This is a genomic window from Mycolicibacterium arenosum, from assembly GCF_024320865.1.
Taxonomy (GTDB): domain Bacteria; phylum Actinomycetota; class Actinomycetes; order Mycobacteriales; family Mycobacteriaceae; genus Mycobacterium; species Mycobacterium arenosum.
In genome coordinates, this window is record NZ_JANDBD010000001.1 from 56,930 (window position 1) to 280,666 (window position 223,737).

Here is a 223,737-nt window from a genome sequence, read left to right on the forward strand (position 1 = left end):
GTCCGCCGCGAAGGTCACGTCGAGCGAGCGTCGCGGTAGCACGACCACGGTGTCCTTCCGAGCGCCGGGGCCACCGTCGCGATTCACCACCTGGAACGTGTGGCCGTGCAAGTGCATCGGATGCCACATCATCGACGAGTTGGCGAACCGCAATCTTGACGTCTGCCCCTCGTGAACGACGACCAGAGCCGACTGGCGCGCTCCGACGTTCATCCCTTCGGCATACGCGACCGCCCGACCGGTGGCTAGGGTCGAACGGCCCGCGCGGGCACGCCGGGACCTTGGACCCCAGCCGAAGGGGCAGCATGGCTCTCCCGCGCGGCATCGCCACCGGGTGAGTCTGAAACGTGTTCGGCGTTGCGCCGGTCGTACATCGACGATGGCTGAGGAGATCGCGTTGCGATGACTCCACTCGAACCCCTCCCAGTCCGTGGCTGGGGCCGGTTGCGCCCCTTCGCCGAACCCGCCCTTCTCGCCGTCACAGCCACGTGTCTAGCTGCCGGTGGACTGGCGTGGCTCGCGGGAGTTGTTCGCCTGGCGAACGGATGCTGGATCGCGGGAACCCTCGCCGCCGTCGTGCCCGCGGTGGCGTGGGTGGTGGCCGGTCTGCGGCGTAAACGCCTCGGAGTGGACCTCATCGCCGTGCTGTCGCTGGTTGGCACCCTGAGCGTCGGCGAGTACCTCGCCGGTGCCCTGATCGCGGTGATGCTGGCTGGCGGGCGAACGCTGGAGGCGAGGGCCACGCGCCGGGCGTCGCGCGATCTGCGGCGCTTGATGGAGCGGGCCCCGCGGCATGCGTCCCGCCGTGTCGGTGCGCGCGTGGAGACGATCCCGCTGACGGATGTGAAGGTCGGAGATGTGCTCGTCGTACGGCGCGGTGACGTCGTGCCGGTTGACGGTCGGGTCGTGGACGGGACGGCGGTGCTCGACGAGTCGGCGCTCACCGGTGAGTCGCGGCTGGTGGAGCGATCGGGAGGAGAGGCGGTCCGCAGCGGTGTCGTCAACGCCGGCAACGTATTCGAGATCGCTTCCTCGGCGACCGCGGCGGACAGCACCTACGCGGGCATCGTGCGACTTGCGCGCGAGGCGGCGGCGGACAACGCACCGGTGGTTCGATTGGCCGATCGGTGGGCAGCCTATTTCCTTCCCGTCGCGTTGCTGCTCGCAGCCGCCGCGTGGATCGCCAGTGGCTCGGCGGTACGGGCCGTCGCAGTACTCGTGGTCGCCACGCCGTGTCCACTGCTGCTTGCCGCCCCGGTCGCCATCGTGTCGGGGCTGTCGCGGGCTTCGCGTGCGGGGGTGATCATCCGCGGCGGCGGGGCGATGGAGAGCCTCGGCCGTGCGAGAACTCTGGTGATGGACAAGACCGGAACGCTGACAGCGGGTCGTCCGATCGTGGTCGACGTCCTCGCTGCACCCGGCGCGACACCGACCGACGTGCTGCGCATCGCCGCGTCGGTGGATCAGCTGTCACCGCACGTGCTCGCAGAAGCGATCGTCAGCGCAGCGCTCGCTCGCGGGCTGCAGTTGTCCACACCTACCGATGCCGTCGAAACACCGGGCAACGGCATTGCGGGAAAGCTGAATTCGCACACGGTGGCAGTGGGGAAGCTGCCCGACGAGGCCGTCCTCGAACCGTGGGCTCGGGGCGCCGTGAGTCGTGCTCGACTCGACAACGCCGCGCTCGCGTGGGTGTGCGTCGACGGAGAGCCGACAGGCGCAGTTCTCCTGCGGGATCCACTGCGCCGCCAGGCCTCGCGCACGATGCGACGGCTCCGCCGGGCGGGAATCGATCGGCTGGTCATGCTCACGGGTGATCGCGTCGAGCCGGCGAGCGAAGTCGGCACCGTGCTCGGCCTCGACGAGGTGCACGCTCAGCTGAGCCCGGAGGACAAGGTGAACGCCGTCCTCGCTGAACGGGATCGCGCGGTGACGGTGATGGTCGGTGACGGTATCAACGACGCACCAGCGCTTGCGGCGGCGACCATCGGCGTCGCGATGGGGGCACGGGGTGCGACCGCCTCGTCGGAGGCGGCCGACATCGTGCTCACCGCCGATCGCCTGGACCGGCTCGCGGACGCGATCGACATCGCGCACCGATCACGCCGGATCGCGGTGCAGAGTGCTGCCGTTGGAATGAGCATGTCGCTGCTGGCGATGGTCGTCGCCGCCTTCGGCTGGTTACCCCCGGCGCTGGGAGCGGTTCTGCAGGAGGGTATCGACGTCGCGGTCATCCTCAACGCGCTGCGGGCGCTTCGCGGCGACCCGGCCCTCGACACCACGATGCGCGCCGATACCAGGAACCTGCTGCGCCGATTCGCGGGCGAGCACGACGAGTTGCGCGACGCTCTCGAGTCGATCCGTGCCAGCGCGGACCTGTTGGTGGAGGCCCCTGACGACGAAGCGCTACACGCTGTGGTCTCGGCCCACGCGATGCTGACCGACCGCGTGCTGCCGCACGAGCGCGCGGAGGAGACCGAGTTGTACCCGGCGCTCGCAGCCCCGTTGCGAAGCGGCGAAGCCACCGCGACCATGAGTCGGATGCACGCCGAGATTCAGCGCCTGGCCGACCGTATCGGGGTGCACGTGCACCTGGCTCAGGAGGCCGGACGGATCGAGGACGGACAGGTCGACGACCTACTGGCATGTCTGTACGGCCTGTACGCGCTGCTCCGTCTGCACTTCGTGCAGGAGGAGGAGAACTACTTCACGCTGACACAGGACGACGACGTCGTGGTCAGCGCAGATGCGCTTCGGTGACGAGTCGTGGTGTCCTCGCGGATGTCAGCACCTTCTCGCTGCGCAGCTTCTCGGCCCGCTCGCGGATGCCGCGCATCATCTTCTGCTCCATGACGAAGTGCGGAATGTCGAACCAGGGCTTCCCGACTGCGCCCCCGCTGCCGCGGACCAGGAGTCGGGACCATCCACCCTCGATACCGCGAACGACGAAAACCCAGGCACCGGACGCCTTCTCGCCCCGTCCAAGGCGATCGAAATCGGGTGGGGACACCAGGACCAGATGCGAATTCTCCGCGACGGCCGCGACGACCTGCCGAGCTCGCGGCCCGAATCGCCGCGCCAGCCAGACCGTGTCGCCGACATGCAGCTCCTGCCAGTCGGGATGGACGCGGTCGGCGTTGTGGATGTCCGCCCCGACGAGGCGTTCGAGCCACGCGTAACTGTAGAAGCCGCCGCGCCCCTCACCGATCTGGGCGAGCCACGGCCACACCTCGTCGGGCGCGGCGTCGATGGTCACCGCACGGGTGGTGCGCGGCAGGTGAGCCCCGACCAGGTCGTCGCCCGGCAGCTCCGCGTCCACTTCGGTGGGATCCGCACCCCAGGTGTACATCCACGGGCGCACGTGTCTGTGGTAGCCCGCGCCGAACCCCGCTGCGGCCATCACACTCGAGACGATCCTGTGTTGGGTTCCCATGTCCACCCCGTCGTCAACTTTCCTCGCTGGAGTCGGATGGATCCCGTTGATCAGCGGATGCGACGTTCAGGTGCACGAAGGACTTGATGCCGAAGCGCTTGAAGACGCGGCGACGGTTCGGTGGGAGTTCCGCCTCGGCCGTCGCGGCGACCACGACCGTCGGCATCTGCACGGTGTAGGTCCGTCCGGCGTAGCGCATGGTTCCCGAACCCTGTGCCTGCAGGTTCTGCAACCAATCGACGTGTTCGCCGTACGGCAGCGGAACGACGAAGCCGTCGACCACCCGGTCGGCGACTACGGGTGTGCGGTAGTGCTTTCCGGTCCGCCTGCCGGTGTGGTTGATGACCGAGGCGTAGAAGCCGCCACGCCCCGCCGCCATCAACATCACGGGGTTGAGTACGTGCTTGTTGAACACGCGAACCAGGTCGCGCGGCGCCGTCTTCTCGGTTGACATGCCGCCATTTTCGAGAGTCTCGACGGCGAGGAGTAGGGCCTGTCGACCTCTGAAATGGGCCCTTGGACCCTTCGGCAGCCGGCGCGGACGAACGTAGCGTGGGCGCGAGAATGTGAATCTTCCAACAGGAGGTCGGAAATGACCACAGCGCGGGACATCATGAACCCGGACGTGACATGCGTGACCGCACAGGCGTCGCTCGTCGAGGCGGCCGCGAAGATGCGTGAACTGGGTGTCGGCGCTCTTCCGATCTGCGGCGACGACGACAACCTACAGGGCATGCTCACCGACCGGGATATCGTCGTGAAAGCCGTTGCCGCCGAGCTTGATCTGGCCGCCACCGCGGTCGGAACGCTCGCCCAGCACACGGTGTACTGGGTGGATGCGGCCGCCACCATCGAGCAGATGCTGCTGGTCATGGAGGAGCATCAGGTGCGTCGGGTTCCGGTGATCGAGGAGCACCGACTGGTCGGCATCGTGACCGAGGCCGACATCGCTCGGCACCTGCCCGAGCACGCCGTCGTCGATTTCGTCAGGGCCATCTGCGCGCAGAAGGCCATCAGCGGACACGGTGAGAGGTGACGACCACGCCGGTGATGCCTTCGAAGAACGTCACACGGTGGAAGCCGGTTGCCGCCGCGATCGGCGTCATCGCCGTCGGCGCCGCCGCGGCCGTCGGTGGTTTCGCCGTGGGACGGGAATCGTCGATCGGCCCCATGTCGTCGCGACCGAACGAGAAGAGCGTGGAGCAGTGGTGGACGGATCACCGCACGGACGTCGCCGCGCTGCGCTCGTCCATCCACAAGTCGCAGGTCGCGTTGGAGCGAGAGGACCTGTCGGCGTTATCGGCAGCCTGCCTGACGATGCACGACGACGCGGTCATCACGCTGAAGTCGGATCTTCCTGCGCCCGAACGTGAGTTGGACTCGAAACTCCGTGGTGCCATCGAGGACGCACACGCCGCGTCGCACATGTGCCTTGCCGCCGAAGCGGGATCCATCAACAACTACGCCGGCGAGTTCCGCTCCCAGATGGCGGCGTCCGATCGGCAGCTGAAGGCCGCTGAAGACTCCTTGGGCGGCCATCCCGCCACGGCGTGAGAGGGCGGCCAAGACCTCGCCTCACGCGCATTCGGTGGTCTCGGTGGGATCTCCGCTGCTGTCGAGCAGGCCGGACTGCTCGAGGGCTGCGTCCACGAAGTGCTGCACCGGCCGGGATTCGACGAATCCGGTGTGACCTCCCTGATACCAGGTGATCTCGGGTCGCCCCCAGTGTTCCCAGAGGCGGTGCACCTGGTCGCGTGGATGGACTAGTTGGTCGGCGACACCGGCGTAGATGAAGCGCCCGCGCAGCGGCACTCGCGGCCTCAGCGACAGCGGCGAGATCATCCGACCCAGCGGCTCGGCCGCTGCGACCGTTCGTCCCCGTGGATCGTCGTCGTGGAAGCCGGCATGGTGGCCGAGGACCGCGACGATATCCGCCACGGGCACGCCGAGCACAGCGCACCGGAGGTCGTCCTCCACGCTCGCAACGATCGCGGCGACGAAACCTCCCAGCGACAGGCCGTACACGCCGACCGGTGCTCCCGGCTGTTCCGCGCGAATCCACGCGATCAGCCGCCTGATGTCCCACACGGCCTGTGCGGTCGCGTGCACGTTCGTCATCACGTCTTCACTCGGGAAGACGACCCCCTTCGGCAGTTGCCGGCTACGCGGGCCGTGCAGCGGAAGCACCGGCAGGATCACGTTGAGGCCGAGGTCGTGATGCAGATGCCAGGCGCGGAACACGGCGAGATCGAGGCGAGCGCGCCCCATTTCGGTGCCGTGCACGCAGACGAGCCAGGGCCGAGGACGCCGATGCCGCAGCACGATTGCGTACTCGCGGGTGTTCGCGGCGTACGTCAGCCAGCGCGCGCCGCCGGGCTCACCTCGGCGAGGGGTGTATCCGCTCGTGAACGACAGCCGTTGCAGTGGCCGTCCGGCGGAGTACGCGGTGCGGACGCTGACGTCCGCGGGAGGCGACGGTGCGGTGAAGAACCTTTCGGAATGTTCCAGCCAGCCACCGTCGCCGTAGAACCGGAGAGCGTCGTGGACCTCCGCGTCGATGCGTGCGTAGGTGTGTGCGTCGCCGATCGGTCGTCGCGCTCGCAATCCCAGCAGCGCGATCTCGTCGCGGAACGCGTGTGCGGCGATCGCCAGCGTGGGGCGGGCCAGCGGCACGTCGCCGGATTCCTGCGCGAGGTAGTGGCGCCAGGTGTCGGCGTAGTAGCGTCCCGTGCGCGCGAACGGGCCGACCACGGCGTTCAGCGCTCCGGACGGGTTAACCGAAGGAACAGTTCGCGGGTGGTCGGTCGCGTCGTTGCGTGCCATGCCGGTGACGGTACGAGTCGACGAGTAGCGGCTGACAGGGTCGTAGCTCGGTCTTTTCGACGACGTTGGACCATCGGGCTGAGGACCAACGCCCTCGGGAACGATGCGCTCAGCGGTCCTGCGCCATCTCAACCCTCCGGGCCGGACGTCCGGTCAGGACTTCCAGCCGAAGCCTCGCCATCTGCTTGGAGCGCTCGATGTCCGATTCGGCCTGCGCATCGATGACGACCGAGTGCGAGTGCGCGAGCACGCCGAGCACCTCCTTGGCCGGCAGCAGTGGGAACTCGCGACCGAGTTCGTCTGCGACACGGCTGATCTCGTTCAGCGTGACCGCGGTGGCCCAAGCGTCTCCGGGGGGTAGTGCGGAGGTCACGTTGCGGGCGTGGTGAAGTACGGCGATCGTTCGCCCTCCGTCGATGAGCGGCTCGTTCTGCGGTGACCATATTCGGTAGGCGAACCCGCCGGGGTGGTGGCGATCCGGCACGTCGTGACGAAGGACGCCGGGGCAGTGCGGGGCGGTGCCGCGCAGCACCGACTCAACCGACGCGATCGCGTTCGCGAGGTCGCCGGCGGTCGGGTCGGCCGGGTTGTCGGGGAACGCGTCGTAGACGTACTCGCCGAGTAGCCGCTCCCGAGGCATGTCGACGGCCCTTTCGTAGGCGGTGTTGACCCCGCGAATGCGCAGATCGGAATCGATCAACGCCAAGGGCTTCGGCGACACTCTGAACCAAGCCGCCTGCTCGATGCCTGCTGCCGTTGCGCGGTTCAGCATTCTTCCTCCGTCGGAGACCGTCGGTGCGGCGAGCCTCGATCAGTCACCGGCGGTTCGGCGTTCGTCGCCGTCGTCCGGTATCTCTCGACGCTGTTCGAGAACGTCCGCCTCGTCTGCCTCCAGGACGGCATCCCGTTGCGCTTCGTCGCTGCGGACGTCGGCGGTGTCCCGATCGTCGAATTCGTTGTCGCGTTCGGCATAGCAATCGACCAGTTCGAAGCGGTCGGGTGGGGGGAAGGTCCGGGGCATCGCTTCTCCTGGGTCGATAGGGCGGTCGCCGTTTCGAGTGTGCGGGTGCACTGCGTGAAAGCGATATGGACTTAGGTCCCGTTTCGGACCGACCAGGGTCCCGTTTGTCGGGCCCGGTGAACGACGGTTACCAGGTGCGACTCGCCCGCCACTGCTCGAGCTGGCGGCGATCCTTCTTCGTCGGCCGGCCGGCCCCGCGATCGCGCAGCGCGACGGGGATCGCCACGATCTTCGGCTCGGGCGGGGTGCGATCCAGATAGCAGGTCACCGCGTCCGCAGCGCCGACGCGTTTCTGGATGACGCGGACCACTTCGACGATGCGGGTCCGCTCGCCGATTCGGGCGCGGATCTCGTCACCGGGAACCACCGAGGTGGCGGGTTTGGCCGGCCGGTCGTTGACCTTCACGTGCCCGCCGCGGCACGCCGCTGCGGCGTCGGGGCGCGTCTTGCTGATCCGGACCGCCCACAGCCACCGGTCCAACCGCGTCGACTCCATCCGTCCATGATGGCGCAGTCAGCGGGTGGCTACGCCAGTCCTGCTCGATCGGGCAACGGGTGGGCGCGCGGGCGCGGGCGGTAGCGCTTCGTCAGGTTGAGTGCGGGCTTCTCGACGGCGTAGTAGGTGACGATCGACAGAGCGAAGGTGACGACCATCCCGATCGCGACGTTGGACAGCATCGCCGACATGGTGTCCTCGGTGGCCAGAAACCGGGAGCGCCCCAACAGGATCAGCACCGGGTAGTGCCACAGGTAGACCGACAGCGAGATCTTGCCGAGGAAGCGGAGTGGTGCGAGATCCAGCCACCTCGCCAGCGATGAGGACTGGCCGCGTGCGAGCGGTGCGATGACGATGACGACGAAGATCGCGCACGTGAACGCGATGGCGCTCAGAGCGTAGGAGTTGCGGGTGGCCAGCAGGACCAGGGCCAGTAACCCGGAGGGGAGGAACGCCACGGTGGCGAGCAAGCGCACGCGGCGACTGAGCCGCTCGGGAATCATCCGGCGCTCCATCGCGACGAACAGAATCACGACGAACATTCCGTACGCGAACGTGTCGGACATGGCGAGGAAGCTGCGCAGGAAGACCGCGAGCCAGTTGTCGCCCCATTCCTGGAGCAGCGGATCGGTGACACCGGTCGCACGGGAGATGGCCGGCACGAACAGCTTCGCGACGAGACCGAGCACCAGGAGCGAGATCGGGGCGATGAGTGCGATGCGCAGAGGTGCGCCCCCGAGGCGTCGGCGCAACCGGAACATGATCACGCCGAAGATCGGGAGCGTCGAATAGAACGCGATCTCCAACGTGAGAGACCACGCCGGATTGATTCCGGTTTGGAAGTACTGGGGGATGTAGGTCTGCAGCAGCGTCAGGTTGGCGATGAGCTGTCCGGGATCGGTGATCATGCCGGTGCCCTCGGTGGTCCCCACCGGCTGCAACGACTGGTTCACCACGTACACCGCGTGGAACGCGTAGTTGGCGATGAGGAAGATGACGAGGTAGGCGGGGAACACCCGCAGCACGCGGTGGAGGGTGTACTCCCTGGTGTCGGGCATGGTGGCGCCCCCGGCCCCCTGGTCGCGCATCAGCGCCTTCACATAGGGCAGGAACAGCAGGAAGCCGCTCAAGACGAAGAACATCAGCAACACCACGCCGATGAGATTGAGCTTCGCCGCACCCGACGTCATCGGTGAGTACCAGTGCGCGATGTGCGCGACGGCGACACCGAGGCATCCGAGGCCGCGAATGCCGTCGAGGCCGGTGATGCGAACGCTCTTCTTCGCGGGAGGAGGCGGGACTAACGACTCACTGGAATTGTCCTCGAGTTCCGACGTCGTCAACCTTCACCCACCGAGTAATCGTCCCGACAAGTGGGCCGTGGTGACGGCGAATTCGCGTTCACGTAACCCTCTGATCGGCTGTCTGCGAGCATCGGAGCCGGTTCAATGCTCGTCACAAATTTGATCCGGTACCGGCGCGTCAAATGCTATCGCAAACATGCTGATCAAGCTGCACAAGTCGGGCGCATAGGTGTACTTAATAATCAAAGGAATTTGATCTGCAAACTCCGAATTCGGAGGTGCGTTGCCACCATGTACGAAGCTTGCTGGAATAACGCTCTCAACATGTGCTGAGGACGTCAATCCTGGCAAATTCATACTATTCGGCGGATTCGGCCCGTGGGCGTGTTCGCACTGCGCGCCGACGATGTCATGTGCAATCTCGGGGACGTGGCGCACCCGCCGGTATTCGTTCGCTGTGGGTGCCACGGAGGTGAGTCGTCGACACTCGGGTCCGTCCGGCGGCCCGGCGGTCCGAACGCGGTTCCCGCCGCCCCGGACGGCTGGCCACGACGGGCAGGGTCGCCCATCACGGCTCGGGTCGCGGGCGCCCGGCACGTCCTCGGATTCGCCACCCGCCGTTCACAGCGAATTCCACGATTCCACGCTGACGGCCTGCTCCGCAGGCGTAATTTTCGCCGAGCGGGTGGTCTGTCGAAAGGAATCGTCATGGGCTACGCCAGGAACGTCGGTCGCGTTGGGGCTTTGGCCGTGGCACTCGGAGTCGGGATGGCGGTGGCCACCAACGGGGGAGTCGCGGTCGCCGACCCGACTAGCGACTCGTCCACCTCGTCGGCCGGTGACGCGTCGGGTTCGCAATCGGGTTCGCAGTCGGAGGCCACGACGAGTTCGCCGACCGGCCCGACGTCGAGCTCGAACGACGGTGACAACGACGACCAAGACGACCAGGACGGGCAAACGACGGGCACGGTGACGAGTTCGCCCACGGTCACGGGCAGCATCGGCTCGACGGAGCCCGATGACACCGAGGTCGAAGCGCCCGTCGTCGAAGCACCCGTTGAAGCGCCCGTCGTCGAAGCGCCCGTCGTCGAAGCGCCCGAGGAGGCCGAGGAGGGCACCACACCCGCCGACGCGCCGACGGAAACCAACAACGATTCACCGGCGAGCGACGCTGCGGCGGGGGTGCAGCGAGTGGCGAATCGGTCGGCGAGCGTTCCAGACGCCGACTCCGACGGCACCGAAGCGGGCGACGAGGCCGATGCCCAGCCGATAGCGCTTAGCATCGCCGCGGACACCTCCTCCACGCCGTCGTCCGGCGACGTGTTCACCACTGTCGCGACCGCTCTCACGTCGGTCGCGCCGTCCCCGGCGAAGGCCCAGCAGGCGCCGCCGACGCTCATCGGGATCGTCACGCAGTTCGTCTCCGCCGTCTTGAGCCCACTGCTGAGCCCATTGCAGGACGGACCGATCCAGATTCCGTTCCTGACGGCCGCACTGTCGTTGCTGCGCAACGAGTTCGAGAAGTTCCTCAACCCGAACCGGAACGTCGCGCCGCAGCAGAGCACGAGCCTGGTCAACTCGCTGCAGGCGCTGCCTCTGGAAGATCAGCACGTGTTGGTGATCGGCATCGACGGCACCAACCTGAGCCGCGTGCTCGCACTGCCGACCGGGCAGAACGCGAACTTCCTCGAACTGCTGGGCACCAGCACCTCCGCGGCCCCGAGCATCGTCGGGCACACCACGATCTCCAACCCGTCGTGGTCCTCGATCCTCACCGGGGCGTGGGGTGAGCGCACCGGTGTCATCAACAACGTGTTCACGCCGTGGACGTACAACCGGTTCCCGACGATGTTCGACCAGATCGAGGCGCTCAACGAGGACATCGACACCACGGTCGTCGCCAACTGGAACGTGATCAACGCGATCTCCGCGGCGGGGGCCGGCGGCGCCGACAACAACCTCTACGTCACGCAGATCGCGGGTGACACGAACTGGCTCGCGACCGACGACCTGGTCGCCGAACTGACCGTCGACGCCATCGAAGACCAGAGCACGGATCCGAGTGTGCTGTTCTCGTACTTCGTCGGTGTGGACGAGAACGGTCACCTGTACGGCGGCGCCTCGCCCGAATACCAAGCGGCGCTGGTGAACATGGATGAGAACCTCGGACTGATGATGGATGCCGTGGCGGCCCGTGAAGCGCTGACCGGTGAGGACTGGACCATCATCGTCGTCACCGACCACGGCCATCAGCCGCAGAAGGGCTTCGGGCACGGTTTCAACTCGCCCGACGAGACGGCGACGTTCGTCATCGTCGACGGCCCCGGTTTCGCGGACAACAACATCAACACCGCCTACCAGATCGTCGACACCACGCCGACGGTGCTGCAGATCTTCGGCGGCGGCGTGCAGCCTCGCACCGACGGTGTCCCGCTGCAATCCCTCGGCGCAGGTGACCATTACGCGAACATCGACGATCTGGTGGCGGCCCTCAACGCCGAGATCGCCCAGATCGAATCGCCGAACTTCATCACCGACAGCCTGCTGACGGTGCGGACGATCTTCTCGAGCATCCCGTACTTCATCTACGACTTCGGCCTGACGGGCGACTCCGGGTTGCCGAGCTTCCTGGCGCTTCCCGCGCAGCTGTTGTTCAGCGGCCTGTACGTCGCCACGAACATCCCGGCCCAGATCATCGCGTTCGGGACCGGGGTCTACGGCGCGAGGTTGTTCCCGATCCTGCCGCCGCCCGCGCCCGATTTCACGCCGGTGAACCCGCAGCCGACCCCGCTCGCACCCGTCCTGATCGCGGTGTAGTCAGAGGTCGATCGGGTCCACAGGGTCCGGGTTCGCGCCGGGGCCGTGCATCGTCGACCGGAACTGCATGGCGCGATAGGGCCAGCCGGTCTCGGTGTTCCACTGGGACACGATGAGGCCGACGCCGCCCGCGACGTCGAGTCGCGAGCCCGGCATCACGTACCCGCCGTACAGTTGCGCGACCCGACAGGACGTGTGATCCTCGTCGTCCCAGCCACATCCGGAGACGGGCAACTGAATCGGCGCCCGGTGGATGTTCGCGGTCGGCCCCGTGATGGTGCGATAGCCGAGGGCGTACTTCGACGCGAGAAAACCGCCGAGGATCCAGCTGCCGCGATCGAGGCGGCGAAAACTCAACTCGCCCCATCGCTCACCCCGCGGCGTGATCGGAGTGGGTTCGTTGCCCCATCCCCATCGTCCGTGGGCCCAACCCCAGCCGGAGTACATCGGTGGGTTGGCGATATCGACGGGCCGCACGCGCCGCAGGATGACGCCCTTGTCGCGCGTGAACCCCGTCGACACCACGTACACCCAGCCGTCGTCGGGGTCGTAGTCCCACGACCAGCACTGCGCGAGGCCCCCGTGCAGCGTCGCCGGGAACTTCGCGCCCAGGTGTCGCCAGGACTCACCGCAGTCGTCGGAGCGCCAGATCTCGGTCCAAATCACCTCGGGGAAGCCCTTATTCACCATCACGTGCAGGTACAGGGCGTCGTCGACACGCAGCAGATCCGACGGCAGCACGGTGCTGAATCCGCCCCGGTTCCACCGCGGTCCGCTGTCGTGGTGGTAATACCAGAGTTGCTCCGCGAAGTCGGGGTTGGGGCCACCGGCCCGCTCCCACCGGACGGCGGCCCGCGCGTCGCCGGTGCCGATCAGGATCACGGGGGAGCGCCAGCTGCCCTCGCCAACGCGGTTGCCGGAGAACGTGTCTCCGAAGACGGCGACCAGCTTGCCGTTGGGGGCGGTGACCGCGGCCCCGAGGTCGGTTGAGGTGACGCCCCAGCGGTCGGTGATACCGGGACCGGTGAGGTCCACCCACTTCCCGTCGGGCCGTGGCGGTCGACGCTGCAACCGCCACGATGCGCCCTGGCCGATTCCGGGTTCCACCGCGCCGTCCTATGCGGGGATGGGCAGTGGGGCCGTCAGCATGGCGGCCAGCATCGAGACGATCTCGTCCGGGTCGCCCACCCCGGTTCCCGAGTCGTGCGACGCGCGCTCTCGTTCGGCGAGGAGGGCGAACATCGTGGTGCCGATCGCGGCGATCCGGCGGCGGCGGGTCTGCCGGTCGGTGGTCGGGATGGCGTGCGCGAGCCTGTCGAGCACGTCGCGCCAGGCGGACCCGCTGGCGCTGTCGGTGGGCAGCTGCAGCAGTGCGGCCTGGAGGAAGCGCGCGTAGTAGTCGCTCTCGACGGTCGTGAAGGGGAACACCAGGACCCGGAGCAGGGCGTGCACGTCGGCGTCCGGATCGACAGCGGTGAGCATCTCCACGCGCTCCCGCTCCATCGGTTCGAGGCGGCGTCGCACGATGGCGTCGATCAGATCCTGGCGGTTGCGGAAGTAGTAGTTCACCGCCGAGTTGTTGCGCTGGCCCGCGGCCAGCGCGATGTCGCGCAGCGGCACCTGCGGCCCGCGCTGCGCGATGAGCTGCTCGGCCGCGTCGAGGATCGCGATCCGGGCTTGCTCTCCGCGGCGCATGAGGAGGATCATAGGTTCGGCCGCCGGAATAAGCGAATGTGCTTAAATCGGTGCCGAGCCGTCGAGGAGGACATGACATGGTGACGCTGAACGACGACGCCGTCAGGGACATCGACACCGGGGTTCCCATGAACCGGTACGCGCGCGGGTGGCACTGCATAGGCCTGGCCGAGGACTTCCGCGACGGCAAGCCGCACGGCATCAACGCGTTCGGCACCCGGTTGGTGGTATTCGAGGATTCGCAGGGTGATCTGCAGGTCCTCGACGCCTACTGCAGGCACATGGGTGGAGATCTGTCGCAGGGCAGCATCAAGGGTGACTCGGTGGCGTGTCCGTTCCACGACTGGCGCTGGCAGGGGTCCACGGGCAAGTGCTCGCTGGTGCCCTACGCCAAGCGCACTCCGCGGCTGGCGCGGACGAGGCGCTGGCAGACCGGTGAGGTCAACGGGCAGCTGCTGGTGTGGCACGACCCCGAGGGCTCGGTGCCCGCACAGGAACTGTTCCCGCCCACCATCGACGGCTACGACGACGGCCGGTGGTCGCCCTGGTCGTGGCACTCGATTCTCATCGAGGGGTCGCACTGCCGCGAGATCGTCGACAACAACGTCGACATGGCGCACTTCTTCTACATCCACCGCGCGTATCCGACGTACTTCAAGAACATCATCGAAGGCCACACCGCCACCCAGCTGATGGAGTCCAAGCCGCGTCCCGACACCACGAAGAACTACGAGAACATGTGGGAGGGAACGAAGTTGCGCTCGGAGGCCACCTACTTCGGACCCGCCTACATGATCAACTGGCTGCACAACGACGTCGCGCCCGACTTCACGATCGAGGTGGCGCTGATCAACTGCCACTACCCCGTCAGCCACAACTCCTTCGTGCTGCAGTACGGCGTCGCCGTCCAGGAACTACCGGGCATGCCAGCCGAGAACGCCGCCAAGCTCGCCAGGGCGATGAGCACGTCCTTCGGCGGCGGTTTCCTCGACGACGTCGAGATCTGGAAGCACAAGACGCGCATCGAGAACCCGCTCCTCACCGAGGAGGACGGCGCCGTCTACCAGCACCGACGGTGGTATGAGCAGTTCTATGTCGACGCGGCGGACGTCACCTCCGAGATGACCGATCGGTTCGAGGTCGAGGTCGACACCAGCCACGCCAACGAGTTCTGGCGCCAGGAGGTCGCCGAGAACCTGGAGCGCGCTCGCGGGTGAGCGCTGGAGAAGCCGTAACCGAGCTCCACCCGATCGACCCGAAGGTGTCGTTCGAGCCGCTCGGCCACGTCAACCTGGGGCCAGTGCTCGTCGACTCGGACTATGACGACGTTGTCGCGCTTCATACGTCGTCACATTCCATCTCGCGGTTGCCTCACCCGCCCTGAAAGAGAGTGCCAGCGATTTCGCGCGCTGACGACCGCGTCAGTTGTATAACTGCGGCATGACGACGCAAAGCCCGGCTTTCGTTGTGCGGGACGCGGGGGCGAAGTTCCACTTCCTGAACACGCTCTACACGGCGAAGGTCAACAGCGAACAGACCAACGGACAGTTCACCGCGATGGAGTTCCTCGCGCCGAGGAACTTCGGGCCGCCGCTGCACCGCCACGATGCCGAAGACGAACTGTTCTACATCGTCGACGGGGAACTGTGGCTCTGCTGCGGCGACGTCGAAGCCATCCACGGCGCGGGAGCCGTGGTCTGGCTGCCCCGTGGGCTACCGCATACGTTTCAGGTGCGGTCCGAGACGGCCAAGGTGTTCCAACTGTCCACCCCCGGCGGCTTCGAGCACTTCGTGACCGCGTTGGGGGAGCCGACTGACAAGCCGGGTCTGCCGGCGCCCGGGCCGATCGATCCGGGGCACGTCGCCGAAGTATGCGGGCAGTTTGACATCCAGGTGCTCGGCCCGCCGCCAGCACCCCGCTAGCCGTTTCAAAGGATTCTCTCAACGAACGCTTCATGCTCGCTCAGACCGCGAGCGCACAGTGGTCTGATGACCACCGCGATCCGACTCACCCTGGCCGGGATCTTCACGGCTCTGCTGCTGGGCGTCGTCTACGCCAGCGGCGAGTGGGGGCACGTGATCGCGACGACTGCCGGCTTCGCGACCGCGATCGCATTGCTCGGTGCCGCCGTGCTGGGGTGGGAGCGCGTGGTGACATCGGCGGAGTCGGCCGGACTGGTCGACCTCGAGCACTAGCTAGCGATACTCCAGCGTCGCGTCGAGCAGCCATTCGGCCAGATAGCTCGCGAACGAGGCCCGCACCAGGATGCGGAAGTCCGTGCCGTCGTCGGCGAGCGGTACCAACACCACCGCGGCGTGTCCGAGCATCGTCTGCGCCGACGAGCCGGGGCCGAACGCGACCGGATGCAGATCCAGTGAGCAGCCTTTCGCCAGCACATCCCGCGCGCGTGCTCCCGTGAGTCGCAGCGTCGTGCGCTGTGCGGACACGTCCACCGCCGCGCCCCCGTGCTCGGCGACCGCCTCGCGCAGTGCGGCCTCCAACTCCTCGCCCGCACGCACCGTCGAGGTGACGAGCGACTCCTGCGGTCCGAACCAGATGACGGAGCAGTCGGCACCGAGCACCCCGGCGACCGCCGCCTGACCCGCCCCCGCGGGTTCCATCCACAGGTCGACCATCGTGACGAACGGCTCCTCCGCGATGCGCGCCGCCGCGGGGGTCGCTACGAATCGGGACGCGAAGTCCTGCAACGGACTTCGCCGTGTGAGTGTCTCAGCCATCGCGGCGTGCCCCCTCCGGGTCGACGAGAACGGAACCGGTGACCTCCACGGGAATCAGCCCACCGTTCACCGGGACGTGCACGGTGTCACCGATCCGCGCGCGGCCGCCCTTGACGAGCGCGAGCGCGAACGGCCTGCCGAGTTCGGCGCTGCGGTAGCTCGAGGTGACGTGACCGAGCATCGGCACCGGGGGCGGCGGAAGCTCACCCGCGGAGACGAATTCGATGATCTGCGCGCCTTCCGGCAGCACGGTGGCGCCGTCGGTGGGAAGCAGGCCGACGAACTGCTTGCGCAGCGGGTTGAGGTTCTCGCTGCGGGTGAACGAACGCTTGCCGATGAAGTCCGGCTTCTTCTTCGACACCACCCAGTTCATCCCGAGGTCCTGCGGCGTCACCGTGCCGTCGGTGTCCTGCCCGATGATGGGGTAACCCTTCTCGGCGCGCAGCACGTGCATGGTCTCGGTGCCGTACGGGGTGATCCCGAACGGTTCGCCCGCCGCGATCAGGCGCTCCCACACCGCGGTGGCGTGCCAGCCGTCGACGTTGACCTCGTAGGCGAGTTCGCCGGAGAAGCTGACCCGGCCGATGCGCACGTGCACGCCGTCCAGGGTCGTGTCGCGCCAGGCCATGAACGGAAACGCCTCGTTACTCACGTCGACATCGCCGAACACCGCGCCGATCACGTTGCGGGACTTCGGTCCTGCCACCGGAAACGTGTGCCACTGCTCGGTGACCGACGTGAGCCGCACCCGTAGATGCGGCCACTCGGTCTGCAGCCACTCCTCCATCCAGTCGAGGATCTTGGCGGCGCCGCCGGTGGTCGTGAACACCTGAAAGCGATCGTCGGCAAGCCGCATGACGGTGCCGTCGTCGATCACCATGCCGTCGACGCCGCACATCACGCCGTAGCGGATCATGCCGACTTTGAGCGAACTCATCAGGTTGGTGTAGAGCAGGTCCAGGAACGCCCCCGCATCGGCCCCCTGCACGTCGATCTTGCCGAGCGTCGACCCGTCGAGGATGCCGACTCCGCTTCGCACCGCGGCGCATTCGCGCAGGACCGCGGCCTCCATATCCTCCCCCGCCACGGGGTAGTAGCGCGGCCGCTTCCACTGCCCGACGTCCTCGAAGACCGCGCCGCGGGCGACATGCCAATCATGCACGGCCGTCACGCGTTCCGGCTCGAACAGCCTGCCGCGGTCCCGGCCCGCAAGCGCGGCGAACGCGACCGGCGTGTACGGCGGCCGGAACGTCGTCACACCCAGTTCCTCCATCGGCGTGCCGAGCAGATCGGACGTGACTCCCGACGCGACCACCCCGGACGTCTTGCCCTGATCGTGGGCGGTGCCGATCGTGGTGTAGCGCTTGATGTGCTCCATCGATCGCATTCCGGCGCCGACCGCGCGCACCAGGTCGGCGACGGTGGCGTCGCGCTGCACGTCGACGAACTGTCGATCGGCGCGATCCGGGTCGGGGACGTACCAGAGCACCAGGCCGGGCGCGGCGGTTCGAACCGGGTCATCCTCTCCCGCAAGGGGTTCGGACGTCCCGTCGACGCCCTCCCGCCCGGTGCGCAGGCACGAGGGCAGGTCGAACACGCCCGCTACGGAACCGACGACGCTGACGCGCTCGAGCGGATCGGCGGGCAGGAACGCACCGAGGACCTCGTCGTACCGCAGCTGTCCGCGCACCTGGCTGAACAGGTGAACGGCCGGATTCCAGCCGCCGCTGACGAGGAGGGCGTCACACGGGAGTTCAGCGTCGTCGACCAGCGCGTGTGTCACCCGAGCGTCACCACGGGTGCCGCTGACGACCGCGCCTGCGCGCACGGTCAGTTCGCGGGCGGCGCACTGGTCGAGCAGGTCCGCGGGGACGTCGGCGCGGGCGTCGACGATCGCGTGCACGCGAGCGCCCGCGTCGTGCAGGTCGAACGCCGCCTGATAGGCGCTGTCGTTGGTGGTGAACACGACGATCCGTTCCCCGACCACGACGCCGTAGCGGTGCAGGAAGGTTCTGGCGGCGGTGGCGAGCATGACGCCGGGGCGGTCGTTGTCCGTGAACACGACGGGGCGTTCGTGTGCCCCGGTCGCGATGACGATGTGCCCGGCGCGGATTCGCCACACTCGCTGCCTGCTCACGGTGGCCGGGGCGGCGGCTCCGAGGTGATCGGTGCGGCGCTCGAGGGCGAGCACGAAGCCGTCGTCGTAGTGGCCGAACGCGGTCGTGCGCTGCAGGTGCAGCACGTCGGGGTGGGAGGCGAGCTCGGCGACGGTGTCGGCGATCCAATCGGCTGCGGGCCTGATCCCGATCACGTCGGTGGTGCCGAGCAGAGCGCCGCCGGCCTCACTCTGTTCGTCGACCAGGACGACGCGTGCGCCCGAGCGCGCCGCGGTGAGCGCCGCGGCCAACCCGGCGGGACCGGCGCCCACGATGAGCACGTCGGTATGCACGTGGGTGCTGTCGTACCGGGCGGGGTCGGCGGTATCGGCTAGCCGGCCCTGGCCGGGGATGCCATGGGCGACAAGGCCGTCGAACAGCTCGACGGTCGTCGCCAGCAGCATCGGCTCCGGGAACGGGTGGTCGATCTGCACCAGGCCGCCGGTGTCCTCGGCCCAGGCGGCGGTGATCCCGCGCGGGCGGCCCAGCTTGATGCTGGTCGCGATCCGGTGAACGCCGTTGGCCAGCAGGGCCGAGGCGAGGGTGTCGCCGTGGTGGCCGGTCATCTTCCTGCCGTCGAACGTGAACGTGATGGTGGTGTCGCGATCGATGCGGCCACCGCGTTCGGTGCGCGCGGTCACGGGGTCGGCCTCTGCTCGCCGGGGCGGTACACGCTTTGGAAGCGGTAGCTGGCGGTGTCGCGAATCGCGTTGAACCAGCGGCGGCATCCCGCGCTGTGGCTCCACCGCTCGGCGAACAGCCCCTTGGGGTTCGCGCGGAAGAACACGTAGTGGGCCCACTGCTCGTCGGTCAGCGCCTGCGGGTCGTCGGGATACGGTACGTGCGCCTCCCCGCCGTAATGGAACTCGGTCTCCTCGCGCAGCCCGCACCACGGGCATTCGATGAGTTGCATTGCGTAAGCTCCTGTCTCAGTGTGCGACGGCAGCGGCGCCGTGTTCGTCGACGAGGGCCCCGGTGACGAACCGGTCGAGGCTGAACGGTGCGATGTACTCGTGTGGCTCGTCGTTGGCGATGGTGTCCGCCATGCACCAGCCGATGCCCGGCGTGGCCTTGAAGCCGCCGGTGCCCCAGCCGGCGTTGAGGTACAGGTTCTCGTAGGGCGTGCGGCCCGCGATCGGGGATGCGTCGGGGCAGACGTCGACGATGCCCGCCCACGTGCGAAGCAGATGGGCGCGTGCGAAAACCGGGAACAGTTCGACCGCTGCGGCCATCTGGCGCTCGATGATGTGGAACGCGCCGCGCTGGCCGTACCCGTTGTACGAGTCGACGCCGGCCCCCATGACCAGTTCGCCCTTGTGCGCCTGCGACACGTAGACGTGCACGGCGTTCGACATCACGATGGTCGGGTGCACGGGTTCGAGCAGTTCGGACACCAACGCCTGCAGCGGGTGGCTCTGCAGGGGCGTGCGGATGCCGAGCATGTCCGTCAACGTCGACGTGTGCCCCGCGGCGCACAGCGCGACCTGTCCGGCGCCGATGTCGCCCCGCGTCGTGCGCACCGCGGTGACGCGGTCACCGTCGGTGACGAAGCCCGTCACCTCGCAGTTCTGGATGATGTCGATCCCGGCTTCGTCGGCCCGGCGCGCGAAACCCCATGCCACGTAGTCGTGCTTCGCGATGCCAGCGCGGGGCTGGTACGTCGCTCCGAGCACGGGATAGCGAATGTCGTTGGAGACGTTGACGATCGGGCACAGCTTCTTGACCTCGTCGGGACCGATCCACTCGGCGTCGACCCCGTTGAGCCGGTTGGCCTCGACGCGGCGAACACTGTCGCGGACGTCCTGCAGGCTGTGCGCGAGGTTGAGCACACCGCGCTGGCTGAACAGGATCGGGTAGTCGAGATCCTCTTCGAGACCCTCCCAGAGCTTGAGTGCGTGCTCGTAGATGCGGGCGCTCTCGTCCCACAGGTAGTTGGACCGGATCAGCGTCGTGTTGCGTGCCATGTTCCCGCCGGCCAGCCAACCGCGTTCGAGCACCGCGACGTTGGTGATGCCGTGGTTCTTGGCCAGGTAGTGCGCGGTGGCGAGGCCGTGGCCGCCGCCGCCGACGATGACGACGTCGTAGTTCTTCTTCGGCTCCGGAGTGCGCCAGAGGAAGTCGGGGTGATCGGGCAGGTGCGCGCCGGGTGGGGCGGGGGACGGGTTCATCGCCGGACCATCGAGCCTTCCTGCAGGACGACTGAAATCGTATTGATATATCAGTCGTGGGATAGCGTAGGATCACGACGCGACGGCGTCAATCGGACGGAGGGGATCGGCGATGAGCCTGGCGGAGGCGTCCCCGCGCGGATCCGGCGGTGGCATCGAGACCAGCGCGGATCGGGCTTACGACGTGATCCGGGAGCGGCTGGTCATGCTCGACATCCGGCCGGGGGAGCCCATCAACGACGAGGCGCTCGGCGCTGAACTCGGAGTCGGCCGCACGCCCGTCCGCGAGGCGCTCAAGCGGCTGGAGCAGGACCGGTTGGTGGTGGCCTTTCCGCGTCGCGGGACGTTCGCGACCGCGGTCGACATGACCGATCTCGCCGACATCTCCGAGATCCGCAAGCAGCTGGAACCGACCGCGGCGGCCCGTGCGGCGCGCACCGCGTCACCCGATGCACGCGCCCGCCTCACCGCGCTGATCGGGGAGATCGTGGAACTCGACGACGCCGACGACCCGCGCGAGGTCCTGCGCCGCGACGTCCACGTCCACCGGGAGATCTACCGCGCCTCGGGTAACCCGCACCTCGAGCAGATCCTGGTCAGCCTGGACGCGCACGCCACGCGAATCTGGTGCCTGTTCCTTGACCGGCTCCCCGACGTCGCCAGCCACGTCCGCGAGCACGTCGGCCTCATCGAGGCGATCGTCTCCGGTGACGACACCGCCGCAGCGGAACTGACTCTCGCGCACGTAACGGGCTTCGAGCGGGCGATCCGCGCACTGCTCTAGGAGCGCAACCGCGCCAGCAGCGACTCCAGCCCGTACTCGAACACCGCGTCGTAGTCGGTGGGGGACTGCAGTGCGGCGACCAGATCCTGATCCGGCCAGTCGTCGGTCCACAGCGTCGGGTCCTCCTCGTCGTGCTTCTCACCGCGAACCGCGGTGAACTGCATGACCGCCGACGACACCACGTGCACCTCGACCGCGCGCAGGATGAGCGCGGCCTCGGCGCCCGTAACCCCGAGTTGGGCTAGTTCGATCGCGAGCTTCTGCTGAATCGGCAAGAACAGCAACGGCGTTCGGTCCCTCTCATGTGCGATCGCGAGGAGGTGCTGCCGCTCGATGAGTGCGCGCCGCTGCGCCCGCGCGAGCGCGGCGATGCGATCGGCGGCGCTGTCGCCCTCCAGGGGGAGGTTGGCCATCTCGGCGAGCAGACGGTCCACCAGGTCGTCGAACAGCTTGTCGCGTCCGCCGACGTGCCAGTAGATCGACGTCACGGCGACACCGAGTTGGTCGGCGAGTTTGCGCATGGTGAACGCGTCGACCCCGGTCGCCTCGATCAGCCGGGCCGCGGCGTCCAGGATGGTGTCCGCCGTGATCGGCTCAGGGCGCGTCACCCGGCTCGCCTCCCGTCATGCGATCGGACTCGGGCAGATCGAGGTAGCGCTCGAGGTTGCGGTGCAGGTTGATCACTCGGCGCTCCTCGTTCGACAGCGTGAGATGCGTGAAGCCGGGCTGACTAAGGCCGCGCTGTAGCCCCGCGAGCACCGAGATGTCCTGCGTCAGAACCAGACCCGGATGCGCCTCGGCCGCCGTCATCCGCACGTCCATCGGGGTCGTGCGGGGGGATCCGGGCGCCATCCGCGTCCACAGGTACATCACCAGCTCGCCGCGCTCGGGGTCGGCGCCGGGGTGCGACGTCATGACCGTCAGGTGGTCGGCGTTGGTCAGCAGCGTCATGTTGGGGAACACGTTGTACTGGTGCAGCGTCATCAGCTGCTCGGTATCGGCCCAGCCCAGATCCACGCCGCGGGATTCGGCGAACTCCCTTGTCCGCGCGGCGATCACGTCCGGCACCGTCATGTCGTCGGCGCAGCCGGGGAACGGCGTGCCCTCCTCGACGCCCATGAGCGCGCCCTGCGTGGTGACGTACGCGTCCCACACGTCCTCGTCGGACAGCGGCTCTCGCAGGTGCGGGCTGGGCACGCCGTAGAACTGCTCCGACTTGCCGGCATGTCCCCAGATCCGTTGCGGTGCGAAGACATCGTCCATGCATCGGTGCAACTCCGGATGCAGCGTCTGGATGTGGTAGGTCTCGCTGTAGCCGTCGGCGATGGTCTTCCAGTTGGCGTCGACCTCGACGGTCATGGTGGCGTAGCACCGGAAGTCGCTCAGCCGGCACCAGGCGATGTCCGACGGTACGGCCTCGAGGTACTCGGCGAGCGGCATGGCGTCCCGATCGAGGTTGACGAAGACCAGCCGTTCCCAGACGTCGACGCGAACCGGGAGCAGCGGGAAGTCGCTCATATGCAGCTCGCCGAAACCCTTGCGGTTCGGCACCCGCTTCAGCGCGCCGGCCAGATCCCACGTCCAGCCGTGGTAGCCGCAGCGCAGTTCCTGCAGATCCGAACCGGCGCCCTGGCACAGCGAGTTGCCGCGGTGCCTGCACACGTTCTGGAACGCGCGCAGCTCGCCGCCACCGTCGCGCACGACCAGCACCGAGATCGGCCCGCAGCGGTACTCGAAGTAGTCGCCCGGCTCGGCGACGTGATCGACGGTGCACGCGACCTGCCACACTCGCGGCCACATGCGCTTCTCCTCGAGCCGCGCGAACTCGGTCGAGTAGTAGCGTGCGGCGGGCACCCGCGTGGGTCGCGTCGGTGGTGCCCCGATCGCGTCCTCGCGTCGAACGTCGTGCGCGGCATGCGTGACCATCCGGCCCCTCCTCACGATTCTCTGTAACGGTATTACAGGGAGGGCTGTAACGGTGTTACATTGGGCCGATGTTCGATCTGAAGATCACCGGTGGGACTGTTGTCGACGGCACGGGTGCCGATCGCTTCGTGGCGGACGTGGCCGTTAAGGACGGCAGGATCGTCGAGGTGCACCGCCGCGGGTCGGGCGACGCACCGCTCGCCGGCGAGGCGGCCGAAACCATCGACGCGACAGGCAAAGTCGTCGCGCCGGGCTTCGTCGACATCCACACGCACTACGACGGTCAGGTCAGCTGGGACAGCCTGCTGGAACCGTCGAGCAATCACGGCGTCACCACCGTCGTGACCGGCAACTGCGGCGTCGGCTTCGCCCCGGTACGGCCCGGCTCCGAGCAGTGGCTCATCCAGATGATGGAGGGCGTGGAGGACATCCCCGGCAGCGCCCTCACCGAGGGCATGACCTGGGGCTGGGAGAGCTATCCCGAGTACCTCGACGTGATCGGCAAGGGGCAGTACGCCGTCGACGTCGGCAGCCAGGTGGCACACGGTTCGGTGCGCGCGTACGCGATGGGGGAGCGCGGCGCGCGTAACGAGCCCGCGACGCCCGACGACATCGCCGCGATGGCGCGGCTGGTACAGGAGGCCGTCGAAGCGGGTGCCCTCGGCTTCTCGACGTCGCGGACCCTCGGCCACCGCGCCATGGACGGCGAGCCCGTTCCCGGAACGTTCGCCGCCGAGGACGAGCTGTTCGGCCTCGGCCGGGCGATGGCCGCGGGCGGTCAGGCCGTCTTCGAGCTGGCGCCGCAGGGTGTCGCCGGTGAGGACATCATCGCGCCGAAGAAGGAACTCGAGTGGATGCAGCGGCTAGGCGCCGAGATCGACCGGCCGATCTCCTTCGGGCTGATTCAGGTCGACGCCGCGCCCGACCTCTGGCGTGAGCAGATGGACATCTCGGCTGCCGCGCACACCGCGGGCAGTCGGCTGTACCCGCAGGTGGCGGCCCGCCCGTTCGGCATGCTGTTCGGATTCCCCGGACACCACGCGTTCACGCACCGCCCGACGTTCCGAAAGCTGAAGGCGGAGTTGGGCCGTGAGGAACTCGCGGATCGGCTCGCCGACCCGGCCGTCAAGGCGGCGATCCTCGGTGAGGACGACATCGCTCCGGATCCGAGCCTGCTGTTCGACGCCATGTACCTCCTCGTCCAGTACTCGCTGGGCCGGATCTACCATCTGGGCGACCCGCCGGACTACGAGCCCACCGACGACCGCACCGTGGAGAAGATCGCCGCCAACCGTGGCGAGGATCCGCTGGCGACGCTGTACGACCTGATGCTCGAAGCCGACGCCACCAATATGTTGATGCTTCCGTTCTTCAACTACTCGTACGGCAACTGCGACGCCATCGCGGAGATGCTCACTCACCCCGCCGGTGTGCTCGGGCTGTCCGATGGCGGCGCGCACTGCGGAATGATCTGCGACGCCTCGTATCCCACGTTCCTGCTGACGCACTGGGCGCGTGATCGCCACCGCGGCCCGAAGCTGCCGCTCGAGCATCTGATCCGCAAGCAGACGCACGACACCGCCCAACTGTTCGGTCTCGGCGACCGCGGCGTCATCCAGGTCGGTAAGAAGGCCGACGTCAACGTCATCGACATGGAGGCCCTGCGGCTGCACACCCCCAAGATGGCCTACGACCTGCCCGCAGGAGGAAATCGACTGGTGCAGGGCGCTTCCGGTTACGTCGCCACCGTCGTCAGCGGAGCCGTCACCCGCCGTGACGGCGTCGACACGGGGGCGCGTCCGGGTCGGTTGGTGCGCGGGGCCCGCTAGGTGGCCTTCCGCTACGACCCGCGGCACCGCCCACCACAGCCGTCCTGTCCCGCTGCCGATGCGTTCGGCGTTCAGTACGCCCCTGTGGCGGAGCGGGTTTCGCTGGCCTTCGTCCGCGAGGGCGTCGGCGGCGCACCGCTACTTCTGATACACGGCTACCCCGAGACCAAGCGGATCTGGTGGCGCAACATCGGGCCGCTGGCTGAAGCGGGTTTCGAGGTGATCGTCCCCGACCTGCGCGGCATGGGGGACAGTGACATCCCGGCCGACGATCAACTCGACCTGGTCACCTATTCGCGCGATCTATACGCGCTCGTCCACGACCAGCTCGGGCACTCGTCGTGTGTCATCGCCGCGAGCGATGTCGGAGGCGTCGTCGCTGTCGACATGATCCACCGGTACCCCGGTTTCGTCGACGCGTTCTGCGTGTTCAACACCGTCGCACCGCTCGGCGTCGACTACACGGGGATCGAATCGCTAAGCGGCCCAATCGAGTCTGAGACACTGGACCCGACCGGTGACTACCGGTGGATGCAGGGCGCGTTCCCGGACCAGCTCGCCGCGATGCTGACCACACCTCAGGCGCGCAGGCAGTGGGTGGCGAACATGTACACCAACCGACTGTGGTCGTCGCGCTACGCGTTCGACCAGGCGGCCGTGGACTTCATGACCGAGCCGTTCGCCGACGAGGCCCGGTTGCGTGCGGGATGGGCGACGTACCAACTGGCCTACGGGCGTGAGATGGCCGAGTTCCCGCTGATGGACGCCGTCGACGTGCCCACGCTGGTGTTGTACGGGCCCGACGATCACGTCCTCGGCGAGGATTTCGTGCCGCGCTGCGAGCGGGCGTTCCGTAACCGGATCGGACCGCTGGTGGTTCCCGGCGCAGGCCATTTCCTGCAGTGGGAGCGCGCCGACATCTTCAATCGACTACTTCCCGCGGTGTTCGGCGGCTAGATCCGCTTGGTCACCTCGCCGTGCAGATCGGGCCAGGGTGGCCTGCGGATCAGTGCGACGCAACTCAGGGTCGTGGCGACCAGTCCGACGAGGATGCCGAAGAGCGCGATCCGGGTGTCGTCTGTCGCCGGTTGCCACGCGCCCTTGCCGTCCTTGACGACGAACACGCCCACCGGCTTGGCGACGGGGATGATGGTTGTGCCGTCGTCGGTGTCGTACTTCGCACCGAAGACCGACAGCGCGTCGGGGTTCGTCTCGAGGGAATCGATGACCTGGCGAGCCTCACGAAGGTTCATGCGTTCTGCTTACTCCCGTCGCGCGGGTTTCGCTGCCCGGTTGGGATCGGCGACGGGAATCTGTCGGTGGTCGAATGTATGTTCGAGTCGTGTCGGGTACGGGGGTTGCGGAAGCGGTGGAGGCGGTGTTGGCGTTGAGCGCTGCCTACGACCGTTTCGCCGCTGCGGACCTGAGCTGTCTGTCGCGGGCGGAGCTGCTGCAGGTGTCCGATGAGTACGAGTCGCTGATGTGTCGGATGCCGTCGCAGTTGCATCGGATCCTGGCCGCGCTGCAGAGTGTCACCACCGCGGTCGCGATGGGGGCGAAGAACTGGAAGCAGGTGCTGGCGACGCGGTGGCGGATCAGCACCGCCGAGGCGCATCGCCGGTTGACCGCGGCCAGGGAACTGGGGCCGCGGACCGCGACGACCGGGGAACCGCTGGAGCCGGAGTTTCCGGCGGTGGCGGCTGCGCAGTCGCACGGGGCGATCGGCGCCGAGCACATCGCGATCATCCGCGACGTCGTGCGCAAGGTGAAGGCCCGCTTCGATGCGGTGACCGCCGCGCAGATGGAGGTGAGCCTGGTCCGGCTCGCGATCAAAGTGGGTCCCGCGGAATTGTCGGCCGAAGCGGCGCGGCGGTTGACGTTGCTGGATCAGGACGGTCCCGAACCCGACGACCGGGAACGCGACAGATCCCGCGGAGTCAGGATCGGCGCACAGCGCCGCAACGGCAACACCCCCATCGAGATCGAGGCCACCCCGGCGGTGGCCGCGGGGCTGGCGGCCTTCTACGCGAAATTCGCCGCCCCCGGCATGTGCAACCCCGACGACCCGCAGCCCTGCGTCTCGGGGACCCCGACTCAGGCCCAGATCGACAACGACCACCGCACGTTGGCGCAGCGGCGGCACGACGCGCTGGAGGTGATGACGCGCATCGCGCTGTCGAGCGATCTGGGCACCCTCAACGGGTTGCCGGTGTCGATCATCGTCAAGACCACCGTGGCGGACCTGCAGGCGATGGCCGGGGTCGCCGTCGCCGGGGACGGCACCACGATGTCGATCAAGGACCTGATCCGCCTCGGCGCGCACGCGCACTGGTCGCTGGCGGTCTTCGACGGCGCGACCGGGTCGGCGTTGGATCTGTTCCGCACCAAACGGGTCGCCACCGCCGCGCAGCGGTTGATGCTGATCGCCCGCGACTGGGGGTGCACCAAACCGGGTTGCCCGGTCGGCCCCTACGGCTGCCAGGTCCATCACGCTGCCCGCGACTGGGGCGCCGGCGGCAACACCAACGTCGACGAGAACGCGTTGGCCTGCCCGGCGGACAACCGACTCGTCGGCCCCCAACCGCATCAGTGGTCCACCGACGTCGTCGAGGGAGTGGTGCACTGGCATCCCCCCGACCACCTCGACACCGGTCAGGCCACCGTCAACTACCGCAACCGCCCCGACCAGATCCCCCTACCCGACGAGACGGCACCCCTGCCCTGGGACACGCCACCGCCGCCGGGTGGGGCGCGGGAGCCGTTGCCAGACAACGCTACTCCCGCCGACCCGGTGCCCGACCTCGACGACCCCGATGCCCTCGACGCGTTCGCCGTCTGGGCCTTCGGCGACGACACCACCCCCGCGCCCTTCATCCGATTCCACGCCGGCACACTGCAGTCCTTCACCGCCACCACCCGCACCCGCACCGAACTCAGCCGACTCATCCACCGCTGCCGCACCCGTGACCCACAGGGCGCACGGGGCCCCGCACCACCGCGCTAGACGCGGGCCGCCACTGTCACGTTCACCGCGCGCCGAACGATGAACGGATATGACCATGACCCGTTGTCCTGCCGCGCGCCTGCTCGGCTCCGTCGCCGCGGTGGCCGGGGCACTGCCGATCGTCCTGCTCACCAGCCCCATCGCGGATGCGGCCCCGTGCCCGGACGTCGAAGTCGTCTTCGCCCGCGGCACCACGGAACCGCCTGGGGTCGGTGGTATCGGCCAGGCGTTCGTGGACTCGGTGCGCGCGCAAGCCGGCGGTCGCTCGGTGGGCGTGTACGCCGTCAACTACCCGGCGAGCAGGGACTTCGGTACCAGCACGCCCGCTGGCGCAGACGACGCGGCCGCCCATATTCGGTCGATGGCCGCCTCCTGCCCCGGCACCAGAATGGTGCTCGGCGGCTACTCGCAGGGTGCCGCGGTCATCGACCTGGCGACTAACGCCGCACCCCCGGAGGCAGCTGACCACGTCGCCGCGGCTGCGCTTTTCGGCGGTCCCAGAAGCGCTTTCGCCGACTCCCTGTCGGCGGGACCGCTGCCGGCCACCGCTCCGGGGTACGTCGGGAAGACCATTGAGCTGTGCGCGCCCAACGATCCGATCTGCGCCGACGGCGGATGGGACATGAGGGCCCACGGTGCGTACGTCCAGAACGGCATGGTGCAGCAGGCGGCCTCGTTCGCCGCCGAACGGCTGTAGCGCACCCAGCGGACACGTCCTCGGGGAGCCGTAGGATCTGCGCGGTGCCACGTACCAGCAGATGGACCGGCGACCCGGTCTGGATCGCCGACGTCCTGCGCGCCGAAGGGGTGGACCTCGTCGAGTATCCCGGCTGGCGAGGTCGCGGCCACGGCGACTTCGAGGACATCCGCGGCGTCATGGTCCACCACACCGGTTCGGACTACGCCACCGCCGCCTCGATCGCCAACGGCCGCCCCGACTTGGACGGCCCGCTTTCCCAACTGCACATCGCGCGTGACGGCACGGTGACCGTCGTCGCGGCGGGGGTGGCGTGGCATGCGGGCGTCGGCATGTACCCGTGGTTACCGACGAACATGGGCAACTGGCATCTGATCGGCATCGAATGCGCCAACAGCGGCACCTCGATCTCCGCTCCACACCGCAGAAGCTGGCCCGACGCACAGTATCTCGCCCTCGTCCGGTGCTGCGCTGCGCTCAACCGCCGTCTCGGCCAGACCTCCAGCCGAACCATCGGACACAAGGAGTACGCGGGTCGCGCACAGGGCAAATGGGATCCGGGCGCCATCGACATGGACACGCTGCGCGCCGACATCGAGGCCAGGATCGGCACCATCACCGACACGGCGCCGACGCCACGGCCGCCCGTCCCCGTGGGCGGATATGCGGACGTGTTGATGTTCCGCGGAGTCGAGGGGCCACAGGTCGCCGAACTTCAGCGGCGTCTCAAATACGCTTACGCGTCCTACGCGGGCGACCTGGTCGTCGACGGTGTCTACGGTCCTCAGACGGAGGCGGCCGTGCGTGAGTTCCAGCGTCGCACAGCGGGTCTGAAGGTCGACGGGATCGTCGGGCCGGCGACGGCGGCGGCGCTGCGGCTCACGATCGTCACTCCGGCGGCGCTACCGGACAGCCGGGCGGTGTGACTGGTCAGCCGAAGTGGGTGCTGGGACGGACCAGGCGCTGCCCGTCGACGCTGATGTCGACCTTCTCGTTGTAGAACGCCACGGTTCCCGCGATGCTCGCGACCGCGGGCAGTGGGTAGTCGTACGACCACGCCAGATCCGCGAGGAGCGACTCTCCTGAGCGCACCGACCAGTACGCGGAGGTGACGCCCTTGTACGGGCACTGCGAGACCGTGTCCGAGGGCTCGAGGTGCTCGAAACGGACATCCGTGCGATCGATGTAATACCTTGTGGGCAAACCCGTCTCGAAGAGCAGCACCGGGCTGCGGGTATCGGCCAGCACCACCCCGTCCAACTCGACGACGACGTGGCGATGCGATCGCAGCGCGTCGACCCGTGCATACGGATTGCGCGGGTGCACATGGATCCGTTCGTCCTCCTCGAACCAGGTGAGCGCGTCGAACTCGAACCGCACCAGCCCCGCGAGGTCGCCGTCGTCGAACACCCGCGCGGCTACGTCGACGAGGTCGTCGGTGCGGACGTCGGCGAGTGGGATGTAGTACTGCGGGTAGTACGGCACCTCCCAGACGTAGCGGGCGGTCGTGGTGTCGAAGACCAGGCGATCGCCGAGGTAGCCGCGCACGCGTCGCGGTGCGGGTTCCACCCTGCCGCGCGCGGCGGCCATCTGCGGGTAGTCGGGTGCGGGAGACGTGTCGGTCACGTCCTCGATGATGGCCAACGGCGCGCCGCACCGCCTCGGCACCCTAAGAATCGTTCACCGACGGTGGCAGAGGAGTCCCTGTAGTGCATGGAAGCCGATCTCCCGAAGAGTGAAAAACCAAAGTTTTGTCCCGAAAGCCTTGATACCCGCAGCGCGGATGTCATAGGTTCAAGCATCGTTCGAGCGCGGGGTTTCGACCCGCGCCCATAGTGCGTCGGAGGACTCGTGGCCGGAAAACTCGAAGGCAAGGTCGCGTTCATCACCGGCGCCGCGCGGGGGCAGGGGCGCGCCCACGCCGTCGCGATGGCCCGAGAAGGCGCCGACATCATCGCCGTCGACATCTGTCGCGACATCCCGTCGAACCCGTACCCGCTGGCGACTCCCGACGATCTCTCCGAAACCGAACGCGCCGTCAAGGAACTCGGTCGTCAGGTGATCGCACGCATCGCCGACGTCCGCGAGCGCCACGAACTCCGCGAGGCCGCCGAAGCGGGCGTCGCCGCCCTCGGGAAGATCGACATCGTGGTGGCCAATGCCGGCATCCTGCCGATGGCGATGGGCAGGCAGCACGACGCCATGTCGTTCGTCGACGCCAGTGACGTCGACCTCCTGGGCGTGATGAACACCGTGGCCGTGACGATGCCGCACCTGCCCGACGGGTCGTCGATCATCGTGACGGGTTCAACGGCGGGCATGATCCGCGGCACCACCGACAACCCGAACATGGGACCGGGGGGAGCGGGCTACGGCTGGAGCAAGCGCGTCGTCATGGAGTACGTCGAGGAGATGTGCATGCATCTGGCGCCGCGGATGATCCGCGTCAACGCCATCCACCCGACCAACTGCAACACCCACCTGCTGCAGAACGACGGGATGTACAGCATGTTCCGGCCCGACCTGACGCAGCAGGGCGTGCAGGCGACCCGCGAGGATGCCGAACCCCTGTTCACCATCTTCCAGGCGATGCCGATTCCGTACATCGAGCCCGAGGACAGCGCCAATCTCGGTGTCTTCCTGGCGAGCGACGACAGCCGGTACATCACCGGACAGCAGATCCGCGTCGACGCCGGGTCGCTGCTCAAGTGGCCCAACGGCCCCGGCGGCTAAGCACTCTCGGCGCTCAGCGACGCGAGCAGTCCAGGGAGACCGTGATGGTGCGGTCGACAACGACCTCGATCACGCGGTCGCGATTGCCCGGCCCGTTGACCCGCACGAACTCGGTGCGGTTCTGCGGGTTGCGCACGTTGGTGACCTCGCACTGGTCGAGCGGCGCGCTGCCGACCCGGTCGAGCTTGACGTTGAAGCCCTGGGCTTCCAGCTGGCCGATCGTGACGATGGCCGACTGGCCCGCGGCGTAGGCGGGTGCGGGTGAGCCGAGAACGCCGATCGCCGCGACGGCGATGGCGGCGGGCAGGAGAAGTGCGCTGCGCATGATGTGTCCTTGTCGTGGTGGGGAAACCGATGACTCGATCGTGGCGGTCGGCACCCCCCTCGCACTTGGAGGAAGTGTGGAGATTGTCTGGAGATTGCAGGTAGCCGCGGTGAGCAGATGATCGTGGCGGTGATTCGGCCACGCGGCGGACCATCGCCCCGCTAGCGTGTGACTTCCCGCATTCGGCCACGATGGGAGAAACACACCATGCGAACACCTCGGCTGCGCTGGCTCGCAGTGACCGCCGTGGCGGTGCTCGCCGGTCTCGGCGTCGTCGCGACTGTCGGTTCACCCGAGGCGAGAGCCGAGGGCGAGACGTACACCATCGCCACCGATACGACGTTCGCGCCGTTCGAGTTCCAGGACGCCCAGGGCAACTTCGTCGGCATCGACATGGACCTCATCCGGGCCATCGGTGAGGACCAGGGCTTCACCGTCGACATCAAGCCACTCGGTTTCGACGCCGCTCTGCAGGCGGTGCAGGCCAATCAGGTCGACGGTGTCATCGCCGGCATGTCGATCACCGACGAGCGCAAGAACGTCTTCGACTTCTCCGAACCGTACTTCGAGTCCGGCATCCAGATGGCGGTGCTCGAGGACAACACGGACATCAAGTCCTACGAGGACCTCAGGGGCAAGCGGGTATCCGTCAAGAACGGCACGCAGGGTTCGGATTTCGCGAACTCGATCAAGGACAAGTACGGCTTCGAGGTCGTCTCGTTCGCCGACTCGTCCACGATGTTCGACGAGGTGAAGACCGGCAACTCGGTGGCGGTCTTCGAGGACTACCCCGTGCTGCTGTACAACATCACCAAGGGCAGCGGCTTCAAAACCGTTACACCGAAAGAGGATCCGACCGGTTACGGGTTCGCCGTCAACAAGGGTCAGAACGCCGAACTCCTCCAGAAGTTCAACGACGGCCTGAACAACCTCAAGGAGTCGGGCGAGTACGACAAGATCGTCAGCACCTACCTCGGCGAGGCCGCGACCACCGCTGACACCACGTATACGGGGCTGATCAAGAGCACGTACCCCCTGCTGCTCGCGGGTCTGAAGATGACGATCATCCTGACCGTCGTCTCGATCTTCTTCGCACTGATCCTCGGGATCATCTTCGGTCTGCTACGGGTCTCCCGGTCGATCTGGCTGCGTGCCATCGGCACCACCTTCGTGGACATCTTCCGCGGCACACCGCTTCTGGTGCAGGCGTTCTTCATCTACTTCGGCATCCCGGCGGCCCTCGGGTTTCAGATGTCGGCTGTGACGGCGGGCATCATCACGCTGTCGCTGAACGCCGGCGCGTACATGACCGAGATCGTCCGCGGCGGAATCCAATCCGTCGACAAGGGGCAGATGGAGGCGTCCCGGAGCCTGGGCATCGGCTACCTGCCGACGATGCGCAAGGTGATCCTGCCGCAGGCGATCAGGACGATGATCCCGTCGTACATCAACCAGTTCGTCATCACGCTGAAGGACACGTCGATCCTGTCGGTCATCGGCATCGCCGAACTGACGCAGACGGGGCGAATCATCATCGCCGGAAACTACAAGTCGTTCGAGATGTGGCTCATCATCGGCATCATCTACTTCATCGTCATCATGGCGCTGACCAAACTGTCCGATCGGCTCGAGAAGAGGTTGGTGAAATGAGCCAGCTGGTCCCTGAGGCCGCGGCGACGGAACCCGCGGGCACCGTCAAGATCCGCATCGAGGGTCTTAAGAAGTCGTTCGGTGACCTGGAGGTGCTCAACGGCATCGACACCACCATCAGCCACGGTGAAGTGGTCTGCGTCATCGGCCCGTCGGGCTCGGGCAAGTCGACGTTCCTGCGCTGCCTGAACAAGCTCGAGGACATCACCGGCGGCAAGGTGGTCGTCGACGAGTTCGATCTCACGGACAAGAAGGTCGACCTCGACAAGGTGCGCCAGCACATCGGCATGGTGTTCCAGCACTTCAACCTGTTCCCGCACATGACCGTCATCGACAACGTGACGCTGGCGCCGCTGCTCACGAAGAAGATGGACAAGGCCGCCGCGGAGAAGAAGGCCCTGGAACTGCTCGGTCAGGTGGGGCTCGCGGAGAAGGCGAACGTCAAACCCGCCACGCTCTCAGGCGGCCAGAAGCAGCGCGTGGCGATCGCCCGTGCGCTGGCGATGAACCCCTCGATCATGCTGTTCGACGAGGCCACCAGCGCGTTGGACCCGGAGATGGTGGGCGATGTGCTGCAGGTGCTGCGCGACCTCGCCGAGGGTGGCATGACGATGGTGGTGGTCACTCACGAGATGGGCTTCGCCAGGGAGGTCGCGTCCAGGGTGCTGTTCATGGACGGCGGGAAGATCGTTGAGGACGCGCCGCCCGCCGACCTGTTCGACAACCCCAAACATCCACGCCTGCAAGAGTTCCTGTCCAAGGTGCTGTAGCCGGGGCAGACGCGCCGCCTGCGATCTGCGCGACACGGGGTGGAGAGGGGTAGCCCCATCGCGCATCGATTGGCAAGATGGACCCATCCCCGTGGTTCCCTGCTGGAGGCATCCCTTGGCCGGCTCCGTTCGAGCGCGCGCGTCGTGAAGCACCGCCCTGAGTACTTCATCGACCGCGGCATGGTTGTCGAGTGTGAGGACAACGGTGCCTGTGAGATCGCGCGCAGGGACGGCCTGCACCTGGCGGAGTGGCTGGTCACGCTGTCGTGCGAGTGCATCCTGGCGTTCTGCGAGAAGGCCACCGATCAGGTCAAGGAGCTGACCGACATCCACAAGTGCCCGCGCTGCATGGCGCGGGACGTCTCGGTCGCCACGGTGAACCCACTGCCCATGCTGTAGGCGATGTGGCAGCATCGGCGCATGGCTGCCGACGACGACCCTGAGCAGCGCATCCGGGAACTCGAGCGATCGCTGTCCGACAGGGCTTCCGAGCTCGGTGTCGGCCGCGGCGACGCGCCTGTGCCGACCTACATCCCGGCGCAGGACGCGTATCCGCCCCCGCCGCCGGGGGCCGCCGGCTATCCGAGCTATCCGCCGCCGGGCGCGTACTCGCATTCCCCGGTGATGTTCGGTACGCCCTTCCAGCGGGCCTCGCCCGGCGCGCTCCGGTTCGGCTGGTTGCTGGTCGCGATCCCGGTCATCGGCCTCGTCATCGCCGGCATCTCGTTCGCCGTCTTCTTTCAGGCGGCTGACGACGTCACGAGCCAGTTCAGCTCGATTCACTCGGCGAACCCCTCGATCGGCTTCCCCGCGCCGTCGCGCGGCGGCACCGCGCCGACCGTGGCCGAGGGCGGGACGGTCAGCGTGTCGGGGGTGTCGAAGCGCGAGAGCGTGGCGTGCGACGGCGGTTCGGTGAACGTCAGCGGTGTGTCCAACACCGTCGAGATCACGGGACACTGCGCGACCGTGATCGTGTCCGGAGTGGAGAACACGGTGGAGGTCGAGTCGGCCGACTCCATCACCGCATCGGGCTTCACCAACCGGGTGACCTACACGTCCGGAACACCGGAGACGTCGGCGACGGGCGACAACGTCATCGCGAGGGGCTGACGTCGCCACCGGTGAACGCCGGGTGAACAGCGAACGCGAGCGGGGGCCGATGATCTTGATCACACCCGCCCCGGCCGTCGCAATCGTCACTCTCGTCAGTTAGGCCGCAGGCGGACCGGAGTTTGCTGTCGTGTCGCCGTGTGATTTAGCGAACACTTTCAGATTGAAAACTAAGAATCCTCTGCCGGGCGGTGATGAATGTCGCACCGGCAGCTAGTCGGAGACTCGACGAAACACCAGGCAATGAGTACGAAACACTCGGCGAGCAAAAGATAACGACGGGGTAACGAAGAGATTCTTAAGCGTGGGCTGAGAGGTGGCGCCGTCTCCGGCGGGAACGGCTGTCGACGACCTTCAGAACGTCGGAATCCGTCGCTACACTCGATTCAGACCACGTCCAAGGGGGGCGCTGGACTGTATTTGATCTATGTCGGCGCATGTCATGCCGACGGAGGTGCCGAATAAAATGGCTAACACTTTTGCGCGCGCTCAGAGCGTGACGGTCGACAGTGCCGACGTGTCCCTGCTCGCTGAGGGGTACGTCGGTCGCGGACCGATCTCCGACCTGGCTGCCGATTCCGGCGCGCTGGTCGTGACCAACTTCGGCGACAACACCGTCGCCGTGGTCGACGTCGACACCCTCGCCGTACGCGGTGGGGTGAAGACCGGTCGGCCCTTCGCCGCCGGTGCCGCACACGGCCGGGCCTTCGTCGCCGTCTCTTCGGCGAGCGAAGACGCCATCGCCGTCATCGACACCGCCAACGGCGCCGTGGTGGCCGCCTACCCGATGGACGGCGCCGTCGCCGCGATGACCGTGAGTCCCGACGGCAAGCGCGTGTACGTGGCGCGCGACGGCCGCGACGGGGTGGACGTCGCCGTCATCGACGTCGTCGCCGAGCGCCTCGCGACCATCAACATCATCGCGACGCCCGACACCACCATCGACGCACTGCGCGTCGACGAGGCGGATCGACGGCTGTTCGTCGCGGTGACGGACTCCGTGACCAGCCGCATCATCGTCGTCGACATCGCCACGGGCCGCGTGCGCCGCACCCTCGACATCGGCGCGCCGATCCGCGGCCTGGAACTCGGCCTCGACAGCACCGCGTACGTCCTGACCTCCGACATCACCTCACGCGGCGTGCTGCACATCGTCGACCTGGTGGCCAACCGGGTGACTGGCACCGTGGCCGTCGGCGCGGCCCCGATGCAGCTCGCGCTCAGCGCGGACGGCTCGCGCGCCTTCGTCGTCGACTACGACAGGGTGCACGTCGTCTCCACCGAGGCCTACGCCGTCGTCGGTGCCGTCACGGTCGGTGCCCGCCCGGCCTGCGTCGCCGTGGCCGACGAGCGGCTGTTCATCGCCGACTACAACGGTGGTCTCACCTCGTACGCCATCACCGCGCGGGTGATGATCGCCCCGCCGTTCGTCGCCGCTCAGCACGTTGTCGCCGAGCGGGTGCGCGAGCTTCAGGTCGCCGGCGTCTGATCGCTACCGCCACTGATAGCGCGTCTTGGGGCGACCCTTGCCGTAATCGGTGTGACGGAGGACGACGCCCTCGTCGGCGAGCCGTTCCAGGTAGCGCCAAGCGGTAACACGCGATACCCCAACCTCTTTCGCGACCTCGTCGGCGGTGGCGCCGTCGGCGCGGTCGCGCACCACGCGGGCGATGTCGTCGTTGGTCTGCGGGGCGGCGCCCTTGGGGTTCACCGACCGGTCAGTGGCCACCCGTAGTTCGGCCAGTGCACGATCGACCTCCTCCTGGCTGGCCGCGTCGACACCCGCCGGCAGTGCGCTGCGGTAGCGCCGGTACCGCTCCAGCCGATCGCGGAAGGCCGCGAACGTGAACGGCTTCAACAGGTAGGCCAGAGCGCCGTGCGCGACGGCGGCGCGCACCATCTCGAGATCGCGCTCGGAGGTGATCGCGATGACATCGGGCGCCGGGCGCAGTCCCGCCAGGGCCGACGCCAGCTGGATACCGCTCGCATCGGGCAGACCGAGGTCGAGGAGCACCAGGTCGATGGGTGTGTCGGTCGCGGACGCCTCGGACGCCACCTTCATCGCGTCGCGAGCGGTGTTGGCGACCGCGACGCAGGCGAACCCGTCGAGCCGGCCCAGATACGTCTCGTGGGCCTGTGCTATCAGCTGATCGTCCTCGACGACAAGCACCGTGATCATGCGGCCCTCGGCACTGTCACCGTCACGACGGAACCGTACGTCACATCGGCGGTCAACTTCCCCCCGTGTCGCGCCACCACCTGTGCCACCAGCGCGAGGCCCAGCCCGTGATGCTCGGTGCCACCGTCCGACTTCGTCGAGTAGCCGCGTTGCATGGCGCGCGCGAACGTGTCGGCATCCATGCCCGCGCCACTGTCCGCGACCCGCATCAGCAGTTCGTCGTCGTCCAGGCTCACCGTCACCTCGACCCAGGGGTCGTCACGGTCGCACGCGTCCATCGCGTTGTCGACGAGATTGCCGAGCACCGTGACGATCTCCTGCGGCGTCAGCGGCAGACCCTCGCTGGCGCCCGGCAGGTGGGTGTCCTCGGTGATCGTCAATGCGATACCGCGCTCGTCAGCCTGGGCGGTCTTGCCGAGCAGCAGCGCCACCAGTGCGGGTTCGCCGACGTCGTCGGAGAGCCGGTCGACGAGCCGCTGCGACAGCGCCAACTCCGCGGTGGCGAACGTGACGGCGTCCTCCGGCCGGCCCATCTCCACCATCGTGATGACCGTGTGCAGCTTGTTCGCGGCTTCGTGCGCCTGCGCGCGCAGCGAGTCGGTGAGCACCTGCAGCGAACTCAATTCGCCCAGCGCGCCCTGCAATTCGGTGCGATCGCGGATCGTCACGACCTCGGACTCGGACATCCCCCGGTCGCTTCGCTCCTGCCCGCCGGATGCTGACCCCGCGACCTTCGAGCGGTTGACCACCAGCACCCGGTCCTCGGTGACGTGCAGCTCATCGCGCACCCCCGGTTCGTAGCTGCGCAGAAAGTCGGGAAGGTCTTCCGGCTTCACCTCGCCCGGCGGCAGACCGAGCAGCCGACGCGCCTCGTCGTTGGCGAGCACCACCCGATTGCGGTCGAGCACGATCAGCCCCTCGGACACCGAGTGCAGGATCGCGTCGTGGTGCTCGTACATCACGCGCAACTCGTCGGGCCGCAGACCGTGGGTCTGGCGCAGCAGCCTGCGCCGGATCGCCCAAACGCCGACGAGCGAAAGGGCAAGGGCGCCAAGGCCGACCACGGCGATGGCGGGCACCTGGTCGCGCCAGCGCTGGGCCAGCGTCTGCTGGGTGATGCCCGCGGCCACCATGCCGACCACCTGACCCCGCGTGTTGCGGACCGGTACGATCGCGCGCACCGACGGCCCGAGGGTGCCGGTGTAGACCTCGGTGTAGGTCTCACCGCGCAGCGCGGGTTCCCTGGTGCCGATGTACGGTCCGCCGATCTGGCGCGGATCGGTGTGCGTGAACCGGATTCCGTCGGGCGCCATGATCGTGATGAACGCGATGTCGGTATCGGTGCGGACGGCCTCGGTGACCGGCTGAAGAATCTCGGTGGCCCTGTGTGATTCGATCGCCGCGGCCGTCGACGGGGCGTCGGCCAGGGCCGTGGCGATCGACACCACCTGCTGGCGCGCCGCCGCGTCTCCGTCCTGCCGCGCGTCGATGAGCGCCAGAATGCTGCCCGTCGCCACCACGATCGTGATCACCAGTACCTGCAGCGCGATGGCCTGCCCGGCCAGCGAGCGCGGCCACCACGCTCTACGCACCGAGGTCTCCCGCGGCGACGGCCAGTATCTCGTCGGCCGCTCCGACCGCGATGAAGTGGCCACCGCCGTCGACCTCGTGCCACACGGCACCCGGCATGCGGTCGGCGACGGTCCGGTTGACGTAGGCGGCGACGAGGCGGTCGTCGGTGCCCTGCCAGACGTGCACCGGACGGTCGATGGCCGTGACGTCGAAAGCCCACTGGCGGTAGAGCAGTTCGGCGTCAGCGACCAGGCCGCCGGACCCCTGCGCGAAGCAGTCGGCGAACGCGTCGAGCATCAGGTCCTCGACGCCCGGCCGGGCGAGCACACGTTGGTCGTAGTCGTTGACCGAGTCGCGCAGCTGCTTGCCGAACGAGCGTCGGAAGTGCTTGGCGCCGAAGCCGATCGACGCGTACATCAGGTGGAAGCCGGGCCTGAACCGCAGCGCGAGGGTGCCGCCCATCGCATCGGCCTTCGACAGATGATCGGCTGCCCAGTTGTCGCCGAAGGCGCCGTAGCAGCCGCCCGCGATGTTCGTGACGTGCCGCAGTCGGCTCGCGTCGATACACGCCGCCGCGGCGAGTGCCCACGGGCCGCCCTCCGACCACCCCGTCACCCCGAACTCCCGGTGGCCGAGCGCGTCCGCGAGCGCGATGGTGTCCGTCGCGCCGTCGGCGAACGTGCGGCCGGGCTGCGGGCTCGACCCGCCCATTCCCGGCCGGTCGAGACACACGAACCGCAATCGGTGCCGGGCAGCGGCATCGGCGAACAGCTTCGCCTCCAGCCTGCTGCTCGGGCCGCCGTGGTGGTGGATGACGAGCGCGCCGTCGGGGTCACCCACCTCGAGGTAGGCGAGCGTGCGGCCATCCGAGGTGACCAGGTCTCCGGCCGCCTCGTACCCGCTGTCCGCCACGCCGCCGAACGTACCGCGCAGGGCCACGCCGCCTCACGGGAAACCGCCAAGACGACCGCTGCGGCTTCTCCTGACAGCGCGGGCATCTATCGCTACATTCGGCGTGTGTTCGGCATCATTCGGCCCTGTCGTCATCGCCTCGGTGGCGAACTCAGCGCGGTCTGGACCGCACAGCTCTGCGGGCTGTGTCTGGCCCTGCGCGACGACCACGGGCAGGCGGCCCGAGTCGCCACGAACTACGACGGGCTCCTCGTCTCGTTGTTGGTGGAAGCGCAGTCGCCCGAGTCGCCGGAGCGCCGTCCGAGCGGACGTTGTCCACTGCGCCGGATGCGGACCGTCGATGTCGCGGCGGGGGATTCGGTGCGGTTGGCGTCCTCGGTGTCGCTGGTGCTCGCCGCCGCCAAGGTCCGCGACCACGTCGAGGATCGCGACGGCATCCTCGGTGCGGGCGCCGTGCGGCCGGCGTCCCGCCGAGTGGCCGAACGCTGGGCGCGTCAGGGCGCCGACGCCGGTTCGGCGCTGGGCTTCGACACGGACGTACTGACCCGCGCGGTGCTGCGGCAGGCGGAACTCGAGGCCGCTGCGGCGCCCGGCAGTTCACTGCTGTCGATCACCGAACCCAGCGAGACGGCGGTCGCGGCGGCGTTCGGCCACACCGCGGTGCTCACCGGGAATCCGGGGAACCACGCACCGCTGCGCGAGATCGGCCGGTTGTTCGGACGGTTGGCCCACGTGCTCGACGCCGTCGAGGACTACGACGACGATCTGCAGCGGGGCAAGTGGAATCCGTTGGCCGCCACCAACACCTCGGCCGGTGCCGCGCGCGAACTGTGTGCCGACGCGGCGGTGGGGATCGAACTCGCCCTTGCCGACGTGCATTTCGTCGACGGCCGGCTCGTCGAGCGCCTGTTGGTCGGCGAAGTGCGCCATGCGATCGAGCGGGCGTTCGCATCCAACGACTACGGCTATGGGCCAGGGGGCGACCCCTACGGACCGGGCTCGAACCGCCGTCCGGACAACCGGCGACGGGGGTGGTGGCGGCGTCGCGCCTCCAATTGCGGCGACTGCTGCGATTGTTGCGACTGCTGCGATTGCAACTAGCCGGGGCCGGGGCACCGAACTAAATGAACTAAAGCGTGACCTGGGTCACTTGTGGGAACACGATGCTTGGCAGACCACATCGCGCGACCCGAAGGAGCACCCCATGGCCAACCAGGTAGATACGTCGGCACCGCCCGACAAGCCGGCGAAGAAGGATCGCACGCACTGGCTCTACATCGCCGTGATCGTCGCGGTCGTCGCGGGCGTCATCGTCGGGATGCTCTCCCCGGACGTCGGCAAGAGCGTCGGCGTCCTCGGCACGATGTTCGTCGCGCTCATCAAGATGATGATCGCGCCGGTCATCTTCTGCACGATCGTGCTGGGCATCGGGTCGGTCCGGAAGGCCGCTACGGTCGGCAAGGTCGGCGGCCTCGCGTTCCTGTACTTCCTCGTCATGTCGACGTTCGCGTTGGCGATCGGCCTGGTGGTGGGAAACCTCATCCACCCCGGCGCCGGGCTGAACCTCAGCGAGAGCACGGCGGGTAAGGGTGCCGAACTCGCTGAAACCGCCCACGAGGCAGGCGGTCTGCTGGACTTCGTACAGGGCATCATTCCCGAGACGCTGTTCTCGGCGTTGACCGCCGGCAGCGTGCTGCAGGCGCTGTTCGTCGCGCTGCTCGTCGGGTTCGCGCTGCAGGGCATGGGCTCGGCCGGTGAGCCGGCGCTGCGGGCCATCGCGTCGCTGCAGAAGCTGGTGTTCAAGGTGCTCGTCATGATCCTGTGGCTCGCCCCCATCGGTGCGTTCGGTGCGATCGCCAACGTCGTCGGCCAGACCGGTTGGTCCGCGGTGACGCAACTCCTCGGCCTGATGCTGGCCTTCTACATCACCTGCACGATCTTCGTGTTCGGCGTGCTCGGCGTCATCCTGCGGGTGGTGTCCGGGGTGTCGATCTTCAAGCTGGTGCGCTACCTGGCACGCGAGTACCTGCTGATCGTGTCCACGTCCTCGTCGGAGTCCGCGCTACCGCGTCTCATCGCCAAGATGGAACACCTCGGCGTCGAGCGCACGACGGTTGGCGTGGTGGTGCCCACGGGCTACTCGTTCAACCTCGACGGCACCGCGATCTATCTGACCATGGCTTCGCTGTTCATTGCAGGCGCGCTGGGCGACCCGCTGTCGGTCGGTGAGCAGATCGGTCTGCTGGTGTTCATGATCGTCGCCTCGAAGGGCGCGGCGGGCGTGACGGGCGCCGGGCTGGCCACGTTGGCGGGCGGCCTGCAGGCCCACCGTCCGGACCTACTCGACGGCGTCGGCCTGATCGTGGGCATCGACCGGTTCATGTCGGAAGCCCGTGCGCTGACCAACTTCTCGGGCAACGCCGTCGCCACCATCCTGGTCGGGTCGTGGACCTACACCGTCGACAAGGAGCGTGTCGACCTGGTGCTCAGCGGTGGCGATCCGTTCAACGAGTTGACGATGGTCGACGACGATCACGGCGTCGGAGAGCCTGCGCAGGACAAGAAGGTTCCCGCGCCGGCCTGAGTGTGACCCACGAGACTGCGGTTGTTGACGGAACTCGCGAGAGATCCGTCAACAACCGCAGTTTCGGCGTTGTGGGGTCAGGAGCAGTTGAGCGACACCGACACCGTCTGGCTGGTGACCTGCGGGACGAGAATGCGGTCACCGCCCAGGCCCGGTCCGACGTAGGGCACCAACTGCGACGTCGTCTGCGGGTTGCGCACGCTCGTCACGGTGCAGTCGCTGATCGGGGCGGTGCCGATCTTGTCGATGGTGACCGTGTAGCCCTGCTGCTGTAGGCGCGCGATGGTCTCGGTGGCCGACTCCTCGTCGGCTCCGGCGAAGGCGGCGGGTGCCAGCGCGGCACCGCAGATGCCGACGGCCGCAGCGGCCATCGCGAACGTCGTACGCATCACGTGCGCCTCTCTGTCGTGTCGGGGAACATCATCCCCCAAGTACATCGCGCGTGGGAACCGCAAACTTCCCGCGAGTGTCACGTGCAGTCGAGGGACACCGAGATGGACTGAGACGTGACGACCTCGATGATGCGGTACTTGCGGTTGCCGTTCTCGTCCTTCTTGCCGTAGTAGTCGCGGATGAGGTCGGTCTGGGTCTGCGGATTGCGGACGCTCGTGACGACGCAGTCCTGAATGCTCTTGCTGCCGACCCGGTCGACGTTGACCGTGTACCCCTCCTGCTGCAACCGCGAAATGGTCGCCTGGGCATCCTCGTCGGCGGACGCAACGCCCGCGGGCGACGCGATGACACCGAACCCGACTGCGACGGATGCGGCGAGAGTGGCGAGTGTTAACGATGGACGCATGAGCGCGCCCCCTTATCTGATAATCGGGTGTATCTCGCCTGGTACATCGCTCCAGACGGGGATTTCGTTGCACCGTTGCCGTTTCGCCCTGGGCGAATCGCGCACAGGCGTCGCCGGCGCCGCTAGCATCGCGGCCAACCGAAGGGGAGCAGCAGATGCGCAGCACCATGCAGGACGTCCCGTTGACCGTCACCTCGATCCTGCGGCACGCCGTGACCGTGAACGGCGACCGCACGGTGACCACCGCTCTGGGTGACGGGCGGTACCGCAGCACCAGCTACCGCGAACTCGGTGAGCAGGTCGCCCGTCTCGCGCACGCGCTGCGCGGCGTCGGGATCACCGGCGACCAGCGAGTCGGCACCTTCATGTGGAACAACGTGGAGCACCTGGCGGTGTACCTCGCCGCGCCCGCCATGGGGGCGGTGCTGCACACCCTCAACATCAGGCTGTCGCCCGAACAGATCGCCTACATCGCCAACGAGGCGGAGGACCAGGTGATCGTCGCGGACCTGTCGCTGGCCGCCCAGCTCGCGCCCGTTCTCCCCATGCTTACGACGGTGCACACCATCCTCGCCGTCGGTGACGGCGACCTCACCCCGCTGCAGAACGCGGGCATGATGGTGATCCGCTACGACGACGCCCTCGGCGGACGCCCGCCCGAGTACGACTGGCCCGTGCTCGACGAGAACACCGCTGCCGCAATGTGTTACACCAGCGGCACTACCGGCAACCCGAAGGGCGTGGTGTACAGCCACCGATCGACGTATCTGCACTCGATGAGCACGTGCACCACCAACGTGCTCGGCATCGGGGTGGAGGATTCGGTGCTGCCGATCGTGCCGATGTTCCACGCCAACGCGTGGGGATTGCCTTATGCGGCGCTCATGGCGGGTGCCGATCTGGTGCTGCCCGATCGCTTCATGGACGCCCCGTCGCTGCTGAACCTCATCGGCACCCATCGGCCGACCGTGGCGGGCGCCGTTCCGACGATCTGGAACGACGTCCTCAATCACCTGGAACGCCATCCGGGACACGACATTTCGTCGCTTCGTCTGGTCGCGTGCGGCGGCTCGGCCGTACCGCGCTCGATGATGGAGGTGTTCCAGAACCGCTACGGCGTGCGCATTCAGCAGGCGTGGGGCATGACCGAGACGTCACCGGTGGCGACCGTCGCCGCGCCGGTGCCGGGAGTCAGCGACGAGACCGCGTGGACGCTGCGGGCGTCCCAGGGCCGCGCGGCCTGCGGCGTCGAGGTGCGCATCGTCGACGACGAGGGCCTGCCGCTGCCGCACGACGGCAAGGCCGTCGGCGAGGTCGAGGTGCGAGGGCCCTGGGTCACCGGGTCGTACTACCTGGGTCGAGACGAGGCCAAGTTCGCCAGCGGCTGGCTGCGCACGGGGGACGTCGGGCGGATCGACCCCCTGGGTTACGTCACCCTGACCGACCGCGCCAAGGACGTCATCAAATCGGGCGGGGAGTGGATCTCGTCGGTCGAGCTCGAGAACCACCTCATCGCGCATCCCGCCGTGCTCGAAGCCTCGGTCGTCGGGGTGCCGGACGACCGATGGCAGGAACGCCCGCTGGCGGTCGTCGTCCTGCACGACGGTCACCAGGTCTCCCCGCAGCAGCTTCGGGAGTTCTTGACCGACAAGGTGGTTCGGTGGTGGCTACCGGAGCGCTGGACGTTCGTCGACCAGGTTCCGCGCACCAGTGTCGGCAAGTACGACAAGAAGACGATCCGGGCCAGGCACGCCGACGGCGAGTACGACGTGGTGGAGTACCGCGACTAGGCCGTCACCCGTCGTCGGACTGTTGATCCTCAGCCGAGCCCTTTTCGGTGGGCTGCTCGGACTCGTCCTTCACCATGTCGGGGTCGGCGTCGAAGTCGCCGTCTGCCCCACCTATCGAATCGGGTCTGGTCATGGTCGGGGCATACCCGCATCCCGCGAACAGACGCAGGGCTAGCGCTCGGCGCGTTGGTAGGCGGTGACGACGGCGGCGCCGCCGAGGCCGATGTTGTGCTGCAGGGCCGCGGTGACGTTGTCGACCTGACGCTTGTCGGCGGCACCGCGCAGCTGCCAGGTGAGCTCGGCGCACTGCGCGAGCCCGGTGGCGCCGAGGGGGTGGCCCTTGGAGATCAATCCGCCCGACGGGTTGACCACCCAGCGGCCGCCGTAGGTCGTCTGGTTGTCGTCGATCAGCTTGGGCGCCTCACCCTCGCCGCACAGGCCGAGCGCCTCGTACAGCAGCAGCTCGTTGGCGGAGAAGCAGTCGTGCAGCTCGATGACCTGGAAGTCCTCGGGGCCGAGCCCCGACTGCGTGTAAACCTGTTGTGCGGCTTGCACGTTCATGTCGTAGCCGATGACGTTGCGGGCACTGCCGTCGAACGTGCTCGCGAAATCGGTGGTCATCGCCTGGCCGACGATCTCCACGGCGCGGTCGGCCAGCCCGTGCTTGGCCACGTAGTCCTCACTGACCACGATCGCCGCGCCCGAGCCGTCCGAGGTCGGCGAGCACTGCAGCTTGGTGACCGGATCCGAGATCATCTTCGCGGCCAGGATGTCGTCGAGCGTGTACTCCTCCTGGAACTGCGCGTACGGGTTGTTCACCGAGTGCTTGTGGTTCTTGTAGCCGATCTTCGCGAAGTGCTCGGCGGTCGTGCCGTACTTCTTCATGTGCTCGCGTCCCGCGGCGGCGAACATCCACGGCGCCACCGGGAAGGCGAACTCCTCCAGTTCGGCCAGCGCCTTGATGTGCCTGGCCAGTGGGGATTCGCGGTCCTCGGCGCCACCGCCGAGCGCGCCCGGCTGCATCTTCTCGAAACCGAGGGCGAGCACGCAGTCGGCCAAGCCGCCGCGAATCGCCTGTGCGGCCAAGTAGAGCGCGGTCGACCCGGTTGAACAGTTGTTGTTCACGTTGACGATCGGGATGCCCGTCATGCCGAGTTCGTAGAGCGCGCGGTTGCCCGATGTCGAATCCCCCGAGCAGTACCCGACGAAGCCCTGCTCCACCTCGGTGTAGTCGATGCCGGCGTCCTCGAGCGCCTTGGTGCCCGATTCGCGAGCCATATCGGGGTAGTCCCAGCCCTCCCGGCGGCCCGGCTTCTCGAACTTCGTCATGCCGACTCCGGCGACGAACACGCGATTCCTGCTTCTGGCCATGACCGATCCCTTCGCGACGCTGCGGTTACCAGCAACATACAACGCGGGGTCAGCTGTAGTTCAGCCACCAGTTGCGCAGGGAGTCCAGGTTCGTGCTCTGCACGTCGGCGATCACCAGCCGGTCGTACTCGGACCACTGGATGTCGGCACGGCCCTCGTAGAAGCCGCACGCCACTTGGCCCGCAGGCACGTCCGGAGCGCTCTTGTAGAACCAGTCGCCCGGCGAGTCCACGTCGGTGCCCGGGCAGCGCACGACCTCGTCGTAGGCCCGCAACAGGTCGTCGAAGGCCGCCTGCATCTGGTCGCGCGTGGCGTACAGCGAGTACCGCGCGTTGTCCGGTCCGTCCGGTTGCACCGACTTCTTGCAGTCGATCGTGATGATGGCGCTCGGCGCCGTCTCGGCGACTGCGCAGACACTGGTCGGGTAGCCGGCCGGGATGTAGGACATCAGCTTGTCCTCGAACGACAGCGGGGCGTCGGTCGGCGCGCTCTCGGAGGTGATCGGCGTCCGTTCCCGCGACGTCGTCGTCTTCGTGGCGGAACTGGTGGTGGGGCCGTCGGCTTGCTCGTCGCCGCCGCTCATGCCGAGCACGATGCCGATCGCGATCGCGACCACGACCACGACGCCGAGCACCGCCGCGATGGGGATCCACGGCACCTTCTTGTCCTTGCCGCCAGGAGGATTCGGCGGGCTGCCGGGTGGCGTCCACCCCGTACCGCCGGTGCCCGGCGGCGGTGGCGGCGCCGACGTGAACCCGTACTGGCCGGACGCCGCGGGGTACGACCCCGGGGTCTGCCCGGCGGCCGGGAACGATCCGGGCGTCGAACCGTACGGCGTCGGCGGGGGCGTGACGGACGCGCCGGGCGGCGGATAGCTCGGCGGCGGTGGCGGATACGAGCCGGACGGCGGCGGCGTCACCAGCGGTGCCATCATCGTGGCGTCCTGAGGCGGTGCCGACGGCGGGGCGGCGCTGCGCTGCACGATGGTCTCGGCCGCGTCCTTCTCGTTCTCGGTGAGCGCCTGCTGGGCGGCCATCGCGAGCTCGCCCGCCGTGGTGAACCTGTCCGCCGGATTCTTGGCCATGCCGCGCGCGATCACCTGATCGAACGCGCTGGGTACGACCCCGGGCCGGAAGGTGCTGGGGCGCGGCGCCGGCTGCATGAGGTGCGCCGTGATGACGACGCTGACACTGTCGCCGCTGAACGGCTTCGAGCCCGTCAGGCACTCGTGCAGGACGCAGGCCAACGCGTACACGTCGGCGCGGTAGGTCACCTCGCCACTGGAGAACCGCTCGGGCGCCATGTAGTCGTAGGTGCCGACCGCGCTACCCATCTCGGTGAGCTTCTCGTCGGTCTTGGCGTTCGCGATGCCGAAGTCGACCAGGTAGGCGAAGTCCTGCGGGGTGACGAGGATGTTCTCGGGCTTCACGTCGCGGTGGCTGATGCCGCTCTCGTGGGCGGCGTCGAGGGCCGACGCGATCTGTCGGACGATGGCCACCGCGCGCACCGGCGTCATCGGCCCGCCCTCGCGCAACAGCTTCCGCAGATCGGCACCGTTGATCATCCGCATGTCGACGAAGAGCACGCCGTCGATCTCGCCGTAGTCGTGGATGGGGACGACGTGCGGCTCCTGCAACCGGCCGGCGTTGTGGGCCTCGCGCTGGAGCCGCTTGCGGAACGTCTCGTCGTGCGACACGCCCTCGGGCAGCAGCTTCAGCGCGACGATGCGGTCCTTCTTGGTGTCCTGCGCCTCGTAGACCTCACCCATGCCGCCCTTACCGAGCAGCCGTATGAGGCGGTACGGCCCGAACTGCGTACCCTCCCGCGCTTTCGGCGGCTGACTCATGTGATGTCTCCTCGACCCACCCCGAAGTACGGCATCACCAGCGGCATGCCCCTGCGGTCACCCTAATGCGTCCGTGACAGTGCGACAGCGGAACCCGCGCCGTCACGGCTGCGGTGGCTGGCCGAGCTCGAAGGTGAACTCGTAGGCGCAGATGCGGATGACGTCTCCGTCGGTGAGCGTGAACGTTCCGCGGATGCGCTGGCCGTTGACCTCGATGCCGTTGGCCGACCGCATGTCGGTGATGACGAAGCTGGTTCCGGTGTCGATGAGCACCGCGTGGTGCCTGCTGACGTTGGCGTCGTCGAGCACCAGGTCGTTGTCGGGCAACCGACCGATCCGGGTGGCCACGGACACCAGCGGATACTTCCGGCCCGACCCGGTGCGCAACGCCGCCACCGCGGTCTGGGTGCCGACGGCCGTGCGCAGGTCGATGCTGCTGCTCTTGTGGACCGCGGTCGTCTGAGCGGCCTTCCTGGCGTTCAGCGGTTCCTGCCGAAGGATCTTCTCGTGCAGCGTGCGCAGGTTGGGGCCGGGATCGATGCCGAGGTCGTCGGCGAGCGTGTTCTTCAGCCGCTGGAAGGCGTCGAGTGCGTCGGACTGCCGATCCGACAGGTAGTACGCGGTGATGAGCTGCGCCCAGAGCGGTTCGCGATAGGGGTAGTCGACGATCAGCGACTCCAACTCGCCGATCACGCCGTGCCCACGGTTGCAGGCGATTTCGGCTTCGGCGCGGGCGGTGTGCGCGACGACCTTGTCCTCGACGAGGGCGGTCGACAGTGAGTCGACGAACTCGAAGTCGCGGAGATCCTCCAGGACGGGACCGCGCCACTCCGCGAGCGCCTTGTCCAGATGCCTGCTGGCCTGTTCGAACTGGCCGGCGGCGGCGGCTTGCACCCCGGCGGTCTTGCGGGCGATGAACCGACCGATGTCGCAGTCCGCGTCGGTGATCGACAACCGATAGCCCGGCGGTGCGCTGGCCAGTACGACCTTGGGGTCCAGCCCGGCACCGGCGACCAGTTTGCGCAGGTTCGAGATGTACGAGTGCAGGCTCGCCTTCGGCTCGGGAGGCGGGAACTGCTCCCAGGCCGCGGTGACGAGCGAATCGCTGCTCACCGGACGGTTGCGTCCCATCACGAGCATGGCGAGAACCGCCCGCTGCTTGGGCGTGCCCAGTGGCAGCGGGGCACCGTCGGCGCTCATCTGGAGCGGTCCGAGAACCCCGAACTCAAGTCGTTTCGACACCATCACCGGCAATTGTGCAGTCCCGAGGGCCGGGGTGGTGTAGATCTGGAGTAGAACACGTTCTAGTTTTGCGCGTTTCAGTGTGACGAGAGGACGGGATCGATGGCATATCGCGTGGTGCAGTGGGCGACCGGAGGGGTCGGCATCGCGGCCATCAAGGGGGTGCTCGAGCACCCTGACCTGGAACTCGTCGGTTGCTGGGTGCATTCCGAGGCCAAGAACGGCAAGGACGTGGGGGAGTTGATCGGCGGCGAACCGCTCGGGGTGTTCGCGACGAACAGCGTCGAGGAAATTCTCGCCCTCGAGGCCGATGCGGTCGTCTACTCACCGCTCATGCCCAACGCGGAAGAGGTCACCGCGCTGCTGCGGTCGGGAAAGAACGTCGTCACCCCCGTCGGCTGGTTCTATCCGGGCGAGAAGGAGAGCGGTCCGCTGCGCGAGGCCGCGGCGGCGGGCAACGCCACGTTGCACGGCACCGGCATCGCGCCGGGCGGCATCAGCGACAAGTTCCCGTTGATGATGTCGATCATGTCGACGGGTGTGACTTTCGTTCGCGCCGAGGAGTTCTCCGACCTGCGCACCTACGACGCACCCGACGTCGTGCGCTACGTGATGGGTTTCGGGGACACGCCGGAGAAGGCGCTCTCCGGCCCCATGCAGAAGCTGCTCGACGGCGGCTTCATCCAGTCGGTCAAGATGATCGTCGACAAGATGGGTTTCAACGCCGATCCCAGGATCCGTGCCACACAGGAGATCTCGGTGGCCACGGCGCCCATCGACTCGCCCATCGGCGCCATCCAGCCGGGCCAGGTGGCGGGCCGGAAGTTCCACTGGGAGGCGCTCGTCGGCGACGAGGTCGTCGTCCGGGTCACCGTGAACTGGTTCATGGGTCAGGAGAACCTCGACCCGCCGTGGTCGTTCGGCCCCGCGGGCGAGCGCTACGAGATGGAGGCCAGGGGCAATCCGGACTTCTCTGTCGTCATCAAGGGCTTCCAGCCGGAGACCGTGGAGGAGGGGCTCGAGCTCAACAACGGCATCGTCGCGACCGCTGCGCACTGCGTGAACTCGGTACCCGCGGTGTGCGAGGCGCCGCCGGGCATCGCCACCTACCTGGATCTACCGCTGATCAGCGGTAAGGCGGCACCGCACCTGCGCTAGCGGGGGAGCAGTCCTCCGTCGACGGTGATGACCTTGTCCGTCAGGTAGCCGGTGCGCAGCATCGTGATCGCCATGTCGGCCATCTCGTCGGGCCTGCCGATCCGGCCGACGGGGATGGGCACCGGCGGCGTACCGGTGTCCAGGTCGGCGGGGAACATCTTCGTCTCGCCCACCAGCGCCGGTGCCAGGCAGTTGACGGTCACGCCGTCGGCGGCCACGCGCGGCGCCAGGTGGTGCATGAGCCCGTGCAACCCCGCCTTGCTCGCCGCGTAGTGCGCCCCGACGACACCGCCGGTGAACGCCGCGACCGACGATACGAACAGAATGCGGCCCCACTTGCGGTCCACCATGCCGGGCAGCACCTGCTGGCTGAGCAGGAACGGGGCGGTCAGATTCACGGCGAGCGTCGCGTTCCACGACTCGAGATCGATTTTCCGCCACCCCTTTACGTCGGCGGTGCCGGCGTTGGCCACCAGGACGTCGACCGGTCCGAGTTCGGCTTCGGCCGCGGCGACCAGCGCCGCGGGTGCGGACGCGTCGGACAGGTCGGCGGCGACCGCGATCCCGCGCCCGCCCTGCGCACGCGCGTAGCTCGCGACGGCCTCGGCGTCGTGCCTGCTGTAGGACGCGCAGACGTCGTAGCCCTCGTCGGCGAGCCTGCGGCCCAGCGCCTGGCCGATGCCGCCCGACGCTCCGGTCAAGAGGGCAACGCGCCTCACGGCTGCACCAGGATCCGGATGGGATCGCCATCGGCCTTATCGAGCTTCTCGATACCCGCCGCGACGTCCTCGAGCGGGACGATGTCGCTGATCGATCGCGACAGGTCGAGCCTGCCCAGCGACACCAGCTGCGCCAGCGTGCCGATGTCCGCGTTCTGATACCCGAGGTGCCCCAGCACCTTTCGCTGGAACAGGTTGAAGATCGAGGTCGGTCCGATCGACGGGGCGTCGGCGCTCATGCCGACGCCGACGAGCCTGCCACCGACGGTCAGGCTGTTGAGCGCCTGCTCGAACGTCGAGGAGAGCCCGACCGCATCGAACGCCACGTCCAGATTGCGGCCTCCGGTCGCGTCGGCGATCTTGGCGGCCAGCTGCGGGTCGCGCGCATCGAGGGCGTAATCGGCGCCGACGGCGAGCGCGCGGTCGAGGATGGCGGGCTTGATGTCGACGGCGATGATCGGTGCCGCCCCGACGAGACGGGCGAGCTGCACCATGTGGGTGCCGAGACCGCCGACGCCCCACACTCCGACCGACTCGCCGATGCCGACGTCGGCGGTGTGCACGATGGCGCCGTACGGCGTTGAGACGGCGTCGGCGAGGATCGCGGCCTGCTCCATCGGCACGTTGTCGGGAATCCTGGTGAGCCCGAACGGCTGCGCCACGGTGTACTCCGCCCAGCCGCCGTCGTAGGCGAAGGCCATCAACCGGATGCGTAGACAGTTCGACATGTCCCCGCGCAGACAGTTGACGCACGCCAGGCACGGCTTGCCCGCTGCGAGCACGACGCGGTCGCCCTCGGCCCAGCCCGTCACGCCGGGGCCCAGCTTCGCGATGGTGCCCGACGCCTCGTGGCCCTGGGTGACGACGGGCAGCTGCGCGGGGAAGGTGCCGTTGATGAGGCTCAGGTCCGAGTGGCAGATCCCGCAGAACGCCACCTTGACGAGGACTTCGCCAGGACCCGGCTCCGGAATCAGAACATCCTCCACCGCAATGGTTTTGGTGTCGGCGTAGAAGCGCTGCGCGCGCATGGTGTCGGCCATGGTCACTCCGTTGCTCAGGGGATCCGGTAGAAGGGGTTGGGCAGCAGGAACGTCCGCTCGGCGAAGCCGCCCGCCAGATCGGACGGTTGATCGCCGATGTTGGCGATGATGTCGTGCCCGGACGCGGCGATGCTCGCCCGCTGTGGAGCCTTGAAGTCGGCGGCCGAAGGATAATGAACGTCAACGGGTTCCATGATGAGCGCCGTGTAACCCGTGTAGCCGACCGCCGCCAGGTTGCGCTCGGTGGCCGCCCGCTGCGATTCGTCGCGACCGGTGATGAAGAAGATCGCGACGCCGCGGTCGCGCGCTGTGGTGAAGACGTCGAACGTCGGTGCGATCACCGTCGAGGTCGCCCGCAGATCCCACTCCCGCCACCCGCACGGACCCTGTGGAAGCGTGCTGCACGAGCCGTCGATGATCCGCCCGAAGTCGTTGGCCTGGATCGTTTCCCAGTTCGACAGCGCCGTCTCGTCGATATCGAATACGACGGCGGGGCGATCGACGGCGGGGGCCCGCTCGCCGATCCACGCGACCGCGGGCGCGGTCGCGAGCTGAAGATCGGTGAGGTACGCCCCGCTGTCGTGGTACTCCGTCGCCGTGGTCTTCGCGTCCCCGACGTTGGGCGGCTGCGAGTGGGCCACGGCGCCGCCCTGGAGCAGTGCGATCACCGTCAACGCCGACGCGATCGTGATCCGTCCGACCATGGCCTCACCCTAGCCGCCGGCCCGTTTGGCACACTCGGATTCCGTGACGAGTGGACTGGTACTGGCGGGCGGCGGCCTAGCGGGGATCGCCTGGGAGACGGGCATCGTGTGCGGCATCGCCGACGAGCTGCCGGAAGCCGCGGCCGCACTGCTGGCGTCGGACGTGCTGCTCGGAACGTCGGCGGGATCGACGGTGGCCGCACAACTCGGCAGCGGCACGGGGCTCGACGAGTTGTTCGCCCGCCAGACCGCCGAGACGTCGGCCGAAATCGATTCCGGCGTCGACGTCGACGACATCGCCGAACTGTTCATCGCGGCGATGGGGACACCCGACACGTCGACGCAGGAGAAGCTGCGACGCATCGGCGCCGTGGCGCTGTCCACTTCCACGGTCGACGAGCCCGTTCGGCGCGCCGTCATCGAGGCCCGGCTGCCGAGCCACACCTGGCCCGACCGCGTTCTGCGGGTGACGGCGATCGACATCGCGAGCGGTGAGCTGGTGGTGTTCGACCGCGAGTCGGATGTGGCGCTCGTCGACGCCGTCGCCGCGAGCTGCGCGGTACCGGGGGCGTGGCCGCCCGTCACGATCGGCGGGCGGCGGTACATGGACGGCGGCGTCGGCAGCACGGTCAACACGGTCGCCGCCGCCGACTGCGCCTCGATCGTCGCGCTGGTGCCGCAGGGCGAGTTCTCCCCGTCGCCGTTCGGTGGCGGCGTCGCCGCCGAGCTCGCGTCGTTCTCCGGTGCCGTCCTGGCCCTCTACGCCGACGACGCCGCGTTGGCCGCGTTCGGCCGCAACCCGCTGGATCCGGCGTGTCGTGTTCCGTCGGCCCACGCCGGCCGCGCGCAGGGCAGGCGGGAGGCGCAGCGCGTCGCCCGGTTCTTCGGGATCTGACTGCGTCAGGGGTCTGAGACGAAGGTGTCGAGCGCGATCGCTGCGAGCTCCTGACCGATCTCGATGACCTCGGCGGCGCGGTAAAACTCGAGGCTGCGGCACGCCGTGCGGGGCACCTCGATCAGCAGGTCCGGCGGGTACGCCGCCAGCGTGTGACGCATGAGCGCCGACTGCGCGATGTCGATGGTGCGGTTGAGCACCTCGAAACCGCCGAGCTTCGGAATCGGGATCGGACCGGCGGATTCGATCTCCTCGTCGGCCTGGCTGCTGAACCGGCTCAGCATCGACCGCGCGGTGGGGCTGTCGAGCAGTGACCGGGCCGCCGCGGTGTCGAGCAGAGCGGTCGTGTTGCGCCACATCCGGCCCCACAGCTCACCGGTGGTCCGAGCCTCCTGCTCGGCGGACCGCGGGTCGTCGCCGTTGAGGCTGACCGCGATCGTCATGTCGGCGTTGACCGCTGCGATCGGCGCCATCGGGAGGGGGTCGAGGATGCCGCCGTCGGCGAGCAGCCTGCCGTCGAGCTCGTGCGGACTGATCACACCGGGGATCGCGATGGATGCGCGGATGGCCTCGTCAACCGGTCCGCGCTGCAGCCAGACCGACTTTCCCGAGACGAGATCGGTGCTCACCGAGGTGTAGGGAATCGGCAGTTCCTCGATCGTGACGTCGCCGAGGATCTCGCGCACGGCGTCGAGGATCTTCTCGGCCCGGAGCACACCTGCGGCGGTCAACGACGGATCCAGCAGTCGCAGCACGGCCCGCTGGGTCAGGGAACTGGCCCAGTCGCTGTACTGGTCGAGCTTGCCCGCCGCTTCCAGGCCACCGACCAACGAGCCCATGGACGACCCCGCGATGCCGACGATCTGGTGGCCGCGGTCGCGGAGTTCGTTGATGACCCCGATGTGGGCGTATCCCCTGGCGCCGCCGCTACCGAGCGCCAATGCCACACGCATGGCGACATTGTGCCGCGTGGACGGCGGCGGGCGAGCCTCGGCGGTGGCTTAGCAGCCCACCCGGCTGAAGAACGCGACCGCGACGAGGCCGATCACGAACGCGACGGTGGGCTGTCCGGTGGACAGGGCGAAGACGACTCCGCTGATCGCGGCGACCGCGATGAGGAGGAGAAGCACGCCCATCAGGACCTTGTGTCCGCTGATGGATCCGTGCGCGGCCGACGGGAGATCGGTGCGAACCTGCTCCACGCGACCGTCCTGAGATCCGAGCATGTGCCGTCCTTCTCGCAAAGTGATGAGGGACACAGTGTAACCACGTTTGTGATCCACACCACTACACGTAGATGGTCTAAATGTTATCCGGCCTAGTTGATTTCGCGGCTCGTGCCCGTTGATCTGGGACGACGCGGCCCGCGGGGCGCCGGAATAAAGGTGACATGTCACGCAGTTATGCCTCCTGAACGACCACGAGACGGGAGACGGACATGACACAGCTCGCAGGCAAGACGGCATTGGTGACGGGTGGCACGTCGGGGATCGGACTGGCGACCGCGCGACGGCTGGCAGAGGAGGGCGCACAGGTCTTCCTGACCGGACGCAGCCAGCCCCGCGTCGACGAGGCGGTGGCGACGATCGGCGGGTCGGTGCGCGGCGTGGCCAGCGACATCACGCGCATCAAGGATCTCGAGCACCTCGCCGACGTGATCCGCGACCACGGCTCCGGCCTCGACGTCGTCTTCGCGAACGCGGGAGGCGGCGAGTTCGCGACGCTCGAGGAGGAGACGCCCGAGCACCTCGCGGACACGTTGAACCGCAACGTCGGTGGGACCACCTTCACCGTGCAGAAGATGCTGCCGCTGCTGAATCCCGGCGCGTCCGTCGTGCTGGCCGGATCGACGGCCGCCTCGGTCGGGACACCCGCGTTCGGCGCCTACGCCGCGTCCAAGGCGGCCATCCGGTCGCTCGGCCGCACGTGGGCGGCGGAACTCGCGGACCGCGGTATCCGGGTCAACACCGTCGTGCCGGGTCCGGTCGAGACACCGGGGCTGACGGAACTGGCGCCCTCGGGCCAGGAGCAGGCGCTGCTCGACGAGATGGCCGGCTCGACGGCGATGGGCCGGGTCGGCAGGCCGGAGGAGATCGCGAACGCCGTGCTGTTCCTCGCCTCCGATGCGAGCAGCTTCATGACGGGCTCGGAGCTGTTCGTGGACGGTGGTGCCAACCAGGTCTAACCGGAGTGCCAACCAGGTCTAGTCGGGTGGCGGCAGGCTGCCCTGGCCGAGGAGCGTCTGATAGGCGGCGCCCAGCACGTCGGCGAGGGCGGTCACCTGCCGGGCCTCAAGATCGGCGAAGAAGGCTCGCCGCACCCAGGCGGCGTGCTTGGGCGCGGCGACCTTCAGCGCCGTCCAGCCGGTTGCGGTCAGGACGGCATCGGTGCCGCGCCCGTCGGACGCGGATGCGGCCCGCTCCACCAGGTCGCGCTGAGCCATCCGCATCAGGTGGTGTGACAGCCGGCTGCGTTCCCAGCCGATGGTGCTGGCGAGTGCCGACAGCTGCAGGCGGCGACCCGGTGCCTGCGAGAGCGCGTTCATGACGGTGTAGTCGCCCAGCGACAGCCCGGAGTCTGCCTGCAGCTGGCGGTTCATCTCGTACTCGAGGCGGTGGTACACCCGCATGTAGTTCAACCAGGCCCGCTGTTGCGGCTCGGTCAGCGGATAGTCGGCGGCGTCAGCCACGTTTCGCTACCTCTGATTTAAACGCTCGGGGGTCAGCCGCAGAGTTCGTTGGCGGCGGCCTCGGCGGCGACGATCACCGCAGCCTGGCGGGCGGGGGCCAGCTGCGACCACGGGGTGCCGAACGTGCCGGGACCCGCTGCGTCCGACGACTGGATGCTCTCGAGGTAGGGCTCGAACTGGCTCTTCAGATCGCCGCCCTTCTCGACCATCCAGGCCTTCGCCGCCTGGCATGCCTGGGAGTACTCCTCCTCGGTCGACTCGGCGGGGGCGCCGACCGCGGTCGTCACGCCGCCCGGTGCCCGCTCGACGGCGCCGGGCGCCGCGGTGTGCGCCTCGAGAGACGAGGTGGCCGTCGTGGAGGTCGCGCTGGCGCCGCTCGATTCGGCGGGCGTGCCGGATTCCGACGAGCAGCCCGCGAGGGCGGCCGCGCCCGTCACGGCCGCGGCGAGCACGACGACGAAGGGGTAGCTGCGCATGCCGCCAATCTATGCAACACTCGGCCACGTGATCGAGCGGACCTTTTGTCGGGAGTGTTGTAGGGCCTGACGCCCTTCCTCCGACCGTCCGTCTCACCTGGAGTTTCACCACCTCATGGCCATGCCGCTTGCTGTTGCCGCCCCTTCCCTCGTCGCACCCACCCGGTTGCGGCTACCCGACCTGCTGCACGCCACCGATCGCGCCGCGGACGACGTTCTCTCGGGACGTTACGACCACCTGGTGCCCGCGGGCGGTCCGCCGACCGAGGACCGCTGGTTCGTCCGCCTGCACGGCGACGACGAACTCGACGTCTGGCTCATCAGCTGGGTGCCCGACAAGTCGACCGAACTGCACGATCACGCCGGCTCGCTGGGCGCCCTGACGGTGGTGTCCGGTGCGCTCGCCGAGACCCGCTGGGATGGCGACGCGCTGCGGCACCGCAGGCTGGTGGCCGGCGATCAGGCCGCGTTCCCGCTCGGCTGGGTGCACGATGTGACGTGGGCGCGCGAGAAGATCGTCACCGTCGCGGGCCGGGAGCCGGTGGGTGTGGTCCCGACTCTGTCGGTGCACGCGTACTCGCCGCCGCTCACCGCGATGTCGTACTACGAGGTCACCGAACGGAACACGCTGCGCCGCAGCCGTACCGAGCTGACCGACAAGCCGGAGGGGGACTGATATGAGCCGCGTCGACGAACTGCTCGCCGCGGCCCGCGGCCGCTTCGAACGGATGCAGGCGGCCGAGGTGCCCGCAGCGCTGGATCGCGGCGCCGTGCTCGTCGACATCCGGCCCGCCGGTCTGCGTGCCGCCGAGGGCGACGTCGCGCGCGCTCTCGTCATCGAGCGCAACTACCTCGAGTGGCGCTGCGACCCGACCAGCGACGCCCGCATTCCGGAGGCGACCGGCGACGACGTCCAATGGATCATTCTGTGCTCGGAGGGCTACACGTCCAGCCTGGCCGCCGCCGCGCTGGTCGACCTCGGACTGCACCGCGCCACCGACGTGGCGGGCGGATACCAGGCGCTCAAGTCGGCGGGCGTGCTCGCTGCGCTGAACTAGCTGGAGTAGCCCCGCAGCATCAGCGGGCGCAGCGCTTCAGTCTTCTCCGGCGTCCATCCCGGTGGTTGGAGGATCGCCGCCCACGCGTTGGCGACGTCGCGGATGTAGACGTGGCCGTGCCCGTCCGGCACGTCGACGGCGACGGCCATGTCGGCCGACACCTGGAGGAACGTGACGATGGGAATCCACTCCATGGTCGGCGACACGTCGTAGCCGCGCGGCTCCTTCAGCCAATCCGGTTCGGAGAACAGCAGATCCGGGTTCCACCATGCGATCGGGTCCGATGCGTGCTGCAGGTACACCACACGCGGTTGGCCCCACGGATCGTCAGGTCGGCCCAGGTTCTGCGGTTCGGCGGCGAACCGGACGTTCTCGCCCTCGTCGTAGATCGGCAGCCACATCGGCGAGCCGGGGTCGCGGTTCTCGGTCAGATGGGTCCAGATGGTGTTCTGGAACGTCGGGCCCGAGAACAGGGCGCCGTCGGTGCGGGCGATCAGGTTGTTGAGCGACAGGAACGGCGTCTCTCCGCCGAACGAGCCGAGGCTCTCCCCGAACACCACCAGCTTGGGCCGCTCGTTCTCCGGCATCGCCCGGATCAGCGCGTCGACCGCCTCGAACAGGGCCTGCCCGGCCTGCCGCGCGTTCTCCTTGTCGACGAGGAACGACAGCCAACTCGGCAGATACGAGTACTGCATCGAGACGATCGCGGTGTCGCCGTTGTACATGTACTCGATCGCCGCGGCCTCGGCGGCGTTGATCCAGCCGGTGCCGGTCGTGGTCGCGACGGCGACCACCTCGCGGTCGAGGCCGCCGGTGCGGACGAGTTCGGCGGCGGCGAGCGCGGCGGTGGCCTTGATGTCGTCGCCCGAGTTCAGGCCGGCGTAGGCGCGGATGGGCTCAACTGGATTGCCGCCGTTGAAGTCTCGGAGTTCGTCGATCGTCGGGCCCTCCGCGACGAACGTGCGGCCCTGGTGGCCGATGGACTCCCAGCTGACCAGCGACTCGGGGCCGCCGGAGCGCAAGGTGCTGGTGGGAGCGGGATTGTCGGGATCGAGTTCGTCGTTCACCGAGGCGAAGGACTTGTTCATCACGTCCATCGCGACGCGCACCACGACACCGTTGAGCAGGGCGATCGACAGCGCCAGCAGCAGCGCGACGACGACCACCCCCGACACCCTGCGCGGCGCGACGCGGTTGAGCTGACCGGTCAGGAATCGCACCAGTTTGCCTACCAGCTGGCCGATTTCGACGAACACGAAGAGGAAGAGCAGAGCCAGCAGCGCGGTCTGGGGATGCTCCCAGAACGTCAGCCGCGGCACGCCCATGAAGTCGCGGACGTCGTCCTGCCAGTGGTGGAAGTACACGATGGCCAGGATCTGGCCGATGATGCCGACCACGACGAGGGCGATCCACGCCCAGCGGGGCGCGCTCGGACTGGTCTCCTTCGACCGCAGGTAGCGCACCAACCACACGCCGAACACGCCGATGGCGTACCCGATACCACCCGCCGACCCGCTGACGATGCCCTGGAACAGCGGGCCGCGGGGGAGCAGCGACGGCGTCAGCGACAGCCAGATGAAGACCAGACCGACCGCGGTGCCGAAGAAGGTGTAATGGCGTAACCACCAGGCCGGCTTGGCAGGCGCCTCGGGCTCCGATTCCACAGGAGGCACAGGGTCTTCGGACTCTTCTGGCGCCTTGATGTCGGTGTCGGTCACCGACAGATATTAACGGTGGCTGAAGTTCGGTGTGCGCTTCTCGACGAAGGCGGCCATGCCCTCGGTCTGGTCGTCGGTCGCGAACGCCGAGTGGAACAGCCTGCGCTCGTAGAGCAGCCCCTCGGCGAGAGTCGACTCGTACGCCCGGTTGACGGCCTCCTTGGCCATCCGCGCCGCCGACAGCGACATGCCCGCGATGGTGGCGGCCACCGCCATCGCCTCGTCGAGCAGGGTGTCGGCGGGCACGACGCGCGACACCAGGCCCGCGCGCTCCGCCTCCTCGGCGTCCATGTTGCGGCCGGTGAGGATGAGGTCCATCGCCTTGGCCTTGCCGACGGCGCGGGTGAGCCGCTGCGAGCCACCCATGCCGGGCAGGACGCCCAGCTTGATCTCCGGCTGGCCGAACTTCGCGGTGTCGGCGGCGATCAGCACGTCGCACATCATCGCGAGCTCGCAGCCGCCGCCCAGCGCGTATCCCGCGACGGCGGCGATGGTGGGGGTGCGGGTCGCCGCGAACTTCCCCCACTGCGCGAAGAAGTCGGCGGCGAAGACGTCGCCGAACGACAGGTCCGCCATCTCCTTGATGTCGGCACCGGCGGCGAAGGCCTTGGCGCTGCCGGTGAGAACGATCGCGCCGATACCCGGATCGGCGTCGAAGTCCGCTGCGGCAGTGGTGACTTCGGCCATCACCTGACTGTTCAGGGCGTTGAGGGCCTTCGGTCGGTTCAGCGTGATGACGCCGACGCGGCCCTCGGTGGTCACCAGGATGGTCTCGTAGCTCATGTCTTCTCCTCAGTCGGGTAGGACGAGATCGGGATCGGCGGGCGCGAAGTAGGCGTCCACCGCGGCGGCGTCGACCGACTCCAACGAGGCCGGCTGCCACTGCGGGTTCTTGTCCTTGTCGACGAGCAGCGCCCGGATGCCCTCGACCAGATCGTGGGAGCGCAGCGCCGCGATCGACGTCCGAAACTCCTCGCGCAGCACGTCTTCCAACGTATCGAGTTCGGCGGCGCGGCGGACCGCTTGGAGCGTGACGGACAGGGCGATCGGCGAGCGGGTCGCGATCAGGTCGGCGGCGTCGACGGGCGGGCCGGCGTCGTGCGTGCGCAGCGCCGCGACGATGTCCGCGACGGTGTCGCCCGAGTAGCACTCGTCGATCCAGTCGCGCTGTGCCAGCAGGGAACTCGGCGGCGGCTCGACGGCGTGCGCGGCCAGTGCCGACTCGGCGCCGTCGGCGAGCACCCCGGCGGTGAACGCGGCGACCGCGTCGTGCGGGACGAAGTGGTCGGCGAAACCCATCGCGATGGCGTCGGCGCCGCTGAACGGGGCGCCCGTTAGCGCGGCGTGGACACCGAGCAGGCCGGGGGTGCGGGCCAGCAGGTAGGTGCCGCCGACGTCGGGGATGAAGCCGATGCCGACCTCGGGCATCCCCAACCTCGTGGTGTCGGTGACGACGCGGACGCTGCCGTGCGCGCTGACGCCGACGCCGCCCCCCATGACGATGCCGTCCATCACGGCGACGTAGGGCTTCGGATAGTTGGCGATGTGGGCGTTCAGCACGTACTCGTCGTGCCAGAAGGCGCGGGTCTTGGCGCCGCCGACCTTCGCGTCGTGGTAGATCGCGACGACATCGCCACCCGCGCACAGGCCGCGCTCGCCTGCGCCGGTGAGCAGCACGGTGTGCACCGAGTCGTCGTGCTCCCACTCGTCGAGGGCGTTCGCGAGGCGCGCCACCATCGCGTCGGTGAGGGAGTTGATGGCCTTCGGCCGGTTGAGCACGACGTGTCCGACGCCGTTCTCGACATTTACTAGGATGTCCTCGTTTTCCGACGCCATGGTTAAGCAATGTAGATCGTCGCCCTGCGGCCGCGCGTGCCGGGTAACCTTTCCCAAGAAACTCACAGTTTCAGGCGAGGGCGCGGGAACCAAGCCCCGTCACCGCACGTTGACAGTGCGTCCGCAATCAGCGGGCCACATGCATTAGGAGAGGATCCGACGGTGCGCGAGAGCAGCAACCCGGTATTCCGGTCCCTGCCCAGAGGGCAGCAGGGCGGATACGCGCAGTTCGGTACCGGAGCCGCCGGCTACGGTACCCAGGCGGTACACGCAGACCCGTACGCGGCGCAGCAGTACCCCGATCAGCAGGCGGGCGTCAGCCGACCGCTGACCATCGACGACGTGGTGATGAAGACCGGCATCACGCTCGCCGTGGTGACCCTGGTCGGCATCGTCTCGTACTTCCTGGTGTCGTCCAACTACGGCCTGATGATGCCGTTCGTGCTCGTGGGCGGACTCGGCGGCCTCGCGCTCGTGCTGGTCGCGACGTTCGGTCGCAAGCAGGACAATCCGGCCATCGTGCTGAGCTACGCCGCGTTTGAAGGCCTCTTCGTCGGTGCGGCCTCGTTCCTGTTCGCCAACCTGGTGTCCACCGGTGGGCCGGGCATGATCGCGCAGGCGCTCTTCGGGACCATCGGCGTCTTCTTCGGCATGCTCGTCGTCTACAAGACCGGCGCCATCCGCGTCACGCCGAAGTTCACCCGCATGCTCGTCGCGGCGATGTTCGGCGTCCTGGCCATCGCACTGCTGAACTTCGTGCTCGCGATCTTCGGCGTCGGTGGCGGCGAAGGCTTCGGACTGCGCAGCGGTGGACCGCTGGCGATCATCTTCTCGCTCGTCTGCATCGCCTTGGCGGCCTTCATGTTCCTGATCGACTTCGACTCGGCCGACCAGTTGATCCGCGCTGGCGCCCCGGCGAAGGCGGCGTGGGGCATCGCCCTCGGCCTGACGGTCACGCTCGTGTGGCTGTACGTCGAGATCCTGCGACTGCTCAGCTACTTCAACAGCGACTAGTTCGACAACGACGAGGGCGCCCACCGGTGGTGGGCGCCCTTGTCGTTTCTCGGGTCAGACCGCGCGCGGCGTCACTCTGCTCGCCGCCTCGGTGGCGTTGCGGCGCGCTGTGTCGACATCGTCGGCGTGGGCGAGGGCCACCCCCATCCGGCGGCTGACGAAGCTCTCCGGCTTGCCGAACAACCGAATGTCGCTGTGCGGCACCCGCAGTGCCGCGTCCACCCCGTCGAAGACGACGCCCTCGGCGTCGACCCCGCCGTAGATCACCGCACTCGCCCCCGGCGACTTCAGCGTCGTGTCGACGGGGAGGCCGAGGATGGCCCGCGCGTGCAGTTCGAACTCGTTCTGCCACTGCGTCGCCATCGTGACCATGCCGGTGTCGTGCGGGCGCGGACTGACCTCGCTGAACCACACCTGGTCGCCCTTGACGAACAGTTCGACACCGAAGATGCCCTGCCCACCGAGGTCCCCGGTCACGGCACGCGCGATCTGCTGTGCGCGGTCCAGGGCGACGGCGGGCATCGGATGGGGTTGCCAGCTCTCGACGTAGTCCCCGCTGACCTGCCTGTGTCCGATCGGTTCGCAGAAGTGGGTGGCGATCTCATCGCCGGCGCCGCGGGCCCGGACCGTCAGAAGCGTGATCTCGTAGTCGAAATCGACGAATCCCTCGACGATGATGCGGGCACCTGCGACCCGGCTGCCGGACATCGCGTAGTCCCAGGCGGCGACGACGCCGTCGGGACCGTCGATCTTGCTCTGGCCCTTGCCCGAACTGCTCATCACCGGCTTGACGACACACGGGTAGCCGACCTCGCCCGCGGCGGTCCGTAACTCGTCGAGCGAATCGCAGAACCGATACGGACTGGTGGGCAGTCCCAGGGTTTCGGCGGCGAGCCGGCGGATGCCCTCGCGATCCATGGTCAGGCGCGCCGCCCGCGCGGTCGGGATGACTCGGACCACGCCCTCGCTCTCCAGTGCCTCGAGGACCGGTGTGGCGATCGCCTCGATCTCGGGCACGACGAGATCGGGCTTCTCGGCCTCGACGAGCGCCCGGAGCTGTTCGGGGTCCGTCATCGAGACGGTGTGTGCGCGATGGGCGACCTGATGGCCCGGCGCGTTGTCGTAACGGTCGACGGCGATCGTCTCGACGCCGAGGCGCTGCAGGGCGATCAGTACCTCGCGGCCCAGCTCACCCGAGCCCAGCAGCATCACCCTGGTGGCATGCGGTGACAGCGGTGTGCCGAGCGTGGTCACCGGGGCCTCAGGAGAGACGCTCCACGACCATCGCCATGCCCTGGCCGCCGCCGACGCACATCGACTCGATGCCGAACGTCTTGTCGTGCGTCGCAAGGTTGTTCAGCAGCGTCGCGGTGATGCGGGCGCCGGTCATGCCGAAGGGGTGTCCGAGGGCGATCGCGCCGCCGGAGACGTTCAGCCTGTCCTCGTCGATGCCGAGCTCGCGCGCAGAGCCGAGCACCTGGACGGCGAACGCCTCGTTGATCTCGACCAGGTCGATGTCACCGATCTGCTTGCCCGCCTTGGCAAGTGCCTTCTTGATGGCCTCGATCGGGCCGAGGCCCATGATCTCCGGCGACAGGCCGGACACGCCCGTGGACACGATGCGGGCCAGGGGTGTGAGACCGAGTTCCTTCGCCTTGGTGTCGCTCATGATGACGACGGCAGCGGCACCGTCGTTCAGCGGACACGCGTTGCCCGCCGTGATCGTGCCGTTCGGCCGGAACACCGGGTTCAGCTGGCTGATCTTCTCGTAGGTGGTGCCGGCACGCGGGCCGTCGTCAGTGGTGACGGTGGTGCCGTCGGGCAGCGTCACCGGCGAGATCTCACGCTCGAAGAAGCCGCTCTTGATGGCGTCCTCGGCGCGGTTCTGCGAGCGCACACCCCAGTGGTCCTGATCCTCGCGGCTGATGCCGGTGAACTGGGCGACGTTCTCCGCGGTCTGACCCATCGCGATGTAGACGTCCGGGATGTTGCCGTCCTCGCGCGGGTCGTGCCACTGTTCGCCACCCTCGGCCTGCTTGGCGGTGCGCGCCTGCGCCTCGTCGAACACCGAGTTCTTCGAGTTGGGCGCACCGTCGGCCGCACCGACGCCGAAGCGGGACACCGTCTCCACGCCCGCCGAGATGAACACGTCACCCTCGCCGGCCTTGATCGCGTGGAACGCCATCCGGGTGGTCTGCAGCGACGACGAGCAGTAGCGGTTGACCGTCGTGCCCGGCAGGAAGTCGTAGCCGAGTTCGACGGCCACGGCGCGGGCGATGTTGTACCCCGCCTCGCCTGCGGGCTGAGCGCAGCCCATCATCAGGTCGTCGATGTCCTTCGGGTCCAGCGACGGCACCTTGTCGAGCGCGGCGCGCACCATCTGGGCGGCCAGGTCGTCGGGACGCATGGTGGCCAGCGATCCCTTGACGGCGCGGCCGATCGGGGAGCGGGCGGTGGCGACGATGACGGCTTCGGGCATGGCGGTCTCCTGGCTGTCGACTGATATCAAAACGCTGAAGAGAAGCTAGCTGGCGGTCACGACGATGGGTGCGGGCACCCCGGTGGAGCGCTTCCACAGCCGGCTGATGTTCCCGACGCGGCCGAGCAGCGCGCCCGCGTCGAGTGTGCGGGACGGCATCGACTGAGGTGCGACCGCGTCGGTGGGCACACCCAGCTGTCGGCACAGCGCGGGCAGCAGCTGGTTGGCCGCCAACGCGTATCCGGCCGCCGACGGGTGGAACATGTCCGGGGAGAACAACAGCTCCGGAGCCCGGTAGAACTCCGGCGCCAGCAGGTCGGAGAACGGCACCGGCACGCCCCCCGCCGCCCGGATCGCCGCGGCCTGGGCGCGCGCCAGCCGCAGGCCCTGACTGCGGGCCACCCAGCGCAGGGGCTGCGGAATCGCGGTGATGACACCGAAATCGGGGCACGTGCCGACCACCACCTCGGCGCCCGCCCTCTTCAGACGCTCGACCGCGGCACCGACGCGACGGGCCGACGGGCCGATGCCGTTGGGCTTGGTGATGTCGTTGGCGCCGATCATGATCACCGCGGCGTGCGGAGGTGTGCCCGCCACGAACATGGCGTCGATCTGGCCGGATAGACCCTTCGACGTGGCCCCGACGATGGCCTTGGTGCTCAGCCGAACGCGCTGGCCCGACATCCTGGCCAGGCCGCGGGCCAGCAGCACACCGGGCACCTCGTCGGCGACGACGCAGCCGTACCCGGTGGCCGTCGAATCTCCGAAGATCATCAGGTGCAGGTCGAACGGGACCCCGCGATGCCACTTCTCGAACTCACCGCCCGCGGGGGAGTAGACGCCGTCGGCGCGGGGCGGAACGTCCCAGGACTTGGGGATGATCTGGCGGGCCTGGTCGGCCTGGCCGTTCAGCAGATTCCGGGCCCCGAGTGCTGCGGAGCCCGTCAACGAGACAGTGGCCGCGGCGGCGGCCACGGCGATGGCGGTCCGGTGCGGTGCACGATTGCCCACGGCGACCAGTTTAGGGAAAGTTCCGCGACTGTCCGCGTGGCGACCGGCCCGTGGCGGTCACAGTGCGGTATCAAGTTCGGTACGAAATCGGGTTCCTTGATTGTTGGACATTTCGTAGCGTGTCAAGCTAAGTTACCCAGGTTGGCTGAGTGACCGGCTGACAGGGCACTACAGAGCTTTCCAGCGGCGTAGGAAGTGGTGGCGATGACGGCACCCAGCAAGGTATCCAGGCCCCCGGCCATCGGTATCGGCCGAGGTAGGACGCATAAGTCGCGTCGATTCCCGGTCAGCGACGGGGCACCGGTCGAGGTCGTTGAGGACGGCGCGAGCATCGCAGGCCGAGTGTTTGCCCTGGCGGCCGCGCTTACCATAAAGCCGACTCTTAACATCGGTAGTCGTGCCCCCAAGCTGCCGTGGCCGTGGGGCGTCGTCGACCTCGCGTGCCGGGTTCTGCGGCCGGCGCCGGGCACCGTCCGAGCCACGATCTCGCTGCCCAACTGCACGGCGCAACTGGTGCGCGCCGCCGGCGTACTGCCCGCGGACGGCAAGCGCAGCGTCATCCTCTATCTGCACGGCGGGGCGTTCCTGACGTGCGGAGTCAATTCACACGGCAGGCTCGTCACCGCGCTCTCGAAGTTCGCGGACAGCCCCGCCCTGGTGGTCAACTACCGGATGATCCCCAAGCACTCGATCGGCCAGGCGATCGACGACTGCTACGACGCCTACCAGTGGCTGCGCCTGACCGGTTACGAGCCCGAGCAGATCGTGCTCGCGGGCGATTCCGCGGGCGGTTATCTGTCGCTCGCGCTGGCTGAGCGCATCCACGCCGACGGCGAACTGCCCGCCGCAGTGGTCACCATGTCGCCGCTCTTCGAGATCGACAACGACGGCCGCGCCCAGCACCCGAACATGCGCTCGGATGCGATGTTCCCGCCCAAGGCGTTCGACGCGCTGGTGGAACTGGTCGAGCACGCCGCCGCACGGCGCGGCGAAGAGGTCTACGAACCGCTCGACCACATCGAACCCGGCCTTCCGCGAACGTTGATCCACGTCTCCGGCTCGGAGGTTCTGCTCAACGATGCGCGAAAGGCCTCGCACATGCTGGCCGCGGCGGGCATCCCCGTCGAGATCCGCATCTGGCCCGGCCAGATGCACGTGTTCCAGCTGGCCTCCCCGGCGGTCAAGGAGGCGGAGCGGTCGCTGCGCCAGATCGGCGAGTACATCCGCGAAGCCACCTGGTAGCGATGCCCTGGATGGATCGGATTCTCGTCGCCTGACACGATGTGACCATGCGCATCGCAGGGCACGTCAGTGAGCTCATCGGCAACACACCTCTGGTACGGCTCAACTCCGTTGTGCCCGAGGGTTCGGGCGTCGTCGCCGCCAAGATCGAGTACCTCAATCCGGGCGGCAGCAGCAAGGACCGCATCGCCATCAAGATGATCGACGCCGCGGAGGCCAGCGGCGAACTGAAGCCGGGCGGCACGATCATCGAACCGACGTCGGGCAACACCGGCGTGGGCCTCGCGCTGGTCGCGCAGCAGCGCGGATACAAGTGCATCTTCGTCTGCCCCGACAAGGTCAGCGAGGACAAGCGGAACGTGTTGCGGGCCTACGGCGCTGAGGTCGTCGTGTGCCCGACGGCGGTAGCGCCCGACGATCCGGACAGCTACTACAGCGTGTCCAACCGGCTCGTCGAGGAGATCGACGGGGGGTGGAAGCCCGACCAGTACTCGAACCCGATGGGACCCGAGTCGCACTACGAAACCACCGGCCCGGAGATCTGGGCCGACACCGACGGCAGGGTCACGCATTTCGTGGCGGGCGTCGGCACGGGCGGAACCATCACCGGCACCGGCCGCTACCTCAAGGAGGTGTCGGACGGACGGGTTCAGGTCATCGGCGTCGACCCCGAAGGGTCGGTGTACTCGGGTGGGACCGGACGGCCCTACCTCGTCGAGGGTGTCGGGGAGGACTTCTGGCCGTCGGCGTACGACCCCGAGATCGCCGACGAGATCATCGCCGTGTCCGACGCCGACTCGTTCGAGATGACGCGCAGGCTGGCACGCGAGGAGGCGCTGCTGGTCGGCGGTTCCTGCGGGATGGCGGCCGTCGGCGCGATCAAGGTCGCCGAGCGCGCCGGCCCCGACGCGGTCGTCGTCGTGCTGCTGCCCGACGGTGGACGGGGTTACCTCTCAAAGGTTTTCAACGACGCGTGGATGTCCTCCTACGGCTTCCTGCGCACCAGGCTCGACGGCTCGGCCGTCGAGGCGACGGTCGGCCACGTGCTGCGCGGTAAGTCCGGGGCCCTGCCCGACCTCGTCCACACCCACCCGTCGGAGACGGTGCGCGATGCGGTGGGCATCCTTCGCGAGTACGGCGTATCGCAGATGCCGGTGGTGGGTGCCGAGCCGCCCGTGATGGCGGGCGAGGTCGCGGGAAGCGTGTCCGAACGCGAGTTGCTGTCAGCCGTTTTCGAGGGCAGAGCAAAGCTCGCTGACGCGGTCTCGCAGCATATGAGCCCGCCGCTGCCGCTCATCGGAGCGGGCGAACTCGTCAGCACCGCGGCCAAGGCGCTGCGCGAAAGCGACGCCGTCATGGTCGTCGAGGAAGGCAAACCCGTCGGCGTTCTCACCCGCCACGATCTACTGGGCTTCCTCTCGGACGGGAATTCACGCCGGTAGCGCCGGTGTAAGTCGACTTACGCAACGGGTACGTTCGTCCCGAAAGTCGTTAGCATGGGCAAGAATTGCCCGCGGACCGGCGGTGTCCGTGGTAGATGAAGTTCGGGTTATGGACGTCAGATGCTGCCAGTTCTGAGATAGGGTTACACCGCTTGATTCCAGCTAATGTGATCTTGGAAGGCGTCCATGACCGACATGCCACCTCCCCCGCCGGGGAACTACCCCCCGCCGCCGCCTCCCGGTGCCTTCCCGCCCCCCGGTGGACCCTTCCCCGGTGGCGCGCAGCCCGACAACAATCTGGTGTGGGCCATTCTCTGTACCTTGTTGTGCTGCCTTCCGCTCGGCATCGTGTCGATCATCAAATCGACCCAGGTGAGCGGATTGTGGGGATCGGGTCGCTACGCCGAGGCGCAGAAGGCGGCGGATGACGCGAAGAAGTTCGCGCTCTGGGGTGCGATCGCGGGCGCGGTGGTGATCGTGCTGTACGTCATCTTCGTGTTCATCCTCGGCGTCGGTTCGATGTCGTCGTACTGACGCGACCCAGTGCAGGACACGCGACAGCCATGGGTGCTCACTCAACTAGGTCCTCCACTCGGCGTGGCCCTCGCGGCCGGGCTGGTGTGCGGGGCCGTGTGGATGGGGGATCCGACCACGCCCGGTGGCCCACTTCCGGTGTGCCCCACCAAAGTTCTGCTCGGCATCGACTGCCCCGGCTGTGGCAGCCTGCGCATGCTGTACTCGCTGCTCCACGGTGATATCGGTGACGCGGCGAGGTACAACGCGCTCGGCATGGTCGCCGTCGCGCTTCTGGTGTGGGCCTTCGCAGCGTGGACCTACGGGCGAATCGTGGGCCGCAGGATCACCAGCTGGCAGCATTACCGATGGTCCGCCGCCATCGCCCTCGCTCTGGTGGGGACGTGGTTCGTCATCCGGAACATCCCGCTGCCGCCATTCACCGCGCTCTACGTCTAGCCAGGGCCCACGCATCATGGAAGACGTTGTGAGGCAAGAGATGTCAACCCAGCCGACCGACCCAAGGAAATCGCCGTGACCTATCCGCCACCCTACGGCTGGAACCCCGATGATCAGCCGCTCGGCTACCCGCCGGCTGGCGGCTATCCGCCGCCTGCCCCCTACCCGACGCCGGGTATGTACCCGCCGCCGCAGAACCGGACGAACGGAATGGCGCTCGCGTCGCTGATCTGCTCGGTCGCGGGTCTGGTGACGTGCGCTTTGAGTTCGGTTGTCGGTGTCATTCTCGGCGTCATCGCGCTCGGGCAGATCAAGAAGACCGGTGAGGAGGGACGCGGGATGGCCCTGGCGGGCGTCATAGTCGGCGGCGTTGTGACGGCGTTGATGATCGTCGGCGTGATCCTCTACTTCGTGTTCATCGTCTGGGCCATCAACGAAACCTCCTACGACTACTCAAACTACTGAACCATCGAGACCCACCGCGCCGACCACCGAACGGGAGTTCGTCATGACCTATCCACCTCCGCCGCCCGGCGGCTACCCGCCCCCGCCCCCGCCCCCCGGCGGTTATCCGCCGCCACAGCAGCCCGGGGGATACGGGCCTCCGCAACAGCCGCCCGGCTACGGACCGCCGCCGCAGCAGCCGGGTGGCTACCCGCCACCGCCACCGGCCGGTTATCCGCCACCGCAGCAGCAGGGCGGTTACCCCGGTGCACCGCAGCCGCCGGGCTACCCGACCAAGGCCGAGGTGAACATCGGCGAGGCGTTCGGCTGGTCGTGGAACAAGTTCAGCAAGAACGCCGTCGTGCTCATCGTCCCCACCCTGGCGTACGGCGTGATCATCGGCATCGTCTTCGCGCTGGTCTTCGGCCTCGCCGTGTTGGTGGCGCCGGACTACTACTCGGACGCCGGCTACTTCGCTGCGAGCTTCGGCTTTCTCAGCATGGTGGTGTTCTTCCTCGGCCTCATCGTGATCGCGGTGCTGGCCGGGGCGTTCCAATCCGCTTATCTGGGCGGTCTTCTGGACATCGCAGACGGAAAGCCGGTGGCGATCGGCACGTTCTTCGCGCCGCGCAACCTCGTCAACGTCATCATCGCGAGCCTGATCATCGGCGTCGCGTCCGCGGTCGGCAGCCTGGTGATCGTCGGATCGTATGTTGTCGCGTTCTTCACCATCTTCGCCGTGGTCATCCTCGTTGAGCGCAACGTCGCCGCGATCGACGGGATCAAGTCGAGTTTCGAGATCGTCAAGAACAACGTCGTACAGGTGCTGCTTACATACCTGATCGTCGCGGTGATCACGACCGTCGGGGCGTTCCTGTGCCTGATCGGACTGCTCGTCGCGGGCCCCGTCGCGGGGCTGTACCTCATCTACTCGTACCGCACCCTGACCGGCGGACAAATCGCGCCGCTTACGCCATAAATCACCCGAACGTTGATCTTGTAGGCAAAGATCTACCCGTCCAACCACGAAAAGGGGAGTTTCCGTGACCACACCTCCGCCACCGCCCCCGCCGGGCGGCCCGCCGCCACCACCGCCCCCACCAGGTGGGTACGGCCCCCCTCCCGGCGGTGGCTACAACCAACCTCCGCCGCCCCCGCCGGGTGGCGCGTACCCGCCTCCGCCGCCTCCGCAGGGCGGCTACGCACCGCCTCCTCCCGGAGGGTCCGTCGGTGCCCTTCCGACGGACGCGTACACCCCGTGGCTGACCCGCGTGCTCGCCTGGCTCATCGACTACGTGCCGGTGTTGATCCTCACCGGTATCGGCTACGGGCTGTTCTTCGCGTTCACCGATTGCAGTTCCTACGACGAGACTTTCGGCACCTCCGGACTCGACGAGTACTACAGCGCTGAGGTCTGTACTCCCGGCGGGCTCAGTTACGTGTCGCTGCTCGGGCTTTCGGCTCTGTCGTTTGCGTACGTCATCTGGAATTACGGCTACAAGCAGGGTACGACCGGCCAGAGCATCGGCAAGGGCATCATGAAGTTCAAGGTGGTCGGCGAGGCATCCGGCCAGCCGATCGGTTTCGGAATGTCAGTCGTGCGTCAGTTCGCCCACGTGATCGACGCGGCGATCTGCTACATCGGGTACCTGTTCCCGCTGTGGGATGCCAAGCGACAGACCATCGCCGACAAGCTGATGAAGACGGTCTGCCTGCCAGCCTGATGGGTAGCTCGCATCTCGGCCCGCCAACGGTGATTGGCGGGCCGAGTCGCGACTGGCTCTCATGTGACTATTGTTCTCAACGATGACGCAGTCACCCCCGCCTGTCGGAGACCAGCTCAATGCGGGTGCAGCGCGGCCCCTGATCGATCTGCCCCGGCACGCCTACACGTCCTGGCTGAAACGAGTGGGCGCCGTGTTGATCGATTTCGCCCCGGTCTGCGTCCTCCTCGCCGTCGGCATCATCGTGTTCATCTCAACACGGGTGTGCGTCGATTACCCGATAGCGGGCCTGGGCACCGACGAGAAGCCTTTCCTGCAGCAGTCTTGCGGCGCAACCGCCGTCGGGCAGTGGGCCCTTGCGTTGTTCCCCTTCGCGGCGATCGCCTTCCAGGTGTGGAATTACGGCTACAAGCAGGGCGTCACTGGCTCGAGCCTCGGCAAGGGCATCATGAAGTTCAAGGTGGTCAGCGAGGTGACCGGCCAGCCGATCGGGTTCGGCAGGTCGATAGTCCGTCAGATCCTGCACGTTCTCATCGACGGTCTGCTCCTCAACGTCGGCTACCTGTTCCCACTGGTCGACGACAAGCGCCAGACGTTCGCCGACAAGATCGTCAAGACGGTGTGCGTGCCCGTCTAGTCGCGTTCAGCGGAAAGCGCTCACCCCGGTGAGCGCTTCGGCGATCACCAGCTGGTGGACCTCCGAGGTGCCCTCATAGGTCAGCACCGACTCGAGGTTGTTCGCGTGCCGGATCACGGGGTACTCCAACGTGATTCCGTTGGCGCCCAACAGCGTTCGGCACTGCCTGGCGATCTTGATGGCTTCGCGAACGTTGTTGAGCTTGCCGACGCTGACCTGCTCCGGCTTGATCCGGTCGGTGTCCTTGAGCCGGCCCAGATGCAGGGCGAGCAGCTGCGCCTTACCCAATTCCACTGCCATGTCGGCGATCTTGGCCTGCGTCAGCTGATACGCGCTCAGCGGCTTGTCGAACACCTCGCGCGTGCCGACGTAGGCGAGCGTCGTCTCAAGGCAGTCCCGTGCGGCGCCGACGGCACCGAAGACGATGCCGAACCGAGCCTCCGACAGGCACGCCAGTGGACCCTTCAAGCCCTGCGCGCCCGGCAGCCTCGCGTCCTCGGGCAGCCGCACGTCGTCGAGGGTGAACTCCGAGGTGACCGACGCCCGCAGCGACATCTTGTGCGTCATCTCGCGCGCGGTGAAGCCGGGTGTCGACGTCGGGACGGCGAAGCCGATGACGCCCTCCTTGGACCGCGCCCACACGATGGCGACGTCGGCGATCGAGGCGTTGGTGATCCACATCTTGGAGCCGTTGAGCACCCAGTCGGACCCGTCGCGGCGGGCGGTCGTGCGCATCCCGCCGGGGTTCGATCCGTAGTCCGGCTCGGTGAGGCCGAAGCAGCCGATCAGGTCGCCTGCCGCCATTCCCGGCAGCCACTGCTCGCGCTGCTCCTCGCTGCCCCAGTGGTGGATCGCGAACATGGCGAGCGACCCCTGAACGGAGACGAGGCTGCGCAGTCCGCTGTCCACGGCCTCCAGCTCCTGGCACACCAGCCCGTAGGCGGTGGCCGTCGACCCGCTGCAGCCGTAGCCCTTCAGGTGCATGCCCAGCAGGCCGAGCTTGCCGATCTCCTGCGCGAGGTCCCGGACCGGCACCTCGCCCTTCTCGAACCACTCCGCGATGTGCGGACGCAGCCGCTGCTCGCCGAACTGGCGGACCATCGTCCGTAGCTCCAGGTCTTCGGCGGTCAGCAGCGAGTCGAGGTCCAGAAGTGCTTCAAGGGGAGTAGCGGCCATGCGGCCATCCTCTCACCGCGGCTACGCTAAGCGCGATGAGTGAGCAGCGTTCCACAGCCGACGCGTACCGCGCGTACGGCCCGTCGACCAAGGCGATCCACGCCGGCTACCGGCCCGATCCGGCCACCGGTGCGGTCAACGCGCCGATCTACGCCAGTTCGACGTTCGCCCAGGACGGCGTCGGCGGACTGCGCGGCGGGTTCGAGTACGCCAGAACCGGCAACCCCACCCGCGCCGCGCTCGAGGCCAGCCTCGCAGCCGTCGAGCACGCGTCCTACGGCCGGGCCTTCGCCTCGGGCATGTCCGCCACCGACTGTGCGCTGCGCGCGGTCCTGCGGCCGGGCGATCACGTCGTCATCCCCGACGACGCCTACGGTGGCACGTTCCGGCTCATCGACAAGGTTTTCACGCAGTGGGGGATCGAGCACACCCCGGCGGCGTTGACAGACCTCGACGCGGTGCGCGCCGCCGTCACGCCGACCACGAAGCTGATCTGGGTCGAGACGCCCACCAACCCGCTGCTGTCGATCGCCGACATCGCGGGCATCGTCGCGCTGGCGTCCGAGTCGGGCGTCAAGGTTCTGGTGGACAACACGTTCGCCTCGCCTGCGCTGCAGCAGCCGCTGCGGCTCGGCGCCGACGTGGTGCTGCACTCGACGACGAAGTACATCGGCGGCCACTCCGACGTGGTGGGCGGGGCGCTGCTGACGAACAACGAGGAACTCGACGACGCGTTCGCGTTCCTGCAGAACGGCGCCGGTGCGGTACCGGGGCCGTTCGACGCCTACCTGACGATGCGGGGGTTGAAGACGCTGCCGCTGCGGATGCAGCGGCACAGCGAGAACGCCGCACTGATCGCCGAGTTCCTCGTCGAGCATCCCGCCGTCGACACCGTGCTCTATCCGGGGCTGCCGCAGCACCGCAATCACGCGGTGGCCGCGCAGCAGATGAGCGGGTTCGGCGGCATGGTCTCGGTGCGACTGCGAGGCGGAGCCGACGCCGCGCGAAACCTGTGCTCGCGCACCGAGATATTCATCCTCGCCGAGTCGCTCGGCGGCGTCGAGTCGCTGATCGAGCACCCCGGCGCCATGACCCACGCGTCCACGGCGGGCTCGCAACTGGAAGTGCCGGACGATCTGGTGCGGCTGTCGGTCGGCATCGAGGACGCCGCCGATCTGCTCGGGGACCTGGAACAGGCGCTACGTTAGCGCGGACTTGACCGCGGACGCCGTCACCGCGAGGTTCATCTCGGCTAGCGACGGCTGGGTCGCGGGCGCGCGCAGCTGCGACGGCGCCGGATGACGCTCGGCAACCCAACTGCCGCTTGATATCTCGGTCGCCCTGGCGTGTACCCAGCGCCACCCGCGGTCGTTCAGGCTCAACAGCGCGCCCAGGCCGTCGACCGCGTGCAGCAGTGTCACGACGCCCGCCGTCTGAGGGGTGGGCGTCGTCCCGTCGAACAGCGCCGCCAGCAGATCCGCGCGGGCCGTCCCGACGCGCTCGCGGGACGTGAACGGAAACGCGTAGGTCTGGCTGAACCGCTTCGTGGACAACGGAATCCGGTGGATCTGCCCCACCAGTTCGAGGTGCCGGGTCACTCGGCCGGTCGTATCCCTGCGCAGCTTCGACACCGCTGCCGCCGGAGTCAGCGGCCGTTGCCGCAGCAGGTCGAACGCCGGCTCGAGAAGCGGATTCAGCGGCTCGGCGCCCGCAAGGGCCACCAACCGGCCCGCCTCGATCGGCTCGCCGGGCACCGAAGGCCGGATCCGGCACGCATACGCGAGGTCGAGCAGCACCGCTCCGGCCAGCACCCGCTCACACCGGTCGCGCTCCAGGGACGGTTGCGCCGAGGCGTTGTCCAGCAGGAGCAGCAGCACGTCCTCGGCGATCATCGCCATGAGCGGACCGTAACCGCCGTTCGCCGGGTCAGGAGTGGTACGGCTCCGCGCTGACGAGGGTCACCTTCATGGTGTTGCCGCTCGGCACGGTGTACTCCCGCGTCTCGCCGACCTTCGCGTCCAGCAGGGCGCTGCCCAGCGGGGAGTTGGGCGAGTAGACCTCGAGCTTGCCGTCGCTGACGCCCTCCTGACGGGTGGCGATCAGGAACGTCTCGGCGTCCTTCTCGTCGCCGTTGAAGTACACCTTCACGACGGAACCGGGAAGTGCGACGCCGGACTGCTTGGGGGCCTCACCCACCTGGGCGTTGTTCAGCAGCTCCTGCAGCTGGCGGATGCGCGCCTCCTGCTGGCCCTGATCCTCGCGCGCCTGGTGGTAGCCGCCGTTCTCGCGGAGGTCACCCTCCTCGCGGCGGTCGTTGATCTCGGCGGCGATCACCGGGCGGTTGGCGATCAACCCGTCCAGTTCGGTCTGCAGCTTGTCGAAAGCGTCCTGGGTCAGCCAGGTCACCTGGGTGTCCGTCATCTCGTCGCGCTCCTGTCGTCGTCGTCGGCGCTTCTCGCGTGGGAAGAGTCCTGTTCATTGCCGCGATCGCCAGCGCTCACAGGCGCGCAAAAGCAGCAATACACGGCTCCCCTGGGAACCGTGTACTCGGCGATACTACCACCGCGGCGTCGACGGGTTTTCACGTATTCGCAGCTCGGCGTTCGTCCAACGGTGTCCGAGGGTCGCGTGTTCAGCCCGCCCGCAGGTAGCCGGGGACGTCGGTTCCGCAACCGTAGACGTCGCCGACCACGGGGGGCCGACTGGTTCTCACCACCGTCGTGACCTGCACGGTCGACTGATCGGACGGCGGCACCAGGAACTCCCGGCGGCCGGCCTCGCTACCGTCCAGCGACCGGGCGCGGACGATGCACACGACGGGCCGGGTCGGGTCGTCGCGGGTGACGGCGATGGTGACCTCGACGGTGCTGGCGTCGATCAGCCGGTAGCCGCTCAGCTCGCCCTTGACGTCGGCGGTTCCGAGGCGCTGGAACCCGACGAGCGCGACGCCCACCCCGGCCGCGACAATCAACACGGTCAGCCCCGCGGCGATGCGGCGGCGGGTGCGGCGTGACAGCGGCTGCCGTCCGTAGCGGGCGGCGGGACGCTCGATCATCGGTCCCCTCGGGTAGGTCGATCCACTGAGACTGGAACTATAGGACTACCCGAGACTGTTGTAACCGACCGACGAGTCCCGACGAGTGAAGCGAAGGCACCAGTGAGCGAACTGCGGTTGATGGCGGTACACGCCCACCCCGACGATGAGTCGAGCAAGGGCGCGGCGACCATGGCCCGCTACGCCGACGAGGGCGTCGAGGTGCTCGTCGTGACGCTGACCGGCGGCGAGCGCGGCGACATCCTCAACCCCGCCATGGACCTGCCCGAGGTGCACGGACGGATCCACGAGATTCGCATCGACGAGATGGCGAGGGCCGCGGAGATCCTCGGCGTCCGGCAGCACTGGCTCGGCTTCGTGGACTCCGGTCTGCCCGAAGGCGATCCGCCGCCACCGCTGCCCGAGGGGTGCTTCGCGCTCGTCCCGCTCGAGGAGTCCACCGAGGCCCTGGTGCGGGTCGTGCGTGACTTCAAGCCGCACGTCATGACCACGTACGACGAGAACGGCGGCTATCCGCACCCCGACCACATCCGGTGCCACCAGGTGTCGATGGCGGCGTACGAGGCCGCGGGGGACTATCGCCTCTTCCCGGACGCGGGCGAGCCGTGGAACGTCTCGAAGGTGTACTACAACCACGGATTCCTGCGGCAGCGCATGCAGATCCTGCAGGACGAGTTCGCCAAGAACGGCCAGGAGGGCCCGTTCGCGAAGTGGTTGGAGAACTGGGCCGCCGACGACGACGTCCTCCTCAAGCGCGTCACCACCAAGATCGAGTGCGCGAAGTACTTCCAGCAACGCGACGACGCCCTGCTCGCGCACGCCACGCAGATCGACCCCAAGAGCTTCTTCTTCACCACGCCGATGGAGTGGCAGCAGCGCCTCTGGCCGACTGAGGAGTTCGAGCTGGCGCGCTCGCGGGTGCCCGTGACCCTGCCCGAGGACGACCTGTTCGCCGGAGTGCAGCCGTGACCGACACTCTGCTCGCCGTCGTGCAGCTGCTCGCCGAGGACCCGCCGAAGAACACCGGTCCCGAGTTCGGCAAGGCGAGCCCGCTGGGGCTGCTCGTCGTCGTACTGCTGATGATCGGCACGTTCCTGCTGGTGTGGTCGATGAACCGGCAGCTCAAGAAGCTGCCCGAATCCTTCGACGAAACCCACCCCGAGCCGGATCAGGCCGCCGACGACGGCACGGTCGGCGACGATGAGCGCGACGGGTAACGCCCTCGGGGGAGCGACCAGCCCCTACCTGCGCCAGCACGCCGACAATCCGGTGCACTGGCTCCAGTGGTCGGCCGATGCGCTCGGCGAGGCCGAGGCGCGCGACGTCCCGATCCTGCTGTCGGTGGGGTACGCCGCGTGCCACTGGTGTCACGTGATGGCGCACGAGTCGTTCGCCGACGACGAGGTGGCCGCGGTGATGAACGCCGACTTCGTCTGCATCAAGGTCGACCGCGAGGAACGACCCGACATCGACGCGGTGTACATGAACGCCACCGTCGCGCTCACCGGTCAGGGCGGCTGGCCCATGACGTGCTTCCTGACGCCCGACGGGCGGCCCTTCTTCTGCGGCACCTACTACCCCAAGGCCGCCTTCCTGGAACTGCTCGCCGCGGTCGCCGACGCCTGGCGCACCCGCCGCGCGGAGGTCGAGGAGGCGTCGACCTCCATCGCGGGGGAGCTGCAGTCGATGGCCGCGGGCCTGCCCGGCGGCGGGCCCGCGCTCGAACCGGGACTGTGCGACCACGCCGTCGCCGCGGTGCTGCGCGACGAGGACGTCGAGCGGGGCGGGTTCGGCCGCGCGCCGAAGTTCCCGCCGTCGGCACTGCTCGAAGCGCTGCTTCGCGACTACGAGCGCACGGAGTCGGCCGCCGTGCTCGACACAGTGCTGCGCACCTGTACCGCGATGGCGAGGGGTGGCGTCTACGACCAGCTCGCGGGCGGCTTCGCCCGCTACAGCACCGACGAGTCGTGGGTGGTGCCGCACTTCGAGAAGATGCTCTACGACAACGCGCTGCTGCTGCGGGTGTACGCGCACGTCTGGCGCGCCACCCGAAACCGGTTGGCGGGCAGAGTCGCCCGTGAGACGGCGCGGTTCCTGGTCGACGGGCTCGGCGTCGGTGGCATGTTCGCGTCGTCGCTGGACGCCGACACCGACGGCGTCGAGGGTCTGACGTACGTGTGGACGCCTGCGCAGTTGCGCGAGGCGCTCGGCGACGCCGACGGGCAGTGGGCCGCCGAGCTGTTCGGGGTCTCCGACGCAGGCACCTTCGAGCACGGCAGCTCGGTGCTGCAGCTGCGCGCCGACGCCGACGACCCGGAGCGCTTCGAACGGGTTCGGGCGGCGATGCGCGATGCGCGGCGGGCCAGGCCGCAACCCGCCCGCGACGACAAGGTGATCGCGGCGTGGAACGGCTTCGCGATCACCGCGCTGGCCGAAGCGTCGGTGGCGTTGGATTCACCCGAATGGCTCACGGCGGCAACGGATTGCGCGCGAGCGATCGTCGACCTGCACGTCGTCGACGGACGGCTGCGGCGCGCCAGCCTGGGCGGCCGGGTGGGCGACGGCGCCGCCGTTCTGGAGGACCACGCGGCGCTGGCGACCGGACTGCTGACGCTGCATCAGGTCACCGGGGACGCGGAGTGGCTGACCTCGGCGACGGCACTGCTCGACGATGCGATGGCGCACTTCGCCGATCCCGACCGGCCCGGTCACTGGTTCGACACCGCCGACGACGCCGCCGCCCTGGTGGTGCGGCCCGCCGACCCGGTCGACGGCGCCACCCCCGCGGGAGCGTCGCTGATGGCCGAGGCGCTTCAGGCGGCAGCGCACCTCGCGCCGGACCCCGAGCGGTACGCGCGCCTCGCCGACGCGACACTGCACGCCGGCACGCCGATCCTGGAGAAGGCGCCGCGCTCGGGCGGGCACTGGCTGGCGGTCGCCGAAGCGGCCGTCCGCGGGCCGCTGCAGTTGGCGGTGGCCTGCGAATCGGCGACGTCCGACCTGCTCTCTGCGGCAAGGTTTCTGGCACCCGGCGGAGCGATCGTCGTCTGGGGTGCGAAGGACTCCTCGGAGCTGCTGCGCGGGCGCGACCGGATCGGTGGGCGCGACGCGGTGTACGTGTGCCGGGGCAGGACGTGCGACCTTCCGGTGACCACCGGCGACCAACTGCTCGTCGCGTTGCGGCGCGCCGTGTAGCGTGCGGCTCATGTCGACGCCGGAAGACAATGCCAACACCGTCAAGCGGTACCTCGAGCTGGCCGCGCAGGGCCGGGCCGACGACGTCGCCGCGCTCTACGCGGACGACGCCACCGTGGAGGATCCCGTCGGCGGCGAGATCCACATCGGCCGGGAGGCCATCCGCGGGTTCTACGGCGCGCTGCCGACCACGGGTGCCGAGGCCGAGATCTTCACGCTGCGCACCCTCGGCCACGAGGCCGCGTTCTTCTGGGCGCTCACCATCGATCTCGGCGAGAACAAGATGCGCATCGAGATCATCAGCGTGATGACGTTCACCGGCGACGGGCAGATCGCGACGATGAAGGCCTACTGGACCCCCGAGAACGTCACGCAGCTGTAGCGAAATCCCTAGTAGAAGACCGCGAACCACATCGCGATGTAGTGGCAGATCGCGGCGACCGCGGTGCATGCGTGGAAGAACTCGTGGTGGCCGAAGGTCGTGGGCCACGGGTTGGGCCACTTGAGCGCGTAGAGCACACCGCCGATGCTGTACAGCGCGCCGCCGACGATCAGCAGCACCAGGGCCGCCACGCCCGCGCCGTCCATGATCGGCACCAGGAACCACGCTGCAACCCAGCCGAGCGCGATGTACAGCGGGACGCCGATCCAGCTGGGTGAGGACGGCCAGAACATCTTGAGCAGCACGCCCGCGAAGGCAGCGCTCCAGACGATGGCCAGCAGCAGCACGCCCTGATCGGACGGCAGGGCGAGGACTGCGAACGGCGTGTAACTGCCCGCGATGAACAGGAAGATCATCGAGTGGTCCGCGCGCTTCATCCACTTGCGCGCGTTGGGGTTCGTCCACTGCACGCGGTGATACGTGCCGCTGACGGCGAACATCGCGACGATCGTGAACGTGTACAGCAGTGTCGCCAGCCCGGCGCGGGTTCCCGCCAGCGACCACGACACCGACACCAGCGCGGCGCCCGCGATGAACGCCACGACGGCGGAGTACACGTGAATCCAGCCGCGCGCCCGCGGCTTTCCGAGGAACTGCGCGACGCCGTCGACGACGGCCTCGGGGAAGTCCTCTGCGCCGTAGGCTCGGGGCGGCGGCTGCTGAGCTTCGTCGGCCGCTTCCACCTCGGTGTCGAACTTGGGCACCGTCACCTCCACTAACCGGCATGGGGACATGCCCTCACAACAGTAGTCTGGATTTTTGTGGAACTCATTCCCCCGCGGCTCAAGGAACCGGCCTACCGGCTCTACGAGATGCGACTGCGGCAGGAGCTCGCGCAGGCCAAGGACGAGCTACCTCGTCATATCGCCGTGCTGTGCGACGGCAACCGGCGCTGGGCGCGTGACGAGGGACACGACGACGTCAGTTACGGCTACCTCATGGGCGCGGCGAAAATCGCCGAGATGCTGCGCTGGTGCCAGGAGACCGGCGTGCAGATGGCGACGGTCTACCTGCTGTCCACCGAGAACCTGCAGCGCGACCCCGCCGAACTCGAACCGCTCATCCAGATCATCACCGACGTCGTCGAGGAGATCTGCGCGCCCGTCAACCGCTGGAGTGTGCGCACCGTCGGCGATCTCGGGCTGCTCGGCGACGAGACCGCGCAACGGCTTCGGGACGCCGTCGACGGCACCGTGAACACGGCCTCGGGCTCCTTCCACGTCAACGTGGCCGTGGGCTACGGCGGACGCCAGGAGATCGTCGACGCGGTCCGCGCCCTGCTGAGCAAGGAGCTCGCCAACGGCGCGACGGCGGAGCAGCTCGTCGAGGCCGTCACCGTGGAGGGCATCTCCGAGAACCTGTACACGTCGGGCCAGCCGGATCCGGATCTCGTCATCAGGACGTCGGGGGAGCAGCGGCTGTCGGGCTTCCTGCTGTGGCAGAGCGCGTATTCGGAGATGTGGTTCACCGAGGCGCACTGGCCGGCGTTCCGGCGCGTCGACTTCCTGCGTGCGCTGCGCGACTACACGCTGCGGCATCGCCGCTACGGCCTGTAGCTCCGGCGGGCGGGAGCGAAGCGACCGGGGGACCAATCTCCGTGCGACACTGATCCCATGGCTGCGATGTCCGCAGTGGTGTTCGGTCTGAGCTGGTGGCTCGGGCTGTACCTGCTGGCGCGCGACCCCCGTAAACCGGTCCTCGTCCTCGCCGCCCTCGGACTGACCGGCTTCGCCGTCGTCGTCGCCCTCGACGCGCTTCGCACCACCGGCGGCGTGTACACCGAGCTGCTGAGTCGGCTCGAGGTCTATCTGGTGATCGTGCCGGGCGTCGCGTGGTTCGCCGTGCTGCTGGAGATGTCGCGGCCCAGCGACACGTGGCGCAGTCGCCTCGGTGAGATCGTGGCGATCGGCGCGGTGGCGGGCGGCGCCTTCGTCGGTGCGACGCTGGCGGGCACGGTGAGCGGCCCGCTGCGGCTGGGGCACTGGGTGATGTTCTGCGTCATTTCGGTTGCAACGCTGGCCGCGATGGTCGTCGCAGCGCGGCGACAACGCAGGCCGCGGCGGGTGCTCCGGGTCGCCGTCGTCGCGACGCTGTTCTTCGCGCTCGGCAACGCGATCCTGGTGATCCCGCTCGGGCTTGTGCCCAGTTGGCTGGCCCTCGCCTCGACCGGTATCGACGTGCTGCTGCTGGGCGTCGCCGTGGCGCTGTGGGATGCGTTCGACGAGGGGCAGGCATTGCGGGCGGACATGCTGCGGTCGTTCATCGGCACCGTCGTGGTCGCCACGCTGTTCGGTGGGCAGGCACTGATCGGGTTGGCGGTCACCGACGCGCACACCGCCCTGTCCGTGCTGCTGTTCACCAGCCTGGCCATCGCGATCTCGATCAACGTGCTCGCCGACCCGCTGGCGGGGGTGCTCGACCGGCTGGCGTTCTCTCAGTCACCGGACCTGCGCGCCGACCGCGCGGCGCTGCGCGACGCCGAGGCCGCGCTGCCGCTGCGGTCGGCGGGCCCGCTCGACGACGTCAGCGACGAGACCTTCGTCCGGCTGACGCGCCGCGCGCTCGGGCACTACGGCGATCTGTCGAAGCTCGTCGCGAGTCCGTTGACCGCGCTCCCCGCCGTCGACGAGCGACTCGCCGCGCGGGGCGCGCCGGACCAGCCGCTGGAACGCGCGAACGAACTGAAGGCGCTGCTCGCCGATCGGATCGCCGCGTTGAAGCCGCGCGACGGCGGCGACTTCGGCACCACCGAGCAGTGGCGCCACTACAACTCGCTGTACTTCCCGTACGTCGTCGGCGTCCGCGCGTACGCGCAGAACGCGACCGCCGCCGGCCTCGACCCGGTGGCCCGGCAGGCGTGGCAGTGGTTCGTCACCGAGGTGCCGCAGCGGTCGCTGCACAACTGGCAGAACGCCGCGGCGCGGGTCATCGCAGCGGACCTGCGTGGCGGGCTGGTCACCGTCTGACCTGCGACTGGCAGTGTTTGGCAGCGTTCTGCGTTCATCTGGCAGTGGATTCCGAGCAGTGTCGGAGGTGTTCGAAGACCGCTCACAGTCCTCAACGACGAGGAGTCCCCGATGACCGCCATCGCCACCCCACCACTGCGCAGGAGTTCCGACTCGCTGCTGCGATTCGCGATGCGCGCCGACGCCACCCTGTGCGCGGGCGTCGGTCTACTGATCGCCTTCACGGCCGACCCGCTGTCGCGGCTGTCCGGGCTGTCGCCGACGTCCGAGTGGATCGCGGGGGCCGCGCTGGTGGCGTACGGCGCCGCCCTGTACGCGCTCGCCGGAGCGCCGGGGGTGCGCCGGGTCGGCATCGTCGTCGTCCTCGTGAACGTGGTGTTCGCCGCTGCCGTGGTGGTTGCGGTCGTCGCGGCGGTGCTGCCGCTGACCGGGGCGGGCGTCGCGATGATGCTCGCGACCGCGGCCGCCACGCTCGGCTTCGCCCACCTTCAGTACCTCGGAGTGCGCCGTCTGGCGTGACTCCCTCCGCCCGGTGCGGTGGGCGCGTCGACCCGAGAGGTTAGGTCCTCACGCCCCCGCACCGGTTCTCCTCACCCACGATGAAAGGAACACCGATGACCGCCACCACCGCCAACGTCGTCACCGCGAGGGACTCGTTGCTACGCAACGCCATCCGCGCCGACGCCGTCATCAGCGGATTGACTGGGCTCGCTGGACTCGCCTTTGCGCGAAACATAGCCGAGATCTCCGGTACCACAGCAGCATTCGAGTTCATCGTGTCCGCATCCTTCGTCGTGATCGGCGCGGTGTTCCTCGGACTTTCGATGCGGGCCTCGGTGCGCTCAGCCGGCAGGGTCCTCGCGATCGGCAACCTGATATTCGCCGTCGTTGCGATCGTTTTCGTGCTCATCAAGGTGTTTCCCCTCACCACGACGGGTGTCGTGCTGACGATCGGCACCGCGGCCTACACAGCGGTGATCGGCGTCGTGCAGTACATCGGCTTGCGCCGTATCGGATGAGCTCCGTGACCGCCACTCTCACCCGCACGCCCTCTCGCCTGCTGCGCTTCGCGATGCGACTCGACGCCGGCCTGGTCGGCCTGGTGGGCATCCCGTTCGTCGCCTTGGCCGGGCAGCTCGAAGCGCTGACGGGGGTGCCACGGGCCTGGGATCTGGGCTTCGGAATCGTCTTCCTCGTCTACTGCGCGGTGTTCTATCCGCTCGCCGGTCGCGCGAACGTCCGTCCCGGCGGCGTCGCCATCGTCGTGGCCAACGCGCTCTTCACCGTGCTCTTCCTCGGGTTGGCCGCCGCGAGCGGATGGCCGCTGACGAGTTGGGGTTACGCGCTGCTGATCGCCGGGGCCGGCTACACCGCCGTGATCGGCGCCGTTCAGTACGCGGGACTGCGACGCATAACGGTCTGACGTCCGATCGGCGCCGCCTGGTTCGGCGGGTCGCTCAGCGGGAATCCCGCCCGCCGTGACCAACCCGCTGCGTACCCCGTTCTCGACCACCGCGCGGCGTCCGCCGAATAACATGGCGGCGACGGCGACGCGCCGCAGGCGGAGAGGTTACCGGGTGCCGGTGCAGGTGATGGGCGGGATCCGTTGAGCGACGGCGTGCCTGCGGTGTTCGCCGCGGATGCCGAGGTCGGCCGGGCCCTCGCGGCCGTCGACTGGGCGGCGACTCCGCTGGGACCACCATCGGAGTGGCCGCAGAGCCTGCAGACGGCGGTCGGCATTCTGCTGTCGTCGCGCTTCTCGATGTGGATGGCGTGGGGCCCGGAGCTGACGTTCTTCTGCAACGACGCGTACCGGCGCGACACGTTGGGGGACAAGTACCCGTGGGCGCTGGGGCGGCCCGCGCCCGAGGTGTGGGCGGAGATCTGGACGGACGTCGCGTCGCGCGTGGAGCGGGTGCTGTCCGCAGGCGAGGCGACGTGGGATGAGGCGCTGCTGCTGTTCCCGGAGCGCACGGGGTACCCGGAGGAGACCTACCACACGTTCTCCTACAGCCCGCTGCGCGACGAGTCGAACGACGTGGTCGGTTTGCTCTGCGTCGTCAGCGAGGACACCGACCGGGTGATCGGCGAGCGGCGGATGGCCACGCTGCGCGACCTCGGGTCGGACCTGAGCGTCGTTCGCACCGAACGGCAGATCCTCGATTTCGCCGCGGAGCAGCTGAGCCGCAATCTGCGCGACCTGCCCTTCACGTTGACCTACCTCCGTGCCGACGACGGGCACCTGCACCTCGCCGGTGTCAGCGGCATGCCGGCGGGAGCTCCCGCGCATCCCGCGGCGCCGCCGGTGCTGGCGATCGACGACGACACGATCTGGCCGGTGTCGTCGGCGATGCGGGGCGATTCGGTGCTGGTCGATCTCGCCGGCGCCGGGTACGACGGGCTGCCGACGGGCGCCTGGCAGCACCGGCCGACGCAGGCCCTGGTCGCCCCGCTCCTTCAGCAGGGCGGTGCCCCGACCGGATTCCTGGTCGCCGGGCTGAATCAGCACCGCCCCGTCGACGAGGCCTACCGAGGCTTCGTCGACCTGGTGGCCGGGCACATCGCAGCCGGGGTCGGCAGTGCCAGGAGCTTCCGCGCCCAGGAACAGCGAGCCGAGGAACTCGCGGAACTCGACAGTGCGAAGACCACCTTCTTCTCCAACGTCAGCCACGAGTTCCGCACCCCGCTGACGCTGATCCTGGGCCCGGTCGACGAACTGCGCCGGCGGCCGGGACTCGACGAGGAGGCCCGACACGAGCTGGAGCTCGTCTATCGCAACGGAGCACGCCTGTCGAAGCTGGTGAACACGCTTCTCGACTTCTCCCGTATCCAGGCGGGGCGCATGCACGCGCGGTTCGAACCCGTCGACCTCTCCGAGGTGACCGCCGAACTGGCGAGCGTGTTCCGATCGGCGGTCGACCGGGCCGGGCTGGCGTTCACCGTCGACTGCCGCCCGCTGGGCGAACCGGTCCTCGTCGACCGCGACATGTGGGAGAAGGTGGTGCTGAACCTGCTGTCGAACGCCCTGAAGTTCACGCTCGAGGGGTCGATCGCGATCCGTGTCGAGCGCGACGGGGCGGACGCCGTGGTGATCGTGTCCGACACCGGTGTGGGGATCGCCGCGTCGGACATGTCGCAGCTGTTCGAGCGCTTCCACCGCATCGAGACCGCCCGTGCGAGGTCCACCGAGGGCAGCGGTATCGGGCTGGCCCTGGTGAGGGAACTGGTCAACCTGCACGGCGGATCGATCGTCGCGCGCAGCGGTCAGGGGGAGGGGACAACGTTCACCGTCCGGCTGCCGTTCGGCACGGCGCACCTGCCCTCCGACGAGATCGTTCCGGCGGACAGCGTGCGTTCGGTGGCGGGCAGCGTCGACCCCTACCTGCAGGAGGCGCTGCGGTGGCTGCCCTCTGACGGTGACACCCCCGGCGAGGCCGGGACGGTCGCCGCAGTCACCGGGATCGCCGGAACCGACTCGCCCACCACGGTTCTCGTCGCCGACGACAACGCGGACATGCGCGACTACCTGACTCACCTGCTCCGCGGCGCCGGGTACCGCGTGTCGTCGGTGAACGACGGGGCCGAGGCGCTCGACGCCGTCCGGAGACATCCGCCGGACCTCGTCATCAGCGATGTGATGATGCCCCGCCTCGACGGTCTGCAGCTGCTGGCGGCGTTGCGCGCGGAATCCCGCACCGCCGCGCTACCCGTCCTGCTGCTCTCGGCCCGAGCCGGTCAGGAGGCGTCGATCGAGGGCCTTCAGGCGGGTGCCGACGACTACCTGGTCAAGCCGTTCGCGGCGGCGGAACTGCTCGCCAGAGTGCGCGCCAACGTCGAGATGGCGCGTTTGCGCACCAGGCACGCCCGCTGGCGCAGTGCCCTGGTGGACTCGCTGCAGGAGGCCTTCTTCGTGTGCGACGCTACGGGTGCCGTCGTCGAGATCAACACCGCCTTCACCGACATCCTCGGATTCGACCAGAGCGGTATGCCCTACGCGTCGCCGCAGCCGTGGTGGCCGAGGGAGGAGACCGACCCCGAGGCGTTCCGGCAGTGCGTGGAGGCGTTCAGCGGCCTGGTGAACCAGGGGCAGGGGACGTACACGGTGCCGGTCGATCACCGCGACGGGCACCGGCTGTGGATCAGCGTCAGCTTCAATCACGCCGAGGACGGCGAGACCGGCAGGCGCGTCATGGTGGGGACGTTCCGCGACGTCACCGCCGAGCACTTCGCGGTTCAACGAACGGCAGCCCTCGCCGAGCTGAATCAGCAACTGGCGCAATCGGATACGCTCGATGCCGCGATTTCAGGCGCTGCCGAGGTGATTCGGGCGGTGTGGCATGCGCGCAGCGTGCTGGCGATCACGTTCTCGAAGGACTCCGGAACCGGTACCGAACGTCCCGAATCCGTCTGCGCCGGTGAGCCGTTCGGTTGGGACGACCTCGACGACGCGGCGCGGCAACGGGTCCTGGCCCTGCGCGACGGCGCCCTGCTCACCCCGGACATGGAACAGCCGGGCAGTGCGGGCGTCGCGCTTCAGCAGCCGCTGGGCGTGCTGGTCCTCTGGGTCGAGCTGGGCGAGAACCGGCCCTTCTCCGCAGCGGACCAGACGCTGCTGACGGTGCTGGCGGGCCGGCTGGCTCAGGGGCTGCATCGGGTGCACCAGCTCGATCAGCAGCGCGAGACGGCGCTGGCACTACAGCACGCCATCCTCGGCCCGGAACTGCTGCCCGGTGGGTTCGCCGTCCGCTATCTCCCCGCGAGCAGCCCACTGCAGGTCGGCGGCGACTGGTACGACGTGGTGGATCTCGACGACGGGCGCATCGCGCTCATCGTCGGCGACTGCGTCGGTCACGGGCTGGCGGCGGCGACGGTGATGGGGCAGCTGCGGAGTGCGTGCCGGGCCCTGCTGCTCGAGCAGAGGAGCCCCGCGGCAGCGCTGACGGCACTGGATCGTTTCGCGGCGCGGCTTCCCGGCGCCGAGTGCACCACCGCCTTCTGCGCGGTGCTGTCACCCGACACCGGCGAGTTGGTGTACTCCAGTGCGGGCCACCCGCCCGCGGTCCTGGTCCGCTCCGACAGGTCCACCCAGCTACTCGACGGCGGGCGTGGCCTGCCGCTGGCCCTGCGGCCCAAAAGGACTCGCCCCGAGGCGCGTATCACGCTGCCGCCACGCGCCACCGTACTGCTCTACACCGACGGTCTGGTCGAGCGCCGGGACGCCCCGATCGACGTGGGCATCGAGCGCGTCGCGCAACTCCTGGGGGAGGGCAGTGCGGACGGGCTGAACGACATCGCGGATCGCATCGTCGGAGCGTTGACGCCCGACGACGGCTACCAGGACGACGTGGCCCTGCTCGCCTACCGGCAGCCCGCTCCGCTCGCCCTCGAGTTCCCGGCGAGCCAGGACGCCGTGGCCAGCACGCGCGGCGAACTGCGCGCGTGGCTCACCCGGTCCGGGGTGGAACCCGAACTGCTGACCGACGTGCTGATCGCGGCGGGCGAGGCGGTCGCCAACTCGATCGAACACGGCCACCGAGACAGTCCGCAGGGGTTGATCACCCTGCACGCGGACACGTTCGGCGACGTCCTTCGGGTCACCGTCGCGGACACCGGATCATGGAAGCCCCAGCAGGCTCCCCCGAACCTCGCCAGAGGAAGGGGACTGCACCTGATGCGCGGCCTCATGCACGACGTCGAGATCCAATCCGGTGCATCCGGTACCACGGTCCACCTGAACGCGAGGATCGCCTGATGGCCACGCCGCTGACGCTCAACACCGACCGCACCTCGGACGGCGTGCCGAGGGTGGTTGTCGCCGGTGAGATCGACATGACGAACGTCGCGGTGTTCGCCGACGCGCTGACCGAGGCCGCCGAGTCGGCCGACCGCGGCGGCGCCGTCGCGGTCGACCTGGCCGCGGTGAAGTATCTCGACAGCGCGGCCATCAACGCGTTGTTCGCGCAGACGGACCGCGTCGCCCGGATGCATCTCGTCGTCCACCCGTTCCTGATGCCGGTGCTGCGCATCAGTGGTCTCGGCGAGCTCGCCACCATCGAACCCGCGTCCTGACCGAAATCACAGCTTGCGCAGGCGCAACCGATTGATCGAGTGGTCGGAGTCCTTGCGCAGAACCAGCGTGGCCCGCGGGCGCGTCGGCAGGATGTTGTCGATGAGATTCGGCCGGTTGATCGAATGCCAGATGTCGCGCGCGGCGAAGATCGCCTGATCGTCGGTCAGCGTCGAGTAGTGGTGGAAGTGCGACTGCGGGTCGGCGAACGCGCCGGCGCGCATCGCCAGGAACCGCGACACGTACCAGCCCTCGATGTCCTCGATGCGCGCGTCGACGTACACCGAGAAGTCGAACAGGTCCGACACCATCAGCGCGGGTCCGGTCTGCAGCACGTTGAGGCCCTCGAGGATCAGGATGTCCGGGTGCCGGGTGACCAGCTTCTCGCCCTTGACGATGTCGTACAGCAGATGCGAGTAGACGGGTGCGCACACCTGATCGGCGCCCGACTTCACCGCGGTGACGAACCGCATCAGGGCGCGGCGGTCGTAGCTCTCCGGGAAACCCTTCCGGTGCATGATGTTCCGTCGGGCCAGCTCGGCGTTCGGGTAGAGGAAGCCGTCGGTGGTCACCAGGTCGACGCGGGGGTGGTGCTCCCAGCGGGCCAGCAGCGCCTGCAGCACGCGGGCCGTCGTCGACTTGCCGACGGCGACGCTGCCCGCGACGCCGATGATGAACGGCACCGGCCGGTCGGGGTTCTGCTCCGCCTCGCCGAGGAACTCCGCCGTCGACGCGTACAGCCGTTGCCGCGCGGCCACCTGCAGGTGAATCAACCGCGCCAACGGCAGGTACACCTCTTCAACCTCGAGCAGGTCGACCTGCTCTCCGAGGCCTCGCAGTCCCCTGAGCTCGCTCTCCGTCAACTTCAACGGAGTGGACATGCGCAGTGAGCGCCATTGACTCCGGTCGAACTCGACGTACGGGCTCGGCTCGCTCGTCCGCGCCATGCGCCCAGTCTTGCACTTACGCTCGGGGGCATGGACGCCACCACCGTGATCGGCGAGTACCTGAAGCTCGGGCTGAGGTTCGACCGAATCGAAGAGGGCTACGTCGACTCGTTCACCGGGGACCCCGCGTTGCGTGCCGCCGTGGCCGACGAACCCGCGCCCGACCCCGCCGAGCTGGCCAGGCAGGCCGACCGATTGATCGGCGAGGTGGCCGCGGTGGACAGCTCGGGGGGCCTCGAGGCGCAGCGCGCCGACTACCTGACGGCGCACCTGCGGGCGCTGGCGTGCGCGGGGCGGAAGTTCGCGGGCGAGGACGTCGGCTTCGTCGACGAGGTGCGCGAGTACTTCGACGTCGAGATCCGCAAGGGTGACCCCGACACGTACCGCGAGGCGCACCGGAAGCTAGACGAGGCGATCGGCGGCAGCGGTCCGCTCGCCGAGCGCATGCAGGCCCACCGGACATCGGAGGAGATCCCGCCCGAGCGCCTCGAGGAGTGCATCCACGCCTTCTCCAGCGCGCTGCGCGACCGGGTGCGCGCCGAGTATCCGCTGCCCGACTCCGAGACCATCACCTACGAGATCGTCACCGACAAGCCGTGGTCGGGGTTCAACTACTACGAGGGCGACTACCGCTCCACGGTCGCGGTCAACGCCGACCTCAAGCAGCAGATGTCGAACCTGCCGCGGCTCGTCGCACACGAGTCCTATCCCGGCCACCACACCGAGCACTGCCGCAAGGAGTTAGGGCTGGTCGCCGGACGGAATCAGACCGAGCAGACGATCTTCCTGGTCAACACCCCGCAGTGCCTGATGGCGGAGGGCCTGGCCGACCTGGCGCTGTACGCGGCGATCGGCGACGGGGCGAGCGAAGCGACGGGGGGTCACGCAGGGTGGGGGCCGTGGGCCGCCGAGATCTACGCCGACCTGGGCCTGCGCTTCGACGGCGAGCGCGCCGCGGCCGTCTCCGAGGCGGCCGCCGCGCTGGCCGACGTGCGCCAGGACGCCGCGCTGATGCTGCACGACGAGCACCGCGACGTCGACGACGTCGTCGCGTTCCTGCAGCGCTGGCAGCTGACGAGCGAGGCGCGCGCCCGGCAGTCGATGAAGTTCCTGAGTTCGCCGCTGTGGCGGGCGTACACGTCGACCTACGTCGAGGGGTACCGGCTGTTGCGGGGCTGGCTGGACGCCCGGCCGGCCGACGTGTCGCTGACCGACCGCTTCGGCCGGCTGCTCGACGAGCCGCTGGTGCCGTCGGCGTTGCGGGCCGCCTGAGGGCCGGGGGATAGGCTGGGCGCCATGACTGCACAGGTTTCGACAGGCCTCGGCGCCGAGTACGCCGACACCGCCAGCGCCGCCTACCGTTCCGCGCTCGAGGTCATCGAGCAGGTCGAGCCCCGCATCGCCGCCGCGACGCGCAAAGAGCTTGCCGACCAACGGGATTCGCTCAAGCTGATCGCCAGCGAGAACTACGCCTCGCCCGCCGTCCTGCTGACCATGGGCACCTGGTTCTCCGACAAGTACGCCGAGGGCACCATCGGGCACCGCTTCTATGCCGCCTGCCAGAACGTCGACACCGTCGAGGCGCTGGCCGCCGAACACGCGCGCGAGCTGTTCGGGGCGCCGTACGCCTACGCGCAGCCGCACTCCGGTATCGACGCGAACCTCGTCGCTTTCTGGGCCATCCTCGCCACCCGCATCGAGGCGCCGGAACTCGCGACGCTGGGCGCCAAGAACGTCAACGACCTGTCGGAGGCGGACTGGGAGAAGCTGCGCGCCAAGCTCGGCAATCAGCGCCTGCTCGGCATGTCGCTGGACACCGGCGGTCACCTCACGCACGGCTTCCGGCCCAACATCTCCGGCAAGATGTTCTACCAGCGCAGCTACGGCACCGACCCGACGACCGGGATCATCGACTACGACGCGGTCGCCGCTGCGGCCCGCGAGTTCAAGCCGCTGATCCTCGTCGCCGGCTACTCCGCGTATCCGCGCCGGGTGAACTTCGCCAAGATGCGTGAGATCGCCGACGAGGTGGGCGCCACCCTGATGGTCGACATGGCGCACTTCGCCGGCTTGGTCGCGGGCAAGGTGTTCACCGGCGACGAGGATCCGGTGCCGCACGCGCACGTCACCACGACGACGACGCACAAGTCGCTGCGCGGCCCGCGCGGCGGCCTGGTGCTGGCCACCGAGGAGTACTCCGCCGCCGTGGACAAGGGGTGCCCGATGGTGCTCGGCGGCCCGCTGTCCCACGTCATGGCCGCCAAGGCCGTCGCACTCGCCGAGGCGCGCCAGCCCGCGTTCCGCGACTACGCCCAGAACATCGCCGACAACGCCAAGGCGCTCGCCGAGGGCTTCCTCAAGCGCGGCGCCACGCTGGTCACCGGCGGCACCGACAACCACATCGTGCTGCTCGACGTGCAGTCGTTCGGAGTCACCGGCCGCCAGGCCGAATCGGCGCTGCTCGACGCGGGCGTCGTCACCAACCGCAACTCGATCCCGAACGACCCGAACGGCGCCTGGTACTCCAGCGGCATCCGCTTCGGCACCCCGGCGCTGACCACGCGCGGTTTCACCGCCGCGGACTTCGACAAGGTCGCCGAACTGGTCGTCGAGGTGCTGAAGAACACAAGCGCAGCGGCGGGCACCGCTGGACCCTCCAAGGCGAAGTACACGATCGCCGACGGGGTCGCCGACCGCGTGAAGGCCGCGTCCGCCGAACTGCTCGCCGCCAACCCGCTGTACCCCGGTTTGACACTCTGACCGCGCGTCCGATTTCTAGAAACGTGTGTCCATTGGTTACAGTTACCTCATGGCACAGAAACCGGTTGCTAACGCGCTGATCCTCGAGCTCGAGCCGGTCGTCGAGCGGGAGCTCAACCGACATCTCGATACGCAGGAAGCGTGGTACGCCCACGACTACGTCCCGTTCGACCAGGGCGAGAACTTCGCGTTCCTCGGCGGAAAGGACTGGGACGAGTCCCAGACGTCGCTGCCCCGGCACATCACCGACGCGATCGAGATCCTGCTGATCATCAAGGACAACGTCGCCGGCTATCACCGCGAGTTCGTCGAGCACTTCCTGCTCGAGAAGAAGTGGGGCCGCTGGATGGGCCGCTGGACCGCCGAGGAGCATCTGCACGCCATCGCGCTGCGCAACTACCTCGTCGTGACCCGTGAGGTCGATCCCACCGCCAACGAGGACGTCCGCGTCGAGCACGTGATGAAGGGCTACCGGGCCGACACCCTCAGCCAGATCGAGACGCTGGTGTTCATGGCGTTCTTCGAGCGCTCGCACGCCGTTTACACCCGCAACCTGCAGGCGCAGATCGAGGAGCCGCTGCTCAACGCGCTCGTCGGCAGGATCGCGCGCGACGAGGAGCGCCACGAGGAGTTCTTCTCGAACCTGGTGGCGCACTGCCTCACCTACGAGCGCGACGAGACCATCGCGGCCATCGCGAGCCGGGCCGCCGAACTCGCCGTCGTCGGTGCCGACATCGACGCCTACGCCGACAAGCGCAAGGCCGTCGCCGACGCCGGGATCTTCGACGAGGCCAAGCTGCGCACGGTGATCTCCGACCGCATCAGGGCCTGGGGCGTGGCCGACGAGCCCGCTCTCGTTCAGTTCACCCAGTAGTCACATTCCGATCACGGCGCGCCGGAAGGCGGGCACGCGGATGCCGGAGTAGCGTCGTTTTCGATGGCTAGCGAATTGCTCTGCTGTCCGGGCGGTACCCGTCGATTCGTCGAGAACGGGACCGGCCCCGGTCCTGGTACCGCTTGCGTCCGCCTAGGGAATCCCGCGGGGGCCGCGGGACCGAGGAGCGCCACGTGACTGATACGTCCATCCGGACTTATGTGCTCGACACCTCCGTCCTGCTGTCCGACCCCTGGGCCTGCACCCGGTTCGCGGAACACGAGGTCGTCGTCCCACTGGTCGTCATCAGTGAACTCGAGGCGAAACGCCACCATCACGAACTCGGCTGGTTCGCCCGGCAGGCGCTGCGCATGTTCGACGATCTCCGTCTCGAGCACGGACGCCTGGATCAGCCCATTCCCGTTGGAACCCAGGGCGGTACGTTGCAGGTCGAGCTCAACCACAGCGACCCCACCGTGTTGCCCGCGGGCTTCCGCACCGACAGCAACGACGCACGCATCCTCACCGTCGCGGCCAACCTCGCGGCCGAGGGCAAGCACGTGACATTGATCAGCAAGGACATTCCGCTGCGCGTGAAGGCGGGCGCGGTCGGCCTCTCCGCCGACGAGTACCACGCCCAGGACGTGGTGACGTCCGGCTGGACGGGGATGGCCGAGCTCGAGGTCTCCAGCGAGGAGATCGACACGCTGTTCGACGCGGGTGAGATGGATCTGGTCGAGGCCCGAGACCTGCCGTGCCACACCGGTGTTCGGCTGCTCGGCGGCACGTCGTCGGCACTGGGCCGGGTCAACGCCGAGAAGCGGGTCCAGCTGGTACGCGGTGATCGCGAGGTGTTCGGCCTCCGGGGAAGGTCAGCCGAACAGCGCGTCGCCCTCGACCTGCTGCTCGACGAGTCGGTGGGCATCGTGTCCCTCGGCGGTAAGGCGGGCACCGGTAAGTCCGCGCTCGCGCTGTGCGCTGGACTGGAGGCGGTGCTCGAACGCCGCACCCAGCGCAAGGTCGTCGTCTTCCGCCCGCTGTACGCCGTCGGCGGCCAGGATCTCGGATACCTGCCCGGCAGCGAGAGCGAGAAGATGGGGCCGTGGGCGCAGGCCGTCTTCGACACCCTCGAGGGACTGGCCAGCCCGGCGGTGCTGGAGGAGGTGCTGTCGCGCGGCATGCTCGAAGTGCTTCCGCTCACCCACATCCGCGGGCGGTCGCTGCACGACTCGTTCGTGATCGTCGACGAGGCGCAGTCGCTGGAGCGCAACGTGCTGCTGACCGTGCTGTCGCGGCTCGGTGCGGGATCGCGGGTGGTGCTCACCCACGACGTGGCCCAGCGCGACAACCTGCGCGTCGGCAGGCACGACGGTGTCGCCGCCGTGATCGAGAAGCTCAAGGGGCACCCGCTGTTCGCCCACATCACGCTGCTGCGCAGTGAGCGGTCCCCGATCGCGGCGCTGGTCACCGAGATGCTGGAGGAGTTCAGCCCCGGCGCCCTGCCGTAGGATCTCCGGGTGCGCAAGCGGACCGACTCGTCGACGTGGACGTACTGGCGGATGGTCGTCGGCGTCTGCGCCGGCGTCGCGATCGTGGTCATCGGCAGCCTGACCGGGCACGTCCGGGTCACCTCGACCGCGGAGGCCGCCGAAGACGTCGACTGCGCGGTGGTCAAGTGCGTGGCGCTGACATTCGACGACGGGCCGTCGCCCTACACCGACCGGCTGCTGCAGATCCTGAAGGACAACGACGCCGCGGCGACGTTCTTCCTGATCGGCAACAAAGTCGCGGCCAACCCGGCGGGGGCCAAGCGCATCGCCGACGCGGGCATGGAGGTGGGCAGTCACACCTGGGAGCACCCCAACATGACGACGATCCCGCCCGAGGACATCCCCGCTCAGTTCAGTAGAGCCAACGACGCGATCGAGGCGGCCATCGGCCAGCGGCCCACGCTGGTCCGCACGGCGGGCGGGCTCATCAACGATCAGGTGCTCGCGGAGGCGGGTAGGCAGGGGCTCGCCGACATCAACTGGGACGTCATCCCGTTCGACTGGGCCAACGACGCCAACACCGGTGCGACGCGCACGTTGCTGATGAGTCAGATCAAACCCGGTGCTGTCGTCCTCTTTCACGACACCTACTCGTCGACGGTCGACCTGGTGTACCAGTTCATCCCCGTGCTGAAGGCCAACGGCTACCACCTCGTCACGGTCAGCCACATGCTCGGCCCGCGCGCCCCCGGAACGGTGTACGGCAGCCGGGAGAACGGCCCACCCGTCAACGAACTCGTCGACATCCCCGCCGCGAACCTCCCGGCGCTGCCGAACACACCGTCGCCGGCGCCGATGCCGAACCTCCCGATCACCGACATCCCGAACCAGAACTCGGGTGGCCCGAACAACGGGAGCTGACCGCCCATGACGGGTGAGACCGCGTTCTTCCTGACGCTGTTGGTGCTCTGCTACGCGGGGGTGTCCGGGGTCGTCGCGCGCTGGTACTTCGCGCCCGCGCTGGTGTTCGTGCTCGTCGGAATGGCGTTGGGTCCCTTCGGTGTCGGGGTGCTCGACGTCGGTGACGATGCGCAGTCGTTCGCGGTGGCCGCCCAGTTGGCGCTGACCGTGATCCTGTTCAACCAGGCCGCCGAACTCGACCTGTCGGCCGTCGTGCGCAGGCGGTCGGTGACGTTCCGGCTGCTGGTCGTCGGAATCCCGTTGGCGCTCACCCTCGGTACCGTGACGGCGCTGCTGGTGCTGCCGGTGATGCCGCTGTGGGAGGCCGTGTGCCTGGCGGCCATCGTCGCACCGACCGAGGTGGCGCTGCTCCACTCGCTGCTGGAGAACGAGCGAGTGCCCGAACGGATTCGGCACGCCCTGTCCACGGAGAGCGGCTTCTACGACGGGTTCGCGCTCGCCGCGGTGTTCGCGGCGCTGGCGCTGGCGTCCGACCACACCGAGCCCGATCCGTCGCGGTGGGGCTACTTCCTGCTGCGGACCGAACTGTTGTCGGTCGTGATCGGCGTCGCGGTCGGGGCGCTCGGTGGCTGGGCGATCGCCCGGTCCCGACGGCACGGCTGGATGAACGACACGTGGGCCCAGTTGTCCACCATCGCACTGGCATTGCTGTGCTTCCAGCTCGGTGAGCACGTGCACGCCAGCGGCTTCGTCACCGCATTCGCCGGCGGTCTGATGTTCGCCTACATCGGCAGGCGCATGGAGGTGGCGCCGCAGATGCAGGTCTCCGACGCCGCGGGTCAGCTGATGGAATTGGTGGTGTTCGCGATGTTCGGCGCCTACGCGGTGATCGTCGGCTGGCGCGACGCCACCTGGCGCGTTGTGCTCTTCGCGGTGCTCGCGCTGGTGGTGGTGCGGCTGGTGACGGTGTCCGTCGCGTTGCTCGGCACGGATCTCGTTGTCCGACAGCGCCTTTTCATCGCGTGGTTCGGCCCGCGCGGCATCGGCACGCTGGTGCTGGGCCTGATCGTGGTGGACCGCGGCGAGATCGAGCAAGCCGGGCTCATCACCCAGGTCGTCGTCGTCACCGTGACGCTGAGCCTGGTGCTGCACAGCGCCACGGCGTGGCCGGGGATCAGGTTCCTGACGGGGGAGGGGCCTCCGGCGCCAGCCGAGATCCCGGCGCGAACCCCTCGGTGATCACCCGGCGGCGCTGAAACCGCCAACCGTCGCCGTTCTCCGTGGGTACGACGACGTCGCGGTACGTCCCCCAGTGGTCGAGGCCGCGGGTGCCGATGAACTGGAAGCACGCGTACGTCTTCGCGGTGCCGTCCGCCTGCGGTTCGACGTGGATCGAACTCAGGTGGTGTCGGGCGGGCAGGAAGTCGGCCTCGACGAACTGCCCGCTGGCGCGCGTGAAGAGCCCGAGTACTTCGGTTGGGCCGGTGAAGGTTTCGGCCCCGATCTCCAACACGCCGTCGGGCGCGAACAGCTGGGCCAGACGGTCCACCCTGCCGGTGTCGGCGAGGTACTGGTACGCGTTCAGCAGCGCGGTGACGCCGACCCTCAGGTCAGAAGGACTGCCCGCCTGGCTCAATGCTCTTCGCGCAAGCGCTCATCGACGACCTTGGCCATCGCCAACACGTCGAGCCGCCTGTCCAGCTCGGCCTCGGAGAGCTTGTCGCCGATCAGCCCGCGGTCGATCACCGTCTGGCGGATCGTCTTCTTCTCCTTCAGCGCCTCCTTGGCGACCTTGGCGGCCTCCTCGTAGCCGATCGCGGAGTTCAGTGGCGTCACGATCGAGGGCGACGACTCGGCCAGTTCGCGCAGGTGCGCCTCGTGGGCGATGAGGCCGTCGATGCACTTCTCCGCGAACAGCTTCGACACGTTCGCTAGCAGAGTGAACGACTCGAGGATGTTGCGCGCCATCATCGGGATGTAGACGTTCAGTTCGAAGGCCCCCGACAGGCCGCCGACGGTGACCGCCGCGTCGTTGCCGATGACCTGAGCGGCGACCTGCGTGACCGCTTCGGGGAGAACGGGATTGACCTTACCGGGCATGATCGAGCTACCGGGCTGAAGGTCGGGCAGCTGAATCTCGCCGAGGCCGGTCAGCGGGCCCGACCCCATCCAGCGGATGTCGTTGGCGATCTTCGTCAGTGACACGGCGATGGTCTTGAGCGCACCCGACGCCTCGACCAGTCCGTCACGGGCCGCCTGCGCCTCGAAATGGTCTTCGGCCGGACGCAGTTCGGCGAGGCCGGTGTCGTTCACCAAAACCTCGACCACCTTGTCGCCGAAGCCGTCCGGCGCGTTGAGGCCGGTGCCGACCGCGGTGCCGCCGATGGCGAGCTCACCGAGGCGCGGGAGCGTCGCCTTGACCCGTTCGATACCCGCCTCGACCTGGCGGGCGTACCCGCCGAACTCCTGGCCCAGCGTCACGGGAACCGCGTCCATCAGGTGCGTGCGACCGGACTTGACGACCACCCGCCACTGCCTGGCCTTGGCCGCCAGCGACTCGTGCAGCACCTCGAGCGCCGGAATCAGATGGCGCACAGCGGCTTCCGTGGCCGCGATGTGGGTTGCGGTGGGGAAGGTGTCGTTCGAGCTCTGCGACATGTTGACGTGGTCGTTCGGATGCACCGTCACGCCGTTGGACTCGGCGATGGACGCGATGACCTCGTTCGCGTTCATGTTGGAGCTGGTACCCGAGCCGGTCTGGAACACGTCGATCGGGAACTGGTCGTCGTGCTTGCCGTCGGCGATCTCGGCCGCAGCGGCGATGATGGCGTCGGCCTTCTCCGCGTCGAGCAGGCCGAGGTCCTTGTTCACCTGCGCGCAGGCGCCCTTGAGCAGCCCGAGGGCGCGGATCTGCGTGCGCTCCAGCGGCCGGAACGAGATCGGGAAGTTCTCCACCGCGCGCTGCGTCTGGGCCCGCCAGAGCGCGCTCTTGGGCACCCGGACCTCGCCCATGGTGTCGTGCTCGATGCGGTATTCGACTTGGCCCTCGACAGCGGTGTCGGTCATTGCGCTCCCTGTTCGTCTCTCTGTTGATGCGGGGTTGGGGGTTACGGCAGTGGATAGGCGGCGGTCTTGTCACCGGTGAAGTCGACCGCGGAGTACTCGTTGAGCTTGGAGAGGCGATGGTAGGCGTCGATCATCCGGACGGTGCCGGACTTGCTGCGCATGACGATCGACTGTGTCGTACAACCACCGCCGAAGTACCGAACGCCCTTGAGGAGGTCGCCGTCGGTGACGCCGGTGGCGGAGAAGAAGACGTTCTCGCCGGATACCAGGTCCTCGGTGTGCAGCACGCGGTCCAGATCGTGGCCGGCGTCGATGGCCTTCTGACGCTCGGCGTCGTCGGTGGGCGCCAGTACGGCCTGGATGGCGCCGCCCATGCAGCGGATGGCCGCGGCGGTGATGATGCCCTCGGGGGTGCCGCCGATGCCCGCCAGCATGTCGGTGCCGGAGTCTGGCCGGCACGCCGAGATGGCGCCCGCGACGTCGCCGTCGGAGATCAGCCGGATGCGGGCGCCCGCCTTGCGGACGTCCTCGATCAACTGGGCGTGCCGCGGCCGGTCGAGGACGACCACGGTGATGTCGGCGACCGTGGAATTGCGCACTTTGGCCACCCGGCGGATGTTCTCGCCGATGGGTGCGGTGATGTCGATGACGTCCACGGCGTCCGGACCGACGGCGATCTTGTTCATGTAGAACACGGCGGACGGATCGAACATCGCGCCGCGCTCGGCGACCGCGAGCACCGAGATGGCGTTCGGCATGCCCTTGCTCATCAGCGTGGTGCCGTCGACCGGGTCGACGGCGAAGTCGCAGTCCGGGCCGTCGCCGTTGCCGACCTCCTCGCCGTTGTAGAGCATGGGGGCGTTGTCCTTCTCGCCCTCGCCGATTACCACGACGCCGCGCATCGACACGGAGTTGACCAGCTCGCGCATGGCGTCGACGGCGGCTCCGTCGCCGCCCTCCTTGTCGCCGCGGCCGACCCAGCGGCCCGCCGCCATTGCGCCCGCCTCGGTGACCCGCACCAGTTCGAGTGCCAGGTTGCGGTCCGGGGCTTCACGTCGAGGCGTCATGCGCTGGATTCTCCCATTAGTCGATCCGAGATCGGGACCTGGGATACTGGGACTCGTGACCGCACCTCCGCAACCGCCGCCCGACCCTGGCGTGGCCCAGCAGGCGGTCCCCGTCAAGGCCCCCGATAAGTCCCGGCTTCTGCAGGACGGCCGCGACATGTTCTGGTCGATCGGCCCGCTCGTGCTGGCCTGCGTGGTGCTCGCAGGCGTGCTCGGCATGTGCTCGTTCGCGCCGAGCGGGCCCGGTCCCGGCCCCGCGCCGGTGTACGACGCGCCCGCCGCGCTGCAGGCCGACGCCGACGCGCTGAAGTTCCCGATCCGGGTGCCCGCGCTGCCCGAGGGCTGGCAGGCCAACTCCGGGTCCCGCGGCGGTATCGACGCGGGGCGCACCGACGCCTCGGGTCAGCCGGCGCGCGCGACGATGTCCCGCGTCGGGTATCTGACGCCGACCGGTAGGTACGTGAGCCTGTCGCAGAGCAACGCCGACGAGGCCAGGCTCATGCAGTACTTCGACGGTGGCCTGGTGCCGACGGGCGCGCAGGACGTCGACGGCGTGAACTGGGTCGTCTACGAGGGCGGCAACGCCGAGAGCGAGTACCGCTACCCGGTGTGGACGACGCGGCTGCCCTCGCGTGCGGGTCCGACCCAGATCGCGATTACCGGCGCCGCGGGTACCGACGAGTACCGTACGCTGGCCGCGGCGGTGCAGAAGCAGTCGCCGTTGCCCGTCGGCTAGGAGCCCACGATGCCAGGACCAGAGGCGGATCTGACCGGATGGTCGGTTGAGCCCTTCACCGCAGCCGGCTTCACACACGACGTCTACCGCAAGGGTGAGGGCCCCGGCGTCGTGCTCATCCCGGAGATGCCCGGTATTCATCCCGGCGTGCTCGCGCTGGGAAATCACCTGGTGGACAACGGGTTCACCGTGGCCTGTCCGTCGCTGTTCGGCACCCCCGGCGCTCCCGGCGTGAGGCCCGGCGCGGTGCCGGTCATGGTGCGCGGCTGCGTGGCGAAGGAGTTCGCGGGTTTCGCGACGAACGCCGATCGCCCCGTCGCCCACTATCTGCGGGCGTTGGCGCGCGACCTGAACGAGAGGACGCCGGGCAAGGGCGTCGGAGTGATCGGGCAGTGCTTCACCGGCGGGTTCGCGCTGGCGGCGGCGGTGGACGACAGCGTGCTGGCACCTGTGCTCAGCCAGCCGTCCGTACCGATCGCGCTGACGGCGAAGATGAAGCGTGATCCGGGGCTGTCCGAGGGCGAGTTGCAGGTCATCGAACGGCGAGCGGCCGACGAGGGCCTGTGCGCGCTGGGTCTGCGATTCAGCGGCGACCCGCTCTCGCCGGCGGAGCGTTTCACGACACTCAAGGCGCGGCTCGGCGACGCCTTCGAGGTGATCGAGATCGATTCGGCGAAGGGCAACGAGCACGGTTTCGGCCGGATGGCGCATTCGGTGCTCACGCTCGAGGTCAAGGAGGTCGACGGCCACCCCGCCTACGAGGCCCGCAAACGGGTGGTCGCATTCCTCAGGGAACGCCTGACCGCCTAGTTGGGCACCAGCGTGTAGGTCACGTCGTACTCGCGCGTCCCGCTGCAGTCGCCCGTCGAGCGCTGCGTGAACGCCCCCGCCAGCGCCTCGATCGGGTCAGCCGGCAGCGCGGGCAGCGGCAGCACGGCGCTGTTCAGTGCGGTGTAGCGACCGCCGCCGGGGCAGTCGCCTGCGATCGGGGCGCTGCTCTCGGTCCAGTGGCCGTCGGCGAACACCAGCTTGCGGGCACTGCCCGCGCCGGCGCCGTCGTCGCGGATGAGATACGACAGGCAGCGATCGCCCGTCCGCAGGCACGTCGTCTCCGCGGTGTACACGCCGGTGTCGTCGGTCTGCCGGGTGGCCCTCGCGGTCAGCGTCGAGGTGTACTGGCCGCGCAGGCCAGCCGCGGGCGTCGTGATTCGCGGCGGCTGAGATGCCGGTTCCGGCAACGTGATTCCCGGATCGGCGATGCCGGTGCGGGTGACGGTCGCGGTCTGCCCGGTGCTGCCGCCGCACGATTCCAGCGCGTTGCGCTCGACGTAGGAGCCGGTCCACCCGCCGTCGCCGGTCGGTTCGAGCACGTAGGTGCGCCACGTGTAGGTGTCGTGCACGCCATCGCCGGTGTCGTCGCGGCAGGTCGACGGTTGCGCGCGCACCGCGACCCAGCGCCCGTCGACGAAGTCGAATACCAACTCGCCAGCGGCGGCCGCGGCGGGTGGTGCGGCCGGGGCGTCGTAGTCGGGCGCTGTCGCGGTGGCGACGCAGCCGCTCTCGGTGCACGCGGACCGTGCGATGAGGTCGAAAGTTGCTGCGGTGCCGGGCTGTTCGGCGCCGGTGTCGCCTTCGCCCGTGGCCAGCTGCCACCGGAAGGTGCCGTCGAGGCTCGGCTGCGGCGGCGCGGGCGGCGCAGGGGGAGGAGTCGGCGGTGTGCATCCTGCGACCGCGAGCACCACCCACGCGGCGAGAACGCCGCCCCGGCTCGCTCGTCGTGCCATCGCGCGACCCCTACTCGGCGGCGGCCGATGCCGCCTTCTCCACGGGCTGCACGGCGCGCCGCCGCTCGAGGGCCCTGGTGAGTGCGGTCCGGAGGCGGCCGGGTTTCTTCGGCTCGTCGCCGCCCGGCTCCACGGCGTCGAGCGGAACGCCTTGGTAGACATTGAGATACACGCTGATGGTCGTGACGATGACGATCATGATCACGGGTCCGATGATCAGACCCCAGAAGCCGAACATCGTGATCCCGGCGAACACCGCCAGCAGCATCAGCGCCGAGTCCATGCGCGCCTCCTTAGGCACCAGGATCGGCCGCAGCACGTTGTCGATGTTCGTGACCACGAGGAGGTGGAACGCGATGACGAACGCGCCGCCCCACACGTTGCCGAAGAAGATCATGCCGATGCCGAGCGGGATGCTGATGATGCCGCCGCCCAGCGGGATCATCGACAGTGCGACGAGGAGGATCGCGAAGATGAAGAACCCTTCGTGTAAGCCGGCGATGTAGATCGACAGCGCACCCGAAAGGCCCTGCGCGAGTGCGATGACGAACTGGCCACGCACGGTGCCGCGCACCATCGCGCCCATTTTCCCCAGGTAGAGGTCGGTGACCTCCTCACCGAGCGGATTGAGCCTGCGCACCAGCAGCTGCACGCCCTCGCTGTTCGACAGCAGTGAGATGAACACGTACAGGAAGAGCACCGCCGCGGTGACTGCGCCGAGCAGCCCGCCCGCTGGCCCCTGAAGAACGCCGAGCAGGTACTCGCCGACGTGCTGGGCGAGCGTCGCCAGGCGTTCCTGCAACAGCTCCGGGGTCAGGTCGACGCCGTTCAGCAGCGGGATGCGGTCGATCAGGTCGTTGGCGTACGTCAACGTCCGGTCCCCGAGTGTGCTGAGGTCGGTCCCCGCGAGCCAACCCTGCACTCTGCGTACCATCGCACTGATCTGCACGACCGCGAGGGTGACCAGCAGCGTGATCGGGATGACGAGCATCAGCAGCGCGGCCAGCACCGTGAGCGTCACCGACAGGCCGGTCCCGTAGCGCCTCAGGAACCACTGGTACATCGGTTCGAACAGGTACGCCGCGACCGCGGCCACGACGATGAGGATGAAGTAGCCGCTGAGGAAGTACGCGCCGAAGATCAGCGCGACGCCGGTGGCGATCGCCAAGGCACGCTTCTGCGGCCCGGTGAGGCTCTTCTCCACACCGGTGATCTTGTCAGGTACCGCCCAGTTTCATCAGGTGACCGATGATGTCGGGGTAGCGCTTCATGTGTGCGCCGCCGTTGATGTCGAGCACCTCGCCCGTCAGCCACGGTGCCTTGAGCAGGAACAGCACGGCCTCGGCGATGTCCTCGGGCACGCCGGCCCGGCCGATCGCGGTGTTCTCGATGTACTCCTCGACAACGCCTGGCACCAGAGCGGCGCCCTCGGTGAGCGGAGTGTGTACGAAACCCGGTGCGACGGCGTTCACGCGGATGCCGCGCGAGGCGAACTCGAGCGCGGCCACCTGGGTCAGCATCGACAGCCCGGCCTTGGCCGAGCAGTAGGCGGCCATCCCCAGTGCGGGCTGGCGGGCGTTGAGCGACGAGATCGACACCAGCGCACCGTTGTCGCTCAGATGCCTGCCCGCGTACTTGGCGACGATGAACGCCCCGTTGAGGCACACGTCGATGACCGAGCGGAACTGGTCGACCGGCGTGTCGACGATGAGCCCGATGGTGGAGAAGCCCGCGCAGCTGACCACCGCGTCGACGGTGCCCGCTCCCTCGAAAAGCGTTGCGACGGAGGCTTCGTCGGTGACATCAACCTGAGCGGCGGAGTGCCCGTCGCCGAGTTCGGCGGCACGCGCGGCGGCGCCGTCGCCGTTGAGATCCGCGACGACCACGGTGTAGCCGTCGGCGGCCAGCGCCTGTGCCGATGCCCAGCCGATTCCGGATGCGCCGCCGACGACGATCGCGTGGGATTGGCTCACGACTCACTCCGATCGGGGCCGGGGTCGCCCCATTTGCCGCGGATGGCGCCCCACGGGTCGGCGTACTGGCCGGGGGTGTTGCGATATGCCGATTGCCTGCGCAGGAACACGCCGATCAGCGGCGCGATCGCCCGGAACGGGTAGCGCTTCCAGCCGGCCAGTTCGGCTGTCTCGGCGAGCATGTCGGGGAAGGTGTGGTGCTGGAACTTCAGCACCTCCTGCGCCCTGGTGGTGTCCATCCAGTCGGTCGCGAACCAGTCGGCGTCGCTGTCGGGGTTGCCCTTTCGTCCGATCGGGATGGCGCCGACGAGGCCCATCGCTCCCGCGACGGCGGAACCGATGTCGCCCTGGGTCATTCGGTGCGTGGCGTCGTCGCCGCCGATGAGCAGTGTCTCGCCGACGCAGTCGGCGGTGGTGGCTGCTGCACACGCGCGGGCCACGTCGCGCACGTCGACCGTCTGGATGCGGCCGTCGGTGGGCAGCGCGCTCTCGAAGAACAGGAACTCGGGCTTGATGTCGAAGCTCAGCTCGACGGTCAGTACGCCGCCCAGGCGCAGCACCACCCAGTCGAGGTTGGAGGCCCGAACGAGTTTCTCGGCGTCGGCCTTGTGCGTGCCGTACAGATCAGTCGGGTGCATCGGCAGGTCGGCCGACAGGAGGCCCTTGGCGGTGTGCGGGTTGCGGGCGCCGTAGACCGCCACGCTGGAGATCTGCACGAAGCGCGGCGGCTGCTCCTGCGCGGTCGCCGCGGCGACCAGGTTTCCGGTGGCGTCGACGCTGACCTTGCGGGCCAGCTTGGCGCGGGCGTAGCAGAACGGTGCGATGATCGCGGCGAGGTGGATGATCGCCGCGGGTGTGACCGCCGCGAGCAGCGCGTCGACCTCCAGCGGATCGGTCAAGTCGGCCCACCGGACCTCGACGCCCGCGGGCAGATCGGCGGCGGCCTTGCGGTTCTCCGGAACGTCGAGGTCGGTGGCCACCACGCGCCGGCCGTCGGCGGCCAACCGCTTGACGGTCGCCGAGCCGACCAATCCGAATGCACCGGTCACCAGTACGGCGTCTGCCATGGGCCTCCCTCAGTGAGAACGCGTTACAACTTGGCACTCTATTGGCAGGAGCGCAATGGCTCAGCAGAGGTGTCGACTCAGCGCGCGACGCAGCGGAACCCGATGTGGCTCATCCCGGTGTCCACGGCCTGCGGTCGGCGTGCGGCGGGGCGGTAGCGCATGCAGTAGCTGTCGGCGCACAGGAACGACCCGCCCTTGACGACCCTGCGGGGTACCTGGAACTGCGGCTGCTCCGGATCGTAACTGTCGGTGGCGCAGCATGATTCGATGGCACGGGTGTCGGCCCACCAGTCGGTGGTCCACTCCCACACGTTGCCCGCCGTGTCGTACAGGCCGTACCCGTTGGGTGGGAACGAGCCGACGGGGCGGGTCTGGCCGTAGCCCGTATCAGGCAGGTAGGGGAATTCGCCGTGCCAGTAGTTGGCGAGGGCCTGGCCGCGGTGCTCGGGCTCGTCGCCCCAGGTGTACGTCGCCCCGGCGAGTCCACCGCGGGCGGCCACCTCCCACTGCGCCTCGGTCGGCAGCGCGAGGCCCGCCCATGTGGCATAGGCCTCGGCGTCCTCGTAGGCGATGTGCACGACGGGGTGGTCGGCGCGATTGGTCAGCGACGACTTCGGCCCCCTCGGATGGTTCCAGCTCGCGCCGGGGGTCCACGTCCACCACTGGCTGAGGTGGCGCAGGTCGACGGGGCCCGGCGTGCGGCGGAACACCATCGAGCCCGGCTGTAGGTTCTCCGGGGGTGCGTTCGGGTAGTCCGCGGGATCCAGCGGCCGTTCGGCGACGGTGAGGTAGCCGGTCGCGGCGACGAATTCGCCGAACTGGGCGTTGGTCACCTGGTGGGCCTGGATCGCGAACGCGTCGACCGTCACCTCGTGTGCCGGGGCCTCCTCGGGGTAGTGGGCGTCGGAACCCAGCACGGCGGTCTGCGCGGGTATCGAGACGAGGCCGGCGTCAGGCAAAGACCGTCTTCCAATCGGTCCTGATGCTCGGAACCACCCAGCCGTGGGCGGCGGCGAGGTCGAGCGCCCTCTCCGCCCCTGCGACGTAGTCGAATTCGCGCTCGGCGTCGTCGTGCAGCAGCATCAACTGCAGCGACGGGCGGGTGCCCGCCTGGGCGAACTGCAGCATCTCGATGTCGCCGTTGGAGTTGCCCGCCGCGAAGATGGGGCGCCGTCCGATGCGGCTCCACAATCGCACCGGTTTCATCGGCCCGTCGTCGAGGAACTCCGGTTCGGCCGTGGTGAACACGTCGCCGTCCCGATAGATCAGTCCCACCGAACTGCCGACCACCCGCTCCGGCGGAATGCCGTACATGGGTCCGGTGATGGGGCGCATGAAGTCGCGCCCGCCACCGGACACGATGTAGTTGGTGAATCCGTTGGCCTCCAGATAGCGAAGCAACTCCACCATCGGCGCATAGCCGCACGCCGTGTACGGTCGGCCCAGCGTCGGGTGCCGGGCGTCGGCGTAGAACGCGGCGACCCGCTCCGCGTGCTCGTCGACGCTGATGGCGTGATGCGCCGAGAGTATCGCGGCGAGAAGGACTGTGAAGTCACCGTCGTCACCCTGATAGTGCTTGGTGACGGCATCGCCGAGCCAGGTCAGGTCGCCCGAGTACGCCGCTCGATACGGCTGCTTCTCGCGCAGCGCCGGGTCCGCCTCGGCCTGCTCCTTGAACCGGCGCAGCAGGAAGTCGAGCTGGATGTACATCGGCTTCTCGCACCACAGCGTGCCGTCGTTGTCGAAGACGGCGACGCGGTCCTCGGCGGGCACCTCCGCGACGGCCCGCGCCACGAAGTCGGTGATCGCCGACTTCGCGGGCCCGTCGTTCCAGGACTCCAGCATCAGTCGGGCGCCAGGAACTCTTCGAGCTTCTTCACCATCTGGTCGATGCTGAACGTGGCGGGTGGGTGCCGCGGCGGGAAGTCCTTGAACGTGTCGAGGAACGCCGAGCACATCGCCGTCGCGTAGAAGTTGAAGTAGTCCCGATGCATGAACCAGTCGTAGTACGTGTTCGAGGTGATGTCGGCGTACTCGAACGGGTCGGTGCGAAGGTTGAACAGTTTCGGTATGCGCAACTCGGTGAACGGCTCCGCCCATATCCGCAGCGTGCCCTGGCAGCGCTGCTCGGCGAAGACGATCTTCCAGTTCTCGAACCGCACGGCGACCAGTTGCGCGTCGTCGTTGAAGTAGAAGAAGCCGCGTCGCGGACTGTGCTCGACCTCGCCGGTCAGGTAGGGCAGCAGGTTGAAGCCGTCGATGTGCACCCTGTACTCGGTGTCGCCGTCGGCTCCCGCCCTGTGGCCCTTCTTCAGCTTCTCGCTGACGTCGGGATCGCCCGCGGCGGCGAGCAACGTGGGCAACCAGTCGTGGTGCTGGATGATGTCGTTGGACACGCTGCCCGCCTCGATGCGTCCCGGCCATCGGATCAGCTCCGGCACCCGGTAGGCGCCCTCCCAGTTGGTGTTCTTCTCGCTGCGGAACGGCGTCGTTCCGCCGTCGGGCCAGGAGTTGCGATGCGGTCCGTTGTCGGTGGAGTAGATCACGATCGTGTCGTCGGCGATGCCCAGCTCGTCGAGTGCGTCGAGTACGGTGCCGACGTTCTTGTCGTGATCGATCATCGTGTCGTGATACTCGGACTGCCAGAGGCCGGCCTGGCCTCGGCTCTCGGGCTTGGTGTGGGTGAACAGGTGCATGTGCGTGAAGTTGCACCACACGAAGAACGGATTGCCTTCGGCGTGCTGGCGTTTGATGTAGTCGACGGTGCGGTCGGCGATGTCGTCGTCGATCGTCTCCATCCGCTTGGCGGTCAGTGGGCCGGTATCGGTGATGCTCTGCTTGCCGACGGGGCCGAACTTGGGATCGTCGGGCTCGGTCGAGTCCTCGGGGAGCGCTTTGCAGTCGAGTACGCCCCGCGGCAGAGCGAACTCGCGGAGCCGCGGGAACTGATCCTTGTGCGGGTAGTCGAACTGCTCCGGCTCCTCCTCTGCGTTCAGGTGGTACAGGTTGCCGTAGAACTCGTCGAAACCGTGCACGGTCGGTAGGTACTTGTTCTGGTCGCCGAAGTGATTCTTTCCGAACTGGCCGGTCGCGTAGCCGAGCGGCTTCAGCAACTCGGCGATGGTGGGATCCTCAGCGGCCCAACCGATATCGGCGCCCGGTATGCCGACCTTGCTCATTCCGGTGCGGTAGACGCTTTGTCCACTGATGAACGCGGCGCGGCCCGCGGTGCAGCTTTGCTCGCCGTACGAGTCGGTGAACCGCATTCCCTCGTTCGCAATGCGGTCGATGTTCGGGGTCCGATAGCCCATGATCCCGTCGCTGTAACAGCTGAGGTTCGAGATTCCGATGTCATCGCCCCAGATGACCAGAATGTTCGGCCTTCCGTCCGGCATGTCGCCCCCTTCGTCTTGGTTCACACGTCGATCAACGCTTGGCGCAACGCTATTCGGCCGATCAGTGGTTTGTCAGAGCTTGACCGAAATGCGCTACGGCCGTGGTGCGTTAGGCTCGGGTTGTCGTAGGTTCTTCGTGTGCCACAGAAACGGTCCCGTCTGCGATTTTTCACTAGCGGACGGAGCGCCGCGTGGTGCCGACCCCTCCATCTCGTGTCGCCGACCATCGGTTGGCGTTCTGCTCGCGGTCGGCGCAGCGCGGTGGCGTCGACGGGGCGTGGTGGCCCGCGACGACGGATCTGACCGGGGTTCTGCCCGATCTGCTGTCGGTGGTGGGCTCGATGATCGGTGAGGTGCGTCGGGTGGTCTACGACCCGAGGGTGTGGCTGCCCGCACCGTCGCGGATGATCCGTCGCGGGGTCTCGGTGGCGCTGGATCCGTACGCGATGGTGATCAGGGAGTCGATCTACCTGGTGGGCACCCACACCCGCGATGCGGTGCTCTACGTCATCCCGGCGACCTGTGATCAGCGGTTGGCCATGAGCGTGCTGACGGCGGTGTCCGCCCCGGAGGCCGACATGAACGCCCACCTGATTCGGGACCTGGTCGGTCAGCAGGCGCCCTGAGCGTCCGCGGCGTCGACGTGCTCGCGGACCAGCGTCGGATAGCGCCCGCGGTCGGGCCGGAAGACGTCGTGCGGGGAGTCGTCGAACACGTGCAGACGGGCCGCGGGGAACAGGTCGCGGTAGCGCGCCCACGCGGCGTCGTCGATCAGCGTGCTGCGCGGACTGCGGACGACGAGCAGCGGGGGCTGCCATTCCGCTAGCGGCTCCCAGAACGACCGGGCGCGCGCCGCCTCGAACGTCGCCATCCCTGCATCGCGGTCAACCCGGTCGCGCACCGGCGTGCCGCGCCACCGCCCGTCGAGCAGGCTGCGCCGGACCTGATCGGGCAGCGGGATCTCCTGAGGGATGTAGTCGCCGATCGAGATCGAGCGGACGCGCCTCCGGTGCTGCAGTGCCCACGTGAGTGCGTAGGCGGTGCCGCGGGAGAAGGTGACGAGGTGGACCGGGCCGTCGGTGATCGCGTCGACGACGGTGCCGACGTCGGAGGCCAGGGTGCCGGAGTCGTAGCCGCTCGCCGGGGTGTCGCTGCGGCCGTGCCCGCGGAGTTCCACCACGACGGTTCGACGTCCGAAGACCGGGAGCACCTCGGTGTAGTCGTCGGCGAGGTCGGTCATCCCCGGCACGAACACGATCGGGGCCCCGCGATCGTCACCCCCGGAATCCAGGTAGTGCAGGCGGACGCCGTCGTTGTCTGTGTAGCGGGACTCGGCCACGGGCCAACCGTAGCGGTCAGGCCGGAACGGTCTGCCCGGCCGCCTTCATCTCCGCGTAGAGATCGGTGTAGTACGGCAGGCAGTCGGCCATCGCCTGCTCGGTCGTGAACAGCGGCTCGTAGCCGAGGTCGCGCCTGGCCTTGGCGATCGAGAAGTAGTTGTCGATCGAGATGCGTTCGATGGCAAGGGGTTCCAGCAGCGGCTTGGGTGCACCGAGCTTGAAGTGCAGGAACTGCCACACCGTCATCGCCAACCGGACCAGCTTGCCCGGCACGCGGAACGTCGGGAACGGCTCGCCACAGGCCTGCACGACGGGCCGGGAGAACTCGAACATGTTGATCGGCTCGCCGTCGTTGATGAAGTACGCCTGGCCCGGCGCGGTGCCGCCGGGGACGAGGTGTTCGGCAGCCAGGATGAAGCCGTGAATCAGGTTGTGCACGTAGGAGTTGTCGAGCTTGACGTGCTTGCTGCCGACGAGCACCTTCACGTGCCCGGCCAGCACGCTCTCGAACACCTTGCGGAACATCGTCTGATCGCCGCGACCCCAGATGCCGCTGGGCCGGATGGAGCAGGTCAGCATGCCGTGCACACCGTTCTCGCCGAGGACGAACTTCTCGGCGATGACCTTGGTCTCGGTGTACAGGTCGTTGAAACGCTCTGTGTAGGGCAGGGTTTCGTCACCATCGGCGATGACCTGGCCGCCCATCACCACGCTGTTCGACGCGGTGTACACGAACCGGCTGACTCCGGCGGCCTGCGCGGCGCGCACCAGATTCTGCGTGCCGCCGACGTTGACGGCGAAGCTGCGCCGCCGGTACTCCTCGGTGACCGACGCACCGCCCATCAGGTCGATGATCGCGGCGGTGTGAATGACCGTGTCGACTGTGTCGTCGCCCTCGCCGATAGCCCGAGTGACGTCGTCGGCGTTCGTGATGTCACCCACCACGGCGTCCAACCCCGCGTGGTCCGGCAGAGGTGACGGCACCCGGTCGAACGAGCGGACCTCGAGCCCGCGGGACAGCAGTTCGGTCACCAGGTTGGCGCCGACGAAGCCGGAACCCCCGGTGACGAGGACGCGGCCGAGCGAAGACGTGGTCAGCGTGGAGTCACCCATGGCGGGCGAGCATACCAAAGAAAGTGGAACGTGTTCCAGTTCTGCTGATTCACCCACGGTCGTCCGCGCCCGTCACTCCTCCTGCTCGGCCTTGGCGGCCAGCGTCTGCTCGACCCGCTCGCGCGCTCCAGCTAAATGCTCCTCACACCGTTTAGCCAGTTCTTCGCCGCGCTCCCAAAGCTTCAGCGACGTATCGAGATCAAGTCCGCCCTGTTCGAGTTGGCGCACCACGTCGACCAGTTCGTCACGTGCTTCCTCATAGCCGAGCTGACTAATGGGCTTCATCGGATCCCTCACTTCGAGCGATGACGGCGCCGTCGGCGACCCGGACGCGCAGTCGGGTGCCCGCGGGGGCGTCGTGGACGGATCGCAGGACGGTCCCCCCGCTTCCCGAGACCGCCTGCACCACGGCGTAGCCGCGGGCCAGCGTCGCCGCCGGCCCCAGTGTGGTCAGTCGGGCGGTGAGGTGGCCGATGTGATCGGACTCGGCGGCGACGTGCCGGGTGACGTCTCGGCGGGCGGCCGCGATCGCCCGGTGTACCTCGTCGGCGCGGGCGGTCAGCGCCGCCAGCGGTTCGGCGAGCACCGGCCTGCTGCGCCAGTGGGCGATGGTCTCCTGCTCACGGCGCACCCAGTTGCGCAGCGCGCGGGCGCTGCGACGGCGCTGGTCGGTCACGAAGGCCTGCTCGGCCGCGGCGTCGGGCACGATGCGCTTGGCGGCGTCGGTCGGCGTCGCGGCGCGCAGGTCGGCGACGAGGTCGCACAGCGGATTGTCGGGTTCGTGGCCGATCGCGGTGACCACGGGCGTGGTGCAGGCGGCGATCTCGCGGCACAGCGTCTCGTCGGAGAACGGCAGCAGGTCCTCGGCGCTACCACCGCCGCGGGCGATGACGATGACGTCGACCTCCGGATCGGCGTCGAGCGACTGCAGCGACGCGACGACCTGGGGAACGGTGCTCGGCCCTTGGACCGCGGTGTGGCGGATCGCGAAACGCACTGCCGGCCAACGGTTCTTGGCGACCGACAGCACGTCACGCTCGGCGGCCGATGCGCGTCCGGTGATCAGTCCGACGGTGGTGGGTAGGAACGGGATGGGCCGCTTGAGGCGCTGGTCGAACAGGCCTTCAGCGGCGAGCAGTCTGCGCAACCGCTCGATGCGGGCGAGCAGTTCACCGATGCCGACGGTGCGGATCTCGGTGACGCGCAGCGAGAAGCTGCCGCGGCCGGTGTGGAAGTTGGGTTTGCCGAACATCACCACCCTGGTGCCCTCGGCGAGGGGGACCTCCACGTTCAGCACGACGTCCCGCGGGCAGACCACCGACAGCGACATGTCCGCAGCGGGATCGCGCAGCGTGATGAACGCCACCGTCGGCCGCATGGTCAGCTGCGCGAGTTCACCCTCGACCCACACCCGGCCGAGCTTGTCGATGTACTCGGCCACTCTGGTGGAGACGGCGCGAACCGGCCAGGGGTGCTCGGCCGAGTTCGGCGGGGCGGGTTGGCTCACTTCGCGGTCGCGCGGGTGATCCTGTTGGCCAGCAGAGTCTGGAACGGCGCACGCGCCTTGGTCTGGCCCTCGTAGGCCAGCAGCGCCTCGAGGTCGGCCACCTTCAACGACGTCAGCCGCTGGCGCACCTGAGCGAGCGTCAGCGCCGGGTAGTCCAGTTCGGCCACGATCTCGGGGACCGCGACGGACGCCGGATCGGCGGGCGCGGATTCGGTCACCGTTTCCGGCTCGCCCGTGCTGAACAGCGCGAACCTGCCCTCGGTCAGCCGCTCGCCGTTCGACGCGCCGACGGCCTCGTCGTCGTCGTCCTCGTCGCCGAGGTTGTCGTAGAGGTCCTCGTCGAACGTCGCCCACTCCGGCTGCTCGTCCTTCGGCGGAAACAGGTGCTCGAGCGTCTCGTCGCCGCGATTCACCAGGTCGGCGACGTCCTGCTGCATCTTCATGACCAGCTGGGCGACCTGGCTGGCCACCGTCATCGGGTACGCGATGATCGTCGACGGCAGCCTGCGGGTCTCCTCGAGTGCGGTCACAGCCGCTCCCACCAGCAGACGAACCCCGTACGGTGCAGTAGCCATGGGTGCCAGACTACGGCGATCCGATGACTGCTCGTTCGATTGGTCGGCGAAGGTGACGGGTCAGTACCCTGGAGCCCATGACGTCGACGATCAACCTGGGTCTTCCGGGCGCAGTCCCCGCGGTCGTCGGGCCCGCCACCGGCAAACGCGTTCTCCTCGCGGAGCCGCGCGGCTACTGCGCCGGTGTCGACCGCGCGGTGGAGACCGTGGAGCGCGCCCTCGAGAAGCACGGCGCGCCCGTCTATGTGCGGCACGAGATCGTGCACAACGTGCACGTCGTCGAGACGCTCGCGAAGGCGGGCGCGATCTTCGTCGACGAGACCGACGAGGTGCCCGAGGGTTCGATCGTCGTGTACTCGGCGCACGGCGTCGCCCCGACGGTGCGCGAGTCCTCGGCGGCGCGCAACCTGCAGGTCCTCGACGCGACGTGCCCGCTGGTGACCAAGGTGCACAACGAGGCGAAGCGGTTCGCGCGCGATGACTACGACATCCTGCTCATCGGTCACGAAGGTCACGAGGAGGTCGTCGGCACCGCGGGTGAGGCGCCCGATCACGTTCAGCTGGTCGACGGCCCCGAATCGGTCGACGCGGTCACCGTCCGCGATCCGAGCAAGGTCATCTGGCTGTCGCAGACCACGCTGAGCGTCGACGAGACCATGGAGACCGTGCGCCTGCTGCGCGAGCGCTTCCCGACGCTGCAGGACCCGCCGAGCGACGACATCTGCTACGCCACGCAGAACCGCCAGGTGGCGGTCAAGGCGATGGCGCCCGCGTGTGAGCTTGTCATCGTGGTCGGGTCGCGCAACTCGTCCAACTCCGTGCGGCTCGTCGAGGTCGCGCTCGGCGCCGGGTCCGACGCCTCGTATCTGGTGGACTACGCCGAGGACATCGACCCCGCCTGGTTCGAGGGTGTGACGACCGTCGGGGTGACCTCCGGTGCGTCGGTGCCCGAGATCCTGGTGCAGGGCGTCCTCGAACGACTGGCCGAGTACGGCTACTCGACGGTGCAGCCCGTCACCACCGCGAACGAAACCCTGGTGTTCTCACTGCCGCGCGAGATCAGGTCGCCCCGCTCCGGCGACTAGACGTCGTACTCCCACGAGTCTGCGTCCGCCGAGTACGGCCGCCGCGGCGCCTGCCGGGACTCCGGCTCCCTGTCGTCGTCACCGCGATAGCGCACCCGCGACACCGGATGGTGCGAGCCGTTTGCGCCGCTGGAGGGCCGCGGCTCACGGTTGTCGTACGGGTCGTACTCCGCCGCCCTGCGCCTGCGCGGCTCCGGGCGGTCGCCGCGAGCGGCTCTCTCTGAACGCTCCGAGCGCTCCGGGCGGTCGTATTCGGATCGGCGGGACCGCTCTCGGCGCTCCGGGGGGCCGTAGGGGAACGGCTCGGCCGGGCCGTCGACGGGTGGCAGGTTGCGGCGCGGCTCGCGGCTCGACGGCGCACGGGTGCGCCTGCGCGGTTCGGGGTCGACGGGAGGTCCCTCCGCTGCCGATGCGGGGCGCCGCCGCGGCCGCGGCGCGGGTTCTCCGACTTCGGTCTCCGGCGGCCGCGCGTGCCGCGACCGCGACGTGCCGGCGGCGGCAGCGGGGCGAGCGGGTTTCCTCGGCCTGCGCGGCGGTGCCTCGTCGTCATCCGCAGCCAGCGATGCGGCGCGGCTGGGCCGTTCCGTCGGGCGCTCACGTTCGCGCTCCCGCGTGCGCCGACGCGGGGTCTCGTCGACGGCGTCCAGCACGGTCGTCTCGTCGGAGTTTGCCCGTGTGCGGGTGCGGGTGCGTTCGCGCTTCGGCTTCTCGGGCGGGTCGGCCTCGTCGTCGTCGGCGGCGATGCCGCGCCGGGCCGACAGCGACAGGTACCACCGGGCGAGGCCCACGACCAGTACCACCGCCGAGGTGAAGAACATCAGTGGAAAGCGTTCGATCAGGGGATAGCCGCAGTTGATCAGCAGGTCCTTGATGCCCGCGATCTCGCTGCCGTGAAACAGGTAGTAGGCCGTGGGCACTGCGATGAACAGCAGCAGCGGCGGCTGGATCACCGCGGTGAACACGCCGGACTGGCGGACCGCGAGGACCGCGAGGAGGCAGCCCGCGATGTAGCAGACCGCGAAGACCGAGGAGAGCTCCCGAGCGCCGGAACCGGCGTCGTAGGCGAAGCCGATCGCCGTGCCGGTGGCGCCGACGACGATGGCACCCCACCACGGAATTCCGGGGACACGCGGCAGCGCGGACCGTTGCTCGGCTGCGACCGCCGATCGCCCACGTACCGCTGACACGCTTAGACCGTACCGGCTATCCCGCGTAGCGTGCTGCCAGCGCGCTCCGGCGTGGTTGGGATGTCTGGCAGACTCAACTACCCGTGGGCCTCAACCTGGGAATCGTCGGACTGCCGAACGTGGGCAAGTCAACATTGTTCAACGCACTGACGCGCAACGACGTGCTGGCGGCGAACTATCCGTTCGCGACGATCGAGCCGAACGAAGGTGTCGTTCCGCTGCCCGACCCGCGGCTCGACACGCTGGCCGAGATGTTCTCGTCGGCCAAGGTGGTGCATGCGCCGGTGACGTTCGTCGACATCGCGGGCATCGTGAAGGGCGCATCGGAGGGCGCGGGGCTCGGCAACAAGTTCCTGGCCAACATCCGCGAGTGCGACGCCATCTGTCAGGTGGTGCGAGTGTTCGCCGACGACGACGTGGTGCACGTCGACGGCAAGGTGGACCCGGCCTCTGATATCGAGGTCATCGAGACGGAGTTGATCCTGGCGGATCTGCAGACGCTGGAGAAGGCGGTGCCGCGCCTCGAGAAGGAGGCCCGCAACGCGAAGGATCGCAAGCCGGTGCACGAGGCGGCGGTCGCGGCGCAGGCGGTGCTGGACGGCGGCAAGACGCTGTTCGCCTCCGCGTCGGAGGGCAATGACTACTCGCTGCTGCGCGAGCTGAACCTGATGACCACCAAGCCGTTCCTCTACGTCTTCAACGCCGACGAGTCGGTGCTGACCGACGACGCGCGCAAGGCCGAGCTCGCAGCGATGGTGGCGCCCGCCGACGCGGTGTTCCTCGACGCGAAGATCGAAGCCGAACTGGCCGAGCTGGACGACGAGTCGGCCATGGAGCTGCTCGAGTCGATCGGTCAGACCGAGAAGGGTCTGGATGCGTTGGCGCGCGCGGGTTTTCACACCCTGAAGCTGCAGACCTACCTCACCGCGGGGCCGAAGGAGTCGCGCGCGTGGACCATCGACCAGGGTGACACCGCGCCGAAGGCGGCGGGCGTCATCCACACCGACTTCGAGAAGGGCTTCATCAAGGCCGAGATCGTCTCATTCAACGACCTGGTCGAGGCCGGCTCGATGGCTGCGGCCAAGGCCGCGGGCAAGGTCCGCATGGAGGGCAAGGAGTACGTCATGGCCGACGGCGACGTGGTGGAGTTCCGCTTCAACGTGTGAGCGAGCGGGAACGGTCGGCCCACATTCACGCTAGAATTCTGTACATGACGACGCTTCCCTTGGCCGAGGTACGCGCGAACCTATCCAAACTCGTGGACGAAGCGGTGCGCACCCACCAGCGGATCGAGGTCACCCGGCAGGGTCGCAGGGCGGCGGTGATTCTCAGCGCCGACGACTACGACGCGATCATGGAGACGTTGGCAATCCTGAGCGACCACGAGCTGGTTCAGGAGATCCGCGAGGCCGAGGTCGAGGCTGACGCTGGTCAGGTCTACTCACTCGACGACGTGACCGAGGAGATGCGCGCCGCCGGGCGGCTGCCGCGGTGACCTACCGCATCGAGCTGACTGGAGCGGCCAAGAAGGCACTCACGAACGAACTTCCCGAGGCCGTCGCCGTCGCCTGTTGGGAGTTCATCCGCGGCCCGCTAGCGGAGAATCCGCACCGCGTCGGCAAGCCGCTCCGCGATCAACTGGCCGGACGCTACTCGGCACGGCGCGGTGAGTTTCGGGTGATCTACTCGATCTTCGAGGATCGAATCGTCGTGCGAGTCATTCACATCGCCCATCGCCGTGATGTCTATCGGTGACGTGGTGGAGTAAGACCAACGAGGAGGAGGTGGCGATGGGGGCAGTGCTCATCACCGGTGGCGGTTCTGGCATCGGCGCTGGTCTCGCGGCCGCCTTCCACGCGCGGGGAAGCCAGGTGATCGTCGCGGGGCACGGGCGTGAGCGCGTCGAGGGGGTCGCGGCGCGCCACCCCGGAATGGAGGCCGACGTAGTCGATGTGGCCGATCCCGAGCAGGTGACGGCACTCGCCGATCGGGTTGGTCAGCGCTGGCCCGACCTGACCACCGTCATCAGCAACGCAGGCATTCAACATCTGTTCGATTTCGCCGGGCCGGGCCCGCTCGACGCCGCCGAGCTGGGACGTGAGGTCGACGTCAACCTCAAGGGCGTGATCCACGTCGCCAACGCCTTCTTGCCGCTCCTCAAAGCGCAGCCGCGTTCGCGGCTGGTCAACGTCGGCTCGGGGCTGGGCTACGTGCCGCTCGCGGCCGCGCCGATCTACTCCTCGACGAAGGCCGCAGTGCACAGCTTCACCATCGCCCTACGGCGGCAACTCAGGAGTTCGACTGTTCAGATCGTCGAGTTGATCCCGCCCGTCGTCGTGACCGATCTGCATCGGAACCTCGACCAGATCCCGCCGCGCGCGATGGAACTCGACGCCTTCGTCGCCGCCGCGATGGCCGGCTTGGACGCGGGCCGTGACGAGATCGTCGTGGGTCTGGCGAAAGCACTGCGGATCTTCAGCCGGGCCTCGCCGGCACTTGGATTGAAAGTGGTCAATCAGGAGGCGGAGTGATGTCTATCGGCGACGGCGGCGTGGTGGAGTTCGGCTTCAACGTGTGAGCACCGTCAGATCCACGCTTGCCTCTGTGCCTCTCGAATGGCTTCGTCGACGGGGACCTGCCGGATCTCGCCGATCCATCCGGGTGCGAGCACCTCGACGTTGACGAAACGATTGGCCGGTCCCTTGATCATTCGCACGAACCGTCGCTCGTTTTCGGTGAACTACGCGATCGTCCCGAACGACGCGGAGGGTCCCTCGCGCAGCCCCGACAGGTTGTCGAACGTGTCCAATCCCGCCATGACGCGATGTCCTCGACCATTACTGCGTGAAGATGAACTCGCGCTTGTCCGCCGCTTCGCTATCGACCACGGGCAAGCCTCCGGTACTGCTCACAGTTCAATGGGATTTCGCTGGTAGCCTAATCCCATGGAGGCTACGATCGATGCAGGGGGGCGCGTCGTCCTACCGAAACACTTACGTGACGCTTTGGGACTGGCGCCGGGGTCGACCGTCGACATTTCGGCGTACGGCGGCGGTTTGCAGATCACGCCCGGCGGTAGGACCGCTCGCGTCGAGCGGGATGCCCACGGGCGCCTAGTAGCGCATGCGGATACCGAGGTCACCGACGAGATGACCTTCGCGTTGATCGATTCGGGGCGACGCTGACGAAATCCGGCGTCATAGCCGTGGATACGAGCGTCGCGATACCGCTGCTGCTGACGTCGCATCGACAACACCCGGTGGTCACGGAATGGGCGGCCGGTCGAACGCTGGGACTCTGCGGGCACGCGCTCGCGGAGACGTATTCGGTCCTCACACGGTTGCCCGGCGACGCACGCGTCGATGCAACCGATGCGGTGGCATTGATCGATGAGAATTTTCCGGCGTCGGTACAACTCGGCGCGCGTGCTTCGAAATCGGCCCCGCGCGAGTTCGCGCGACGAGGCATCGCCGGCGGTGCGACCTACGACGGCTTGATCGCGTTGGCGGCGCGTGAGCACGGAGTCGTCTTGGCGACTCGAGACGCGCGGGCGCGGTCGACCTATGAGGCGTTTGGCGTTGAAACAGAGGTGCTCGCCGACCGAGGCTGACGTTGCTCGGCATGGTGACCCGTCAGGCCGGGACCCGGCAGTGGACCCGAGGCCGGGTACAGGCCCTCAGGGACGGAGTCAGGCTCAGGTGCTGATGGCCATTCCCACGCTGAAAGCCACCGCGCACGCGGTGGCGACCACCACCGCCGCAACGGTAAAGGTCAAGTCGCGCGGTTTCCGCTCAATCTGCATGGCGATCAACGGTGCTCGCGGAGCAGTGCCACACGCTGCCGGAACTCGTCGCCGTCGATCTCCCCTCGCGCAAAACGATCGGCCAGTCGGTCTTCGGCTCGCATCCCCTCGGGGCCAGGGCCGCCTCGATGGTGAAGGCTCGCACTGCCCGACAAGTAACGGACGGCGAAGATAATCGCCACCACCACCGCGATTACCAGAAGCACCATCAGCACGCTCATCACAACGCCGCCCCAGTCCCAGCCGCCATTCCAGCCATGCCCCCACCCGTATTCGCACTCGCTGCCTCCATGCACATACGCCTGTAGTTCCAAGGCGTCTGCGGTGAGCATGCGCGGCTACTGCGATGGCGTGTAGGGCCGATAGTCCTTTCCGCCGCGGCCCCGAACTGCCGACAGCATCGGCCCGCCACTGCGTGAGCTGGCGGGCCGAGCCGTGCCCCGCGGCTAGTCCATGAAGCCGCCGGCCAACTCGAGCACCTCCGGTGGCACCGAGGAGATGACCTCGGGTGGCATTTCGGAGATGACGACCGGCAGCAGGCTCTGACACACGCTGCACGAGTCGAGGAAGCCGCCCGCGTCCGACATGCCGCCGGGTGCGAAGGGGATGTCCGGATCGGCTTGTGCCGTGCCGGATGCAAGGGCCACGCCGGCGAGGGCGAAACCGCCCGCCAGCAGTGTTCGGCCGACCGCCCGTTTCAGCGGTTGATTAACTTTCATCGACTACCTCCCGTTCATCGGTGGTCTGGGCGACCACACATGGATGACCGCGTGAATGTATGGAGGAGCGCTTGGAGGATTCTCAACGTCGGCTGTAACACCGACGATGCGAATCCGACAGTCTGATCGTGAAGCGCCGCTTCACCGCGCGGCCGGTATCGTGGCCGCAGTAGCTTGACGGTCAGACCACAGGAGTCATCGTGTTCGCTCGGCGCTTCGTCGCAGTCGTCCTCTTCGCGGCGTCCGTGGCTGCCGCGCTACTGACCTCCGCCCCGGCGTCGGCTGACATCAGCGCCCAGGATCAGCAGTTCCTCGACGTCGTCAAGCAACTCAACGTCCCGGTGAACTCCGACGCGGACGCGATCACCATCGGTCGCGACATCTGCACCGCCGTCGACGCCGGCAAGATCCAGCCCGCCAGCACCGTCCGCGGAGTGATGAGCCGGTTGCAGGCGCAGGGCCTCGACAAGGGGCAGGCCGCGAACCTGGTCTGGGGCGCGGTCGCCGCCTACTGTCCGCAGTACCGCGCCATCGTCGGCCGCTGACCGGGCCTCAAGCCGAGGCCAGCTTGCCGAGCAGCGACGCCGCGAACTGCTCGAGCAGGTCGGCGGGATCGTCGTAGACCGCTGCGGCACCCTCTGATTCGAGCTCGGCGCGGCCGTATCCACCGCTTCGTAGCGCGATGGTGGCAACGCCGGCGCGGGTGGCTGCGCGCACGTCCCACACGGCGTCGCCGACGAAGACGGCACGGTCGGCCGGCACGTCCGCTCGTTGCAGGGCGACCGCGACGATATCCGGTTGCGGCTTGGCGGTGTCCACGTCCTCGGACGACGTGATCGCCGAGACGATGTCGTCGCGGCCGAGAACCTCGCGCAGTGTGGCGAGCTCGTCCTCGGGCGCCGACGTCGCCAGCACGACCTGCAGGCCCGCAGCCGCCACGGCGTCGAGCAACTCCAGGGCGCCGGGCAGCGGGTGCAGGAGCGGTGCCAGCGCCTCATACCGCCGCGAGTGCGCGTCCTTCGCGGCGTCGACGTCCTCGAGGTCGGGGCAGAGTTCGGTGACGAGTCGGGTGCCGTCCATCCCGATGCCGCGATGGATTCGCCACGCGTCGACGGTGACTCCGATGTCGTCGAACGCCTGCTGCCACGCGAACACGTGCAGATAGTTCGAGTCGACCAGGGTGCCGTCGATGTCGAACAACACGGCGGGTGCGGCTGTCATCGCTGCGTGATAGCCGGGGAGGGGTCCGCCGAAACCAGATCAGGCGTAGCCCACCCAGCCGCGAATCGTGAACGCCGAGAAGAACTCGGTGACGTCGTGGAAGCCGGCCTCCTCGAGCAGCCCGCGGTCCTGCTCGGGCGTCAGGGCGGGTACCTGCGCGGCGATCGCCGTGCGTGCCTGCTCCGCGTCGGCCGGATCGACGCCCGACGACACCAGATTCGCCACGTGGCGCCGGATCCACGTCTCTCGCTCGTCGTCGGTGCGCTGGGGAAAGCTCAGGTGCGCCGCCACGAACGGTGCGCCGGGCGCCAATCGTCGCCGCACCTCGGCCACGGTGCGACGGCGCCGGCCCTAGCGTGCGCGTGTCTCCAAGCCGCCGCCGGCTCCGAGCACCAGGATGTTCGCGTCCACCGGTGCGTGTTCGTCGATCAGTACGGCGGTCAACTGGTGGATGACGCGGTACGCGGGCACCATCTGCACGACGCGATCGGCGTACTTCTCAACGTGTCGGGGGTTGTCGAAAGGGGAGTCGGCCATGACACCGATGGTCCGAGGTCCGCGAGAACCCGGCAAGTCATGTTGCCGATCCGGCAAGCGCTAATCGCTGAACGCGGGAGCGACGAAGCGGCGCAACAATTCCTGCTCGACTCGCGGATCGGCGATCGGCCAGTACGCCAACGACATCACCACCCGCACGATCCACTGCGCGGCGTGTGGGTCGTCGTCGGTGAGCCCGGTGAGTTCGGCGGCCAGATGCCCCAGGACGGGCGAGGAGTGCAGGTCCCCGATGTTCGGGACGTTGCCCCCGGTGAACATCAATCGGCGAATCGGGTCCGCGCGGATCTGCTCGAGGGCGACCGCGATCGCGCGAATCACACGCTCGCGACCGCTCAGTCCGTCGACGGCCTGCCGAACGGTGTCCACCACGCCGGACGCCAATCGCATCAGGACCGCGTCGCGAATCTGGGACTTGCCACCCGCGTAGCGGTAGACGGTGGCTCTCGAGCAGTGCAGCCGGGCCGCCAGCCTGTCGATGTCGAACGCGTCCAGGCCCTCGGCGATGACGAGGTCGGTTGCGGCGCGGTGGATCCGGTCAGCGGCCGCGTTGCGGCGATCGCCGCCGACCACCCAGTCATCGCGAGGCACAAGCGAGATCTTCTCAACACTGAGACGAGACGGTCAACACATCTCACGATCCCGCAGGTCGGACCGTCGTCGTGAGACGACTACTGTCCGCCGTCGCGCTGCGTCGTTTCGACTTCGCCGCGGGCTATTGACGCCTCTCGGCCCGGCCGTTCAGCGTGGAGTGATGACCTCATTGGATTCCGGACTCGGCCTCGCGCTGTTCGACGACCGGTACATCCAGGACCCGTACCCGCTCTACGCGCGAATGCACGCATCGGGGCCGGTGCACCGCATCGGTGCGTCCGGCTTTCACGCGGTGAGCGCCTGGGACGTCGTCGAGGAGGTGGTCGACCGCTGCGACGACTTCTCGTCCAACCTGACCGCCACGATGATCTACCAGCCGGGGGGTGTGGTCGGCGAGTTCCCGATCGGCGAGGTGGGCGGGCCGACGCAGGCGTTGGCCACCGCCGACGATCCCGCGCACGCCGTCCATCGCAAGGCGCTGCTGCCCCAGCTCGCCGCCAAGCGCATCCGCGCGTTCGAGCCGTTCATCGCCGACACCGCCGCCGACATCTGGAACGAGCATGCGCGGGGTGGCCGCATCGAGTGGATGAGCGCCATGGCCAACCGGCTGCCGATGGCAATCGTCGGTCGGATCATCGGCGTGCCCGACGCGGACATCGGCAGGCTCGCCGAATGGGGTTACTCCGCAACGCAAGTCGTCGAGGGGCTCGCCAGTCCGGAGAAACTGCACGCAGCGACGGTCGCCGTGCTGGAGCTCAGCGCGTACATCACCGAGCAGTTCCGGTGCGCGGTCGACGACCCGCGCGACAACCTGCTGGGCGATCTCGCGACGGCGTGTGCCAGCGGGGTCATCGACGATCTCGCGGCCATGACCATGATGATCACGTTGTTCAGTGCCGGAGGCGAGTCCACGGCGTCGCTCATCGGTTCGGCGGCCTGGATCCTCGCTACGCAACCGGAGATTCAGCAACAGGTCCGTGACGACCCGACGCTGCTGGGCGCGTTCCTTGAGGAGGTGCTGCGCTACGAGCCGCCCTTCCGCGGGCACTACCGGCACGTGCTGGCGGACACCGACCTGCGCGGCGTCGAGCTAGCTGCGGGTTCGCGCCTGCTGCTGCTGTGGGGCGCCGCGAATCGCGACCCCGCACACTTCGACGAGCCCGATCGCTTCCGCCTCGACAGGGCGTCCGGACGACGTCACATCGCGTTCGGCAAGGGCGTGCACTTCTGCGTGGGAGCGGCGCTGGCGCGCTTGGAGGCCGGCATCGTGATCGGCCGACTGCTCGAACGCACCACCTGGGTGCGGGCCGACGACGTGGGTCGCTGGCTGCCGAGTCTGCTGGTCCGGCGGTTGGACCGATTGGTGCTGGCGCTGGATTGAGGCAGTGGCCCCGACGTCCGTGGGCCTATGCGCTCGCGGCGATCTGGGCGCAGGCGACCTGGAAATCGGCGCAGGTACAGCGCTGGTAGGCGTGATCGTGCTCGCGGTCGAGGTCGTCGTCGGCGTCGCAGCCGGCACATCCATGGCACGCGCCGAACGCGGAGTGCTCCGCGTGCCGGTGCCCACACGCACACGGAGTGTCGTAGTGGTGATTGGGAATCACCTTCTCTTCGAGCTGCCCGTCCGCAGTGAGTCGCGCCATGAGCAATCACGGTACAGACCCTCGGTCCGGGAAAGAAGCCCAAAACAGACTTTTCGTCGGTTTTCTCGAGTGACCTGACTCACGGATGTTCCCGCACGTCTGAGGCTTAAATGGGTTAACACGAACACCCAAAAAGATCTTGCTTCTGCAATCGAAGCGATGGCTGTGCGGTGCAGCGGACCGCCCCGAGCAACCACTGGAAGCGAGTCGGCGGCGGCGATAGGGCAGAATCGCGCAGGTGACGAATCCCCCCGAGCGGCCCGGCCAGTCCGGCTGGAGGGGAAGGGGCACATCGTCGCCCGATCCCGCGACCCATCGGATACCGCGCCAGGACGACGCCGAACCGCCGACTGAGCAGCTACGGGCCAGGCGGAGCCCGCAAACGGGCGTTGGGCGCGCGTTCCCGAAGCCGCAATCACCTGCCGATCATTCGCCGACCCAGCAGCTCCGCCGCGCGGACGAGCCGCTGCCGCCGCAGCGCCGCACGGCGGCGCCGGATTCCGAATCGACACCGAAACGGCCGCGAAGCAAGCAGACGGTCGTACTCATCGCGGTCATCGTCGTCGCGTTGCTCGCCGGAGGGCTGGCCGGTGGCGAACTGTATGCACGACACCGTGCCGAGAGCATCCTGGTCGGCGTCGCGGAATGCGTGGTCGAGGACGGCGCGTCGGTGTCCTTCGGGGTAAATCCGCCGTTCCTCTGGCAGTACGCGGTGGGTGACTACACCGACATCACGGTGCGCACCGAGGGCGACAGGGTGCAGAGCGCCAACGGCATGACGGCGGAGGTCACCCTCGAAGACGTGCGTCTGACCGACACCGCCGATTCCAAGGGCACCATCGGGTCACTGCAGGCGACCCTCGACTGGACGTCCGCGGGCATCAAGGACACCGTGGTCGCCGAGCTGCCACAGGTGGGATCGTTCGTCACGGATGTGACGACCAGCTCCGCTGACGGCACAATCGTGCTGCAGGCCGGCGAGAACAGCGTCACCGCCAAGCCGATCGTGACCGACGGCGACCTCAACCTCGAGGTGCTGGACGTCGTCGGCCCGCTCCCGAGGGACTTCGTGCAATCCTCGCTCAACGACCTCACCAGGAAGCTCAACGACAACTACCCGCTCGGTATCCACGCGGACAGCGTTCAGGTGACCGAATCGGGTGTCGTCGGCACGTTCTCCAGCCAGGACGCGTCGATCCCCAAAGAAGACGCCAACCCCTGCTTCGCGGCGCTCTAACTCGTCGTTCAAACGTCGTTCACACGTCGTTCAGCGTGGTGGCGGTGTGAGGGCTTTCTCGTGCTCGTCGACAAGCCACCGCGCGACGTCGACCAGCCGGACGTTGGTCTCCTGTGACGCCTTCGTGAGGGTGGCGAACGCCTGCAGCCCGGAGAGTCGATCCCGATGCATGAGAATTCCCTTCGCCTGGCCGATGATGTCGCGGCTCGCGACCGCTAGGTGAAGCTGCTCCGTTGCCGTCGACCCGGCGACCGCGACGGCGGCGTGCTGGGCCAGGATCTCGCCGATCGCCACCGAATCGTCGGTGAAGACGTGCGGCGTCGCACCGTACAGCGTCAGCACACCGAGGGTCTCGCTCTGCACCAGCAGCGGGAACACCAGCATGGAGTGCACACCGAGATCCGTCGCGATGGGGATGAACTGGGGCCATTTCTCGGCGACGGCGAGGTTGTTGACCACGATCGGCCTGCGTTCGTCGAGCACGCTCAGCGCGGGGCCCTCGCGTATGGAGGTCTGCAGCGCGTCGAGGCGCGCGACGATGTCGTCGGTGGCCGCCGCCGGTTCGACGCGGCGCTTGGTGACCAGTGATACTCCGGCCCAGCTCGCGCCGGGAACGATGGGGACTGCCGCGTCGACGATGGCGTGGAGCACTGCCTCGGAGCTCTTGAGCGATTGCATGCCAATCGCGAAATCGCCGAGCTTCTGCGCGAGCTGTCTACTGGTGTGAGGTCGAATGGGGTCGTTCATCGCGGTCTCCTTCAGGCGCGAAGCACGAAGGTTTCATGGAGGTGGTCGGGGATGGAACCGACCCGTCACCTCGCGGGTGACGGGTCGGCGGTGGAGCGCGTGAGGTTTAGCTCAGGGCGTCCTTGACCTTCTTGCCGGCGTCCTTGATCTTCTCGCCCGCGTCCTTGAGCCCGGCCTTCGCCTGGTCCGACTTGCCCTCGGCTTCGGTCTCGCGGTCACCGGTCACCCGGCCCGCCGTCTCCTTGGCCTGGCCGCCGAGGTCCTCGGCCTTGTTGCTGATCTTGTCGCCAATGCCCATGTCCGTTGCTCCTTGCTCATATCCGGGCCATCGTTGCCCGAACTTGGGGTGGGGGTACCTCAGCGGGCAAAGCTTGAAACACCGGTGTGGAGCGGGCCACAACCCGGCTACCACACGACCCATCGGGCGGCGAAGCCGGAACCGAGGACCGCGCTGCGCCGCTATACGCGGCGAAAAGCCTGGTGGAACAGGTCGCTCAGAGAGCGCAAGTCGTGGTTCGGCCCGCCGACCCCTGCGATGAACGTCGAGGGGCCAAACTGCCTGTAGCAACGCCTGACGGGCGGGAAATGTTCACCTTGCCGACAGCTGGTTCACAGGACCACCGAGATCTCGTCGCTCAACCGGTAGCCGTCGGTCAACGGCAGCGTGTCACCGCTCCAGAACTTGCCGGGGTCGAACCAGTTGTAGTGCTTCTCGGAGGTCAGCAGGCCCATCTCCTCGAACGTGATGGCTACGGTCTCGGCGCAGTACGCGGTCTCCAGCCCGACCTTGAGCTTCTCGTCCTTCTTGCGCTCGGCGGACTCGCGCACCTTGCGATGCACGAACGGCAGCCCGCGGGTGAAGTCGCTGACGGTCGGTGCGCGGCCGCGGATCCATCGGCCGGTCAACTTCGCGGTGGTCGGGAACGCGGTGCCGTCCATCCGCGCGATCACCTTGAGCAGTTCGTCCTCCTGCGCACGATTGGCGTACGGGGTGAGCTGACGCAGCCAGCAGCGCTGCCCGTAGGTCAGCATCCACCGTTCGACCGCCACCCGGAGGTCGTTGAGCTGTACGCCGCGGTGGTTCGTGCCGCTCCACAGACACGGCATCTTGTCGCCGAGTTCGGCGTGCCAGATCAGCGGCGGCAGATCGTCGATGGCGACGGTCATCCCGACGTGGTTGACCGGGGCGTTCGTCAGCGTCTGGATCGCACGGTCGGGACCCGAATCGCCGCGAAACAGCCAGATGTCGCCCGTACGCGTTTCGGCCAGGGCGCGGTCCAGAGTCACCGTGTTGGCGTCCATCAGCGAAGCTTAGGCAGAATTCGGTCATGCGAGGCATCTGGAAGTGGGTCGGGCTGGCGGGTGTCGCCGGCGTCGTCGCGGGCGGAGTCCTGGTTGCCCGTGATCAACGCAAACGCAACGCCTACACCCCGGATGACATCAGGGCGCGGCTGCATCAGCGGTTCGCCGAAGCGAACAAGGACGCCTAGGTGAGCACGGCGTAGAGCCGGTGCGTCCCGCTGAACCCCTTCAGCGCGACGTCGCGGCCCTCGTCGAACGCGACGTCGTCACCGGCCTGCTCGACGGCGTCGCGCACCGACTCGCTGACGAGCACCTCGCCGCCCTCGGCCTCCCCGGCCACCCGTGCGGCCATGGCGACGTTGCGGCCGAACAGGTCGTCGCCGCGCCGCACCGACTTACCGGCGTGGATCCCGATGCGAACGCGAATGTCGTTGTGTCGCTTGTTCAACTCCGCCTGGATGTCGATGCTGCAGCGGACGGCCTCGGTCGGCTGCGCGAAGGCGATCATGAACCCGTCGCCCTGACTCTTGACGATGTAGCCGCTGTGCCGCTTCACGTGCCTGCCGACCAGCTTGTCGTGCCGGTCGATGAGCCGAACCCACGCGCGGTCGCCGATCCGTTCGTTGAGCGCGGTGGACTCCTCGATGTCGGAGAACAGGATCGCGACGCGACCGCTCGGGGCGAGCCGAGCCAGGTCGGGTCGCTCGACCTCGGCCCAGTCCGCCAGGTCCTCGATCGACGACCGCACCGCGGCGCCGAAGCCCTCCTTGCGCAGGATGTTCGCCGTCTGCCAGACCTGTTTGACCGCCTCGCGACCCCCGGCCATGAGGTTGGCTCGGGTGTCGACCCTGCGCTGCGCGGCGGCGAGTTCCTCGGTGCGGCGAGCGAGGCGCCGGGACTGTACGACGATCACGACGGCCTCGGCGACGATGATGATGCCCAGTACGCAGAGCGCGGTCGTTGTTCCCGACACGGTACGAGTATTGGATGCTGAAGCGGTGATGCCCGTCAAGGTGCCCTATTACGAGAGCCGTTTCGTCCGTGCCAACCACCCGACCGAAAACCGAGCGCTGTGGCTGCGTGAGACCCTGCTGCTGCCGAGCGCCGGGGAGTCAGTCGCCGACGTGTGGCTGATGGTGTTCGACCCCGACGGCGCGGGGAACCGGGCGCTAAAAGCGGGCTACCCGCTGAGCCACTCGGACTACCGCTACGACGACTGGACGGCCCGCATCGGCGAGGCGACCATCGACGACTCGGCGGTGCGGGGTGCGATCGCCGCGGACGGCCGAGCGGCGACATGGGATCTGCGCATCGGATCCAGCGGGGCACCGGAGGTCAAACTGCTGACCGACCGCGGCTATCGGGCGAAGTTCCCCACGGCCAAGACGATGGTGCGAGACCCGCTGGCGACCTTCGACGGCTCGGTGGACTTCGGGGGCCGGTTCGACGTCCACGGGTGGCGGGGGAGCGTCAACCACAACTGGGGCAGGCGGCACACTCCGGCGTACGCGTTCGGGCAGGTGTGCGGTTTCGATGATGCCGCCGATGCGAGCCTCGAGATCGTCACCGCGCACGCGGCGATCGGACCGATCCGCCTGCCCGCCGCCACGCTGCTGGTGTTGCGTTGCGGCGGAGAGGAGTTCGCGGTGCGATCGGCGCTCGGGACACATCGCACCCGAGGGGACTACCGGCCGTTCGAGTGGTCGTTCGGAGCGCGCGTCGGGGGAGCGGTGATCGAGGGCGAGATGGCCGCCGACGCGGCGGACGTGATCGGGCTGACCTACTCCGACACGACCGGGCACACCAAGTTCTGCTACAACTCGGCGCTGGCGACGTGCCGCATCGAGCTGACCTCGGACGGTCGGCGCACCGAACTCATCGCGACCCGGCGGGCGATGCTGGAGATCCTGCTGCCCGAGCCGCACGAGGGCGTCCCGCTGCTGGCGTGACGGATCGTCCCGGTCGCTCAGCTGAACGCGGCGGTGACGGTCGCCATGTCGAAGTAGTCGCGCCAGACCGCGATCTTCCCGTCGCGCACCTCGAAGACGCCCATCACGGGCAGCGCCAGCTCGCGGCCGTCCTTGAAGCGCATCACGTCGGTGCGCTCGTTCATCACGACGTTCCCGTCGGCGACCTGCCGGTGCACCTGGAAGTCGATGCCGTCGACGGCCGCAAAGAAGCCCGCGATGAACTCCGTGATCGCCTCGCGCCCCTCGGCGGGCGGCATCGGAATGTTGTGATACACCGCGTCTTCGGTGAACCAGCCGGCCAGCTGGTCGGGGTCCGGTCGGACCCACAGTGCGCAGAACTCGGTCACGACGGTGTCGGCGCTGACTTCGGTCATGCCCTATTGAGCCGCATCGGCGCAAGGTAAATCAACCCCGCCGGCGCGGCGGACGTCGGCTAGCGCTCGCGACGCAGCAGCCAGATCTCCTCGGCCGGCCACCGTCGGGCCCACGACAGCGCTGACGCCGACCGATACGAGCTGGCGGCGTTCGGTCCCGGCTGCAGCTCGATCAAATCCTCGACCACGAACCGGTTCGCCCGAAACAATCGGATCCAGTCGCCGTAGGGCAGCTGAAAGCACACCTCGTCGTCGACGTCGATGCGGTGCATCCCGAAGTAGTCCAGCGCCAGCTGCTCGCCAACCTCGTCGGCGTCGAGCGGCCAGCAGATCGTCTCGATCGGCGAGTGGTGGCTGAACGCGAACAGCCCTCCGGGGCGGAGCAGCCGCGCCGCCTCGGGCACGGTTCGATACGGGTCGGCGAACGTCATCGCCCCGTGGTCGCAGAACACCACGTCGAAGCTGGCATCCGCCAGCGGTACGGCCTCGGCGCTGGCGTGGACGAGCGGGAAATCGACGCCGGCCGCGGTCATCAGCCTGCGGGCGTGCTGAAGCTGGCGCCCAGACAGATCCAGACCCACCGGCAAGGCGCCGAGCCCGGCCAGCGCGATCGACCACTGCGCAGCGCCGCAACCGAATTCGAGGATCGTGCGACCCGCCACGTCGCCGAGTACGCGCAGCTCGGATTCGGGTATCTGCGTCGTGCCCCAGGCGTATCCGCCGCTGGCTGCCAGGGTGTCACCGTGCTTGGCTTGATACTCGTCGCTGTAGCCGTCCCACATCGCCCGGTTGCGGGCCTCGTGCTCGCTGAGACCGGGGCCGGTGTCGCGAGCCATTCCGTCACCCTAACGGGATCCGGTCGGCTACCAGCCTTCGGTGAGGACGCGGTCGAGTGCGTCGACGTAGAAGTCGGCGCCGGTGCGATCGATGCACAGCGGCGGCTTGGTCTTGAGGATGTTCTGATGGTCGCCGGTGGGCTGGATGACGACGCCGAGGTCCAGCATGCGGTTGCAGATCGCCGCCGTCTCCACGGTCGCCGGGGTCAGCGTGTCGCGGTCGCGCACCATCTCGACGCCGAGATACAGGCCCATCCCGTGCACCGTGCCGATGATCGGATGACGTTCGCCCAACTCCTCGAGCCGCGCCTTCAGATGGCCGCCGACGCGTAAGGCGTTGCCCTGCAGGTCTTCCTCGGCCAGCACGTCGAGTACGGTCAGGCCGATCGCACACGACAGCGGGCTGCCGCCGGTGGACGAGAAGAAGTAGCCCTGCGAACTGAACGCGTCGGCGACGGCACGGCTGGTGATGACCGCGCCGAGCGGATAGCCGTTGCCCGTCGACTTGGCGACCGACACGATGTCGGGGATCACGCCCTGCTGATGGAATCCCCAGAACCAGTGCCCCAGACGGCCGAACCCGACCTGCACCTCGTCGGCGATCGCCAACCCGCCGCTCGCGCGCAGCGCGCCGTACACCTCGGCGAGGTACCCGTCCGGCAGCGCCATGCCACCCGCGTTGCCGTAGACGGTCTCGCAGATGAACCCGGCCGGTGGCCGACCCTGTGCCACCAGTTCCCGGATGCTCGCGACGGCGTCCGCCGCGTATTCGCCGACGTCGTCGCCGCGGTACTTGCCCCGAAAGCTGTTGGGCGACTCCACGGTGTGTACCCAGTCCGGCCGCGTCGTGAGCGCGTTCGGATTGTCGGCCGTCGACGTCGACACCGCGTCGGTGCCGTAGGTCCACCCGTGATACGCCTCCCGCATGGCGACGACGTCGCGGCGCCCGGTCGCCGCCAGCGCGAGCCGGATCGCGAGATCGCTCGCCTCGGAACCGGAGTTGACGAGGAACACCGTGTCGAGCGCGTCGGGCAGGGTGGCTGTGAGCCGCTCGCTGTACTCGACGACGGCCTCGTAGTTGAAGCGGGAGTTGGTGTTGAGCCTGCGGAGTTGACGGTTGGCGGCGTCGGCGACTCGCGGGTGCGCGTGCCCGAGCACGGCCACGTTGTTGACCATGTCCAGGTACACCCTGCCGCGCGTGGACATCAGGTGGTGTCGCCACCCGCGTTCGATCTGCGGCGGCGCGTCGTAGTAGTGCTCCTGCACGCGCGCGAAGCTGCTGTCACGGCGGGCGAGGAGATCCCGCTCCGCATCGGCTGACAGCGCGTCGAGGCCGAGAAGCGGTCGCGGATCCCGGGTTAGCGCCAGCCAGCCGTTCGCGACGTCGGCGGGCACGTACGGCGGGGCGACAGGTGCGGACGCCGGCCGGATCGTGACCGAGGACCACCTGTCCTCGTCGATGGTGGCGAACGGCGCACCGGCTTCGACACGGCCGCCCGCCACGGCGACGGCGTCGGTCACGGTCACCACGTAGTCGCCGCCGTGCAGGACGACCGCGCCGTCCTCGGTGTCGACGCGGCCCGACCACGGCGCCGCCAGCGTCGTGGTGTGTGCGGGCCACAGCGTCACGCCGGTGGACACCACGTCGGGCGTGTCCTGGGCGAGGAACGGTGCCCGCGTCAGCCGGGGTTCGCCGAAGCGGGTGACCACCAGCGACGCACCGCCGTCGACCGCCGTGCGCGCGGCCGCATCCTCCACCGCGGTGCCGAACGCACCGGCGTCGAACACCTCCGAGGTGGAGGAGAGGTCGAGCGTGGTGACGGTCGCGGGATCGAGTCCGACGATGAGCGGCTCAGCGATGAGTGGCGAATGCTGTTGGGGGAAGCCGAGTTCAGCGATGATCACGCCGGTCATCACGTCGATGGGCACCGATGTCGCGATGGTGAACATCCGCGCCTGACCGTCCGTCTGACCCGTCACGTACTCGTTGTCGGGATCCACGGCGGCCTGTTGCGCATCGCTGACGAGCAGCACCGCCGTCCGCAGCACCAGGAGCGGCCAGAGCGCGTTCGCCTCCGTCCGGCTCAGTGGCCGGATCGCGTGAAAAGCCTTGACAGCGGGCAGAATCGAGGTGGGACCGCATCCCGGATGCCCCAGTACCGACGACGCGGTGACGGCGAGCTCGCTGACCGCCCAGCTGTCCGACAGGTCGCCGAAGTCGATGAGGCCGTCCGGAACCGGCGCGCCCACAACGCGAGTCGCGACGACGTTGGCGTCGGTGAGGTCGAGGTGCACGGCCTGCCGCGGCAGCGCGTCGGCGACTGCGTCGATCCGATGGGTCGCGTCGGCGGCGGCCTGTTCGATGCGGGCCCGCAGCGCCGGATCGCCGACGTGCTCGGCCAGTGTGTCGACAACGGCCTTGCCGTAGCGCAGATCCCACTGCAGCGCGCGATCCAGGCCGGGATGCTCGAACGTCGCCAGCGCACGGCTGACGCGGCCGGACAGCTCGCCGAGTCCGGCGATCACCTCGGGTGCCAGGAAACCGTCGTCGACCAGCGCGCCGCCGGGCAGGTAGCGCAGGTACCGAACGTAGGCGGTGCCCTCGAGCAGGCCGGTCACCTCGGTGAGGACCTGTCCCGCGCGGTTGGGCAGCGGCACCGCGACCCGGACGTCGGGTTCGGCGTCCGCGATCAGCGCGGCGGCGGCGTCCTGCGCGTGCAGTTCGTCGGCGGTGAACGCCGGGTTGGCGACCTTGAGCACGCCGAGCACGTCGCCGTCGTCGGCTGATACGAGGAAGTTCTGATCCTGTTGACTACCGAGCGATGTCACTCGCGCCGCGACGCCGTAGTGGTCCGCGAGCAGCTGCTGGGCCGCGGCGTCGGAGACCTGCGGCGCGGGTAGCTCGGGTTGTTCGAAGAAGTTGAAGCCGTTCACTGCCGTCAGCTCTTCGCGCGGGAACTCATCGCTGCTGGGACACGAAGCGGACCACGACGTCGGTGAACGCGTCGTTGTCGTCACCCGCCGCGGTGTGCCCGGCGTCGGCCAACTCGACGAACTCCGCGTGCGGCACCTTGGCGAGGAAGTCCTGCACGCCCTCCTCGCTGACGACGTCGGAGAGCTTGCCGCGGATCAGCAGGATGGGCACCTCCAGGTTGACGGCCGCCTGCTCCAGCTTGTGGAAGCGGGTGTACGGATCGTCCTGCGGCTTGGTGAGGAACGCCGGATCCCAGTGCCAGTACCAGCGGCCGTCCTCGCGCAGCCGCAGGTTCTTCTTCAGGCCTTCGACGCTCCGGGGCTTGGGACGATGCGGCAGATACGCGGCGACGGCTTCGGCGGCCTCCTCGAGCGAGGTGAAGCCCTCCAGCCCGCTGGCCATGAAATCGCGGATCTTGGCACTGCCGTTCTTCTCGAACTTCGGCACGACGTCGACGAGCACCAGCCGCGTGACCAGCTCCGGGCCCGCCTCGTGCGCCGCCTGGATACCGGTCAGCCCGCCCATGCTCGCGCCGATGAGGACCACGGGCCTGCCGATCTGATAGAGCACCTGCAGGGTGTCCTCGCACAGCGCCTCGACCGAGTAGTTCGCGTTCGGGGCGCGGTCGCTGTCGCCGTGGCCTCGGCTGTCCTTGGCGACGACGTGGTAACCGGCGTCGGCGAGGGTCTGGCCGGTGCTCTTCCAGGAGAACCGGTTCTGACCGCCGCCGTGCAGCATCAGGATCGTCGGCTTGTCGGCCGCCACCTCGGCGTCACGGTTCCACTCGTCGGCCACCAGTGCCAGGTCGTCCACGCCTCGGAACGTCACGGTCTGGGGTGCACTAGTCACAGACATAGCTGCACGTTATACGGGGCGTGCCCCCGTTCGTCACCGGCCCGCGGCGATGAGTTTCCGCGGGTGTGGAGGTCGACATCGCATGCCCGCGATCACGCCGTGCCTCTGGTTCGAGAACAACACCCTGGAAGGAGCAGCCGAGTTCTACGTCTCGGTCTTCCCGAATTCGTCGGTCGGGGAGCTGCACCGCTACACCGAGGCCGGTCCGGGCACGCCAGGGGACGTCGTCTACGGCACGTTCGTGCTCGACGGGCAGCGGTTCCTCGCCATCAACGGCAGCCCGCAGCCGTTCAGCGAGGCCGTCTCCTTCGAGGTGCTGTGCGCCGACCAGGACGAGGTCGACCACTACTGGGACACGCTGACCGACGGCGGCGAGGAATCGCAGTGCGGATGGCTCAAGGACCGCTTCGGCGTCTCCTGGCAGATCGTGCCGAAGCGGCTGTACGAGCTCGTCGAGCACGCCGATCCCGCGGTCGCCGCGGCGGCGACCGCCGCGATGCTGACGATGCGCAAGATCGTCGTCGCCGAATTGGAGGCCGCGGCTCGCACCGCGTGACGTAGGCACCCACACCGGCTTCGCGAGCGGTCACCGCATACGATCCGTCGACGGGCACGTACGTTGGTCCGGACGGATGCGTCTACGCGCGGGCAGACCTGGCCCGTGACGACGATCAGGAGCGAACATGGGTGACGGTGCTGCTGCCCCCGAGGGGCCGCTGAGCGAGGCTGCGGAAGCACCCCCGGCTCCTGATCCAGCCGAGCTCGAGCAGCCGGCCGACGACGCCGACGAGTCGACCACCGAGGAAGCGGAAGCGGCCCAGAAGCACGGACGACACTCCATGCCGGCCGAGCCGAAGGCACCGAGGAAACCGCTGTCAGTCGTCGCGTGGGCCCTCATCGCGGGTCTGATCGTCCTCCTGGGGCTATCGGCGGCGGTCGGCTGGCTGGGGTGGACCGCCTACCAGGACCGCCAGGCGCAGGAGAAGCGCAACCTGTTCCTGCAGGTCGGCAGGCAGGGCGCGGTGAACCTCACCACCATCGACTTCGCGCACGTCGACGACGACGTGAAGCGCATCCTCGACTCGGCGACCGGGTCCTTCTACGACGAGTTCCAAGGCCGCTCGCAGCCGTTCACCCAAGTGGTCAAGCAGGTGAAGTCGCGGTCGGTCGGCAACGTCACCGAGGCGGGTGTCGAGTCGCAAACGGACACCGAGGCGCAGGTTCTGGTGGCGGTCACGGTCAACACGACGGTCGAGGGCCAGCCCGACCAGGCGCCGCGTGCGTGGCGGATGCGAATCCTGGTGCAGGAGACGGGCGAAGACGAAGCCAAGGTGGCCAACGTGGAGTTCGTTCCGTGACAGAACCAGGTGAGCAGAAGCGCCGGACGCGACACATCCTGAAGCGGTCCAGCCTCGGAGAGTCCAAGGTCGCCGCGGAGAGTGCGTCCGATGAGACCGCCGAGACGCCGGTCAGTCTGGCCAAGGAGCCGGAGTCGGCCGCGATCGAGGAGACCTCCGAGCCGATTGCCGAGGAGCCGGCCGACCAGGAGCCGGTTGCCGAGGAGCCGGTTGCCGAGGAGCCGGTTGCCGAGGAGCCGGGCGACGAGAAGCCGGGCGACGGCGCAGTCGACACCGCCGACGAGTCAGTCGGCGATCCCGCTCCGGAGCAGCGTGGCGGCAGGGTCGCCAAGGTGTTCGCGTTCGGCGTGGTGCCCTTCCTCGCAGTGGTGGTCGCCGTCGCGGTGGGGTGGCTGGCGTTCGTCGACATCAGGTCGGATCAGGTTGCCGCTGCCCGTGATCAGGCCGTGCAGGCCGCCAAGGACAGCACGATCACGCTGCTCTCGTACAACCCGGACAGTGTCGAACAGCAGCTGACCGATGCCCGCGGACTGCTCACCGGCGAATTCAAGGACTCCTACACCCAGCTGACGACGGACGTCGTGATCCCCGGCGCGAAGCAGCAGCGGATCTCCGCCGTCGCGACCACGCCGCGCGCCGCGTCGGTGTCCACCGAGACCGATCACGCGGTGGTGCTGGTGTTCGTCAACCAAACCGTGGTGGTCGGCGACAGTCAGCCGAGCGCGACCATCTCCAGCGTCCGAGTCACGTTGGAGAAGGTCGACGGAAAGTGGCTCATCTCCAAATTCGAGCCGGTCTGATGACAGCGCCGCGCGAGATCGACGTCACCACGCCGGACGTCACGCTGCGAGTGCTGGTGTGGGGTAGCGACGACGCTCCGATAGCTCTGTGCCTGCACGGCTTTCCCGACACCGCACACGGCTGGCGCAAGGTCGCGCCGCTTCTGGTGGACGCGGGCTGGCGAGTCGTCGCTCCGTTCATGCGGGGCTACGCGCCGTCCACCGTGTCGTCGGACGGCAGCTATCACGTCGGGGCTCTCATGGACGACGCGCTGCGGGTGCTCGACGCCGTCGGCCCGACCGGACGCGATGTGCTGATCGGGCACGACTGGGGTGCCATCGCGGGAGCCGGCCTGGCCGCGATGCCGGAGAGCCCGTTCGGTAGGGCCGTCATCATGTCGGTGCCGCCGTCGGCGTCGTTCCGGGGCAGGGTTCCCCACCTGGGCAGGCTGGTCGCGGGACTGCCGAGGCAGATGGCCCGCAGCTGGTACATCGCCTACCACCAGTTGCCTTGGCTGCCAGACCATTCCGCATCGTGGGAGATCCCGAGGCTGTGGCGGCAGTGGTCACCCGGCTACGCCTCGCATGAGGACGTCGCGCTGGTGCGCACCGCGATCGGCGCCCCCGAGAACTGGCGGGCCGCGCTCGGCTACTACCGCCAGACGATGCGCGGCAGCAAGCCGCCCCCGCGTTACGCCGAACTTCACGACTACTGGCTGGCCAAGCCGGTCATGCCGGTGCTCTATCTGCACGGCACCGAGGATGGCTGTGCCTCAAGCGATTACAGCCGCTGGGTGGAGCGCATCCTGCCCGAGGGCAGTCGCACGGAACTCGTGGCAGACGCAGGGCACTTCCTGCAGCTCGAGCAGCCCGACGTGGTGGCACGGCACATCGTCGGGTTCATCGGGCCGCACTAGCCGGTCGGCGTGTACGGGTCGTACCACCACCAGTGGGCGCGTTCGCCGGTCGGCCCTTTGTAGGGGGCGACCGCGGGTGGGGGTGTCGTGGGTGGTCGGGCGAGGGAGGCGTTGGTCAGTGTTCGGCCGCGGCGGTCGGTGACGGTGAGGTGGTGGGCGTCGCCGCCGATGGTGATGACACCGCGGTGATGCAGGCGGTGGTGGTACGGGCAGACCAGGACGAGGTTGTCCAGTTCGGTGGGGCCGCCGTCCTCCCAGTGCACGATGTGATGGGCGTGCAGTCCGCGGGTGGCTCCGCAGCCGGGGACCACGCAGGTGCCGCGGTCGCGGTGCTCCAGCGCGCGGCGCAGCCGCCGGTTCACGGTGCGGGTGGCCCGCCCGGTGCCGATCACCCGGCCCTGGCGTTCGAACCAGACTTCGCAGGTCGCGTCGCACAGTAGGTAGCGGCGCTCCTCGTCGGACAGCAGCGGCCCCAGATGCAACGATGCGAGACGCTGGTCGACGTCGAGGTGCGCGACCACGGTGGTGCGCTGTGCGTGTGGGCGGGCCGCGGCGTCGGTGTCCCAGCCGGCGTCGACCAGGCTCATGAACGCGTCCACGGTGGTGGGCATGGGTGGGGTCTGCCCGGTGACCGCCTCGGCGTGGTCGCGTTTCCAGTCGGCGATGAGCGCGTCGCGGTGCGAGCCCAGGGCGGCGTCGAAGCGGGCGGCGTCCAGCTTGGGCAGGGTGATCTTCCACGTGGTGTGCTCCCCGTGCTCGGACCTGGTGACCGACCGTGTCGGTTCCGGCTTGGGCGTCGGCTCGGGTTTGGGTTCGAGGCTGATGGCCGTGCGCAGTTGGGTGACGGTCGCACTCCGGGCGAGGTGGGCGTAGTGGGCGTCGGATCCGTCGCCGGCCTTCTCGGCGATCGCCCCGACCTGATCCAGCGACAACCGGCCCTCGCGTAGGGCGTCGGTGCACTGCGGGAACTCGGAGGCCCGCTTCGCCACCGCGACGACGGTTTCGGCGTTGCGCGGCGAGCAGCCGGTCTTCCAGGCCACCAGTGCGGCGATCGAGCGGCAGCCGGTGTTTCCCCAGAGGCCGTAGACGCCGTCGCCGTCGATCTCGGCGACGATGTCGACGATGCGGCCGTCGAGGGCGTTGCGCTGTCCGGTGATCTCGGCGAGTTCGGCGAACAACGCGTCGAGGCGCTCGCCCCGACTGAGGTCGGGCCCGTAAGACGCTGCCGCCGTGGACATGACCCCATACTGGCACGGCAGTACGACAATTTTTCCGGCGGTGCTGACCCCTACCGGTTCTTAAGTGCCGGATGGCTTTTCGCGAGGATCGGCAGCAGCAGCTTGCGCGGCAGCACCTGATACGCCGCGGCGCCGACCCGATTGAACACGCCCGGCACGATGACGGTCTTGCCCGCGGCGAGCCCGTCGACGGCGATCCTGGCGACCTCGTCCGCCTCGACCCACATGACCTTGGGTAGCGAGGCTTCGGCGTCGGCGTCGGAAATGCCCGCTGCCGCACCGAAACCGGTCTTCACGGGGCCGGGGCACAGTGTGGCGGCGACGACGCCGGTCCCGCTCAGCTCCTGACCGAGCGCCTGCGTGTAGGACAGTACGAACGCCTTCGCGGCTCCGTAGGCCGCCTGGCCGGGCAGCGGACCGAACGCACCGACGGACCCGACGTTGAGCACCGCACCCCGGCCGCGCTCGACCATGCCGGGCACGAAGCGGCTGCACAGGTCGACGACGGCGTTGACGTCCACCTCGACGAGGTTGAGTTCGGCGTCGGGATCGGATTCCGCCACCGGGCCGGACGTGCTCAGCCCGGCGTTGTTCACCAGGATGTCCACGACGAGGCCGAGCTCGGCGACGCGCCCCGGCAGCGCGGCCCGGTCGGCGCGATCGGAGAGATCGGCGGCCAGCACGTGTGCGTCGGCGCCCAATGCCGCGGCGAGATCGGCGAGTTTATCGGCACTGCGGGCGACGAGCACCACGCTGCGGCCGCGCGCGATGAACTCCCTCGCGAGCTCGGCTCCGATGCCCGACGACGCGCCGGTGACGAGGACGGTTCCGTTGTTACTCGCTGCGGGAAGCATGACCGGAGCCTAGCCGCGGCGAGTCGACCGACTGATGTAATGGGCGGGTGAGCGCGGATCGTTTGACAGCCGTCGACGCGCAGTCGTTCTGGCTGTCGACCAAGATCCCCAACGACACCTTCCTGCTGTTCGGCTTCGCAGGCGCTCCCGCCGATCTCGATCGAGCGATCGCCGACGTCAGGGCCCGCGCGGCGGGCATCCGCGAACTGGCGGTGCGGATCGATGACAGCTCGCGTCTGCACTATCCGCAGTGGGTGCACGCCGACGCCGCCGACGTGGTCGTGCACGCCGGCGGCGCGTGGGCGGAGTGTCTGGACGCGACGGTCGCGCTGATCGACGACCAACTGGACCTATCGGTGCGGGCGTGGCGGCTGCACGTCTTCCCTTCCGTCGACGGGATCCCCGCGGTGGAGGGTCCCGGAACCGTTGCGGTGCTGCAGATCTCCCACGCCCTCGGCGGCGGCGGTCGTACGGCGCTGACAGCGGCGCTGATGTTCGGCCGCGACGGCGCGCTGCCCGACGTCGACCCGCTGCACGTGAACCCGGCCCTGCTTCCGGTGCTCGGATTCCGTGCCGCCCGCGCGCAACGGCAACTGATGGCCGACACCGAGGCGGGCCTGGTGCCGCCGCCCACCGAGCCGTTCCCGGTGCTGCGCACCAACAACCGGCCCGAAGGATCTCGCGGCCTGCGGACGGTCGTGCGTGCCAAGGAGCACCTGCGCGGCGGCACCGTCACGGTCGCGGCGCTCACTGCGATATCCGAGGCGCTGGCAGGCCATCTCGACGACCGACCGCAACGGCTGGGCGCGGAGCTGATGATCGCGAAGTCGGGCCCGCGCCGGGCGTTCAACCACTTCGGCGCTGCGGGCGTCGGCCTGTACCCGGAGCTGCCGTCGGCCGACCGGGCCGCCCGCATCACGGCGGACATCGCGGAGCGCAGGCAGCGCGCCGCGCATCCCGCGATATGGGCGCAGACGCTCGCCAGCGCCGCAACGCCGGCGCCGCTGTCACGTTGGGGGATAAGCCAATTCGACGCTGAGGTGCGGGCGGCCGCGGTGAACGGCAACACGGTGGTCTCCAGCGTCAACGGGGGCGCCTGCGACTACGCGTTCGGTGGTGCTCCCGTCGCGCTGCTGGCGGCGTTTCCGGGGCTGTCGCCCATGATGGGGCTGACGCACTGCGTGTGCGGGGTCGGCGACACGATCTCGGTCAGCGTGCACGCGGCGGAATCGGCGATCGGTGAGATCGACGCGTACGTGGCACGGCTGGAAGCGGCACTCTAGACGTCAGCGGCGCAGGCCTTCGATGCCGACGTCCAGTGCGGCCTCGAGGTAGCCGATGTCGCCGGTGCTCAGCAGCACCGACACCCCGCCCTGGATCCCGGCGAGCAGAGCGCTGGCGGCCCTGGTCGCGTTCACGTCGGCGGCGACCTCGCCCTGCTGCTGCATGGCGCGCACCCCGGCTTCGATCTCGTTGCGCCAGTCGGTGATCAGCGTCGAGGTGACCGCGTGCGCCCCAGGGGTGCGACCGATCTCCGACATCACCGTCGACAGCGGGCACAGCCGACCCTGCGTGCGATAGCGATCGACGACGGCGTCGCGCCAGCGCTGCCACGCCGCCCACGACGTCAGCCGGCTCAGGTGCGGCTGTTGGTCGGCGAGCACCCGGTCGGCCTCCTGTTGCGCCACCGCGAGCAGCAGTTGGTCCTTGCCGAGCGGGAAGTAGTGGAACAGCTGGCTCTTGGAGGTCCCGGTGCGCTCCATGACGTCCTCGAGTCGCGTTCCCACGGCGCCGTTGGCCCGGATCTCGGCGGCGGCACCGTCGATGATGCGCTGCCGGGTGGCTCGTCCCTTTGCCGTGAGTTTCTGGACTTGCAGGTCCATTTTCAGCTCGCCATCCTTGGACTCATGAGTCCAAACGATACGCGGCTGCACGGCCGCACAGCACTGGTTACAGGGTCCACCGGCGGCCTCGGCGTCACCATCGCGCACACGCTCGCGAGGGCCGGCGCGCGCGTCGTCGTGTCGGGTCGCAGGAGGGACCGCGGCGACGAGGTGGTCACGGGAATCCGCGCGGCCGGCGGCGACGCGACGTTCGTGGTCGCCGACCTCGGTGCCGGGGGAGACGCCGTGCGAAGGCTGGCCGACCAGGCCACGGCGGCCGCGGGCGGGCACCTCGACGTGCTGGTCAACAACGCCGCCACTCTGCTCATGCCGAAGCCCACCGCCGACGTCACCGACCGTGAGCTGCAGGACGTGTTCGGCGTCAACGTCTTCGCGCCCTTCCTGGTCACCGGGGCCATCGCGCCGGCCATGGCGGCACGGGGCGGCGGGGCGATCGTCAACGTCGGCTCGAACACCGGACTGCGTGGCAGCGCCGGTTCCGCGGTGTACTCGGGGACCAAGGCCGTCCTCCACTCCTTCACGCAGTCGTGGGCCGACGAGTACGGACCGGCGGGAGTGCGGGTCAACGCCGTCGCGCCGGGCCCCATCGCCACCGAACGTGCGGTGGAGTTCGCCGACCACGTGGCGCCGATGCTGGCGCGGGTCCCCTCGCGGCGCATGAGCACGCCCGACGAGGTCGCCGCCAGCGTGCTGTTCCTCGCGTCCGACGACGCCGCGAACGTGCACGGCGTGGTGCTCAGCGTCGACGGGGGCTGGGCGGCCGTTTAACAGAGTCGTCTACCCGGGTCGCTGTCGCTCCTGCCCACCGGAAGCAATACATTCTGTTGCGTGACTGAGACTGCCTTCGACTTCACGATGCTCGTCCTGCGCGTGGTGCTCGGCCTGACGATGGCCGCCCACGGCTACAACAAGTTCTTCGGCAAGGGCGGCCTGTCCGGAACCGCGGGCTGGTTCGACAGCATCGGGATGAAGCCCGGCATGTTCCACGCCCGCGTCGCGGCCAGCACCGAGATGGCTGCGGGCCTGGGTCTCGCCGTCGGCCTGCTGACGCCGATTCCCGCCGCGGGTTTCGTGGCGCTGATGTTCACCGCCTACTGGACGGTGCACCGCAAGAACGGCTTCTTCATCGTCAAGGACGGCTACGAGTACAACCTCGTGCTCGCCGTGGTGGCCGTCGCGATCGCGGGCTTCGGGGCGGGCAAGTACAGCCTCGACTACCTGCTGTTCGGGTGGGACGGCATCGGCGCCTACCTCTGGGGCTGGTGGGGACTGGCCATCGCGGCGGTGCTCGGCCTGGCGGGCGGCATCGGTCAGGTGCTGATCTTCTTCCGGCCGCCGGCGCCCGCAGACGCGGCTTAGCGCAGCAGGCGCAGCGTCCGTTCCGCCAGCCGCACCGCCACCCGCTGGCCCCACGACAGCTGCAGCGCGTCCGCCTCGACACCGTCTCCGAACGCGACGAGTCGGTCGGACTCCACGGCGACCGTGAGTTCCGCGCCGGTCAGCTCGCCGTCCACCAGCGTCGTGCCGGTGGCGGGGGACGGCCACGCCTCCCGGACGAACCAGGCCAGGCGGGCTTCCGTCGGCGCCGGTAAGCGGACGCGGTCACCGCGCTCTCTCGATACCGACCGGCACCAGCCCGTGGCGCCCGTACCGGTGGACACGATCAGCCCCGAGGACGCCTGCCGCTCCGACCGGCCGTCGGGCAGCGCCAGCGTGTACCGCGCGGTCTGGTGGCTGGCGTGGCCGACGAAGATCTCGTTGACGGCCAGCAGTCGCTGGCCGTCGTCCGTCGCGACCTCCACCATCGCGCGCAGTTCGACGTCGGCGCGCGGGTTCACGGCGCCGGGCAGCAGTTTGCACGCCGATGCCGGTGGATGCGGCACCAGCACACCGGGATTGCGGTCGGGATCGGGATTGACGCCGAGCACCGGCTGGCCGTCGAGGTACTTGGCCACGTTGGCCACCAGCCCGTCCTGCCCGACGACCACCACCACGTCGTCGGGCTCGAACAGGAACCGCGACAGGTCCGTCCGCTCGACCCGGCCCCGCCGCCAGTCGACGGGTATCGCCGCCGCGACGGTTGTCAGCGCGGAACGGGCCAGCGCGTGGCGGTTCTCGAGTTCCGCGATGTCGCGGCCGCGGCTGGTCAGGAAGAACGCAGCCTGACCGTGCGTGCCGTGCCGGGCGAGCGCGTCGTCCAGTTCGGTGCGCCGGTGCACCAGGACGACGCGCGGTGCGAGGGTGCTCACCGGCCGGCTCCCAGACGACGCAGCACCGGCGCCAGCAGGTCCGGTGTCAGCACCAGGTTCTCGATGTTGGGAAGGTTCGCGGCCAGTTCCTTCACCGCCAGGCCCAGCATGGTCGCCTCGCTGAGGTCGCGGTAGGCGGCCAGCCGGGCGGCGTCGGCGTCGCCCTCTGCGGTGCCGATCAACCGGGTGGCCTCCGCCTTGGCCTCGGCCAGCTGTACCTCGCGACGCGCCTTCGCCTCGGTGGCGATCGCGTCGGCGGCCCAGGACTCCTGCGTCCGCAACCGCTCGTTGGCGCCGTTGCGGGCGACGAGTTCCTCTTCGCGGCGGGCGAGTTCGATCTTCGTCTGCAGTTCGTTCTCGCCGATGGCGCGTTCGCGTTCGACCGCCAGTGCGCGCCGCTCGAAGGTCGCCTTGTCGGCGTCCTGCTGGACCTGTTCGCGGGTGGGCGTCTGCAGGGCCCGCTCGACGTCGGGCTCGGGCCGGATGGCCACCACGCGCACCCCGATGACCGCGATGCCCGTGTCGGCGAGCCGGTCGTCTGAGATGAGGCCGGCTGTCATCCGGTCGCGAACCGCGCTGATGTCGTCGACCAGCGCGGCGGTGAGCGCGGTGCGGGCCAGCAGGTCGAGTCCGTGTTGCTGGGCGGTCTCGGTGAGCAGCCCCGCGACCTGCTCGAGCGGGCTCGCGCGCCACCGGCCGGTTTCGGTGTCGATGGCGAAGTCGATGCGCTGGGCCGCCAGCGTCGGGTCCACGATCCGATAGGTGACCGACGCCTGCACGGTGACGTCCTGGAAGTCGGCGGTCCTGGCGTGGAACAGCAGAGGCAGTTCCCGGTCGTCGAGCGGAATCTCGGACATGGAGGCGGTCAGCGGCCGGAACCAGAACGCCAGGCCGGCGCCGTCCTGGACGACTCTGCCGCGGCGCAGCGCCCGGATGTGAGCGGTCGGCGCGGCTCGCAGGTGACGCAGCAGTGGATATCGCGTGATGACGGCCATGGGTGGCCTCCTCCTCTAGTAATTGTCAAACTGACGATAATCGTGCCTGTCGCTTTTCGTCAAGTTGACGATTACTGTGCTGGGCATGCCCTACGACCCGATCGCGTTCCCGGCCGTCGCCGTCACGGTCGACCTGGTCGCGCTGACGATTCGAGACGGCGTACTCGCCGCTGTGGCGATCCGGCGCGGTGAGGAACCCTTCCTCGGCGAGTGGGCGCTGCCCGGCGGCTTCGTCAGGGCCGGGGAGGACCTCGACGCCGCGGCCGGCCGCGAACTGACGGAGGAGACCGGGCTGACGGCCGATCGGCTGCACCTCGAGCAGCTGGCCAGTTACGGTGCGCCACGTCGCGACCCGCGGATGCGCGTCATCTCCGTCGCCTACCTGGGGCTGGGTCCCGACCTGCCGCTGCCCGTCGCGGGCGGTGACGCGTCGGGTGCCCGGTGGGCGCCGGTCGACGAACTCCTGGCCGCCGACCTGGCCTTCGACCACCACCGGATTCTCGCCGACGGCGTCGAACGGGCGCGTGCGAAGCTCGAGTACACCCCGCTGGCCACCGTGTTCTGCGAGCCGGAGTTCACCGTCGCGGAACTGCGCCGCGTGTACGAGATCGTCTGGGGTGCAACGCTGGACGGCCGCAACTTCCACCGGAAGGTGACGACGGCCGCTGGATTTCTCCGGCCGACGGGGACTACCACCACGCGCGACGGCGGCCGGCCCGCGCAGCTGTACCGCCGCGGCGACCTGCAGGTGCTGTACCCGCCGATGCTGCGCGGCTGAAATCACCCTACAAAACAGGAACACGTTCTAGTCTGTGGCGCATGGGTTTCCTGAAGCAGGACGCACCCGTCGTCGACTTCCCCGAGTGGATCAAGGGCACCCGCGCCGAGCGGATCCGTCCGCTCACGCTGCACTGGGGCGAAGTGGGCTTCGGGACGCCGGTGGTGCTGCACCTGTTCTACGTCGTGAAGATCCTGCTCTACGTGCTGGGCGCCTGGTTGATCGCAGTGAGCACCTCCGGGCTGGGAGGGTTGGCCGGCTTCACCGATGTCACTTCCTGGTACGACGAGCCGATCGTGTTCCAGAAGGTCGTGCTGTACACGATGTTGTTCGAGGTGGTCGGCCTCGGATGCGGCTTCGGCCCGCTCAACAACAGGTTCTTCCCGCCGCTCGGGTCGATCCTCTACTGGCTGCGGCCGGGCACCATCCGGCTGCCACCGTGGCCCGATCGGATTCCGCTGACGAAGGGCACGATCCGCAAACCGTTCGACGCGGCGCTCTACGGCGCGCTGCTGGTGGTGCTCGTCGTGGCGCTGGCCTCCGACGGCACGGGGCCGATCCCGTCGCTCGGCACCACGGTCGGAGTGCTGCCCGCCTGGCAGATCTGGACGATCCTCGGGATCCTGGCCGTCGCGGGCCTGCGCGACAAGGTCATCTTCCTGGCGGCCCGCGGCGAGGTGTACGCGTCGTTCACGGTGGCGTTCCTGTTCGCCGGTCCCGACATGATCATCGCCGCGAAACTGGTGTGCCTGGTGATCTGGATGGGCGCTGCCACCTCGAAGCTCAACAAGCACTTCCCGTTCGTCATCTCGACGATGATGTCCAACAGTCCGATGGTGCGGACGAAGAAGCTCAAGCGGATGTTCTTCGAGAAGTTCCCCGACGACATGCGGCCCGGCCGGTTGTCCCGGATCGTCGCGCACTTCTCCACCGCGGTGGAGATGCTGGTGCCGCTGGTCCTGTTCTTCTCCCACGGGGGCTGGGCGACGGTCATCGCCGCGGCCGTCATGCTGATCTTCCACTTCGGCATTCTCAGCGCGATCCCCATGGGCGTGCCGCTGGAGTGGAACGTCTTCATGATGTTCAGCGTGCTGGCGTTGTTCGTCGGGCACGCGGGGATCGGCCTCGGCGACATGACGACGCCGCTGCCGATCGTGCTTTCCGTCGTCGTCGCGGGGACCGTGGTGTTGGGAAACCTGTTCCCGCGCAAGATCTCCTTCCTGCCGGGCATGCGCTACTACGCGGGCAACTGGGACACGACGCAGTGGTGCATGAAGCCGTCCGCCGACGCGAAGATCGCCGCGGGCCTGGTGGCCATCGCGAGCATGCCCGCATCTCAGACCGAGAAGTTCTACGGCAGCGCCGAGCAGGCCCTGGTGATGATGCACTCCGGATACGCGTTCCGCGCGATGAACACCCACGGCCGCGCGCTGTTCACCCTCGTCCACCGGGCGATGGCCGACGGCAACGAGGACGACTACGTCATCACCGAGGGAGAGCGGTTGTGCAGCACCGCCATCGGCTGGAATTTCGGTGACGGCCACATGCACAACGAGCAGCTGATCAACGCCATGCAGGAGTTGTGCCACTTCGAACCCGGCGAGGTCCGCGTCGTGCTGCTGGACGCGCAGCCCATCCACAAGCAGCGTCAGGAGTACCGGCTCGTCGACGCCGCCACCGGAGAGTTCGAACGCGGCTACGTGGAGGTGGCCGACATGGTGACCCGCCAGCCGTGGGCCGACGACGTACCGGTCCACGTCACGTGGACGAAGGACGGGGCCGACGCCACGTAGCTCGTCAGCCCATCACGTCGCGGATCTCGACGCTCTCCAGACCGGTGAGGAGGAGCTCCCGAGTGGCGTCGAGGTGCCTGCGCCAGTGCGCTTCCGCCCCCGCGGCGTCGCCGGCGCGCAGGAACTGCAGCAGCTTGCGGTAGGACCGGATCAGCTTGTCGAAGTCGGCCTTCGAGACGGACTTGTGCTCCTTGAAGACGAAGGCCGTGTGCCTGACCGTGATCTCGTGCAGCATGCCCGCCACGACGCTCAACGTCGCATTGCCCGACAACTGCACCACGCGCAGGTGGAACAGCCCGGTGCTCTCGGCGAGGCTGCCCGACTCGTGTCCGTCGGCGACGAGTTGCTCGAGGAGGACGTCGAGTTCGTCGAAGGCGTCCGCCGACCCCGACTCGGCGAGCAGTCGCGCCGCCATCGGCTCGATGCCCGCCTTCGCAGTGAGCAGGTCGGCGATCGTCGCGCCGGAGAGTTCGAGCAGCAACCCCGCCGGGCGGGCGACGATCTCCGGGCCGGGGACGCGCACACGCGCACCGGTACGGGAACCGCGGCGCACTTCGACGAGCCGCTCCGACTCGAGCACGCGCACCGCTTCGCGCAGCGTCGGCCTGCTGACGCCGAAGTGCGTCATCAGCTCGGCCTCGTTGGGCAGGAAGTCGCCCTCCTTGAGCTGGCCGTCGACCACCATGCGGCGCAGGGTGCCCGCCACCAGCTCCGCCGTCTTTGGGGACCGAATGGGCGAGCCGGACAGCGGTGCCACACCTTCGGGCCCGATCATCGGCGCCAGGGGCGTACTACGAGCCACGACACCTCCTCGTCGATCTACGTCGCTGCAGCTCAGCTGTGCAACCTAGTAAACCATCTGAGGATACCGCTGCGTGTCAGCCGGCGACGAATCCCTTGTTGCGCATCAGGAAGTCCGCGAGGAATCCGTCGTGCGGGATGTTCGGGGCGCCGTAGTGGGTGGCGACGTCGCCGCGGTACAGGTTAGTCACCGTCGGCTCGCCCAGCAGCCTGTCCAGCAGGTCGTGATCCGAGGTGATGGCGGTGAGCAGCAGGGTGTTGCGCAGCGGCGCGATGCCGTCGGCCCGCGACCACGGCGACACCCACACGCACGGGAAGGGCAACTCCACAGCGAGCGCCGACGTGGGCCCGGACAGCAGGTGCACGGCGGGGCGCAGCGCCGCGAACCCGTCGCCGAGGTCGGCGACCACCTGATCGGCGCCCAGGATCGGCGTGCTCCCCACCGCCGACCCGGCCAGGACGGCGGCCAGCGCGTGCGCCTGCCCGGTCGGCACCGTCGGAAGGACCGCCCGCGGGTCGGTGCACGGCAGCGCCGGCATGTCCGCGAGCCGCTCGGCGATCGCGTCCGCCAGCGGCGCGGCGTCGCCCTCGTAGAGCACGGCGGTGGCGTTCACGCAGGCCATGCCGCCGAGCGCGGCGATCGAGTCGACGACGACGTCGAGGTGCTCGCGCCAGTCCTGCTCGGCGGTGATGAGGATCTTGGTGCGGCCCGGCCCGTTGACGAACACCGACGGGTCGGCCGCGTAGCGATCGGCGACGTCCTGGCCGCCGTAGACGAGCGCGAGGTCCGCCGCCCGGACGACGTCGTCGGCCCCGACGTGGTCGGTGGGCAGGTACGCGGCGTCGGCGTCGCGGAAGCCGGCCCGCCGCAGCGCGGTGACCACCCGGTGCGCGGTCAGCGGCTCGCGGCGCGACGGTCGCACCGCGACCCGGTACCCGAGCGCGAGGGCCTGCGGCCACAGCCCGTGCACGCCGGGTGCGTTGCCCGGTGCGTGGACGGCGAGCACGTCACCGCGGCGCGCCCACACGGCGCCGCTGGGCTGGTCGCGCCAGTCCAGCGTCGATCCCGCGGGCTGCGCGGCGCGCACCGCGTCGACAGCCGTCGCCAACGACTCCGCCACGACGTCCGCACCGGCTCGCGCGACCGCCAGCGGCAGGCCGGCGATCCGGCAGGTGAGCTCGACGTAGTCGGCGTAGCTCAGCCCCGCGATGGTCTCGCCCGCGAACACCTCGGCCGCGCGGGTCAGCGCCTCGGCGCGCTGCCCGGCCGGCAACGGCGCCCTCCTGCGTTGTGCGGCAATGGATCTGGTTATGTAGAGGCGCGGCACCGCCGCGAGGTCGACAACGGGGACGCCCCGGGTGTCGGTGACGATCTGACGCCGGCTGGTGCGGTACTCCCCGTCGGGGCCCAGCGCGTCGACGGGCAGCACGGCTAGTACACGCCCTCGATCACCGGCTCGCCGCCGAACACCGCGACGGGCGCGACCTCGCTCACCGAGTCCCCGACTCCACCGTCGGGACCGGGCAGCCGGATCGCCGTGTCACGCTCCAGGTTGTTCGGGATGAACATGCCCTTGCTGACGTGGTTCATGACGATCTGGCCCCGCTCGCCGTAGGGGACCTGCGCGCCGGTGCCGGGATCGACCACGCGGAACACGACGTACGGCGAGCGAGGGTCGAAGACGAACGCGTCGCCGTCGGTGTGTTCCCCCGTCGCTTCGCTCGCCCGAGTGCGCGTCGCCGCCTGCGACAGGATCATCGTGCTGCCGAACGCCAGCGCGATCGCGGCGCCGGGGAAGATGCCGCGGAACAGCGCCATGGTGTCGACGTCGACGTGGGCCCCGCTGAGCAGGATGTAGCGGATCCTCCGGTTGACCAGGTCGATGAGGCGGTCGTCGTTGGCGATGGCCTCCAGAAGCGGGGGAGTGGCGTGCAGGTTCGCCACCGTCTGCGTCTCGAGGATGTGCAGGGCCTGCTCCAGGACGTGGTCGACGTAGCGGGCGACCTCGGCTCGCGCGCCGCGTGCGGCCACCTTCTTCACCCACCGCGGATCGAGGTCGACGGCGTGGAACGTCGCACCGAGCCGCTCGGCGACGACGCGGTCGAAGTGCCCGACGCCGTGCGGGCCGCCGGGCATCATGCACAGCAGTCCGGCGCCGGGCACGAAACCGCCCGCGGTGAAGTCCTCGATCTGCCAGCGGGTCACCTGCTCGATCCAGTCGGGCAACTGCGCGGTGCGCTTCGGGGCGCCCGTGGTGCCGCCGGACTCGAACACCCGCGGAATCGGCGGGGGCGTGCCGTATCCCCGCGGGATGAGGTCCTCGACGGGCACGTCGCGCAGTTCGTCGACCAGGTTGGGGAACAGCCCGAGGTCGTCGTGGCTGCGGACGTCCGTGAGCGGGTCGAAGTCGAGCCGGCCGGCGGCGCGCAGCCAGAACGGCGACCCCGTGTCCGCGCCGAAGTGCCAGGCCATCGCCGCCCGCAGGTAGGCCTCCGGGTCGGGCGGGATGGCGCGCGGGACGTCGAGTACCGACAGGTCGATCGAGACCACCGGGTCATCGTGGCGGAGCCGGCTTGCCGGCCGATGAACGCAAGGCGTCTGTGAGGTACTCGACCAACCAGCTGGTTGACCTAGTAAACCAACTGCTCTAACTTCGGGAGTATCCCCACACTTCAAAGGAGAAGCTCCATGGCTGAAGCCGTCATCGTCGAGGCAGTCCGGTCGCCGGTTGGAAAGCGCAACGGCGGACTCTCGGGAACCCATCCCGGTGAGCTGTCCGCGCAGGTGCTCAACGGACTCGTCGAGCGTGCCGGTGTCGACCCGGCACTCGTCGACGACGTCATCTGGGGCTGCGTCATGCAGGCCGGTGAGCAGGCGCTCGACATCGCCCGCACCGCGGTGCTCGCCGCCGGGTGGCCGGAGAGCGTGCCGGGTGTGACCGTCGACCGCCAGTGCGGCTCCAGTCAGCAGTCGATCCACTTCGCCGCTGCGGGTGTCGCCGCGGGTCACTACGACGTCGTCGTCGCCGGTGGCGTCGAGTCGATGTCGCGCACCCCGATGGGGGCATCGCTGGCCAACGGCGGCCACCCGTACCCGGAGGCGTTCCGGTCGCGCTACACGACGACGCCGAACCAGGGCACCGGCGCCGAGATGATCGCCGAGCAGTGGGGCCTCGACCGCACCACGCTGGACCAGTTCTCGCTCGACTCGCATGAGAAGGCCGCCGCCGCACAGGATTCCGGTGCCTTCGATGATCAGATCGTCGGCATCAAGACCAAGGACGCCGACGGCAACGAGACCGTCGTGCTGAAGGACGAGGGCATCCGCCGCGGCACGCCGATCGAGAAGATGGCGCAGCTGAAGCCCGCCTTCAAGGAGGACGGTGTCATCCACGCCGGCAACTCCAGCCAGATCTCCGACGGCTCGGCGGCGCTGCTGTTCATGTCGGCCGAGAAGGCGAAGTCGTTGGGGCTCAAGCCGATCGCACGTGTGCACACCGCCGTGCTGGCCGGCGCCGACCCGGTGATCATGTTGACCGCGCCGATCCCGGCGACGCAGAAGGCGCTGGCCAAGTCCGGCCTCAAGATCGAGGACATCGGCGCATTCGAGGTGAACGAGGCGTTCGCGCCCGTCCCGCTGGCGTGGCTCAAGGACATCGGCGCCGACGAGAAGAAGCTGAACCCCAACGGCGGGGCGATCGCCCTCGGACACCCGCTCGGCGGTTCCGGTGCCCGCATCGCGACCACGCTGCTGTACCACATGCGGGACAACGGGATTCAGTACGGCCTGCAGACGATGTGCGAGGGCGGCGGCCAGGCCAACGCCACCATCTTCGAACTGCTGTGACCGAGGCCTCCACTGACGTCCCCGGCGCTCTCGTCGAGCGCCGGGGCAACGTCGCACTCATCACCATCAACCGCCCGGAGGCGCGCAACGCCGTCAACGCCGCGGTGAGCATCGCGGTCGGCGACGCCCTGCACGCCGCCCAGGAGGATCCCGAGGTGCGCGCGGTCGTCATCACCGGCGCGGGCGAATCGTTCTGCGCGGGAGCCGATCTCAAGGCCATTGCGCGCCGCGAGAACCTCTTCCATCCCGAGCACGGGGAGTGGGGCTTCGCGGGCTACGTCCAGCACTACATCGACAAGCCGACCATCGCGGCGGTCAACGGCACGGCGCTCGGCGGGGGCACCGAACTGGCCCTGGCCAGTGACCTCGTCGTCGCCGAGGAGCGCACGAAATTCGGTCTGCCGGAGGTCAAGCGCGGCCTCATCGCCGCAGCGGGCGGGGTGTTCCGCATCGTCGATCAGCTTCCGCGCAAGGTCGCGATGGAGTTGCTCTTCACCGGCGAACCGATGTCGTCGGCCGACGCGCTGAAGTGGGGCCTCATCAACCAGGTGGTGCCCGACGGCACGGTCGTCGACGCCGCCCTGGCACTGGCGGACCGCATCACCGGCAACGCGCCGCTCGCGGTGTGGGCCAGCAAGCGCGTCGCCAACGGAGTCGACGACGGCGTCATCACCGGTGACGTCGACGGCTGGAACAGGACCATGCGCGAAATCGGCGGCGTGCTGCGCTCCGAGGACGCCAAGGAAGGACCGCGGGCGTTCGCCGAGAAGCGGGCGCCCGTCTGGCAAGCGAAGTAGGAGTTGACATGAAGCGACTGGTATTCGAACCCGAGCACGAACAGTTGCGCGAGACCGCGCGTCAGTTCATCGAGAAGGAGTGCGCTCCGTACGCCGAGAAGTGGGAGAGCGACCGCCTGGTCGACCGCGATGCCTATGTCGCGGCAGGCAAGTACGGGCTCATCGGGTTCAATCTGCCGGAGAAGTTCGGTGGCGGTGGTGTCGACGACTTCCGCTTCAACGCGGTGATCGTCGAGGAGTTCTCGCGCTATGGCGGCCCCACGCCGGGACTGAGCCTGCAGAACGACATCGTGGGTCCGTACTTCGCGAACCTGGCCAACTCCGAACAGCAGGAGCGGTGGCTTCCCGGCTACATCAGCGGCGAGCTGATCGGCGCCGTCGCGATGACCGAGCCGGGCGCGGGCAGCGACCTCGCGGGCATCAAGACCACCGCGGTACGCGACGGCGATGACTGGATCCTCAACGGCTCCAAGACGTTCATCTCCGCGGGGATCAACTCGGACCTCGTGGTGGTCGTGGCGCGCACCAACCCCGACGCCGGCCACAAGGGCTTCTCGCTGCTGGTCGTCGAACGCGACATGGAGGGTTTCACCCGCGGTCGCAAGCTCGACAAGATGGGCCAGCACTTCGCCGACACCGCGGAGCTGAACTTCGAGAACGTGCGGGTGCCCGCTGCGAACCTGCTGGGCGAGGAGGGCAAGGGGTTCTACCACCTGATGACCAACCTGCCCTCGGAGCGGCTGTCCATCGGCATCGCCGCGATCGCGGGCGCTCGCGCCACCTTCGCCGACACCCTGCAGTACGTGAAGGACCGCAAGGCTTTCGGGCAGCCGATCGGCAGCTTCCAGCACAACCGGTTCGTGCTGGCCGAGCTGGACACCGAACTGGAGATCGGCGAGCAGTACATCGACCGGTGCCTGCGTGCCGTCGTCGACGGCGAGCTGACCGCCGTACAGGCCTCGAAGGCCAAGTGGTGGTGCACCGAGTTGCACAAGCGGGTCGTCGACGCTTGCGTGCAACTGCACGGTGGCTACGGGTACATGAACGAGTACAAGGTCGCTCGCGACTACGTCGACGTCCGCATCTCCACGATCTACGGCGGCACCACCGAGATCATGAAGGAGATAATCGGCCGCGATCTCGGTCTCTGAACGCGAATTCGGCGCGCATCTCGGGACTGAACCCCGAGATGCGCGCCGAAATCGCTTGGGAGACTTAGCCGGCCGGGGCGGGCTCCGGAGCGGGCTCCGGGGCAGGCGCCGACGTCGTGGTGCTCGACGGGGACAGCGGCTTGCCGGTGTTGCTGAACGACGTCTGCGGCGTCAGCGGCTCCGGCGGCATATTCGGATCCAGCACCGTGTCGATGATGTAGATCCTGGCGTTCTCCGTCTGGATACCGCCGCAGATCACCTTGGCGGTGTCGTTGACCTTGATGTCGCCGTCCTTGCCGGAGACCTTGACCTCTTCGCCCTGCTGCGTCGGCCGCTGGCCGGCCACGTCGCTGGGGCCGAGCAGGCCGAGGAAGACGTGGTAGTAGTCCAGCTTGGTCAGCGCCGCCGGATCGGCCTTGAGCGCGTCGAGCTGCGCGGGGTCGAGCTTGGCGAACGCGTCGTTGTTCGGCGCGAGCACCACGTACGGGCCGTTCTCCAGCACCGGGACGATGTTGACCTCGGGGTTGAGTCCGCCGTTGATAGCGGACGTGAAGGTGCTGAGCGACGGGATCGCCGCCAGCGCCTGCCCGACGGGCAGCTTCGACAGGCTCTCCTTGGTGGCGCCGGTCGGGGCCAGCTCGGCGCGCAGCGGGTCGCAGTTGCCCTGCCAATCCGACAGCGGCGTCGTCGGCGCGGGCGTCGTCGTCGGCTCGGCCTGCGCCGTGATCGCCAGCGGCAGGGATACGGCCAGTGCAGCGGTGGCGACCGCCGCACCCAGGATCTTGCTGTTACGAGTGTTCACCTTCGGCTCCTCAGCTCAACGCGTCGTCAGATGTTTTCGTGGATGCGCAATGTGCATCCCCCGACGCGGCGCAGGGGAATGGTATGTCGAGTTACAGGTCGTCCGCCAAATCGCAGTGACCTGAGCCACAACCTAAGGCGCAGCTAGCGGGGCCTCCGCGGGCGCTCGACGGATGCTGACGCACAGCAGCGCCGCGACGACGCACAGCCCCGAGGCCAGGTAGAACGCCAGGTCGTAGGCGCCCTGCAGGTCGCGGATCCAGCCCGCGCCCGCGGCCGCTGCGGCGGCGCCCAGCTGGTGCGCGGCGAAGACCCAGCCGAAGACGACGGGTGCGCGTGCTCCGAAGTAGTCGCGGCACAGCACGATGGTCGGCGGCACGGTGGCCACCCAGTCCAGTCCGTAGAAGACGATGAACACCCACGTGCTTGGCTCGGCGTGCGGCGACAGCAGTGCGGGCAGCAGCATCAGCGACAGCCCGCGGCCGAGGTAGTAGACGACGAGCAGCACCTTCGGGTTCACCCGGTCGGTCAGCCAGCCGGACAGCACGGTGCCCGCGACGTCGAGCACGCCGATCGCGGCGAGCAGGCCCGCGGCGACCGTCGTCGGCATCCCGTGGTCGTTGGCGGCGGGAATGAAGTGGGTGCCGATCAGCCCGTTGGTGGTGGCGCCACAGATGGCGAAGCTCCCCGCCAGCAGCCAGAACGCCGGAACGCGGGCGCCGATGCGCAGTCCGTCGAAGGCCGCCCGGAAGCTGCCCGTGGGGATCGTGGCGGGCTCGGCGGTCGTCGCGCCGTACGCCAGCAGGCCGACGTCCTGCGGTCGGTCGCGCATGAAGACCGCCACCAGCGGCACCACGGCAAGCGCCGCCGCGGCCACGACGAGGGCCGCCCAGCGCCAGCCGTACTGCGTGGTGATCGCGGCGACGACGGGCAGGAAGATCAGCTGCCCCGTCGCGCTGGCGGCGGTCAGAATGCCGGTCACCAGGCCGCGGCGCTGCTCGAACCAGCGCGTCGACACCGTCGCCACGAAGCCCATCGAGATGGCTCCGGTGCCGGCGCCGACGAGCACGCCCCAGCACACCACCAGCTGCCAGCTGGCCGTCATCGCGAGTGACAGCGCCGAACCGGCCGCAATGAGGGTCAGCGCCACGGCCAGCACGCGGCGCACGCCGAAGCGGTCCATCAGCGCGGCGGCGAACGGCGCGGTGACGCCGAACAACGTCATGTTGACGGACATGGCGAGCCCGACGGTGCCGTGCGACCACCCGAACTCGTGGTGCAGCGGGTTCATGAAGACGCCGGGCACCGACCGGAAGGCGGCGGCGCCGAGCAGCGCCACGAAGCTGACGGCGGCAACCACCCAGGCCCAGTGCAGGCGAGGCCGACGGGAAGTCTCGAGGGTCACGCGACCACCATCGGGCCTGCGACGCCGGCACGCCAGTGGCATGAATGCCAGCATTCGTTAAAAACATGCCATCATGGACGCATGCACCGGGTCGCCGTTCTGCTGCTCGCGCCCGTCGTCGGCTTCGACGCGGCCATCGCGCCGATGCTGCTGGGGTCCGCGGAGGACGACGCCGGGGAGCGCCTCTACGACGTCGTCACCTGCGGGGTGACCCGTGAACCGATCGCGTCGACCCACGGTTTCGACATCGTTGCGGCCGCGGGGCCGGAGGCGCTCGCGACCGCCGACACCGTGATCGTGCCGGGCACCCGGTACGCCCCCGCCCGTCACGACGGTGTGCTCGATCCCGACGTCGCCGACGCGCTGGCGACCGTCCGCCCAGGGACCCGACTGGTGTCGATCTGCACCGGGGCGTTCGTGCTGGCCGCCGCGGGCCTGCTCGCGGGTCGCACCGCGGCGACGCACTGGAAGTTCGCCGACGACCTGCGACGCCTGCACCCCGGAGTCCGCGTCGACGAGAAGGTGCTGTTCGTCGACGACGGTGACGTGCTGACGTCGGCGGGGCTCGCCGCGGGAATCGACCTGTGCCTCCACATCATTCGCACCGACCACGGCTCCGGCGTCGCCAACGCCGTCGCGAAGTACTGCGTCGTCCCGCCGTGGCGCGAGGGCGGTCAGGCGCAGTTCATCGACCGCCAGGTGCCCGCACCGGACGACGCGTCCACCGCGGCGACCCGGCACTGGGCGCTGCAGCACCTCGACGAGGAGTTGACGGTCGAGCGGCTCGCGCGACACGCCAACATGAGTGCCCGCACGTTCAATCGGCGCTTCCGGGACGAGACGGGCCAGGCGCCGGGCGCGTGGATCAGGAGCCGACGCGTCGATCGCGCCAGGGAGCTGCTGGAGTCGCGCGACCTGCCCGTCGACGAGGTGGCGCGGCTGTCGGGCCTGGGCACCGGCGGCAACCTGCGACACCAGTTGCGCCGCGGCGTCGGGATGTCGCCGTCGAGTTACCGCAAGGTGTACCAGGGCACCTGATCGACGCCGGTTAGTATCCGCGGATGCCGCTCATCCGAACCGTCAACGGCCGTACCCCACAGCTTCATCAGGACTCCTGGGTGGCTGACAACGCCACGGTGTGCGGTCAGGTGACCCTCGCCGCCTACGCCAGCGTGTGGTACTCGGTGACGCTGCGCTCCGAGTTCGAACCCATCGAGATCGGCGAGGGCAGCAACATCCAGGACGGCTGCACCGTGCACGTCGACCCCGGCTTCCCCGCGCGCATCGGCGCGGGTGTCACGGTCGGGCACAACGCCGTGCTGCACGGCTGCACCGTCGAGGACGACTGCCTGATCGGGATGGGCGCCATCGTGATGAACGGCGCCGTCATCGGCACGGGTTCGCTGATCGCCGGCGGTGCGGTCGTTCCGCAGGGGGCGGTGATCCCGCCGCGCTCGCTGGTCGCCGGGGTGCCCGCCAAGGTGCGACGCGAACTGTCCGATGACGAGGTCGCCCACAACAGGCTCAACGCGCAGGCGTACGTGCACCTCACTGAAATGCACCGCGCCGCAGAGGCTTAAGTCATCGGCGGGTTGAGCTGAGCGAAGCCCTCCTGCCGGTGGTAGGGGAAGTGCGGGTAGGGCGCCTCGGTCCCGCTGACGGCGTCGAGGCGCGCCACCTGGTCGGCGTCCAGTCGCCATCCGGCGGCGCCGAGGTTGTCGGCCAGCTGTGACTCGGTGCGCGCTCCGATGATGACCGACGACACCGTCGGGCGCGTCAACAGCCAGTTCAGCGCCAGCTGCGGTACCGATCTGCCTGTCTCCGAGGCGATCTCGTCAAGGACGTCGACGATCGCGAAGAGGCGTTCGTCGTCGATCGGCGGGCCCGCGTCGGCGGTGGTGTGCAGCCTGCTGAGTTCGGGCAGCGGCGCCCCGCGACGGATTCGGCCCGTCAGCCGACCCCAGCCCAACGGGCTCCAGACGATCGCGCCGACGCCCTCGGCCGCGGCCAGCGGCATGAGATCCCACTCGTAGTCGCGCCCCGCCAACGAGTAGTAGACCTGATGTGCCACGTAGCGCGGCAGGTGCCGGGCATCCGAGCGCGCCAGCGACTTCATCAGCTGCCACCCGGCGAAGTTGGAGACGCCGAGATAACGGATCTTTCCCTGTGCGACAAGCACGTCCAGTGTCTGCAGCACTTCGTCGATCGGTGTGCCCGCGTCGTAGGCGTGCAACTGGAACAGGTCGATGCGATCGGTCTGCAGGCGCTCGAGCGCGCGCTCGACGGCGCGGATCAGCCTGCTGCGCGACGTTCCCCAGTCGTCGCGACCGGTGGGCAGCGCGGCCTTGGTCGAGATGAGCACGTCGTCGCGGCGGCCGCGCAGTGCAGCGCCGAGCACCTTCTCGGACGCCCCGTCGGAGTACACGTCGGCGGTGTCGAACAGTGTCACGCCCGCCTCGAGACACATGTCGATCAGCCGGCGCGCCGCCACGACGTCGGTGTCGCCCCAGGCGCCGAAGAAGTCGCCGACACCGCCGAACGTCGCCGCGCCGAAGCCGAGCTCGGACACCACCAGACCGGAATCACCTACTCGTCGATACTCCATGTGATGCGACAACCCACACTAACGGGAATCCATTCCCGTTAAGGTGGGCGCATGAGCTCACGGCCCGGCGGTCGCACGGCCGCGGTGCGCACCGCGGTCCTCGCAGCCGCCGTCGACCTGCTCTCCGAGTCCGGGGTGGGGGCAATCGAACTCACCGACGTCGCCGATCGCGCCGGCGTGGGCACCTCCACGGTGTATCGCCGGTGGGGGAGCAAGGCGGCGCTGATCGCGGAGTTGCTGCGCGACATGGCGGCGACCTCGCTGCCCAGGGCGGACACCGGCACGCTGCGCGGCGACCTGCGCGCCAACGCGGAACTGGTTGCGAAGACGCTGTCGGACGACCGGCAGGGCCCGTTGTTCGCGGCCCTCATCGCCGCGGCCTCCTACGACCCCGACACCGCCGAGGCGCTCGCCGAGTTCTACCGCAGCCGCATCGACGAGTGGTCGGCGTGCGTCGACGACGCGGTCCGGCGCGGCGAGGCACCCGCGGGTACCGACGCGGCGGCCGTCGTACGCGCCGTGTCGGCGCCGCTGTACTACCAGTGGCTGCTGCTGCGCACGCCGCCGACACAGGACGACGTCCGGCGCGCGATCGACGCCACGCTGGCCGCCGTCGCCGCCGGCGTGTTCACGGTGCGAGGCCGACCACATCCCGATTCCGTTTGATCGGGTCGGGGTACCTGCCTACCGTGACTCCCATGCGCATACTCGTCACCGGCGCGACCGGCTACGTCGGCTCGCGACTGGTCGCCTCGCTGCTGCGCGACGGCCACGAGGTCGTCGTCGCCAGCCGCAACGTGACCAGGCTGGCGGACTTCGGCTGGTTCGACGACGTCACGCCGGTGTACCTGGACGCCGCCGACGCCGAGTCGGTCGCGAGCGCGTTCACCGTCGCAGGCTCCGTCGACGTCGTCTACTACCTGGTGCACGGCATCGGCCAGCCCGACTTCCGCGAGGCGGACAACCGCGCGGCGCGCAACGTCGCGCTCGCGGCGAAGGAGGCCGGAGTCCGGCGCATCGTCTATCTCGGCGGGTTCGTGCCGGAGGCGGGCGAACTCTCCGAGCACCTCACCAGCCGCGCCGAGGTAGCCGAGGCGCTGACCGTCGAGGGCGGTCCCGACGTGGTGTGGCTGGGGGCCGCGATCATCATCGGTGCGGGGTCGACGTCGTTCGAGCTGCTTCGGTACGTCGGCGATCGCTTCCTGCTGATCCCGATGCCGCCCTGGGCGCACAACGGACTCGACCCGATCTCGATCAGCGACGTGCTCCACTACCTGGTCGCCGCGGCCGACGGCGAGCGCGTTCCCGCCGGGTCGTACGACATCCGCGGTCCCGAGACCACGACCTACGGCGATCTCCTGCTCAGCTACGCGCGGCTGTCGGAGAAACGGCGCACGGGCGTGCCCGTGCCCAACGTCGACATGCGCATCGTCTCGCAGGTGGCCGCGCTGTTCGTGCCGGTGCCCGGCGGCCTTGCGTCGGATCTCGTTGAATCGCTGGACTTTCCGATGACGGCGTCCAACAGGGGGCTGACCGACCTGGTGCCGGCACCGCCGGGTGGTCTGGTCGGCATCGACGAGGCGATTCAACTGTCGCTGGCGAGCAGGAAGCAGCGCCCGGTCAACCACCTCATCGACCCGCACCACCTCGCGGACACCGATCCGGACTGGGCGGGCGGCGACATCCTGCGGCTGCGCAAGCTCGCGGCGCTGGTGACGCCGACTCACGTCCATCCGGTGCTGGGCCTGCTCGGCGCCGTACCCGGTCCCGTCGCGGGATGGTGGCGCACCGGTCTGGACACGGTGCTCGCACTGGCGCCTCGGAGCGCGTCGTGACGGGTTTGGTGTCGGAGATCGGCGCGATCCTCGGCTCGCCCGCGGTGACCCACGACGAATCGCCGTCGCAGGTCAAGAAGCGCCGAATCATCGTCGTCGTGGTGCTGCTGATCGGCGCCACGCTGCTGGGGCTGTCCCTGAGTCGGACGCCCGGCAGCACGGAGTTCTACGTGCTCACCCTGGCGCTCGCGGCGGTGTGGGCGGTCGGCGCCCGGCTGTCCGGTCCGGTGCACATGGGCAGCGTCCAGTTCCGCGGTCGCACCAGACGTCCGGTGATCACGGGATCGGTGATCGGCGTGGTTCTCGGCGCCGTGTTCATCGTCGGCGGACTGGTGGCCAGGGAGATCGGTCCGGTCCGCGAGTACATCGTCGCGGTGCTGGAGTACGCCAACTACGGCACGTTGTGGCTGGTGGTTCTGATCACCGTCATCAACGGTGTCGCCGAGGAACTCTTCTTCCGCGGCGCGCTGTTCTCGGCGATCGGCAGGTTCCGCCCCGAGGTCGTGTCCACGATCATCTACGCGGTGGCGGTGTCCGCCGCGGGCAACCCGATGCTGGGCTTCGCCGGTCTGATCCTCGGCGGCGTGTGCGCCTACGAGCGCCGGATAACCGGCGGAGTGCTCGCTCCCATGCTCACTCACTTCTTCTGGGGGCTCGTCATGGTGCTCGCACTGCCGCCGATCTTCGGGGTCTAACTCAACGGGTTCTCGATCTCGTCGCGCGGCATCCGCGCCACCAGGTAGGCGACCAATCCGATCACCACCGGGACGATGCCCGCGGTCATGAAGATGACCTCCATCGACACCACCTTCGACAGCGGGCCGACGATCGCGAACGACACCGGCATGAACGCCAACGACACGAAGAAGTCCAGGCTCGACACCCGGCCCAGCATCGCCGTCGGCACCCGCCGCTGGAGCAATGTGCCCCAGATGACCATGCCCGCGCCGTCGGTCACGCCGACGACGAACGTCGCGACCGCCATCCAGCCGAACGACGACGTGGTTCCGACGACGATCAGCGGTAGCGAGCCGAGCCCCCACATGATCATCATCACCGTGAGGTAGCGGCGCGGCATCCGCGTCGACGACACCGCCAGCGCACCGAGCGCGCTGCCCACCCCGAAGAACGCCAGGATGAACCCGTACGACCTGGCACCGTCGTGGAAGCGGTCCTGCGCGATGAACGGCAGCAGCACTTCGATCGGACCGATCACGACGAGGACGAACATGCTCGCGAACAACAGGGTCGCGAGCAGCCACGGCGTGCGGACGACGAACGAGCACCCGTCGCGCAGATCCCGCAGGACGTGCGGCCGTGCCGGGACGTCCGCGACCACCGTCTCGACGCGTGCCGGGCGGGTGGCCACCAGCAGGACGAGTCCGACGGCGAACAGCACGGCCACGACGACGGCGCCGATGGACGGCATCGTCGCGCCGACGAGCACGCCCGCCACGGCCGGGCCGACCGCACGCTGGAACACCGGGCGCACGACACCCTCGACACCGTTGGCGGCGAGCAGCTGCTCGGGCGGCAGGATGCGCGGCAGGATCGCGCTGTAGGCCGGGAAGAAGAACGCCGCGGCGATGCCGAGCGTGCCCGCCGCCACCGCCATGTGCCAGATCCGCAGGGCTCCAAGCGAACTCAGTACCGCCACCGACGTCACCGCGATGACGTTCACCGTCTCGACGGCGATGATGATGCTGCGCTGGTTCAGCCGGTCAGCGGCGATGCCGCCGACCAGGACGAACCCCACCAGTCCGGCGCCGAGGCACGTGGCGACCAGCGACAGCGACGTGGGGTCGTTGTCCAGTTCGATGACCTGCAGCGCCATCACGACGGCCCACATGCCCTCGGCGAAGATCGACAGCGACACCGCGGCGATCAGCAGTCGGTACTCGCGAATCCCAAACGGTGCGAGCACGCGCCAGCCGCCGGGCTGCGCCGGCCGGGTGTCGAAATGCGTACTCACGCAGTCGATGGTCGTTCATCGAGGGTGCGCGCGTCGAACGATTTTCCGGCGGGCGGAGCCCGCGATGTCAGTCGTCGGTGAACGTCGGTGACCGGCGCTGCTGGAACGCCCTGGTGCCCTCACGGAAGTCGGTGGACTCCAACAACTGCAGCTGTCCCTCGGTCTCACGCTCGAACGCCGCCTCGAGTTCGGTGAGGGTGGCGTCGTTGATGGCCTGCTTCGTCTTGCGGAGTGCCACCGCCGGGCCGGCCGACAGCGTCGCGATAACGCCGTCGACGGCGGCGTCCAGGTCGTCAGCCGGGTACACCGCACTGATCAGCCCGACGGCCAGGGCCTCCGCGGCGGGCAGCCGTTCGGCGAGCAGCGCCATCTTCATCGCGCGGGCGCGGCCGATCGAGGCGGCCACCAGAGCCGACGCACCGCCGTCGGGCATCAGCCCGATCTTCGTGAACGCCAGCAGGAAGTAGGCCTTCTCCGAGGCGAGGACGATGTCGCAGGCCAGCGCCAGGGACACCCCGACGCCCGCCGTCGGTCCCTGGACCACCGCCACCACGGGCTTGGGCAGCGCGACGATCGACCGGACCGCCTGATTCGCGGCCGCGAGCACGTCGCCGGGCGTGCCGCTGGCTCCAGGGTTGGCGTGGTCCTCCTCGCTGATACCCGCGCCGGAGCTGAATCCGCGGCCGGCCCCGGCCAGGCGCACGACGCGCACCCGCGGGTCGACGGCGGCCCGCGCCATCGAGTCGGCGATGGTCTGCAACATCGCCGCGGTCAGTGAATTCAAGCTGTCCGGACGGTTGAGCGTCACCGAAAGCACGCCGCCGTCGAGAGACACCGTGAGATCGTCGATGCCGGTGTATGCCTCAGTGGTGGTCATGTCAGTACCTTGCGTCGGGCGAGCCGAGGCCCGCGGCGGATTCACTAAGTTATACAAGTAGGCTCTCCCTCGGCGGTCAACCGGGACGACTATCGGAGGACGTATCTCATGGCTGGACCTCTGCAGGGATTGCGTGTCGTAGAACTGGCCGGCATCGGGCCCGGGCCGCACGCGGCGATGATCCTGGGCGACCTCGGCGCCGACGTCGTCCGCGTCGAACGGCCGGGTAAGGGAGCGGGTCCGGCGACGAACCCCAGCACGGACTACCTGCTGCGCAACCGGCGTTCTATCGGCGCCGATCTGAAGAGCGACGAGGGCCGCGAGCTGGTGCTCTCCCTGGTCGCCAAGGCCGATGTGTTGATCGAGGGCTTCCGGCCCGGCGTCACCGAGCGGCTGGGCCTCGGGCCCGAGGACTGCGCGAAGGTCAACGACAAGCTGATCTACGGTCGCATGACCGGCTGGGGTCAGGACGGTCCGCGCAGCCAGCGGTCAGGCCACGACATCAACTACATCTCGCTCAACGGCGTGCTGCACGCGGTCGGCCGGGCAGGCGAGAAGCCGGTTCCGCCGCTGAACCTGGTCGGCGACTTCGGCGGCGGTTCGATGTTCCTGCTCGTCGGCATCCTGTCCGCGCTGTGGGAGCGCGAGCGTTCGGGCACCGGCCAGGTCGTCGACGCCGCGATGGTGGACGGTTCCAGCGTGCTGGCGACGATGATGTGGGCTTTCCGCGGCATGGGCATGTGGAGCGACGAGCGCGGCGTGAACATGCTCGACACCGGAGCGCCGTACTACGACACCTACGAGACGGCCGACGGCAAGTACATCTCCGTCGGCTCGATCGAGCCGCAGTTCTACGCCGAACTGCTGGAGAAGCTGGGCCTGGCCGACGACGACACGCTGCCCGACCAGAACGACATGGCCCGGTGGCCGGAGTTGCGCGCCACGTTCACGTCGGTGTTCGCGTCGCAGACCCGCGATCACTGGGCGAAGGTGTTCGCCGACAGCGACGCCTGTGTGACGCCGGTGCTGTCGTTCGCCGAAGTCGAGACCGAACCGCACATCACGGAGCGCGACACGTTCTACCGCGAGCGCGACTACCTGTATCCCGCACCCGCGCCGCGGTTCTCGCGCACCGCGCCCGCCGCGCCGAAACCCCCCGGCGTGCCGGGAGCGGACACCGAAGCCGTGTTGAAGGACTGGATTTAACACCGAAAGAAGGGAACACATCTCGTGCAGATCAAAGACGCCGTAGCAGTCGTCACCGGTGGCGCGTCGGGCCTGGGCCTGGCGACCACCAAGCGACTGCTGGACGCCGGAGCCTCCGTGGTCGTGATCGACCTCAAGGAGGGTGACGAGCTGGCCAAGCTGGGCGATCGCGTGAAGTTCGTCGCGACCGACGTGACCGACCCGGAGGGCGTCGGCAAGGCGCTCGACGTCGCGGAATCGCTTGGGCCCGTGCGCATCAACGTCAACTGCGCGGGCATCGGCAGCGCGGCCAAGACGCTGGGCAAGGACGGCCCGTTCCCGCTGGAGTGGTTCACCAAGACCATCGAGGTCAACCTCATCGGCACGTTCAACGTGCTGCGGCTGTCGGCGCAGCGCATCGCCAAGAACGAGCCCATCGGCGAGGAGCGCGGCGTCATCATCAACACCGCCTCGGTCGCGGCGTTCGAAGGTCAGATCGGCCAGGCCGCGTACTCGGCGTCCAAGGGCGGCGTCGTCGGCATGACCCTGCCGATCGCGCGCGACCTGTCGCGTGAGCTGATCCGCGTCTGCACCATCGCACCGGGCCTGTTCAAGACCCCGCTGCTGGGCTCGCTGCCCGAGGAGGCGCAGAAGTCGTTGGGTCAGCAGGTGCCGCACCCCGCGCGCCTGGGCGATCCCGACGAGTACGGCGCGCTGGCGGTGCACATCGTGGAGAACCCGATGCTCAACGGCGAGACGATCCGCCTGGACGGCGCGATCCGGATGGCCCCGAGGTAGCCGCATGGGCATCACGACGAAGTTCACCGAGGTCTTCGGGGTCGAGCACCCCGTCGCACAGGGTGGCATGCAGTGGGTCGGCCGCGCGGAACTCGTTGCGGCCGTGGCGAACGCGGGCGGGCTCGGGTTCATCACCGCGCTGACGCAGCCCACGCCCGCGGATCTGAGCCGGGAGATCCAGAAGACGCGCGATCTGACCGACAAGCCGTTCGGCGTCAACCTGACGATCCTGCCGTCGATCAACCCGCCGCCGTACGACGAGTACCGCCAGGTCATCGTCGACGAAGGCGTCAAGATCGTCGAGACAGCGGGCTCCAACCCGGCTCCGCACCTGCCGATGTTCCACGACAACGGCATCAAGGTGCTGCACAAGTGCACCTCGGTCCGCCACGCGGTCAAGGCGCAGAGCCTCGGTGTCGACGGCATCAGCATCGACGGCTTCGAGTGCGCGGGTCACCCCGGCGAGGACGACATCCCCGGCCTGGTGCTGATCCCGGCGGCGGCCAAGCAGATCGAGATCCCGATGATCGCCTCCGGGGGATTCGGCGACGCCCGTGGTCTGGTGGCGGCCCTGGCACTGGGTGCCGACGGCATCAACATGGGCACGCGCTTCATGGCGACCGCCGAATCGTGCATCCACCAGAACGTCAAGGAGGCGATCGTCGCCGGTGACGAGCGGGGGACCGAGTTGATCTTCCGCACGCTGCACAACACGGCGCGGGTGGCGAGCAACACGGTGTCGCGCGAGGTGGTCGAGATCCTGAAGCGGGGTGGTCAGTTCGAGGACGTCAAGGATCTGGTCGCCGGTGTGCGCGGGCGCAAGGTGTTCGACGACGGCGACCTCGACGCCGGCATCTGGACCGTCGGCACGGTCATGGGTCTGATCGACGACATCCCGACCTGCCACGAGCTCATCAGCCGCATCGTGTCCGGGGCCGAGGAGATCATCGCCGACCGACTCGGCGGCATGATCAAGACTCGAGCCTCGGTCTAGCTAACTGCCGTAAGACGCCAAGAAGCCGTCGACGCACTGCGTCGGCGGCTTCTTGCTCTAGTCTCCCGCTCAGACAGCGGCGGCGAGGTCTGGGAACTGCTCGGTGGTGTCACCTTCGACGAGGTAATCCCCGTGGTAAAGGGCCTCGAAATCAACTTTGATGACATCTGCATTGGTGTCGTCGATCCACATGTACTGGACAGTAACCTTCACGATTAAGGAATCTTTGAGTCACGATTCTGAAAACCGTGGCAATTCTTACCCACGGGTAGGTTGCTAACCCGCCGGGTTCGTGAGGTGCAGCGGGTTCGTGCCGTTCAGCAAGATCCACGTGGCAACCGCCGCGGCGACGGCGACGATGAACAGGAAGACGCTGACAAGGCCGGGCCAGCGGTGCCGACCGAAGAACTTCGCGTCCAGCGAGTAGGCGCCCGCACCCGCGAAGAGCAGGGTCAATGCGCCGAACGCCGTGAGGAACGGCACGTTGAAGGGCTCCGACCAGAACGCCGCGCCGGACACGTTCACCAACCAGGCGTCGATCATCGCGGCCACGATCGCGCAGGCGGCGAGCGGCGTCAGCAAACCAAGCAGAAGCAGCACGCCGCCGGCGGTCTCGGCGATGGTGACCATCGCCGCGGCGAAGGTCGCCATCCGCCATCCGCCCTGCTCCATGAAGTCGACGGTGGTGGTGAAGTCGAGAGCCTTGATGAGGCCGGCCTGGATCATCGTCGCGCCGACGGCGAAGCGGAGCAGCAGTAGGCCGAGGTCGGTCAGCGCGTACGGGTTCCTAGGCGTGTCGATGACCGGCGCGCTGGACGTGTCGTAAGAAGCCATGGGTTCAACCCTAAGCCGCTGTGAGATCGCTTGGAGAGTTCGCGAATGTGAACATTCCGTCGCCGCGTGCCGTGATACCCAGAACCGGACGCGTTGACGCCGCTGAGTTATCGCTGATAACTTACCGTCGATACTCTGCTGGAGGAGGGTCGCTGTGCTGCACCGAATCGCGCTGCTGGCGATCGCCGCGCCGCGCCGGATTCTCGTCGTCGCGGCCCTGGTCATGGTCGCCGCCGCGGTCTTCGGGATCCCGGTCGCGAAGAGCCTGTCGGCGGGCGGTTTCCAGGACCCGTCGTCGGAGTCCGCGCAGGCGACGGCGCTGCTGACCGAGAAGTTCAGGCAGGGCGACATGCAGATGCTCGTCACGATCACCGACCCCGACGGCGGCGTGCGCGGCGCACCGGCCAGGGACATCGCCACCGAGATCGTCGACCACCTCGCGAAGTCGCCGCACGTCGCCGACGTGACCTCCGCCTGGACCGTGCCGCCGCAGGCGGCGGCCCAACTGACCAGCAGGGACGGCAAGACCGGCCTCATCGTCGCGGGCATCACCGGCGGCGAGAACGACGCCCAGAAGTACGCGCAGGCATTGATCGACGACTTGGGCGGCTCGGTCTACGACCGCGCCGGAATCACCGTGCGGGCGGGCGGTTCGGCGATGGTCTACTCGCAGATCAACGCCCAGACGGAGCGGGATCTGCTGCTGATGGAGGCCATCGCGATTCCGCTGAGCTTCCTGGTCCTGGTGTGGGTCTTCGGCGGCCTGGTCGCCGCCGCGCTGCCGATGATCGTCGGCGGCTTCGCGATCGTCGGGTCGATGTCGGTGCTGCGCCTGATCACGTTCACCACCGACGTGTCGATCTTCGCGCTCAACCTCTCGACGGCGCTGGGCCTCGCGCTGGCGATCGACTACACGCTGCTGATCATCAGCCGCTACCGCGACGAACTCGCCGACGGCAGATCCCGCGAGCAGGCGCTGATCCGGACGATGTCGACCGCGGGCCGGACCGTGTTGTTCTCGGCGACGACTGTCGCGCTGTCGATGGCCGCGATGCTGCTGTTCCCGATGTACTTCCTGAAGTCCTTCGCGTACGCGGGCGTGGCGACGGTCGCGTTCGGCGCCGCGGCGGCGGTGATCGTCACGCCGGCGGCCATCTGGTTCCTCGGCGATCGGCTCGATGCGCTGACCATCCGCGGGTTGTTCCGCAAGTCGATCGATACCTCTCCCAAGCCGGTGGAGCGTCAGTTCTGGTACCGCTCAACCAGATTCGTCATGCGCCGCGCCGTGCCGATCGGCCTGGCGGTGGTCGTGCTGCTGCTCGCGCTCGGCGCCCCCTTCCTCAACGTGACGTGGGGCTTCCCCGACGACCGGGTGCTGCCCACGTCCGCGTCGGCGCATCAGGTCGGCGACCAGCTGCGCAACGACTTCGCCGACGACTCGTCCACCGCGGTCAACGTCGTCGTGCCGGATGCGACCGGGATCGACACCGCCGACTACGAGCGCTACTCGGTCGAACTGTCGCGGGTGCCCGACGTGACGTCGGTGACCGGGCCGGCGGGCACCTTCGTCGCAGGCAGGCAGGTCGCCCCGCCGCCCCCGCAGGGTTACGTCGCGGACGGCAGCGCTTTCCTCGCGGTCGGCAGCGACGCCCCGCTGTTCTCCGAGGCGTCGGAGGATCAACTCGACCGAGTGCACGCCATCGCGGGGCCGGGGGATCGCGACGTCCAGGTCGCGGGTATCGCCCAGATCAACCGCGACAGCGTCCAGGCCATCACCGAGCGGCTGCCGTGGGTGCTGGGGCTGATCGCCGTCATCACGTTCGGGCTGCTGTTCCTGCTGACCGGCAGCGTCACGCTCCCGCTGAAAGCCCTCGTGCTGAACGTGCTGTCGCTGACGGCGGCGTTCGGCGCACTGGTGTGGATCTTCCAGGAGGGGCACCTCGGGGCGTTCGGCACCACGGCGACCGGAACGTTGGTGGCCAACATGCCGGTGCTGTTGTTCTGCATCGCGTTCGGCCTGTCGATGGATTACGAGGTGTTCCTGGTCGCCAGGATCCGCGAGTTCTGGCTGGAGCTGAAGGCCGAAGCGGGTCCGATGACGCGTGCGCAGGCCAGGGTCGTGAACGACGAGGCCGTCGCCCTCGGCCTGGCCAGGACCGGTCGTGTCATCACGGCGGCCGCGATCGTCATGTCCATCTCGTTCGCCGCACTGATCGCCGCCGAGGTGTCGTTCATGCGGATGTTCGGCGTCGGACTCACGCTGGCGGTGCTCGTCGACGCGACCCTGGTGCGGATGATGCTGGTGCCGTCGTTCATGCACGTCATGGGCGGCTGGAACTGGTGGGCCCCGAAGCCGTTGGCGCGGCTGCACGACCGGATCGGCATCAGCGAGGCCGGCCCCCTCGACGACGGCATCGTCAGTCCGAAGCCCGACCGGTCGATGGTCGGCACAGAGGTGGAGACTCGATAGCGTGTCGGTCCAGCCCCTCAGACGTCGGCGGGCCCCCCGCGGCTCGGGTGATCGGCTGCGCGACGAGATCCTGGACGCCACCACCGATCTACTGCTCGAAACCGGACACGAGAAGGCGGTGTCCATCCGGTCGGTCGCGCAGCGCGTCGGTGTCACGCCGCCGTCGATCTACCTGCACTTCGCCGACAAGGAAGCGCTGCTCGACGCGGTCTGCGCCCGCTACTTCGAGCGTCTCGACGAGGTGATGCGCACCGCCGCCGACGATCAGCCGACCACCGTGGACCGGCTGTGGGCCCAAGGCATGGCGTACGTGCGGTTCGCCCTGCAGACCCCCGAGCTGTACCGGATCGCGACCATGGGGGAGCCGCGGCCCGGCAGCGACGTCGATGTCGCTCTGAACAGCTCGGCGTTCGTGCATCTGACCGACACCGTCCGGGCGCTGATCGCCGAGGGCGTCTATCCCGACGGCGACGTCACTGAGATGGCGTTGGAGCTGATGGCGGTGGCGCACGGCGTCGCGGCGCTGTTGATCTCGCGCCCCTACTTCCCTTTCGGCGACCACGAGGAGTTCGCCGACCGGGTGTTGCGGGCCGTGTGCGCGGGCCGAATCACCATGGGGGCGTTGGGGTTCGACACCAGACCGTCCGACGCAGTTGCACGGCTGAAGGGAACGCTCAATGGGTGAGGTCGACAACCCGTTCTTCGCGCGGCTGTGGACGCGCATGTCGAAGCGCGAGCCGGAGTCGGTCCGGGTGCTGCGGCGCGAGAACCTGGCGGGCCTGACCGGTCGCGTGCTCGAGGTCGGCGCGGGCACCGGAACCAACTTCGAGTTCTACCCGGACACCGTCGACGAGGTCGTCGCGGTCGAACCCGAGCGCAGGCTCGCCGACATCGCGAAGCAGGCCGCCGAGCGCGCCGCGGTCCGCGTGACCGTCACGACCGAGACCGTCGAGGACTACGCGTCCGACGAGCGGTTCGACGCCGTCGTGTGTTCGCTGGTGCTGTGCTCGGTCGGCGATCCGGACGAGGTGCTGCGGCAGCTGTTCAGCAGACTGCGCCCCGGTGGCGAACTGCGCTACCTCGAGCACGTCGCGAGCACCGGTGCGCGCGCCGGACTGCAGAAGGTCGTCGACGCCACGGTGTGGCCGCGGCTACTGGGCAACTGCCACACCCACCGGCACACCGAGCGGTCGATCAGCGCAGCGGGTTTCGTGGTCGACGACGCGCGGCGCGCGTGGATGTTCCCGAAGTGGGTGCCGATGCCGGTCGGCGAAACCGCGATCGGCCGCGCTCGCAGGCCCTAATCTCGGCGTTCATCCCCGCAAACGTGATCTTGACGGCACCCTGGTATTGACGCTTCCGTCAATCAGGGAGGTGGGATGGATCGAGTGTTGCGCCCCGCACTGTTGTTCGTGGCGTTTCCGCTGCTCTATGCGCTGTCCATCGTCGCCGGTCGGGCCTCCCGATTAGGCGGAGGCGAAGTGGCACTGGTGTGGCCGGCGGCAGCGGTGGCGATCATCTGGATACTGGAGGCGCAGCGCCGCGGGCCACGTGAGTGCGTCGTCCACCTCGTGCTTCTGGGCGTGTTGACCTTCGCGGTGAACATCGCCACCGGGGCCTCGGTGTCGCTCGCCGCCTGGTTCGTACTGGTCAACGTGGCCCTGGCCGTGGTGACGGTGGGGATCTTGACGCATCGGCGAGACAGGGCCGTCCTCCGCGACCCCGCCGACATGGCGCGCCTCATCGCGGCCATCGCCGCCGGAACCTGTTGCGCGGCCCTTCTGGCGACGGTGTTCCTGGTGCTGACCGCGGATCAACCGGTCTGGAAGACGTTCGGTCTCTTCGCAGTGCGCAACGGGGCCTCCGCGCTCCTCGCAGTGTCCATCTGGCTGCGACTTCAGGACGTCGCCTGGCGGCGGCCGCGTATGTCGGCGGCGCGTGCGGTGGAGGCGCTGCTGGCGGGGGGTGCCGTCGCGGCGATCTTCGTCGGGGTCTTCTGGCTGAACAACGGCGCCCCGATGGCCTTCCTCGCCCTGGTGCCCGCGATGGGGCTGGCACTGCGGTACAGCACGACGGCGAACTCGGTCTTCCTCCTGGCGGCGGGGACCTGGATCATCTTCGCCGCCCTCGCGAACAGGGGCGCCTTCATCGTCCTCGACATCGAGGCGCGTGCACTGCTGGCGCAATCACTGGTCTGCAGCCTGACGGTCGTCGTCCTGACGTTGTCCCTCTACCGCGATTCCCGCGTGCGGCTCATCTCGGAACTCGAGCAGGCACGTGATCAAGCGGATCGCAGTTCCGAACTGATGGGCGCGGTGCTCGACAGCATTCACGACAGCGTCGTCGTCGTCGATCCGGCCGGAGCGGTCGTCGTGCAGAACGCCCGTGCGGCGAACTCGGGCCTCGTCGATGACGTCGTCGCGATCGCGCCGGGGTCGTCGCGTCCCGTTCCGCACGACGTCGTCATCACCGCAGACGACGCCAGGGTCATCGAGCTGACGACCGCCCCCCTCGCGCCGGCGTCCTTTTTCAAGGTCATGGCCTTCCGGGATGTCACCGAGCAACGCACCAACGCACGGTCGCTGCGCGAGGCACGCGACCTGTTCTCCGGAGTCCTGCAGGCGGTCTCCGAGCAGGCGATCATCGGTACCGACCCCTCCGGACGCATCACCGTGTTCAACAACGGCGCGGAGCGACTCCTCGGATGGTCGTCCGAGGAGATGCTCGGCCGCACGCCATTGGACTTCCACCTCGACACCGAGGTCTGCGCGAGGGCGGCCGACATGGGCATCCCCGCCGGGTTCGAAGTGTTCGTGCACAACGTCACGGCCGACGTCGCCGAAGTGCGCGAATGGACGTACGTCCGACGCGACGGCGCTCACGTCGCCGTCAGCCTGGCGGTGTCACGGATGACGGCTGAGGACGGCAGCTGTGCGGGATACATCGGGGTGGCCACCGACATCACCGAACAGAAGGCGGCCAAGCACGCTCTCGCCGAGAGCGAAGAGCGCTTTCGGCTGGCCTTCGACACCGCTCCCATGGGCATGTTCATGTTCGAGGTGACGGCGCCCCGCACCGGATGCGTAACGCGATGCAATCAGGCGATGGCGGACATCCTCGGCGGCTCGACGGCGCAGGTCCTCGAGATGACCGCGAGCGGGCTCGGTTTGGAACGCCTCCTCTCATTGGGGGTGGGCGAGGCATTCGACGCGGAGATGTCGTTTCGACGCGCAGACGGCGGAACGGTGTGGGGTGCGGTCTCGTCCTCGGTGGTGGCCCCCCGAGGACGCGATCCCTACGGGATATGTCTGGTCGCGGACATCACCGGCCGCAAGCTCGTCGAGGACGAACTGCACCGCATGGCGCTGCACGACCCGTTGACCGGCCTGGCCAATCGCGCACTGCTCGTGGACCGAATCGAGCACGCGCTGGCCGGCGCGGGACACGAGAATCCCGCCGGGGTCGGCCTGATCTTCCTCGACCTCGACGGGTTCAAGACGGTGAACGACACCTGGGGCCATGCGCAGGGTGATGAGGTCCTCAAAGTCGTGGCGCAACGGATCATGGGCTCGATTCGGTCGGGAGACACCGCAGCCCGGCTGGGTGGGGACGAATTCGCGGTGCTCTGTCCCGACGTCGCCGGCGTCGTCCAACTGGAGAGGGTGGCCAAGAGGATCCTTGCCGAACTCCGTCGGCCCGTCGGACTGGCCGACGGGGGAACCTACGACCAACTCTCGGGCAGCGTCGGCGTGGTGACCGCGAACAGGGCGTCCACGGCGGGAAGCCTCCTCCAGCGTGCCGACACGTTGATGTACCAGGCGAAACGAAATGGCAAGGACTGCATCACCATTGACGAATCACCCGCGGAGGCGGACAGCTTCTGCGCGGTGGGGCTAATCCCCGAGTTGGCGAGGGCCGTCGAGCGCGCCGAGTTCATCGTCCACGTGCAGCCGATCGTGGATCTCCGAACCGGCGACTGCGTCGCAGTGGAAGCGCTCGTGCGTTGGCGCCATCCGGAACGGGGGGTGCTCACCCCCGACGACTTCCTGGCCGTCGCCGAATCCTCGCACTACATGTCCGCCATCGGACGGCAGGTGCTCAACGAAGCGTGTCGACAAACGCGACAGTGGACCGGCCTGATGGCCGACGCCGCCGTTCACGTCAACGTCTCGGGCAGACAACTGGAACTGGGCGATTTCCGCGCTGACGTCCTCAACGCGCTCGCGAGGACCGGGCTACGCCCCGACCGGCTGGTCCTCGAGCTGACCGAGACACACGCAGGGCGAGTGGCGGAGTCCGCGAAGGCCGATTTGGAGCGACTGCGTCAGATCGGCGTGCGCGTCGCCATCGACGACGTCGGCACCGGCTTCAGCGGCCTCGCCAAGATCGTGGACCTCCCCGTGGACATCCTCAAGATCGACAAGCAGTTCGTTCACGGGCTGGGTCGTGACCCGCGGTGCGAGGCGATCACCAAGGCGGTGCTGAGCTTGGGCTCGAGTTTGGATATGACCGTCATCGCCGAGGGGATCGAATCGCGTTCACAATGCGAACTACTCACCGAGTGGGGGTGTGCGCTGGGGCAGGGTTACCTGTTCGGGCATCCCGTGGCCGCAACCGAGGCGATGACCGCGAACGGCTGTGCGCACCACCCCTAGCCGAGCAGCGCCGGCAGCCGCTGGAGCAGCTCCGGCAGCGCGGTGGCCGCCGTTTCGCGCAGCGAGAGCGTCACGCTGCCCGACAGCGGCGTCGGCTCGGGGTTGACCTCGATGACGGGGATGCCGGATTGGATCGCCAGTTCGGGCAGGCTGGCCGCCGGGTAGACGACGGCGGACGTGCCGACGACGATCGCGACGTCGGAGGCCACCACCGCCGCCACTGAGCGGTCCCACGCCACGGCGGGCAGTTGCTCACCGAACCAGACCACGTCGGGCCGCACCAGGCCGCCGCACGCGCACACCGGCGGCTCGACGGTCTCGACCGGCTCCGGCATCTCGGGCATCGGGCCCTCGTAGGTGGATTGGCAACGGTCGCAACGGAAGTGGAAGAGGCTGCCGTGCAGGTGGTGGACCTGCGTACTGCCTGCCCGCTCGTGTAGGTCGTCGACGTTCTGGGTGACGACCTGGACGTCGGCGTAGTCCTGCCAGGCGGCGACGGCCCTGTGCCCGTCGTTCGGCTGGACCGCCTTCATCATGTAGTGCCGCCACAGGTACCAGGCCCACACCCGCTCGGGGTGGCGCCGCCAGCCGTCCGAACTGGAGATCTCGTAGGGGTCGGTGGTGGCCCACAACCCGGTCTCGACATCGCGGAAGGTGGGGACACCGCTCTCGGCTGACATCCCCGCGCCGCTGAGCACTGTCACTAGCACGCCACCAAACTAGCCGGTTTTTGTGATACTAGGCACGTGGCCAATCTGGGGGATTGGGTCCGGGTGGATTCGGAGGCGGCACGTCCGCTCTTCGATCAGCTTCGGACTCAGATAATCGGGGGAATCAGAGACGGCAGGCTTTCACCGGGCACGCGTTTGCCAACGGTGCGCGAGCTTGCCGCCGAATTGAAGATGGCGGTGAACACCGTCGCGCGCGCGTATCGCGAGCTCGAGGGTGCCGGCGTCGTCGAAACGCGGGGGAGGTTCGGCACTTTCGTCGCACGAGCCGATCCGGCGGACGCCGCGATGGCGGCGGCCGCGCACGCCTACGCGGAGGCGGCGCACTCGCTCGGTGTCGAGCGAGCCGCGGCGCTGCGCTACGTGGAGGCGGCGTTCGGTTAGCTGGCTGACGAGCTAGCCGAATTCCAGCAGCGTCACGGTGGGGCGCACGGGGTCGAACAGCGAGAGACGCTGCACGGCCCAGCCGATGGTGTTCCACAGCCGTCCTCTGCCCTCGGGCATCGGGATGTCGTGGACACCGCGGACGCCGGGCACGGTGTTCACGAGGTCGGCGGCCTGTGCCGGCGACATGCTGAACGGCATCGGCGGCACCCGGTAGCGCTTGGATGTGCGGACGCCGCGGCTGATCAGTTTGGCGAACCACGCGGGCGGCAGGTCGAACATCATCCGGCCGCCGGGGAAGCGCTGCGCGCATGCGGCGATGAGGCCGAGCGCCTCCTCGGGTTGCAGGTACATCAGCAGCCCCTCGGCCGTGATGAACACGCCGTTGCTGTCGTCGACGAGATCCATCCAGCTGTAGTCGAGCGCCGACTGGGCGCACATCGACACCCGCTCGTCGGGCGGCAGCAGCTGCTCCCGCAGCGCGATCATCTGTGGCAGATCGACTGACAGCCAACGGAATCGGTGCCCGACACCCGAGTTGTCCAGACGGTGGAAGCTGGTCTGCAGGCCCTCGGCCAGCGCGACGACGGTCGCCGCCGGGTGGTCGACGAGGTAGCGACGGGTCTCACGGTCGAAGGCCAACGCGCGCACCGCCATGTCCTGCCGCTTGGTGAAGCCGAACTTCGAGAAGTCGTAGTCGATGGCGTCGACCATGGTGACGGCCATCGGGTCGAGGATGATGCCGTCGGTTCTGCGCGCCTCGCTAGCGCGTACCGCGAGCGTCATCAACGCCGTCTCGGGCACGCCCGACAGCACCGGATCGATCTTCTTGGCGGAGGGGGAGCTCATCCGTCCGACGGTACCGAAGCGCGGATACGCCCAGTTCAGCGCAGTATCTTCTCGACCGTGCGCAGGTTGCGCGTCGTGGTCGACGACTTGTAGCGCCTCGTGCCCATCGTCCTGCCGATCGCGCTGCCGAGCGTGCTGTTCTTCGGCACCTGCCAGTAGACGACCCCCTCGCCGCGCTCGATCCGCTCGCCCTCGCCGGGTTCCAAGTCGGCGAGTTCGTCGAGGACGTCCGGGTCCGAGACGAACGTGACGTACGACTGGACACCGTCGACGTCACGCTCGAAGGGGAACGCCTGTGAAATGGCGGCGATCGCGTCGATCGGGTAGGCGAGCACCCACGCGTCGTAGCCGAACGTGTCGCGCAGTGCCTTCTCCGCCTTCTTCCGCACCTCGGCCACCCCGGAGCGGCTCGTCAGCAGCACGTTGCCGCTGGCGAGGATGGTCGTGACGTCGGTGAAGCCGGCGTCGGTGAACGCCTCGGCCACCGCGGCCATCTTGAGGTTGATCCCGCCGACGTTCACGCCGCGCAGCAGCGCGGCGTACCGCGTCATCGGAACTCCGCATCGAACACGGTCACATCGCCACTGTAGGGCGGCGGCAGTCGTACGCTCGTTGTTATGACCCGGCGGGTGCTGGACGACAAGCTGTTGGCCTTGATCAGTGGCAACACGTTGGGGGTGCTCGTCACCGTCAAACGCGACGGCAGGCCGCAGCTGTCGAATGTGGTGTATCACTTCGATTCTCGCGCCGTGGCGATCGAGGTGTCGGTGACCGAGCCGCGGGCCAAAACCCGCAACCTGCGTCGCGATCCGCGAGCCTCGCTCTACGTCCGGTCGGACGACGGGTGGGCGTACGCCGTGGCCGAGGGGGACGCCATCCTGACCCCGCCCGCGGCGGCCCCGCACGACGACACCGTCGAGGCGTTGGTCGCGCTGTACCGCAACATCAGCGGTGAGCACTCCGACTGGGACGACTACCGCAGGGCGATGGTCGACGATCGCCGGGTGCTGCTGACGCTGCCCATCAACCATCTGTACGGGCTGCCCCCCGGCGTGCGCTGAAACATCCGCGACACGAAGCTCCGCCGCAGGCTACGGTTAGCGCCATGGCCACCGACGAGCGCTCGCGCGAGGAGCATTCAGCCGAAGAACCCGAGGACGAGCAGAAGCGCAAGTTCCGCGAGGCGCTGGAACGCAAGAAGGCCAATGCCGGCGGCGGCTCCGAGCACAAGGACGGCGGACGCAAGCACGGACCGCGCTCAACGGGTCCTGCAGAGGCTCACCGGGAGTTCCGTCGTAAGAGCGGCTGACGCCAGCGCCCTAGCTGCGACCAGTCCGGTCAGCAGGACGGCGACGCACCACAGGCCCTGATCCTTCAGGCCCCACGCGCACGACGCCAGCGTCGCCGCGCCCGCGATGCACAGCAGCGCGCCGACCGCTGCGCTGCGCAGACCGGGCCGCGGCACGAACCCGCCGTCCCACAGCGGCAGCGGGTTGTTCTCCAACGGCCGCAGCGCGATGAAGGTCACCGACATGGCGACCGTCATGATCGCCAGCTGCACGATGCTGAGCAGCACCAGGTGCGGCTGGCCCGGGTAGCGCGGCAGACCCAGGTAGTCGAACGCCAGGTGCATGCCCAGCAGGAGCGGCATGTGCCACAGGTACAGCGTCATGGCGCCCGAGTTGCCGATGACGGCCAGCCGCCACACCGCCGGCCGCGCCGCCCACCGGGTGATCGCCGGTGCGGCGGCAATCGCGAACGCGCACAACATGATCGCGTGCCCGGCGAGCAGCAGGGACGGCGGCGTCATGTTGCGCACGCCGTCGGCGTCGATGCCGACGAGGCTCAGCTGGTACGGGCCGAACCAGTGCAGCGCGACGTTGACGACGAACATCGCGCAGCCCAGCGCGAGCGCCGGCCGCGGCCGCAGCAGCCCGCGCCGGTAGGCCACCCCGAGCATGCCGGGGATGAGCCAGGCGGTGAAGTTCACCCACGCCAGACCGGACCAGCCGGGCGCGTCGATGCGCACCACGTCGACGACGGCGATCACCCCGTACGTCGCGGCGACCGCGGTCACCAGTCGCGCCGTGGTGGTGATGCGCGTCAGCAGTGGAACCGCGGCGAGCACCAGCACGTAGGCGCCGAGGAACCAGAGCAGCTGGATGCTGATGCCCGCGACCGGTTCGTAGACGTGAATCGGCAGCAGGTGGGACAGCACGGCCAACGCCGCGGCCCAGAAGGCGAGGTAGTAGAACACCGGCCGGTAGAGCCGCGTGCAGCGCTTGAGCAGCCAGCCGCCCCAGCTGGAGCCGGGGTGGTAGGAGTTCACCGACGCGGCCACGCCCGCGAAGAAGAACAGCGGCATGATCTGGAACACCCACGTCAGCGCCTGGAAGATCCACGACGTGGTCAGCAGGTTGCCCCAGTGGAAGACGTCGTCGGTGATGACACTGGTCGCCATGATCGTGTGGCCGGCCACCACACCGACGAGCGCGGCGATGCGAATGACGTCGATGGCCCTGTCCCGGTCGGCCGGGGTGCTCGCGTCGATGTCGGCTGCGGAGGGGAAGAGCCGTGAATTCGTCATGTGCTGAACCTAAGCGGGGACGGCCTAGGTAGTTCTGCTCAAGTTCCGGCTCCGCGATTCCGTCCAGACGATCAGAGCCAGGCACAGCGAGACCAGCACGGCGGCTGCAACCGCGAATGCCACGCCCGCCTCGCGCAGCCCCCAGATCTGGGCCGCGAAGCCGTCGCCGATCACGGGCAGCGAGATGCCCACGTAGGCGACGACGAAGTAGGTCGAACTGACTTCGGCGAGGCGCTGCTGCGGGGTGCGTTCGGCGATGGCGGCGAGACCGCGGCCGAAGCTGATGCCCTGGCCGACACCGGCGATCACCCCGGCGGCGATCAGCGCGGGCAGCGACGCGACCCACAGCGCCGCGGCGAGCACCGCCAGCCCGACGATCAAGACCGCGCTGCCGACGGCGACGGCGAGCCGGGGCGGGATCCATACCGCGAACAGCTGGGTCACAGCGGACGCGCCGAAGATCGTCGTCACCATGAAGCCGCCGAGGAAGTGGTTCGGGATGCCGATCTCGAGCGCGACGAACGTCGGCACGACGGCGTTGAACAGGCCCATCACCGCGAAGCCGCAGAACGCCGCAATGGCTGCCGGTACGAAGACCGCGCGCGCTTCCCGCGGCACCGCTAAGCGCTGAAACCCGATGCGACCCTGTCGCTTCGAGGTCTCCGGCACCACGGCGACGGCAACGGCGGCCAGTGTCAGCAGGGCCAGGTGCAGGACGAACGAAAGGTGAAGCGGCGACGGGGCGTACTGCACCAATGCGCCGGCGATGAACGGGCCGAGTCCCAGCCCGCCGATGTTGGCCATCGACGCCACCGCGGCGGCGCGGCTCTTCCACTCCTCCGGTGCGGCTTCGATGACCGCCGCCGTCGCGGTTCCGGTGAAGAGACCCGCCGACAGCCCGGACAGCACCCGGCCGATCAGCAGCACGCCGACGGAGTCGGCCACCAGGAACACGATCCCGCTGAGCACCGCGAACCCGATGCCCGCGAACAGCACGGGCCGTCTACCGACGGCGTCGGACCAACTGCCGAACACCAGAAGCGCCGCCAGCACGCCGGCCGCGTAGGTCGCGAACACCACGGACGTGGTCAGCACCGCGAAGTGCAGGCGCTCCGCGTACAGCGCGTACATCGGACTCGGCATGGTGGTGCCGATCATCACCGCGGCGAAGGCGTAGGCCAGCAGCGGAAAGGCGAATCGTCCGGTGGTCGGGCGGGCTGTCACCTCTCGAGTCTTGAGCACGTGCAGTGCCAACGCCGAATCGGCGTTGCCGCTTCCCTGTTACTGAACCGGGCAGGGCCGATGACTCCCTGAGCGGCCGGCTCCGGGTTCAGGTTGTACGCGAGCGTCCTAAACTGGGCGAATGGCGAAGTTGCAGCTGGTTCAGGATCCCGCCGCCGACGCTCTGCTGGAGTCGAATCCGCTGGCGTTGCTCATCGGCATGCTGCTCGATCAGCAGATCCCCATGGAGGTGGCCTTCGCCGGACCGAAGAAGCTCGCCGATCGGCTGGGTGGGCTGGACGCGCACCAGATCGCCGACTACGACCCCGAGGCGTTCATCGCGTTGTGCTCGGAACGCCCCGCGGTGCATCGCTTCCCGGGCTCGATGGGTAAGCGCGTGCAGACGCTGGCTCAGACGCTCGTCGACGAATACGGCGGTGACGCGGCGGCGGTGTGGACGGCGGTCGACCCCGACGGCGCCGAGGTGCTCAGGCGGATGAAGGCCCTGCCCGGTTTCGGCGACCAGAAGGCGAGGATCTTCGTCGCGCTGCTGGGCAAGCAGTACGGCGTCACGCCGAAGGGCTGGCGCGAGGCCGCAGGGGACTACGGCAAGGCCGGGGTCCACATGTCGGTGGCCGACGTCGTCGACGGCGGCTCGCTGGACAAGGTGCGGTCCTACAAGAAGCAGGCCAAGGCGGCGGCGAAGGCGAAGCCCTAGATTCGGCGGGCAGGAGCGGAGCGACCGGGGGATCTAGAACGCTGCGCCATCGAATCGTTCGCGGGTCACCATGTCCCGCAACGGTTTCCGCTTGAGCTTGCTGACCTGGTGCACGGGCTTTCCGAGCGGCACGACCGCGGCGACGGCGAACCGGTCGGGGACGCCGAGCAGCGCGCGGACGGCCGACTCCTCGGGCACCACCATCGTGGTCAGCACGCCGCCGAAACCCTCGTTGCGCGCGGCCAGCAGGACGTTCCAGACGAACGGGTAGATCGACGCGCCGCTCACGACGCCGACCCGTTCGAGATCCTGGTCGAAGGCGGCGGCGACGCCGAGGTCGAGGCAGACCACCAGCACGACGTCCGCGCTCAGCAGCGCCGACGTCATGGGGCTGCCGTCGACGGCGGCGATCGTCGCCGCGTCGACCCCGGCGGGCGCCAGCGGATTCCACGGCGCCTCGCCGTTGGCGACCTGCGCGAGGTAGCGCCGCGCGCCGGGGAGCGTCAGGTCCGCGAGGGCCTCGCGGGTCCCGATGTCGCGGATGGCGATGACCCGCACCCCCTGCCGGTTGCCACCGCTGGGCGCGAAACGAGCGTTGTCCAGAATCCGATCGAGTACCTCGTCGGGCAGCGGTTCACCCGTGAACTGCCGTACCGCACCCGTTGTCCGCATCACGTCGTAGAGCTCCGTAGGCACCATCGTGCGCGTATGGGATCGTTGTCACCATGGCGAAGACACATCTGAACTGCCCCTGCGGTGAGGCGATCACCGGCACCGACGAGGACGATCTGGTCGAGAAGGCGCAGACGCACCTCGCCGAGGTCCACCCCGGTCGTGAATACGACCGGGAGATGATCCTCTTCATGGCGTTCTGAGGCGGCGGCTTACGGCACCACCGTCGAGCCGATGGTGGGCATGAACTGGCACTGCTTCTCGGTCGTGGTGACCTGGCCGAAGATCGTCGACATGATGCTGCCCGATCCGGTGTCGGCGATGGCGGTCAGCGTCGTCGGCCCGGCGGGGTTGATGTCGGCGTGCGGCTTGAGCGTTGCGGTCCCCGACTTACCCGTCGTGAGGTTGACCCAGGTCACGTTCAGCGGCAGCTTCTGCTCAGCCGCCGGGCCGGGGGTGCCCATCGCGGTGAAGACATAGGCCGTCTGGCCGGGGCCCGGTCCGGGAGCGGGGATCTTGGCGGGACCGGCGACTGAGATCGCCGCTGCCAGGACGTTTCCGCCGTCGCCCAGGCAGCCGTTGCTGATGGACGGGTACATGAAGTCCTGCGTCGTCGGCGCGTCCGGCCCGAACTCGGGGGTCGGCGCTGCGCCGGCGGGAGCAGGCGCGGGTGCCGGAGCGGCCAACGCCGCGGCGTCGGGCGCCGGAGCAGGTGCGGGTTCCGGAGCGGGCGCCGGGACCGCCTCGGGTGCGGGTGCGGCGGGTGCGGGAGCCGCCTCCGGCAACGGCACAGGGCCGACCGCGTTCAGCGCGTCGACGCCCTGAGGCAGGTGCGCCTCGGTTCCGGGAACCGCGCCAGCCGCGGGCACGTGGGCCACCTGGGGATCGGCGACGAAGTCGTTCACGGCCGTCGCCACGTTGCGAGAGCTGGGAGCGGCGGCGTCCCCGGCGAATGCCGCCGCGGCGGCCATCAACATCGACGCGGCGTTGGTCGGATCGGACGCGGCCTGCTGAATCGCGGGCCCGAGCGCCTCCATCGCGGGCAGGCCCGGCGCCTGCAAGCCGTCGATCGGCGGCGGCAGCGGTGCCGGCGGCTCCGCAGCGGCGAACGCGTTGCTGCCGAATAGCACGCTGGTGGCCGCGGTCAGTGCGACCACCAGCTTCTTCGTCGATGACATGTCTCTCCCCGTAGTGGTGTCGGTCGGTCAGGCGTCGATTACGGCAGCGCGGACGCCGGGAACACCAGAGCGCCGAAGCTGTCGGCCGCACTCGGAACGGCGGCCGCCGCGGCGGGTGCAGCGGCTGCTGCGGGAACGGCCGCGGTCGCCGCCGCGGGGACCGCTGCGGGCGCCTTCGGCAGCAGGTTGGCCAGCGGCGTGCCGGCGGGCATCAGCGATGCCAGGTCACCGGGCAACGTCACGTCGCTGGGCAGGTTGGCCAGCGGGGTGCCCGGCACCTGCGGGAGCTTGATGTCGGCCGACGGAACCAGCGCGGCGGGTCCGCTCGGTGCGGCTGCGGCCGGAGCGGTCGCGGGCAGCGCTGGTGCGGCCGCCTGCTGGACGAGGCCGAGCGGACCCGACGTCGGGGCAGCAGCGGGCGCAGCCGGAGCGAGGCCGAGTGGACCGGTGGCCGCCGCGGGCAGGGCCGGGGTCTGCGGCAACGTCACCGACGCGGTTGCGGCGGGCGCGGGCGCGGCGGGGGCGGCCGGCGTGGCGGCGGTGTTGGCGAACATCGACGCCATGCTCTGGAGCAGGGCGGGGGCCATCTCCGGCGAGAGTTGGTTGATGAACGGCACACTGCCCATCCCCGGCAGCGCGGGTGCCGGAGCGGGCACCGGCTCGGCGGAGGCGGTTGCGCTGCAGAGCAGGGCCGCGGGTGCGGCTAGAGCTGCGGCGATGAAGCTGCTAGCGAGTACTTTTCGGGCGAGAGCCATGGTTTTCCCATCGGTTGGAGGCATGTCCTGCACCGACGCTAGAGAGTTACTGATGTTACTCAAGTGACACGTGTGGCATTTACTCAACCGTGATGGATCGGACGGTAAACGGTGACCAATCGCTAGAGTCGTACCGATAGACAGTCCCTCGACGCGTGCCGTTCCGTCGCCCCCGCGCAGGTTGGTGGCCGCGGCGCCCTACCTGCTGCTGTTGAGCCTTGCGGTGCGCGTGGCCGTCACCTACCTGATGCCGAACGGCAGCAACTTCATCGACCTGCACGTCTACGTCGATGGCGCGGCGGCCATCGACCGCGGCGAGCTGTATCTGTTCACCTACCACCCGGCGACGCCACCGCTGCCGCTGCAGTTCACCTACCCGCCGTTCGCGGCGCTGCTGTTCTATCCGTTGCACTGGCTGCCGTTCCCGGTTGTCGGGCTCGGCTGGCAGGTCGGGGTCGCCGCCGCGCTCTACGGCGGCGTGTCGCTCACGCTGCTGCTGCTCGGTCGGTACGACGCCCGGATGGCGATGCTCTGGACCGCCGTCGGCGTGTGGATCGAACCCGCGCGCCACCTCTTCGAGCTCGGTCAGATCGGCGCGCTGTTGATGGTGATGGTTCTCGCGGCGGTGTACAGCAACAGGTGGTGGCTGTCGGGGGTACTCGTCGGTCTCGCCGCGGGGGTGAAGCTGACTCCGGCCGTGTCGGGCCTCTATTTCCTCGGAGCGCGACGCTGGCGGGTGGTGGTGTCATCGGCCGCCGTCTTCCTGGTCACCGTCACGGTGTCGGTGGTCGTGCTCCGCGACCAGGGCGTGTACTACTTCACCGATCTCCTCGGGCGGGCCGACCGCGTCGGCCAGGTCGGACTGTCCACCAACCAGTCCCTTCGCGGCGTCGTCGCGTTGGTCACGGGGCGCGACGACGGGTACGGGCCGCTGCTCATCGGGCTGGTGGCGCTGACGGTCGCGCTGGCCGCGCTGGCGTGGCGGGCCGTCGACGCCGACGACCGGCTCGGCCGGATTCTGGTGGTGATGACGCTGGGGCTGCTGCTCTCCCCGGTCAGCTGGACTCACCACTGGATCTGGCTGCTGCCGTTGATCATGTGGCTGTTCTACGGCTCGCTGCGTGAGCGCACCCGCGTGCTGGGTTGGGTCTGGCTGGTCCTGGCGTTCGCCGGGACGCCGTGGATCGTGCAGGCGCTGCGCGAGAGCGGCGAGATCGAGAAGGTGACCTGGTACGTCGCCCTCGCGGGTGCGGCGTATGTGCTCGGAGCGCTCGTGACGCTCGGCTACCTCGCGTCTCTCAGTCGACGATCCCGTTGATGTCGCGGGCCATCTCGACGTCCTTGTCGGTGATCCCGCCCTCGGAGTGCGTCACCAACGCGAAAGTCACAGTCCGCCAACGAATGTCGATATCGGGATGGTGATCCTTGGCCTCCGCGTGCTCGCCGACGCGGCGCACCGCGTCGATGCCCGCGAGGAATTCCGGGAACTTCACCGCCCGACGCAACGCGCCGTCGCTGCGCTCCCAACCGGTCAGCTCGGGTAGGGCGGCGTCAACCTGGTCGTCCGTGAGAACAGTCATGTGTTCGGTATACCGCCGATGGGGGTCGTAAAACAGAAGCAACTTCGTCTGGGCCTGTCACAAGTGCGAGGTAGAATCGAACACGTGTTCGAAGGGTTAAGTGCGCGGGAGTTGGTCGACGTGATCACCGCGCGTGCTCGGTCCAGTGCGGCCGCGGATGCGGAGAAGTACGCCGCGATCGCGGAGTTGGCGCGGCGCCGGCTTCGCGACGGCGTGGAGCTCGAGGACGCTGCCGCCGATGCCACCGATGGGGCGGCCGCGGAGATCGGTGCGGCTCTCAACATCGGTCACGGCCGGGCGCTCGGGGAGATCGAGATCGCGACCATGTTGCGCGACACGTTCCCGCGCGTGGCGGAGTTGTTCCACGGGGGTCTGGTGACCGGGCGGCGGGTCTGGATCCTGGCGAAGCGCACCGATCTCGTCGTCGATCCGGACGTGATGGCGCAGTTGGATCGGGTGCTGGCCGATCGGATCGTCGGGTGGGGCCCGGTCTCGGAGTGGAAGTTCGAACAACTCGTCGACGCCGAGATCGCCCGCATCGATCCCGCCGCGGTGCACCGGGTCCGCGAGCAGGTCCGGGACCGCGACTTCGTCGTCGGCCGCCACGACGGGTCGGGCACCGTGGCCTACTGGGGCCGGATGACCGGACCCGACGCCGCGATCGCCGTCACCCAGATCCGGCGGATGGCGCGCAGCGTGTGCCCCGACGACCCCCGCACCCTCAAACAGCGCCGTGGTGACGCGCACGCCGCGCTGATGGCCGGATCCACCGTCCTGAGGTGCCTGTGCGAGAACCCGGACTGCCCCGCCGCCGCCGAGGTGGACGACGCCGCGGCCAGCAGTGTGAGCATCCACGTCATCACCGACCAGGCCACCCTCGACACCGCCCTCGGTGCCTGCGTCGACGAGTCCGATCTGCACGGCCCCCGCACCGTGGAGGGCGAACTCGACGAGATCCTCGACGAGGTCGAGGAGGACGCCCAGCACGACGCCGACACCCGCACCGACGACCACGTCGAGGAGCCACCCGTCCCCGACGAACCCTCACCCGACGAACCGCCCGTCCCCGACGAACCGCCCACCCCTCGGCCGACCCGACCTCTGGCGATCATCCCCGGCCACGGCGTCGTCCCCCCGCCGCTGCTGGCGGAACTGATTCGCCGCGGCGCGACGGTCAAGCCGCTAGTGACACCCACCGGGGACGCCGAACCGCGCTACCGTCCCTCGGCGGCCACCGATCACTTCGTTCGCCTGCGCGACCTCACCTGCCGGGCACCGGGCTGCGACCGGCTCGCCGAATTCACCGACATCGACCACACCGTGCCGTATCCGGCCGGGCCGACCCATGCCGGTGGTCTCAAGTGCGATTGCCGAAAACATCATCTGATCAAGACGTTCCACGCCGGCTGGTCCGAGGAGCAGTTGCCCGACGGGACGGTCATCACCACCACGCCCACCGGACACACCTACACCACCAAGCCCGGCATCACGCTGCTGTTCCCCGACGCCGACGTCACCACCCCCGCACCCCGACCCACCCGGCCACCGCCGCCCAGCCCGTACCGCTCGATGATGATGCCCCGCCGAAAACGCACCCGCGCTCAAGCCAGAGCGGATCGCATCAAAGCCGAACGCGCACAGAACCTGCACGACGACGAACCCCCGCCCTTCTGAGAGTCGAAACGCGACGACACCTCGGGCCGGTCGAGATCGACTCGCGCATAGTGGTGATCGTGACGCGCGCCGACGATTCGACCAGGCAAGTCGTCGTCGTGGCCGGCGCGCTGATTCTCGACGGCTCATTGCTCATCGCCCAGCGCGACCGGCCGCCGGAGTTGGCGGGACTGTGGGAGTTGCCCGGCGGAAAGGTCGCGCCGGGGGAGTCCGAGTCGGCGGCGCTGGCCCGCGAGCTACGCGAGGAACTCGGCGTGGACGTCGACGTGCACGGGCGCATCGGCGCGGACATCGAACTGACCGAGACGATGACGCTGAAGGCCTACCTGGTCAGGCGAACAGGTGGCCCGGTCGAAGCCCGCGACCACAGGGCGATCCGCTGGGTCACCGCTGACGAACTGCCGGAGATCGCCTGGGTGCCCGCCGATCGCGCGTGGCTGACCGAACTGACGATCGCCCTTCTGGCGGCTCGGGCCTGAATCCCCGCAACTCGCGCAGCCACACCCGAACGTGTGCAGGTCGCGTTCTGGCGACGAGGCGTCAGTAGCGCAATCGGTCGCCGACCATTCGCACCTCGCCGCGGCGGTCGCGATGGTTGATCGCGTAGATCGGGTGCGCGAGCACCGGATGGCGACAGTGCGGGCACGACTCCTGTGCCCGGTTCGCCGAGGCGAATGTCAGATGGTGACATGTCGCACACCGGACGACGAAGAACGCGCCCATCCAGTTGAGTAGACCGACGGCGATCGCGGCCGTGGCGGCGACTGCCAGCACGACGATCAGCGCGACGGTGAGCCCTTCGTAGACGATCATGGTCAAGGCCTCCAATCCCTGCCGGATGCCATCAACGGTACGCCGCAAAAGGCGAGGTGATCACGCCTTTCTGGCGCGCTTGAACACCTTCTCGAGGTCCTTGCCGCTGATGCCGTGCAACTGGGCTTTGTGCACCTTGCTCAGGACCAGCGGGCAGCGTTTGCAACGGGGCTTGGAGCGGCAGCACTTCTTCTTCGGTTTCGTCTTGGCGAACTTCTCGAACTTCACGTGCTCTGGGACTGCCCTTCGGTCGTTTTCGCGTTTGGTACGCGCGCTGCGACAATTCACTACGTGGATTTTCGCAATGTCGCCATCGTCGCTCACGTCGACCACGGCAAGACGACTCTGGTGGACGCGATGCTTCGGCAGTCGGGGGCCCTTCACCATCGCGGCGACGACGTGGTCGAACGCCTGATGGACTCCGGTGACCTGGAGAAGGAGAAGGGCATCACCATCCTGGCGAAGAACACCGCCGTGCATCGCAAGCACCCGGATGGCTCGATGACCGTGATCAACGTCATCGACACGCCCGGCCACGCCGACTTCGGCGGCGAGGTGGAACGCGGGTTGTCGATGGTCGACGGGGTTCTGCTGCTGGTCGACGCCTCAGAGGGTCCGCTGCCGCAAACCCGCTTCGTGCTGCGCAAGGCGCTGTCCGCGCATCTCCCCGTCATCTTGGTCGTCAACAAGACCGACCGACCGGACGCCCGTATCGCCGAGGTCGTTTCGGAGAGCCACGACCTGCTGCTCGACGTCGCATCCGACCTCGACGAGGCGGCGCAGAAGGCCGCCGAGGAGGCGCTCGGTCTACCGGTTCTGTACGCCTCCGGGCGCGCCGGCATCGCCAGCACCAACGAACCCGCCAACGGGCAGAACCCCGACGGCGAGAACCTCGATGTGCTGTTCGACGTGCTCCTTGAGAACATCCCGCCGCCGCAGGGCGATCCCGAGGCCCCGCTGCAGGCCCTGGTGACCAACCTCGACGCGTCGGCGTTCCTCGGCCGGCTCGCCCTGATCCGCATCTACAAGGGTCGGATCAAGAAGGGCCAGCAGGTCGCGTGGATGCGCGAAGTCGACGGCCACCCGGTCATCACCAACGTCAAGATCACCGAGCTGCTGGTGACCGAGGGCGTCGAGCGCACGTCCACGGATGAGGCCGTCGCCGGCGACATTGTCGCAGTCGCGGGAATCCCCGAGATCATGATCGGCGACACCCTCGCCGACACCGAGCACGCGCACGCGTTGCCCCGCATCACGGTGGACGAGCCCGCCATCTCGGTCACGATCGGCACGAACACCTCACCGTTGGCCGGCAAGGTCTCGGGGCACAAGCTCACCGCCCGCATGGTGAAGTCGCGACTGGACTCCGAACTCGTCGGCAACGTGTCGATCAAGGTGGTCGACATCGACCGGCCCGACGCGTGGGAAGTGCAGGGCCGCGGCGAGCTCGCGCTGGCCGTCCTCGTCGAGCAGATGCGCCGTGAGGGTTTCGAGCTCACCGTCGGCAAGCCGCAGGTGGTCACCCAGATGATCGACGGCAAGCTGCACGAGCCGTTCGAGGCGATGACCATCGACTGTCCCGACGAGTTCGTCGGCGCCATCACGCAGCTGATGGCGGGCCGCAAGGGCCGGATGGAGGACATGACCAACCACGCCGCGGGATGGGTCCGGATGGACTTCATCGTGCCCAGCCGTGGCCTCATCGGCTTCCGCACCGACTTCCTCACGCTGACCCGCGGCACCGGCATCGCCAACGCCGTGTTCGACGGCTACCGGCCGTGGGCCGGTGAGATCCGGGCCAGGCACACGGGTTCGCTGGTGTCGGACCGCACCGGCAAGATCACCCCGTTCGCGATGACCCAGCTGTCCGACCGCGGGCAGTTCTTCGTCGAGCCCGGCGAGGACACCTACGAGGGTCAGGTCGTCGGCATCAACCCGCGCGCCGAGGACCTCGACGTCAACGTGACCCGCGAGAAGAAGCTGACGAACATGCGCAGCTCCACCGCCGACGTCTTCGAGACGCTGGCCCGGCCGTTGGAGCTGGGGCTGGAGCAGGCGATGGAGTTCTGCGCCGAGGACGAGTGCGTCGAGGTCACCCCCGAGATCGTTCGGGTGCGCAAGGTCGAGCTGACCGCGAGCCTGCGCGCGCGGGCGAAGGCGCGTGCCAAAGCAAGGGGTTAGAGCTCCCGATACCCTGAACGGCGTGCCGACCCCACCGCGACGCCTCGCCGCCGCCGCGACGGCGTTGCTGTCGACGACCATGCTGGTGTCGGCGTGCACCGTGAGCCCGCCGCCGGCCCCCCAGAGCACCGAGACGTCGCAGACCACCGCGCCGCCGCCGATGCGCGCCACGCAGATCATCATGGCTATCGATTCGATCGGGCCGGGGTTCAATCCGCACCTGCTGTCGGACCAGTCGCCGGTCAGTGCGGCCATCTCGTCGCTGGTGCTGCCGAGTTCCTTCCGGCCGATCTCCGACGCGGCGTCGCCCACTGGGTCGCGCTGGGAGATGGACCCGACACTGCTCGAGTCCGCCGAGGTGACCAGCGAGGAGCCGTTCACCGTCACCTACACGATCCGGCCCGAGGCGTCGTGGACCGACAACGCGCCGATCGGCGCCGACGACTACTGGTACCTGTGGCGTCAGATGGTGAGCGTGCCGGGCGTCGTCGACCCCGCCGGCTACGACCTCATCACCGGCGTGCAGTCGGTCGAGGGCGGCAAGACCGCGGTGGTGACGTTCTCGCAGCCGTATCCGGCGTGGCGCGAGCTGTTCAACGACATCCTGCCCGCGCACGTCGCCAAGGACATTCCCGGCGGTTTCGCGGCGGGGCTGATACGCGCGCTGCCGGTCACCGGCGGACAGTTCCGCGTGGAGAGCATCGACCCGCAACGCGACGAGATCCTGCTGGCGCGCAACGACCGGTACTGGTCGACACCCGCCAAACCCGACCAGATCCTGTTCCGGCGCGCGGGATCGCCGGCGGCCCTTGCCGATTCGATGCGCAACGGTGACACCCAGGTCGCGCAGGTACACGGGGGACAGGCGGCGATCGCACAGCTCGGCGCCATTCCCGACGTCCGCACAGCGCGGATCGCGACACCGAGAGTCATGCAGCTGACACTGCGGGCCCAGCAGCCCGAACTCGCGGATTCCCAAGTGCGCAAAGCGATTCTGGGCCTCCTCGACGTCGACCTGCTGGCCTCGGTCGGGGCGGGCAGCGACAGCACGGTCACCCTCGCGCAGGCGCAGGTGCGAACGCCGTCCGATCCCGGCTACGCGCCGACCGCGCCACCGGCGCTGACGCGTGAGGAGGCGCTCGCGCTGCTGAGCAACGCGGGCTACGAGGTCCAGCAGGAACCGCCGTCGACGACGCCCGCCCCGACGCCGACTCCGCCGTCGACCCGCGGACGGATCAGCAGGGACGGCGAACCGCTGACGCTCGTACTCGGTGTCGCATCCAACGATCCGACGTCGATCGCGGTGGCCAACACCGCGGCCGACCAGTTGCGCAATCTCGGGATCTCGGCGTCGATCCTGCCGTTGGACCCGCCCGTGCTGTACGGCGAGGCGAGCGAGCAGAACCGGATCGACGCGATCGTCGGCTGGCATCAGGCGGGCGGTGATCTCGCGACGGCGTTGGCGTCGCGGTACGGCTGCCCGGCGCTCGAGTCGACCGCCGTGGAGACCGCACCCCCGTCGTCCTCGGCGCCGCCCGAAACGACCACGGGCACGACCACGACGACGTCGGTGACCACGCCGCCGTCGACGACGGCCACGACGCCGCGTCCGCCTCCGGGAGAGGACGAACTCGTGCAGGCCCCCAGTAACCTGACCGGCGTCTGCGACCGCAGCATTCAGCCGAAGATCGACGCTGCGCTGGACGGCTCCGAGGACATCGCCTCGGTCCTGACGGCGGTGGAGCCGCGGCTGTGGAACATGGCGACGGTGCTGCCGATCCTGCAGGACACCACGATCGTCGCCGCCGGGCCCAGCGTTCCGGTGGTCAACCTGTCCGGCGCCCTGCCGGTCGGCATCGTCGGGAACGCGGGCATCTGGGCGAAGACGCCTCGCTGATCAGGTACGTGGCGAACGCCGTCGCCGCGAAGACGATCAGCAACCAGATGGGCGGCCTCGCCAGCTCCCAGACGAACAACGCGGCGAATGCGGGCGCGCGCTGGGTGATGGCCAGCACGCCCGCCGCACAGGCCAGCGAGACCGCGGCGACCTGGATGTCGGTGCCCGCCAGGTGGTTGAACGCCAGCGTCGCGACCGAGCCGGCCGCCGCGCCGGTGGCGAGGGCCGGGGTGATCAACCCGCCGACTGCGCCGCTACGCAGGTAGACCGCGGTGAGGAGCGGTTTGAGCAGCAGGATCATCGCGGCACCCGCGAGGGTGACGTCGGCGTTGACGCTCACCGTGAGGATGCTCCGGCCGTTACCCGGCAGCTCCGGGTACCAGATCGACGCCACACCGGTGGCCAGTCCGGCGAGTCCGACGGCCGGAATCAGCCACCACGCCCGCACCTGGGGCTTCGGTTTCGCCGCCGACATGAATCGGTCGAAGCCGATGCCCACCACCACCGCAAGGGGTGAGATCACCAGCGCCAACAGGATGTACAGATAGGACAGGTCCGGGTTGGGCCAGGTCAGCGAATGCTCGAGATGGGTCACGGGCGAGGCGACCGCGACGGCGAGGCTCGACGTGACGAGTGCGGTTCCCACCGCGCGGGGGTGCCACGTGCCGAGCAGGATGCGCGAGGCGAACAGGGCGCCCCCGAGCGGCACGCTGTACACCGCTCCCAGTCCCGCGCCCGCTGCGCAGGCGAGCAGGATCTCGCGGTCGCGCGGCGTCAGCGCCCACCGTGACGTCCCCGCGTCGCTCATGGCCGCCGCCACCTGACGTGGCGCGCCCTCGCGACCCAGCGACGCACCGGATCCGACGACGAGGACCTGTAGGGCCGCGTCGATCGTCATCCGCCAGCGGGGCATCGGACGGTGCTCGGCGATCGTCACCGACAGCGACGGCACATCGCCGTGTCGCCGCAGCAGCCACCAGCCGGCACCGGCGAGCAGCCCGCCGATCATCGGTCCTACGGCCCGCCGCACGGGACTGCTCGCTCCGACGCCGCTCAGCAGCGTGCCGAACGAGTAGTGGTAGGTGAGGTGCTCGACGAAGTGCAGGAGCAGCGTGGTGGCGGCGCCCGCGACCCCCGCGAGCAGACCCGCGAGCATGACAGCGCACGCGTACTCGATGGTGCGCCGCGTCACGCCGTGAATCTATCTTGTGCTGATGGACATTCCACGACTGCTGTTCGTCCACGCCCACCCCGACGACGAGACGCTGACGACCGGCGCGACCATCGCGCACTACGCGAGCCGCGGCGCGGACGTCCGCGTCGTCACGTGCACGCTCGGCGAGGAGGGCGAGGTGATCGGCGAACCGTGGGCCCAGCTCGCCGTCGACGGCGCGGATCAACTCGGTGGATATCGAATTGCCGAATTGTCCTCGGCGCTGGCGCATCTGGGCGTGCAGAGGCCGATCTTCCTCGGCGGTGCCGGGCACTGGCGCGACTCCGGGATGGACGGCACCCCCGCCCGCCATCGGCAGCGGTTCATCGACGCCGACCCGGACGAGGCGGTCGGCGCGCTGGCGGCGCTCATCCGCGAGATGCGGCCGCACGTCGTCGTGACCTACGACCCGAACGGCGGGTACGGCCACCCCGACCACATCCAGGCGCATCGCATCACGACCGCCGCGGTGGAGGCGGCGGCAACGGAAGCCGACGACCCGTGGGACGTGCCGAAGTTCTACTGGACCGTGACGCCGCGCAGCGCGCTGGCCGACGGCCTGCGCACGCTCGCCGACCTGGACCTGCCGTCGACGTGGATCCTGGTGGCGCCCGAGGACCTTCCCTTCGGATACCCCGACGACGAGGTGGACGCCGTCGTCGAGGCGCCCGACAGCGGACCCGCCAAGGTGGCGGCGATGCGGGCACACGCCACCCAGGTCACCGTCGAACCCGGCGGGCGGGCGTTCGCGCTGTCCAACGACATCGCCCTGCCTGTGCAGGCGACGGAGCACTTCGTCCTGGTCCGCGGCGTCAGCGGCGAGCGTGACCACCGGGGCTGGGAGACGGACCTGCTGGCCGGGGTGAATCTCGGTTAGCCCGGCGGTGGCGAGGTACGCTGCACACCGACCGCAACGCGCGTGGAAGGGATGGCGATGGACCCGGACCTGGATCCCAACCTGCAGCACTGGCAGGACCGGTTGGACAACTTCCAGTGGGTGGTCGGCTCGCTCACCAGCCTGCTCGACAGCATCCCGACCTGATCGCATCCCCGCTCGACCGCGACTCGGGCGCGCGCTGGATGCCGCCCGTCATGCTCGCTCTGCTGACGCTCGACGGTGTGCTGTCCGCCGTCGCAGGCGCCCTCTTCCTCCCGTCCTACCTCGGTGTCGTGCCGATGCCGGTGAGTGCGCTCATCAGTGGCGCGGTCAACGCGGCGCTGGTGTGGGCCGCGGTGCAGTGGACGTCGGTGAGGGGGTTGGCCGCCGGGCCGCTGGGGGCCTTCCTGGCAACGGTGATCGTGTTGACGTTCGGCGGCCCCGGCGGTGACGTCGTCTTCGCCGGGACGACGTCGGGAATGGTGCGGCTGCTGCTGTTCGTGGCCGTCGGGATCATCCCCGGCGCGCTGGTGCTTCGGCGCTGTCTGGCGTAGGTCCGGCTAGCCGTTGTCGGTGCCGCCGGGGGCTGCCGACTCCGCCGGCTTCGCGGCGTCGGACTCGTCGGCACCCGCGTCGGTGGTCGGCGTCGCCGCGGTGGGGCTGGTCGGCTGCGTCGGCTCGGCGGCGGGCGCGTCGTCATCGTCTGCCACGGCCTCGGGAGCGCCGGCCGGCGGTGCGGTCTGACCGCCCGTTCGCACCTCACCCTGGGCGCTGACACCGTCCTTCGAGTCGACGGTCGGCTTCTCCTTCTCCACCGGCTCCACGGCCTCCACCGGCTCCACCGGCTGCACGGCCTCGACCGGCTCGGCCTTCACCTCGGCGACGGTGGGCTCCGGCGTTGTCTTCGCGGCGACCTCCTCGACCTCCGCGGCCTCCTGGACCTCCTCGATGACGGCGGGCTCGGCCTCCGAGACCGTCAGCGCGGTGAATTGCGGCTCCTCCTCGGTGGTGACCTCGGCGGCGAAGGGAATCGGAGGCAGCGGCGGGATCAGCCAGCCGAAGAAGTAGTTGAACTCGGCGATGCCGGTGTTGATGAGCGCGGTGACGGTGGTGGAACCGACCGCGACGGCGCCGTTGATGTAGGACCAGATGTTCAGCGGGTCGTTCACCACCGGGTCGATGAAGTCGTAGACGACGCTGTCGGAAATCGGGCGGACCAGGTTGTAGTAGACGATCCCGACCTGATCGCCGATGAGGTAGCCGTACGGGATGAACTGCAGGACGTACTGGGTCAGCTCGACGCCGTAGTCCACCCAGCCCTGAATCCACTGATAGATCGAGTTGATCGAGTCGGACGCGGCGTTGAGCGTCGTCGGGGGAGCGGCGAGCGCCGCGGCCGCGTCGGGGTCCAGCCGCGACAGCGCGTCGCTGGCCGCGGTGAACTCCTCGCGGTCGGGCGGGGAGAACGAGATGGGGGTCGCCGCCGCGGCGAGATCGATGCGCGCGACGGAGATCGGCTCACTGCGCTCGGCGGTTCGGCCGGGCGGGGGTGGCGCGACGACGATTGCCGACGCGACGGCCGCCACCGCACCGGCGGCCAGAAAACTGCGTACCGAACCACTCATGACCGGCTCTCCTTCGCGTGGCGTCCTCGACAACGGACAACTTACGCGGGTGTCAGTCGGTTCGCGGCGAGACGGCCCGCGCCCTTGGAGCGGCGCTGGGACTATCGTGACCCCTATGTCAGGCCGAGCGGGGTTGGAATGTGAGATGCGGATGATTCTCGCCATCACCGGGGTTACAGGAGCGTGGCTCTGAACCCGCACAGCGGCATCGCACTGCCCGACCCGGTGATTCCGCCGAAGGCTCCGACTCCTGCCGCCTTACGCCGGGTGTTGCGTCGAGCGCGCGACGGAGTCGCGCTCAACGTCGACGAGGCCGCCATCGCCATCACCGCCCGCGGTGAGGACCTGCAGGACCTGATGGCGAGCGCCGCGCGGGTCCGCGACGCGGGCCTGGAGGCCGCCGGCCGGCGTGGGCCGAACGGCGGACTGCCGGTCAGCTACTCCCGCAAGGTGTTCATCCCGGTCACCCACCTGTGCCGCGACACGTGCCACTACTGCACGTTCGTCACGGTGCCCGGCAAGCTGCGCGCCCAGGGCATGGGCATGTTCATGGAGCCCGACGAGATCCTGGACGTCGCGCGCCGCGGGGCCGAGATGGGCTGCAAGGAAGCGCTTTTCACCCTCGGTGACCGGCCGGAGGCGCGCTGGCCGGAGGCCAAGCAGTGGCTGGACGAACGGGGCTACGACTCCACGCTGGACTACGTACGCGCGATGGCGATCCGCGTGCTCGAGGAGACCGGCCTGCTGCCGCACCTGAACCCCGGTGTCATGAGCTGGTCGGAGCTGTCGCGGCTCAAGCCCGTCGCGCCGTCGATGGGCATGATGCTCGAGACCACGTCGCGGCGGTTGTTCGAGACGAAGGGCGAGGCGCACTACGGCAGCCCGGACAAGGACCCGGTCGTCCGGCTGCGCACGCTCGACGACGCGGGCCGGCTGGCCATCCCGTTCACCACCGGTCTGCTGGTCGGTATCGGTGAGACGCTGCGCGAGCGAGCCGAGACGATGCACGCGATTCGCCGCTCGCACAAGGAGTTCGGCCACGTCCAGGAAGTGATCGTGCAGAACTTCCGGGCCAAGGATCACACCGCCATGGCGGCCACGCCGGACGCCGGCCTCGACGACTTCCTCGCCACGGTCGCGGTCACCCGGCTGGTGCTCGGCCCGAAGATGCGGATTCAGGCGCCACCGAACCTGGTGTCGCGCGACGAGTGCCTGGCGCTCATCGGCGCGGGTGTCGACGACTGGGGTGGCGTCTCCCCGCTGACGCCCGACCACGTCAACCCCGAACGACCGTGGCCCGCGCTCGACGACCTGGCCGACGTGACCGCCGAGGCGGGTTACGAACTGGTGCAGCGGCTCACCGCGCAGCCGCAGTACGTGCAGGCCGGCGCCGCGTGGATCGACCCGCGCGTGCGCGCCCACGTCGCCGCACTGGCCGACCCGGACACCGGATTCGCCGTCGATGTGAACCCGGTCGGGCTGCCGTGGCAGGAACCCGACGAGGCCGCCGAGTCGCTGGGCCGCATCGATTTGCACACCGCGATCGACACCGAGGGCAGGCGCACCGAGACGCGCAGCGACCTCGACAGCGCGTTCGGCGACTGGGAGTCGATCCGCGAGAAGGTGCACGAGCTGGCCGCTCGCGCGCCCGAACGCATCGACACCGACGTGCTCGCCGCGCTGCGGTCCGCCGAGCGGGATCCGGCGGCGTGCAGTGACGACGAGTACCTCGCGCTGGCGACGGCCGACGGTCCTGCGATGGATGCCGTTGCCGCGCTTGCCGATTCGCTGCGTCGCGACACCGTCGGCGACGACGTGACCTACGTCGTGAACCGGAACATCAACTTCACCAACATCTGCTATACCGGGTGTCGGTTCTGCGCGTTCGCGCAGCGCAAGGGTGACGCCGACGCGTTCTCGCTGTCGACCGACGAGGTGGCGCAGCGGGCGTACGAGGCACACCTCGCGGGCGCGACCGAGGTCTGCATGCAGGGCGGCATCGACCCCGAGTTGCCGGTCACGGGTTACGTGGACCTGGTGCGCGCGGTGAAGGCGCGGGTGCCGTCGATGCACGTGCACGCGTTCTCGCCGATGGAGATCTCCAACGGGGTCACCCGCAGCGGCACCTCGATCCGCGAGTGGCTCACCGCGCTTCGGGAAGCCGGGCTGGGTTCGATTCCGGGCACCGCCGCCGAGATCCTCGACGACGAGGTGCGCTGGGTGCTCACCAAGGGCAAGCTGCCCGCCTCGGCGTGGGTCGAGGTCGTCACCACCGCACACGAAGTGGGCCTGCGGTCCAGCTCGACGATGATGTACGGGCACGTCGACACGCCAAAGCACTGGGTGGGCCACCTCAACGTGCTGCGCGGGATTCAGGACCGCACCGGTGGCTTCACCGAGTTCGTGCCGCTGCCGTTCGTGCACCAGTCCTCGCCGCTGTATCTGGCGGGCGGCGCGCGGCCAGGCCCGACGCACCGCGACAACCGGGCCGTGCACGCGCTCGCGCGAATCATGTTGCACGGCAGGATCTCCAACATTCAGACCAGCTGGGTCAAGCTCGGCGTCGAGCGCACGCAGGTGATGCTCAACGGCGGCGCCAACGACCTCGGCGGCACCCTGATGGAGGAGACCATCTCGCGGATGGCGGGCTCGGAGAACGGGTCGGCGAAGTCGGTCGAGGAACTCGTCGCGATCGCCAGCGGGATCAACAGGCCCGCTCGTCAGCGCAGCACGGACTACAGCCCGCTCGCCGCGTAACGCCGGAAATCCCGCGCCGTCGTGAACGGCGTGCCACCCTGTCGCCATGACCACCCTGTTCGGCCTGCCCGCGCACGCGTTGCTCGTGCACGCCGTCGTCGTACTGGCACCCCTGACCGCCGCGCTCGAGATCCTCTGTGCGCTTTGGCCTTCGGCACGCCGTCGCCTCGTCTGGCTGGTGCTCGCCCTCGCGGCCGGGGTGATGGTGCTGGCGCCGCTGACGGCGTCGGCGGGGCAGTGGCTGTACGACCAGTCGTCGCAGCATTCGCCGATCCTCGAGGCACACGCCGAGCGCGGCGAGTGGGCGAAGTACTTCGCGCTCGGCCTGTTGATCGTCGCGATCGCCCAGACGGTCCAGCACGTCAGGGAGTCCCGGTCCGAGGCGCCGAACCGCGTGCTGTCGATCGTGGTGGCCGTGCTCGCCGTCGTCGTCGGGGTGTGGGCGACGGTCGGCGTCGTGTTCATCGGCGACTCGGGTGCGCAGGCCGTATGGGGCGAGCGGCAGTAGCGTCGCCGGTGTGACATCGCCACAGACGCACACCATCGACGGCCGACCTCGTGCGCGGGGGCTCGGGATCCCGCTGCTCGGGACGCCGGGCCGGCTCAACGCCATCACCGACGTCTCCGGCGTCGAGGTCGGCGTCGTCACGCTGATCGAGGGGGACGCCGTTCGCACCGGTGTGACCGCGATCCTGCCGCGTGGCCGGGACGGCGTCGGCAGGCCGTGCGCGGCGGGCTGGTACTCGCTCAACGGCAACGGCGAGATGACCGGGACGACGTGGATCGAGGAGTCCGGGGCACTGAATCTGCCCGTCGTGCTGTCGAATACGCACGCGATCGGGCCCTGCCACACCGGCGTGGTCAGCTGGGTGAACCGCGTCCACCCGCGGCTGGCGCGGCAGTGGCTGCTGCCGGTGTGCGCGGAGACCTGGGACGGCTACCTCAACGACATCAACGGCGGCCATGTCAGGCCAGAGCACGCGGTCGAGGCCCTGGATTCGGCCGCGCCGGGTCCCGTCGCGGAGGGCTCGGTCGGCGGGGGCACCGGCATGAACTGCTACGAGTTCAAGGGCGGCAACGGAACCGCGTCACGCGTCGTCGACTACGGCTCACACGCGTTCACCGTCGCCGCGTTCGTACAGGCGAACTTCGGGTCGCGCGGTGAACTGACGGTCGCGGGCCGCCACCTGGGACCGGCACTCGCCGCCGACAACCCGTTCGACGGGGACTGGTTCGCTCGGGATCTCGGCATCCCGCCCGGCGCGGGATCGGTCATCGCGATCGTGGCGACCGACGCGCCGCTGCTGCCCGGTCAGTGCAAGGCGCTGGCGCGCCGGGTTCCTCTCGGCCTGGCCCGCACCGGCACCACGGGCAGTCACTTCTCGGGCGACATCTTCCTGGCGTTCTCGACCGCCGAGGCCGACGGCTTGACGAGCGCGTTCCCGCTCGGCCCGCCCGCTGACGACGAGTTCGGCACGCTGCGCTTCCTGCCGTGGGGGCGGATGGATCCGTTCTACGAGGCCGCGGTCCTCGCGGTCGAGGAGGCGGTGCTCAACGCGCTGGTGGTGAACGAGGACATGGTCGGGCGCGACGGACACCGGTCGCCGCGGCTGCCGCTGGACCGCGTCGCGCGGCTGCTGGAATAGATACGGACTATAGTCCGTTTATCCTTCTCGACGGCGTTGGAGAGGCCGACGCCACCAGTCGAGGAGACTTCACATGACCACAGCAGTAGCCACGGACCTGACCGCGGGCACCTGGGCGATCGACCCCGTCCACTCATCCATCAACTTCTCGGTGCGCCACCTCGTGGTGAGCAAGGTCCGCGGCAGCTTCCGGACCTTCAGCGGCGCCGTCGTGGTCGCCGAGGACGGCACGCCGTCGGTCACCGCGGAGATCGCCGTCGACTCGGTCGACACCGGCAATGAGCAGCGCGACGCCCACCTCAAGGCCGCCGACTTCTTCGACGTCGAACAGTTCCCCACCGCGACCTTCGCCTCGACCGCGGTGCGCGCGGACGGCGACGACTACGTGCTGGACGGTGACTTCACGCTGCACGGCGTCACCAAGCCCGTCAGCCTCAAGCTGGAGTTCAACGGTGTCAACCCCGGCATGGGCCACGGCGAGGTCGCCGGCTTCGAGGCGTCGGTGGTGTTGAACCGCAAGGACTTCGGCATCAACATCGACATGCCGCTGGAGACCGGCGGCGCCGTCGTCGGCGACAAGGTCACGATCACCCTCGAGATCGAGGCGCTCAAGCAGGCCTGACGCTACAGCCGCGCCGCCAACTCGGTGCCCTGCCGGATCGCCCGCTTGGCATCGAGTTCGGCGGCGACGGCGGCCCCGCCGATGACGTGCGGTTCGATTCCGTTCTCGCGCAGCGCGGATTCCAGTTCGCGCACGGAATCCTGGCCCGCGCAGATGATCACGTTGTCGACCGCCAGCGTGCGGGCGTGTGCGTGCTTCGAGCCGAAGCTGATGTGCAGGCCGTCGTCGTCGATGCGCTCGTAGTTGACGCCTGAAAGCTGCTCCACGCCCTTGGCTTTCAGCGATGCACGGTGCACCCAGCCGGTGGTCTTGCCCAGCCGCCGACCCTGCGGCCCCGTGGTCCGCTGCAGCAGGTACACCTGGCGGGCGGGCTTCACGGGGATCGGGGTGAGCAGCCCGCCCCGTGCCTCCTGTGGGTCGCCGGCGCCCCATTCCGCCTTCCACTCCTTGAGATTCAACGTGGGGGACTGGTCGGTCACCAGGAACTCGCTCACATCGAACCCGATTCCGCCCGCGCCGACGACCGCGACGGACTCGCCGACCGGCGCACCGAGCAGGGCGTCGGCGTAGGACAGCACCATCGGGTGGTCGATACCGGGGATGTCGGGCATCCGCGGCGTCACGCCCGTCGCGAGCACCACCTCGTCGAACCCGGTCAGCGCGCCGACCTCGGCCCTGGTGCCGAGCCGCACGTCGACGCCGTGCTTGTCCAGCATGCGGGTGTAGTAGCGGATGGTCTCGGTGAACTCCTCCTTGCCGGGAATCCTTCGCGCCAAGTCGAACTGGCCGCCGATCGACGTCCCCGCCTCGAACAGCGTCACCGCGTGGCCGCGCTCGGCGGCGGTGACGGCCGCCGACAGGCCCGCGGGTCCGGCACCGACGACGGCCACCCGTTTCACCCGCCGCGGCGGCTCGAGCACCAGCTTCGTCTCGTGGCCGGCGCGCGGATTCAGCAGGCACGACACGGTCTTGTGGACGAACGCGTGATCGAGGCACGCCTGGTTGCACGCGATGCACGTGTTGATCTCGTCGGCGGCGTCGGCGAGCGCCTTGTTCACCCACTCCGGATCCGACAGCAGCGGTCGCGCCATCGACACCAGCTGCACGTGGCCCTCGGCGAGGATCTCCTCGCACGCCTGCGGCATGTTGATGCGGTTGGACGCCACGACGGGAATCGACACCAAACCCGCGACGGAATTGCTGATGTCGACGAACGCGCTGTTGGGCACCGAGGTGACGATGGTCGGCACCCTCGCCTCGTGCCAGCCGATGCCGGTGTTGATCAGCGTCGCGCCCGCCGCCTCGATTTCCGTTGCCAGCGCGGTGATCTCGTCCCAGCTCTGGCCGTCCTCGACGTAGTCGGCCATCGACATGCGGTAGCAGATGATGAAGTCGGCGCCGACGGACTCGCGGGTGCGGCGCACGATCTCCACGGGGAGGCGCCGGCGCTTCTCGGGACTGCCGCCCCAGCCGTCGGTGCGCTTGTTGGTGCGCGGCGCGAGGAACTGGTTGAGCAGGTAGCCCTCGCTGCCCATGATCTCCACTCCGTCGTAGCCGGCCTCGCGGGCCAGCACGGCGCAGCGCACGAAGTCCCCGATGGTGCCCTCGACGTCGCGCAGTCGGCGCGGCCGAAAAGGGTTGATGGGAGCCTTGATCGACGACGCCGACACCGACATCGGGTGGTAGGCGTAGCGGCCCGCGTGCAGGATCTGAAGCAGGATCTTGCCGCCCTCGTCGTGCACCGCACGGGTGATGCGCCGGTGCCTGCGGGCGTCGGACGACGACAGCATCTCGGCGGCGAACGGCAGCAGCCAGCCGGTCCGATTGGGGGCGTACCCGCCGGTGATGATCAGGCCGACCCCGCCGCGGGCCCGTTCGGCGAAGTACGCCGCCAGCCGGTCGGTGTCACGGGCGCGGTCCTCGAGACCGGTGTGCATCGAGCCCATCACGACGCGGTTGCGCAGCGTGGTGAAGCCGAGGTCCAAGGGCGACAACAGGTTCGGATAGGGGGGGTTACGCACCGGTGCCTCCCAGGGCGGTCAGTACTTCGTCGAGCCAGTCCACTGAGCCCTCCTCGGCGCGGATGCCGCCGCGCAGCACCAGGTACTGGTGCAGCGCGGAGCCGCTGAGTGTCGTCGGGTCGGGGAACTGGCTCTTCTCGAATCCCAGATACGTGTCGAGCTGTTCGGCCCGCTCACGGCGGAGGTCGGCGACCTGGGTGCGCAGGGCGGCCGCGGCCGACGTGTCGACGTAGCCGACGCCGCGCAGCTTGACCGCCAGCTCCCTGGTGCGACCGTCGGTGACCGCGCTGCCGCGGCCTGTCAGCGGCCCGGCGACCCAGCGCGCGAGCTCGATGCGACCCGCTTCGGTGACGTCGTAGACCTTCTTATCGGGGCGGGCGTGCTGCGCAACCACTTCGACCCGCACCCAGCCGTCGTCCTCCATGGTCCGCAGCGTCCGGTAGATCTGCTGGTGCGTCGCGGCCCAGAAGAAGCCGATCGACCGGTCGAAGCGGCGGGCCAGCTCGTAACCCGAGCCGGCCTGTTCCGACAGTGAAACCAGGATCGCGTGGGGCAGTGCCACGCGCCGACCATAGGCGATACCGATGGTCCTATGCAACTTGTTGCAAAGGGCTGGCGGACACGCGATGGACGGCTAGGCGACTTGTATATGCAACGTCTAGTATCAGTAACCACGCGCTGTCCCTCACCGGGCGGCGCGTGAAGTTAGGACACACTGAGACACACGTGCGGGTATCGACAACGCATACTTGCGTCGACTTCTCGCGGTCCCGACGAGAACACCACCCGACCAGCAGCCCACTGGACAGGAGAGACATCAGTGACGTACACGATTGCCGAACCCTGCGTCGACGTGAAAGACAAGGCATGCATCGAGGAATGCCCCGTCGACTGCATTTACGAGGGCGCACGCATGCTGTACATCCACCCCGACGAGTGCGTGGACTGCGGCGCGTGCGAACCGGTGTGCCCGGTCGAGGCCATCTACTACGAGGACGACGTCCCGGACCAGTGGAGCGGCTACACCCAGCACAACGCCGACTTCTTCGCTGAATTGGGGTCGCCGGGCGGCGCGTCCAAGGTCGGGCAGACCGACAACGACCCCGCCGCCGTCAAGGAACTGGCCCCGCAGGGCGAGTGACCACGAGAGCCGCATCCGTCTCGGCGCGGCTGCCGGTGTTCCCCTGGGACACCCTCGCCGACGCCACGAAGCGGGCGCGAGCGCATCCGGACGGCATCGTCGACCTGTCGGTGGGGACTCCCGTCGACCCGGTCGCGCCGGTGATCCGCGACGCTCTCGCGGCCGCCAGTAGTGCCCCCGGTTACCCGACCACGGCGGGCACGCCCACCCTGCGCGCGTCGGCACTCGCCGCTCTGGAACGCCGGTACGGCGTCTCCGGGGTGGCGCCCGACGCGGTGCTGCCGGTGATCGGCACCAAGGAGTTGATCGCCTGGTTGCCGACCCTGCTCGGGCTCGGCGGCGACGACATCGTGGTGGTGCCCGAACTCGCCTATCCGACCTACGACGTCGGCGCACGACTGGTGGGCGCCCAGGTGCTGCAAGCGGATTCGCTGACGCAGATCGGGCCGCGGATGCCGCGCCTGGTCTTCGTCAACTCGCCGAGCAACCCCACGGGCAAGGTGCTCGGCGTGGACCACCTGCGCAAGGTGGTCGGCTGGGCCCGTGAGCGTGACGTGCTCGTCGCGTCCGACGAGTGCTATCTCGGTCTCGGCTGGGAAGCGGAACCGGTGTCGGTGCTGCACCCGTCGGTGTGCGACGGCGACCACGCCAACCTGCTCGCGATCCACTCGCTGTCGAAGACGTCGTCGCTCGCCGGCTACCGCGCCGGGTTCGTGGCAGGCGACCCGCACGTGGTCGCGGAACTGCTCGCGGTGCGCAAGCACGCCGGGATGATGGTGCCGACGCCGGTGCAGGCCGCGATGGTGGCCGCACTCGACGACGACGAGCACGAACGCGAGCAGAAGAAGCGCTATGCACGACGCCGCGGCGTGCTGCTGACCGCAGTCCGCGACGCCGGCTTCACGGTCGAACACTCCGAGGCGGGCCTGTACCTGTGGGCCACCCGCGGCGAACCCGGCCGCGACACGCTGTCCTGGCTCGCCGACCGCGGCATCCTCGTCGCCCCCGGCGAGTTCTACGGTCCGCGCGGCGCGAACTTCGTCCGCATCGCGCTCACGGCCACCGACGAACGGATCGACGCCGCAGTCGCGCGGCTTGCCGAGTAGGCCTCAGCGCGTGACGGCGTGACTGTCCGCCAGTCGATCGGCCACGGTGTCCAGAGGTGTGGTGGCGGCGATCTCGGCGCTGAGCCGGCGCGCGGCGGACCGGTAGCTCGGCTCCCCGAGAACACGCTCGACGGCGGCGGCGACCTGCGCAGCTGACGGGTTTCCCGTTCCGACGTTCACGCCGACGCCCGCGTAGTCGACCCGAGCCGCCACCTCCGACTTGTCGGAGGTCTCGCCGGCGACGACGAGCGGCACCCCGTGGCTCAGCGCGTGGTGCACACCGCCGAAGCCGCCGTTCGTCACGACGACGTCGACGTGCGGCATCAGCTCGGAGTAGGGCACCCACTCGGTGACGACGGCGTTGGGGGGAGCGAGGTCTCGCAGCGCTCGCGTGTCCCGCCGCCCCGTGCTGGCCACCACCAGGAGGTCGTCTCGGTCGGCGAGGCCCAGCAGGGTGGGGAGCAGAAGCCGGTTCGGGTCGGCGTTGTCGAACGTGCCCTGGGTGACGTGTACGACGGTCCTGCGTCCGGCGAGTTCACTCCACCAACTCGGGCGGGCGAACTCCCGGTCGGTGATCGGCAGCACGGGACCGACGAAGCTGACGTTGTCGGGGAGGTCGCTGCGGGGATATTCGAGACCGGGCACCGACAACTGCAGGATGGCGTCCGCTGCGCGCAGCCACTCCGCGACGAACGTCGGTGCCGGCTCCGCCCCCGCGGACCGCAGCGCGCGATGGAAGTCGTTCTGGACGCCTCGGAACAGCACGCGGTGCGCGAAGGCGGTCATCGGGCGGTAGTCCTCGTTCGGCTGCGGGGACCACCCCATGCCGAACGGCGGGGTGTCCCGGCTCGACAGCGTCAGCGGACTGACATTGCACACCAGAATCGACGGTCGGCTCCGCGTCCCGAGAAGCAGCGGCAGCACCCCCGTGAATCCCACGTCGGTGAGCACGGCGTCGAAGTGCTCGCCGGCCAGCAGCCGGCTCACCGCCCGGTACTGGTCGTGCATCGGCGCGACGAACATCGAGCGCAGTTCGGCGCGACCGGCGAGGTAGCGCCGCAAGAGCGCGGGCAACCACGTCCGCCCGCCGGACGGGGCGTCGGTCGCCGCGACGGGAACCGGCGCCACGCGCAGTCCGGCCGCTTCGGCGGCCGCATGGTGATCGGCTCCGGTGAGCACCGTGATCTCGTGACCCAGTCCCGCCAGGTGCGCGCCGATGCGCACCATCGGCATGACGTGGCCCGAAAGCGGGCTTACCGGAAGCAGATAGCGAGCCATGCAGGATCTCCGACGGTGGGCGAGTGGGGCGCGGGGCGTAATGCACTCCCGGTGGCCCATTCAAACATCCGATTGCTCACCTAGACTGATCGCGCACAGGCGTCGACGACGGCGCTGCCACTGAGTTCGGCGTGCGGTCCCGGAGTAGCGAGGTCGATGAGTCCACAGCAGTCCGCCGCCGTGGACGACGCCTCGGCGAGTCTCTGCTATCCCGTCGGCGCCGTTGCCGCGCGCCTGGACCTTCCCATCGCCACGTTGCGCAGCTGGGCCCGCCGCTATCGAATCGGTCCGGCCGACCATCGGGCGGGTCAGCGAAGGCTTTACAGCGAGAGCGATATTCGCCGTTTTCAACGCATGGCCGAGTTGGTCCGGCAAGGGGTCAGTCCCAGTAGCGCCGCGCGCTCGGTGTTCGACGCCGAACGGTACGCGACCACGGATGTCACCACCCTGCTCGCCGCGGCGTGGGCGTTGGACGCGTACGCGTGCGACCGCCAGCTGGACAACCGGTTGCGCCGCGACGGCGTCATCGACACCTGGGACGGCTTGATCCGGCCGGCGTTCGACGCCCTCGCCGCACGCCAGCGGGAGGGGGCCGGGTGCCTCGACGTCGAGCACGTGCTGTCGTGGTCGGTGAGTCGGGCACTGCAGCGACTGCCGCTGCCCGTCGAGGTGGACAACCCGGTGATCGTGCTCTCCTGCATGCCCGGTGAGGTGCACACCCTGGCGTTGGAGGCGCTGCGAGCCGCGTTGGCCGAGCGCGGTCGGGCCACGGTGATGCTGGGGGCGGATACGCCGGTGGCCGCGGTGTTCGACGCGCTGTCTCATCTGAGCCGGACGGCGGAGGTCGTCCTCTGGGCGCACACTCACGCGACGGCGGACCCAAGCGCGGCGGCCGACGTGGTCGAGCGGATCGGGTCGGTGATGGTGGCGGGCCCCGGCTGGGCGACGACGGTTCGGCCGCCGGGTGCCACCTACCTCGAAGGGCTCGGCGACGCCGTGCGGAGGTTGCTCGGGGCCGCGTAGACTCCCGTGCATCGCCAGTGCATCGATTCGCGCATCGCGCCGGAAGGAGCCCCATGTCGTCGACGACCACGTCCGCACCCTCGGTCGAAGAGGAAGTGGTCCTGCTCGACGATGACGGCCGGGTCGTGGGCACCGCGTCGAAGGCATCGGTCCACGGCCCGAATACTCCTCTCCACCTTGCTTTCTCGTGCTACGTCTTCGATCGCGCGGGCAACGTACTGGTGACTCGTCGCGCGCTGGGGAAGCGGACCTGGCCGGGGGTGTGGACCAATTCGTTCTGCGGACATCCGGCGCCGGGGGAGGACGTGGCGGAGGCCGTCGTGCGACGGGCCGATGAGGAACTCGGCGTCACCCTTCACGACGTGAGGTGTGTGCTGCCCGACTTCCGTTATCGCGCGGTGGCAGCGGACGGCACCGTCGAGAACGAGGTGTGTCCGGTGTTCTGTGCCTGGACCGAAACGGAGCCGGCCGCGAGCCCGGCCGAGGTCATGGAGCACCGGTGGGTGCCGTGGGACGAACTGCGGGCCGCTGCCGACCTGTCGTGGGCGATCAGTCCGTGGGCCACGGCCCAGATCCCGCTGCTCGAGGACGCCGGTGTGCCGATCGACGGTCAGCGGGAGCGCGACCGCAGCGCGTAGAGCCGCTCGGCGTATACCAGGTCGTCGCGCCACAACCGGTGTGCCGCATGCCGCATGAACACGGCGATCACCGGTCGGGCCCGTAGCGCGTGCGCGAATCCCGGTCGCGCGGAATGTGCGACGACGGCCTCGATCACGGCCGTGCGCGGCCTGCCCTGCGCGTCGGCACCGAGCGGTGTGGCGTGCGTCTCGACCACGCTGCCCTCGCCTTCGCCCTCGACGATCCGCATGGTGATCGTGCGCGGTTCCGGGCTGGTGAACTCGGCGACGACCGGAACGCCGAGCCTGCCGATGTGGAAGGTGACCGCGACGAGGAACCGATCCTCGGCGGCGCTGACCGTGCCCTCGGCGGGCGGCGCTTCGAGCACCTCCAGCTGGGCGAACGAGTAGGGATGGAACCAGGATCCGTGCCAGGGATCCATGCGGTTGGCGATCACGTCCCGTGGTTCGCAGGTTCCGTCCAGGCGGGTCACCGCGGCGATCCGATGGCCCGTCGGCCGGGTGGGAAGCACCGGCGCGGGGGTGGGCGCCTCACCGCCGACGGCGTCGTGGCGAACCCAGAGCAGCACGCCGTCGTCGTGGCACGGAAACGGTGTCCAGTCGGCGCGCGGGTGACCGGTCAGTCGCAGGCCGTGCCACGGGCAGATTAGCGCGCCGCGGTCGACGCGACCCGTGCACAGGTCGGCACCGAGATGCGGGCACGCCGCCGGGGCGACGTGCGGGCGACCGTCCCCGTCGCGCCACGAGACCAGCTCGTGCCCGCCGACGGATGCGCTCCGCGGCGTGTCGGTCAGCTCGCTGCTCGCGCCGATCACATACCAGTTGCCGCTGGGGCGCTGGGCCGAACGTTCCAGTGCCGCATCGATGATCGCCGGATCGGCGTCGCGGTGCGTCGCCCGCTGCTCGCTCCAGGGCCGGGCGGGCAGGACGCGGAACGGAGACGCGTTCAGGACTCGGGTACTCAACTCGGTCAGGGTGCTCACGACGGAAACTGCCTTTCGGCCAATCGGTGCAGCGGGCGGTAGCGGCCGCTGGTGGGCACGGTGTGCAGCTCGTGCCCGGCCAGGCCGAAGCGTGCGAGTAGAGCGTTGGCCGCCAGCCAGCCCGTGGTGGCGGCGCGCTCCATCAGCGCCACCGGGAGGTCGACGCGGATGCCGTCACCGGCGAGCACCAGGCCGGGGTGCGGTGTGGCGACCGTAGGTCGACCGGCGAAGTCGCCGGGCGCGAAGCGAGGGCAGTCGGCGCGTACCAGGACCCGTTCGTCGACGATCCGGGCCGCGGCGGTCTCCGGGAACAGCTCGTGCAGTCGGCCGAGCAGGGCGGCCTTGACCTCGTCGGGGTCGTTGGTCGCGGCGTACGCGTGCAGTTCGACGACCGCCCCACCGGTGTGGGCAGCCCACTCGCGGGCCTCCCGCTCGTACCGGTTGAGCACGCTGACGTTGTCCAGCGGCGGCAGGCCGCCGGTGGCGAGGAACGCCGGTCGCGAGTCGTCGACCGGCCGGTCGAGCCACAGCCGGTGGACGACGAACGGCGCCGCGCCACCCAGGTTCGCGACCGCGGAGCGCCAGTTCTCGGTGCCGAGCGACGGTGACGCGTCGACGATGGCGCGCAATCCCGTGACGTCGGTCGCCAGCACCACGCCGTCGCCGGTGAACTCCGCGCCGGTGTCGACGCCGACCGCGAACCCGCCGTCCTCGCCGGGGACGGTGCGCAGCGCGACCCCCGTGTGGAACTTCACCCCGCGCTCTTCGAGCGTTGCGCGCAGCGGATTCCACAGCGCCACATCGAAGTTCGCGTTCGCGACGTCGAAGAGCAGGCCCTCGCTGGAGCCGAGGAAGTAGATGTGGAACATCGCGGCCAACTCGGCCGCCGAGAGGTCCCGCGGCCGGGAGAAGAAGCTGCGCGAGAAGACGTCGAAGGCGAGATGCCTTGCCGCGTAGGGGAAGTTGATATCGGTGAGGAAGCTCTCGGCGTCGACGTGATCGAGCTGCCGGTAGATCTCGGGAACCGATACCGCGATCAGCGGAGCCGCCTTCCGCGCATCGAGTCGAAGCAGGTCGCGCAGCCGGAACGTGGGGCTGCGCAACGCGAAGGCCAGCGCGTTGAGCGGCGGCGTCTTGGGGAGGTTGCGGAACGTGTCGGTGCGCCCCTCGGCGTCGACCAGCGGGTAGTCGTCGACGGGCGTCAGCATCGACAGGTCCGGGTCGACCCGGCGAAGCAGGCTGCGCAGGTTGTAGTACTGCCGGAAGAAGGCGTGGAAACCCCGGTTCATGGCGACGTCGGCGCCGCCCGCGGTGTCCGTCCAGCCGCCGACCCGACCGCCGAGGTGGACCTCGCGCTCGATGACGTCCACGTCGACACCGCGCTCGGCGAGTCCGGTGGCGGCGGTGAGGCCCGCGATACCCGCGCCGACCACCACGACGCGCGGTCGGCGCGCCAGGGCGTCGGCGTGCGCGAGGCCGGGCGCTGCCGGATGGGTGACGCGGCGGTTGTCGCTCATCGTGGCGCGCGCCCGATGAAGGTGTGCACGACGTTGCGCTGCCAGCCGGTGACCGTATGGCTCTCGACGTCCTCGAAACCGCTGTTGCGCAACCGGTCTCGAAAGCGTGAGGCACCGTCGAAGTCGTTCACGCTGGTGCGCAGGTAGCGGTACAGTGCGGCGTCCCCGGTGCGCAGCCGCGCCATCGGGATGATGACCGTCGACGCGACGACGTTCCACATCAGCCTGGCCAACCGTGAATCGGCCACGGAGTACTCGTGGATCACCAGCACGCCGCCCGGTCGGAGCAGCCTGCGGAACTCCTGCAGCGTGGCGTCCCGATCCGGGACGTTGCGGATCAGGTATGCGGCGAAGATCCCGTCGAAGTCGCGACCGGCGTCGGTCTGCGAAACCTGCTCGATGGGGCTGTGCACGAAGCGCACCGACGGCGGCCAGCGCTTCGCGCGTGCCTGCACCAGCATCCCGTCCGACCCGTCGACACCGACGATCTCGGCCTCTGGGGCGCAGGACAGCAGGGCCGCGGTCGAGGCACCGGTGCCGCAGCCGGCGTCCAGCAGGCGCAGTCCGGTTCCCGGTTGCGGCAGTCCCATTCGGGTGGCCGACAACCGCAGATGGGCGTGATAACCGGGATTCGCGCCCACCAGACCGTCGTAATACGGACCGTTGGCGTCGAACCCGGTGAGAACGTCCGGTGTGGACGTCGCGCGGTCATTGCTCATCGACGGAACTCCTGTCAGCTGTCCTTGCGCCGCCGCGCCCACCACGCCCTGCTCAGCCCGATTGCGGCGACCTTCAGTCGGCGCCGGTTGCCGACGCTGGCACGTTTGTCGAACACGGCGTAGTCGAGTTCCTCGATGCGGTCCAGGATTTCGGAGTACAGGGTCAGTGCCGTTGCGACGCAGGCGCGTGATCGGGGACTGAGCAGCGGGACGCCCTGGCGGGCGTAGTCGTAGGTGCGCCGGGTGACGGCGATCTGTTCGGTCAGTGCGCGACGCACCTTGATGTCGGTGCTGCGGTGTTCGTGACACCAGGTGAGCACGTCGCGGTCGACACCGTGCACGGCGAGCTCGTCGGCGGGCAGGTAAACCCGACCGCGCTCCAGGTCCTCGTCGACGTCGCGCAGGAAGTTGGTGAGCTGGAAGGCCTTCCCGAGGCCGGCGGCGTACGGCGCGGCGTCCGATCTGGGACCGACGGTGCCCAGCACCGGCAGCAGTTGCAGTCCGATGACCTCGGCCGAGCCGTACATGTAGCGTTCGAGCGCGGCCCGGTCGGGATAGTCCGTGATGGTCAGGTCCATCCGCATCGATTCGATGAAGTCCGCGAACAGGTCCCAGGCGATGTCGTACGTGCGCGCACTGTGCGTCACCGCCGCCAACGTGGGGTCGGCGTGGTCCGTGTCGCCCGATGTCAGCGCGGCGAAGAGTTCGGCGGCGAGTGCGTCGAGTCGCGCTTCGCGTTCGGCGAGGCTGAGCCCGCTGTCGACGTCGTCGAGGATGTCGTCGGCTCGCCGGGCGAACCCGTACAGCGCGTGGACGGCCGGGCGCTGGTCGGGCGCGAGCAGGCGGGTGGCCAGGAAGAAGGTCCGCCCGTACTGCGCGTTGATGACCCTGCACTGCCGATACGCTTCGCGCAGTTCGGGATTCCGCACCCCCGCCGCGTCGAGTTCCTTGCTGATCATGGCCGCACCGCCTTCGCTTCGCCGCCGTGCACGCGGGTTCCGATGATTCGCTCCGCGGCAAGCCGACCGGAGATGATCGCGGTCGGCACCCCGACACCGGGGACCGTCGACGACCCGGCGAGCACGGCGTTGTCGATGCCGCGCACGGTGTTGGCCGGGCGGAAGGGCCCCGTCTGGCTGAACGTGTGGGCCAGCGCGAAGGGCGTTCCCGCCGCCATGCCCTGGCGAGCCCAGTCGGACGGGTCGACCACGTGCAGGATCTCCGGATCCAGGCCGACCTCGGGCAGCCTGGCGGTGACCGCGGCCAGCATGCCCTCGACGTAACCCGTTCCCGCAGTGGCCCAGTCGATCACGCCGACGTCGGTGTTCGGCGCGGGGGCCAGGACGTAGAGCAGGTCGCGACCCGGTGGGGCGAGGCTGGGGTCACTGGCGGTGGGACGGGTGACCAACAGGGACGGATCGGACATCGTGCGCCCGTCGTCGATTATCTCGCGGAACGTCTGCTCCCACGCCTCGCCGAAGACGATGGTGTGGTGCGCGCTGTCGGGGACGGCTCGGCATCCGATGTGGGCCACCACGGCCGACGGTGCCGCGCGCACCGGGATCAGGCGGCGCGGCGTGCGGCCGAGCAACCGGTAGGTGTCCGGTAGCTCGGTGGTGAGCACCACGGCGTCCGCGGCGATGCGCTCGCCCGCGGAGGTGCGGACCGCGGTGACCGACGAGCCCTGGCGATCCAGGGCGGTGACCGTTGCGCCGTAGACGAACTGGACGCCCGCGTTCTCGGCGGCCGCCGCCATCGCGTCGGGAACCGCGCGCATCCCGCCGACCGGGAAGTACACCCCGGAGATGGTGTCCATGAACGCGATCACGGCGTAGACGGCGAGGGCCCGCTGAGGCGGCACCCCCGCGTACAGCGCCTGGAAGGTGAACACGCGGCGCAGCTGCTCATCGGCGATGAACTTGCGAACCACGTTGTCCCACCGGCGGAATGCGCCCATGGCGACCAGCCGGGCGAGTCCCGGAGTCACCAGCGACAGCGGTGAGTCGAAGTTCGATCCGATGAACCCGTCGAACTCGAGCTCGTACAGCTTGGTCAGCCATTCGCGCAGGCGTCGGTACCCCGCCGCCTCGCCGGGGCCGGCGAACCGTTCCACCTCGCGGGCCATCGCGTCCGCGTCGCTGAAGACGTCGATGTGGCGTCCGTCGGCGAAGGACGCGCGATAGGCCGGTGCGCCGGGGATCAGGGTCAGCCGCTGCGCCACCGAGTCGCCGACGGCGGCGAGCGCCTCGTCGATGAGTTCGGGCATCGTCAGCACCGTGGGCCCGGTGTCGAGCCGGTACCCGTTGATGTCGGCGCGCCCCATCCGTCCGCCGGGGTGTTCGCCGCGCTCGATGACGGTGACCCGGACGCCGCGACCGGCGAGGTGCAGCGCCGCCGACAGGCCCGCCAGCCCCGCTCCGACCACCACCACGTGCTCGTCGATTCCGCGCCGAAGCTTCATCACGCCGCCCGCTCGCTGCAGCTGATCGCCATGTCCGCGAGCGCGCCGGCCGCGGCGCCGCTCACCTCGAGCGCGTCGAGATGCGACAGCGCGCGCGAGACTCTCTCGTCGATCATCCGCTCGACCCCGTCCACTGCTCCAGACTGCAGGATGAGCGTTCGCAACCGCTCGATATCGCACGGGCTCAGTTCCGGTAGACGTGTCAGCTCGATGAGCTCGCGCTGCGCTTCGGGTGTTGCCAGCCGGTGGGCCATGACCACCACGGAGGTCGCCTTTCTCGCTACGAGGTCGACGCCGGCGGGTTTGCCGGTCAGCGACGGTGATCCAGTGACGTCCAGGAGGTCGTCGCGGAGTTGGAAGCACTCGCCGATCAACTCGCCGTAGGCGCCGAGTCCCGCGATGACCTCGTCGTCGCAGCGCGCCAGCGCCGCGCCCAACTCGAGCGGACGGCGCACGGTGTAGTTACCCGACTTCCGCCGCAGGACGGCCATCACCGCGTCCAAGGTCGGCAACGCGGCCGCGTCGTTGACCAGATCGGCGAACTGGCCGACGGCCAACTCCACCCGCATGTCGTCGTATCGCCACCAGCATCGCGCCAGATCGTCGGCGGGGAGGCCGCTGTCGCGAAGCATCTGCTCGGACCACACCAGGCAGAGGTCCGCCAGCAGCACGGCGGCCGACTCGCCGAACCGGATCGCGGAGCCTGGAAGGGAACGACCGCGATGCCAACCCGCGAAGGTGACGTGGGCGGCGGGCCGTCCGCGCCGAAGCGCCGACTCGTCCATGACGTCGTCCTGGATCAGGGCGAAGGCGTGTAGCAGTTCGAGGCTGGCCGCGGCACGGAGAGCGGCGTCGTCGTCAGCCGCCCCGGCGAGCCAGCCGAGATACATGAAGGTCGAACGGACGCACTTGCCACCGGTCAGGTAGTTCCGCAGCACCGTTGCGGTCTGCCCGACACCCGCATCGGCCAGGCGCCGGAGGCACTGCTCCTCGAGAAACGCATCCACCTCGCGCTGAACGGCCGATCTGAGGCCGGTGCGCCACGCGTCGTCGAGCCGGTGCGGCGCTGGCTCCACCACAGTGTGACGTTCTCGATTCACCCGACACCTTTCGCGAACACGGCAGCGAGGCCTGCTGGAGATGCATCGCATACGCATCGAACCTTAGTCGACACGTGTGCGATGCGCGCGCGAGCGTCACCCCCCGAACCGTCGTCGATTTCCTCTCGTACTGGCGCTTTCTCAGGCGTGAACGGTCTCTGAACGGTCATGGTGCGGGCCGTCGGTGGAGTCACGAAGTCGTCATATCTCGCGACACACCATGGTGGGCCCGTACCCCCGTTCGCCGCAGGCAAACAACTGGATCAGTGGGCTATCCCGTTGCCCGCAGACCCAGCGACAGCAGCAGTCGGACATCGGGATCGGCCAACGAGGTGCTGAGCAGTTCCTCGATCCGCCGCACCCGGTAGCGCACGGTGTTCGGATGCACGTGCAGCCACTGGGCGGCCGCGCCGACGTCGCCGAAGCAGTCGAGGTAGGCGCGCAGGGTGTCCGCGAGCGCCGGATCGGACGCGCGCAACTCGCGCACCCGAGGGTCGATCAGCCGCTCGTCGGCGGCGACCAGCGTGACGATCTCGTCCAGCAGCACCGTGGTGCGGGCCTCCGCCAGCGAGGTGACCACGCCCAGCGCCCCCGGATGCCGCTCCGCGCTGTCCAGCACCCGGTCCACCTCGGCGCGGGCAGCTGCCACACCGTCGAGACCCGTTGTGGGAGTCGCGATCACCGCGCGCAACTCGAGGCCCAGCTCGCGTTGCAGCGTCGCGATGGTGCCTCGGATCCACGACATCGCAGCCGACGCCTTACCGCTGTGCGGCAGCAGCACGTACACCCGTGCGCCTTCGGCGGTGACTTGGGCGTCGTGTCGAAAAGCGCTGGCGCTCAGCGCCAGGACGTCGAGGAGCCGAGCCGGCACATCGCCGGCGCTGACGAACCCGATCACGGCGACCCTGCCGTCGGTGGCGAGGCCGAGTTCGCGGGCGGTGGCGGCGATATCGACGTCGGCGTCGCGCAGGCCGAGTAGCTCCTGCACCCGAACCGCGTGTGTCGAGGGTGCCGCGGCGAGCCGGGCCAGGATCCGCGCGGCCAGCACCGACGCTCCGCGCAACACCTCGTCGGCGTCATCGGCGGGCGGACGGGAGCCCTCCTGCACCCAGATGGTGCCGGCGAACACGGGTCCCCGGCCGCGGTCGGCGAGGTGGATCCCGACCGCGCGCCGGGGGCGCAGCCCCAGTTCGGGGCGCGCGTCGACGCGCACCACGTCCTGGCTCGCGCGCAACGCGTCGAAGATGCCCTCGCGGCCGATCCAGGCGAGGTGCTCGGGAGGCCCCGCCCGGCCGAGGATCGAGAGCCGGCGCAGCTCGTCGGCCTCGTCGTTGGACGCCGAGTACGCGAGCACGTGCGACTGACCGTCCTCGATGCTGACCATGCCGTGCGTGCGTTCGGCGATCGACTGCGCCAGCCCGAACAGGTCGGTCCCGGAGTCCTGCAGCGGGTCGGCACGGTCGCCGTGGTGCTCGAAGACGTGGTCGATGAGCCGGTACAACCGCTCCCACCGGGCGCGCGGTTCGACCGCCACCACCGCCGTGCCCGCGCCGATCGCGCGAGCGATGACCGCGGCGGACGGTTCCTTGACGAAGATCGCCGCGGGGGTGCGCGGCGCCTGGCGCACCAGCCAGGACAGCACGTCGTCATCGCCGACGCCCAGGAGCAGGAACACGTCGGCGGACACCGAGGCGGCCGCCAGGCCGAGGCGCACGTCGTCGGGATCGATCAGCGCCGCCGACCCGACCGGCAGGTCCAGCCCACGCGGCGCCTCGACCAAGCGCACCATCGTCGCGTCCAGCGCGAGCAGCAGTTGACCCAGGCTGACACCCGCGGTGATCATGATGTGGAAGTCTACTAACGGGATCGTGAACTTTGGCCGATTCGCCAACGGTTCAACGGGGTGGTGCGCGGGAACCTAAGGGCATGGACGCCATCACCTCGGTTCCGCTGCCGGCCAACGAGCCCATCCACGACTACGCGCCGGGCAGCCCCGAGCGGGCCCGCCTGACCGCCGCCCTCGGCGAGCTCGCCGCGGCGCCGATCGACCTCCCGCACGTGATCGGCGGAACGCACACGATGGGTGGCGGTGACCGCATCGACGTCGTGCAGCCGCACCGCCACCGATCCGTGCTCGGCACGCTGACCAACGCCACCCACGCCGATGCGACCGCCGCGGTCGACGCCGCGATCGCCGCCAAAGCGGAGTGGGAGGCCACCCCCTTCGACGAGCGCGCCGCGGTGTTCCTGCGCGCCGCCGACCTGCTCGCCGGACCCTGGCGCGAGAAGATCGCCGCCGCCACCATGCTCGGCCAGTCCAAGACCGCCTACCAGGCCGAGATCGACTCGCCCTGCGAGCTCGTCGACTTCTGGCGCTACAACGTGGCGTTCGCCCGCCAGATCCTGGCGCAGCAGCCGGTCAGCGGCCCTGGCGTGTGGAACCGCACCGACTACCGACCGCTCGAGGGGTTCGTCTACGCGATCACGCCGTTCAACTTCACCGCCATCGCGGGCAACCTGCCTACCGCGGCCGCGCTGATGGGCAACACCGTGGTGTGGAAACCGTCAGTCACGCAGACGTTCTCGGCGTATTTGACCATGCAGCTGCTCGAAGCCGCCGGCCTTCCCGCCGGGGTCATCAACCTCGTCGCGGGTGACGGCTACGCGGTGTCCGACGTCGTCCTGGCCGACCCGCGGCTGGCCGGCATCCACTTCACCGGTTCCACCGCGACGTTCCAGCATCTGTGGCGCGAGGTCGGCACCAACATCGTTCGGTACCACACGTATCCGCGCCTGGTGGGGGAGACCGGCGGCAAGGACTTCGTCGTCGCGCATCCCTCAGCACGTCCGGATGTGTTGCGTACGGCGCTGATTCGCGGTGCCTTCGACTACCAGGGGCAGAAGTGCTCGGCGGCGTCGCGGGCGTTCGTCGCGAGATCGGTGTGGGCGAAGATGGGTGACGACTTCCTGGCGGCCACCGAGGCGCTGACGTACGGCGACGTGGCCGATCTGTCGAACTACGGCGGCGCGGTCATCGACGACCGCGCGTACGCCAAGAGCGCCCGCGCCGTGGAGCGAGCCAAGAGCGCGCCCGGCGTCACGATCGCCGTCGGCGGTGAATGCGACGACAGCGAGGGCTATTTCGTCCGCCCGACCGTGTTTCTGTCCGACGACCCGACCGACGAGGCGTTCCGGGACGAGTACTTCGGGCCGATCCTGGCCGTCCACGTCTACGACGACGACGCGTGGGACGACGTGCTCGGCGTCGTCGACGGCGGCTCGACGTACGCGCTGACCGGTGCGGTGATCGCCGACGACCGCGCCGCGGTGCTGGACGCCGAACGCCGGCTACGGCACGCGGCGGGCAACTTCTACGTCAACGACAAACCCACCGGTGCGGTGGTCGGCCAGCAGCCCTTCGGCGGGTCGCGGGCATCCGGCACCAACGACAAGGCGGGCTCGGCGCTGAACCTGCTGCGGTGGACCTCGGCGCGCTCCATCAAGGAGACGTTCGTCCCGCCGACCGTGCACACCTACCCGCACATGGAGGTCTGACGATGACGGTGTTCTCTCGAGTGGCCCGGCCCGCGATTCTGGCGGCGAGCCGCTCGAAACGACTGCGCCGCACGGCCGAGCGCCTGCCTGTCACGCGCGACGTCGTGAACCGGTTCGTCCCCGGCGAGACCGTGGAAGACGCTCTGGGTTCGGTTGCGGTACTGCGGGATTCGCGTCGCTTCGTCACGATCGATTACCTGGGTGAGGACACGACCGACCAGGACACCGCCGCCGCCACCGTGCAGTCCTACCTCGATCTTCTGGACGGGCTGGCGCAGCGTGACGAGCCCGCGGGCGGGCCGCGTCAGCTCGAGGTGTCGCTGAAACTGTCGGCGCTGGGCCAGGCGCTGCCGCGCGACGGCGAGAAGATCGCGATGGAGAACGCGCACACCATCTGCACGCGGGCTCGCGACGTCGGCGCCTGGGTCACCGTTGACGCCGAGGACCACACGACCACCGACTCGACGCTGTCGATCGTGCGCGACCTGCGTTCCGACTTCCCGTGGCTGGGCACGGTGCTGCAGGCCTATCTCAAGCGCACCGAGGGGGATTGCAGGGAGTTCGCGGCGTCCGGCGCTCGAATCCGGTTGTGTAAGGGAGCCTATGACGAACCGGCGTCAGTGGCGTTCCGCGAGCGCGCGGAGGTCACCGAGTCGTACCTGCGCTGCCTGCGCGTCCTCATGGCCGGCAGCGGCTATCCGATGGTGGCGTCCCACGATCCGGAGATCATCGACGCGGTGCCCGCGTTGGTGCACGAGTTCGGTCGTGGCATAGAGGATTTCGAGTACCAGATGCTGTACGGCATCCGCGACGCCGAGCAGCGCCGGCTGGCCGAACTCGGCCACGTCCGGGTATACGTGCCGTTCGGCTCCGAGTGGTACGGCTACTTCGTGCGACGGCTGGCGGAGCGTCCCGCGAACCTGGCGTTCTTCGTCCGGGCGCTGGTGGACTAGAGGTCGTAGCGCGTCGCCCCGTACGGCTCCCTGGTGCCGAACGCGTACACCGTCGTCGGATCCATTCGGAACACGTAGTAGGGCGGCTTGCCGCCGGACGGCGCGCTGAATTCCGCGGTGAGGGCGTCGCCGTCGACCTCGCACGGCCAGTCGTCGGCCAATGCGGTTGCCACGGCGTCCAGTTCGGGCCCACCGGTCACGCGTGTGGCGGTGCCCTCGAGGACCAGGTCGAACGGATCGGTCGCGAGGCAGAGCACGCACCGCCCGTCGTGTGCGAGGTTGCGCGACTTCCGCGTCTCGGCGCTGGAGTTGAAGTACCACACCCCGTCGACCGACACGACGCCGAGCGGCCGGACGTGCGGGACGCCGCTCGCACCGATGGTGGTGAGCCAGGCGGTGTGTCGGCTGGGGCCGCCGGTCCCCGGCGCCTGCGGGACGTTGGTCTTGAGCTGTTGCTCGACGGCGTCCCACTCGATGGGCGGGGAGTTGTACCCGTCCAGATTCCTCGTTGCGTTCGGCATGGCGTGCTCCTAGTCCGTGTCCGGGAACGAGTGGTGCTCGTGGCGGATCAGCCACTTCCCGTCGACCTTGCGCAGGCCCATCGTGAGCCGCAGCCGGTTGTCGGGATTCTCGGCGAACTCCTTCTCACCACCGCATTTCAGCAGCCCGAAGGCGAACGCGACGTCGTCACCGGCCTCGACGTCGAGTTCGAGGAGTTCGAATGTCGCACCGCTGCGGATGAAGTCGAAGAACGGCGGCCAGCAGTCGCGGTACGCCTGTGCCCCGCGAATGCCCTCATACGGCGGCGGGACGTCGAACATCACGATGTCGTCGGCGTGTGCGGCGGTGACGGCGTCGAGGTCGCAACCCCTGATGCCGTCGACCCAGCGGGTGATCAGCGTGCGGATATCGGATTCGGCGCTCATGATGCGCTCCTTTCGTCACAGGTACCGACCGCGACGGAGCGCTGTACTCATCGCGGCTCAGCCGCCTCTGGCCGAGAACCTGCCCTCGGTGACCTCGTCCCACTTATCGCACACCGCGGTGACCTGTTCGTCGCCCTGGTCGCGAATCCATGCGCACGTTTCGCGGTCCGTCGACGGGTTGGTCACGATGATGGTGCGCAGTTCCGGGCGTTCCTCGGCGAGTGCGCGCAGCCGCTCGGGCGGGGTGGACGGATCCGCCGCGCGCAGCGCATCAAGCGGATCGGGCAGCGCGCCGCGCGGGGCGTCATAGGCCGCCAGATCCGAACCCGGCTCTGGCACCGCGCGTCCGGAGTTCAGCAGCAGGTTCAGCGCGATCGCCGTGATCGCCCCCGCCGAGATGCCGGAGTGGAAGATGGTCTGGAACCAGTCGGGGAACTTCGCGTACAGATCGAGGGCGACGTTGACGGGTGCTTGGGGATCGGGGCCGAGCGTCCGATCGGTGTAGTACAGCTTGGCCTCGGTCAGCATCGCGACACCGATCGAGATCGCCACCACCAGGATGTTGGTGTTGTCGAACGTCACCTTCGCCAGCGTGCGCACGCCGCTGGCCGCCACCATCCCGAACAACGCCACGCCTGCTCCGCCCAACACCGCCAACGGGATTCCCTCGACGACGGCCGCCATCTTGGGCAGCAGGCCGAGGAGAACGAGGATGACGCCCGCACCCGTGGCGACGTGGCGGGTCTTGACGCCCGTGATGGCGACCAGTCCGACGTTCTGTGCGAACGCGGTGTACGGGAACGTGTTGAACACGCCGCCGATGACCGTGCCCAGCCCGTCGGCCCGCAAGCCGTCGGCCAGTTTGCCCGGCGTGATCTTCTCGTCGACGATCTCGCCGACGGCCACGATGTCACCCGTCGTCTCGGTCATGATGACGATCGCCACGATGAGCAGGGCGATGATCGAGCTGACTTGGAACGACGGCAGTCCGAACTGGAACGGCGTGACGAACCCGAACCAGCTGTACTCGCCCATGTGGCTCCAGTCGGTCATCCCCAGCGGGACGGCGACCAGCGTGCCGACGACGAGGCCGAGCAGGATCGACACCCGCCGCATGCCCTCGGGAGCGAACCGCTCGATGGCGATGATCACGATGAGCGTGAAGAAGCCCATCCCGATGGCCTTGGGATCACCGAAGTTCGGGCCGGTCCCGCCGCCGAACCAACCGGCCGCCACGCGCATCAGCGAGACGCCGATGATCAGGATGATCGTGCCCGTGACGAGTGGCGGGAAGAAGCGGATGAGCCTGCCGAACACCGGGGCCAGCAGGATCATGAACAGCCCGCACGCGATCACCGCGCCGTAGATCGCGTTGACGCCGTGGTTGGACCCGATCGTGATCATCGGGCCGACCGCTGCGAACGTGACGCCCTGCATCAACGGCAGCCGGACCCCGAACCGCCAGAATCCGACGGCCTGGATGATCGTGGCGATGCCCGCGACGAACAGGTCGGCCATGATCAGGTGCACGATGTCGGACTGCTGCAACCGACCGGCGCCGACCATGGCGCCGCCGACGATCAGCGGAACCGCCACCGCACCCGCGTACATCGCGAGGACGTGCTGGATCGACAGCGGGATCAGGCGTTTCAGCGGTGGGATGTCGTCTACCGCGCGGGTCGTCATCGCCCAATCCTTCGGGCGATCCGTTTCGCAGGCTTCTCACAGGCGTGACCGCGCGGTTACGGGCACTGTGCGTAGACGTGGCCGACTGCTCCCGCAGGTGCCAGGTCGCGGTCGCGCAGGATCGTGAGCGGCGCGCGGCCGTCGTCCGCGCAGACGCTGTCGAACGGCGCGGGCAGGTTGTCGGTGTACTCGATCTGCAACACGTGCCTGCCGTAGGCGCGCGAGTACGACGCGCACTCGTCGAACGCGGCGCACTCCTCGGCGACGGCGAAGTCGAATCCGAGGCCGCGGCCCTGTTCGGTGAACTCGGCAGCGTTCTTCTGCGCGGCGGCCAGGCCGTGGCCGTGGGCCAGCGCGACGTAGCGTCCGGCGAGGTCGAACGCGCCCGCCCGGTCGATGCGCGGGAACCGCGCGAACGTGTCGAGGTTGTCGATCTCGACGGCGTCGAAGCCGTTGCGCGCGCACTCCTCGAGCACCGGACCCACCACCTCGACGATCGTCGCGCGCTGCGCCTCGGTCGACGGGTCGAGGACGTACTCGTCCGCCCAGTCGGGGTCGACCACCGGTTGGCCGGCGGCGTCGCGCAGCAGCGCGCTGCCGTGGCGGGTCAGCCAGTCGTCGCTCTCACCCGGCTGGGTCTGAAAACCGTTGACGTAGCACACGTTGTACGCGCCGGCCAGCGGTCGGTCCGACGTATCGCGTGCCACCACGGCCAGCCCGGCCGTGTCGTAAGCACCGCCGAGTTGATAGTCGAACGAGCCCCGATCGGGTGGCAGCCGATGCTCGGCGGTGGCCGGCGGCGCGCACGCGGCCAGCACCCCGACCGCCACCGCGATCGGAAGTCTCACCGGTCGGCGAGCCGCAGGAGCGTCCACGCGGCGATGGTCTGCGCGTCGGTGATCTCGCCACTGCGGATCATCGCCTCGATCTGCGCCCCGCTGAACCAGTCGCTGTGCATGTCCTGCTCCTCGTGTTCGCGGTCGTGCTCGCCCTGGGTGAGGCCGGTCGCCAGCCACACCCAGCCGCGCTGGCTGCTCATCCCCGGTGCGACGTCGAGCTGCCCGAGGACCACCATCGACTCGGCACGCAGGCCCGTCTCCTCGCGCAGTTC

At 68.8% G+C, this 223,737-nt stretch carries 237 protein-coding genes (2 of these 237 only partly in view); 115 read left to right on the forward strand and 122 right to left on the reverse strand.

The annotated features are described in order from the left end of the window. On the reverse strand, positions 1–393 hold the 5' portion of the coding sequence (locus tag NM203_RS33280; RefSeq protein ID WP_308212800.1) for a multicopper oxidase domain-containing protein. It extends 84 nt beyond the left edge of the window; the window shows 393 of its 477 coding nt (coding positions 1–393); the start codon lies at positions 391–393; the stop codon falls past the left edge of the window. 9 nt (positions 394–402) lie between these two features. On the opposite strand from NM203_RS33280, the gene NM203_RS00285 reads away from it, so the two are divergent. Then, positions 403–2,760, forward strand: a complete 2,358-nt coding sequence (locus tag NM203_RS00285) for a heavy metal translocating P-type ATPase (RefSeq protein WP_255057587.1) — start codon at positions 403–405, stop codon at positions 2,758–2,760. Here the strand turns inward: NM203_RS00285 and NM203_RS00290 are convergent. Together NM203_RS00290 and NM203_RS00295 are read right to left on the reverse strand one after the other, a co-directional pair. Next, positions 2,738–3,433 (reverse strand): hypothetical protein, encoded by a 696-nt coding sequence (locus NM203_RS00290; protein ID WP_255057588.1) that lies wholly within the window; start codon positions 3,431–3,433, stop codon positions 2,738–2,740. The two genes, NM203_RS00285 and NM203_RS00290, sit on opposite strands and share 23 nt — an antisense overlap. Positions 3,434–3,446: 13 nt before the next feature. Continuing rightward, entirely contained in the window at positions 3,447–3,887 is a 441-nt protein-coding gene (locus NM203_RS00295) for a nitroreductase/quinone reductase family protein (protein WP_255057589.1), read from the reverse strand. A gap of 138 nt (positions 3,888–4,025) precedes the next feature. On the opposite strand from NM203_RS00295, the gene NM203_RS00300 reads away from it, so the two are divergent. Both NM203_RS00300 and NM203_RS00305 read left to right on the forward strand, forming a co-directional pair. Then, on the forward strand, positions 4,026–4,469 hold the full coding sequence (locus tag NM203_RS00300; protein WP_255057590.1) for a CBS domain-containing protein: 444 nt from the start codon (positions 4,026–4,028) through the stop codon (positions 4,467–4,469). Positions 4,470–4,483: 14 nt separating this feature from the next. Next, positions 4,484–4,987, forward strand: a complete 504-nt coding sequence (locus NM203_RS00305) for a hypothetical protein (RefSeq protein ID WP_255057591.1) — start codon at positions 4,484–4,486, stop codon at positions 4,985–4,987. Positions 4,988–5,008: 21 nt separating this feature from the next. On the opposite strand, the gene NM203_RS00310 is transcribed toward NM203_RS00305, so the two are convergent. The 5 genes from NM203_RS00310 to NM203_RS00330 all read right to left on the reverse strand — a co-directional run bounded on the left by NM203_RS00310 (position 5,009) and on the right by NM203_RS00330 (position 9,116). Beyond that, positions 5,009–6,256, reverse strand: coding sequence for an alpha/beta hydrolase family protein (locus tag NM203_RS00310; protein ID WP_255057592.1), 1,248 nt, complete (start codon positions 6,254–6,256; stop codon positions 5,009–5,011). Between the two features lie 109 nt (positions 6,257–6,365). Continuing rightward, on the reverse strand, positions 6,366–7,028 hold the full coding sequence (locus tag NM203_RS00315) for a PAS domain-containing protein (RefSeq protein ID WP_255057593.1): 663 nt from the start codon (positions 7,026–7,028) through the stop codon (positions 6,366–6,368). 39 nt (positions 7,029–7,067) lie between these two features. Beyond that, on the reverse strand, positions 7,068–7,277 hold the full coding sequence (locus NM203_RS00320) for a hypothetical protein (protein WP_255057594.1): 210 nt from the start codon (positions 7,275–7,277) through the stop codon (positions 7,068–7,070). A 127-nt stretch (positions 7,278–7,404) separates the two neighbouring features. After that, positions 7,405–7,773: an Hsp15 family ribosome-associated heat shock protein gene (locus NM203_RS00325; RefSeq protein ID WP_255057595.1), complete on the reverse strand. Its 369-nt coding sequence runs from the start codon at positions 7,771–7,773 to the stop codon at positions 7,405–7,407. A 29-nt stretch (positions 7,774–7,802) separates the two neighbouring features. Next, positions 7,803–9,116: an acyltransferase family protein gene (locus tag NM203_RS00330; RefSeq protein WP_255057596.1), complete on the reverse strand. Its 1,314-nt coding sequence runs from the start codon at positions 9,114–9,116 to the stop codon at positions 7,803–7,805. Between the two features lie 669 nt (positions 9,117–9,785). On the opposite strand from NM203_RS00330, the gene NM203_RS33070 reads away from it, so the two are divergent. After that, a complete protein-coding gene (locus tag NM203_RS33070) occupies positions 9,786–11,894 on the forward strand; it encodes an alkaline phosphatase family protein (RefSeq protein WP_303624007.1) in 2,109 nt (702 codons plus the stop codon). On the opposite strand, the gene NM203_RS00340 is transcribed toward NM203_RS33070, so the two are convergent. Both NM203_RS00340 and NM203_RS00345 read right to left on the reverse strand, forming a co-directional pair. Continuing rightward, the gene (locus tag NM203_RS00340) at positions 11,895–13,001 is read right to left on the reverse strand and encodes a glycoside hydrolase family 183 protein (RefSeq protein WP_255057597.1); all 1,107 of its coding nucleotides are present in this window, start codon (positions 12,999–13,001) and stop codon (positions 11,895–11,897) included. It abuts the gene before it with no gap. 9 nt (positions 13,002–13,010) lie between these two features. Next, complete coding sequence (locus tag NM203_RS00345; RefSeq protein WP_255057598.1) at positions 13,011–13,589, reverse strand: TetR/AcrR family transcriptional regulator; 579 nt, start codon at positions 13,587–13,589, stop codon at positions 13,011–13,013. An 86-nt stretch (positions 13,590–13,675) separates the two neighbouring features. On the opposite strand from NM203_RS00345, the gene NM203_RS00350 reads away from it, so the two are divergent. The 3 genes from NM203_RS00350 (at position 13,676) to NM203_RS00360 (ending at position 15,785) form a co-directional block, all read left to right on the forward strand. Beyond that, entirely contained in the window at positions 13,676–14,806 is a 1,131-nt protein-coding gene (locus NM203_RS00350; RefSeq protein ID WP_303624035.1) for a 3-ketosteroid-9-alpha-monooxygenase, oxygenase component, read from the forward strand. Between the two features lie 223 nt (positions 14,807–15,029). Further along, positions 15,030–15,512, forward strand: coding sequence for a cupin domain-containing protein (locus NM203_RS00355; protein ID WP_255057600.1), 483 nt, complete (start codon positions 15,030–15,032; stop codon positions 15,510–15,512). A 66-nt stretch (positions 15,513–15,578) separates the two neighbouring features. Then, positions 15,579–15,785, forward strand: coding sequence for a hypothetical protein (locus NM203_RS00360; protein WP_255057601.1), 207 nt, complete (start codon positions 15,579–15,581; stop codon positions 15,783–15,785). On the opposite strand, the gene NM203_RS00365 is transcribed toward NM203_RS00360, so the two are convergent. Genes NM203_RS00365 through NM203_RS00380 form a run of 4 tightly spaced genes read right to left on the reverse strand, consistent with a single transcriptional unit; the run spans position 15,786 to position 20,652 of the window. Then, the gene (locus tag NM203_RS00365) at positions 15,786–16,328 is read right to left on the reverse strand and encodes a sarcosine oxidase subunit gamma (protein WP_255057602.1); all 543 of its coding nucleotides are present in this window, start codon (positions 16,326–16,328) and stop codon (positions 15,786–15,788) included. Further along, on the reverse strand, positions 16,321–19,125 hold the full coding sequence (locus NM203_RS00370) for a 2Fe-2S iron-sulfur cluster-binding protein (protein WP_255057603.1): 2,805 nt from the start codon (positions 19,123–19,125) through the stop codon (positions 16,321–16,323). The genes NM203_RS00365 and NM203_RS00370 overlap by 8 nt, the downstream gene beginning before the upstream one ends. Continuing rightward, positions 19,122–19,397, reverse strand: coding sequence for a sarcosine oxidase subunit delta (locus NM203_RS00375; protein WP_255057604.1), 276 nt, complete (start codon positions 19,395–19,397; stop codon positions 19,122–19,124). The genes NM203_RS00370 and NM203_RS00375 overlap by 4 nt, the downstream gene beginning before the upstream one ends. 16 nt (positions 19,398–19,413) lie before the next feature. Continuing rightward, positions 19,414–20,652: a sarcosine oxidase subunit beta family protein gene (locus NM203_RS00380; protein ID WP_255057605.1), complete on the reverse strand. Its 1,239-nt coding sequence runs from the start codon at positions 20,650–20,652 to the stop codon at positions 19,414–19,416. Between the two features lie 112 nt (positions 20,653–20,764). Between NM203_RS00380 and NM203_RS00385 the strand changes: the two genes are divergently transcribed. Then, positions 20,765–21,436: a GntR family transcriptional regulator gene (locus tag NM203_RS00385; RefSeq protein WP_255057606.1), complete on the forward strand. Its 672-nt coding sequence runs from the start codon at positions 20,765–20,767 to the stop codon at positions 21,434–21,436. On the opposite strand, the gene NM203_RS00390 is transcribed toward NM203_RS00385, so the two are convergent. Further along, positions 21,433–22,044, reverse strand: a complete 612-nt coding sequence (locus NM203_RS00390) for a TetR/AcrR family transcriptional regulator (protein WP_255057607.1) — start codon at positions 22,042–22,044, stop codon at positions 21,433–21,435. The genes NM203_RS00385 and NM203_RS00390 overlap by 4 nt on opposite strands. Further along, positions 22,031–23,362, reverse strand: coding sequence for an aromatic ring-hydroxylating oxygenase subunit alpha (locus tag NM203_RS00395; RefSeq protein ID WP_255057608.1), 1,332 nt, complete (start codon positions 23,360–23,362; stop codon positions 22,031–22,033). Before NM203_RS00395 ends, NM203_RS00390 begins: the two co-directional genes overlap by 14 nt. Positions 23,363–23,430: 68 nt before the next feature. Here NM203_RS00395 and NM203_RS00400 point away from each other — a divergent pair, with 68 nt between their 5' ends. After that, positions 23,431–25,191 carry an N-acyl-D-amino-acid deacylase family protein gene (locus NM203_RS00400; protein ID WP_255057609.1) on the forward strand — a complete coding sequence of 587 codons (1,761 nt, stop codon included), beginning with the start codon at positions 23,431–23,433 and terminating at the stop codon, positions 25,189–25,191. Then, positions 25,192–26,148 (forward strand): alpha/beta fold hydrolase, encoded by a 957-nt coding sequence (locus tag NM203_RS00405; RefSeq protein ID WP_255057610.1) that lies wholly within the window; start codon positions 25,192–25,194, stop codon positions 26,146–26,148. It begins immediately after the preceding gene. Here the strand turns inward: NM203_RS00405 and NM203_RS00410 are convergent. Beyond that, positions 26,145–26,444, reverse strand: coding sequence for a hypothetical protein (locus NM203_RS00410; protein ID WP_255057611.1), 300 nt, complete (start codon positions 26,442–26,444; stop codon positions 26,145–26,147). The genes NM203_RS00405 and NM203_RS00410 overlap by 4 nt on opposite strands. 89 nt (positions 26,445–26,533) lie before the next feature. Here NM203_RS00410 and NM203_RS00415 point away from each other — a divergent pair, with 89 nt between their 5' ends. From NM203_RS00415 to NM203_RS00425, 3 genes are read left to right on the forward strand one after another with little or no spacing between them, the layout of a single operon-like run. Further along, entirely contained in the window at positions 26,534–28,195 is a 1,662-nt protein-coding gene (locus NM203_RS00415) for an HNH endonuclease signature motif containing protein (RefSeq protein ID WP_255057612.1), read from the forward strand. A gap of 55 nt (positions 28,196–28,250) precedes the next feature. Then, positions 28,251–28,892: a cutinase family protein gene (locus tag NM203_RS00420; protein WP_255057613.1), complete on the forward strand. Its 642-nt coding sequence runs from the start codon at positions 28,251–28,253 to the stop codon at positions 28,890–28,892. A 44-nt stretch (positions 28,893–28,936) separates the two neighbouring features. Beyond that, positions 28,937–29,818, forward strand: a complete 882-nt coding sequence (locus NM203_RS00425; protein ID WP_255057614.1) for a peptidoglycan recognition protein family protein — start codon at positions 28,937–28,939, stop codon at positions 29,816–29,818. Positions 29,819–29,822: 4 nt separating this feature from the next. Here the strand turns inward: NM203_RS00425 and NM203_RS00430 are convergent, their stop codons facing one another. Beyond that, on the reverse strand, positions 29,823–30,482 hold the full coding sequence (locus NM203_RS00430) for a DUF427 domain-containing protein (RefSeq protein WP_255058261.1): 660 nt from the start codon (positions 30,480–30,482) through the stop codon (positions 29,823–29,825). A gap of 261 nt (positions 30,483–30,743) precedes the next feature. On the opposite strand from NM203_RS00430, the gene NM203_RS00435 reads away from it, so the two are divergent. Beyond that, entirely contained in the window at positions 30,744–31,625 is an 882-nt protein-coding gene (locus tag NM203_RS00435) for a mycofactocin-coupled SDR family oxidoreductase (RefSeq protein ID WP_255057615.1), read from the forward strand. Positions 31,626–31,638: 13 nt separating this feature from the next. Here NM203_RS00435 and NM203_RS00440 read toward each other — a convergent pair whose 3' ends face one another. After that, positions 31,639–31,950, reverse strand: a complete 312-nt coding sequence (locus NM203_RS00440) for a hypothetical protein (protein WP_255057616.1) — start codon at positions 31,948–31,950, stop codon at positions 31,639–31,641. A gap of 207 nt (positions 31,951–32,157) precedes the next feature. Here NM203_RS00440 and NM203_RS00445 point away from each other — a divergent pair, with 207 nt between their 5' ends. The 5 genes from NM203_RS00445 (at position 32,158) to NM203_RS00465 (ending at position 36,969) form a co-directional block, all read left to right on the forward strand. Further along, on the forward strand, positions 32,158–33,600 hold the full coding sequence (locus NM203_RS00445) for an amino acid ABC transporter substrate-binding protein/permease (RefSeq protein ID WP_255057617.1): 1,443 nt from the start codon (positions 32,158–32,160) through the stop codon (positions 33,598–33,600). Then, complete coding sequence (locus NM203_RS00450; RefSeq protein ID WP_255057618.1) at positions 33,597–34,370, forward strand: amino acid ABC transporter ATP-binding protein; 774 nt, start codon at positions 33,597–33,599, stop codon at positions 34,368–34,370. The genes NM203_RS00445 and NM203_RS00450 overlap by 4 nt, the downstream gene beginning before the upstream one ends. 144 nt (positions 34,371–34,514) lie before the next feature. Then, positions 34,515–34,769 carry a hypothetical protein gene (locus tag NM203_RS00455; protein ID WP_255057619.1) on the forward strand — a complete coding sequence of 85 codons (255 nt, stop codon included), beginning with the start codon at positions 34,515–34,517 and terminating at the stop codon, positions 34,767–34,769. A 21-nt stretch (positions 34,770–34,790) separates the two neighbouring features. Further along, positions 34,791–35,480, forward strand: coding sequence for a DUF3060 domain-containing protein (locus NM203_RS00460; protein WP_255057620.1), 690 nt, complete (start codon positions 34,791–34,793; stop codon positions 35,478–35,480). Between the two features lie 496 nt (positions 35,481–35,976). Next, on the forward strand, positions 35,977–36,969 hold the full coding sequence (locus NM203_RS00465) for an MmpL3/TtfA transport complex stabilizer (RefSeq protein ID WP_255057621.1): 993 nt from the start codon (positions 35,977–35,979) through the stop codon (positions 36,967–36,969). Between the two features lie 3 nt (positions 36,970–36,972). Here NM203_RS00465 and NM203_RS00470 read toward each other — a convergent pair whose 3' ends face one another. From NM203_RS00470 to NM203_RS00480, 3 genes are read right to left on the reverse strand one after another with little or no spacing between them, the layout of a single operon-like run. Further along, the gene (locus NM203_RS00470; protein WP_255057622.1) at positions 36,973–37,659 is read right to left on the reverse strand and encodes a response regulator; all 687 of its coding nucleotides are present in this window, start codon (positions 37,657–37,659) and stop codon (positions 36,973–36,975) included. Then, positions 37,656–39,251 carry a sensor histidine kinase gene (locus NM203_RS00475; protein WP_255057624.1) on the reverse strand — a complete coding sequence of 532 codons (1,596 nt, stop codon included), beginning with the start codon at positions 39,249–39,251 and terminating at the stop codon, positions 37,656–37,658. Before NM203_RS00475 ends, NM203_RS00470 begins: the two co-directional genes overlap by 4 nt. After that, complete coding sequence (locus NM203_RS00480) at positions 39,244–40,143, reverse strand: alpha/beta fold hydrolase (RefSeq protein WP_255057625.1); 900 nt, start codon at positions 40,141–40,143, stop codon at positions 39,244–39,246. The genes NM203_RS00475 and NM203_RS00480 overlap by 8 nt, the downstream gene beginning before the upstream one ends. A gap of 105 nt (positions 40,144–40,248) precedes the next feature. On the opposite strand from NM203_RS00480, the gene NM203_RS00485 reads away from it, so the two are divergent. Next, positions 40,249–41,244 carry a DUF5685 family protein gene (locus tag NM203_RS00485; RefSeq protein WP_255057626.1) on the forward strand — a complete coding sequence of 332 codons (996 nt, stop codon included), beginning with the start codon at positions 40,249–40,251 and terminating at the stop codon, positions 41,242–41,244. Between the two features lie 103 nt (positions 41,245–41,347). Then, the gene (locus tag NM203_RS00490; RefSeq protein WP_255057627.1) at positions 41,348–42,727 is read left to right on the forward strand and encodes a cation:dicarboxylate symporter family transporter; all 1,380 of its coding nucleotides are present in this window, start codon (positions 41,348–41,350) and stop codon (positions 42,725–42,727) included. Positions 42,728–42,804: 77 nt separating this feature from the next. Here the strand turns inward: NM203_RS00490 and NM203_RS00495 are convergent, their stop codons facing one another. Next, entirely contained in the window at positions 42,805–43,116 is a 312-nt protein-coding gene (locus NM203_RS00495; RefSeq protein ID WP_255057628.1) for a hypothetical protein, read from the reverse strand. Positions 43,117–43,196: 80 nt separating this feature from the next. Next, complete coding sequence (locus NM203_RS00500; RefSeq protein WP_255057629.1) at positions 43,197–43,526, reverse strand: hypothetical protein; 330 nt, start codon at positions 43,524–43,526, stop codon at positions 43,197–43,199. Between the two features lie 155 nt (positions 43,527–43,681). On the opposite strand from NM203_RS00500, the gene NM203_RS00505 reads away from it, so the two are divergent. After that, a complete protein-coding gene (locus NM203_RS00505; protein WP_255057630.1) occupies positions 43,682–45,316 on the forward strand; it encodes a long-chain fatty acid--CoA ligase in 1,635 nt (544 codons plus the stop codon). A gap of 4 nt (positions 45,317–45,320) precedes the next feature. On the opposite strand, the gene NM203_RS00510 is transcribed toward NM203_RS00505, so the two are convergent. From NM203_RS00510 to NM203_RS00525, 4 genes are all read right to left on the reverse strand, one after another. Further along, the gene (locus NM203_RS00510) at positions 45,321–45,449 is read right to left on the reverse strand and encodes a hypothetical protein (protein ID WP_255057631.1); all 129 of its coding nucleotides are present in this window, start codon (positions 45,447–45,449) and stop codon (positions 45,321–45,323) included. A 38-nt stretch (positions 45,450–45,487) separates the two neighbouring features. Next, positions 45,488–46,687 (reverse strand): lipid-transfer protein, encoded by a 1,200-nt coding sequence (locus NM203_RS00515; RefSeq protein WP_255057632.1) that lies wholly within the window; start codon positions 46,685–46,687, stop codon positions 45,488–45,490. A gap of 49 nt (positions 46,688–46,736) precedes the next feature. Further along, positions 46,737–48,533 carry a serine/threonine-protein kinase gene (locus NM203_RS00520; protein WP_255057633.1) on the reverse strand — a complete coding sequence of 599 codons (1,797 nt, stop codon included), beginning with the start codon at positions 48,531–48,533 and terminating at the stop codon, positions 46,737–46,739. A gap of 102 nt (positions 48,534–48,635) precedes the next feature. After that, a complete protein-coding gene (locus NM203_RS00525) occupies positions 48,636–49,778 on the reverse strand; it encodes a BTAD domain-containing putative transcriptional regulator (RefSeq protein ID WP_255057634.1) in 1,143 nt (380 codons plus the stop codon). Positions 49,779–49,877: 99 nt separating this feature from the next. Here NM203_RS00525 and NM203_RS00530 point away from each other — a divergent pair, with 99 nt between their 5' ends. Next, positions 49,878–50,933: an NAD(P)H-dependent amine dehydrogenase family protein gene (locus NM203_RS00530; protein WP_255057635.1), complete on the forward strand. Its 1,056-nt coding sequence runs from the start codon at positions 49,878–49,880 to the stop codon at positions 50,931–50,933. On the opposite strand, the gene NM203_RS00535 is transcribed toward NM203_RS00530, so the two are convergent. From NM203_RS00535 to NM203_RS00545, 3 genes are read right to left on the reverse strand one after another with little or no spacing between them, the layout of a single operon-like run. Further along, on the reverse strand, positions 50,930–51,652 hold the full coding sequence (locus tag NM203_RS00535) for an SDR family NAD(P)-dependent oxidoreductase (protein WP_255057636.1): 723 nt from the start codon (positions 51,650–51,652) through the stop codon (positions 50,930–50,932). The two genes, NM203_RS00530 and NM203_RS00535, sit on opposite strands and share 4 nt — an antisense overlap. Continuing rightward, complete coding sequence (locus NM203_RS00540) at positions 51,649–52,692, reverse strand: zinc-binding dehydrogenase (protein ID WP_255057637.1); 1,044 nt, start codon at positions 52,690–52,692, stop codon at positions 51,649–51,651. The genes NM203_RS00535 and NM203_RS00540 overlap by 4 nt, the downstream gene beginning before the upstream one ends. A 14-nt stretch (positions 52,693–52,706) precedes the next feature. Continuing rightward, positions 52,707–53,396 carry an HAD family acid phosphatase gene (locus NM203_RS00545; RefSeq protein ID WP_255057638.1) on the reverse strand — a complete coding sequence of 230 codons (690 nt, stop codon included), beginning with the start codon at positions 53,394–53,396 and terminating at the stop codon, positions 52,707–52,709. A gap of 43 nt (positions 53,397–53,439) precedes the next feature. Between NM203_RS00545 and NM203_RS00550 the strand changes: the two genes are divergently transcribed. Continuing rightward, complete coding sequence (locus NM203_RS00550; RefSeq protein WP_255057639.1) at positions 53,440–54,291, forward strand: patatin-like phospholipase family protein; 852 nt, start codon at positions 53,440–53,442, stop codon at positions 54,289–54,291. Between the two features lie 5 nt (positions 54,292–54,296). Here the strand turns inward: NM203_RS00550 and NM203_RS00555 are convergent, their stop codons facing one another. Beyond that, a complete protein-coding gene (locus NM203_RS00555) occupies positions 54,297–55,244 on the reverse strand; it encodes a patatin-like phospholipase family protein (RefSeq protein WP_255057640.1) in 948 nt (315 codons plus the stop codon). A 48-nt stretch (positions 55,245–55,292) separates the two neighbouring features. Further along, entirely contained in the window at positions 55,293–55,517 is a 225-nt protein-coding gene (locus NM203_RS00560; protein WP_255057641.1) for a hypothetical protein, read from the reverse strand. Positions 55,518–55,729: 212 nt separating this feature from the next. Between NM203_RS00560 and NM203_RS00565 the strand changes: the two genes are divergently transcribed. Continuing rightward, positions 55,730–56,476, forward strand: a complete 747-nt coding sequence (locus NM203_RS00565) for an SDR family oxidoreductase (protein ID WP_255057642.1) — start codon at positions 55,730–55,732, stop codon at positions 56,474–56,476. An 18-nt stretch (positions 56,477–56,494) separates the two neighbouring features. Here NM203_RS00565 and NM203_RS00570 read toward each other — a convergent pair whose 3' ends face one another. Further along, positions 56,495–56,980: a MarR family winged helix-turn-helix transcriptional regulator gene (locus NM203_RS00570; protein ID WP_255057643.1), complete on the reverse strand. Its 486-nt coding sequence runs from the start codon at positions 56,978–56,980 to the stop codon at positions 56,495–56,497. A gap of 32 nt (positions 56,981–57,012) precedes the next feature. After that, positions 57,013–57,456: a lipoprotein LpqV gene (gene lpqV, locus NM203_RS00575; protein ID WP_255057644.1), complete on the reverse strand. Its 444-nt coding sequence runs from the start codon at positions 57,454–57,456 to the stop codon at positions 57,013–57,015. Between the two features lie 115 nt (positions 57,457–57,571). Between lpqV and NM203_RS00580 the strand changes: the two genes are divergently transcribed. Continuing rightward, complete coding sequence (locus NM203_RS00580; protein ID WP_255057645.1) at positions 57,572–58,132, forward strand: cupin domain-containing protein; 561 nt, start codon at positions 57,572–57,574, stop codon at positions 58,130–58,132. Between the two features lies 1 nt (position 58,133). Next, positions 58,134–58,514: a rhodanese-like domain-containing protein gene (locus NM203_RS00585; RefSeq protein WP_255057646.1), complete on the forward strand. Its 381-nt coding sequence runs from the start codon at positions 58,134–58,136 to the stop codon at positions 58,512–58,514. Here the strand turns inward: NM203_RS00585 and NM203_RS00590 are convergent. From NM203_RS00590 to NM203_RS00600, 3 genes are read right to left on the reverse strand one after another with little or no spacing between them, the layout of a single operon-like run. Further along, positions 58,511–60,187: an alpha/beta hydrolase gene (locus tag NM203_RS00590; RefSeq protein WP_255058262.1), complete on the reverse strand. Its 1,677-nt coding sequence runs from the start codon at positions 60,185–60,187 to the stop codon at positions 58,511–58,513. The genes NM203_RS00585 and NM203_RS00590 overlap by 4 nt on opposite strands. Positions 60,188–60,241: 54 nt before the next feature. Continuing rightward, positions 60,242–61,015, reverse strand: a complete 774-nt coding sequence (locus tag NM203_RS00595) for an enoyl-CoA hydratase (RefSeq protein WP_255057647.1) — start codon at positions 61,013–61,015, stop codon at positions 60,242–60,244. A 9-nt stretch (positions 61,016–61,024) separates the two neighbouring features. Then, on the reverse strand, positions 61,025–62,068 hold the full coding sequence (locus NM203_RS00600) for an enoyl-CoA hydratase/isomerase family protein (protein WP_255057648.1): 1,044 nt from the start codon (positions 62,066–62,068) through the stop codon (positions 61,025–61,027). Positions 62,069–62,230: 162 nt separating this feature from the next. Between NM203_RS00600 and NM203_RS00605 the strand changes: the two genes are divergently transcribed. Then, the gene (locus tag NM203_RS00605; protein ID WP_255057649.1) at positions 62,231–63,082 is read left to right on the forward strand and encodes a Bax inhibitor-1/YccA family protein; all 852 of its coding nucleotides are present in this window, start codon (positions 62,231–62,233) and stop codon (positions 63,080–63,082) included. A gap of 54 nt (positions 63,083–63,136) precedes the next feature. Here NM203_RS00605 and purT read toward each other — a convergent pair whose 3' ends face one another. Genes purT through NM203_RS00620 form a run of 3 tightly spaced genes read right to left on the reverse strand, consistent with a single transcriptional unit; the run spans position 63,137 to position 66,572 of the window. Continuing rightward, positions 63,137–64,336, reverse strand: coding sequence for a formate-dependent phosphoribosylglycinamide formyltransferase (gene purT / locus NM203_RS00610; RefSeq protein WP_255057650.1), 1,200 nt, complete (start codon positions 64,334–64,336; stop codon positions 63,137–63,139). Between the two features lie 7 nt (positions 64,337–64,343). Next, positions 64,344–65,561: an acetyl-CoA C-acetyltransferase gene (locus NM203_RS00615; protein WP_255057651.1), complete on the reverse strand. Its 1,218-nt coding sequence runs from the start codon at positions 65,559–65,561 to the stop codon at positions 64,344–64,346. Between the two features lie 45 nt (positions 65,562–65,606). After that, on the reverse strand, positions 65,607–66,572 hold the full coding sequence (locus NM203_RS00620; RefSeq protein ID WP_255057652.1) for an SGNH/GDSL hydrolase family protein: 966 nt from the start codon (positions 66,570–66,572) through the stop codon (positions 65,607–65,609). A gap of 204 nt (positions 66,573–66,776) precedes the next feature. Between NM203_RS00620 and NM203_RS00625 the strand changes: the two genes are divergently transcribed. The 8 genes from NM203_RS00625 (at position 66,777) to NM203_RS00660 (ending at position 73,033) form a co-directional block, all read left to right on the forward strand. After that, positions 66,777–67,814 carry an alpha/beta hydrolase fold domain-containing protein gene (locus tag NM203_RS00625; RefSeq protein WP_255057653.1) on the forward strand — a complete coding sequence of 346 codons (1,038 nt, stop codon included), beginning with the start codon at positions 66,777–66,779 and terminating at the stop codon, positions 67,812–67,814. 47 nt (positions 67,815–67,861) lie between these two features. After that, positions 67,862–69,256 (forward strand): cystathionine beta-synthase, encoded by a 1,395-nt coding sequence (locus tag NM203_RS00630; protein ID WP_255057654.1) that lies wholly within the window; start codon positions 67,862–67,864, stop codon positions 69,254–69,256. Between the two features lie 195 nt (positions 69,257–69,451). After that, on the forward strand, positions 69,452–69,790 hold the full coding sequence (locus NM203_RS00635; RefSeq protein ID WP_255058263.1) for a CD225/dispanin family protein: 339 nt from the start codon (positions 69,452–69,454) through the stop codon (positions 69,788–69,790). Positions 69,791–69,892: 102 nt separating this feature from the next. Continuing rightward, positions 69,893–70,228 carry a DUF2752 domain-containing protein gene (locus NM203_RS00640; protein ID WP_255058264.1) on the forward strand — a complete coding sequence of 112 codons (336 nt, stop codon included), beginning with the start codon at positions 69,893–69,895 and terminating at the stop codon, positions 70,226–70,228. Positions 70,229–70,303: 75 nt separating this feature from the next. Continuing rightward, positions 70,304–70,693 carry a DUF4190 domain-containing protein gene (locus NM203_RS00645; protein WP_255057655.1) on the forward strand — a complete coding sequence of 130 codons (390 nt, stop codon included), beginning with the start codon at positions 70,304–70,306 and terminating at the stop codon, positions 70,691–70,693. Positions 70,694–70,736: 43 nt separating this feature from the next. Next, on the forward strand, positions 70,737–71,651 hold the full coding sequence (locus tag NM203_RS00650) for a DUF2189 domain-containing protein (RefSeq protein WP_255057656.1): 915 nt from the start codon (positions 70,737–70,739) through the stop codon (positions 71,649–71,651). A gap of 64 nt (positions 71,652–71,715) precedes the next feature. Next, positions 71,716–72,396: an Rv1078 family RDD domain-containing protein gene (locus NM203_RS00655; RefSeq protein WP_255057657.1), complete on the forward strand. Its 681-nt coding sequence runs from the start codon at positions 71,716–71,718 to the stop codon at positions 72,394–72,396. Positions 72,397–72,478: 82 nt separating this feature from the next. Continuing rightward, positions 72,479–73,033 carry an Rv1078 family RDD domain-containing protein gene (locus tag NM203_RS00660; protein WP_255057658.1) on the forward strand — a complete coding sequence of 185 codons (555 nt, stop codon included), beginning with the start codon at positions 72,479–72,481 and terminating at the stop codon, positions 73,031–73,033. 6 nt (positions 73,034–73,039) lie between these two features. Here the strand turns inward: NM203_RS00660 and NM203_RS00665 are convergent, their stop codons facing one another. Further along, on the reverse strand, positions 73,040–74,209 hold the full coding sequence (locus NM203_RS00665; protein ID WP_255057659.1) for an acyl-CoA dehydrogenase family protein: 1,170 nt from the start codon (positions 74,207–74,209) through the stop codon (positions 73,040–73,042). A 35-nt stretch (positions 74,210–74,244) separates the two neighbouring features. Between NM203_RS00665 and NM203_RS00670 the strand changes: the two genes are divergently transcribed. After that, complete coding sequence (locus tag NM203_RS00670) at positions 74,245–75,417, forward strand: cystathionine gamma-synthase (RefSeq protein WP_255057660.1); 1,173 nt, start codon at positions 74,245–74,247, stop codon at positions 75,415–75,417. On the opposite strand, the gene NM203_RS00675 is transcribed toward NM203_RS00670, so the two are convergent. The 3 genes from NM203_RS00675 to NM203_RS00685 all read right to left on the reverse strand — a co-directional run bounded on the left by NM203_RS00675 (position 75,409) and on the right by NM203_RS00685 (position 77,264). After that, a complete protein-coding gene (locus NM203_RS00675) occupies positions 75,409–76,107 on the reverse strand; it encodes a GOLPH3/VPS74 family protein (protein ID WP_255057661.1) in 699 nt (232 codons plus the stop codon). The two genes, NM203_RS00670 and NM203_RS00675, sit on opposite strands and share 9 nt — an antisense overlap. 28 nt (positions 76,108–76,135) lie before the next feature. Next, positions 76,136–76,630, reverse strand: a complete 495-nt coding sequence (gene greA, locus NM203_RS00680) for a transcription elongation factor GreA (protein WP_255057662.1) — start codon at positions 76,628–76,630, stop codon at positions 76,136–76,138. Between the two features lie 211 nt (positions 76,631–76,841). Then, positions 76,842–77,264 carry a DUF4307 domain-containing protein gene (locus NM203_RS00685; RefSeq protein WP_255057663.1) on the reverse strand — a complete coding sequence of 141 codons (423 nt, stop codon included), beginning with the start codon at positions 77,262–77,264 and terminating at the stop codon, positions 76,842–76,844. A gap of 102 nt (positions 77,265–77,366) precedes the next feature. Between NM203_RS00685 and mca the strand changes: the two genes are divergently transcribed. The 4 genes from mca to NM203_RS00705 are packed head-to-tail and all read left to right on the forward strand — an operon-like array spanning position 77,367 to position 80,841. Continuing rightward, positions 77,367–78,233 carry a mycothiol conjugate amidase Mca gene (mca, locus tag NM203_RS00690; protein ID WP_255057664.1) on the forward strand — a complete coding sequence of 289 codons (867 nt, stop codon included), beginning with the start codon at positions 77,367–77,369 and terminating at the stop codon, positions 78,231–78,233. Continuing rightward, complete coding sequence (locus NM203_RS00695; RefSeq protein ID WP_255057665.1) at positions 78,230–78,481, forward strand: hypothetical protein; 252 nt, start codon at positions 78,230–78,232, stop codon at positions 78,479–78,481. Before mca ends, NM203_RS00695 begins: the two co-directional genes overlap by 4 nt. After that, positions 78,465–80,459 carry a thioredoxin domain-containing protein gene (locus tag NM203_RS00700; RefSeq protein ID WP_255057666.1) on the forward strand — a complete coding sequence of 665 codons (1,995 nt, stop codon included), beginning with the start codon at positions 78,465–78,467 and terminating at the stop codon, positions 80,457–80,459. Before NM203_RS00695 ends, NM203_RS00700 begins: the two co-directional genes overlap by 17 nt. Before the next feature lie 10 nt (positions 80,460–80,469). Continuing rightward, positions 80,470–80,841, forward strand: a complete 372-nt coding sequence (locus tag NM203_RS00705; protein WP_255057667.1) for a nuclear transport factor 2 family protein — start codon at positions 80,470–80,472, stop codon at positions 80,839–80,841. A gap of 8 nt (positions 80,842–80,849) precedes the next feature. On the opposite strand, the gene trhA is transcribed toward NM203_RS00705, so the two are convergent. Further along, on the reverse strand, positions 80,850–81,584 hold the full coding sequence (trhA, locus tag NM203_RS00710) for a PAQR family membrane homeostasis protein TrhA (RefSeq protein WP_255058265.1): 735 nt from the start codon (positions 81,582–81,584) through the stop codon (positions 80,850–80,852). 78 nt (positions 81,585–81,662) lie between these two features. Here trhA and NM203_RS00715 point away from each other — a divergent pair, with 78 nt between their 5' ends. From NM203_RS00715 to NM203_RS00745, 7 genes are all read left to right on the forward strand, one after another. Continuing rightward, positions 81,663–82,457 (forward strand): (2Z,6E)-farnesyl diphosphate synthase, encoded by a 795-nt coding sequence (locus tag NM203_RS00715; protein WP_255057668.1) that lies wholly within the window; start codon positions 81,663–81,665, stop codon positions 82,455–82,457. Between the two features lie 57 nt (positions 82,458–82,514). Then, positions 82,515–83,867, forward strand: coding sequence for a hypothetical protein (locus NM203_RS00720; protein ID WP_255057669.1), 1,353 nt, complete (start codon positions 82,515–82,517; stop codon positions 83,865–83,867). A gap of 111 nt (positions 83,868–83,978) precedes the next feature. Then, a complete protein-coding gene (locus tag NM203_RS00725; protein WP_255057670.1) occupies positions 83,979–84,386 on the forward strand; it encodes a hypothetical protein in 408 nt (135 codons plus the stop codon). A 95-nt stretch (positions 84,387–84,481) separates the two neighbouring features. Then, a complete protein-coding gene (locus tag NM203_RS00730; protein WP_255057671.1) occupies positions 84,482–84,886 on the forward strand; it encodes a hypothetical protein in 405 nt (134 codons plus the stop codon). After that, positions 84,883–85,290 (forward strand): hypothetical protein, encoded by a 408-nt coding sequence (locus tag NM203_RS00735; RefSeq protein ID WP_255057672.1) that lies wholly within the window; start codon positions 84,883–84,885, stop codon positions 85,288–85,290. The genes NM203_RS00730 and NM203_RS00735 overlap by 4 nt, the downstream gene beginning before the upstream one ends. A 183-nt stretch (positions 85,291–85,473) precedes the next feature. Further along, complete coding sequence (locus NM203_RS00740) at positions 85,474–89,619, forward strand: SpoIIE family protein phosphatase (RefSeq protein ID WP_255057673.1); 4,146 nt, start codon at positions 85,474–85,476, stop codon at positions 89,617–89,619. Next, a complete protein-coding gene (locus NM203_RS00745) occupies positions 89,619–89,936 on the forward strand; it encodes an STAS domain-containing protein (RefSeq protein ID WP_255057674.1) in 318 nt (105 codons plus the stop codon). The genes NM203_RS00740 and NM203_RS00745 overlap by 1 nt, the downstream gene beginning before the upstream one ends. A 6-nt stretch (positions 89,937–89,942) precedes the next feature. On the opposite strand, the gene coaA is transcribed toward NM203_RS00745, so the two are convergent. Continuing rightward, the gene (coaA, locus tag NM203_RS00750; RefSeq protein ID WP_255057675.1) at positions 89,943–90,881 is read right to left on the reverse strand and encodes a type I pantothenate kinase; all 939 of its coding nucleotides are present in this window, start codon (positions 90,879–90,881) and stop codon (positions 89,943–89,945) included. A 30-nt stretch (positions 90,882–90,911) separates the two neighbouring features. Between coaA and NM203_RS00755 the strand changes: the two genes are divergently transcribed. From NM203_RS00755 to NM203_RS00780, 6 genes are all read left to right on the forward strand, one after another. Next, complete coding sequence (locus NM203_RS00755) at positions 90,912–92,153, forward strand: DUF885 domain-containing protein (protein ID WP_255057676.1); 1,242 nt, start codon at positions 90,912–90,914, stop codon at positions 92,151–92,153. 24 nt (positions 92,154–92,177) lie between these two features. Then, positions 92,178–93,641: a glycine hydroxymethyltransferase gene (locus NM203_RS00760; RefSeq protein ID WP_255057677.1), complete on the forward strand. Its 1,464-nt coding sequence runs from the start codon at positions 92,178–92,180 to the stop codon at positions 93,639–93,641. A gap of 49 nt (positions 93,642–93,690) precedes the next feature. Further along, positions 93,691–94,515: an acyl-ACP desaturase gene (locus tag NM203_RS00765; protein ID WP_255057678.1), complete on the forward strand. Its 825-nt coding sequence runs from the start codon at positions 93,691–93,693 to the stop codon at positions 94,513–94,515. Between the two features lie 194 nt (positions 94,516–94,709). Beyond that, entirely contained in the window at positions 94,710–96,023 is a 1,314-nt protein-coding gene (locus tag NM203_RS00770) for an RNA 5'-3' helicase PhoH2 (protein ID WP_255057679.1), read from the forward strand. 9 nt (positions 96,024–96,032) lie between these two features. Continuing rightward, on the forward strand, positions 96,033–96,926 hold the full coding sequence (locus NM203_RS00775; protein WP_255057680.1) for a polysaccharide deacetylase family protein: 894 nt from the start codon (positions 96,033–96,035) through the stop codon (positions 96,924–96,926). A gap of 6 nt (positions 96,927–96,932) precedes the next feature. Further along, positions 96,933–98,165, forward strand: coding sequence for a cation:proton antiporter domain-containing protein (locus NM203_RS00780; protein WP_255057681.1), 1,233 nt, complete (start codon positions 96,933–96,935; stop codon positions 98,163–98,165). Here the strand turns inward: NM203_RS00780 and NM203_RS00785 are convergent. Genes NM203_RS00785 through glpX form a run of 3 tightly spaced genes read right to left on the reverse strand, consistent with a single transcriptional unit; the run spans position 98,101 to position 101,059 of the window. After that, complete coding sequence (locus NM203_RS00785; RefSeq protein WP_255057682.1) at positions 98,101–98,562, reverse strand: nuclear transport factor 2 family protein; 462 nt, start codon at positions 98,560–98,562, stop codon at positions 98,101–98,103. The genes NM203_RS00780 and NM203_RS00785 overlap by 65 nt on opposite strands. After that, positions 98,559–99,992 (reverse strand): class II fumarate hydratase, encoded by a 1,434-nt coding sequence (locus NM203_RS00790; protein ID WP_255057683.1) that lies wholly within the window; start codon positions 99,990–99,992, stop codon positions 98,559–98,561. The genes NM203_RS00785 and NM203_RS00790 overlap by 4 nt, the downstream gene beginning before the upstream one ends. Before the next feature lie 41 nt (positions 99,993–100,033). Next, positions 100,034–101,059 (reverse strand): class II fructose-bisphosphatase, encoded by a 1,026-nt coding sequence (glpX, locus tag NM203_RS00795; RefSeq protein ID WP_255057684.1) that lies wholly within the window; start codon positions 101,057–101,059, stop codon positions 100,034–100,036. A gap of 91 nt (positions 101,060–101,150) precedes the next feature. Here glpX and NM203_RS00800 point away from each other — a divergent pair, with 91 nt between their 5' ends. Together NM203_RS00800 and NM203_RS00805 are read left to right on the forward strand one after the other, a co-directional pair. Then, on the forward strand, positions 101,151–101,795 hold the full coding sequence (locus NM203_RS00800) for a DUF4245 domain-containing protein (RefSeq protein WP_255058266.1): 645 nt from the start codon (positions 101,151–101,153) through the stop codon (positions 101,793–101,795). 9 nt (positions 101,796–101,804) lie between these two features. After that, positions 101,805–102,605: a dienelactone hydrolase family protein gene (locus tag NM203_RS00805; RefSeq protein ID WP_255057685.1), complete on the forward strand. Its 801-nt coding sequence runs from the start codon at positions 101,805–101,807 to the stop codon at positions 102,603–102,605. Here the strand turns inward: NM203_RS00805 and NM203_RS00810 are convergent. The 7 genes from NM203_RS00810 to NM203_RS00840 form a co-directional block, all read right to left on the reverse strand. Continuing rightward, the gene (locus NM203_RS00810; protein ID WP_255057686.1) at positions 102,602–103,579 is read right to left on the reverse strand and encodes a hypothetical protein; all 978 of its coding nucleotides are present in this window, start codon (positions 103,577–103,579) and stop codon (positions 102,602–102,604) included. The genes NM203_RS00805 and NM203_RS00810 overlap by 4 nt on opposite strands. Positions 103,580–103,589: 10 nt before the next feature. Then, positions 103,590–104,783: an AI-2E family transporter gene (locus tag NM203_RS00815; protein ID WP_255057687.1), complete on the reverse strand. Its 1,194-nt coding sequence runs from the start codon at positions 104,781–104,783 to the stop codon at positions 103,590–103,592. Positions 104,784–104,796: 13 nt separating this feature from the next. Then, a complete protein-coding gene (locus tag NM203_RS00820; protein ID WP_255057688.1) occupies positions 104,797–105,552 on the reverse strand; it encodes an SDR family NAD(P)-dependent oxidoreductase in 756 nt (251 codons plus the stop codon). Further along, positions 105,549–106,619, reverse strand: a complete 1,071-nt coding sequence (locus NM203_RS00825; protein ID WP_255057689.1) for an NAD-dependent epimerase/dehydratase family protein — start codon at positions 106,617–106,619, stop codon at positions 105,549–105,551. Before NM203_RS00825 ends, NM203_RS00820 begins: the two co-directional genes overlap by 4 nt. A 77-nt stretch (positions 106,620–106,696) precedes the next feature. Further along, positions 106,697–107,578, reverse strand: a complete 882-nt coding sequence (locus tag NM203_RS00830) for a formylglycine-generating enzyme family protein (RefSeq protein ID WP_255057690.1) — start codon at positions 107,576–107,578, stop codon at positions 106,697–106,699. Next, positions 107,571–108,464, reverse strand: coding sequence for an HAD family hydrolase (locus NM203_RS00835; RefSeq protein WP_255057691.1), 894 nt, complete (start codon positions 108,462–108,464; stop codon positions 107,571–107,573). Before NM203_RS00835 ends, NM203_RS00830 begins: the two co-directional genes overlap by 8 nt. Then, the gene (locus NM203_RS00840; RefSeq protein WP_255057692.1) at positions 108,464–110,014 is read right to left on the reverse strand and encodes an arylsulfatase; all 1,551 of its coding nucleotides are present in this window, start codon (positions 110,012–110,014) and stop codon (positions 108,464–108,466) included. Before NM203_RS00840 ends, NM203_RS00835 begins: the two co-directional genes overlap by 1 nt. Positions 110,015–110,205: 191 nt before the next feature. Here NM203_RS00840 and NM203_RS00845 point away from each other — a divergent pair, with 191 nt between their 5' ends. Beyond that, positions 110,206–110,640, forward strand: a complete 435-nt coding sequence (locus NM203_RS00845; RefSeq protein ID WP_255057693.1) for a DUF5994 family protein — start codon at positions 110,206–110,208, stop codon at positions 110,638–110,640. Here the strand turns inward: NM203_RS00845 and NM203_RS00850 are convergent. The 5 genes from NM203_RS00850 to NM203_RS00870 form a co-directional block, all read right to left on the reverse strand. Continuing rightward, positions 110,625–111,353, reverse strand: a complete 729-nt coding sequence (locus NM203_RS00850; protein WP_255057694.1) for an alpha/beta fold hydrolase — start codon at positions 111,351–111,353, stop codon at positions 110,625–110,627. The two genes, NM203_RS00845 and NM203_RS00850, sit on opposite strands and share 16 nt — an antisense overlap. A gap of 16 nt (positions 111,354–111,369) precedes the next feature. Beyond that, positions 111,370–112,467: a 3-beta-hydroxysteroid dehydrogenase gene (locus NM203_RS00855; protein ID WP_255057695.1), complete on the reverse strand. Its 1,098-nt coding sequence runs from the start codon at positions 112,465–112,467 to the stop codon at positions 111,370–111,372. Positions 112,468–112,539: 72 nt separating this feature from the next. Further along, positions 112,540–112,752: an exodeoxyribonuclease VII small subunit gene (locus NM203_RS00860; protein WP_255057696.1), complete on the reverse strand. Its 213-nt coding sequence runs from the start codon at positions 112,750–112,752 to the stop codon at positions 112,540–112,542. Then, a complete protein-coding gene (gene xseA / locus NM203_RS00865) occupies positions 112,739–113,974 on the reverse strand; it encodes an exodeoxyribonuclease VII large subunit (protein ID WP_255057697.1) in 1,236 nt (411 codons plus the stop codon). The genes NM203_RS00860 and xseA overlap by 14 nt, the downstream gene beginning before the upstream one ends. Further along, positions 113,971–114,549, reverse strand: coding sequence for a lipid droplet-associated protein (locus NM203_RS00870; RefSeq protein ID WP_255057698.1), 579 nt, complete (start codon positions 114,547–114,549; stop codon positions 113,971–113,973). The genes xseA and NM203_RS00870 overlap by 4 nt, the downstream gene beginning before the upstream one ends. Positions 114,550–114,626: 77 nt before the next feature. Between NM203_RS00870 and NM203_RS00875 the strand changes: the two genes are divergently transcribed. After that, the gene (locus NM203_RS00875; RefSeq protein WP_255057699.1) at positions 114,627–115,634 is read left to right on the forward strand and encodes a 4-hydroxy-3-methylbut-2-enyl diphosphate reductase; all 1,008 of its coding nucleotides are present in this window, start codon (positions 114,627–114,629) and stop codon (positions 115,632–115,634) included. Here the strand turns inward: NM203_RS00875 and NM203_RS00880 are convergent. Continuing rightward, entirely contained in the window at positions 115,631–116,821 is a 1,191-nt protein-coding gene (locus NM203_RS00880) for a DUF6542 domain-containing protein (protein ID WP_255057700.1), read from the reverse strand. The two genes, NM203_RS00875 and NM203_RS00880, sit on opposite strands and share 4 nt — an antisense overlap. Before the next feature lie 83 nt (positions 116,822–116,904). Here NM203_RS00880 and ychF point away from each other — a divergent pair, with 83 nt between their 5' ends. From ychF to NM203_RS00900, 4 genes are read left to right on the forward strand one after another with little or no spacing between them, the layout of a single operon-like run. Then, on the forward strand, positions 116,905–117,987 hold the full coding sequence (gene ychF / locus NM203_RS00885) for a redox-regulated ATPase YchF (protein ID WP_255057701.1): 1,083 nt from the start codon (positions 116,905–116,907) through the stop codon (positions 117,985–117,987). A 44-nt stretch (positions 117,988–118,031) separates the two neighbouring features. Further along, positions 118,032–118,316 (forward strand): type II toxin-antitoxin system Phd/YefM family antitoxin, encoded by a 285-nt coding sequence (locus NM203_RS00890; protein ID WP_255057702.1) that lies wholly within the window; start codon positions 118,032–118,034, stop codon positions 118,314–118,316. Next, positions 118,313–118,576, forward strand: coding sequence for a type II toxin-antitoxin system RelE family toxin (locus tag NM203_RS00895; RefSeq protein WP_255057704.1), 264 nt, complete (start codon positions 118,313–118,315; stop codon positions 118,574–118,576). Before NM203_RS00890 ends, NM203_RS00895 begins: the two co-directional genes overlap by 4 nt. Then, positions 118,573–119,352 (forward strand): SDR family oxidoreductase, encoded by a 780-nt coding sequence (locus NM203_RS00900; RefSeq protein ID WP_255057705.1) that lies wholly within the window; start codon positions 118,573–118,575, stop codon positions 119,350–119,352. The genes NM203_RS00895 and NM203_RS00900 overlap by 4 nt, the downstream gene beginning before the upstream one ends. 53 nt (positions 119,353–119,405) lie before the next feature. On the opposite strand, the gene NM203_RS00905 is transcribed toward NM203_RS00900, so the two are convergent. After that, on the reverse strand, positions 119,406–119,531 hold the full coding sequence (locus NM203_RS00905) for a hypothetical protein (RefSeq protein WP_255057706.1): 126 nt from the start codon (positions 119,529–119,531) through the stop codon (positions 119,406–119,408). Positions 119,532–119,766: 235 nt separating this feature from the next. On the opposite strand from NM203_RS00905, the gene NM203_RS00910 reads away from it, so the two are divergent. Together NM203_RS00910 and NM203_RS00915 are read left to right on the forward strand one after the other, a co-directional pair. Continuing rightward, on the forward strand, positions 119,767–120,006 hold the full coding sequence (locus NM203_RS00910; protein WP_255057707.1) for an AbrB/MazE/SpoVT family DNA-binding domain-containing protein: 240 nt from the start codon (positions 119,767–119,769) through the stop codon (positions 120,004–120,006). Next, positions 120,003–120,431 (forward strand): type II toxin-antitoxin system VapC family toxin, encoded by a 429-nt coding sequence (locus NM203_RS00915; RefSeq protein ID WP_255058267.1) that lies wholly within the window; start codon positions 120,003–120,005, stop codon positions 120,429–120,431. The genes NM203_RS00910 and NM203_RS00915 overlap by 4 nt, the downstream gene beginning before the upstream one ends. A 197-nt stretch (positions 120,432–120,628) precedes the next feature. Here NM203_RS00915 and NM203_RS00920 read toward each other — a convergent pair whose 3' ends face one another. Continuing rightward, positions 120,629–120,955, reverse strand: a complete 327-nt coding sequence (locus NM203_RS00920) for an SHOCT domain-containing protein (RefSeq protein WP_255057708.1) — start codon at positions 120,953–120,955, stop codon at positions 120,629–120,631. 114 nt (positions 120,956–121,069) lie between these two features. Then, positions 121,070–121,342, reverse strand: a complete 273-nt coding sequence (locus NM203_RS00925; protein ID WP_255057709.1) for a hypothetical protein — start codon at positions 121,340–121,342, stop codon at positions 121,070–121,072. Between the two features lie 200 nt (positions 121,343–121,542). Here NM203_RS00925 and NM203_RS00930 point away from each other — a divergent pair, with 200 nt between their 5' ends. Further along, positions 121,543–121,887 (forward strand): DUF732 domain-containing protein, encoded by a 345-nt coding sequence (locus NM203_RS00930; RefSeq protein ID WP_255057710.1) that lies wholly within the window; start codon positions 121,543–121,545, stop codon positions 121,885–121,887. A 7-nt stretch (positions 121,888–121,894) separates the two neighbouring features. Here NM203_RS00930 and NM203_RS00935 read toward each other — a convergent pair whose 3' ends face one another. Genes NM203_RS00935 through NM203_RS00950 form a run of 4 tightly spaced genes read right to left on the reverse strand, consistent with a single transcriptional unit; the run spans position 121,895 to position 123,709 of the window. After that, positions 121,895–122,563, reverse strand: a complete 669-nt coding sequence (locus tag NM203_RS00935; RefSeq protein ID WP_255057711.1) for an HAD family hydrolase — start codon at positions 122,561–122,563, stop codon at positions 121,895–121,897. Between the two features lie 39 nt (positions 122,564–122,602). Further along, entirely contained in the window at positions 122,603–122,896 is a 294-nt protein-coding gene (locus tag NM203_RS00940) for a hypothetical protein (RefSeq protein ID WP_255057712.1), read from the reverse strand. 18 nt (positions 122,897–122,914) lie between these two features. Further along, positions 122,915–123,100: a hypothetical protein gene (locus NM203_RS00945; protein WP_255057713.1), complete on the reverse strand. Its 186-nt coding sequence runs from the start codon at positions 123,098–123,100 to the stop codon at positions 122,915–122,917. Between the two features lie 60 nt (positions 123,101–123,160). Next, positions 123,161–123,709: a TetR/AcrR family transcriptional regulator gene (locus NM203_RS00950; protein WP_255057714.1), complete on the reverse strand. Its 549-nt coding sequence runs from the start codon at positions 123,707–123,709 to the stop codon at positions 123,161–123,163. A gap of 163 nt (positions 123,710–123,872) precedes the next feature. Here NM203_RS00950 and NM203_RS00955 point away from each other — a divergent pair, with 163 nt between their 5' ends. Next, entirely contained in the window at positions 123,873–125,093 is a 1,221-nt protein-coding gene (locus NM203_RS00955; RefSeq protein WP_255057715.1) for a cytochrome P450, read from the forward strand. A gap of 25 nt (positions 125,094–125,118) precedes the next feature. On the opposite strand, the gene NM203_RS00960 is transcribed toward NM203_RS00955, so the two are convergent. Continuing rightward, entirely contained in the window at positions 125,119–125,355 is a 237-nt protein-coding gene (locus tag NM203_RS00960; protein WP_255057716.1) for a hypothetical protein, read from the reverse strand. A 238-nt stretch (positions 125,356–125,593) separates the two neighbouring features. Between NM203_RS00960 and NM203_RS00965 the strand changes: the two genes are divergently transcribed. Continuing rightward, positions 125,594–126,592, forward strand: coding sequence for an LmeA family phospholipid-binding protein (locus NM203_RS00965; protein ID WP_255057717.1), 999 nt, complete (start codon positions 125,594–125,596; stop codon positions 126,590–126,592). Between the two features lie 30 nt (positions 126,593–126,622). On the opposite strand, the gene NM203_RS00970 is transcribed toward NM203_RS00965, so the two are convergent. The 3 genes from NM203_RS00970 to NM203_RS00980 form a co-directional block, all read right to left on the reverse strand. Then, positions 126,623–127,339 (reverse strand): GAF and ANTAR domain-containing protein, encoded by a 717-nt coding sequence (locus NM203_RS00970; protein ID WP_255057718.1) that lies wholly within the window; start codon positions 127,337–127,339, stop codon positions 126,623–126,625. Between the two features lie 106 nt (positions 127,340–127,445). Next, the gene (locus NM203_RS00975) at positions 127,446–127,637 is read right to left on the reverse strand and encodes a CsbD family protein (RefSeq protein ID WP_255057719.1); all 192 of its coding nucleotides are present in this window, start codon (positions 127,635–127,637) and stop codon (positions 127,446–127,448) included. A 311-nt stretch (positions 127,638–127,948) separates the two neighbouring features. Continuing rightward, positions 127,949–128,641: a guanylate cyclase gene (locus NM203_RS00980; protein WP_255057720.1), complete on the reverse strand. Its 693-nt coding sequence runs from the start codon at positions 128,639–128,641 to the stop codon at positions 127,949–127,951. A 26-nt stretch (positions 128,642–128,667) separates the two neighbouring features. Between NM203_RS00980 and NM203_RS00985 the strand changes: the two genes are divergently transcribed. Beyond that, positions 128,668–128,829 (forward strand): hypothetical protein, encoded by a 162-nt coding sequence (locus tag NM203_RS00985; RefSeq protein WP_255057721.1) that lies wholly within the window; start codon positions 128,668–128,670, stop codon positions 128,827–128,829. Here the strand turns inward: NM203_RS00985 and NM203_RS00990 are convergent. Beyond that, entirely contained in the window at positions 128,826–129,614 is a 789-nt protein-coding gene (locus NM203_RS00990; RefSeq protein ID WP_408633277.1) for an adenylate/guanylate cyclase domain-containing protein, read from the reverse strand. The two genes, NM203_RS00985 and NM203_RS00990, sit on opposite strands and share 4 nt — an antisense overlap. A 28-nt stretch (positions 129,615–129,642) precedes the next feature. Between NM203_RS00990 and NM203_RS00995 the strand changes: the two genes are divergently transcribed. Next, complete coding sequence (locus tag NM203_RS00995) at positions 129,643–130,590, forward strand: hypothetical protein (protein WP_255058269.1); 948 nt, start codon at positions 129,643–129,645, stop codon at positions 130,588–130,590. A gap of 17 nt (positions 130,591–130,607) precedes the next feature. Here the strand turns inward: NM203_RS00995 and NM203_RS01000 are convergent, their stop codons facing one another. Genes NM203_RS01000 through NM203_RS01015 form a run of 4 tightly spaced genes read right to left on the reverse strand, consistent with a single transcriptional unit; the run spans position 130,608 to position 135,650 of the window. Further along, positions 130,608–130,985, reverse strand: coding sequence for a nuclear transport factor 2 family protein (locus tag NM203_RS01000; RefSeq protein ID WP_255057722.1), 378 nt, complete (start codon positions 130,983–130,985; stop codon positions 130,608–130,610). 59 nt (positions 130,986–131,044) lie between these two features. Beyond that, complete coding sequence (locus NM203_RS01005) at positions 131,045–131,821, reverse strand: class I SAM-dependent methyltransferase (RefSeq protein ID WP_255057723.1); 777 nt, start codon at positions 131,819–131,821, stop codon at positions 131,045–131,047. Between the two features lie 27 nt (positions 131,822–131,848). Then, positions 131,849–134,755: an aminotransferase gene (locus NM203_RS01010; protein WP_255057724.1), complete on the reverse strand. Its 2,907-nt coding sequence runs from the start codon at positions 134,753–134,755 to the stop codon at positions 131,849–131,851. A 25-nt stretch (positions 134,756–134,780) separates the two neighbouring features. Beyond that, complete coding sequence (locus NM203_RS01015; protein WP_255057725.1) at positions 134,781–135,650, reverse strand: alpha/beta fold hydrolase; 870 nt, start codon at positions 135,648–135,650, stop codon at positions 134,781–134,783. Positions 135,651–135,732: 82 nt separating this feature from the next. Here NM203_RS01015 and NM203_RS01020 point away from each other — a divergent pair, with 82 nt between their 5' ends. From NM203_RS01020 to NM203_RS01035, 4 genes are all read left to right on the forward strand, one after another. After that, complete coding sequence (locus NM203_RS01020) at positions 135,733–136,206, forward strand: VOC family protein (RefSeq protein WP_255057726.1); 474 nt, start codon at positions 135,733–135,735, stop codon at positions 136,204–136,206. Between the two features lie 127 nt (positions 136,207–136,333). Further along, positions 136,334–137,008: an Rv1363c family protein gene (locus NM203_RS01025; protein ID WP_255057727.1), complete on the forward strand. Its 675-nt coding sequence runs from the start codon at positions 136,334–136,336 to the stop codon at positions 137,006–137,008. After that, entirely contained in the window at positions 137,005–137,808 is an 804-nt protein-coding gene (locus NM203_RS01030) for a prolipoprotein diacylglyceryl transferase (RefSeq protein ID WP_255057728.1), read from the forward strand. The genes NM203_RS01025 and NM203_RS01030 overlap by 4 nt, the downstream gene beginning before the upstream one ends. After that, complete coding sequence (locus NM203_RS01035) at positions 137,808–138,704, forward strand: alpha/beta fold hydrolase (protein WP_255057729.1); 897 nt, start codon at positions 137,808–137,810, stop codon at positions 138,702–138,704. The genes NM203_RS01030 and NM203_RS01035 overlap by 1 nt, the downstream gene beginning before the upstream one ends. Here the strand turns inward: NM203_RS01035 and NM203_RS01040 are convergent. Together NM203_RS01040 and NM203_RS01045 are read right to left on the reverse strand one after the other, a co-directional pair. Next, on the reverse strand, positions 138,701–139,942 hold the full coding sequence (locus tag NM203_RS01040) for an HNH endonuclease signature motif containing protein (protein WP_255057730.1): 1,242 nt from the start codon (positions 139,940–139,942) through the stop codon (positions 138,701–138,703). The two genes, NM203_RS01035 and NM203_RS01040, sit on opposite strands and share 4 nt — an antisense overlap. A 50-nt stretch (positions 139,943–139,992) precedes the next feature. Then, a complete protein-coding gene (locus tag NM203_RS01045; RefSeq protein WP_255057731.1) occupies positions 139,993–140,796 on the reverse strand; it encodes an SDR family NAD(P)-dependent oxidoreductase in 804 nt (267 codons plus the stop codon). Positions 140,797–140,843: 47 nt separating this feature from the next. Between NM203_RS01045 and NM203_RS01050 the strand changes: the two genes are divergently transcribed. Then, a complete protein-coding gene (locus NM203_RS01050) occupies positions 140,844–142,079 on the forward strand; it encodes a WS/DGAT domain-containing protein (protein ID WP_255057732.1) in 1,236 nt (411 codons plus the stop codon). 3 nt (positions 142,080–142,082) lie between these two features. Here NM203_RS01050 and NM203_RS01055 read toward each other — a convergent pair whose 3' ends face one another. Continuing rightward, complete coding sequence (locus NM203_RS01055) at positions 142,083–142,679, reverse strand: TetR/AcrR family transcriptional regulator (RefSeq protein ID WP_255057733.1); 597 nt, start codon at positions 142,677–142,679, stop codon at positions 142,083–142,085. A 24-nt stretch (positions 142,680–142,703) separates the two neighbouring features. On the opposite strand from NM203_RS01055, the gene NM203_RS01060 reads away from it, so the two are divergent. Then, positions 142,704–143,468, forward strand: coding sequence for an SDR family NAD(P)-dependent oxidoreductase (locus NM203_RS01060; RefSeq protein ID WP_255057734.1), 765 nt, complete (start codon positions 142,704–142,706; stop codon positions 143,466–143,468). A gap of 87 nt (positions 143,469–143,555) precedes the next feature. Further along, complete coding sequence (locus NM203_RS01065; protein WP_255058270.1) at positions 143,556–144,059, forward strand: DoxX family protein; 504 nt, start codon at positions 143,556–143,558, stop codon at positions 144,057–144,059. On the opposite strand, the gene NM203_RS01070 is transcribed toward NM203_RS01065, so the two are convergent. After that, the gene (locus NM203_RS01070) at positions 144,056–144,949 is read right to left on the reverse strand and encodes a diacylglycerol kinase catalytic domain-containing protein (protein ID WP_255057735.1); all 894 of its coding nucleotides are present in this window, start codon (positions 144,947–144,949) and stop codon (positions 144,056–144,058) included. The genes NM203_RS01065 and NM203_RS01070 overlap by 4 nt on opposite strands. Continuing rightward, complete coding sequence (locus NM203_RS01075; RefSeq protein WP_255057736.1) at positions 144,946–145,944, reverse strand: SPFH domain-containing protein; 999 nt, start codon at positions 145,942–145,944, stop codon at positions 144,946–144,948. The genes NM203_RS01070 and NM203_RS01075 overlap by 4 nt, the downstream gene beginning before the upstream one ends. An 85-nt stretch (positions 145,945–146,029) precedes the next feature. On the opposite strand from NM203_RS01075, the gene NM203_RS01080 reads away from it, so the two are divergent. Beyond that, positions 146,030–146,722 (forward strand): NUDIX hydrolase, encoded by a 693-nt coding sequence (locus NM203_RS01080; protein WP_255057737.1) that lies wholly within the window; start codon positions 146,030–146,032, stop codon positions 146,720–146,722. A 41-nt stretch (positions 146,723–146,763) separates the two neighbouring features. Then, on the forward strand, positions 146,764–148,515 hold the full coding sequence (locus NM203_RS01085; protein WP_255057738.1) for a DUF3556 domain-containing protein: 1,752 nt from the start codon (positions 146,764–146,766) through the stop codon (positions 148,513–148,515). Between the two features lie 4 nt (positions 148,516–148,519). Here the strand turns inward: NM203_RS01085 and NM203_RS01090 are convergent, their stop codons facing one another. The 3 genes from NM203_RS01090 to NM203_RS01100 form a co-directional block, all read right to left on the reverse strand. Continuing rightward, the gene (locus tag NM203_RS01090; protein WP_255057739.1) at positions 148,520–149,317 is read right to left on the reverse strand and encodes a FadR/GntR family transcriptional regulator; all 798 of its coding nucleotides are present in this window, start codon (positions 149,315–149,317) and stop codon (positions 148,520–148,522) included. Positions 149,318–149,393: 76 nt separating this feature from the next. After that, a complete protein-coding gene (locus tag NM203_RS01095) occupies positions 149,394–150,746 on the reverse strand; it encodes an aldehyde dehydrogenase family protein (protein ID WP_255057740.1) in 1,353 nt (450 codons plus the stop codon). A gap of 2 nt (positions 150,747–150,748) precedes the next feature. After that, positions 150,749–151,867 carry a phenylacetate--CoA ligase family protein gene (locus NM203_RS01100; protein WP_255057741.1) on the reverse strand — a complete coding sequence of 373 codons (1,119 nt, stop codon included), beginning with the start codon at positions 151,865–151,867 and terminating at the stop codon, positions 150,749–150,751. A 138-nt stretch (positions 151,868–152,005) separates the two neighbouring features. On the opposite strand from NM203_RS01100, the gene NM203_RS01105 reads away from it, so the two are divergent. From NM203_RS01105 to NM203_RS01115, 3 genes are read left to right on the forward strand one after another with little or no spacing between them, the layout of a single operon-like run. Continuing rightward, the gene (locus NM203_RS01105) at positions 152,006–153,163 is read left to right on the forward strand and encodes a thiolase family protein (protein ID WP_255057742.1); all 1,158 of its coding nucleotides are present in this window, start codon (positions 152,006–152,008) and stop codon (positions 153,161–153,163) included. Beyond that, positions 153,160–153,960: a crotonase/enoyl-CoA hydratase family protein gene (locus NM203_RS01110; protein WP_255057743.1), complete on the forward strand. Its 801-nt coding sequence runs from the start codon at positions 153,160–153,162 to the stop codon at positions 153,958–153,960. The genes NM203_RS01105 and NM203_RS01110 overlap by 4 nt, the downstream gene beginning before the upstream one ends. An 8-nt stretch (positions 153,961–153,968) precedes the next feature. After that, a complete protein-coding gene (locus NM203_RS01115) occupies positions 153,969–155,111 on the forward strand; it encodes an acyl-CoA dehydrogenase family protein (protein WP_255057744.1) in 1,143 nt (380 codons plus the stop codon). A gap of 64 nt (positions 155,112–155,175) precedes the next feature. Here NM203_RS01115 and NM203_RS01120 read toward each other — a convergent pair whose 3' ends face one another. Beyond that, a complete protein-coding gene (locus NM203_RS01120; protein ID WP_255057745.1) occupies positions 155,176–155,913 on the reverse strand; it encodes a fasciclin domain-containing protein in 738 nt (245 codons plus the stop codon). Between the two features lie 132 nt (positions 155,914–156,045). Then, positions 156,046–157,359 (reverse strand): MFS transporter, encoded by a 1,314-nt coding sequence (locus NM203_RS01125; RefSeq protein ID WP_255057746.1) that lies wholly within the window; start codon positions 157,357–157,359, stop codon positions 156,046–156,048. 39 nt (positions 157,360–157,398) lie between these two features. Here NM203_RS01125 and NM203_RS01130 point away from each other — a divergent pair, with 39 nt between their 5' ends. Both NM203_RS01130 and NM203_RS01135 read left to right on the forward strand, forming a co-directional pair. Next, the gene (locus NM203_RS01130) at positions 157,399–158,355 is read left to right on the forward strand and encodes a GlxA family transcriptional regulator (protein WP_255057747.1); all 957 of its coding nucleotides are present in this window, start codon (positions 157,399–157,401) and stop codon (positions 158,353–158,355) included. A 23-nt stretch (positions 158,356–158,378) separates the two neighbouring features. Beyond that, positions 158,379–158,897 (forward strand): gamma carbonic anhydrase family protein, encoded by a 519-nt coding sequence (locus NM203_RS01135; protein ID WP_255057748.1) that lies wholly within the window; start codon positions 158,379–158,381, stop codon positions 158,895–158,897. On the opposite strand, the gene NM203_RS01140 is transcribed toward NM203_RS01135, so the two are convergent. Next, positions 158,894–159,922, reverse strand: a complete 1,029-nt coding sequence (locus NM203_RS01140; protein ID WP_255057749.1) for an aldo/keto reductase — start codon at positions 159,920–159,922, stop codon at positions 158,894–158,896. The genes NM203_RS01135 and NM203_RS01140 overlap by 4 nt on opposite strands. 51 nt (positions 159,923–159,973) lie before the next feature. Between NM203_RS01140 and NM203_RS01145 the strand changes: the two genes are divergently transcribed. From NM203_RS01145 to NM203_RS01155, 3 genes are read left to right on the forward strand one after another with little or no spacing between them, the layout of a single operon-like run. Next, the gene (locus NM203_RS01145; RefSeq protein ID WP_255057750.1) at positions 159,974–160,588 is read left to right on the forward strand and encodes a TetR/AcrR family transcriptional regulator; all 615 of its coding nucleotides are present in this window, start codon (positions 159,974–159,976) and stop codon (positions 160,586–160,588) included. Positions 160,589–160,611: 23 nt separating this feature from the next. Continuing rightward, positions 160,612–161,757 (forward strand): NAD(P)H-binding protein, encoded by a 1,146-nt coding sequence (locus NM203_RS01150; RefSeq protein WP_255057751.1) that lies wholly within the window; start codon positions 160,612–160,614, stop codon positions 161,755–161,757. Next, positions 161,700–162,452 carry a CPBP family intramembrane glutamic endopeptidase gene (locus NM203_RS01155; RefSeq protein WP_408633278.1) on the forward strand — a complete coding sequence of 251 codons (753 nt, stop codon included), beginning with the start codon at positions 161,700–161,702 and terminating at the stop codon, positions 162,450–162,452. Before NM203_RS01150 ends, NM203_RS01155 begins: the two co-directional genes overlap by 58 nt. On the opposite strand, the gene tet(V) is transcribed toward NM203_RS01155, so the two are convergent. Together tet(V) and NM203_RS01165 are read right to left on the reverse strand one after the other, a co-directional pair. Beyond that, complete coding sequence (gene tet(V), locus NM203_RS01160; protein ID WP_255057753.1) at positions 162,449–163,729, reverse strand: tetracycline efflux MFS transporter Tet(V); 1,281 nt, start codon at positions 163,727–163,729, stop codon at positions 162,449–162,451. The two genes, NM203_RS01155 and tet(V), sit on opposite strands and share 4 nt — an antisense overlap. A 67-nt stretch (positions 163,730–163,796) precedes the next feature. After that, complete coding sequence (locus tag NM203_RS01165; RefSeq protein WP_255057754.1) at positions 163,797–164,606, reverse strand: enoyl-CoA hydratase; 810 nt, start codon at positions 164,604–164,606, stop codon at positions 163,797–163,799. A 108-nt stretch (positions 164,607–164,714) separates the two neighbouring features. Here NM203_RS01165 and NM203_RS01170 point away from each other — a divergent pair, with 108 nt between their 5' ends. From NM203_RS01170 to NM203_RS01180, 3 genes are read left to right on the forward strand one after another with little or no spacing between them, the layout of a single operon-like run. Then, positions 164,715–165,812 (forward strand): CaiB/BaiF CoA transferase family protein, encoded by a 1,098-nt coding sequence (locus NM203_RS01170; protein WP_255057755.1) that lies wholly within the window; start codon positions 164,715–164,717, stop codon positions 165,810–165,812. 24 nt (positions 165,813–165,836) lie between these two features. Further along, a complete protein-coding gene (locus NM203_RS01175; RefSeq protein WP_255057756.1) occupies positions 165,837–166,589 on the forward strand; it encodes a 3-hydroxyacyl-CoA dehydrogenase in 753 nt (250 codons plus the stop codon). A 4-nt stretch (positions 166,590–166,593) separates the two neighbouring features. Beyond that, a complete protein-coding gene (locus tag NM203_RS01180) occupies positions 166,594–167,583 on the forward strand; it encodes an NAD(P)H-dependent flavin oxidoreductase (protein WP_255057757.1) in 990 nt (329 codons plus the stop codon). 69 nt (positions 167,584–167,652) lie between these two features. On the opposite strand, the gene NM203_RS01185 is transcribed toward NM203_RS01180, so the two are convergent. Both NM203_RS01185 and NM203_RS01190 read right to left on the reverse strand, forming a co-directional pair. After that, positions 167,653–167,775: a hypothetical protein gene (locus NM203_RS01185; RefSeq protein ID WP_255057758.1), complete on the reverse strand. Its 123-nt coding sequence runs from the start codon at positions 167,773–167,775 to the stop codon at positions 167,653–167,655. Positions 167,776–167,859: 84 nt separating this feature from the next. Further along, positions 167,860–168,417, reverse strand: coding sequence for a DoxX family protein (locus tag NM203_RS01190; protein ID WP_255057759.1), 558 nt, complete (start codon positions 168,415–168,417; stop codon positions 167,860–167,862). A 154-nt stretch (positions 168,418–168,571) separates the two neighbouring features. Between NM203_RS01190 and NM203_RS01195 the strand changes: the two genes are divergently transcribed. From NM203_RS01195 to NM203_RS01210, 4 genes are all read left to right on the forward strand, one after another. Then, positions 168,572–170,887, forward strand: coding sequence for an MMPL family transporter (locus NM203_RS01195; protein WP_255057760.1), 2,316 nt, complete (start codon positions 168,572–168,574; stop codon positions 170,885–170,887). A 1-nt stretch (position 170,888) separates the two neighbouring features. Then, on the forward strand, positions 170,889–171,572 hold the full coding sequence (locus tag NM203_RS01200) for a TetR/AcrR family transcriptional regulator (RefSeq protein ID WP_255057761.1): 684 nt from the start codon (positions 170,889–170,891) through the stop codon (positions 171,570–171,572). Continuing rightward, positions 171,565–172,191: a class I SAM-dependent methyltransferase gene (locus tag NM203_RS01205; RefSeq protein ID WP_255057762.1), complete on the forward strand. Its 627-nt coding sequence runs from the start codon at positions 171,565–171,567 to the stop codon at positions 172,189–172,191. Before NM203_RS01200 ends, NM203_RS01205 begins: the two co-directional genes overlap by 8 nt. A gap of 75 nt (positions 172,192–172,266) precedes the next feature. Further along, the gene (locus NM203_RS01210) at positions 172,267–175,542 is read left to right on the forward strand and encodes a bifunctional diguanylate cyclase/phosphodiesterase (RefSeq protein ID WP_255057763.1); all 3,276 of its coding nucleotides are present in this window, start codon (positions 172,267–172,269) and stop codon (positions 175,540–175,542) included. Here the strand turns inward: NM203_RS01210 and NM203_RS01215 are convergent. Next, positions 175,539–176,246, reverse strand: a complete 708-nt coding sequence (locus NM203_RS01215) for an NAD-dependent deacylase (RefSeq protein WP_308212801.1) — start codon at positions 176,244–176,246, stop codon at positions 175,539–175,541. The genes NM203_RS01210 and NM203_RS01215 overlap by 4 nt on opposite strands. A 42-nt stretch (positions 176,247–176,288) precedes the next feature. On the opposite strand from NM203_RS01215, the gene NM203_RS01220 reads away from it, so the two are divergent. Further along, a complete protein-coding gene (locus NM203_RS01220; protein WP_255057765.1) occupies positions 176,289–176,654 on the forward strand; it encodes an Rv1152 family transcriptional regulator in 366 nt (121 codons plus the stop codon). Between the two features lie 12 nt (positions 176,655–176,666). Here the strand turns inward: NM203_RS01220 and NM203_RS01225 are convergent, their stop codons facing one another. Further along, the gene (locus tag NM203_RS01225) at positions 176,667–177,503 is read right to left on the reverse strand and encodes a class I SAM-dependent methyltransferase (RefSeq protein WP_255057766.1); all 837 of its coding nucleotides are present in this window, start codon (positions 177,501–177,503) and stop codon (positions 176,667–176,669) included. Between the two features lie 35 nt (positions 177,504–177,538). Continuing rightward, on the reverse strand, positions 177,539–178,054 hold the full coding sequence (locus NM203_RS01230; protein ID WP_255057768.1) for a DUF1697 domain-containing protein: 516 nt from the start codon (positions 178,052–178,054) through the stop codon (positions 177,539–177,541). A 66-nt stretch (positions 178,055–178,120) separates the two neighbouring features. Between NM203_RS01230 and NM203_RS01235 the strand changes: the two genes are divergently transcribed. Together NM203_RS01235 and NM203_RS01240 are read left to right on the forward strand one after the other, a co-directional pair. Next, a complete protein-coding gene (locus NM203_RS01235; protein WP_255057769.1) occupies positions 178,121–178,564 on the forward strand; it encodes a PPOX class F420-dependent oxidoreductase in 444 nt (147 codons plus the stop codon). Between the two features lie 44 nt (positions 178,565–178,608). After that, the gene (locus tag NM203_RS01240) at positions 178,609–178,812 is read left to right on the forward strand and encodes a DUF5302 domain-containing protein (protein ID WP_255057770.1); all 204 of its coding nucleotides are present in this window, start codon (positions 178,609–178,611) and stop codon (positions 178,810–178,812) included. On the opposite strand, the gene NM203_RS01245 is transcribed toward NM203_RS01240, so the two are convergent. Together NM203_RS01245 and NM203_RS01250 are read right to left on the reverse strand one after the other, a co-directional pair. Continuing rightward, on the reverse strand, positions 178,762–180,090 hold the full coding sequence (locus NM203_RS01245; protein WP_255057771.1) for an acyltransferase family protein: 1,329 nt from the start codon (positions 180,088–180,090) through the stop codon (positions 178,762–178,764). The genes NM203_RS01240 and NM203_RS01245 overlap by 51 nt on opposite strands. A 24-nt stretch (positions 180,091–180,114) precedes the next feature. After that, entirely contained in the window at positions 180,115–181,314 is a 1,200-nt protein-coding gene (locus NM203_RS01250) for an MFS transporter (protein WP_255057772.1), read from the reverse strand. 139 nt (positions 181,315–181,453) lie between these two features. Here NM203_RS01250 and NM203_RS01255 point away from each other — a divergent pair, with 139 nt between their 5' ends. Then, positions 181,454–182,029 (forward strand): HhH-GPD-type base excision DNA repair protein, encoded by a 576-nt coding sequence (locus tag NM203_RS01255; protein WP_255057773.1) that lies wholly within the window; start codon positions 181,454–181,456, stop codon positions 182,027–182,029. Between the two features lie 33 nt (positions 182,030–182,062). Here the strand turns inward: NM203_RS01255 and NM203_RS01260 are convergent, their stop codons facing one another. Then, positions 182,063–182,728, reverse strand: coding sequence for a nitroreductase family protein (locus NM203_RS01260; RefSeq protein WP_255057774.1), 666 nt, complete (start codon positions 182,726–182,728; stop codon positions 182,063–182,065). Between the two features lie 26 nt (positions 182,729–182,754). Between NM203_RS01260 and NM203_RS01265 the strand changes: the two genes are divergently transcribed. Further along, positions 182,755–182,904, forward strand: a complete 150-nt coding sequence (locus NM203_RS01265; RefSeq protein ID WP_255057775.1) for a DUF1059 domain-containing protein — start codon at positions 182,755–182,757, stop codon at positions 182,902–182,904. A gap of 9 nt (positions 182,905–182,913) precedes the next feature. Here NM203_RS01265 and NM203_RS01270 read toward each other — a convergent pair whose 3' ends face one another. Further along, the gene (locus tag NM203_RS01270; protein ID WP_255057776.1) at positions 182,914–183,879 is read right to left on the reverse strand and encodes an Rv1157c family protein; all 966 of its coding nucleotides are present in this window, start codon (positions 183,877–183,879) and stop codon (positions 182,914–182,916) included. A 38-nt stretch (positions 183,880–183,917) separates the two neighbouring features. After that, positions 183,918–184,658, reverse strand: coding sequence for a hypothetical protein (locus NM203_RS01275; RefSeq protein WP_255057777.1), 741 nt, complete (start codon positions 184,656–184,658; stop codon positions 183,918–183,920). A gap of 94 nt (positions 184,659–184,752) precedes the next feature. Here NM203_RS01275 and NM203_RS01280 point away from each other — a divergent pair, with 94 nt between their 5' ends. Next, a complete protein-coding gene (locus tag NM203_RS01280; protein WP_255058271.1) occupies positions 184,753–185,952 on the forward strand; it encodes a mannosyltransferase in 1,200 nt (399 codons plus the stop codon). Here the strand turns inward: NM203_RS01280 and NM203_RS01285 are convergent. Then, the gene (locus NM203_RS01285; RefSeq protein WP_255057778.1) at positions 185,933–186,214 is read right to left on the reverse strand and encodes a 4a-hydroxytetrahydrobiopterin dehydratase; all 282 of its coding nucleotides are present in this window, start codon (positions 186,212–186,214) and stop codon (positions 185,933–185,935) included. The two genes, NM203_RS01280 and NM203_RS01285, sit on opposite strands and share 20 nt — an antisense overlap. Positions 186,215–186,298: 84 nt before the next feature. On the opposite strand from NM203_RS01285, the gene NM203_RS01290 reads away from it, so the two are divergent. Together NM203_RS01290 and NM203_RS01295 are read left to right on the forward strand one after the other, a co-directional pair. After that, positions 186,299–187,888 carry an HNH endonuclease signature motif containing protein gene (locus NM203_RS01290; RefSeq protein WP_255057779.1) on the forward strand — a complete coding sequence of 530 codons (1,590 nt, stop codon included), beginning with the start codon at positions 186,299–186,301 and terminating at the stop codon, positions 187,886–187,888. Between the two features lie 59 nt (positions 187,889–187,947). Then, complete coding sequence (locus NM203_RS01295) at positions 187,948–188,367, forward strand: (deoxy)nucleoside triphosphate pyrophosphohydrolase (protein WP_255057780.1); 420 nt, start codon at positions 187,948–187,950, stop codon at positions 188,365–188,367. 61 nt (positions 188,368–188,428) lie between these two features. Here NM203_RS01295 and NM203_RS01300 read toward each other — a convergent pair whose 3' ends face one another. Next, a complete protein-coding gene (locus tag NM203_RS01300) occupies positions 188,429–188,701 on the reverse strand; it encodes a hypothetical protein (protein ID WP_255057781.1) in 273 nt (90 codons plus the stop codon). Between the two features lie 60 nt (positions 188,702–188,761). Further along, positions 188,762–188,929, reverse strand: coding sequence for a hypothetical protein (locus NM203_RS01305; protein WP_255057782.1), 168 nt, complete (start codon positions 188,927–188,929; stop codon positions 188,762–188,764). 63 nt (positions 188,930–188,992) lie between these two features. Here NM203_RS01305 and typA point away from each other — a divergent pair, with 63 nt between their 5' ends. Both typA and NM203_RS01315 read left to right on the forward strand, forming a co-directional pair. Then, entirely contained in the window at positions 188,993–190,882 is a 1,890-nt protein-coding gene (gene typA / locus NM203_RS01310; protein WP_255057783.1) for a translational GTPase TypA, read from the forward strand. A 79-nt stretch (positions 190,883–190,961) separates the two neighbouring features. Then, the gene (locus tag NM203_RS01315) at positions 190,962–192,779 is read left to right on the forward strand and encodes an ABC transporter family substrate-binding protein (RefSeq protein WP_255058272.1); all 1,818 of its coding nucleotides are present in this window, start codon (positions 190,962–190,964) and stop codon (positions 192,777–192,779) included. Here the strand turns inward: NM203_RS01315 and NM203_RS01320 are convergent. Next, positions 192,709–193,971, reverse strand: coding sequence for a chloride channel protein (locus tag NM203_RS01320; protein ID WP_255057784.1), 1,263 nt, complete (start codon positions 193,969–193,971; stop codon positions 192,709–192,711). The genes NM203_RS01315 and NM203_RS01320 overlap by 71 nt on opposite strands. 22 nt (positions 193,972–193,993) lie before the next feature. Here NM203_RS01320 and mshB point away from each other — a divergent pair, with 22 nt between their 5' ends. Continuing rightward, complete coding sequence (gene mshB, locus NM203_RS01325; protein WP_255057785.1) at positions 193,994–194,869, forward strand: N-acetyl-1-D-myo-inositol-2-amino-2-deoxy-alpha-D-glucopyranoside deacetylase; 876 nt, start codon at positions 193,994–193,996, stop codon at positions 194,867–194,869. 116 nt (positions 194,870–194,985) lie between these two features. Next, positions 194,986–195,423, forward strand: a complete 438-nt coding sequence (locus tag NM203_RS01330) for a hypothetical protein (RefSeq protein WP_255057786.1) — start codon at positions 194,986–194,988, stop codon at positions 195,421–195,423. Between the two features lie 6 nt (positions 195,424–195,429). Here NM203_RS01330 and NM203_RS01335 read toward each other — a convergent pair whose 3' ends face one another. After that, the gene (locus NM203_RS01335; protein ID WP_255057787.1) at positions 195,430–196,494 is read right to left on the reverse strand and encodes a hypothetical protein; all 1,065 of its coding nucleotides are present in this window, start codon (positions 196,492–196,494) and stop codon (positions 195,430–195,432) included. 183 nt (positions 196,495–196,677) lie between these two features. Here NM203_RS01335 and NM203_RS01340 point away from each other — a divergent pair, with 183 nt between their 5' ends. From NM203_RS01340 to NM203_RS01355, 4 genes are all read left to right on the forward strand, one after another. Beyond that, the gene (locus NM203_RS01340; RefSeq protein WP_255057788.1) at positions 196,678–199,251 is read left to right on the forward strand and encodes a bifunctional FO biosynthesis protein CofGH; all 2,574 of its coding nucleotides are present in this window, start codon (positions 196,678–196,680) and stop codon (positions 199,249–199,251) included. A gap of 46 nt (positions 199,252–199,297) precedes the next feature. After that, the gene (locus NM203_RS01345; RefSeq protein WP_255057789.1) at positions 199,298–199,759 is read left to right on the forward strand and encodes a DUF2231 domain-containing protein; all 462 of its coding nucleotides are present in this window, start codon (positions 199,298–199,300) and stop codon (positions 199,757–199,759) included. A 10-nt stretch (positions 199,760–199,769) separates the two neighbouring features. Further along, positions 199,770–200,897 (forward strand): DmpA family aminopeptidase, encoded by a 1,128-nt coding sequence (locus NM203_RS01350; protein WP_255057790.1) that lies wholly within the window; start codon positions 199,770–199,772, stop codon positions 200,895–200,897. Positions 200,898–200,970: 73 nt separating this feature from the next. Further along, entirely contained in the window at positions 200,971–201,519 is a 549-nt protein-coding gene (locus tag NM203_RS01355; protein WP_255057791.1) for a YceI family protein, read from the forward strand. Positions 201,520–201,521: 2 nt separating this feature from the next. Here NM203_RS01355 and NM203_RS01360 read toward each other — a convergent pair whose 3' ends face one another. Further along, positions 201,522–203,540, reverse strand: a complete 2,019-nt coding sequence (locus tag NM203_RS01360; protein WP_255057792.1) for an NADPH-dependent 2,4-dienoyl-CoA reductase — start codon at positions 203,538–203,540, stop codon at positions 201,522–201,524. Continuing rightward, the gene (locus NM203_RS01365; RefSeq protein ID WP_255057793.1) at positions 203,533–204,102 is read right to left on the reverse strand and encodes a PadR family transcriptional regulator; all 570 of its coding nucleotides are present in this window, start codon (positions 204,100–204,102) and stop codon (positions 203,533–203,535) included. The genes NM203_RS01360 and NM203_RS01365 overlap by 8 nt, the downstream gene beginning before the upstream one ends. Before the next feature lie 258 nt (positions 204,103–204,360). On the opposite strand from NM203_RS01365, the gene fdxA reads away from it, so the two are divergent. Then, positions 204,361–204,681 carry a ferredoxin gene (gene fdxA / locus NM203_RS01370; RefSeq protein WP_255057794.1) on the forward strand — a complete coding sequence of 107 codons (321 nt, stop codon included), beginning with the start codon at positions 204,361–204,363 and terminating at the stop codon, positions 204,679–204,681. Beyond that, positions 204,678–205,787 (forward strand): succinyldiaminopimelate transaminase, encoded by a 1,110-nt coding sequence (gene dapC / locus NM203_RS01375; RefSeq protein WP_255057795.1) that lies wholly within the window; start codon positions 204,678–204,680, stop codon positions 205,785–205,787. Before fdxA ends, dapC begins: the two co-directional genes overlap by 4 nt. A gap of 3 nt (positions 205,788–205,790) precedes the next feature. On the opposite strand, the gene NM203_RS01380 is transcribed toward dapC, so the two are convergent. Then, a complete protein-coding gene (locus NM203_RS01380; protein ID WP_255057796.1) occupies positions 205,791–207,065 on the reverse strand; it encodes a glycosyltransferase in 1,275 nt (424 codons plus the stop codon). Between the two features lie 156 nt (positions 207,066–207,221). Between NM203_RS01380 and NM203_RS01385 the strand changes: the two genes are divergently transcribed. Continuing rightward, positions 207,222–208,088: a MerR family transcriptional regulator gene (locus tag NM203_RS01385; protein ID WP_255057797.1), complete on the forward strand. Its 867-nt coding sequence runs from the start codon at positions 207,222–207,224 to the stop codon at positions 208,086–208,088. A gap of 53 nt (positions 208,089–208,141) precedes the next feature. Further along, positions 208,142–208,726, forward strand: a complete 585-nt coding sequence (idi, locus tag NM203_RS01390) for an isopentenyl-diphosphate Delta-isomerase (protein WP_255057798.1) — start codon at positions 208,142–208,144, stop codon at positions 208,724–208,726. On the opposite strand, the gene NM203_RS01395 is transcribed toward idi, so the two are convergent. The 7 genes from NM203_RS01395 to NM203_RS01425 all read right to left on the reverse strand — a co-directional run bounded on the left by NM203_RS01395 (position 208,699) and on the right by NM203_RS01425 (position 217,349). Continuing rightward, positions 208,699–209,709: a DUF5914 domain-containing protein gene (locus NM203_RS01395; protein ID WP_255057799.1), complete on the reverse strand. Its 1,011-nt coding sequence runs from the start codon at positions 209,707–209,709 to the stop codon at positions 208,699–208,701. The genes idi and NM203_RS01395 overlap by 28 nt on opposite strands. Then, positions 209,706–211,226 carry a hydroxysqualene dehydroxylase gene (locus NM203_RS01400; RefSeq protein WP_255057800.1) on the reverse strand — a complete coding sequence of 507 codons (1,521 nt, stop codon included), beginning with the start codon at positions 211,224–211,226 and terminating at the stop codon, positions 209,706–209,708. Before NM203_RS01400 ends, NM203_RS01395 begins: the two co-directional genes overlap by 4 nt. Then, the gene (locus tag NM203_RS01405) at positions 211,223–211,945 is read right to left on the reverse strand and encodes a class I SAM-dependent methyltransferase (RefSeq protein ID WP_255057801.1); all 723 of its coding nucleotides are present in this window, start codon (positions 211,943–211,945) and stop codon (positions 211,223–211,225) included. The genes NM203_RS01400 and NM203_RS01405 overlap by 4 nt, the downstream gene beginning before the upstream one ends. 14 nt (positions 211,946–211,959) lie before the next feature. After that, the gene (locus NM203_RS01410; RefSeq protein ID WP_255057802.1) at positions 211,960–212,904 is read right to left on the reverse strand and encodes a phytoene/squalene synthase family protein; all 945 of its coding nucleotides are present in this window, start codon (positions 212,902–212,904) and stop codon (positions 211,960–211,962) included. Then, the gene (gene crtI, locus NM203_RS01415) at positions 212,901–214,406 is read right to left on the reverse strand and encodes a phytoene desaturase family protein (RefSeq protein ID WP_255057803.1); all 1,506 of its coding nucleotides are present in this window, start codon (positions 214,404–214,406) and stop codon (positions 212,901–212,903) included. Before crtI ends, NM203_RS01410 begins: the two co-directional genes overlap by 4 nt. Continuing rightward, positions 214,406–215,485 carry a polyprenyl synthetase family protein gene (locus NM203_RS01420; protein WP_255057804.1) on the reverse strand — a complete coding sequence of 360 codons (1,080 nt, stop codon included), beginning with the start codon at positions 215,483–215,485 and terminating at the stop codon, positions 214,406–214,408. The genes crtI and NM203_RS01420 overlap by 1 nt, the downstream gene beginning before the upstream one ends. 292 nt (positions 215,486–215,777) lie before the next feature. Then, positions 215,778–217,349 (reverse strand): PucR family transcriptional regulator, encoded by a 1,572-nt coding sequence (locus tag NM203_RS01425; protein WP_255057805.1) that lies wholly within the window; start codon positions 217,347–217,349, stop codon positions 215,778–215,780. Positions 217,350–217,432: 83 nt separating this feature from the next. On the opposite strand from NM203_RS01425, the gene pruA reads away from it, so the two are divergent. Together pruA and NM203_RS01435 are read left to right on the forward strand one after the other, a co-directional pair. Continuing rightward, positions 217,433–219,061, forward strand: a complete 1,629-nt coding sequence (gene pruA / locus NM203_RS01430) for an L-glutamate gamma-semialdehyde dehydrogenase (RefSeq protein WP_255057806.1) — start codon at positions 217,433–217,435, stop codon at positions 219,059–219,061. 2 nt (positions 219,062–219,063) lie between these two features. After that, the gene (locus NM203_RS01435) at positions 219,064–220,014 is read left to right on the forward strand and encodes a proline dehydrogenase family protein (protein WP_255057807.1); all 951 of its coding nucleotides are present in this window, start codon (positions 219,064–219,066) and stop codon (positions 220,012–220,014) included. Here the strand turns inward: NM203_RS01435 and NM203_RS01440 are convergent. The 5 genes in view from NM203_RS01440 to NM203_RS01460 are tightly spaced (at most 57 nt apart) and all read right to left on the reverse strand, a layout consistent with a single transcriptional unit that may run on beyond the window. Beyond that, the gene (locus tag NM203_RS01440; RefSeq protein WP_255057808.1) at positions 220,011–220,535 is read right to left on the reverse strand and encodes a pyridoxamine 5'-phosphate oxidase family protein; all 525 of its coding nucleotides are present in this window, start codon (positions 220,533–220,535) and stop codon (positions 220,011–220,013) included. The two genes, NM203_RS01435 and NM203_RS01440, sit on opposite strands and share 4 nt — an antisense overlap. Before the next feature lie 9 nt (positions 220,536–220,544). Beyond that, the gene (locus NM203_RS01445) at positions 220,545–220,940 is read right to left on the reverse strand and encodes a YybH family protein (RefSeq protein ID WP_255057809.1); all 396 of its coding nucleotides are present in this window, start codon (positions 220,938–220,940) and stop codon (positions 220,545–220,547) included. A gap of 57 nt (positions 220,941–220,997) precedes the next feature. Then, positions 220,998–222,626, reverse strand: a complete 1,629-nt coding sequence (locus NM203_RS01450) for a nucleobase:cation symporter-2 family protein (RefSeq protein ID WP_255057810.1) — start codon at positions 222,624–222,626, stop codon at positions 220,998–221,000. A 56-nt stretch (positions 222,627–222,682) separates the two neighbouring features. Further along, entirely contained in the window at positions 222,683–223,501 is an 819-nt protein-coding gene (locus NM203_RS01455) for an endo alpha-1,4 polygalactosaminidase (protein ID WP_255057811.1), read from the reverse strand. Beyond that, positions 223,471–223,737: the end of an NUDIX domain-containing protein gene (locus NM203_RS01460; RefSeq protein WP_255057812.1), read on the reverse strand. 279 nt of this gene lie beyond the right edge of the window; only the last 267 of its 546 coding nucleotides appear in the window; its start codon lies beyond the right edge, outside the window — the gene reads right to left on this strand; it ends in the stop codon at positions 223,471–223,473. Before NM203_RS01460 ends, NM203_RS01455 begins: the two co-directional genes overlap by 31 nt.

Coding starts and splice junctions, on each gene's coding strand:
- NM203_RS00445 (WP_255057617.1), top strand. CDS start 32,158: ATGCGAACACCTCGGCTGCGCTGGCTCGCAGTGACCGCCGTGGCGGTG.
- NM203_RS00980 (WP_255057720.1), bottom strand. CDS start 128,641: ATGGACGCCAACACGGTGACTCTGGACCGCGCCCTGGCCGAAACGCGT.
- NM203_RS00720 (WP_255057669.1), top strand. CDS start 82,515: ATGGCTGCGATGTCCGCAGTGGTGTTCGGTCTGAGCTGGTGGCTCGGG.
- pruA (WP_255057806.1), top strand. CDS start 217,433: ATGGACGCCATCACCTCGGTTCCGCTGCCGGCCAACGAGCCCATCCAC.
- NM203_RS00860 (WP_255057696.1), bottom strand. CDS start 112,752: ATGAAGCCCATTAGTCAGCTCGGCTATGAGGAAGCACGTGACGAACTG.
- NM203_RS01335 (WP_255057787.1), bottom strand. CDS start 196,494: ATGAGTGGTTCGGTACGCAGTTTTCTGGCCGCCGGTGCGGTGGCGGCC.
- crtI (WP_255057803.1), bottom strand. CDS start 214,406: ATGAAGCTTCGGCGCGGAATCGACGAGCACGTGGTGGTGGTCGGAGCG.
- NM203_RS00630 (WP_255057654.1), top strand. CDS start 67,862: ATGCGCATCGCAGGGCACGTCAGTGAGCTCATCGGCAACACACCTCTG.
- NM203_RS00560 (WP_255057641.1), bottom strand. CDS start 55,517: ATGCTCGGATCTCAGGACGGTCGCGTGGAGCAGGTTCGCACCGATCTC.
- NM203_RS01445 (WP_255057809.1), bottom strand. CDS start 220,940: ATGAGCGCCGAATCCGATATCCGCACGCTGATCACCCGCTGGGTCGAC.
- NM203_RS00660 (WP_255057658.1), top strand. CDS start 72,479: ATGACGCAGTCACCCCCGCCTGTCGGAGACCAGCTCAATGCGGGTGCA.
- NM203_RS00840 (WP_255057692.1), bottom strand. CDS start 110,014: ATGCCGGACGGAAGGCCGAACATTCTGGTCATCTGGGGCGATGACATC.
- NM203_RS00625 (WP_255057653.1), top strand. CDS start 66,777: ATGACGGCACCCAGCAAGGTATCCAGGCCCCCGGCCATCGGTATCGGC.
- NM203_RS00890 (WP_255057702.1), top strand. CDS start 118,032: ATGACGACGCTTCCCTTGGCCGAGGTACGCGCGAACCTATCCAAACTC.
- NM203_RS00345 (WP_255057598.1), bottom strand. CDS start 13,589: ATGCGCCGCGGAGAGCAAGCCCGGATCGCGATCCTCGACGCGGCCGAG.
- NM203_RS00600 (WP_255057648.1), bottom strand. CDS start 62,068: ATGGCGTCGGAAAACGAGGACATCCTAGTAAATGTCGAGAACGGCGTC.
- NM203_RS01205 (WP_255057762.1), top strand. CDS start 171,565: ATGGGTGAGGTCGACAACCCGTTCTTCGCGCGGCTGTGGACGCGCATG.
- NM203_RS01260 (WP_255057774.1), bottom strand. CDS start 182,728: ATGGTGCCTACGGAGCTCTACGACGTGATGCGGACAACGGGTGCGGTA.
- NM203_RS00685 (WP_255057663.1), bottom strand. CDS start 77,264: ATGATCGAGCGTCCCGCCGCCCGCTACGGACGGCAGCCGCTGTCACGC.
- NM203_RS01245 (WP_255057771.1), bottom strand. CDS start 180,090: ATGACGAATTCACGGCTCTTCCCCTCCGCAGCCGACATCGACGCGAGC.
- NM203_RS00805 (WP_255057685.1), top strand. CDS start 101,805: ATGCCAGGACCAGAGGCGGATCTGACCGGATGGTCGGTTGAGCCCTTC.
- NM203_RS00380 (WP_255057605.1), bottom strand. CDS start 20,652: ATGAACCCGTCCCCCGCCCCACCCGGCGCGCACCTGCCCGATCACCCC.
- NM203_RS00410 (WP_255057611.1), bottom strand. CDS start 26,444: ATGAACCTTCGTGAGGCTCGCCAGGTCATCGATTCCCTCGAGACGAAC.
- NM203_RS01425 (WP_255057805.1), bottom strand. CDS start 217,349: ATGATCACCGCGGGTGTCAGCCTGGGTCAACTGCTGCTCGCGCTGGAC.
- NM203_RS01235 (WP_255057769.1), top strand. CDS start 178,121: ATGACCCGGCGGGTGCTGGACGACAAGCTGTTGGCCTTGATCAGTGGC.
- NM203_RS01060 (WP_255057734.1), top strand. CDS start 142,704: ATGAGTCCAAACGATACGCGGCTGCACGGCCGCACAGCACTGGTTACA.
- NM203_RS00400 (WP_255057609.1), top strand. CDS start 23,431: ATGTTCGATCTGAAGATCACCGGTGGGACTGTTGTCGACGGCACGGGT.
- NM203_RS01255 (WP_255057773.1), top strand. CDS start 181,454: ATGGCGAAGTTGCAGCTGGTTCAGGATCCCGCCGCCGACGCTCTGCTG.
- NM203_RS00755 (WP_255057676.1), top strand. CDS start 90,912: ATGGACGCCACCACCGTGATCGGCGAGTACCTGAAGCTCGGGCTGAGG.
- NM203_RS01180 (WP_255057757.1), top strand. CDS start 166,594: ATGGGCATCACGACGAAGTTCACCGAGGTCTTCGGGGTCGAGCACCCC.
- NM203_RS00545 (WP_255057638.1), bottom strand. CDS start 53,396: ATGGTCGGACGGATCACGATCGCGTCGGCGTTGACGGTGATCGCACTG.
- NM203_RS00985 (WP_255057721.1), top strand. CDS start 128,668: ATGCGAGGCATCTGGAAGTGGGTCGGGCTGGCGGGTGTCGCCGGCGTC.
- NM203_RS00910 (WP_255057707.1), top strand. CDS start 119,767: ATGGAGGCTACGATCGATGCAGGGGGGCGCGTCGTCCTACCGAAACAC.
- NM203_RS01225 (WP_255057766.1), bottom strand. CDS start 177,503: ATGAGCTCCCCCTCCGCCAAGAAGATCGATCCGGTGCTGTCGGGCGTG.
- NM203_RS00995 (WP_255058269.1), top strand. CDS start 129,643: ATGCCCGTCAAGGTGCCCTATTACGAGAGCCGTTTCGTCCGTGCCAAC.
- NM203_RS00315 (WP_255057593.1), bottom strand. CDS start 7,028: ATGCTGAACCGCGCAACGGCAGCAGGCATCGAGCAGGCGGCTTGGTTC.
- NM203_RS00440 (WP_255057616.1), bottom strand. CDS start 31,950: ATGCGCAGCGCACTTCTCCTGCCCGCCGCCATCGCCGTCGCGGCGATC.
- NM203_RS01140 (WP_255057749.1), bottom strand. CDS start 159,922: ATGGAGTATCGACGAGTAGGTGATTCCGGTCTGGTGGTGTCCGAGCTC.
- NM203_RS00375 (WP_255057604.1), bottom strand. CDS start 19,397: ATGCAACTCATCGAATGCCCGTGGTGCGGGCTGCGCGAGGAGACCGAG.
- NM203_RS01300 (WP_255057781.1), bottom strand. CDS start 188,701: ATGATCGTCTACGAAGGGCTCACCGTCGCGCTGATCGTCGTGCTGGCA.
- NM203_RS00780 (WP_255057681.1), top strand. CDS start 96,933: ATGACGGGTGAGACCGCGTTCTTCCTGACGCTGTTGGTGCTCTGCTAC.
- NM203_RS00585 (WP_255057646.1), top strand. CDS start 58,134: ATGAGCCGCGTCGACGAACTGCTCGCCGCGGCCCGCGGCCGCTTCGAA.
- NM203_RS01005 (WP_255057723.1), bottom strand. CDS start 131,821: ATGGCTCGCGACACCGGCCCCGGTCTCAGCGAGCACGAGGCCCGCAAC.
- NM203_RS00675 (WP_255057661.1), bottom strand. CDS start 76,107: ATGGCGATGATCGCCGAGGACGTGCTGCTGCTCCTGCTGGACAACGCC.
- NM203_RS01185 (WP_255057758.1), bottom strand. CDS start 167,775: ATGTGGATCGACGACACCAATGCAGATGTCATCAAAGTTGATTTCGAG.
- NM203_RS01315 (WP_255058272.1), top strand. CDS start 190,962: ATGCTGGTGTCGGCGTGCACCGTGAGCCCGCCGCCGGCCCCCCAGAGC.
- NM203_RS01345 (WP_255057789.1), top strand. CDS start 199,298: ATGACCACCCTGTTCGGCCTGCCCGCGCACGCGTTGCTCGTGCACGCC.
- NM203_RS00555 (WP_255057640.1), bottom strand. CDS start 55,244: ATGCGTGTGGCATTGGCGCTCGGTAGCGGCGGCGCCAGGGGATACGCC.
- NM203_RS01355 (WP_255057791.1), top strand. CDS start 200,971: ATGACCACAGCAGTAGCCACGGACCTGACCGCGGGCACCTGGGCGATC.
- NM203_RS01115 (WP_255057744.1), top strand. CDS start 153,969: ATGAAGCGACTGGTATTCGAACCCGAGCACGAACAGTTGCGCGAGACC.
- NM203_RS00615 (WP_255057651.1), bottom strand. CDS start 65,561: ATGCCCGAAGCCGTCATCGTCGCCACCGCCCGCTCCCCGATCGGCCGC.
- NM203_RS00505 (WP_255057630.1), top strand. CDS start 43,682: ATGCGCAGCACCATGCAGGACGTCCCGTTGACCGTCACCTCGATCCTG.
- NM203_RS00305 (WP_255057591.1), top strand. CDS start 4,484: ATGCCTTCGAAGAACGTCACACGGTGGAAGCCGGTTGCCGCCGCGATC.
- NM203_RS01015 (WP_255057725.1), bottom strand. CDS start 135,650: ATGTCTGTGACTAGTGCACCCCAGACCGTGACGTTCCGAGGCGTGGAC.
- NM203_RS01080 (WP_255057737.1), top strand. CDS start 146,030: ATGCCCTACGACCCGATCGCGTTCCCGGCCGTCGCCGTCACGGTCGAC.
- NM203_RS00290 (WP_255057588.1), bottom strand. CDS start 3,433: ATGGGAACCCAACACAGGATCGTCTCGAGTGTGATGGCCGCAGCGGGG.
- NM203_RS00650 (WP_255057656.1), top strand. CDS start 70,737: ATGACCTATCCACCTCCGCCGCCCGGCGGCTACCCGCCCCCGCCCCCG.
- idi (WP_255057798.1), top strand. CDS start 208,142: ATGTCGTCGACGACCACGTCCGCACCCTCGGTCGAAGAGGAAGTGGTC.
- NM203_RS01230 (WP_255057768.1), bottom strand. CDS start 178,054: ATGACGCGGTACGCCGCGCTGCTGCGCGGCGTGAACGTCGGCGGGATC.
- NM203_RS00310 (WP_255057592.1), bottom strand. CDS start 6,256: ATGGCACGCAACGACGCGACCGACCACCCGCGAACTGTTCCTTCGGTT.
- NM203_RS00935 (WP_255057711.1), bottom strand. CDS start 122,563: ATGACAGCCGCACCCGCCGTGTTGTTCGACATCGACGGCACCCTGGTC.
- NM203_RS00955 (WP_255057715.1), top strand. CDS start 123,873: ATGACCTCATTGGATTCCGGACTCGGCCTCGCGCTGTTCGACGACCGG.
- NM203_RS00920 (WP_255057708.1), bottom strand. CDS start 120,955: ATGCTCACCGCAGACGCCTTGGAACTACAGGCGTATGTGCATGGAGGC.
- NM203_RS00565 (WP_255057642.1), top strand. CDS start 55,730: ATGACACAGCTCGCAGGCAAGACGGCATTGGTGACGGGTGGCACGTCG.
- NM203_RS00670 (WP_255057660.1), top strand. CDS start 74,245: ATGAGTGAGCAGCGTTCCACAGCCGACGCGTACCGCGCGTACGGCCCG.
- NM203_RS00700 (WP_255057666.1), top strand. CDS start 78,465: ATGAGCGCGACGGGTAACGCCCTCGGGGGAGCGACCAGCCCCTACCTG.
- NM203_RS01105 (WP_255057742.1), top strand. CDS start 152,006: ATGGCTGAAGCCGTCATCGTCGAGGCAGTCCGGTCGCCGGTTGGAAAG.
- NM203_RS01285 (WP_255057778.1), bottom strand. CDS start 186,214: ATGACTGTTCTCACGGACGACCAGGTTGACGCCGCCCTACCCGAGCTG.
- NM203_RS00300 (WP_255057590.1), top strand. CDS start 4,026: ATGACCACAGCGCGGGACATCATGAACCCGGACGTGACATGCGTGACC.
- NM203_RS01400 (WP_255057800.1), bottom strand. CDS start 211,226: ATGAGCGACAACCGCCGCGTCACCCATCCGGCAGCGCCCGGCCTCGCG.
- NM203_RS00295 (WP_255057589.1), bottom strand. CDS start 3,887: ATGTCAACCGAGAAGACGGCGCCGCGCGACCTGGTTCGCGTGTTCAAC.
- NM203_RS01135 (WP_255057748.1), top strand. CDS start 158,379: ATGCCGCTCATCCGAACCGTCAACGGCCGTACCCCACAGCTTCATCAG.
- NM203_RS00495 (WP_255057628.1), bottom strand. CDS start 43,116: ATGCGTACGACGTTCGCGATGGCCGCTGCGGCCGTCGGCATCTGCGGT.
- NM203_RS00790 (WP_255057683.1), bottom strand. CDS start 99,992: ATGACCGACACCGCTGTCGAGGGCCAAGTCGAATACCGCATCGAGCAC.
- NM203_RS00905 (WP_255057706.1), bottom strand. CDS start 119,531: ATGATCAAGGGACCGGCCAATCGTTTCGTCAACGTCGAGGTGCTCGCA.
- NM203_RS00460 (WP_255057620.1), top strand. CDS start 34,791: ATGGCTGCCGACGACGACCCTGAGCAGCGCATCCGGGAACTCGAGCGA.
- NM203_RS00325 (WP_255057595.1), bottom strand. CDS start 7,773: ATGGAGTCGACGCGGTTGGACCGGTGGCTGTGGGCGGTCCGGATCAGC.
- NM203_RS01025 (WP_255057727.1), top strand. CDS start 136,334: ATGGGTGACGGTGCTGCTGCCCCCGAGGGGCCGCTGAGCGAGGCTGCG.
- NM203_RS00975 (WP_255057719.1), bottom strand. CDS start 127,637: ATGGGCATTGGCGACAAGATCAGCAACAAGGCCGAGGACCTCGGCGGC.
- NM203_RS00640 (WP_255058264.1), top strand. CDS start 69,893: ATGGGGGATCCGACCACGCCCGGTGGCCCACTTCCGGTGTGCCCCACC.
- NM203_RS01040 (WP_255057730.1), bottom strand. CDS start 139,942: ATGTCCACGGCGGCAGCGTCTTACGGGCCCGACCTCAGTCGGGGCGAG.
- NM203_RS00725 (WP_255057670.1), top strand. CDS start 83,979: ATGACCGCCATCGCCACCCCACCACTGCGCAGGAGTTCCGACTCGCTG.
- NM203_RS00395 (WP_255057608.1), bottom strand. CDS start 23,362: ATGGTCACGCATGCCGCGCACGACGTTCGACGCGAGGACGCGATCGGG.
- NM203_RS01190 (WP_255057759.1), bottom strand. CDS start 168,417: ATGGCTTCTTACGACACGTCCAGCGCGCCGGTCATCGACACGCCTAGG.
- NM203_RS01155 (WP_408633278.1), top strand. CDS start 161,700: ATGGTGGCGCACCGGTCTGGACACGGTGCTCGCACTGGCGCCTCGGAG.
- NM203_RS00960 (WP_255057716.1), bottom strand. CDS start 125,355: ATGGCGCGACTCACTGCGGACGGGCAGCTCGAAGAGAAGGTGATTCCC.
- NM203_RS01210 (WP_255057763.1), top strand. CDS start 172,267: ATGGATCGAGTGTTGCGCCCCGCACTGTTGTTCGTGGCGTTTCCGCTG.
- NM203_RS00540 (WP_255057637.1), bottom strand. CDS start 52,692: ATGGCCGACACCATGCGCGCGCAGCGCTTCTACGCCGACACCAAAACC.
- NM203_RS00430 (WP_255058261.1), bottom strand. CDS start 30,482: ATGGCCGCCGCGCGCGGCAGGGTGGAACCCGCACCGCGACGCGTGCGC.
- NM203_RS01170 (WP_255057755.1), top strand. CDS start 164,715: ATGGCTGGACCTCTGCAGGGATTGCGTGTCGTAGAACTGGCCGGCATC.
- NM203_RS01145 (WP_255057750.1), top strand. CDS start 159,974: ATGAGCTCACGGCCCGGCGGTCGCACGGCCGCGGTGCGCACCGCGGTC.
- NM203_RS00855 (WP_255057695.1), bottom strand. CDS start 112,467: ATGGGTGACTCCACGCTGACCACGTCTTCGCTCGGCCGCGTCCTCGTC.
- glpX (WP_255057684.1), bottom strand. CDS start 101,059: ATGACGCCTCGACGTGAAGCCCCGGACCGCAACCTGGCACTCGAACTG.
- NM203_RS00320 (WP_255057594.1), bottom strand. CDS start 7,277: ATGCCCCGGACCTTCCCCCCACCCGACCGCTTCGAACTGGTCGATTGC.
- NM203_RS00810 (WP_255057686.1), bottom strand. CDS start 103,579: ATGGCACGACGAGCGAGCCGGGGCGGCGTTCTCGCCGCGTGGGTGGTG.
- NM203_RS00835 (WP_255057691.1), bottom strand. CDS start 108,464: ATGCTGGAGTCCTGGAACGACGGGCCCGCGAAGTCGGCGATCACCGAC.
- greA (WP_255057662.1), bottom strand. CDS start 76,630: ATGACGGACACCCAGGTGACCTGGCTGACCCAGGACGCTTTCGACAAG.
- NM203_RS01405 (WP_255057801.1), bottom strand. CDS start 211,945: ATGAGCAATGACCGCGCGACGTCCACACCGGACGTTCTCACCGGGTTC.
- coaA (WP_255057675.1), bottom strand. CDS start 90,881: ATGGCGCGGACGAGCGAGCCGAGCCCGTACGTCGAGTTCGACCGGAGT.
- NM203_RS01000 (WP_255057722.1), bottom strand. CDS start 130,985: ATGACCGAAGTCAGCGCCGACACCGTCGTGACCGAGTTCTGCGCACTG.
- NM203_RS00470 (WP_255057622.1), bottom strand. CDS start 37,659: ATGATCACGGTGCTTGTCGTCGAGGACGATCAGCTGATAGCACAGGCC.
- NM203_RS01085 (WP_255057738.1), top strand. CDS start 146,764: ATGGGTTTCCTGAAGCAGGACGCACCCGTCGTCGACTTCCCCGAGTGG.
- NM203_RS00870 (WP_255057698.1), bottom strand. CDS start 114,549: ATGGCTACTGCACCGTACGGGGTTCGTCTGCTGGTGGGAGCGGCTGTG.
- NM203_RS00745 (WP_255057674.1), top strand. CDS start 89,619: ATGGCCACGCCGCTGACGCTCAACACCGACCGCACCTCGGACGGCGTG.
- NM203_RS00450 (WP_255057618.1), top strand. CDS start 33,597: ATGAGCCAGCTGGTCCCTGAGGCCGCGGCGACGGAACCCGCGGGCACC.
- NM203_RS00365 (WP_255057602.1), bottom strand. CDS start 16,328: ATGGCTGAGACACTCACACGGCGAAGTCCGTTGCAGGACTTCGCGTCC.
- NM203_RS00360 (WP_255057601.1), top strand. CDS start 15,579: ATGACCACCGCGATCCGACTCACCCTGGCCGGGATCTTCACGGCTCTG.
- NM203_RS01020 (WP_255057726.1), top strand. CDS start 135,733: ATGCCCGCGATCACGCCGTGCCTCTGGTTCGAGAACAACACCCTGGAA.
- NM203_RS00385 (WP_255057606.1), top strand. CDS start 20,765: ATGAGCCTGGCGGAGGCGTCCCCGCGCGGATCCGGCGGTGGCATCGAG.
- NM203_RS01380 (WP_255057796.1), bottom strand. CDS start 207,065: ATGGCTCGCTATCTGCTTCCGGTAAGCCCGCTTTCGGGCCACGTCATG.
- NM203_RS00490 (WP_255057627.1), top strand. CDS start 41,348: ATGGCCAACCAGGTAGATACGTCGGCACCGCCCGACAAGCCGGCGAAG.
- NM203_RS00510 (WP_255057631.1), bottom strand. CDS start 45,449: ATGACCAGACCCGATTCGATAGGTGGGGCAGACGGCGACTTCGACGCC.
- NM203_RS01450 (WP_255057810.1), bottom strand. CDS start 222,626: ATGACGACCCGCGCGGTAGACGACATCCCACCGCTGAAACGCCTGATC.
- NM203_RS00525 (WP_255057634.1), bottom strand. CDS start 49,778: ATGGTGTCGAAACGACTTGAGTTCGGGGTTCTCGGACCGCTCCAGATG.
- NM203_RS01440 (WP_255057808.1), bottom strand. CDS start 220,535: ATGCCGAACGCAACGAGGAATCTGGACGGGTACAACTCCCCGCCCATC.
- NM203_RS00825 (WP_255057689.1), bottom strand. CDS start 106,619: ATGGCAGACGCCGTACTGGTGACCGGTGCATTCGGATTGGTCGGCTCG.
- NM203_RS00635 (WP_255058263.1), top strand. CDS start 69,452: ATGCCACCTCCCCCGCCGGGGAACTACCCCCCGCCGCCGCCTCCCGGT.
- NM203_RS01065 (WP_255058270.1), top strand. CDS start 143,556: ATGCTCGTCCTGCGCGTGGTGCTCGGCCTGACGATGGCCGCCCACGGC.
- NM203_RS00970 (WP_255057718.1), bottom strand. CDS start 127,339: ATGAACGACCCCATTCGACCTCACACCAGTAGACAGCTCGCGCAGAAG.
- mshB (WP_255057785.1), top strand. CDS start 193,994: ATGGACATTCCACGACTGCTGTTCGTCCACGCCCACCCCGACGACGAG.
- NM203_RS00530 (WP_255057635.1), top strand. CDS start 49,878: ATGGCATATCGCGTGGTGCAGTGGGCGACCGGAGGGGTCGGCATCGCG.
- lpqV (WP_255057644.1), bottom strand. CDS start 57,456: ATGCGCAGCTACCCCTTCGTCGTCGTGCTCGCCGCGGCCGTGACGGGC.
- NM203_RS01410 (WP_255057802.1), bottom strand. CDS start 212,904: ATGATCAGCAAGGAACTCGACGCGGCGGGGGTGCGGAATCCCGAACTG.
- NM203_RS33070 (WP_303624007.1), top strand. CDS start 9,786: ATGGGCTACGCCAGGAACGTCGGTCGCGTTGGGGCTTTGGCCGTGGCA.
- NM203_RS00520 (WP_255057633.1), bottom strand. CDS start 48,533: ATGAGTCAGCCGCCGAAAGCGCGGGAGGGTACGCAGTTCGGGCCGTAC.
- NM203_RS01275 (WP_255057777.1), bottom strand. CDS start 184,658: ATGCCTCCAACCGATGGGAAAACCATGGCTCTCGCCCGAAAAGTACTC.
- NM203_RS01240 (WP_255057770.1), top strand. CDS start 178,609: ATGGCCACCGACGAGCGCTCGCGCGAGGAGCATTCAGCCGAAGAACCC.
- NM203_RS00945 (WP_255057713.1), bottom strand. CDS start 123,100: ATGGCCGACTCCCCTTTCGACAACCCCCGACACGTTGAGAAGTACGCC.
- NM203_RS01385 (WP_255057797.1), top strand. CDS start 207,222: ATGAGTCCACAGCAGTCCGCCGCCGTGGACGACGCCTCGGCGAGTCTC.
- NM203_RS00760 (WP_255057677.1), top strand. CDS start 92,178: ATGACTGCACAGGTTTCGACAGGCCTCGGCGCCGAGTACGCCGACACC.
- NM203_RS01435 (WP_255057807.1), top strand. CDS start 219,064: ATGACGGTGTTCTCTCGAGTGGCCCGGCCCGCGATTCTGGCGGCGAGC.
- NM203_RS01055 (WP_255057733.1), bottom strand. CDS start 142,679: ATGGACCTGCAAGTCCAGAAACTCACGGCAAAGGGACGAGCCACCCGG.
- NM203_RS00665 (WP_255057659.1), bottom strand. CDS start 74,209: ATGGCCGCTACTCCCCTTGAAGCACTTCTGGACCTCGACTCGCTGCTG.
- NM203_RS00500 (WP_255057629.1), bottom strand. CDS start 43,526: ATGCGTCCATCGTTAACACTCGCCACTCTCGCCGCATCCGTCGCAGTC.
- NM203_RS01270 (WP_255057776.1), bottom strand. CDS start 183,879: ATGTCATCGACGAAGAAGCTGGTGGTCGCACTGACCGCGGCCACCAGC.
- NM203_RS00730 (WP_255057671.1), top strand. CDS start 84,482: ATGACCGCCACCACCGCCAACGTCGTCACCGCGAGGGACTCGTTGCTA.
- NM203_RS00515 (WP_255057632.1), bottom strand. CDS start 46,687: ATGGCCAGAAGCAGGAATCGCGTGTTCGTCGCCGGAGTCGGCATGACG.
- NM203_RS00580 (WP_255057645.1), top strand. CDS start 57,572: ATGGCCATGCCGCTTGCTGTTGCCGCCCCTTCCCTCGTCGCACCCACC.
- NM203_RS00765 (WP_255057678.1), top strand. CDS start 93,691: ATGGCACAGAAACCGGTTGCTAACGCGCTGATCCTCGAGCTCGAGCCG.
- NM203_RS00925 (WP_255057709.1), bottom strand. CDS start 121,342: ATGAAAGTTAATCAACCGCTGAAACGGGCGGTCGGCCGAACACTGCTG.
- NM203_RS01035 (WP_255057729.1), top strand. CDS start 137,808: ATGACAGCGCCGCGCGAGATCGACGTCACCACGCCGGACGTCACGCTG.
- NM203_RS00355 (WP_255057600.1), top strand. CDS start 15,030: ATGACGACGCAAAGCCCGGCTTTCGTTGTGCGGGACGCGGGGGCGAAG.
- NM203_RS01165 (WP_255057754.1), bottom strand. CDS start 164,606: ATGACCACCACTGAGGCATACACCGGCATCGACGATCTCACGGTGTCT.
- NM203_RS00420 (WP_255057613.1), top strand. CDS start 28,251: ATGACCCGTTGTCCTGCCGCGCGCCTGCTCGGCTCCGTCGCCGCGGTG.
- NM203_RS01130 (WP_255057747.1), top strand. CDS start 157,399: ATGCACCGGGTCGCCGTTCTGCTGCTCGCGCCCGTCGTCGGCTTCGAC.
- NM203_RS00595 (WP_255057647.1), bottom strand. CDS start 61,015: ATGAGCTACGAGACCATCCTGGTGACCACCGAGGGCCGCGTCGGCGTC.
- NM203_RS00875 (WP_255057699.1), top strand. CDS start 114,627: ATGACGTCGACGATCAACCTGGGTCTTCCGGGCGCAGTCCCCGCGGTC.
- NM203_RS00285 (WP_255057587.1), top strand. CDS start 403: ATGACTCCACTCGAACCCCTCCCAGTCCGTGGCTGGGGCCGGTTGCGC.
- NM203_RS00705 (WP_255057667.1), top strand. CDS start 80,470: ATGTCGACGCCGGAAGACAATGCCAACACCGTCAAGCGGTACCTCGAG.
- NM203_RS01265 (WP_255057775.1), top strand. CDS start 182,755: ATGGCGAAGACACATCTGAACTGCCCCTGCGGTGAGGCGATCACCGGC.
- NM203_RS00735 (WP_255057672.1), top strand. CDS start 84,883: ATGAGCTCCGTGACCGCCACTCTCACCCGCACGCCCTCTCGCCTGCTG.
- NM203_RS01075 (WP_255057736.1), bottom strand. CDS start 145,944: ATGGCCGTCATCACGCGATATCCACTGCTGCGTCACCTGCGAGCCGCG.
- NM203_RS01125 (WP_255057746.1), bottom strand. CDS start 157,359: ATGCCACTGGCGTGCCGGCGTCGCAGGCCCGATGGTGGTCGCGTGACC.
- NM203_RS01045 (WP_255057731.1), bottom strand. CDS start 140,796: ATGCTTCCCGCAGCGAGTAACAACGGAACCGTCCTCGTCACCGGCGCG.